This window comes from Micromonospora sp. NPDC047812 (assembly GCF_040704175.1).
In the GTDB taxonomy this organism is placed as follows: Bacteria; Actinomycetota; Actinomycetes; order Mycobacteriales; family Micromonosporaceae; genus Micromonospora.
Map to the genome: position 1 here is coordinate 615,729 of NZ_JBEYRY010000001.1, position 227,948 is coordinate 843,676.

Below are 227,948 nucleotides of genomic sequence, written 5' to 3' on the forward strand. Positions count from 1 at the left end.
CCGGTCTGGTGGACGACACCGGTCACCCGGTGGCGGCGGACCCCGCCGAGGTCGCCGACGAGGACACCGCCGGCGGCTGACCTCGTGGCGGGGCCCAATTCCGTGGACCGGATCGGCGCTCTCGGGCATGATCGCCGGATGGCGGCATCCTTGCGTGCGCTCCTGCGCTGGCAGTTCGACCTGACGTGGTCGCTGTTCGAGTACCACCTCGAGCGCCTGGACGCGGCGGACTTCCTGTGGGAGCCGGCCGCGATCTGCTGGACGGTGCGTCGCGACCCCGCCGGCGAATGGACACCCGACTGGGCCGACACCGAACCCGACCCCGTGCCGGTCCCGACGATCGGCTGGCTGTCCTGGCACATCGGCTGGTGGTGGACGGTGGCCATGGACCATCTCGGCGGACGGCCGCCACGGCAGCGCACCGACGTCGGATGGCCGGGCGCGGGCGAGCCGACCATCGCCTGGCTGCGGGGCCTGCGCGCCGAGTGGCTCGGGCACCTCGACCGGCTCACCGACGCCGACCTCGACGCCACCGCGTCGTTCCCGTGGCAGGACGACGCGGGGCACACGGTGGCGCACATGCTCGGCTGGGTCAACGCCGAGTTGATGAAGAACGCGGCCGAGATCGGTCAGCTCCGGCTGCTGCGGGCGGCGGGGCGCGCCTGACCGTCGGGCGTTGAGCGGGGGTCCGTCCCGTCCGCGCCCCACGCCGGGGCGTACCGGTCAGGAGCGCCGGCCCCTGGTCCGCAGCGCGTCCTCCGTCCGCTCCTCGACGTCGGCGGCGTCGGGAAAGGACCGTCGGGCCGGCGCCGGGTCGGGCGGCGCGCCGGGGCCCGCCGGCCGCGTGGGTGTCGGTTCGACCGGGCCGAAGCCGTGCCGTCCGGCGGGGCCGGACGGTCCCGCCGGCTCGTCGGCCCGCCGCTCCCCGCGCCGCCCCTCCGGTACGGCGGTCTCCTCGCTGCCCTCGTCCATGGGGTCGTGCCGACCGACGCCCCACGGCGGCTCCACGTCCATGCCGTCCCTGGTCACCCAGGGCGTGGTCGCCTCCGGTGCGCGTCGGTCCCCGCCGCGTCCCTCTCCTGCCGTCATGGCCACCTCGCTGCTCGGTCCGCCGGTACGGGCCCCGATTGCCCGTCACCGGGGCGGTCATGCCTCGCCGGCGCGCCGGGGCCGCGGTCCCGGCGGGTGGGGACGCGCGCAGCGGCGCCCCGCCGCCGAGGAGTCGGCGGGACGCCGTCCGGCGGTACGTCGGTCAGCAGCGGCCGGATTTCGCCATCCGCTTCTGCCGGGCCCCGCCCATCGCCATGAGCGCGCCCATCCCCTTCGGGGCGTTCCGCATGCCGCCGACGCGCCCGAGCATGCCCCGGAACACCTCGCCGGGCTTCTGCTGCTCGCCCATGTACGCGGTCATCACGATGAGCGCCCCGGTCATCGCCGGGATCGCCCACTGGAGCATCCGCATCTGCCGCTGGCACGACGCCACGTTCGACGGCGTGTGCGAGTTCGGCTCGGTGACCCCCTCGACCGCCGGGCCGCCGGCCTTCTCCAGCTTCATGCCGAGCAGCCGGCTGTAGCCGGTCACCGCCAGCGCGCCGACGGTCAGCGCCGTCTTCAGCGTGCTGGCCCGGGCCACCCCCGACTGGGCGGCCACCCGGGGGCTCTCCGTCACCAGTTCCCCGACGGCCCCCGCCAGGTGGGCGCCGATCGCCGCGGCGTTCACCGGGGTCCACCGGGCCCAGCCGGCCGAGGCCATCGGCAACCGCTGGGTCGAGTCGTTCATCTGTGCCGCCGCGCCGTTGACGCCGAACGCTCCCATCAGGGAGCCCCCGAACCAGGCCGCCAGGCCCAGGTCGTGCATCGAGCGCAGTGCGGTGTGCCGTTCGGACATCTGATCCCCTTCCACCGTGTCGGGCGGTGCGGCATACCCGCCGCCCGGCCGGCTAATCCCGCCCGTCACCTGCTGATATGCCGCGGCGGCGCAGATACCGGGCCGGGGCGTCGTCGCGGGGGAGACGACGGGGACGGGCCGGGAGGAGTCGGCGGGGCCGGTGCGGGTAGGTGGTCGGACGACCCGAGCGAGAGGGGAAGCGGATGTCGCAGCCCGAGGAGAGCCGGGAGAAGACCGCGTCGACCGACGCGGTGCTGATGCACCCGGACAACGATCCGCGCAGGACCACGGCCCAGGTGCCGCCGCCCGCCGAGCGCGGCGAGACCCGCGTGGAGCGGGACGGCGAGATGGTGCCCGTCGACACCGACGAGTGAGCGTCTCCGTCCCGGGCGGCGGGGCGCCGCCCGGGACGCGTCGCCGAGGCCGTGCGCCCGTCGCCGGCGTCGGCCGGGCCGGCCCGACCAGTCGCCCCGCTCGGCCGCCGCCCGCCGAGGGTCAGCGGGCCGGCAGGTCGGCGGCGAAGCGGGCCACCCGGGCCGCCAGCGGGGCGCTCGCGCGTACCCAGGTGAAGTGGTCCATCCGGGCGCCGGCCTGCGCCGGGGTGTAGCGCTCGCGCGCGACGGGCGCCGCGGCCAGCTTCGCGCACAGGTGGTCGACGGTCTCGTGCGGGGTGTACTGGTCGTCGTCGACGCTGACCGCGAGGACGGGGGTCCGCAGCGCGCGCACGGCCGCCTCGGCGTCCACCCCGTCCAGCTGCGGGAAGCGCCCGGTCCGCGCGGTGTGCGCCCAGTCGCGGATGACCCCGCGCGCCTGCCGGCCGCCGAAGCCCCAGCCCGGCCAGACGCCGAGCAGCCGGGCGGTTGCCGCGATCCCCTGGGTGTACGGCAGGACGCCGTACCCGCGCAGGCCCGGGTAGCTGCGCCACCACGGCACGCCGACGGCGACCAGCGCCAGCCCGTCGACGTCGTGGTCGCCGTGCACGGCGAGGTGCAGCAGCGCCGCCTGCCCGCCGAGGGAGTGCCCGAGCAGCAGCGTCCTGCGCCCGTCCCGCCGGGTCTTCAGCGCCGCCAGCGCGGCGCCCACGTCGGCGGCCAGTTCCGAGTAGCCGTACCGGCAGGCGCGGCTCGGCTTCGGGGTGCTCTCCCCGGTGCCGCGCAGGTCGGCCACGGCCACGGCCAGACCGGCGGCGCGCAGCGCGGCGGCGAACGGCCGGTAGTAGCGCGCCCGGACGCCCATCGCGGGCGTGATCAGCACCAGCGGGGCGTCGGCGACGCCGTCCGGATCGGGGTACACCTGTAGCCCGAGGCGGGCCCCGTCGACCTCGACGAACTCCTGCCGGTATTCCCCCGTCGCGTTCACCGGCCCAGGTTACGACCCGAGGCTACCGACGGGTAACCGTGGGGTGGTGGGCGTCACGTCCCCGGCGTCGACCGTGGACCGCGACCACCACCCGCGCTACGCCACCGCCGGGGCGGGCCGGCCGACCGTGCTGACCGTGGCGTAGACCGTGCTCAGCTGCTCGGCGCAGCGCTTCCACGAGTACCTGTTGCGGATCCGGTCCAGGGCCGCCGTCGCGTACGCGAAGCGACGGACCTTGTCGGCGAGCAGCCGGCGGACCGCGGTGCCGAGGGCCCGGGGGTCCCGGGGCGGCACGAGGTCGCCGGTCAGGCCGTCGACCACGGTGTCGGCGATCCCGCCGACGTTGGTGCCGACGACCGGCACCCCGCACGCCATGCCCTCCAGCGGGGCGAGCCCGAACGGCTCGTACCAGGGGGCGGCCACCAGCAGGTCCGCCGAGCGGTACCAGGTGGCCAACTCCTCCCGGGGCAGCCCGCCCAGCAGTTTCACCCGGTCGGCGACCCCGCAGGACTCGGCGAGCGCGCGGAGCCGGCGGGCGAAGCCGTCCGCGGGAAGCAACTCCGCGGGCGGGCCGCCGGCCACCACGCACTCGGCGTCCGGCACGGCCGGCAGCGCCCGGATGACGTCCTGGATGCCCTTGCGTTCCACCATCCGGCCGACGGTGATGATCCGGGGGCGGGCCGGGTCGCGCGGGGCGACGGGCCCGTCGGGGCGGAACAGCTCCTGGTCGACCCCGGCGGGGACCAGCGTCATCCGGGACCGGGGCACGCCGAGCCGGACCAGCTCGCCGACCTCGTCCTGGCACTGCACGATGACCCGGTCCGCGGCCCGGCCCAGGGCCCGCTCGTAGCCCACGCGGCCCGGTGGACTGGTGTCCCGGGCGCCCTGCAGCCGCCGCTTCACCGAGCCGAGGCTGTGGTACGTCAGCACCACCGGCACCCCGGTGCGCCGGCCGGCGTGCACGGTGGCCAGCCCGCTCATCCAGAAGTGGGCGTGCGCCACGTCCGGCGCCCAGCCGCCGTCGCGCCACTGACCGGCCAGCCAGCGTCCGAACTCGCCCATGTGCGGCAGCAGCTCGTCCCTCGGCACCCGCAGCGCCGGGCCGGCCGGCACGTGGCACACCTGGTAGCCGTCCGGGGTGACCACGGAGTCGGGCGGGACGGTGGAGTCCCGGCGGGTGTAGACGCGGACGTCGTGCCCCTCGCCGACCAGGGCGGCGGCGAGCTCCGCCACGTGCGTGTGCTGACCGCCGGACTCCTCCACCCCTCCGACGGCGAGCGGACTGGCGTGCTCCGAGATGATCGCGATACGCATGTGCTTCCTCCATCGGCCGGCCCGTCGGCGGGGACCCGGTCGAGCCCCGGGGCGTCTCCTCGCCGCCTGGCGGACCCCGCCGCAGGAGTCCCTACCCCCGACCTCACCTCCTAACCGCCGCCCGCCCGGCTCGTCCTGAGGAGCCGGGCGTCGGGTGTGGAGGGGCCGGCGGGCGGTGGGGCGATCCGCCCCACCGCCCGTGACCGGCCGATGACACCGGGTCAGGATGGCCGGTCGTCGTGGAGCATGCCCGGCCCGAAGACCTCGTAGGCGATCCGCTCCACCGGCACCCCCCGGCGCAGCAGGCCGCCCCGGACGGTGTTCATGAACGGCAGCGGGCCGCAGAGGTGCACGTGGGCGTCGGGCGAGAGCGGGATCAGCGCCGGATCGACCCGGCCCGCGATGACCTCGGCGGTCACCCCGGCCAGTTCGGCGTCGGTGAGGTCCTCGTACCAGAGGGCGGTCCGCAGGTTGGGCAGCGCGGCGTGCAGGCGCGGCAGTTCGCCGCGGAACGCGTGCGCCGCGCCGGCCCGGTCGGCGTGCACCAGCACCACCGGACGCTGCGGCTCGGTGGCGGCCAGGTGCTCCAGGGCGGCCATCGCCGGGGTCAGGCCGATGCCCGCGCTGACCAGCAGCAGCGGGCCCTGTCCGGCCACCGCGCTGACCTCGCCGAACGCCGGGCTGAGCCGGAGGGTGTCGTCGACTGCCACGTGCTCGTGCAGGAAGGTGGAGACCATGCCGTCGGGGGCGTCGCCGGTGCCGCGTACGCGCTTGACGGTGATCCGCCAGTGGTCGGCGCCGGGGCAGCCGGAGAGGCTGTACTGGCGGATCTGCTGACCGCGCCCGCCGTCCAGGTCGACGGCGACCGAGGTGTACTGGCCCGGGACGAAGGTGGGCACCGGCCCGCCGCCGGCCGGGACCAGGGTGAACGACACGACGTCCAGCGCCTCGGTGGTCCGGGCGACGACCCGCCAGTCCCGCCAGACCGACTCGCCCTCGGCCAGCCCGGCGGCGGTGTAGAGGCGGGCCTCCCGGGCGATCAGCTCGCAGGCCAGCAGCCAGTAGACCTCGTCCCAGGCCGCCGCCACCTCGGCGGTGACGGCGTCGCCGAGCACCTCGCCGACGGCGGCGAGCAGGTGCCGGCCGACGATCGTGTACTGGGTGGCGGTGATGCCGAGCGAGGCGTGCTTGTGCGCGATGCGGTCCAGGATCGGCCCCCACGGCGCGCGGCTGCCGCCGGTCAGGTGCTCCGCGTACGCGACCACGGCGGCCGCGAGGGCGGCCTTCTGCGTGCCGGTGGCCTGGTTGCTGCGGTTGAAGATGTCGAGCAGTTCGGGGTGCGCGTCGAACATCCGCTGGTAGAACCGGCCGGTGATCGCCTCGCCGTGCGCCTGCACGGCGGGCAGGGTCGCCGTCACCACTGCTGCTGAGGACTCCGAGAGCACGGCTTTCTCCTTCTGAGGTGGATCGCTCGAACCACGCCAGCAAAACAGGTATTCGAGATACCTCTTCAGGGTCGAAGGTCCCGGGTCGGGGGTCGTCCGGATCACATCCCGGGTCCGGTCGACCGTGGTGAGGGCTCGACCGCGGTGGCTAGGGTCGAGGCGTGAAGCTCAACCGGTCCACCGACATGGCGCTGCGCATCGCCATGCTCGCCGCCGCGAGCCCGCGACGGATGACCGTGGACGAGCTGTCCGACCAGCTCGACCTGCCCCGCAACCACGTCGCCAAGGTGGTGCAGCGGTTGCAGCGGCTCGGGGTGCTGGTCACGACCCGGGGCCGCTCCGGCGGGGTGGCCTTCGCCGAGGGCGGCGGGAACGCCACGGTCGGGCACGTGGTGCGGGCCTTCGAGGGCGACGACGAGGTGGTCTCCTGCGACGAGCCGGCCTGCTCGCTGCGCGCGGCCTGCCGGCTGCGGGGCGAACTTCGCCGCGCCCGGGACGCCTTCCTCGCCGTGCTGGACGACGTGACGCTCGGCGGGCTGGTCGCCGGGCCGACCGGCCCGGCGCTGCTCGCCCTCGGCCTGCCCCGCCCCCGACCGGTGCCGGCGCCGGCCGCGCCGTCGTCCGGGGAGCGACCTCTGCCGGGCGCGCCGCCGTCGGGGGAGCCGCCCTCGCCGGGCACGCCGTCGTCCGGCGAGCCGTCGGCGCCGGGCCCGCTGCCCCCTGCGGCCGTGCCCGGCCCGTCGCGGCCGGCCGCGACACCGTCCCGGGTCGGCCGACGGGCCGTACCCGATCCGGTCTGAGGAGCGACGATGTCCCGTGCTGCGGTCTCCCACCCGGTGTTCGCCCGGGTGTTCGCGCGGGCGAGCGTGGCGATGGACGCCGCCGGCGCGGCCGCACACCGCCGCCGGCTCGTCGCCGGCCTCGCGGGCCGGGTGGTCGAGGTCGGCGCCGGCAACGGCCGCACCTTCGCGCACTACCCGGGCACCGTCGAGCGCGTGCTGGCGGTCGAGCCGGAGCCACGGCTGCGGGCGGCGGCCCGGGCGGCGGCGGCCGGGGCGCCCGTACCCGTGGAGGTGGTCGACGGCCTCGCCGAGGCGCTGCCGGCGCCCGACGCCGACGCCGACGCGGTGGTGCTGTCCCTGGTCCTCTGCTCGGTGGCCGACCAGGCCGCCGCGCTGCGCGAGGTCCGCCGGGTGCTGCGGCCCGGTGGGCAGGTGGGCTTCTTCGAGCACGTACGCGCGCAGACGCCGGGCCTGCGCCGCGTGCAGCGGCTGGTCGACGCGACCGTCTGGCCGTTGCTCTGCGGCGGCTGCCACACGGGCCGCGACACGGTGGGCGCGATCCGGGCCGCGGGCTTCACCGTCACCGCGCTGGACGCGTTCCGCTTCCCCGACAGTCGGCTCCCGGCCCCCGCCGCCCCGCACGTGCTCGGCGTGGCTACCCGCGACTGATCCACCCGTCGGCGGCCCCCGGCCTTCGCCCGTGACCGCGTCGGCCGTCCGCGACCGCGTCGGCCGTCCGTGACCGCGTCGGCCGTCCGCGACCGCGCCAGCGTCCTGACCGTCTCGGCCGTTCGTGGCCGCGTCGGCCCGCCCGGCCCCGGACGCGGCGGAACCCCGCGCCGAGCGGCACGGGGTTCCGGGACGCGGTCGCGGTCAGGAGACCGTGATCGAGCCGTCCCCGGCGCGGACGCAGGCCACGGAACGCGCACCGGTGGTGGCCGCGCCCGTCAGGCACTGCCCGAGCACCTGGTGGCCGGCGGCGTTCGGGTGCCACGACTCCTGGCAGGTCTGGAAGTAGCTCACGCAGGTGTTCGCGATCCGCTGGATGGCGATCTTGTCCTTGCCGGACAGGCTGGTGACGAAGACGCCGTTCGGCGGGCTGTCCTGCAGGCGGATCGGGGTGGCCAGGGCGCCGGCCGGGCTGGTCCCCGACTCGCAGAGCCGGGCGCCGTCGAAGGCCCGCTGCACGTTGAGGTAGACCAGGTCCGCACCGGGGAACTCGGCGGCCAGGGTGTCCCGGGTGGACTTCACCAGGGTGCCCAGCCCCTGCGAGAAGCGGTGCCCCGGCAGCAGGCTGGCCCGGTGGATCGGGCAGCCGGCCGCGTACCGCTCGGCGCCCAGCGCGCGGAACTTGTCCCGGGTGTCGTCCCGGCTGTCCTCCTCGTGGAAGCGCGCCTCGAGGTCGAGCGGCAGCGGGTTGGTGTAGTCCTGCAGGACGATCCGGTGCTGACCGTCGGCGTCGATCTCGCGCAGCGTGGTGAGGAGCTGGCGTACGGCCGAGGTGGTCTCCGCGGTCGCGGCGCTCCACTGGGCGGCGGTGGCCAGGTCCGCGTCGGTGCAGGGCTTCTGCTCCACCGGCCCGCCCAGGTAGGCCCAGAACTCCCACCAGCCGGTCCAGGCGTCGGCGATGAACCGGTTGGCGCACTTCTCCGCGACGTTGCCGAAGGTGAACGAGCTGTTGTTCGAGCCGAGCCCGAGCAGCACCAGGTCGATGTCGTGGGTCCGGCTGACCGCGCGCAGCTGGTCGAGCTGGGCGGCCACCTGACGGCCGTTGGTCCGGGCCGAGGAGGCGGCGGCGATGTCGTGCGGCTGCCCGCCGGAGCAGGCGAGGTTGAACCGGTCCTGGATGCCCGGCAGGTCGGCCCGGTGCAGCGAGGCGTTGGCCGAGCGGTGGCAGAAGAACGCGTTGTTGTTCGCGGCGGTCCAGCCCGGGAAGCCCTGGGCGACCCCGTTGACGTCGGCCACCGGGGTGTACGCCCCGGCACCCTCACCGCTGATGAAGCTGTCGCCGAGCGCCACCGCGGCGGTGGGCGGGGCTGCCGAGGCCGGGGCGCTCAACCCGACGGCGGTCGACAGGGTGGCGGTGGCGACGGCGAGCGCCGCCGCGAGTGCGGTACGACGGAACCTGGACATGACGTCCCCCATCTGTCCATCGAAACGTGAAAGATCCTCCGAGGGCGCGATCAGATCACCCCGGCATGACGGGCGTCAATGGGCCGTAACGAAATCTTTCGCAAAGGGACACACCCGCCCCGTCCTGGCCCTTGCCGGCGCCGGCGGTCGGGGCGCCCGGTCCGGTGGGCGTCGGCGGCGGGGTGTCCACGGCCGGTGGCGCCGCCCACCCGGTGCCCGGGAACCCGGCGTCCGCCGCGGGGAAGGTCGGCCACGGCCTCGTTGTTGTCCGGATGGAACCGCCCGCGGCCGGCTCGTTCGCGAACCGGTCACGGTGGCGCTGACACGCCGGAACCGGACGGGACGCGTTACCCTCCCGCCCGGGGCCCGCCCCACGACGAGGCGCGTGCCTCGCTGCGGGGCGCCGTCGTCCTGTCGCATCTCCCGGTTAGGCTCGCTGCGGCGCGCCGGCCGACCGACGACGTCGGACGCGGCACCACATCGCCGAGACCTGGGAGTACGACCAGTTGACCGCAGAGCCTGAGACCCTGTACGGGGCCGACGACCTCACGCACCTCGAGGGGCTGGACGCCGTCCGCAAGCGGCCCGGCATGTACATCGGCTCCACCGACAGCCGTGGCGTGGGTCACCTCGTCAACGAGATCCTCGACAACTCCACGGACGAGGGCGTCGCCGGCCACGCCACGAAGGTGGAGGTGACGCTGCACGCCGACGGCTCGGTCCAGGTCGACGACGACGGCCGGGGCATCCCCACCGACGTGCACGCCAAGTCCGGCATCTCCGGCGTCGAGCTGGTGCTCACCCGGCTGCACGCGGGCGGCAAGTTCGGCGGCTCCGGTTACAAGACCTCCGGGGGTCTGCACGGCGTGGGCGCCTCGGCGGTCAACGCGCTGTCCCGCCGGTTCGACGTCACCGTCCGTCGGGGCGGCAAGGTCCACGCGATGTCGTTCCGGCACGGCGTGCCGGGAGTCTTCGACGGTGACGGCCCCGACGCCGCGTTCACCCCGGGCCCCGGGCTCCAGATCGTCGGTGCGATGAAGCGTGGCCAGCGCACCGGCACCTCGATCCGCTGGTGGCACGACGCGCGTTACTTCGAGACCGGCGCCACCCTGGACGCCGACGCCGTGCGGACGAAGCTACGCAACACGGCGTTCCTGGTGCCGGGCGTGAGCTACACGCTGCGTGACCACACCGGCGAGGAGCCGACCGAGGAGAGCTTCCACTACCCCAACGGGCTGACCGACATGGTGGAGTTCCTCGCCCCGGCCGGCGACCGGCCTGTCTCCGGCATGCTGATGGTCACCGGCGAGGGCACCTACCGGGAGAACGCCGCCGACGCCAACGGGGTCATGCAGTCCAACGTGCAGCGTCGGGCCGAGGTCGAGGTGGCCTTCCGCTGGGGCACCGGTTACGAGCGCACCGTCGAGTGCTTCACCAACACCATCCGCAACGCGCACGGCGGCACCCACCGCAAGGGCTTCGAGCGGGGCCTGGCGCGTACCCTCGCCGACGCCGTCCGCAACACCCGTGGCCTGCTCAAGGCCAAGGAGGACCCGCCCACCCTGGACGACGTCCTGGAGGGCATGACCGCGGTCGTGCACGTGCGGATCCCGGAGCCACAGTTCACCTCGCAGACGAAGGACGAGCTCTCCACCGCCGGCATCACCAAGGTGATCCAGGCGCTGGTCGAGCAGCACCTGAAGGCGTGGCTGGAGGACCGCAGGACCAAGGCCGAGGCGCGTACGGTCCTCCAGAAGATCGTCGACGCGGCGCGCGTACGGCTGACGCAGAAGCAGCAGAAGGACGCCGCCCGCCGCAAGACCGCCCTGGAGGGCGCGTCGATGCCGCCCAAGCTGGTCGACTGCCGGGCCGCCGGCATCGAGCGCAGCGAGCTGTTCATCGTGGAGGGCGACAGCGCGCTGGGCACGGGCCGGCTCGCCCGCTCCGCCGAGTACCAGGCGCTTCTTCCGATCCGCGGCAAGATCCTCAACGTGCAGAAGGCCAACCTCCAGCAGGTGCTGGACAACGCCGAGTGCGCGGCCATCGTGCAGGTGCTCGGCGCCGGCTCCGGTCGCACGTTCGACCTGTCCGCGATGCGCTACGGCCGAGTTCTGATCATGGCCGACGCCGACGTGGACGGCGCGCACATCCGCACCCTGCTGATCACGCTCTTCGCCCGCTACATGCGACCGCTGATCGAGGCCGGCCGGCTCTACGCGGCGATGCCGCCCCTGCACAAGATCACCACCAGGGGGCGCAACCCGCAGACGATCTACACCTACACCCAGGCGGAGATGGAGGCGACGGTCCGCAAGCTGGAGAAGGCCGGCAAGCAGATCGTCACCCCGATCCCGCGCTTCAAGGGTCTCGGCGAGATGGACGCCGACGAGCTGTGGGAGACGACGATGAACCCGGCCACCCGGGCCGTCCGCCGGATCACCCTCGACGACGTCGACGCCGCCGAGCGGATCCTCGAACTGCTGATGGGGGAGAAGGTCGAGCCGCGCCGCAACTGGCTGATCGACTCCGCCGACCGGGTCGACCGCGAGGCGATCGACGCATGACCAGGCCCGCCACCACCCGCCGGGAAGTGAGCTGAACGATGGCACGCCGCAAGGACGACCGCGCCAAGGTGGACCTGTCCGCCTTCGACCAGGCCGGCGCGCGGGTCTTCGACAACCCGCTGGTCACGGAGGTCTCCGACTCCTACCTGGAGTACGCCTTCTCGGTGATCCACTCCCGGGCCCTGCCCGACGCCCGCGACGGCCTCAAGCCGGTGCACCGGCGCATCCTCTGGTCCATGTACGAGCAGGGCCACCGACCCGACCGGGGGCACGTGAAGTCCGCCCGCATCGTCGGGGACGTGATGGGCAAGTACCATCCGCACGGCGACACCGCGATCTACGACGCGATGGTGCGCCTGGCGCAGGACTTCTCGCTGAACGCGCCACTCATCGACGGGCACGGGAACTTCGGCAGCCCGGACGACGGGCCGGCGGCGTCGCGCTACACCGAGGCCCGGATGTCGCGCGAGGCGATGCTGCTCGTCGGCGAGCTGGGCGAGGACACGGTCGACGTCGAGCCCAACTACGACGGCTCGCTGACCCAGCCCACCGTGCTGCCCGCCGCGTTCCCCAACCTGCTGGTCAACGGCGCGTCGGGGATCGCGGTCGGCATGGCGACCAACATGATCCCGCACAACCTCGGCGAGGTCGTCTCCGCCGCCCGCTGGCTGATCAACCACCCGGACGCCACGCTCGACAAGCTCATGGAGTTCGTCCCCGGTCCGGACCTGCCCACCGGTGGCGTGCTGCTCGGGCTCGACGAGGTGCGTCGCGCCTACGAGACCGGGCGCGGCGTCGTCCGGATGCGGGGCAAGGTCGAGATCGGCCCGCTGGAGGGCAGCCGTGGCCGGCAGGCGATCACCGTCGTGGAGCTGCCGTACGGCATCGGCGCGGAGAAGGTCATCGCGGCCATCACCAACGAGGTCAACAAGACCAAGCGGCTCACCGGCATCGCCGACGTCAAGGACCTCACCGACCGGGAGAGCGGCACCCGCCTGGTGATCGAGTGCAAGGTGGGGGTCAACCCGCAGGCGCTGCTCGCCGACCTCTACCGGCTCACCCCGCTGGAGCAGTCGTTCGGCGTCAACAACCTGGTGCTGGTCGACGGGCAACCGCAGACGCTCGGGCTGAAGGCGCTGCTGGAGGTCTTCCTGGCCCACCGCTACGAGGTCGTGACCCGGCGCAGCTCGTACCGCCGCCGCAAGCGCCAGGAGCGGCTGCACCTGGTCGACGGCCTGCTGGTCGCCCTGCTCGACATCGACAAGGTGGTCAAGCTGATCCGGGGCAGCGACGACGCGCAGGCCGCCAAGGACGGCCTGATGCGCCAGTTCGGCCTCTCGGACATCCAGGCCACCTACATCCTGGACACTCCGCTGCGCCGGTTGACGAAGTACGACCGGATCGAGCTGGAGGCCGAGCAGGAGAAGCTCCGCAAGGAGATCGCCGAGCTCTCCACCATCCTCGACGACCCGAAGGTGCTGAAGAAGGTCGTCTCCGACGAGCTGGCGGCGGTGGTGAAGCAGTTCGGCGCGCCGCGCCGCACCACGCTCGTCGACGGGGACCTCAAGGAGGTGCTGGCCGCGTCCGCGCCGGCCGGCCCGCTGGAGGTCGCCGACGATCCCTGCCAGGTGATCCTCTCCGCGACCGGGCTGGTGGCCCGGACGGCGGCCGAGTCGGAGGAGGCGTCCGAGGGGCGCCGCCGGCACGGCCGGGTCAAGCACGATGCCGTACGCGCCGTCGTGCACTCCACCGCCCGGGGGCGGGTGCTGCTGGTGACCAGCGCCGGGCGGGCGTTCAAGGTCGACGTGCTGCCGCTGCCGGTCCTGCCCGAGCAGGCGGGGACGGTGTCGCTGCGCGGCGGAATGGCCGCCGCCGAGTTGGTGCCGCTGGAATCGGGGGAGACCGTGGTCGGGCTGGCGCCGCTCGGGCCGTCGGCCGAGGGCTCCCCGGGCCTCGCCCTGGGCACCCGGCAGGGCGTGGTCAAGGTCTGCGCGCCGGAGTGGCCCGTCCGCTCGGACGAGTTCGAGGTGATCGGCCTGCGGGAGGGCGACGAGGTGGTCGGGGCGACCTGGCTCACCGACGGCGCGGAGACGCTCACCTTCGTCACCTCGGAGGCGTCGCTGCTGCGGTTCGCCGCCGGACTGGTCCGGCCGCAGGGGACCAAGGGCGGCGGCATGTCGGGCATCAACCTGCCCGCCGGCGCCCGGGTGGTGTTCTTCGGCGCGGTCCGCACCGACGACCCGGGCCACGGCGAGCCGATGGTGGTCACCTCCACGGGCGCCACGGTGAAGGTCACGCCGTTCCAGGCGTACCCGGCGAAGGGGCGGGCGACCGGCGGGGTGCGCGCCCACCGCTTCCTCAAGGGTGAGACCGACGTGGCCGTCGCCTGGGTCGGGCCGCGTCCGGTGGCCGCCACCGCCACCGGCGAGCCGGTGGAGCTGCCGGCGGCGGACCCGCGCCGCGACGGCTCCGGCTTCGCCGTGATGCTGGGCCCCACCGTCGTCGGCCACCAGATCGAACGCGACTGACCCGTCAGCAGGGAGGGCCGGCTGCACCGCAGCCGGCCCTCCCTGCTCCCCGCTCCCCGCTCCCCGCACCCTACCCAGCCCCACCCCACCGGCCCACCTGCCGATGTCGATCATGAGGTTGGCTGGTCGGAATCGGGCATACTGCCCCGCTAACCTCATGATCAACGCTGCCGGAGGCGGGGCGGGGCGGGGGCGAGGGCCGGGCCGGGGGTGGGTCAGCGGGTCGGGTGGGAGTCGGGGGTCGGGGTGGGTTCGGGGGTGGGGGTGGGGGTGGGGGTGGGGGTGGGGGTGGTGCCGCGTAGGTGGGCCACCAGGCGCATGCCGTGGTAGACGGCGAGGGCGGCGGCGGTGCCCAGGGCGATGCCGTTGAACGAGAGGTCGCCGGCGGTGAGGGTGTAGTTGGCCGCGCCGACGATCACCGCGACGGCGGCGGTCATCAGGTTCACCGGGTCGTGGAAGTCCACCCGGTTCTCGATCCAGATCCGCGCGCCGAGGATGGCGATGAGGCCGTACAGGGCAGTGGTGGCGCCGCCGAGCACGCCGGCCGGCACGGTGAGGATCAGCGCGCCGAACTTCGGGCTGAGCCCGAGCAGCACCGCCGTCACGCCGGCCACCCAGTACGCGGCGGTGGAGTAGACCCGGGTCGCCGCCATCACGCCGATGTTCTCCGCGTAGGTGGTGGTGCCGGAGCCGCCGCCGGAGCCGGCGAGCACCGTGGCCAGTCCGTCGCCCATGAACGCCCGGCCCATGTCCCGGTCCAGGTTCCGGCCGGTCATCGCGGCGACCGCCTTGACGTGCCCGGCGTTCTCGGCGATCAGCACCAGGATCACCGGGATCACCAGCACGACCGCGCGCAGGCTGAAGCTCGGCGCGTGGAACTCGGGCAGACCGACCCACGCGGCGTCCCGCAGGCCGTCGACCGCCTTCGGATCCAGGTCGCCGAGCACGGCGGCGAGCACCCAGCCGACCACCACCCCCAGCAGGATGGAAAGTCGGGCCAGGAAGCCCCGGAAGGCCACCGTGGCGAGCAGGATGGCGGCCAGGGTCACCACCGCGATCAGCGGCTGGGCCTTCACGCCGGTGCCGCTCCCGTCGCCGTCCCAGGCGACGGGGGCGAGGTTCAGGCCGATCAGCGCGACGATCGCCCCGGTGACGACGGGCGGCATCAGCGCGTCGATCCAGCGTGACCCGGCGAGCTGGACGACCAGCCCGACGACGGCCAGCGCCACGCCGGCGACGACGATGCCGCCGAGCGCCGGGCCGATGTCGCCGCCGGCCTTGGCCGCCAGCACCGGCGCGATGAAGGCGAAGGACGAGCCGAGGTACGAGGGCAGCCGGTTGCCGGTGATCAGCAGGAACAGCAGCGTGCCGAGCCCGGAGAAGAAGAGCGTGGTGGCCGGCGGGAACCCGGTGATGAGCGGCACCGTGAAGGTGGCGCCGAACATCGCGACGACGTGCTGCACGCCGACGCCGAGGGTGCGCGGCCAGGAGAGGCGTTCGCCGGGGTGGACCACGTCGCCGGGGCGGATGGACCGGCCGTCGCCGTGGACCGCCCACGCGGACCAACGGGAGCGCGGCTCGGTGGAGGACTGGGTCATGGAACGCCCTTCGCGTCGTGAAGAGGTGACGGGGGCGCAGGTGAAACCCAGGAGTCGTTTCTAGCAGAGGCCCGGCCCGACCCGGCCGGTGGCCCGGCAGCGGCGGGTCAGGCGACGCCGGCGGGGCGGAACTGGACGCTGACCCGGGGGCCGACGGGGCGGGTGGTCTTGGGCACGGCGTGCTCCCAGGTGCGCTGGCAGGAGCCGCCCATCACCACGAGGTCGCCGTGGCCGAGCGGGAAGCGCAGGCTGTCGCCGCCACCACGGGGCCGCAGCAGCAGTGAGCGCGGCGAGCCGAACGAGACGATGGCGACCATGGTGTCGGTGTGCGCGGAGCGCCCCTGGGTGTCGCCGTGCCAGGCGACGCTGTCGCGGCCGGAGCGGTAGAGGCACATGCCGGCGGTGACGAAGGGCTCGCCGAGCTCGGGGGCGTAGTGCCGGGTGAGGGCGGCGCGCGCCTCGGTGAGCAGCGGGTGCGGCAGCGGGCGGTGCCCGGCGTACCAGCAGAGCAGCCGGGGGACGTCGACCTCGGCGTCGTACATCGTGCGGCGCTCGGCCCGCCAGGGGACGTCGCGCAGCAGGACGTCGAAGACCTGGTCGGAGCCGGTGACCCAGCCGGGCAGATGGTCGACCCACGCGCCGCGGGTGAGCGGGTGCCGGCGCAGCCGGTCGGCCAGCGGGCTCAGCGACGCTCCGGCGGCGGTGAGGTCGAACATCGACGGCTGGTAGGCGGCCCCGGTCATCCGCCCAGCGTACCCGCCGTGTTGGTACAGGTGTACGGAAGGAGGCGACGCCTCAGCGGTTCAGCATCCGGCGCACCCGACCACCGATCACCTGCTTGACCCGGGCCTGCAGGCGCTGCCCGCGCAGCGTCTCCGTCTCCTTGCGCAGCTCGACGTTGCGGTCGCGCAACCACTGGATCCGCTCCAGCAGCGCGTCGGGGGCGGTCGCGGCGGCCGGACGTACGGCGGGCGGGAAGGTGGTGGACCGCACCTGCGCGTCGAACCGGGCCGCGCTGACGCCGTCGGCGAAGGCGTTGCCCAGGTCGTGCCTGGCGAGGAAGGCCAGCATCGTCTCGTAGCGCGACTTGTGGCCGGCGTTGAGCGCCGTGTAGTCGGCCTCCTCGTAGAGCTGGGCGGCGTCGACGTCGACCGGCACGTCCTTCATCACCCGGTGCGGGATGTCGAAGTACCGGGCGAGTTCCAGGGTGCGCGAGTCGTGCGCGAAGAGGTAGCCGGGGGTGCCGGCGACCAGCGCCGTGATGGTGCCGTGGATGCGGGTGCCGAACGCGAACTCGAACCCGGAGAGGTAGTCCATCCAGGTCCAGGGGTCGACGAACATCCGCACCTTGTCCTCGGTGAACAGCGGGTGCGAGGTGTGGATCGGGATCTTGCTGGTCCTGCCCCGGTCCCCGGGAGCGTCGCCGTAGAGCAGCGTGCCGAGCGTCTTGAGGTCCTGCGGCAGGTAGCGCAGGTTCGGGTACCGGGCGTGGTGCCGGGCGATGATCTCCGCCATGGACGTGACGTACGGCGAGACGGTGAGCGCGAGCCTGTCGTCGGGCGACAGCGACGCCTTCCTCTTTTCCACCCGCAGGCTGTCGCCGTGCAGGAACATCGACGGGCAGCCGATCACGTCGACGGCCGAGAAGCCCAGGGTGCGCAGGTAGTCCCGGGTGATCTCGCCCCGGACGCCGATGCTGTGCGAGCGGTCGAGGACCGCCCGGACGAACCGGGTCACGACGTCGTCGATCGGGCGCAGGTACTCCCGGTCGCCGTTGACGTCGGTCTGCACGCCCACCCCGAGCACCACCACCGGGATCTTCAGCTGCTCGATGAGCTTCGTCATGGCCTCGACGCGGTGGGCGTAGCTGCGGCGGAAGGCGTTGGCGAGCGGTACGACGTAGACGTCGTACCGCTCGTTGATCATGTCGGCGTCGCGCGGGTTGATCCTGAACTCGGTCGAGGTGATCTCGGCGGTGGCGGTGCGCAGCAGTTTGTGGGCGGCGTGGCTGAAGACGAGGTTGCCGTTGTTGTCGCCGATCCAGTTCCGCTCGTGCGTCTCCTCGGGCGAGTAGACGTCGAACGGGCCCTTCTTCGCCCGCATCAGGATCCGCTGGTGCATTCGTCCCCGCCTCTCGTCACCTCCGGGTCTGGGAATACTAGCCACCGATCGACCGAAACCCGGACGGCCGCCATCCGTCGTCACGCGCGGGGACGGAACGGTCACCCAGGGGCGACCGGAACGGGCATTCCCCTACGGGACAGAACGGGCACTCACGGACGGGACGGAACAGAGCCTCAGGTGCGGCGGGTAGGGTGCCCGGCGGGGCGGCGCCGACCGGTGGGCCGCCCACGGGGCCCCTCGGGGCACCTCAGGTTGGGGTCGAGGAGGAGACGTACGTGCTGGTGACCCTGCGGATCGTCGGGATGCCGGCATGAACGACGCCGCGACCGCCGCGCCGGCCGTCCGGCCCGCGTCCCCGGCCAGCCGCCTGCCGTCGCTGACCGGGCTGCGCTGGGTCGCCGCCCTGCTCGTCTTCGGGTTCCACGTCGCGACGATGGGCATCATCGCCGAGCCCGGCCAGAAGGCCGTCGTGGACTGGGCCTTCGCCCTCGGCCTGTCGGGCGTGCAGTTCTTCTTCATCCTCAGCGGCTTCGTGCTGGTCTGGTCGGCCCGACCCACCGACACCCGTCGGGCGTTCTGGCGGCGCCGGGTGGCCAAGATCTGGCCGAGCCACGTGGTGCTGTGGGCGGTGGCCCTGGCGGTCGCGGCCTGGTTCGCCGACCCCGTGGACCGGTTCGTCGCGGTGGAGAACCTGTTCCTCCTCCAGGCGTGGGACCCCCGGCCGGGCCACTTCTACAGCATCAACACCGTCAGCTGGTCGCTGTCCTGCGAGTTCTTCTTCTACCTCTGCCTGCCGTTGGCGCTGCCGCTGATCCGCCGGGCCCGGCCGTGGGCGCTGTGGGCCGTCGTGGTCGCGGTGCCGCTGCTCATCCTGGCGCTCTGGCCGGCCCAGGCGCTGGTGCCGGAGGAGAGCCGCTGGTGGTTCACCCAGATCTTCCCGCCGGTGCGGTCGCTGGAGTTCTGGATGGGCGTGGCCGCCGCCGAGCTGATGCGGCGCGGCCGGTGGCGTGGACCGGGCCTGCCGCTGGCCAGCCTGATCTTCGTGGCGACCTGGGTGGTCGCCGCGCAGTGGGTCCGCGCCGAGCTGTGGGCGGCGCTGCTCTCGGTGGCGTACATCCTGGTCATCGCCGCGGCGGCGGACGCGGACGTGCGCGGGCGGCGCTCGCCGTGGCGGTCCCGTCCGATGGTCTGGCTCGGTGAGGTCTCCTTCGCCTTCTACCTGGTGCACGTCCTGGTGATGATCACCGTTTTGCGGCTCACCGGCGACTGGGGCGTCGGCTTCACCGGCTGGTGGGGGCCGGCGGTGGTGCTCGGCTTCCTGCTGGTCAACCTGGCCCTGGCCGGCCTGTTGCACCGGGTCGTCGAGACGCCGATGATGCGGTTGCTCACCCCGCGCAGGCCGGCCCGGGCGATGCCGCGGGACGGGGGCGACGCCGGGACGCACTCCGGCGGCCCCGGGGCGACGCCGCCGGGGGAGCGGGGCAACGCCGTGCCGCGCCCCCGGGCCGCCGATCCGCGCGACGACCACCGACCGGCGTACGCCGACCAGCGCTGACCGCCCCGGCGACCGCAGTGCCCGCCGACGAAATCCCGACCGTTTCGGTGACGCCGGTCACCACGTCGGCGAACCGGTCATCCGGCGCGGCCCGGTCGATTCCCTCCGGCGTTTCGGCGCCGTTGTCCGCCACTCGTCCCGTTGTCACCCGCAGGTGCCCGCAGAAACGGTCGTCCCATTGAGTCGCGTCAGTGGCGAAGTGCCCGCAAAAATTGTCTCCCGATCAGGGTTTAGGCAGGTGGGACGGGGTTGGCAGGGCGCGGGCCGGCCAGTAATGTCGGCGCGTCCGGTGCGGTACCCGATCGCCAGAGGCGACGCCGCGCCGACCCGCCTAATCGTGCACGACGAACCGGGGACCCAGTGCTTGTTGGGGTGAATCCGTGGGCCGTGGGCCCGTGGTAGGGCGTTCTTCCCGCCCGAATCCGTCAGCTAACCCGGTCGGCGGTGTCGGAAGGAGTTCCATCCTCATGCCACACCCGTCCACCCCTCGGTCGTTCCGCCGTCTCCACGGCGCCGCGGTGCCCGCGCTCGTCCGCCCGCAGGTCACGAGCTGACCCACCGGTCACCGTCCGTCGCCCGGCATCCCGGGCGCATTCCCTGAGTGGCCCACCACCCGCCCGGACGCCCGTCCGCGCGGTCGGTCCGCCCTGCCCTCGGCGCGGACCGACGGTCGCTCACCCCCGAGCCCGTGGAGGAAACCGTGAAGCACCACCTCAAGCGACAGCTGCGTCGCCTCACGTCCGAGCGTCCGTACCAGTTGGCCGCCGCGTCCGCCGCGGCGCTCGTGCTGGCGTCGGGCACGGGCGCGCTGCTGGCCGGAGCCGACGAGGCCCCCGCCGCAGCGCAGGCCCCGGTGGCCGCGACCGAACTGCGGGACGACACCGCGGCCTCGCGCAGCCAGGCCAGGGTCGCGACCGCCCCGTCCAGCGCCGCCCCGGCCGCCTCCAGCGCCGCCCCGTCGGCCAGCGCCTCCAGCGCCGCCCCGGACCCGGACCTGACCCGCAAGCCGGAGCCGCCGAAGCCCCCGGCCGCCAAGACCCTGGACTACGACTACCAGGCCCAGACCACCTTCTACAACTGTGGTCCGGCGGCCGTCCGGCACGCCCTCAGCGCCGCCGGCATCGCGCGCAGCCAGGACGCCCTCGGTGCCCAGCTGGGTACCGACCAGATGGGCACCGACTCGGCCCAGGACACCACCCGCGTGCTGAACGCGGTGGTGAAGGGCGACCCGTACCGGACCCGGATGATCCCTGGTGGCGCGGCCACCCCGGCCCAGATGGACCGGCTCCAGGCCGACGTCGTCGCGGCCATCGCCGACGGGCGGGGCGTCGTGGTCAACGTCGCCGGCAGCGCCACGGACACCGACGGCGGCTGGCACTCCTTCCCCGGCGGCCACTACATCGCCGTGGTCGGCTACCAGGACGAGGGGCGGCTGGTGAAGATCGCCGACTCGGCGAACCCGGCGACCGCCTCGTACTGGATCAGCACCATCGCCCTGGCGAACTGGGCCGCCACCCGCGGCTACTCCGCCTGAGCGACACCGTCGGGCGTCGGCCTCCGGATTCCGGGGGCCGACGCCCGATGTCGTGTCCGGGTCACGGCCCTCGCCCACGGCGTCCGGTGGGTGGCACACTGCGCCCATGGTCGATGAATCGGGTGACCGGGACGGCCGGCGGGTGCTCCTGCTGCTGCACGGCATGGGTGCGACCGGCGACGTGTGGCTGCCCTGGGCGCCGCTGCTCGAGCGTCGGTGGACGGGACGGTGGCTGGCGCCGGACCTCGCCGGTCACGGCTGGTCGCCGCCGCTGCCGGAGTACTCGTTCCCGGGGCTGGCCGCGCGGATCGCCGCGGGGCTCGCTGCGGGGGACCGGCTCGTCGTGCTGGGGCACTCCCTCGGCGGGGTGGTCGGTCTGGCACTGGCCGCCCGCAGCGCCGGGCTGCCCGTCGACGCCGTGGTCGGGCTCGGCATCAAGGCCGTCTGGTCGCCGGCGGAGCTGGCGAAGGCGGGTGAGTTGGCGGCCCGGCCGGTGACCTGGTTCGCCAGCCGGGACGAGGCCGCCCGCCGCTACCTGCGGGTGGCCGGACTGACCGGGCTCTTCGCCCCGGACCATCCCGTCGTGGAGGCCGGGCTGCGGCAGGTCGACGACCGCTGGCGGCTGGCGATGGACCCGGCCGCGTTCGGCGTGGGCGCGCCGGACCTGCCCGCCCTGCTGGCCGCGACCGACGTGCCCGTGCTGCTGGCCCGCGGCGAGCACGACTCCATGGTCACCGACGCCCAGCTCAGGGAGCTGGGCGTGCCGGTGGTCACCCTGGTCGGCCTCGGGCACAACGCCCACGTCGAGGCCCCCGAGGCGGTCCTGGACCTCGTCGACCCCTACCGCTGACCGTTCCCACCCGAGGCGGGGCGTCAGGTGGCGGGGGAGAGCGTCGCCTCGTCCGGGTCGAGCGGCAGGTCGGCGCCGCCGGCGCGCGCGGCAGGTGCGTTCCACTTCCCGTCGAGCTGGCGCCGCGCGGCCTCCAGGAAGGCCTCGGCGTACGACTCGGCGGGGAAGTCACCCAGGTAGCGGCTCCGGGTGGCCCACCGCGCCGGGGCCAGCGGGTCGGTGTCCAGCAGCGCGGTCAGCACCTCGTCCGCGTTGGACATGTCGCGCCGCAGCACGTAGCCCGACTCGGCGAGCGGGAACTGCTCGGGGAACCGGTCGCCGGAGTCCACCATGTCGGTCACCGCGTACGGCTTGCCGGAGTAGAGGTAGTCGGAGATCACCCCGGACACGTCGGAGATCAGCGCGTCCGAGCGGTTCACGCACTCGGTGAGGGTCAGCTCCCGGCTGGCGGCGGCGCCGAAGACGTGCTGCCGGCCGCTGCGGGCCCGGTCGGCGGCCAGCAGTTCGGTGAGCCGGCCCAGCTGCCGGGCGGAGGCCGGGTTCTGCGAGGTGTACGGGTGGGCGCGCAGGATCACCGTCGCGCCCCGGTCGAGCAGCCGGCGCAGCAGGGTCTCGGCCACCGGCAGGGAGCAGTAGTTCGCGTCCGCGTTGTGCCCGGTCCAGGTCGGCGTGTAGAGCACGGTCGGGTTGGCCCGGCCGCGCGCCGGCTCGGGGCGTACCTCGATCGACTCGACCTGCGGGCGGCCGACGACGACGAACTTCTCCGCCGGGATGTCCACCCCGGCGCGGGCGTACCGGTCGATGGCGGCCTGGCCGGCGACGAAGATCCGGTCGAAGATCGCCGAGACGGGGTTGGCGCTGGGGGCCTTGTCGCTGTCGCCGTGGTGCAGCTGGACGTGGGTCAGCTGGGTGAAGCGGATGCAGTGGCTGTTCTTCGCGCCGTGGTTGACGTAGAACGCCACCCGCAGGCTTGGCACCAGCGCCTCGTCCATCGCCCTGGTGGTGGGGCAGTAGACCACGGGCGCGCTGGTGGCCGCCGCGATCAACGGCAGGAACTCCGGCTCGCGCACCATCACCAGGAACGGCCGGCCGATCCGCTCGAGGTACGGCAGCCACATGGTGACCTGGTACTCCGAGCCGGGCGGCGCGGAGAAGTGCAGCAGGAACTCGGGCCGGTGCCGGCGCAGCGCGCGGGACACCGCCGAGCCGCCGGCGCCCGGCCGGAACCGGCGCCGGGCCAGGTCCAGCCCGACCGCCCCGGCACCGGCGGCGACCAGGGCGACCGCCGCCAGCGCGACACCGGCCGGCAGGCCCGCGACGGCCGCCAGCGCCAGCAGGGCGAGCAGCCCCGCCAGGGCGTCGCCGAGGCGGGCGGCGACCAGCGGCGTCCAGGAGCGCACCGGCAGGTTCGCGGCGCGCACCTCCAGGCCGCCGGCGTCCCGCAGCGGATTGACCAGCAGCACCAGCCCCAGCAGGACCAGGGCGGTGACGGCCAGCGCGGGATCGAAGCCGGCGTCGAGGCGGCGGGCGTACCCGACCAGGATCGCCGCCGCGACCAGCGCGGTCTCGGCGGCGTTGTCGGCGCCCGGCCGCACCCGCCGCTCCCAGGTGGCCGCCGCGAGGGCGGCCACGGCCAGCCCCAGCCCCCAGCCGGTCGCGCCGGTCAGCGCGACGACGAGGAACGCCAGCACCGCCAGGCCGGTGGCCAGCGCGCGGGCGAGCAGCTTCCGAACCAGGTCACCACGCATGTCGGCTCCGTTTCCCGCCGTGGCCCGAAATCCGCGTCAGCCGGCGTCGACCGGGCTGGCGTCCCGCTCCACCCGCGCCGGTCCCGGCTGGGCCGGCACCTCGCCCGGCGCGCGACGCACGTCGATGACCTGGCCGGTCAGGTCCGAGATCAGCACGTCCAGCGACGACCGGGCGACGGTCTCGGCGGCGAGCAGGGTGTGCTCCGGCTCCTCGCCGAACGCCTTGGTGCGCATCGGGGTCGCGGTCCGCTCGGGGTTGACGCAGTTGACCCGTACGCCGAACTCCGCCCACTCGTCGGAGAGCGCCTGGGTGAGATTGACCAGGGCCGCCTTCGTGGAGGAGTAGAGCGCGTAGCGGGCCCGGCCCCGGGTGTAGGAGCTGGAGGTGTAGAGCAGCAGCTGACCCTTGGTCTGCTGGAGGTAGGGCAGCGACTGGCGGGCCACGATGACCGGCCCCACGAAGTTGACCTGGAGCACCCGGTCCATGGTCTCCTGGTCCATCTCGGCGAGAGCGCCCTTCTCCAGGATGCCGGCGGTGACCACCACGTGGTCGATCCGGCCGGTGGCCTCGAAGGCGGTCCTCAGCGCCGCCTCGACGTCCTCGGCGCGCTCGACGTGCGTGCCGGTGCTGGAGCGGCTGAACGGGAAGACCTGCGCGCCGTAGCGGCGGGCCAGCTCGGCGAGGTCGTGGCCGATGCCGTAGCTGCCGCCGAAGATGACGATGGTCCGGCCGGTCAGCTCCTCGGTGTAGCTGCGCTCGTCGGTCACCCGGGGCGCCTGCGCGGCGGCGAGCTGGAACAGCTTGTCCGCCAGGTGCACGTCGACCGGGTGGGTGACCTTGATGTTCTCGTCGGAGCCGTCGATGACCTTGATCGGCGTGCCGGGCAGGTAGCGCAGCACCACCCCGCAGTCGTCGGTGGCGGCGAAGTGCGGGTCGCCCTCGGCGAGCCGGTAGGCCTCACGGATGGTGCCCGAGCGGAACGCCTGCGGCGTCTGGCCCCGGCGCAGCGAGGAGCGCACCGGGATGTCGGTGATGCAGTCGTCCTCGTCGACCTTGATGATCGTGTCGGCCGACGGGATGGCCACGTCGACCGCCGAGTACGTCCAGAGCGCGTTCACGCACTCCCGGACGATCCGGCCGCTGACCAGGGGCCGCACCGCGTCGTGGAAGAGGATGTTGCAGTCGCCCTCGCCGACGGCGTCGAGCGCGATCCGGGTGGTGGCGTTGCGGGTGTCGCCGCCCTCGATCACCTTGGTGACCTTGCGGAAGCCGGCCTTGTCGACGATCTGCTGGGCGTCGGCGACGTGGCCGGTGGCCATCAGCACGACGATCTCGTCGATCTCGGGCGCCGCCTCGAAGACCGCCAGGGTGTGCTCGATGATCGGCTTACCGGCGATCTTCAGCAACTGCTTCGGGATGCCGAGGCCCAGCCGGGTCCCGGTGCCGCCGGCCAGCACCACCGCCACCGTCCGCGAGGGCCGCCACGGCGCCGGGTTCTCCGGTGCGGCGTCCGGGCCAGCGGTGTGGTCCTGCGTCATTGCCGAAGCCTCACTCTCAGGGTGCGTGAACAGAAGTTTCCGCCCGCGCGGCGACCGGATGAACCTTAACGCGCGGACCGCGCCGCCCCCACGGGGCGACGCGGTCGGCCGGCACCGGGCGGATGCCGTACGTGCGCCGGGGCGCTACTTGCCGCTGAACGCCTCGTACTCCCGGACGACCTCGTCGGTCGGGCCGTCCATGCGCAGGACGCCCGATTCCAGCCAGATCGTCCGCTCGCAGGTGTCCCGGATCGAGGAGAGCTGGTGGCTGACGAGGAACACCGTGCCGGCGCCCTCCCGCAGCTCCCGCACCCGCCGCTCGCTGCGCTTGCGGAAGATCTTGTCGCCGGTGGCGAGGGCCTCGTCGATGAGCAGCACGTCGTGCTTCTTGGCCGCGGCGATGGAGAAGCGCAGCCGGGCCCCCATGCCGGAGGAGTAGGTGCGCATCGGCAGGGAGGCGAAGTCGCCCCGCTGGTTGATGCCGGAGAAGTCGATGATCTCCTGGGTCCGCCGCTGCACCTCCTCGGGCGACATGCCCATGGCCAGGCAGCCCAGCACGACGTTGCGCTCGCCGGAGAGGTCGTTGAGCAGGGCCGCGTTGACCCCGAGCAGCGAAGGCTGCCCCTGCGTGTAGACCGCGCCGCGGTTGACCGGCAGCAGGCCGGCGATGGCGCGCAGCATGGTCGACTTGCCGGAGCCGTTGCTGCCGATCAGCCCGATCGCCTCGCCCCGGTACGCGGTGAAGCTGACCCCCTTGACCGCGTGCACCTCTTGGATGTTCGGCGCCGAGGTGCGGCTCACGATCCGCTTGAGCGCGCCGACCGGGCCGCCGCCCCCACCGGCGCCCTTGTGGATCCGGTAGATGACGTGCGCGTCGTCGACCACCACGGTGGGGATGCGCTCCTGCACCCTGGGCAGCGTCACCGTCACGTCGTTGGACGACTCGAAGTGCTCAACCACGGCCGTACTCCTGTTCGCCTCGCCAGAAGTAGATGAAACCCCCGACGCCCATCACGATCGCCCAGCCCAGCGCCGTCACCCAGAGCTGGAGCAGGGAGGAGCTGAGCAGCGGCGTGTTCTCCAGCAGCGAGACCCGCGCCAGCTCGATGTAGACCAGCGCCGGGTTGAGCTCGACCAGCCCGGAGGCCCAGGACGGCAGCTGCTCCTCGAAGAGCGTCACGCTGTAGAGCACTCCGGAGCCGTACATCCAGGCGCGCATGACGAAGGGCATGACCTGCTTGAGGTCCGCCAGCTTCGAGCCCATCCGGGCCATCGCCATGGTCAGCCCGGCGTTGAAGACCGTCTGGAGCAGGATCGCCGGCGGCAGCATCAGCCAGGCCAGGGTGATCGGCTCGCCGGTCACCAACACGATGAGGACGAGCACCACCATCGAGCCGAGCAGCTGCTGGAACTGGGTGATCGTCACGGCCAGCGGCAGGCAGGCCCGGGGGAAGTGCAGGGCCCGGATCAGGCCCAGGTTGCTGGTGATCGACTGCGTGCCGTTCTGCACCGCAACCTGGGTGAAGTTGAAGATGAACAGGCCGGTGCAGAGGTAGGCGATGAAGTTCGGGGTCCTGTCCTGCTCCAGCACCATGCCGAAGATCAGGTAGTAGACCGCCGCGTTGGTCAGCGGGGTGAGCACCTGCCACAGCTGTCCCAGCCGGGCGTTGCTGAACGACGCCACCAGCTTGGCGTTGGCGTACGCGGCGATGAAGTGCCGGTAGCGCCAGAGCTGCCCGGCGTATTCGCCCAGGGACGGCCGTTCGCCGGCGAACCGGAGACCGTACCGCTTGGCGAGCTGGGCCCCGGTGAGCCCGGAATCCGGGTCCGCCACCGTGGTGTTGGCCATGGTTAGGCGCTCCGATCTCTTTCGTGCCAACGGGTTGCGCGCGACGACGGAGAGCGTGGCCAGTGCGGAGCGCCGCCTCGTCGCCGGGCGAACCGTAGTGGAAAACACGTCGGGACGCAACCGTACCGTCGCTGCGCTACATTGTTGCACGTGAAGACCGATAAGAGGCGGGTGCCGGCCGGTGCGGCGGTGCTCCGTGACGACATCACCACGGCCATCCGCCGCGCGGTCACGCAGGAGCTGGCGGAGGTCGGCTACGGACGGTTGTCGATAGAGGCGGTGGCCCGGCGGGCCGGGGTCAGCAAGACGGCGATCTACCGCCGGTGGCGCTCCAAGCTCGAGCTGGTGCTGGACATGGTCTCCGCGGTCGCCGGGCGCAAGCTGCCGATGGTGGACGCCGGGAGCCTGCACGGGGACGTGGAGCTGCTGCTGCTCGTGGCCGCCGGTGCGCTACGCCACCCGCTGGCCTCGCAGATCATCCCGGATCTGCTCGCGGAGGCGGCGCGCAACCCGCAGATCGCCGAGACCCTCCAGCGGGCGCTGGCCGGCTACCAGGACCGGGTCGGCGAGCTCGTCATCGGCCGGGCGGTCGAGCGGGGCGAGCTGCCGGCGGGAGCCGACCGGCGCGGCGCGGCCGATCTGATCGTCGGGCCGGTCTACTGGCGGCTGGCCATTTCCCGGACGCCTCTTGACACGCCGGAGATCACGCGCATGGCCGCCGCGATCGTCGCGGCCCTGCGGGTAGCATGTACCGGTCCGTCCCTCGACGAGCCAGCGGTGTGGGACACCCGGTCCCTGACCGCTTCTGAACCCCACCGGGCCGGTGCGTGAACGTTGACCTCGTCGGTCTCGTCCTGATTCGCAACGGGCTAGTATCGCACCCCGAACCCCCACCCGAGCACCATCTGACACAGGAGGATGCCCCATGGCTGGGCCGCACCCAGAGTTCATTCCCCCAGCACGGCCGATCATCGGCGACGCCGAGATCGAAGCGGCTGTCCGGGTGCTCCGCAGCGGCCGGGTGGTGCAGGGTCCCGAGGTCGCGGCCTTCGAGGAGGAGTTCGGCGAGCTGGTCGCCGGGCGGCACTGCGTCGCGGTGAACTCGGGCACCTCCGCCCTGCAGCTCACCCTCATGGCGCTGGGCTTCGGCCCGGGTGACGAGGTCATCGTGCCGTCGTTCTCCTTCGCGGCCAGCGCGAACGCCGTCCGGCTGGTCGGCGCCGAGCCGGTCTTCGTGGACATCGAGCCGGGCAGCTTCTGCCTCGACCCGGAGGCGGTCGCCGCCGCGGTCACCCCGCGCACCGTGGCGATCATGCCGGTCCACCTCTACGGCCACCCCGCCGCGATGGACCGGATCATGGCGATCGCCGAGCGGCACGGCCTGGCCGTCGTCGAGGACGCCGCCCAGGCGCACGGCGCCGCGCTGCACGGCACCCCGGTGGGCGCCTTCGGCACCGCCGGCTGCTTCAGCTTCTACCCCACGAAGAACATGCACGCCCTGGAGGGCGGCATGGTCACCACCGGCGACGCCGAGCTGGCCCGCACCCTGCGGCTGCTGCGCAACCAGGGCATGGAGCAGCGGTACGCCAACGAGATCGTCGGCGCGAACATGCGGATGACCGACGTCGCCGCGGCCATCGGCCGGGTCCAGCTGGGCCAGCTCGGCGAGTGGACCGAGCAGCGCCGGGCCAACGCCAAGTTCCTCGACTCGAAGATCACCGGCATGGTCACCCCGCCGGTCGCCGACGCCGCCAGGCACGTCTACCACCAGTACACGGTGCGGGTGCAGGGTGACCGGGACGCCGCCCAGCAGCGCCTGACCGAGCTGGGCATCGGCAACGCCGTCTACTACCCGACCCCGATCCACCGGCTCAAGCCCTACCTGACCGAGGACGGCAAGCCCGGCCCGTGGGACCTGCCGGAGACCGAGCGCGCCGCCGCCGAGGTCGTCTCCCTGCCGGTGCACCCCTCGCTGACCGAGGCCGAGCTGGAGCGCATCGCCGAGGGCGCGAACCTGGCCGGGGGTGCCCGGTGAGCGCCGGCCGCAAGCTGCGCGCCGGCCTGATCGGCCTCGGCGCGATGGGCCGCAACCACGCCCGCGTCCTCGCTGGCCTGGACGGCGTCGAGCTGGTCGGCATCGTCGACCCGGCCGGCGACACGACCGGCACGCTGCGCGCGCCGGTCGTGCCCGAGCTCGGCGACCTGCTCGCCCTCGGGGTCGACTACGCGGTGGTGGCCTGCCCGACGGCGCTGCACGAGCAGGTCGGCCTGGAGCTGGCCGCCAACGGCGTCAGCGCCCTGATCGAGAAGCCCCTCGCGCAGAGCGTGGACGCGGCGGTACGGCTCGTGGAGGCCTTCGAGGCCGCCGGCCTGGTGGCCGGGGTGGGGCACATCGAGCGCTACAACCCGGCCCTGCAGAACCTGCGCACCCGGCTGGAGGCGGGCGAGCTGGGCGAGGTCTACCAGGTCGTCACCCGCCGGCAGGGCCCGTTCCCGCACCGCATCGCCGACGTCGGCGTGGTGATGGACCTGGCCACCCACGACATCGACCTGACCAGTTGGGTGACCGGCCAGGAATACACCTCGGTGTCGGCGCGGACGGTCTCCCGCAGCGGCCGGCTGCACGAGGACATGGTCGCCGTGGTGGGGCAGCTCGCCGACGGCACCATGGTCAACCACCTCGTCAACTGGCTCAGCCCGCTCAAGGAGCGGTCCACGGTGATCACCGGTGACCGGGGCTGCTTCGTCGCCGACACCCTCACCGCCGACCTCACCTTCTACGCCAACGGCGCCATCGACACCGAGTGGGAGGCGCTGCGCGCGTTCCGGGGCGTCGCCGAGGGCGACATGGTGCGCTACGCGATCCCGAAGCGGGAGCCGCTGCTGGTCGAGCACGAGCGCTTCCGGGACGCGGTCGAGGGCAAGGAGAGCGACATCGTCACCCTGCGCCAGGGCCTGCGTACGGTCGAGGTGGCCGGCGCGGTCCTGCGCTCCGCGACCGACGGCAGCACGATCACCGTGGGTACGGGCACCGCGTCCCCGGCGGGGGACACCGTTCCCACCCGCTGACCATGGGCGACCGCGGTCCGCGTCCGGCGGGCCGCGGTCCGGCACCCCGCACCGCCAGCCCTCCTCCCACGTAAGGACAGCGCATGTCAACGCCCCGCCGAGCGCCGCGGCTCGTCGTACTGGTCGCCAACGGCATCACCGGCGACTCCCGCGTACAGAAGACCGCCATCGCCGCCGCCCGGGACGGCTGGGACGTGGTCCTGGTGGGCCGGAGCAGCCGCAAGAAGGGCGAGCCGGAGCGGTCCGCCATGGGACCGATCCAGGTCATCCGGGTTCCGGTGCCGCAGACCCTGTCGCGCCGGCCCGCCCGCGAGCACCGGATCCGCCGCACCCTGACGCAGTTCGGCATCCCCGACAAGTCCGCCCTGGCCCGCTACCGCGCCTCGCACCAGGCCTGGCTCCGGTCGCAGACGGCGAAGCGCAACCCTCCGCCCCGCGCCTGGCTGCGCGCGCACGAGGCGGTCCACCAGTTCCGGCTGCGGGCGTGGGGCTGGGAACAGTTCCACAGCACCCAGCCGCTGCCGCCGACCGGCGACTGGCGGACCGACTGGCCGACGCTCGTCGACATCGACCTGGCGTTCGGGCCGGTGCTGGAGGAGCTGGAGCCGGACGTCATCCACGCCAACGACATCAACACCATCCCGACGGCGGCGATGAGCGCCGCGCGGTTGCGGGCGCGCGGGCGCGGCTGCGTCTGGCTCTACGACGCCCACGAGTACGTGCAGGGCGTCGCCTGGCCCAAGCCGCAGCAGGCCAGTGGCGTGCGGGCCGCCGAGCGGGAGTTCATCGGCCGGGCCGACGCGGTGGTCACCGTCTCCGAGCAGATCGCGGAGAAGCTGCAGACCGAGTACGGGCTGCCGAAGACCCCGATGGTGGTGGGGAACTCGCCGGTGCGCGAGGGCATCCGCAGCGGCGCCGTGACCGCCTCCGTACGGGAGCGCGCCGGCGTCGCCGAGGGCGTGCCCCTGATGGTGTACGCGGGCTGGATCGGCAAGGAACGCGGGCTGGACACCGTCATCGCGGCGCTGCCGCAGCTGCCGGAGCACCACCTGGCCCTGGTCAGCGGCCGGATGACACCGCTGCTGGAGGACCTGCTCGCCCGGGCCGAGGCGAACGGCACGCGGGACCGGGTGCACGTCGTCTCCTACGTCGCGCCGTACGAGGTCGCCGACTACCTCAGCTCCGCCGACCTCGGCCTGATCCCGTTCCAGCGGACCCCGAACTGCGAGCTGTCCCTGCCGACGAAGGTCTCCGAGTACCTGCACGCCGGCCTTCCCCTGGTCACGAGCGACGTGCAGGTGGTCCGGGCGTTCGTCGAGGGGCACGACATCGGGGAGACCTTCACCTCCGGCGACGTGGCGGGCTTCGTGGCGGCGACGCGGCGGGCCACCGCCCGCCGGGCCGAGCTGGCCGCCCACATCACCGAACCGATCCTCGACGAGCTGTCCTGGGAGCGGCAGAGCAGCAAGCTGCTCCAGCTCTACCGGGACCTCTCCGGCGTCGCGCCGGCCGGCCCGCGCGAGGTGCCCTGGACCGTGCAGGAGCGCCCGGTCACCGCGCCGTCGGCGGGCACCGCCGAGCCGCGGCCCCTGGGCGGCTGGCGCGAACTCGGTGACACGCCGATCCGCCTCGGCCTCGGCCCGGCCAACTACGCCGGTCAGGCCGCCGCCTTCGCCAGGGCCATCTGCCGGGACAACGCCGACGTGTCGGTGCAGGTGGTGATGAACAAGCTGCCCGGCTCGTTCGACTACCCGGCGGACGTCTACCTCGACTCGTTGCGTCAGCCGGAGCTGGACTTCCAGCTGGAGCAGCTCAACCGGGTGCTCAGCCAGTACACCCACGTGCTGGTGGACGCGTTCATGCCGCTGTTCGGGCAGCTCAACGGCGACAACATCGAGGGTGACCTGCCGGCGCTGCGCAAGGCCGGGATCAAGGTCGCGCTGCTGGCGCACGGCAGCGAGATCCGGCACCCGGACCGGCACCAGCAGCGCCACGAGTTCTCCCTGTTCCGGGACGCCCCCGACGGCATCGCGGCGAAGCTGCGCAAGAAGGCCGAGCGCAACCGGCGGGTGGCCGAGGAGTCCGGGCTGCCGGCCTTCGTGACCACGCCGGACCTGCTCGAGGACCTGCCCTGGGCGACGTGGGCCCCGCTGGTGGTGGACGTCGACGCGTGGGCCTGCGACCGGCCGGTGATGCAGCGGTCCCGCCCGCTGGTGCTGCACGCGCCCTCCAAGCGGTGGACCAAGGGCACCGACCGGATCCTGCCGGCGATGCAGGCCCTGCACGACCGGGGCGTCATCGAGCTGCGGCTGGCCGAGGGGGTCGCCTGGGCGGAGATGCGTGAGCTGGTCCGCGACTGCGACCTGGTGCTCGACCAGTTCACCACGGGCAGCTTCGGCACCTTCGCGGTCGAGGCGATGGCCGCCGGCAAGCCGGTGGTGGCCTACCTGAGCGAGCAGGTCACCAAGACCGTCGGCGGCGACCTGCCGATCGTCAACGCCACCCCGACCGACCTCACCACGGTCGTCGAGTCCCTGCTCGACGACCGGGAGGCGACCGCCAAGATCGGCCTCGCCTCCGCCGAGTACGCCCGCACCTACCACGACGGCACCTGGACGGCCCGCCAGCTCACCTCGTTCCTGGGCTGAGGCCACGCCGCTGCGACGCGACGGCCGCCCGTCCCCCGCCCACGCGGGGAGCGGGCGGCCGTCGGCGTAGCGGCCCCGACCCACGAACGACGGCCGCCCGGACGATCGGAATCGTCCGGGCCGCCGTCGGTGCCGGCGGGTGCCGGTCAGAAGACCGCCCGCACGTACGGGATCCGGGCCGCCACCATGGAGACGGCGAAGGAGATCACCAGCACGGCCGGGTAGGTCAACCCGATGACCTCCAGCGACCGCCCGGCCTCCACCGCGGGGATCAGCTGCCGGAAGACCTCGAAGACCAGCAGGTGGATCAGGAACACCCCGAACGAGGCGTCGGAGAGGCGGGTCACCAGGCGGCCCACCGCGGGGCGCCAGGTGACCCGGGAGCCGATGCTCACCGAGGCCATGAAGATCAGCAGGGTGGCGGCGGCGACCAGCGTGCCGGTCGCCATCACCGGGAAGGTGACCTGGAGCAGGCGGTACTGGGGCGCCACCCCGAACTGCCAGATCGCCTCGGCCAGCAGCAGGCCGGCGCCGAGCAGGGCGAGCGCCGTCCAGAGCCGGTTGAGCACCACCCGGCGCAGCGCCCAGCCGGCGATGAAGAAGCCGACGTACGGCCACCACCGGTTCCAGCTGGTCAGGATGTTCGGCCGGGAGTCGCCCAGCATCAGGGCGATGCCCGGGATCATGTACGCGACCATGGTCCAGCCCAGCGCCACCGCGGCGGTGACCAGCGCGCGGTGCCGCCCTCCGGCGTGCAGGAACGGCGCGAGGACCGGCGCGAGCACGTAGAGCCCAGCGATCAGCCAGAGGAAGTACAGCGCGGTGAAGACCTTGCCGTCGATCAGCAACCGGGTGAGCAGGGTGAGGCTCATCTCCTCGCCCCGCATCGCCATCCGCACCACGACCACGTACACCACGTGCCAGACGATCATCGCGGGGAGGATCCGGGCGAACCGCTTGCGGTAGAACGCGGCCGGGCCGGCCCGGTGCGCCCGCGGGTCGAGCACGAACGCCCCGCTGATCATGATGAACGCGGGCACGGTCCAGATCGCCCCGATGTCGATCGCGGTGGCGACCCACCAGCCGAGGTTGCCGCGCAGGTCGTCCTGGCCGACGATGACGCCGAAGACGTGGATCGCCACCACGCCGCAGATCGCCACGACCCGCAGCGCGTCCAGCCCGTACTCGCGCGGTGGTGGTCCGCCGGCGGGGCGCTGCGGGCCCGGGTCCGTGGTGCCGGTGGTGGCTGCGTCCGGCCGGTGCGGCGCCGGCGACGGGGCGGGGCCGGCCCCGACGGCCGGCGCGACGTTGACAGGGTGGGAGGCGGTCACCGGGCCATGCTAGTGCCCCGACCGGTGAGGTCCGCCGACCCTGCCGCGGCTGGCGGGGCGACGGCCGTCGACCGCCCCGGCGCACCGGGAGCGTGGCGTCCGGGCGGCTGCCGCTGCCGTACACTCGCCGGGGCCCGACGGGGCCGCACAGACGGAGGAGGCACCCATGACCGACGGCGCCGCCGGACCGGCCGCCCCCGCCACCCGGGGCCGGGTGGTCATGCTCGTGGACAACGGCGTCGAGGGCGACTCCCGGGTGCAGAAGACCGCCGCCTCCGCCGCCGAGGCCGGCTGGGACGTGGTCCTGCTGGGCCGCTCGGCCACCGGCAAGGTGCAGACCTGGCAGCTCGGCGGCGCCGAGGTCCGGCTGCTGCCGATGAACACCTCGCTCGCCCGGCCGCCGCACGAGTTCCGCCGCCACTGGGTGCGCGGTCCGCTCGCCTACCCGCCCACCGGGATCGCCGCCCGGCGCGAGCAGGAGGTGCGCGCCCGCCGCGCCGACCTGGAGGCGCGGCTCGGCGCGCTCAGCCAGGCCCGCCGGGAGGGGCGTTCCTCCGCCGGGCTGACGCTGAGCCGGCAGCTGCTGCGGGGCGAGCTGCTGGCGACGAAGGTGTCGCGCCGCTGGGTGTCGCTGCGTCGCCGCCAGCTCAGCCGTGCCCAGGAGGTACGCAAGGACCTGGCCACCCCCGTCGACAAGCTCTACACCCGGTTCTGGCAGACGGTGGCCGGCGACCGCGCCTGGCGGCGGCTCGACCCGGCGCTGTGGGACTTCGAGCTGGCCTATGGGCCGGTGGTCGACAAGCTGCGGCCGGACCTGATCCACGCCAACGACTTCCGGATGCTCGGGGTCGGCGCGCGGGCCAAGCTGCGGGCCGCCGCCAAGGGCCGGCGCGTCGCGCTGGTCTGGGACGCCCACGAGTTCCTGCCCGGCATCCGGCGCTGGAACGACAGCCCGCGGTGGCTGCCGGCCAACACGGCGCACGAGCGGGAGTACGCCCCGTACGCCGACGCGGTGCTCACCGTCTCCGACGGGCTGGCCGACCTGCTGCGCGAGCGGCACCACCTGCCCGAGCAGCCCACCGTCGTGCTGAACACCCCGAGCAGCGCGGACGCGGCGGGCGGCGGCGACGGGGTGCCCGACATCCGCCAGCTCTGCGGGATCGGGCCGGACGTGCCGCTGCTGGTCTACAGCGGTGCCGCCGCGGAACAGCGGGGCCTCGGCATCATGGTCGAGGCGCTCACCGAACTGCCCGGCGCGCACGTGGCGCTGGTGGTGCCCCGCCCGGCCGCCCCGTACGTGAAGGGGTTGGTGGTGCGGGCGGGTGAGTTGGGGGTGGCCGAGCGGGTGCACGTGTTGTCGTACGTGCCGCATCATCAGGTGGTGCCGTTCCTGTCGGGGGCTTCGGTGGGGGTCATTCCGATTCATCATTGGCCGAATCATGAGATCGCGTTGATCACGAAGTTCTTCGAGTATTCGCATGCGCGGTTGCCGTTGGTGGTCAGTGATGTGCGGACGATGGCGGAGACGGTGCGGTCGACGGGGCAGGGTGAGGTGTTCCGGGCGGAGGATGTGGGGGACTTCGTGCGGGTGGTGCGGGGTGTGTTGGCGGATCCGGGGCGTTATCGGGAGGCGTACGAGCGTCCGGGGTTGTTGGAGTCGTGGACGTGGGAGGCGCAGGCGCGGGTGCTCGACGGCGTCTACTCCCGGCTGCTGCCCGACCACCCGGCCGCCCCGACGCGCGGCCCCGCCCCTGAGTCGTCCCCACAGGTGGGGGCCTGACCGCACGACCGTGCCGCCGGCGGCGGCGGGCCGCGCGGCGGGCGGCGACGCGGGCCGCAGCCGGGGGCACTGTGGAACACGTCGCCATGAGTAGGATCGGGCACCGTGACCGCAGCGCAACCCCCGGCGACCGACCTGTCCACCGACGCCGCCGAGGAGCGCGCGCCGGCTGATCCGCCCCGGGAGCCCCGCCGACGCCGGCCGGACCTCGTCGCCGTGCTCGTCCTCCTCGCCGGCGCGCTCTGGGTGACCGGCCGGGGCTGGCGCGACGTGCGCGGCCGGGTGCTCGGCGCGCAGCCGGCGGACCAGGACTTCAACGAGTGGATGCTGGCCCACGCGGCGCACGCGGTGGCCAACCTGGAGAACCCCTTCTTCACGACGTTGCAGAACGCGCCGGACGGCGTGAACCTGATGACCAACGTGGGCATCCAGCTGCCCGGCGTCCTGCTCGCGCCGGTCACCCTGCTCGGCGGCGCCTCGCTGTCCTACCTGGTGCTGATGACCCTCAACCTGGCCGGCACCGGATTCGCCTGGTACTGGGTGCTCTCCCGGCACGTGGTCGGCAACCGCGCGGCGGCGCTGGTCGGTGCCGCCTGCTGCGCCTTCGCGCCGGCCCTGGTCTCGCACAGCAACGGTCACCCGCACATCACCGCGCAGTGGCTGGTCCCGCTCATCGTGTGGCGGGTGGCCCGGCTGACCCGCGGCGGGCGCCCGCTGCGCGACGGGCTCATCCTCGGCGGGCTGATCTCCGCGCAGTTCTTCGTCAGCGTCGAGATCCTCTTCATCCTCGCCCTGGCCTGCGTGATGGCGCTGCTGGGGCACGTGCTGTTCCGGCCCCGGGCGGCCCTGGCCGCGGCTCCCCGGGCGCTGGCCGTGCTGGGTGTCGCCGGCGCGCTGACCCTGCTGGTGACGGCGTACCCGCTCTGGATGCAGTTCCTCGGCCCGCAGCACCGCAGCGGACACCCCACCGACCCCGACAAGTACGCGCTGCGGCTCGCCTCCTACTTCAGTTACGCGACCGAGTCGCTCGGCGGCGGCCCGCAGGGTGACCGCCGGCTGGCCGCCAACGTGACCGAGGAGGCCAGCTTCTACGGCTGGCCGCTGGTGCTGGGGGCTGTCGCCGCGGTGGCCTGGCTGCGCCGGGAGCACCTGGTCCGGGTGCTGGGGTTCACGGCGCTGCTGGCCGCGCTCTTCTCGCTGGGCAACACGATCAACTGGGCGGTCCGCGGGCCCGGGGTCCCCGGCCCGTTCCGCCTGTTGAACGGCCTGCCGGTGGTCGACGCGATGGTGGTGGCCCGCTTCGCGCTGATCACCACGGCCGCCCTCGGGGTGCTCGTCGCGATCGTGGTGGACCGGTTGCTCTCCGGCCGGGTCCCGGCCCGGGTGGGCGTCGTGCCGGTCCGGCCGCTGGTCGCGGTGGCGCTGGTCGTCGCCCTGGTGCCGCTGCTGCCGACCCCGCTGCCGGCCGTGGGACGCCCGGCGGTGCCCGACTTCGTCACCGCAGGCGGGTGGCGGGACCACGTGGCGCCCGGGCGGACGCTCGTGCCGGTGCCGGTGGAGAACATGACCTCGGTGCGCTGGGGTGCCGCCGCGGGCGTCGGCTTCGCCGTGCCGCAGGGCTACTTCCTCGGACCGACCTCGCCCTCCGACGACACCGGCCGGTGGGGGGTGGACCCCCGGCCCACCGCGGTCCTGCTGACCGAGGTGGCCGACGGAGAACGCCCGGCACCGGTCACCATCACCCCCGAGGAACGCGCGCAGGCGGAGCGGGACGTCCGGCACTGGCGGGCGGACGCCGTGGTGCTGCCCCGGCATCCCCGGGCCGAGGCGCTCCGTTCGGCGCTGGACGCCTGCTTCGGCCCGGGCCGCCGCGTCGACGACGTCTGGCTCTGGGACGTCCGCCCGCTGACCCGCTGACCCGCTGACCGCCCGGGCGGTTCCTACGCCGGGGGCCGCCGATCTTCGCCGGCGGTGTCCGGGGCGGGCCGGGCGGGTCTGCCCAACAGCATGGCGAGGCCGACCACCACCGGCAGCCAGATGACCAGGACCAGCCGGTCCGCCTCGGACTCCTTCGGGTGGGCCACCAGCGTGAGCAGCCCGGTCGCTCCGGTCGTGGCGAAGAGCAGCGCGGCCCGGCCGGGCAGCGCCCGGAACAGGGCGGCGAAGCCGATCAGCAGCAGGGCCAGGAACGGCGAGGCGGCCAGCGGCGCGCCGCCGTTCCACCAGGCGTTGAGCTGGGCGGGCCAGAAGTCCCGGTTCAGCTCCACCAGGCGGGGCCATGGGTCGGGCACGTCCGGCCGGGTGAAGTGCACGGTGAACTTGTCCTGAAGTGTCTCCGCCGCGCCGGGGATGTCCAGCGCGGCGCTGAGGCCGAGCCAGACCGCCGTGGCCACGCCGCAGGAGGCGGTGAGCACGACCAGCCCCGGCTCCCAGCCGGCCCGGCGGCGGCGGGCCAGGGTCAGCGCGCCGAGCACCGCCGTCAGCGCGCCCGACAGCAGCAGGCCGGTGGCCGGCCGGGTGACGGTCGAGGCGAGCAGCCCGGCCAGCACCGCGCCGCCGAGCAGCAGCCGGCCGCGGGTCGAGCCGCCCGGCCGCAGCAGGGGCACGGCGGCACAGAGCGCGGCCAGCGCGAACGCCGTCGCGCCGGCCTCGGCCAGCAACCGGCTCAGCCAGAAACCGGTGGGCAGCAGGAAGAGCAGCGCGGTCGCCGCGAGCGAGCTGACCAGGCCGCCGCCGAGCAGCCGCACCGCCAGGGCCGCCAGCACGCCGGCCAGTACGGCGAGCGCGGCGGTGGCCAGCACCATCCCCCGCTCCCCGAAGACCAGTACGAACGGTGCGGCGGTCAGCGAGTAGCCGGGGCGAGTGGTGAAGATCCGCTGGTAGCGCGGGGGCATGCTGGCGGCCCACTGCCGGGTGGCGGTGACGCAGGAGACGCCCGGGCGCGGACTCGGCATGCCCTGGCGGCAGACCAGCCGGGCGGCGAACCGGTCCGCCTCGGCGGGGGGCGTGCCGGTCATCGTGACCGCCTGCCGGGCGTACCAGTAGGTGTCCGGGTAGGCGTGCTGCGGCGCGGTCTCCCAGCGGCCCAACCACAGCAGGCTGCCGAGCGCGGCGGCGGCGAGCAGGCCGAGCAGCAGCCGGACGCGGGCCCGGCGGGCGTCCGGCGCGTCCACCGGTGCGCCACGGAGGGTTTGGTTACTCGACATCTCGCCCTACTTCTGGCGGAAGGTATCCGGCTGACAGTTTCCTCGCGCGGGGCGCGCAACGACGCGGTCGGCGCCGGGACGGACAGCGGGGAGGGTACGCTCCGGGGCGCGCGGAGGCGATGCCGACCCGCGCTTTCCCACAATCCAGCGTGCGGGGGCGCCGGCCGGCGGTCTCGTACAATCGCTCGGGATCCGGGCCGGGTGACCCGACCGGACCGCACCGGGCAGAGGCGGAGAAGCAGACGATGGGGCTGAACGGCGGCGCCGGCGCCCGGGGGCGTGTTGTCATGCTGGTCGACAACGGGGTCAACGGTGACTCCCGGGTACAGAAGGCCGCCCGTTCGGCCGCCGACGCCGGCTGGGAGGTCGTCCTGCTCGGTCGCACAGCCGCCGGGCGTTCCCAGAGTTGGCGACTCGGCGACGCCGAGGTGCGCCTGCTGCCGATGCCCGAGCCGCTGGCCAAGCGCCGGCACGAGTTCCGCCGTGGCTGGCTGCGCTGGCCGCTGGCGTACCCGCCCACCGGGATCGCCGCGCACCGCAGCCAGGCGATGAAGGCCTGGCGGGCGGATCTGACCTTCCGGCGGGCGGCGCTGACGGTGGCCGCGCGCGACGGTGGCGCCCGCCCGTCACCGCTGCGGTGGCAGGCGCTGCGCGTCGAGGAGCTGGCCGCCGGGGTGGCCCGCCGCTGGGTCTCGTTGCGCCACTGGCAGCTCACCCGGTCCCGGCAGGGCCGCAAGAAGCTCGACGGCCCGCTGGACCGGGCGTACACGAAGTTCTGGCAGACCGTGCAGGGCGACGGCGCCTGGCGGCGGCTGGAGCCGGGGCTGTGGGACTACGAGCTGGCCTACGGCCCGACGGTCGACGAACTGCGGCCGGACCTGATCCACGCCAACGACTTCCGGATGCTCGGCGTGGCCGCCCGGGCCAAGCTGCGCGCCGCCGCCAAGGGCCGCCGGATCGCGGTCGTCTGGGACGCCCACGAGTACCTCCCCGGCGTGCAGGCGTGGCGGGACAACGTCCGCTGGCTGCCGGGCAACATGGCGCACGAGCGGGAGTTCGTGCCGTACGCCGACGCGGCGACGACCGTCTCCGGCGGGCTGGCCGACCTGTTGCAGCAGGAGCACGGCCTGGCCGAACGGCCGGAGGTCGTGCTCAACGCCCCCTCGCTGGCCGAGCTGCCCGGCCCCGGTGACGAGCCCGCGCCGGACATCCGCCAGCTCTGCGGGATCGGGCCGGACGTGCCGCTGCTGGTCTACAGCGGCGTGGCCGCCGCGCGGCGGGGCCTCGACGTCATGGTCGAGGCGCTGCCGCAGCTGCCCGGGGCGCACGCTGCCTTCGTGGTCAACAAGCCCGACTCCGCGTACGTGAAGGGGTTGGTGGTGCGGGCGGGTGAGTTGGGGGTGGCCGAGCGGGTGCACGTGTTGTCGTACGTGCCGCATCATCAGGTGGTGCCGTTCCTGTCGGGGGCTTCGGTGGGGGTCATTCCGATTCATCATTGGCCGAATCATGAGATCGCGTTGATCACGAAGTTCTTCGAGTATTCGCATGCGCGGTTGCCGTTGGTGGTCAGTGATGTGCGGACGATGGCGGAGACGGTGCGGTCGACGGGGCAGGGTGAGGTGTTCCGGGCGGAGGATGTGGGGGACTTCGTGCGGGTGGTGCGGGGTGTGTTGGCGGATCCGGGGCGTTATCGGGAGGCGTACGAGCGTCCGGGGTTGTTGGAGTCGTGGACGTGGGAGGCGCAGGCGCGGGTGCTCGACGGCGTCTACTCCCGGCTGCTGCCCGCCGGTCGCGGTGCCGGCGGTGACGACACCACCCCGGGCGCCGAGCCGCCAGCCCTGCGGGTCGGCGCGTGACCTCGCCCGACGTCACGGTGGTGACGGCCGTCTACAACACGATGCCGGACCTGACCCGATGCCTGACCTCCCTGGTGGAGCAGACCATCGGGCTGGACCGGCTGGAGGTCGTCGCGGTCGACGACGGCTCCACCGACGGCAGCGGCGCCGAGCTGGACCGCTTCGCGGCGGCGTACCCGGGCACCGTGAAGGTGCTGCACCAGGCCAACTCGGGCGGCCCCGCCGCCCCCAGCAACCGGGCGCTGGAGCACGCCACCGGCCGCTACGTCCTGTTCATCGGCGCCGACGACCACCTCGGGCCGGAGGCGTTGGCCCGGATGGTGGCCGCGGCCGACGAGTGGGGCTCCGACGTGCTGCTCGGCCGGATGGTCGGGGTCAACGACCGCTACGTCCACCAGGCGATCTTCGAGAGCACCCGGCCCGAGGTGGACCTCTTCGCCTCCGCGCTGCCGTTCGCCCTGTCGAACACCAAGCTGTTCCGGCGTGACCTGATCGAGAAGCACGGGCTGCGTTACCCGGAGGACATGCCGGTCGGCAGCGACCAGCCCTTCACCCTGGAGGCCTGCCTGCGGGCCGGGCGCATCTCGGTGCTCGCCGACTACGACTACTACTACGCGGTCAAGCGGCTCAATGCCGGCAACATCACCTACCGCAGCAACCACCTGACCCGGCTGCGCGGCGTCGAGCGCATCGTCGATGTGGTGGCGGAGCTGATCGAGCCCGGCGAGCGGCGCGACGCCATCCTGTACCGCCACTTCACCTGGGAGATCGCCAAGCTGCTCCAGGACGACTTCCTCACGCTGGAGCCCGACGTCCAGGAGCAGGTCCGCGCGGGCGTGGCGAACCTGGCCCGCAAGCACCTCACGGACTCCATCCGCGACCGGCTGGGCGTCACCGCCCGGGTGCGGATCGGCGCCGCCTGGCTCGGGTCGCTCGCCGACGTGCGGGCGGTGATCAGGCAGGACGTCGAGGAGGGTCTCCCGCCCACGGTGGTGCAGGACGACCGCTGGTACGCCCTGTACCCTGGCTTCGGCGACCCCCGTTCCGCCCTGTCCGAGGAGTGGTTCGAGGTCAGCCGGTCCGACGCCAAGTGGCTCGCCCGGCTGGAGACGGTCTCCGCGACATGGTCCCCCGACCGGGGCGGGGAGAGGACGTTGACGGTCGCCGCGCGCAGCCCCTGGCCGGAGCTCGCCGAGCTCGCCGACGGCGGGCTCACCTTCAAGGTGGGCTCGGCCACCGGTAGCATCACCGGCCTGACGGAGGACCCGCTGGGGACGACCGTCCGGGTCACGTTCCGGGCCGCGGACCTGCTCGCCGGGCTGCCGCCGGGTGGGCGGACCCGCACCGTCCGGGTCACCGCCGTGGTGGCCGGGGAGAGCGGTTCCACCCCGCTGCGCGGGCCACGTCCGCCGGTCCGGCAGCGGGTGCTCCACCGACACGGCGGACAGCTGTACGTGTTCACCACGACCACGAACCACAAGGGCCACCTGGTGATCGCCGTCTCGCCGGTGACGCTGCGCCGGGTGGTGGCCCGCCTGCGGCGCAGGCTTCCACTAGGAGGAAAGTAGTTCCATGAACATCTGCGTCGTCGCGCTGGGGAAGATCGGCCTGCCGCTCGCCGTGCAGTTCGCCACGAAGGGCCACCGGGTGATCGGTGCCGACGTCTCCGAGCGGGTCGTCGGGCTGGTCAACGACGGGGCCGTGCCCTTCCCGGGTGAGACCGACCTGGACGTCAAGCTCAAGGAGACGGTGGCCGCCGGGCTGCTGACCGCCACCACCGACACCGCCGCCGCGGTCGCCGCGTCCGAGGCGGTCGTGGTGGTCGTGCCGCTCTTCGTGGACGCCGAGGGCGTGCCGGACTTCGGCTGGATGGACGACGCGACCCGCGCCATCGCCGCCGGCCTCAAGCCGGGCACCCTGGTCAGCTACGAGACCACGCTGCCGGTCGGCACCACCCGCAACCGCTGGGCGCCGATGCTGGAGGAGGGCTCCGGGCTGAGCGCGGGCAAGGACTTCCACCTGGTCTTCAGCCCCGAGCGGGTGCTCACCGGTCGGGTCTTCGCCGACCTGCGCCGCTACCCGAAGCTGGTCGGCGGCATCGACGAGGCGTCGGCGGCGCACGGCGTGCGCTTCTACGAGGCGGTGCTGGACTTCGACGAGCGGCCCGACCTGGAGCACCCCAACGGCGTGTGGGACCTCGGCTCCGCCGAGGCGTCCGAGCTGGCGAAGCTGGCCGAGACCACCTACCGGGACGTCAACATCGGCCTGGCCAACCAGTTCGCCCGGTTCGCCGACACCGTCGGCGTGGACGTCACCAAGGTCATCGCGGCGTGCAACACCCAGCCGTACAGCCACATCCACCAGCCGGGCATCGCGGTCGGCGGGCACTGCATCCCGATCTACCCCCGGATGTACCTGTGGAACGACCCGGCGGCCACCGTCGTCCGCTCGGCCCGCGAGGCCAACGCGGCCATGCCGGAGTACGCGGTGGACCTGCTCGCCGCCGCCTACGGCGACCTGACCGACGTCGGGGTGCTGGTGCTGGGCGCCGCCTACCGGGGTGGGGTGAAGGAGACCGCCTTCTCCGGTGTCTTCCCGACCGTGGACGCGCTGCGGCGGCGGGGCGCCCGGCCGTACGTCTCGGACCCGATGTACACCGCCGAGGAACTCACCGCGCACGGCCTGCCGCCGTACGACGGTGAGCCGCTCGGCGCGGCCGTGGTGCAGGCGGACCACGCGGAGTACCGCACCCTCAGCCCGGCCGACCTGCCCGGCGTGACCGTCCTGGTGGACGGCCGCCGGGTCACCGACCCGGCCCGCTGGGCCGGCGTGCGGCGGGTGGTCATCGGCGGCTGATCCGCCGTCGCGTCACGGGGCCCCGGTCGACAACGGCCGGGGCCCTGTCGCGTCGAGGGGGCGCCGCCGTGGCCCGCCGGTGGGCCACGCGACACCCCCGCAATACTCGAAGGACATGCCACGTTAAGGTCGCACCTGCCCGGATTCGCCGGTGATCGACAGGGGAGAGTGTCTTTGTTCAGCAAACTGCGCAAGCAGCCGGACGCCGGCCTCATCGGCGCGCTACTGCTGTCGTACGCCGTCATGGTGCTGGCCGGGGCCCTCGGCTGGATGATCCCCTTCGCGGTCGCCGGCCTGGTCGTGGCCGCCGGTGAACTCACCCTGCTGCGCCGGCCGACCGGCGGGGAACTGCTGGAGAAGGCCGGCATCGGGCAGCTCTACCGGCACCTGGCCCGGGACCTGGCGGTCGTCCTGCTGATCGTGACGACGGTCCGCCCCGGCCCGACGGCGCTGGTCCTGGTGCTGCTGCTGCCCGCGGCGCTGCTGGCGCTCGCCCTCGGCACCGGGGTGCTGGCGCGCCTCGGCGAGCGTGGCGCCGCCGCCGTCGCCTTCGTCCGCAACATCGAGCTCGGGCGGTCCTCCGGGGCTGCCCGGCCGCCGGCCTGGGCCGTCGCCGTCGAGGGCGACCGGCTGCCCCTGCTCAACCTGCTGCTGGTGCCGGCGGCCGTGGTCGCGGTGCTGGCCGACGACGTGACGCCGGTGGTGCTCACCGCGGCGGCCACCCTGGTGGCGGGGGCGCTGGTCGCCGCCGTGCTCGCGCTGTCCTGGCTGCGCGGGCGCGGCCGGGCCACCTCGGCGCTGCCGACGGTGCAGAGCTGGCTCGCCCGCGAGCAGCCGGATCTGGCCCTCTACTTCGCCGGCCCGGTCAAGGACGTCTACCAGGCCAACATGTGGCTCGCCCCGGTCGAGGCGACGGGCCGGCGGGCGGTGGTGCTGATGCGCCAGGAGGAGGCGTTCCGGGCGCTCGCCGACACCCGCCTGCCGGTGATCTGCGTACCGGCCGGCACCGACTTCATGAACCTCGAACTGGGCAGCCTCCGGGCCGCCCTCTACGTGGCGAACGTGGGCGCCAACATCCACCTGCTGCGCGAGCCGGGCGTGAAGCACGTCTTCGTCGGCCACGGCGACAGCGACAAGCAGGCCAGCGTCAACCCCTACAGCAAGGTGTACGACGAGGTCTGGGTGGCCGGTCCGGCGGGGCGGGAGCGCTACGCCCTCAGCGGCGTCGGCGTGCTCGACCGCGACATCGTCGAGATCGGCCGGCCGCAGCTGGCCGGCGTGCACACCTTCGGCTCGGCGGTCACCGGCCGGCCGTTCACCGTGCTGTACGCCCCGACCTGGGAGGGTTGGCTGGAGGAGGAGGTCTACCACACCTCCGTGGTGCTGATGGGCGAGCGGATCGTCGCCGGCCTGCTGGCCACCCCCGGCGTGCGGGTGATCTACAAGCCGCACCCGCTGACCGGCAGTCGGTCGGCCAAGGCGCGGTCGGCCAACGACCGGATCATCCGTCGGATCCGGGCCGCCGGCGGGCAGAGCGACGCGACCTCGCTGGCCGGCGACGCGCACCTCGTGGTCACCGGCCGGGCGCCGGGGCTGTTCGACTGCTTCAACCAGACCGATCTGCTGGTCAGCGACATCTCCAGCGTGGTCTCGGACTTCATGCAGAGCCAGCGGCCGTACGTCGTGGCGAACCCGGGCGGGCTGCCCGAGGACGAGTTCCGCCGCCGGTATCCCACCGCGCGGGCCGCGTACCTGCTCGGTGCGGACTGCGGCGAGCTGCCGAAGATCGTCGCGGTGACCCGGGCCGGTGACGACCCGATGACCGAGGCGCGTCGGGAGCTGAAGACGTACCTGCTGGGCCCGGACGAGCCGAACGCGATGGACCGCTTCCGGGCGGAGGTCGACCGGCTCTGCGGCTGACGCGTCGACGCGGGGGCGGTGTCCGGGCGCTGCCGGTCACCGCCCCCTCTTCGTCCGTTCAGCCCCGCTGCGGCGGGTTGTCCACGTCCCGCGAGACCACCTCGCCGCGCTCGTCGACCCAGCCCTTGGGGCGCGCCGGGTTGCCGGCGACGAGCTGGTACGGCGCCACGTCGCGGGTCACCACGGACCCGGCCGCGATCATCGCGTACTCGCCGACCTCGATGCCGCAGACGAGGGTGGCGTTGGCGCCGATCGAGGCGCCCCGGCGGACCAGGGTCGGCGTGATCGTCCAGTCCGGATTCTGCGCCCGGGGCCGGAAGTCGTTGGTGAAGACCGCGCACGGACCGACGAAGACCTCGTCCTCGATGGTGACGCCCTGGTAGACCGAGACGTTGTTCTGGATCTTGACCAGGTTGCCGACCGTCACGCCGGCGTCGACGTACACGTTGCGGCCGATGACGCAGCCGGCGCCGACCTGCGCCGAGGAGCGGATGTGGGCCAGGTGCCAGACCTTCGTGCCGTCGCCGACGCGGGCACCCTCCTCGACGTCGGCCGTCGGGTGGACGAAGACGGAGGGGGACGGGGAACTGCTGTCAGTCATCCTTCAACTCGCATGGCTCGGGGCGCGGCGTCGCGCCGTCGGGGATCCGCGTCGGCGTACGCCGGGTGGGCGTCGATCGCGCGGATCGGTTCTGCCACACCCGCCCCGGGGCGCGCAGGCGAGGCCGGGGGAGCGGACTCGGCGTAGCATAGCGACCCGTCAGGCGAGCAGCGCCGCCACCGCGTCGGCGGCCGGCAGGTCCGCCGGCAGCGCGTCGGCGGCCACCACGGCGGGCACCGGCAGCGGGCCGTACAGGTGCGGGAAGAGCGCGCCGTCGCGCGACGGCTCCCAGCGCAGCGCGTCGCCCAGCCGGTCCGGGTCCACCGTCAGCAGGGTCAGCCCGGTGGCGCCGGCGAAGTACCGCCGGGCCGTGCCGACCACCTGGTCGGCGCCGGAGAGGTGGATGAACCCGGACTGCCGGTCCAGTGCCGTACCGTCGAGGTGGCCGGCGGCCAGCGCGTCGTCCCACTCGATGGTGGTGAGCAGCTTGTAGATCACCCCGGCAGCCTACGCGCGGCCGGTCCCGCCGGCGGCCGTCCCGGTTTGCCGGTACCGCCCCGGCGCCCGCCGCCGCCCGGCATGCTCGGGGCAGCGGGTCGCGGAGGGATGACGATGGAGAGCTACGACGAGGACTGGACCGACAGCCAGCGCGCGCTCTACGACGAGTGCCACCGGGCGGGCGGCGAGTGGGCCGGCGACCCGGACACCCCGACCGAGGACGTGCAGCACGTGATCAACCTCGGCCAGGCGGACGACGACACCCTCCCGGACGCCGAGATCGACTATCCGCCCCTGGTCGACGCGGTCACCCAGGCCACCGGCGAGATCGTCACCAGCGTGCCCGCCAGCCACGACGACCCCGGCTTCCGGGGCTTCGTCGACGGCGTCCGCGACGCCACGGCCGACGAGGTCTTCGGCCTCTGACCTGCCGATCGACCCGCCACGGGCGCTCGGGCGCTGGCGCGTCGGCGCGGCTGCCGCCGGGCGGGCGCGGGACCGGCCCTCCCGTCGCGGGCGTACTTCTGCCACCATTCGGGGTCGACGGACCGACGAATGGGGGCCCCGGGTGCGCATCCTGCTGGTCGAGGACGACCGCCGGGTGGCCGCCGCGCTCTCCTCCGCCCTCACCCGCCGGGGGTACGAGGTGGAGCACGCCGCGACCGTCGCGGCGGCCCTCTGCGCCGCCCCCTGCGACCTGGTGCTGCTGGACCTGACCCTGCCCGACGGGGACGGCACCGACCTGTGCCGGGAGCTGCGGCGACGCAGCAGCCAGCTCGGCATCATCGCGGTGACCGCCCGGGGCGAGGAACGGGACCGGGTGCTCGGCCTGCGGCTCGGCGCGGACGACTACGTGGTCAAGCCCTTCTCCATGACCGAACTCCAGGCGCGCATCGAGGCGGTGCTGCGCCGCGCGGCGCACGCCGTGCCGGAGCGCAACCTGATCGAGGTGGGGCCCGTACGCGTCGACGTGGCCGCCCGGACGGTCACCGTCGAGGGCCGGCCGGTGGCGCTGACCCGCAAGGAGTTCGACGTCCTGCTCTCCCTGGCCCGCCAGCCCGGCGTGGCGGTGGCCCGGGAGCGGATCCTGCTCGACGCCTGGGGCACCACCTGGGGCGACGGGCACACGGTCGAAGTGCACGTCGGGTCGCTGCGCGGCAAGCTGGGCGACCCCGGCCTGGTGGAGACCGTACGCGGGGTCGGCTACCGGCTGCGCGGCGAGTGAGGGGACGCCGTGCGACGTCGGCTGGTGATCAGCTATCTGCTGTTGATGGTGCTGGTGCTGATCGCGCTGGAGACCCCGCTGGCGGTCACCCTGGCCACCCGGGAGACCGACCGGGTACGCGCCGACCGGCTCGCCGACGCCACCCGGTTCGCCTCGCTGGCCGGCCCGGCGCTGCGGGGCGGGACGCCCGGCCCGCTCGACAACGAGCTGCGCAGCTACGACGCCCTCTACGGCATCGGCGCGGCGGTGGTCGACCGGGACCGCCGGACGGTGGCGGCCTCGGAGAGCTGGCAGCCGGCCCCCGGCTCCCACGAGGCGCTGGACACCGCGCTCTCCGGGCAGCAGGCCAGCGGGCCGGAGTCGGTCTGGCCCTGGGTCGACGGGCCGATCGTGGTGGCGGTGCCGATCAACGACGGCGGTGAGGTGCTCGGGGCGGTGGTCATCACCACCCCGGCCGAGACGGTCCGGCGGGCCGTCACCGTCTGGTGGCTGGTGCTGGCCGGAACCGGCCTGCTCGCGGTGCTGGCCTGCGTGCTGACCGCGTTCGGGCTGGCCGGCTGGGTGCTGCGCCCGGTCACCGAGCTGGACGCGGTCACCCACGAGATCGCCGAGGGGGACCGCGGCGCACGGGTGCAGCACCGGCTCGGCCCGCCGGAGCTGCGTCGCCTGGCGACCAGCTTCAACCACATGGCCGACGTCGTCTCCGACGTGATGGACCGGCAGCGGGCGTTCGTCGCGCACGCCAGTCACCAGCTGCGCAACCCGCTGACCGCGCTGCGGCTGCGGGTGGAGGAGCTGGGCCCGAGCCTGACCGACGCGGACGGGCGGGCCGAGCACCAGCTCGCCCTGGAGGAGACCGACCGGCTGGCCCTCGTGCTGGACGCGCTGCTGACCCTGGCCCGCGCCGAGCGACGGGAGAACCAGCGGGTCACCGTCGACGCGGCGGCCGTCGCCGCGTCCCGGGTGGCCGCCTGGGAGCCGCTCGCCCGGCACCGCCGCATCACCCTCCGGCTCATGGCCGAGGACGCCCCGGCGTACGCGCGGACCGTGCGGACCGCCATCGACCAGGCCCTGGACGCGCTGATCGACAACGCGGTCAAGTTCAGCGACGCCGGTGGGGAGGTGACGGTGACCGTCCGGTACCACGACGACGGCACCGCGCTGGAGGTCCGGGACCTTGGCCCGGGCATGACGGAGAGCCAGCTCGGGCAGGCGACCGAGCGGTTCTGGCGTGCCCCGGAGGTGCAGAACATCGACGGGGCCGGGCTGGGCCTCACCATCGTCGCCGTGCTGGTCGACGCCTCGGACGGGCGGCTCACCATGCGTGGGGGCGAGCCGCGCGGCCTGGTCGCCGGCCTCTGGTTCCCCGCTCCGGGCGATCCCGCCGATCCCGCTCCGGGCGGTCCCGCTTCCGGCGTCCCCGTTCCCGGCGCTTCCGGCGACCCCGGCGCACTGGCCCGCGACGACGGTTCCACGGCGCCTGCGGCGGAGGCCGAACCACCGACCTTCGCCGGAATCCCGCCGACCCGCCGACCATCGCAGCCATCGCAGCCATCGCAGCCATCGCAGCCGGCGCGAGCGGCCGAGCGCTGAGGCCGGGCCGGCGCGGGCCGCGCTCGGTGGCGCGGTGCCGTCGGTCCCTGTCGAGCTGCCCCGTCCATGAACCCGCCCCGCCCCACGGGGCAGCTCGACAGCGATGCCGGGGTGGAGGGCCAGGGTTTGGCGGGTCAGGGTTTGGCGGCGCGGTACCAGTCGGCGGCGCCGGGGTGCAGCGGCAGCGGGGCGGTGGCGATGGCCGAGCGGGGGCTCATCCGGCCGGCGGCCGGGTGCGCGGCGGCCAGTTCCTGGCGGCGTTCCATCAGCAGCCTTGTCACCTCCCGGATCAGCGGCGCGGGCAGGTCGGCCCGGACGATGAGGAAGTTCGGGTTGGCCACCGTGGTCACCGGGTCCGTGCCGTACACCGAGCGGGGGATGTCCCGGGAGACGTAGACCTCCGGGTTGCTCTCGCGCAGCGGCCCGGTCCACTCGCCGAGGTCGACGATCCGCGTCGCGCTGTCGTCCGTGAGCTGCTCCAGCGCCCGGACCGGCAGCCCGCCGGAGAAGAAGAACGCGTCGATCGTGCCGGCCCGCAGCGCCGCGACCGAATCGTCGAGGCCGAGCCGCTCCTGGCGTACCCGGTCGCCGCCCAGGCGCGCCACCTCCAGCAGCCGGACGGCGGTGATCTCGGTGCCGGACCCGGGCGCGCCCACGGACACCCGCCGCCCGCGCAGGTCGGCGAGTGTGCGGACGGGACCGCCGGCGGTGGTGACCAGGTGCAGCAGGTCGTCGTAGACCCGGGCGACCGCGACCACGGACGGGTGCGCCGCCGGCGCCGCCGGCAGCACGTCGGCCTGGGTGAAACCCAGCTCGGCCTCGCCCGCGCCGACCAGCCGGACGTTCTCCGCCGAGGCGGCGGTGACCACCACGCTGGCCCGGACGTCCGGCAGCTCCCGGTTGAGCACGGCGGCCAGGGACTGCCCGAAGGCGTGGTAGACCGCCGTCGGGCTGCCGGTAGCGATCCGGATGCGTACCGGTGGCTCGGGAGCGTCCTGGCAACCGGCCACGCCGGGCAACGCCACCACCACCAGCAGCAGCGCCAGCAGCGCCGGCGGGCGGACGGGGCGCGGGCGGACACGGCGGAACCGGGTGCGACTCACGCGCTGCACTCTGCGCCGTGCGGGCCGTCGCCGCAACCCGCCGCCCACCGGGCGGGCTAGGACCCCGGGGGCGCGTCGACGACGATGGTCAGCTCGCTGCGGTACGCGACCGAGGCCGGCGCGACGCCGCCGGTCGGCTCGCCGGCGCCCCGCCAGACGCGGACCGCGCGGTAGGCGTGGCCGCCCTGCCGGCCGGTTCGGCGACGAACGACACCACCTCACCGCGGGTCAGCGCGCGGTGGCCGGGCACGTCGAGCGTGGAGAAGTGCACCCAGCAGCCGCCGGGCACGGTGTCGGCGTCGATGACGCCCCAGCCCTGCTCGGGGTGGTACTCGCGGACGACGCCGATCGCGTTCATCCGGCCGTCACGACCGGTCGGGCACGTGGGTGGGGCCCAGCGCGGTGCTGTGCAGGATCCGCTGGCGGTCCGGACCGTCGGCGACGCAGACGAGGTAACAGCCGGTGCCGGGGCGCAGCAGCGCCGGAACGTCCAGCAGGGCGGCCCCGCGCACCAGGATGGCGGCCAGCTCCCGGTCGGTGATCCGGACGCCGAGGATGTGCCGGCGGACGTGCCGCCCACCGGCGAGCAGGGCGGCCCGCCAGGCGGCCGCGGCCAGTCGGGGCCGCCACGCCCGCCGTACGGTCGACGCGCCCGGGACCGGCCCGCCCAGCAGCTCGCGCCGGCCCTGCCGCCAGCCGGCCTCCAGCGCCCTCGCGTACGCCGGCCGGTGCTGGTGCGGCACGGAGAGCCGGTGCAGCTGGTAGCGGCGGCGCAGCCCGCCGACGGTCACCTCGTGCTCGATGGGGACGTCCAGCCGGTGGAGGAGCTGACGCATGCGGTGCGCCGCCTCCTCCCGGTTGAACTCCACCGACGGGGGGCGGTGCTCGGGCGCCGGCCGGCGGGTGCCGGCGACGGCCGGCGGGGGCGTGCAGCGCAGCAGGCAGGCGGCCTCGAACGCGTCGGCCAGGGTGGACCAGTCCAACGGCGGCGGGGTCGAGGGCAGGCGCGGCCGGTCGAGCAGGATCTGTTCGGGAGCCAACTCAGGCACTCCTTGTCGGCGTCGGGGTCCCTCTACCGTGGCCCGTCGACGCCGCCGGGGAAACCGATCGGCCCCAGCCTTGAGGAAATCTTGCGGCTGTCCTACAGCTCCGTGACGACCACGTCGACCTGGCGTGGCCGGCCGGGCGGGGTGGGCTGCTCCAGCACCGGATACTTCAGGTCGCGCAGCGCGGACAGCAGCCCGCCGACGGTGCGCGGCCGGGCGCCCGCGGTCAGCAGGTCGCGGACCAGCCGGCCCTTGGTCGCCTTGTTGAAGTGGCTCACCACCGACCGGACGGGCACGCCGTCGACCTCCCGCTCGTGCAGCACCCGGACGGTCACCGTGCGGTCGGCCACCTCGCCCCGCGGCGCCCAGGTGGCCGCGTACGCGCCGGAGCGCAGGTCGAGCACCGGCCCGTCGCCGGCCGCCGCGGCCATCGCCGGCGCGAGCGCCCGCCGCCAGTACGCCGACAGCGCCCCGAGCCCCGGCAGCTTCGCCCCGATCGGGCACCGGTAGGGCGGGATCCGGTCGGTGAGGCGTACCGCGCCCCAGAGCCCCGAGCTGACCAGCACCGACCGGCGGGCGGCCCGCTGCGCGGTCGCCGGCAGCGAGGCGAGGTCGAGCGCCTCGTAGAGCACCCCGGTGTAGACGCGGCCGGCGGGCGCGGTGGCGGCCACCCGCAGCCGGGCGTTGCGGCGCAGCTCGCCGCGCTGGCCCTCGCTGATCCCCAGCGCCGTCAGGGCCGCCTCCTCGTCGCCGTCGGCGCTGAGCGCGACCAGCGCCGTCAGCACCTCCTCCCGGGCGCCGGTCAGCTCCGGCAGGGAGAGCCGGGCGAGGTCCAGCCGCCGGCCGGTGCCGGCGTCGGCCTTCCCCTCGGAGGGCGGCAGCAGGATGAGCATCGGTGACTCCTCGGCTCGGCGCGGCGTCCGCGCGCCGGTCCGGCCAGCGTACGGCCCGGCCCTACCGCCACGGCCGCACCGGCGTCTCCGGGTGGTACACGCGATACCCGCCCACCTCGGCGACCAGCGCGGCGTCGGCCCGGTCGCCCAGCAGCGCGCGCAGCCGCCGCTCCGCCGCCGAGCCGACCTCCAGCACGTACCCGGGCCGGTCGGCCCGCCCCACCTGCCGCCAGTACGCGGGGTAGCGGTTCTGCCCGGGGGTGAGGTCGCCGTCGAGCACCGCGCACGTCACCGCCTCGGCCGTGTTGAAGATCAGCCGGTTGCAGGTCCAGTAGTCCCCGTACACCTCGCGGGGCCCGCCCGCGCGGAGCGTGTCGGCCAGCTCGCGGGCCTGCCGCTCCTCAGTCCGGGACGCCCCGGTGCCGGTGGCCGCGAACAGCACGGTGACCACCAACGTGGTCGCGGCCAGCGCGGCGAGCACGGCGGTGGCCAGCGCGCCGGCCAGCCGGCCGAGCGCGCCGACCGTGCCCCGCCAGCAGGCGACCGCCGCCACCCAGAGCGGCCAGAGCACCGCCGGCAGGGAGAGCTGGAGCACCGACAGGTAACGGGCGTTGTCCAGCGGGCTGGTGGCGGCGAGCGGGCTGCGCACGTACGACAGCAGGGTCAGCGCCGCGCCGACGACCAGCGCGAGGTGCACCACGGGGCCGACCCGCTCGCCGCGCGGAGCGCCCGCTGCCCGGCGGTACGCGAGGACGGCGAGCGCGGCGGCGACCGCCAGCAGCACGGGGTAGAGCAGCCCGAACCAGCCCTGCCAGCGGGCGCAGCCGTCCACCGGGCAGAGGCCGGCGGCGAGCGGCACCCCCTCCAGCAGCCCGCCGTCCAGCCGCCGCGACCACGGCGGCGACGGTCCGGCCTTGGTGCTGATCTCCCGGAACACCGACAGCGAGTCCTCGCCGGGCGGGGCGACCAGATTGTCCCGGATCATCGGCGCGATCCCGACGGCGAACCCGGCCAGCAGCAGCACCCCGGCCCAGCCGAGCAGCTCCCGGCGGGCCACCCAGAGCAGTGCCAGCGCGGCCACCGCCAGGTAGGGCAGGATCAGCCAGTCCGACCAGGCGGCCACCCCGGCGAGCAGGCCGAAGAACCCGACGGCCGACCGGCGGTGCCGCACCGTTCCCCGCGCGAGTCCCACCGCGATCAGCAGCATCAGCAGCACCGCGACCTTGACCTCCGGACGCCCGCCGACGACGGTCAGCTGGTCCCGGACGACCCGTTCCCCGCCGAGCGCCAGCAGGCCGACGACCCCGGTGGCGAACCAGGGCGAGCAGATCCGCCGGGTCAGCCGGTGGATCAGCCAGAGGAAGAGGGCGTAGAGCACCAGCAGCGGCAGGCGCAGCAGCGGCCAGCCCGGCCCGGCCACCGCGATCAGCGGCGCGGCCAGGTACGACTCCAGCGTCCCCATGTAGCGCTGCCCGTAGAGGAAGACGGGCAGCTCGCGGCCCTGGGCGATGTGCAGCGCGGCCAGCCCGAACGTCGCCTCGTCGCTGTTGGAGACGGGCACCGTGTGCAGGGTCAGGACCAGCCGGTAGCCGACCCCGGCGAGCCCGAGCAGCAGCGCGACGAGCGCCGGCCGGTCGAGCTGCGGGCGCCACCGCCCACGCTTGCGCACTGGTTGCGACACGACCAACGCCCCCGTCGTCGTCCCGACCGGAGTGTTTCACGCCGCCGGGGCCGGCCGGGGCGGATCGGCGCAGCCGGCCGGTCGGTGCCCGCCGGCCTCACGACCCCGGCGACCGGCGGGGAAGATCGCCTCGCGTGGCCGAGGTGGCCGGGTTGTGGCAGGGTTGCTGACGTGCCACCCACTCCCGCCGGCCAGTTGGCCGTACCTAACCTGCACCGGGCCGCGCGGATCGAGGACGCCGTGCACTCGCTGGTCGAGCGCCGGCTGCGGCGCACCGGCTGGCGGACGAACGTCATCGCGTACACCGGCTACGGCGCGCCCGGCTGGGTGCGGGTGATGTGCCGGGTGCTGCTGGGCCGGCCGGACACCCGCCAGCGCGGCCGGCTGGAGAAGGTGCGCGGGTGGCGCAGCTTCACCACGCTGCCGGCCAAGCACGTCACGGTGAGCATCGAGGCCGGCGGGGAACGGCACGAGGCGCGGGCCGACCGCAGCGGGTTCGTCGATGCCGTGGTCGAGGCGGACCTGCCGCCGGGCTGGTGCTCGGTGCGGATCAGCCTGCCGGACGCCGAGCCTGTCGAGGCGCCGGTACGCATCCTCGACCCGGAGGTGCGCTTCGGCATCCTCTCCGACATCGACGACACGGTCATGGTCACCGCGCTGCCCCGGCCGCTGCTAGCCGCCTGGAACACGTTCGTCCTCGACGAGCACGCCCGCAACGCCGTTCCCGGCATGGCGGTGCTCTACGAGCGGCTCGTCACGGCGCACCCGGGCGCGCCGGTCTTCTACCTCTCCACGGGCGCCTGGAACGTGGCGCCGACGCTGACCCGGTTCCTGTCCCGGCACCTCTACCCGGCCGGGCCGCTGCTGCTGACCGACTGGGGGCCGACGGCCGACCGCTGGTTCCGCAGCGGGCGGGAGCACAAGCGGGTCACCCTGGCCCGGCTGGCCAAGGAGTTCCCCGAGGTGAAGTGGCTGCTGGTGGGCGACGACGGGCAGCACGACCCGGAGATCTACCGCGAGTTCGCCGCCGCCCACCCGCAGAACGTCGCCGGGGTGGCGATCCGTCGGCTGTCGCCCACGCAGGCGGTGCTGGCCGGTAGCCTGCCCACCCCCGCCGGCGAGACGTCGGCGGGGCCGGTGGGGCAGAAGTGGCTCTCCGCACCGGACGGCGCGGGCCTGTGGAAGCTGCTGCGCGACGCCGGCCTGGTCTGATCCCCTGACGCCGACGGGGCCGGCGGCGGAGCGGATGCTGCCGTCGTGCGGCGCACGCCGCGAGTTCGCTAGGCGGTGAATTCGACGCCGGCGAGGGAGGCGGTGCGGTGCGCGGCTCGATCAGGACAGCGCGGTCAGGGAGTGACGCGTTCCCTGCCGGTGGGTCGTCACCGGGTCTCCGACTCGCTGTGCCAGCATCGCCTCGTGCGCAACGAGCAACGCCTACGGACACGGACGGATGAGTCACGGGCCTTCGCGGAGCGCGTACGACTCGTCATGAGCCTGACCGCGCGCCTCAACGTGCTGCCGTTCGACGACCTCGACGCGCGCAGGACGGTGCTGACCGAGATCTTCGGCAAGCCGATCCCCGACTCTCTGGCCATCCTCCCCCCGTTCTATTGCGACTACGGGCTTGGCGCGTCCTTCGGCGAGCGCGTGTTCATCAACCAGGGATGCTTCTTCCTCGACTACGGGGGAATCACCATCGGCGACCGCGTCCTGATCGGTCCCCGAGTGACTCTGAGCACCGCTGGACACCCTGTCGAACTCGGTGAACGGTACGACTTCATCACGCACGCGCCCATCGTCATCGAGGACGACGTGTGGATCGGGGCCGCGGCCACGATCACGCCGGGAGTGACAATCGGTCGTGGCTCGGTCGTCGGCGCGGGCGCCGTTGTCGCGAAGGACGTGCCGCCGTCGAGCGTGGTGACGGCGACAAGCGCCGTCGAGCGGAAGCGTCTCGCGCTCAGGTAGAGGCAGCGCTCGCCCGCGATGACGGCCGTGCCCCAGCAATCCTCGACGCGTCGTTCCCACAACTGCGCCCCGCTGCGAGGGTCCAGTCGGACCAGACGCGAGTGCCGCTCCGCCGCGACGAGGGAACCGGATCCCACCGCCATCGCGTGTGAAGCCGACCTCAGATGTAACGGCCGCGACCACAGGACGCTGACCGACTGATCCGTCACGGCGGGATCATCGCACGCGTCGGCACGGGGGTGACACGCACACGAGACGTCACGCTCGGGCTCCTGCGTACGCATCTCGTCGTGTCCGACTCCGCGTTCGGGGAAGCTGTCACCGTCGGTCGCCGGAGTGACACGAGCGGGTGAAACCTCTGAAGGATACTTGCGAAATTGTGTCGCAGCGTTGAACATCTTTTCGTGCGCAGAGACTATGGTCGATACCTGTCCGGGCTGGCGCTGGTAGCGGCGCTGGCCCTCGGCGCGGCTGTCCCCACGGGCGCCCCCGCCTCCCGGCCCGCAACGCCGGACACCGTGCCCGTGGCGGCCCAGGCGGCCTGCGTGACCGACCCGGCCACCCCCAAGCGGCAGCTGCGCGGCATGTGGATCGCCAGCGTGGCCAACATCGACTGGCCTAGCCGCACCGGGCTCACCCCGGCCGCCCAGCAGGCCGAGTACCGGGGTTGGCTCGACCTGGCCAAGCAGCGGCGGATGAACGCCGTCGTCGTGCAGATCCGCCCCGCCGCCGACGCGTTCTGGCCGTCGACCTACGAGCCGTGGTCGCAGTGGCTCACCGGCACCCAGGGCGGCAACCCCGGCTACGACCCGCTGGCCTTCATGGTCGCCGAGGCGCACGCCCGCAACCTGGAGTTCCACGCCTGGTTCAACCCGTACCGGGTGGCGAACCACACCGACCTGAGCAAGCTGGCGGCCGGCCACCCGGCCCGCAAGAACCCGGGCTGGACCGTCACCTATGGCGGACACATCTACTACAACCCCGGCATCCCCGCCGTCCGCGCCTTCGTGCAGGACGCGATGATGGACGCCGTCAAGCGCTACGACATCGACGCGGTGCACTGGGACGACTACTTCTACCCGTACCCGGTCAGCGGGGTGGCCTTCCCCGACCAGGCGACCTACGCCCAGTACGGCGCCGGGTTCAGCACCATCGGCGACTGGCGGCGCAACAACGTCAACCTGCTGGTCCGGGAGATGCGCGACAAGATCCGGGCGGCCAAGCCGTGGGTCAAGCTCGGCGTCAGCCCGTTCGGCATCTGGCGCAACGCCGGCACCGACCCGCTCGGCTCGCGTACCACCGGTCTCCAGTCGTACGACGCGATCTACGCCGACACCCGCCGCTGGGTGCGGCAGGGCTGGGTCGACTACATCGCCCCGCAGATCTACTGGCACATCGGTCACCCGGCGGCCGACTACGCCGAACTGGTCCGCTGGTGGTCCGAGACGGTGACCGGCACCGACGTGCAGCTGCTCGTCGGGCAGGCCACCTACCGGGCCGGCGCGACGGGGCAGGACGCGGCCTGGCAGGACCCGGCCGAGCTGACCGACCACCTGACGCTCAACCGCAGCCACCCGCGCGTCGTCGGCGACATCCACTTCAGCGCCAAGGACGTCCGTGCCGACCGGATCGGCGCCGTCTCCCGGGTGGCCACCGACCACTACCGCCGGCCCGCGCTGGCACCGGCCGGGGTGGGCGGCGCCGCGCCCGCCGCGCCGAACCTCACCTCGGCGGTACGCGGCACCGGCGGCGTGACCCTCACCTGGCAGCGCGGCGCCACCGGCAGCACCGCCGCGTACGCGGTGTACCGCCTGCCCGGCGACGGCGCGGTCGACGCCTGCGACCTGGCCGACGCCCGGCACCTGCTCGGCACGGTCCGCGCCTCGGGCACGACCGGGACGTTCACCGACGCGACCGCCGCGGCCGGCTCGACGTACCGCTACCTGGTGACGGCGCTGGACCGGCTGCACCACGAGAGCCCCGCCAGCAACGCGCGGACGGTCACCGGCACCGGCGGCACGTTCAGCGTGATCGTGGACAACGCCACGGCCGGCGGCTTCACGGCCGCCAGCACCTGGGGCACGTCGTCGTACCTCCCGGCGCGCTACGGCGCCAACTACCGCTTCGCCAACCCGGAGGCGGTCAGCGACCCGGCCTGGTTCACCGCGACGCTGCCCGCCGCCGGCTCGTACCGCGTCGAGGTCTGGTATCCGGCCGACCCCGGCTACAACAGCGCCACGCCGCACCTGGTGGCGACGGCGAACGGGAACGTCACCGTCACCGTCGACCAGCGCAGCGGCGGCGGCCAGTGGCGGGTGCTGGGCACCTACGACCTCGCCGCCGGGACACGCCAGGTCGTCGGGGTCAGCCGCTGGACCAGCACCCAGGGGTACGTCGTCGCCGACGCCGTCCGGATCACCCGACTCTGAGCCCGCCCGCTCCCCGGGGCGACCTGACGTCCCGGGGAACGACCCGGTCAGTCGCGGCGCAGCCAGAGCACGCCGAGCGGGGGCACCCGCAGGGCGGCGGAGGCGGGCATCCCGTGCCACGGGACGTCTTGCGCGTGCACGGCGCCGAGGTTGCCCACGCCCGATCCGCCGTAGTGGTGGGCGTCGGTGTTGAGCACCTCCGCCCACGTGCCGCCGGCCGGCAGCCCCACCCGGTAGTCCTCCAGCGGCCGGGCGGAGAAGTTCGCCACGCAGACCAGGGTCGCGCCGTCGGGGGCGATCCGGACGAACGAGACGGTGTTGTTGGCGACGTCGTCCCCGGCGATCCAGCGGAAGCCGGCCGGCTCGGTGTCCTGCGCCCAGAGCGCCGGGGTGTCCCGGTAGACGCGGTTCAGGTCGCCGACGAGGCGCTGCACCCCGGCCCGGGCCGGGTCGTGCAGCAGGTACCAGTCGAGGCCGCGCTCCTCGCTCCACTCCCGGTCGTCGGCCAGCTCGCAGCCCATGAAGAGCAGCTGCTTGCCCGGGTGCGCCCACATGTACGCCAGCAGGGCGCGTACGTTGGCCAGCCGCTGCCAGGTGTCGCCGGGCATCTTGCCCGCGAGGGAGCCCTTGCCGTGCACCACCTCGTCGTGGCTGATCGGCAGCACGTAGTTCTCGCTCCAGGCGTACGCCAGGGAGAACGTGAGCTGATGGTGGTGGTGCTGCCGGTAGACCGGGTCCTTCGAGGTGTAGAGCAGGGTGTCGTGCATCCAGCCCATGTTCCACTTGAACCCGTAGCCGAGCCCGCCGGCATCGGTCGACCGGGTGACCCCCGGCCAGGCGGTGGACTCCTCGGCGATCAGCACCACCCCGGCGTGGTGCTTGTAGACCGTCGCGTTCACCTCCTGCATGAACGCGATGGCCTCCAGGTTCTCCCGGCCGCCGTAGCGGTTGGGCAGCCACTGCCCCTCCTGCCGGGAGTAGTCCAGGTAGAGCATCGAGGCCACCGCGTCCACCCGCAGCCCGTCGACGTGGAACTGCTCGCACCAGTACAGCGCGTTGGCGACCAGGAAGTTGCGCACCTCCGGGCGGCCGAAGTCGAAGACGTACGTGCCCCAGTCGGGGTGTTCGCCCCGGCGCGGGTCGGGGTGCTCGTAGAGGGCGGTGCCGTCGAAGCGCGCGAGGGCCCACTCGTCCTTGGGGAAGTGCGCGGGCACCCAGTCGAGGATCACGCCGATCCCGGCGGCGTGCAGGGCGTCCACGAGGTGACGGAACTCGTCGGGGTCGCCGAAGCGGGACGTCGGGGCGTAGTAGCCGGTGACCTGGTAGCCCCAGGAACCACCGAACGGGTGCTCCATCACGGGCAGGAACTCCACGTGGGTGAAGCCCAGCTCCGTGACGTACGCGGTCAGTTGCTCGGCCAGCTCCCGGTAGCCCAGCCCGGGGCGCCACGAGCCGAGGTGCACCTCGTAGACGCTCATCGGCTCCTGGTGCGGCTGCCGTCGGGCCCGCCGCGACAGCCAGTCGGCGTCGCCCCACTCGTACGTCGAGTGGTGCACCACCGAGGCGGTGGCCGGCGGCACCTCCGCGTACGCCGCAAGGGGGTCCGCCTTGTCCCGCCACTGCCCGTCGGCGCCCAGGATCCGGTACTTGTAGCGGGCGCCCGCCCCGACGCCCGGGACGAACAGCTCCCACACCCCGCTGCCGCCCAGGGAGCGCATCGGCCAGCCGTCGTCCGGCGCCCAGCCCGCGAAGTCACCGACCACCCGGACCCCGCGCGCGTTCGGCGCCCAGACGGTGAACGCCACGCCCTCGTCGAAGACCCGGGCGCCGAGCGCCTCCCAGAGCCGCTCGTGGCGGCCCTCGCCGATCAGGTGCAGGTCCAGCTCGCCCAGGGTGGGCGGGTAGCGGTACGGGTCGTCGTGGCTCCGGCCGTCGACCTCGACGCGGTAGTCGAGCACCTCGCCCTCGACCTCCGCCTCGAACACGCCGACGTCGTGTACCCGCCGCATCCGGTGCCGCTCACCGCCGACGAGGAGGGCGACGTCGGTGGCGCCCCGGCGCAGCGTCCGGACGACCGTCCGCCCGTCGGCCGGGTGTGCGCCGAGGACGGCGTGCGGGTCGTGCGTGGCGCCGGCGATCAGCTGGTCCATCGGTCGTCGTCCTTCTGGGCGGGAGCGGTGGGGGCGGTGCCGCCCGAGAGGTCGTCGGGAACGTCGGCGACGGTCAGGTCCGGCGCCCCGGTCGCCGACGCCGGGCCGGCGGTGGGATCGGGAGTCGGCCGGCGCACGGTCAGCACGTGCGCCGGTTGCAGGTACGGGTCGAGGCGCACGGCGTTGCGCTGCCCCCAGTCGTAGCTGGTGCCGGTCAGCTCGTCGCGCACCGTGAACCGGTCGTGCCAGTCCAGCCCGAGCGCGGGCATGTCCAGCGTGGTGTTGCCCCACTGCACGCCCTGCGGGTCGAACGAGCAGACCACGAGGACCGTGTTGCCGGTGTCCGGGTCGTGCTTGGACCAGCAGAGCAGCGCCGGGTTGTCGATCTCGTGGAAGACCAGGTTGCGCAGCTGGTGCAGGGCCGGGTTCTCCCGGCGTACCCGGTTGAGCACCGCGATGAACGGCGCGAGGGAGCGGCCCTGCGCCTGTGCGCCGGCCCAGTCCCGGGGGCGCAGCTCGTACTTCTCGTTGTCGAGGTACTCCTCGGCGCCGGGGCGTGCGGTGTGCTCGAACAGCTCGTAGCCGGCGTACATGCCCCAGGAGGGGGAGAGCAGCGCGGCCAGCACCGCCCGGATCTTGAACATCGGCGGGCCGCCGTGCTGCAACGAGGAGTGCAGGATGTCCGGTGTGTTCGGCCAGAAGTTGGGCCGCATGTAGTCGGCCGCCTCGACCAGCTCCTCGCAGTACGCCCGCATCTCGGCCGCCGACGTGCGCCAGGTGAAGTACGTGTACGACTGGGTGAAGCCGATCTTGCCCAGCCCGTGCATGATCGCCGGCCGGGTGAACGCCTCGGCGAGGAAGAGCACGTCCGGGTCGACCTTCTTCACCTCGGCGATCAGCCAGTGCCAGAAGTCGAACGGCTTGGTGTGCGGGTTGTCCACCCGGAAGATCCGGATGCCCTCGCCGACCCAGTGCAGCACCACCCGCAGGACCTCCGCCCGGATGCCCTCCGGGTCGTTGTCGAAGTTGAGCGGGTAGATGTCCTGGTACTTCTTCGGCGGGTTCTCCGCGTACGCGATGCTGCCGTCGGCCCGGGTGGTGAACCACTCCGGGTGCTCGGTCACCCACGGGTGGTCCGGCGCGCACTGCAACGCCAGGTCCATCGCCACCTCCAGGCCCTGCTCGGCGGCGGCGGCGACGAAGTCGCGGAAGTCCTCCGGCGTACCCAGGTCGGGGTGGATCGCGTCGTGGCCGCCCTCGGCGGCGCCGATCGCCCACGGCGAGCCCACGTCGTCGGGCCCGGCGGTGAGCGCGTTGTTGCGGCCCTTGCGGTTGACGCGGCCGATCGGATGGATCGGCGGCAGGTAGAGCACGTCGAAGCCCATCGCCGCGACGCCCGGCAGGCGCTCGACGGCGGTGGCGAACGTGCCGGAGCGGGCGGGCGCGTCGACGGTGGCCGGGACGGCCCCCTCGGAGCGGGGGAAGAACTCGTACCAGGCGGAGAAGAGCGCCCGCCGGCGGTCGACCCAGAGCCGGTGCTCCTCGCCGGCGGTGACCAGCTCCCGGACCGGGTGCTCCCAGAGCAGGGCGGCCAGCTCCAGCGCCGGGGCGACCCGCCGGGGCAGCGCCAGCCGCTCGTCGGCCAGCGCCCGCTCCGCCGCCGCCACCCGGTCGGCGTCGGCGGCGGGCACCGTCTGGGCGGCGGCCCGCAGCACCCGGGCGCCCTCGGCGAGGTCGTTGGCCAGGTCCTCCGGCCCCTGCCCGGCGGCGATCTTCTTGGTGACCGCGTTCTGCCAGGTCAGGTACGGATCCTGGAACGCCTCGACGGTGAAGACCCACTCGCCGACCGCGTCGGGGCGGATCACCGCGTGCCAGCGGTCCTGCCCCGGCTCACCGGGGCGCATCCGGGTGAACGGCCGCGCCCGCCCGTCGGGGCCGCGCCAGACCACGTTGCAGCCGAGCGCGTCGTGCCCCTCGCGGTAGGCGCGGGCCGACACCGGCACCGGCTCGTCGACCACCGCCTTGGCCGGGTAGCGACCGCAGGAGACGACGGGGGAGACGTCTTCGATCGGGAACCGTCCAGTCACCGGTTCAACCTACTGCGCGAGATCCATTCGCGCGCGGCCAAGCACCCCATCGCCCTCCCGCCTGACTTGTTCGGAGAGGTCCGGTCAGGGGCCCGGCGGAGACCTGGTGCCCGCAGCCCTTCAGGGCGCGGCGGCTGGCGGGCGTGGGTATTGGCGGCGTAGATCTTGGTACGAAGTGGCCCCTTGAAGGGCCGTTTCCTGCCAAGATCTACTGCTGTCCCGAGATTCGGAACGCTATGCCCAGCCGGTGGAAGATCGGGTTCAGGCGGGCGGTTCGGGCGCCACGAACGAGCCCTTGCCCTGGTGCACCTCGATCCAGCCCCGCTCATCCAGGATCCAGAGGGCCCGTTTGATCGGGTTGTCGGACGAGTTGTACTGGCGGGCGAGTTCGGCGATCGTGGGCAGCTTGTCGCCGGGCTTGAGTGTGCCGCTTCGGATCGAAGTGGTGATGTCATCGACCACCTGCTCGTAGACAGGCTTGCGGGGCATGGGGGACCACCTCTCGTCAGCCCGTCCAGCGTCTCACTGCGCGCGACACGGTGTGGACCCTGTGTTGACTCTGGCTACTAAGGGTCCTAAGTTGCGAGTGGCAGGGGTTCTCTCGTCAGCAGCGGAGTGCCCCCGGGCCGGGCGAGGGAACGCGGACCGTCCTCGCCGCCCGACCCGCCCTGATCCGCACCGCATGCTTCGCGCACCTCGTTCTGACCGCACGTTTCGTGCTCACCCGCAAGGAGGCTCACCATGCAGGAGCGTCCGCCTGACGGGCCGCTGCCGGCGGCACACCCGGTCCCGGGTGCCCGCGCTCGGCACCCCGACGGGGATCAGGTGCCCTGTCCGCCCCGCCCGCAGCGCGCCGCTCACCCGTCGCCAGTACGCCTACGGCATCACGGTAGCGCTGCTCGTACTCGTGCTCGTCGCGGCCGGGATCCTGCGGTGAGCGGGACGGGCCGGCGGTGACCGGCCTGCCGGTGGGCCGGCGGGTCGCCCAGTGGCGGGTGCGGCGCAACATGACCCAGCAGCAGTTCGCCGACCGCCTCGGCAAGTCGAAGAGCTGGGTGGACAAGGTCGAGCGCGGAGTGCGCCCGCTGGAACGGATGTCCAACCTGCGGGAGGTCGCCGAGGCGCTGCGGATCGACATGGAGGTTCTGCTCGCGGAGCGGCTCGGGCAACCGGACGTCGCCGTTGCCGGTGTGGCGCGGATCCGGGCCGCCCTGGCCCGCTACCACGTCGAGGCGTCGTCCCGGCCGCCCGACGTCGCGAAGGTGCGGGGCCGCCTCGATCATGCCGAGCAGAGCTACCGGCACGCCCGGTATCCGATCCTGCTCGGCCTGCTGCCCGGGTTGCTCGACGCCGCCCGCGAGGCGCGGGTTGCCCGCCCCGGCCGGGCTGCCGACGAGCTGCTGGTGTCCGCGTACGGGCTCGTCGCCCTGGTGCTGGTCAAGGTCGGTCAGGGAGAGTTGGCGTGGCTGGCCGCCGACCGGGGGATGGCCGTGGCGCTGGCCACGGACGACGCGCGGCTGGCCGCCGTCGCCACCGTGCCGCTGAGTCAGGCGTTGCGGGCCGTCGGCCGGCGGCGCTCAGCGATGGAGACGGCGCTCGTGGCCGCCCGCCGTCTCCCGCCGCGCGAGTCGGCCGAGGGTGCCCTGTCGTCGGGCGGTGACGGTGCCCCGTCGCTGCGCGTGACGTTGCTGCTCCAGGCCGCCCTCGCCGCTGCCGGCCGGGGAGACGAGCGCCGGGTGGCCGGCATGCTCGACCAGGCCGCGGCAGCGGTCGGCACCGTCGGCTTCGGTCGGGCGTCGGTCGAGGCGGCGCGGGTGGTGGCCGAGGCCGCCGTCGGAGACGTGCAGGCGGCGACGGTACGGCACGAGCGGCTGGTCTGCGGTGAGCAGTGGCGGTGGCTGCCGCTCGAGCACCGGGCGGCGTACCTGCTCGACGTGGCCCGCGTACACGCTCTCGCCGGCGACATGGTCCGGGCGGGGCGGGCGCTGCTGGAGGCCGAACGCACCGCGCACAGCGAGGTGCACGACCGGCCGGCGGCGCGCGACCTGGTCGCCACCGTGGCCCGGTACGCCGCCGCTCCCGCCGGCCTGGCCCGCCTCGCCGCCGCCCTGCACGTCACCTGAGGCTGCCTGTGGCCTGCCCGAACCCATCCCCGACACGTATCGTTTGTATTACGTGGTAGGGGGGCGTCATGAAACTCAACAGCAAGGGCCAGGTCACGATCCCGGCAGCGTTGCGAGCCCGACACGGGCTGCACGAGGGCGACGAGGTCGACGTCGTGGAGGAGGGCGGTGCGCTGCGGATCGTCCGGGTGAGTGGCGCGGAGACCAGGGGCCAGCGTCTGGTCCGGCACATGCGCGGTCGCGGCGGTGCGTCGCAGACCAGCGGTATGTCCACCGACGAGCTGATGGAGCTGCTACGTGGGGAGTGAGCGGCTCCGCGCGCTGGCGCCGCGACCCGCCGACTCCGCCACGACGCTGGTGGACACGAACGTGTTGCTCGACATCTTCACCGAGGACCCGAACTGGGCGGGCTGGTCGAGTGACGCCCTCGCCGCCGCTCGGGACACCGGCGCCCTGGTGGTCAACCCGATCGTCTACGCCGAGGTCTCCGTGCGGTTCGACACCATCGAGGAGCTCGACGAGGCGCTTCCGGCGGCGGACTTCCTCCGCGAGGAACTGCCCTACCCGGCCGGGTTCCTGGCCGGGAAGGCCTACGCCAGATACCGCTCCCGGGGAGGGGCCAAGCGATCGCCGATCGCCGACTTCTACATCGGGGCGCACGCCGCGGTGTGCGGGTATCGGCTGCTCACCCGCGACGGCGCCCGCTACCGCACCTATTTCCCGAGGCTCGATCTGATCACCCCGACGGGCTGAGGCCGCGCGGCCCACCGGCCGGCGCCTCGCACGAACCACCTTCGGCGCCACCTGACCTCGGCACGCACGCCGTACGCGGCCAACCGGTGCGCCTTACTCACACCAGCAGCGAGCGGTAGAGCTCGAAGGTCCGGGCGGCGATGGCGTCCCAGGAGAAGTGTTCGACGGCGCGCCGCCGCCCGGCCCGGCCGAAGTCGGCGGTCTTCACCGGGTCGGCGAGCATCTCGTTCATCGCCGCCGCCAGGTCGGCCACGAAGCGGTCCGGGTCCAGCGGCCGGCCGGAGCCGTCGGTGGCCTGCTCGATGGGGACCAGCAGCCCGGTCTCGCCGTCGGCGACCACCTCGGGGATGCCGCCGGTGGCGGTGGCAACCACCGCCGTCTCGCAGGCCATCGCCTCCAGGTTCACGATGCCCATCGGCTCGTAGACCGAGGGGCAGACGAAGACCGTGGCGTGGGTGAGCACCTGGATCACCTCGTGCTTCGGCAGCATCTCCGCGACCCACACCACCCCGGAGCGCTTCGCCCGCAGCTCCGTCACCAGGCCCTCCACCTCGGCGGCGATGTCCGGGGTGTCGGGGGCCCCGGCGAGCAGCACCAGCTGGGTGTCCGCCGGCAGGTCCCGCGCCGCGCGCAGCAGATAGGGCAGGCCCTTCTGCCGGGTGATCCGCCCCACGTACACCACGCTCGGCCGGGCCGGGTCGATGCCGAGCCGGTCCACCACGTCCGTGCCGTGGTCCGGGGCGTACTGCGCCGTGTCGATGCCGTTGTGCACCACCCGGACCCGGTCCGGGTCCACCGCCGGGTAGGCGGTCAGCACGTCGCGCCGCATCCCCTCACTGACCGCGACGACCGCGTCGGCCGCCTCGAACGCCGTGCGCTCGCACCAGGAGGAGAGCGCGTAGCCCCCGCCGAGCTGCTCGGCCTTCCACGGCCGCAGCGGCTCCAGGCTGTGCGCGGTCACCACGTGCGGCACGCCGTGCAGCAGCTTCGCGGCGTGCCCCGCCAGGTTGGCGTACCAGGTGTGGCTGTGCACCACGTCGGTGCCGGCGCAGGCCGCCGCCATCTCCAGGTCCACGCCCATCGTCCGCAGCGCGGCGTTCGCGCCGGTCAGGCCCGCCGGTTCGGCGTACGCGGTGACACCCGCCTCGGTGCGCGGCGCGCCGAAGCAGTGCACCCGCACGTCGGCGAGCCGGCGCAGCTCCCGAGCCAGGTACTCGACGTGCACGCCGGCGCCGCCGTACACCTCGGGCGGGTACTCACGGGTCAGCAGGTCGACGCGCAGCCCGGCGGAGTCGTTCATGAACGGCACCCTAGTGCAGAACGCGCCGCCGCACCGGCTGTGGAACTGTGCCGTACGAGTGGTGAAGTGACGGCGGGGTAGATAGCGTCTGGACATGGCTGCCAAGGTGCTCGCGATCGTCCTGGCCGGCGGAGAAGGCAAGCGCCTCATGCCGCTCACCACGGACCGGGCCAAGCCGGCCGTCCCGTTCGGCGGGATGTACCGCATGGTCGACTTCGTCCTGTCCAACCTGGCGAACGCCGGCTATCTCAAGATCGTCGTGCTGACCCAGTACAAGTCCCACTCGCTGGACCGGCACATCACCAAGACGTGGCGGATGTCGACCCTGCTCGGCAACTACGTCACCCCCGTGCCGGCGCAGCAGCGCCGCGGCCCGTGGTGGTTCGCCGGCTCCGCCGACGCGATCTACCAGAGCTTCAACCTGATCCACGACGAGCAGCCCGACCACGTGATCGTCTTCGGCGCCGACCACATCTACCGGATGGACCCGCGCCAGATGGTGGAGGACCACATCGCCTCCGGCGCCGGCGTCACCGTGGCCGGCATCCGGCAGCCGCTGTCGATGGCCGACCAGTTCGGCGTCATCGAGGTCGGCGAGGACGGCCGGCGGATCCGGGCGTTCCGGGAGAAGCCCACCGACGCGGTCGGCCTGCCCGACGCGCCCGACCAGATCTACGCCTCGATGGGCAACTACGTGTTCAGCACCAAGGCGCTCTGCGAGGCGGTCGAGCGCGACGCGGAGGACAAGACCAGCAAGCACGACATGGGCGGCAGCATCATCCCGATGCTCGTCGAGCGCGGCGAGGCCAACGTCTACGACTTCCGCGACAACGAGGTGCCCGGCAGCACCGACCGGGACCGCGGCTACTGGCGCGACGTGGGGACGCTCGACTCCTTCTACGACGCCCACATGGACCTGATCAACGTGCACCCGGTGTTCAACCTCTACAACTTCGAGTGGCCCATCTACACCGGGCAGCTGACCTACCCGCCAGCCAAGTTCGTGCACCAGTGGGGCGAGCGGGTCGGCCGGGCGGTCGCCTCGATGGTCTCGCCCGGCGCGGTGATCTCCGGCTCGCTGGTGGAGAACTCGGTCGTCTCGCCCAAGGTGAAGGTGCACTCCTGGGCGCACGTGGACGGTGCGGTGCTGATGGAGGGGGTCGACATCGGCCGGCACGCGGTCGTGCGCCGGGCGATCCTCGACAAGAACGTGGTCGTGCCCGAGGGCGCGGAGATCGGCGTCGACCTGGAGAAGGACCGGCAGCGCTACACCGTCTCCGACAACGGCATCGTGGTGATCGGCAAGGGACAGAAGGTGGAACCGTGAGCAGTCATCCCCGGGCCGGCAAGCCCGCCCAGCCCGCCGACCTGGTCGACGTGCCGCGGCTGGTGACCGCCTACTACGCCGAGCACCCCGATCCGCAGGACCCGGCGCAGCAGGTCTCCTTCGGCACGTCCGGGCACCGCGGGTCGAGCCTGCGCCACGCGTTCAACTCCGACCACATCCTCGCGGTCACCCAGGCGCTCTGCGACTACCGCCGCGAGCAGGGCCTGGACGGCCCGCTGTTCCTGGGCCGCGACACCCACGCGCTCTCCGCCCCGGCCGCCGTGGACGCGCTCGAGGTGCTCGCCGCCAACGAGGTCACCGTGCTGCTGGACAGCCGCGACGGCTACACGCCCACCCCGGCGGTGTCGCACGCCATCCTCGCCCACAACCGGGGGCGCACCAGCGGGCTCGCCGACGGCATCGTCATCACCCCGTCGCACAATCCGCCCGACGACGGCGGCTTCAAGTACAACCCCACCCACGGCGGCCCGGCGGACAGCGACGTCACGAGGTGGATCCAGGACCGCGCCAACGCGATCCTCGCCGACGGCCTCAAGGAGGTCCGGCGGATCCCGTACGCGCGGGCCCGCGCCGCCGACACCACCGGGTCGTACGACTTCCTCGCCCGCTACGTCGACGACCTGCCGGCGGCGATCGACATCGACGCGATCCGCGACGCCGGGGTGCGCATCGGCGCCGACCCGCTCGGCGGCGCGAGCGTGGCCTACTGGGGCGAGATCGCCGAGCGGCACCGCCTGGACCTGACCGTGGTCAACCCGACGGTCGACCCGACGTGGCGTTTCATGACCCTGGACGGCGACGGCAAGATCCGGATGGACTGCTCCTCGCCGAACGCGATGGCCTCCCTGATCGCGGCCCGCGCCGACTACCAGGTCTCCACCGGCAACGACGCCGACGCCGACCGGCACGGCATCGTCACCCCCGACGGCGGCCTGATGAACCCCAACCACTACCTCGCGGTGGCGATCGGCCACCTGTTCCGCACCCGGACGCAGTGGGGGTCGGCCGCCGCGGTCGGCAAGACCCTGGTCTCCTCCTCGATGATCGACCGGGTCGCCGCCGACCTGGGTCGCCCGCTGCTGGAGGTGCCGGTCGGCTTCAAGTGGTTCGTTCCGGGGCTGCTCGACGGCGCGGTGGGCTTCGGCGGCGAGGAGAGCGCCGGCGCGTCCTTCCTGCGCCGCGACGGGGGCACGTGGACCACCGACAAGGACGGCATTCTGCTCTGCCTGCTCGCCGCCGAGATCATCGCGACGACCGGCCGCACCCCCAGCCAGCACTGGGCGGAACTGGCCGAGCGCTTCGGCGCGCCAGCGTACGCCCGGATCGACGCGCCGGCGACCCGGGAGCAGAAGGCCGTGCTCGGGAAGCTCTCGCCGGAGCAGGTGACCGCGACCGAGCTGGCCGGCGAGCCGATCACCGCGACCCTCACCACCGCTCCGGGCAACGACGCGCCGATCGGCGGGCTCAAGGTGACCACGGAGTCCGGCTGGTTCGCCGCCCGGCCGTCGGGCACCGAGGACGTCTACAAGATCTACGCCGAGTCCTTCCAGGGCCCGGAGCACCTGGCCCGGATCCAGCAGGAGGCGAAGGACCTGGTCTCGGAGGTCCTCGAGCGGGCCTGAGCACCCGGCTCGCCGCCCACCGGAGCCGACACCGGGGCACGGCCGGCGGGTCAGCGCGGCGGGGGTAGCTCGCGGCGGTTGAACCGTTCCCGCAGGCCCTCCGGCAGCAGCTCCCGCAGCTGTTCGGGAAGCAGCGGCAGGTCCAGCAGGCTCAGCTTCAGTTGGTTGCGTTCCTGGTAGCGGCGCGGGTCCAGGCGGACCACCAGGCCGGCGTCGTGCCGGTAGCGGATCTGCACGACGCCCTCCGTCGCGGCGTCCCGGATGACCAGGCCGTCCACCTCCACCGCGACCGGGCCGGAGCCCTCGCGCAGTTGCAGGCGGACCGTCTCGTGGGGGGAGAGCACCAGCGCACGGGAGATGCCGGCCATCGGGGCGGACGGGGTCACCACCACCGCCTCGGTGGCCGGCGAGACGAGCGGGCCGCCGGCGGCGTAGCTGTAGGCGGTCGAGCCGGTCGGGGTGCTGACCACCAGCGCGTCGCAGCGGTAGTACCCGTACTGCTGCCCGTCGACGGCGAGGGAGGCGCTGACGAAGCCGGAACCGGGCTGGCGGATCAGCGCGATGTCGTTGAACGCGACGAGGTCGTCGCCGCACACGTCGCAGGCCAGGCAGCTGTGGCTCTCCACCGTGAAGTCGTGCGCCACCAGCCGGTCCAGCGCCCTCGGCAGCTCCGGCGGCTCCACCTCGACGAGGAAGCCGAGCTTGCCGACGTGCACGCCGAGCACCGGCTTCGGATCGTGCACGGCCGACCGCAACGCGCCGAGCATCGTCCCGTCGCCGCCGATGGCGATCAGCGCGTCCGACCGGACGGCCACCTCACCCACCGGCAGCGGCTCGACCGTGGCCGGCACGCGGTGCCGGTCCTCGGCGCGTACGGCCAGGGAGATGTGGTGCCGGGCGGCCCAGGTCACGATGGTGTCGACCACCGCGGAGACGTCCCGGGTGGGGTGCAGCACCAGCCCGAGCCGGCTCCGGTCCATGCCTACACCTCATCACATCCCGGGGCTCCGGGACGGGCGTACCGCGAGGTGGGCCGGACGACCGCGCGACGTGTCACCTCGTCACGTCCGGGGCTCTGCGCGTGACGCGCCGGTGCGCGGGTCGTTGGTGGAGACGGGAGCGGGTCCGCACGGGCCCGATGCCCCGTGCCCGCGCGCAGGTGGCGCGCCGGGGCGGCAACCACGAGGAGGATCCTTGAAGATCGTCGTTACCGGTGGCGCCGGTTTCATCGGCTCCAACCTGGTACGCGCCCTCGCCGACGCGCCGCGGGTCACCGAGGTGGTGGCCGTCGACGACCTCTCCACCGGGTCGCTGGACAACCTGCTCGACCTGCCGGTGCGGCTGTTCACGGGGACGATCCTCGACCCCGACCTGCTCGACGAGGCCGTCAGCGGGGCGGCCAGCGTGGTCCACCTCGGCGCCCTCGGCTCGGTGCCCCGCTCCATCGACGACCCGCTGCGCAGCCACCACGCCAACGCCACCGGCACCCTCAGCGTGCTGGAGGCCGTCCGGCGCCACGGGGTGCCCCACGTCGTGGTCGCCTCGTCGTCCTCCGTCTACGGCGCCAACCCGGTCCTGCCCCGCCAGGAATCGCTGCGGCCGATGCCGGTCAGCCCGTACGCGGTCTCCAAGCTGGCCACCGAGGCCTACACGCTCGCGTACGCCGCCTGCTACGGCATCGGCGTGCTGCCGTTCCGCTTCTTCAACGTCTACGGGCCCCGCCAGGCCGCCAACCACGCGTACGCCGCCGTGGTGCCGAGGTTCGTCTCGGCGGCGCTGGAGGGCCGGCCGCTCCAGGTGCACGGCGACGGCACCCAGTCCCGCGACTTCACCTACGTCGGCAGCGTCACGGACGTGATCGTCGACGCGGTCCTGCGCCGCGTCTGCGCCCCGGACGTGGTGAACCTCGCCTTCGGCGCGCGGCTCTCGCTGCTGGAGCTGATCGCGGAGCTGGAGGAGGTGCTCGGCCGCCGTCTCGAGGTGGAGCACGGCCCGTCGCGGGCGGGCGACGTGCGCCACTCCGACGCGGACGACAGGGCGCTGCGCGCGCTCTTCCCCGAGGTGGCGCCGGTGCCGCGCGCCCGGGCCCTGCGGGCGACCGTGCAGTGGTACGAGGCGCACGCGGAGCAGCTCGCCCGATGACCGACCGGCCACCGGCCGCCGGCCGGGCCCCCGCGGCCCTGGTCGACGCCGCCGTGCGGGCGGCGCCGGCAGCCGGTGCCGGAGGGGCCGGACCGGGCCACGCCGACGACTCGTCGCAGCAGGCCGGCCGGTCCCGCAACCGGGCCCTGGTGACCGGAATCGTCTCCGCCCTCGGAGGCAGAGCGGTGGGCCTCGTGGCGCCGCTGCTGATCACGCCGGTCGCCTTCACCCACCTCGGCGCGGAGCGGTACGGCCTGTGGATGGCGGTCACCTCGCTGACCGGCATGGCGCTCTTCGCCGACTTCGGGCTGGGCAACGGGCTGCTCACCCGGCTCGCCCGCCTGCACGCCACCGGAGACCGACCGGCGGCGGCCCGCGAGATCGCCAGCGCGTACGCGATGCTCGGCGCGCTGGCCGTCGGCCTGCTGACGGTGCTGGTGGCCACCGCGCGGGTGGTTCCGTGGCCCACGCTGCTGAACGTCACCGACCCGGCCGTGGCCCGGGACACCCGCGCTCTGGTGCTGCTCTGCTTCGGGGCGTTCCTGGTCAACATCCCGCTGGGCCTGATCCAACGGGTCCAGTACGCGCACCAGCAGGTGGCGCAGAGCAACCTCTGGCAGGCGGGGGGCAGCCTCGTCTCGGTCGGCCTGGTCTTCGCGGCCGTGGCCGCCGACGCTGCTCCGGTGCTGGTGGTCGCCGCCGCCGTCCTCGCCGTCCCGCTGGTGAACCTGGGCAACTCGATCTGCTACTTCGGGTGGCAGAACCGCCTCCTGCGACCCCGCCCACGGGACGTACGCCCGGCGGTGACGCGTGGGCTGTTGCGCCTCGGCGCCAGGTTCTTCGCGCTCTCCGTGCTGACTTCCACCGCGCTCAACGTGGATCCGTTCCTCGTCGGCCGGCTGTTGGGTCTGGACGTCGCGGCGAACTACTCCGTGGTCCTGCGGATGTTCAGCCTTCTCGCACTCTTCGTGACCCTGGTGAATACGCCGCTCTGGCCAGCCAACGGCGATGCGCTGGCCAGGGGAGACGTGATCTGGGTGCGCCGGAGCACCCGTCTGATGATGTTCCTTTCGGTTGTGGTCGTGGCACTGCCGGCGGGGATATTCGTGCTGCTGGGCAACGACATCCTGCGGGCCTGGGTGCGGTCGACGGAACTGCCCACGACGCCAATCGCTGTCCTCGCCGCGCTCGCCACGTGGTCGGTGCTGGTGGCTTCGGCATCGCCGATGTTCATGGTCCAGAACAGCTTCGGTCTGCTCGGCCCGCAGTTCGTCGGCTGGGCGGCCTTCCTGGTCGTCTCTCTTGCTCTGAAGATCACTTTGTCGAGCCGATTTGGTCTGGCGGGCATCGCATTCGCCGGGACGGTCTCATACGCGCTCACTGTGCTGCCGGCGGCCCTGTTCGGCTATCGCAGGACACTGTCCGTCGTCGCGAAGCGTGGTGACAGGAATTCGGGGGTGGGGGAATGCAACGCCGTGATGTCGTGAGTGCAGTAGGGGTCTGGCGTGGATGCGGGTGGTCCTGATGCGTGTCGACTCGTGCCGTCCGATGCCGCTGGTCTACCGCGTTGCCCGCGTACTTGATGGCGCGTGGACGGTCGGCTCTCGCATCCGTCGTGCGGTACGTGGATGGGCGACAGCGCCTCGGTTCGCCGTGCGTGGGGATCGGGTGGCGTTCGACCCGGACGGTATCTACACCTACGAGACGATCGAACTCGGCTCCGACGTGGACCTGGGTTACCGACCCGTGCTGATCGCCGCCCGTAGCCGCATCCGGATCGGCAACAACGTCATGTTCGGACCGGAAGTCACCATTCGGGGCGGCAACCACCGCATCGACCGGGTGGGCGTGCCGATGATCGCCGTGCGAAAGCAGGCGGGGGACGAGCAGCACGACCGGGGCGTCACGATCGGCGACGACGTCTGGGTGGGTACGCGGGCCATCATCCTGCACGGTGTCACCGTCGGCCGGGGCGCGGTGATCGGCGCGGGAGCAGTGGTCACCCGATCGGTTCCGCCGTACGCGATCGTCGCGGGCAACCCGGCGCGGGTGGTCCGGCTCCGCTGGCCGGTTGAGACGATCATCCGGCACGAGCGAGAGCTGTATCCTCCGGGTCAGCGTCTGGAACCTGGTGAGCTCACCGCGTTGGCGCAGTTCGTGGCCCCGGCTCCGCGGTCCGCGCCGGTCACGAATCCACTCACCGCCGACCTCCAGGACCGGTAGTCGAAGGATCGGGCCCGCTCCCGGGCATACCGGCTCATCCGCTGCCATTGTGTGTCGTCGAGGGTGAGCGCCCGGGCTAGTCCGTCCCTGACGTCCTCGGCTCCGGGCCCTGCGAGGACGATGCCCTCTCGGCCGTCGACGATGTGTCGGGCCAGGTCGCTGGTGTGGTTGAGCAGGACGGGGCAGCCTGCCGCCAGGCTCTCCGGCACTTTCGATGGGAACCCCGCCTGAGCGTACTGGGCGAGCGGTCGCACCAGCACCGAGAAGTGCGCGCAGGCCAGCTCTTCGAGCACTCGCCGGCGTGGCAGCCGGCCCAGGAACGTGACCTGGTCACCGAGTTCGGCCAGGGCAGGCTCGTCCAGGTCCGAGACGTCGGTGGCCTGGTCCCGGCTGATGCCCGCGATCACCAGCCGTACCCTGGCGCGGTCGTCGGGGGGAAGCAGGCGAATCCCCGCGAGCACGACGCCGAGCAGATCTTTCGGGCCGGCCGAACCGGCGTAGAGCAGGCGCAGGCCGTCGCGCAGTGACAAGGGCGCGGGGTCGTCGTAGGCGGCGCAGTCGACCTGCGGTGGGACCACCATGGTCCGCCGACCGCGCCTGAGGAAGTGCCGCTCCAGGGTCTCGGAAATGGCGATGACCCGGTCCGCGGTGCGGCCGGCGATGAAGGCGGACCACCGGTGCCGGATGAAGTACGGCGTCAGGCGGCCGTAGGGGAACTGCTCCGGGTCGTGCCGCTCCACCACGTCGACGGTCAGTGGACAGCGCAGCGCCACCCGCAGGACGGCCCAGGTGGTGAGGGTCCACAACCCCAGTGGCAGGTATGCCCCCGTCAGCTGATCCGTTCGTATTCCTGCCCGCCGGAGCGCCGCCAGTACCCGCAGGGGGCGGGTGCGCTGACGTAGCCACCGACCGAACCGGCCACTGCTGCCGCTGGCCAGCGTGATGAGTCGTACGTCGGGCGGCAGGTCGGGAGTGGAGTCGGGGCGACTGCCGTCGGCCGGCCAGTCGTTGACGACCAGAGTGGTGGCGCCCTCGGGGGTGGCGGAGAGCGCCAGGTGGAGCAGCCGGTTCGACATGGCGTCCCCGTGCGGGAACCGGTACGCCCCGAGGACCATCAGTTTCTGGCCCCGATCATCCCAGGGTGGTGCCGGCAGGCGGTACGACTGCTGCTTCTCCATGCCGTCCTTCCGATTAGTGGCGTCTAAACCAATAACGGCAATTGTCGGTGTTACTCTTCGCACTCTCACTGTCACCAACGACTGTGCAGACGGTCGGTGCCGCCCCAGCCGAAGTGGAGTGTTCGTGGAGTCATTCGCCCTCCGGGACCGGCCGTCCTCGGCACGGCGCCGGTCCCGGCCGGTGGTCGTGCAGCACTCGGCCGGACTGCCCGGGGCCAACGGTCCGCTGACGGCCGTGCAACGGGTGCTCGCCTCGCCGCTGGCCGAGCGTTACGAGTTCGTCCGCATGCACCAGAGCGCCGGCAACGGGGGCGTTGATGTGACCCTGCTGCGCGGGTGGGTACGCCTGCTCCGCCGGACGCGGCCGGACGTGGTGCACGTGCGAGGGCTGCAGAACGAGGGCTTCCACGGCGTCCTCGCCGCCCGACTGGCCGGCTGCCCCCGGATCCTGGTCACGGTGCACGGCACGGTGCGCGACCTGCGGCAGGTCGGCCGGGGTTGGCGGCGTCGCCTGCTGGCGCAGGGCGCGGAGCCGGCGACGCTGCGCATGGCCAGCCACGTCGCCACCGTCTGCGAGTACGCCGCCGGACGGGACTTCCTGCGCCCGTACGCCGCGAAGTTCGTCGGTGTCGTCCCCAACGGTGTGCCGGTGCCGCCCGACCCCGCGGCGGCGCGCGACCGGGTCCGCGGCGAGTTGTGCCTGCGTCCCGACGACGTGGTCATGATCGCGGTGGCCCGGCTGACCTGGGACAAGGGATACGGCGTCCTCGCCGACGCGCTACGCCGGCTGCCGGCTGCCGGCGGCCGCCGGGTCCTGCTCGTCGCCGGGGACGGACCGGACCGGGCCGGGATCGCGGCGGCGCTGGCCGGGGCGGGCGGGACCGAGGTGAGGATGCTGGGCAACCGGCTGGACGTGCCGGAATTGCTCTCCGCAGCAGACGTCTTCGTCTTCCCCACGCTGCACGAGAACCTTTCCAACGCGCTGCTGGAGGCGATGGCGTACCGCCTGCCGGTGGTCGCGTCGGCGGTGGGTGGCAACGTGGAGGTGTTGCGCTCCGGAGGTGGCCGGCTGGTGCCGGCGGGAGATCCGGATGCCCTGGCTGTGGCGCTGACCGGGCTGCTCGCGGACGCCGCCGAGCGGGACCATCTGGGGCAGCTGGCCCGCAAGGTCGTCATCGAGAGCTACAGCCTGGAGGAGATGCTCCGGGCGCTCGACGGCGTCTACGAACGGATGCTGCGCCGGTGACTGCCCCGGAGAACGACCAGGTCCGGGTCGTCCTGCTCGGCTTCACCGTGCCGGACGATCTCTTCGACCGGATCCTGGGCCAGGACGCGACCATGCCCGTCCAGACGCACACCTTCGCCTGGGGGCTGGTCCGCAGCCTGCGCGCCGCGAACTGCCCCGTGCACCTGCTCTCGACCGCCCCCGTCTCCAACTGGCCAGGCAACCGCCAGCTCCGGTTCCGCTCCGGGACGTTCCGCCAGGACGGGGTGGACGGTCACCTGCTGGGCTTCGTCAACGCGCTCGGACTGAAGCACCTCACCCGGTTCGGCACCGTGTGGCGGAAGGGCGCCCGTGTGCTGCGGGAGCAGAAGGCGGACGTACTGCTGGTGCACGGGGTGCACTCGCCCTTCCTCTGGTTCGGCGCGCTGCGTGCCGGTCGTCTCGGCGTACGGGTGGTTCCGGTGTTGACCGATCCGCCGAGCGTCGTCCTGCCCACGGACGGTCGGTTGGTCCGGTCGTTGCGTCGGCTGGACCGGGTCCTGGTCCGCGCCGCGCTGGCGCGCTGCTCCGGCGTGATCACGCTGACCGAGGCGCTCGCCGAGGACTTCGCCCCGGGCCTGCCCCGGCTCGTCATGGAGGGCATCTTCGATCCCGTCGGGTCCCGGGTCGACGTCGCCGGCCAGGCGCCGGCCGCGCCCGGGACGCGCGAGGTGGTGTACGCCGGCGGGCTGAGCCGGGCGTACGGCGTCGACCGGCTGGTCGAGGCGTTCCGTGGGCTGCCGGGCCCCGACCTGCGGCTGCGGGTGTACGGCCGGGGTGAACTCGAGCGGTGGCTGCACGAACAGGTCGCCGCCGACTCGCGCATCGCGCCGCCCGAACTGCTGCCGCGCGACGCCCTGCTGCCGCGGCTGGCCCGGGCCGCCGTGCTGGTGAACCCGAGGCCGGTCGGACAGGACTTCGTCCGCTGGTCCTTTCCGTCGAAGCTCATCGAGTACCTGTCCACCGGGGTCCCGGTCGTGACGACCCGGCTTCCGGGTATCCCGGAGGACTATGCGCCGTGGCTGGTCTTCGCCGGCTCCGGCGCGGCCGAAGAGCTGCGGGAGGCCGTCGACCGGGCGCTGCGGCTGTCCTCCGAGGAGCGCGCCCGGATCGGGCTCGGTGGTGCCGACTTCGTCCGGCAGACCCGTGGCCCGGCGGCACAGGGACGACGGATACGGGACTTCCTGGCGGCGCGGCCCGGGGGGCGTCGTCCCCACGTGCCAGCCCAGGTGGTGACCGCCCTCCCGACCGAGCGGAGCCGTCCGCGCTGACCGGACGGCGTCGCGGAACCGGTCGGGGGTCCGCACGGGCTCAGGTCGTCAGGGACGCCCCGCCCGCACGTCGTTCGCCCGGCGGGGCGCCGGGCGCCTCGGCAGGGACGGGTCGAAGCGCCGGCGTCGACGCCGGCCGCCGCGCGGCAGGGCCAGCAGCACGGGCAGCCGGGACCAGAGCGCGAGCACCATCCACGCGACCGGTGAGATCTCCCAGTGCCCGCTCAGCCAGATGGGCGTCCAGCCGACGACCAGCACTCCCACGAGGAGGGCATTGCGGCGTGCGGACGCCGGGGCGGCATCCCGGATCACCTGAGCGACCAGCGCGACGAAGACGGCGATCCCCACGAGACCGACGTCGTTGCCGAGGGTGAGCAGCAGCGAGTGCGCGCCGATCCCGAAGTACGGATTGGCGCTCGGGAACGCGCCCACCCCGATGCCCACCAGCGGCGATTCCCAGAAGGACGCCTCGGCGATCGGCCAGACGAGCAGCCGCCCGGAGAGGTCGTCCAGTGGTCTGTTGAAGACGCTGTCGAGCCACTCGGGACGGTGCGGGGTGAGATGCCCGAACGGCACGACCGCCAGCAGGAGGGCCGACACCGCCACCGACCAGGCCCAGGCGTGCCGGTGGACCCGGGTGACGAGCAGGTAGCCGCCGACGGCGGCGAGGGCGATGAGACTCGCCCTGGTCCCGGTCAGCACGGTTGCGTGGACGAACAGCGGGAACAGTAACCAGAGCCCGACTCGGACGAGTCGGTTTCCGACCCGGGAAGCCAGGAGCATCACGCACACGAGGGTGCCGGTGGTCAGCGCGTAGGCGGTGTAGTTGATCCCCACACCGTCCAGGCCGACGCGGAGGGCGGACTCGTCGGTACGACCGGCGAGGACGAGCCGGACCGCCGTCCAGACCGTGCCGGCGAGCAGGGCGGCGGCCACCACCAGCAGCCGTCGCCGGGTGGTCAGCACGTGTCGGGCGGCGATCATCAGGAGTGCGACGGTCCACCAGGCCTGCACCGCGACCTGACTGGCGGCCATGTCGTGGGTCCACAGCAACGAGGCGGTGGCCCAGCCGCAGAGCAGCAGTGCCAGATGGTCCAGGGGGCCGAGCCGCGGAAGTCGACCGTTGCCGAGCAGCGCGAACCCGGCCAGCCACAGCCCGAATCCGAACACCAGACCGGGGTCGACAGGTGCGAGGGCGGCGGCGATGCCGAGCGGCGGTACGCCGAGCCAGGTCAGCCGCCACCCTGCTTCCTCGGGAGCGGCGTGCGCGGGCCCGGTCGTGCGGAGCAGGGGGAGGGGAGCCCGGTACCCCGGTAGGCGGGACGTGCGCCTCGCCGAGCGGTCCAGCACGGACTCGTGCGCGTCGTGTCGTCGACTCACGGCTCTCCTCCTCCCGCCGGCGGGCACACCGTCGCGTCGACCGGTGGGCCGGAGTCGGCCCCTGTCCGTCTCCGGAGGGTCAACGAGGCAGCGGATCCGGGGTGGTGCTCACAGCGCCGTGCGCACCCGCCGTCGGAGAGTTGTCCAGGCCATGACGACCAGCAGGGTGGCCAGGCCGATCACCGTGGGGCGGGACAGGCCCAGCTGGTTGTTGGCCGGAATGTAGGCGACGAGCAGGCAGAGCTGGGCGAAGAGCAGCGTCGGCAGGATCCGGCGGGACCGGACGGCGCCGAGCCACATGGCGGCGAAGAGCCAGCCCAGGAGTGCCATGAACAGGACGGTCCCGGGCCAGGTCAGGTCCGAGGCCAGCCAGGGATAGATGGTCGACCAGTACATGCCCGACGGGTATCCGGTCCGGGCCTCCGTCCGGACGGGGTACGAGGGGCGGCTGTCGGTGTCGACGCCGAGGTACTGCCCGGCGTACGAGGCGACCGCCGGGGTGCTGCCGAGCCCGCGTGACCAGACGAACGGCGTCTCCAGGTTGTGGGCTAGTCCCAGGTAACCGTGCGTCGGATAGATGACCAGCGCGGCCACGCCGGTGGCCAGGTGCGGTCCGACCATCCGCTCGACGGTGGCGTTCGGGCGGACCCGGTCCTGGGTGCCGAACTGGTCGACCCGATCGGCCTGGCTGTTCACCATGTAGGCGCAGAACAGGGCCGTGACGACGGCGACGATCGCCAGGGACCGCCGTCGGGCAGCCCGTCGTGCCCTCGGCCGCGCCCGGTCGCCGTCGCGCGCGGCCCAGACGAGCAGGCCGGCGGCGATCATCACGACGAAGTCGCCCAGGCCCTTCAGGGTGCCGATGTAGAGGAAGAAGAGCGCGTAGACGCCCATCCCGGTGAGCCCGAGCGCCCGGATGCCACCCGACAGCCGTCGCCAGTGGATGACGAGCAGCGGAATCAGCACGGCGCCCAGGACCCCGAGCAGGGTCAGCACCTGGATCGCCGGATTGACCCGCCCGCTGTCCTGCTGGTGCTGGTAGACCGCGAACTTGTTGGCGTACGCCTGCGCCGGATCCCGGAGGCTGGCCACGATGTCGCCCGGTCCGGTGGCGCCGTACTCGAGGAGAAGAGCCGCGCCGAGGGCGAGGTGGTAGACGGCGCCCGCCACGACCAGCTGCCGGATCCGCCGCTCGTCCGTCGGCGCACCCACGGTGCCGGTCGGGGCCTTCTCCCGGCGCCGGACGCGTACGGCGTACCCGGCCGCGAAGGCGGCGGTCGCGGCGAACACGAAGAGGCAGAGCCGGACGGGGTGCGTCACCTGCTCGGCCAGGGCGCCGGTCCAGAACAGTCCGAACGTGCCGAGCATCCAGGCCGCGGCGACCAGCAGTGGCAGCCAGGCCTGGCTCGGTCTGCGGTGCCCGGGGGTGGCCTGCGGTCCCGGAGGTGGTGCCGTCGCTTGCGCCCCCGGGCGGAGTCGCCCGTCCCGGACCGCTGTCGTCATCGTCATCCGGCTGGTGCCCCCGCATCGGTACCTGGTCCGTCGGGCGTCTCCCGACGGGGTGGTGGTCCACTGACTCCGGTCGTACGCGCTCACCACGTCCGCTGCCGGTGGCGCGCTCGGCGTGGCGGCCTCGCCGGCCCGCTGACTGGTGTTATAGCAGTCCGCAATAGAGGAATTCGCCGGTTTTGTGAAATAGCGTCGCGCGGAGCGGATCGGCGTCGCGGCGACTTCGACTGCGCCCGTTCGTCCTGTTTAACCGTTTCCGCCTCTGGCCCGGCTCGTTGCGCCAGGTGTGACCGCCGCCCTGTGACCTGCGGCGCGGCGTCGCGATCCCAGAACCGAGACGGGGAGCAACCAGTGACGTATTCGACCAACGGCCGCCGGGTCCTCATCACCGGCGGCACGGGTTCCTTCGGCAGGACGATGGTGCGCCGCCTCCTCGACCGCGGCGTCGGCGAGGTCCGGGTGCTCAGCCGCGACGAGGCGAAGCAGGACGACATGCGCCGGCAGCTCGGCGACGACCGGGTGCGCTACCACGTCGGGGACGTGCGCGACTACGACTCGGTGCTGCGGGCCAGCCGGGGGATCGACCACATCTTCCACGCGGCGGCGCTCAAGCAGGTGCCCTCGTGCGAGTTCTTCCCGCTGGAGGCGGTGCGGACCAACGTCCTGGGCAGCGCCAACGTCGTCGAGGCGGCGGAGCGCAACGGCGTCGGCTCCGTGGTCGTGCTGAGCACCGACAAGGCCGTCTACCCCGTCAACGCGATGGGGATGAGCAAGGCCATGATGGAGAAGGTCGCCCAGGCGCACGCCCGGAACAACCCGAACAGCGCGACCACGGTCTCCTGCGTCCGGTACGGCAACGTCATGTACTCCCGTGGCTCGGTCATCCCGCTGTTCATCGAGCAGATCAAGGCGGGCCGGGCGCCCACGGTGACGGACCCGGGGATGACCCGCTTCCTGATGTCGCTGGCCGACTCGGTGGAGCTGGTCGAGCACGCCTTCCAGCACGCCCGGCCCGGCGACATCTTCATCCGCAAGGCCGTCGCCTGCACCGTCGGCGACCTGGCCGAGGCGGTCTGCGAACTCTTCGACGTGCCCGCGAAGCTCGACGTGATCGGCGTACGGCACGGCGAGAAGCAGGACGAGACGCTGGCCAGCCGGGAGGAACTCGCCCAGGCGGACGACTTCGGCGACTTCCTCCGGGTGCCGCTGGACGCCCGCGACCTCAACTACGCGCTCTACGTCTCCGAGGGTGAACTGGGGCAGGGGCCGCGGGAGGACTTCAACTCCGCCAACGCGCCGCGGCTGGGCGTACCGGAGATCGTCGAGCTGCTGAAGACGCTGCCGGAGGTCCGCGCGGAGCTGGCCCTGCGGGACCCGGTGCTGGCGTGCTGAGGCTGGCGGTCACCGGCGCCGGCGGCTTCCTCGGCTGGCACGTGCGGGTGCTGCTGCGCGTCCTCGGCTGGCCGGAGCCCGTCGTCGTCACCCGGGCCGACCTGACCGACCCGGAGCGGGTCGCGGCGAAGGTCGACGGCGTCGACCGGGTGCTGCACCTGGCCGGGGTCAACCGGGGCGAGCCGGCCGACGTCGCCGCCGGCAACGTGCAGCTCGCCGCCCAGCTCGCGCAGGGCCTCAAGCACTGCCCGACCCCGCCCGCCGCGGTGGTCTTCGCCAATTCGGTGCAGGCCGGCAACGGCACGCCCTACGGCGACGCCAAGGCCGCCGCCGCCGGCATCCTGGCCGACACGGGCCTGCCCGTCGACGACGTCCTGCTGCCCAACCTGTACGGCGAGCACGGCCGGCCGTACTACAACTCCGCGGTCGCGACGTTCTGCCGGCTGCTCGCCGAGGGCGGGCAGCCGGAGGTGCACGGCGACCGCGAGCTGAGTCTGGTGCACGTCACCGACGCGGCGGCCCGGCTCGTCGGCGTACCGGCCGGTGGCTCGTGGGACCCGGCCATGCCGGCGCTGCGGACCGGCGTACGGGCCCTCGCCGACCGGCTCGCCGTCGTCGCCGCCACCTACCGGACGGGCGAGCTGCCGGCCCTGGTGGACCGGCACGACGTGCGGCTGTTCAACACCTACCGCTCGCACTGCTTCCCGGCGCACTACCCGCTGGCGCTGCCCCGTCGGGCGGACGCCCGGGGCGAGCTGGTCGAGACGGTCAAGGCGCACGGGGGAGGCGGCCAGACCTTCTGCTCCACCACCCGGCCCGGCGTCACCCGCGGTGAGCACTTCCACCTGGCCAAGGTGGAACGCTTCGTCGTGCTGCGGGGGTCGGCGGAGATCAGCCTGCGCCGGGTCGGCGAGACCGGGGTGGTGCGGTTCCCGGTCACCGGCGACGAGCCGGTGCTGGTGGACATGCCCACCATGTGGGCGCACAAGCTGGTCAACACCGGCGGCGACGACCTGGTCACCATGTTCTGGACGAACGAGCTGTTCGACCCGGGACGGCCGGACACCTGGCCCGAGCCGGTGGAGACGGGCCGGCCGGAGCACGCCGTGGCCGTCGCGTGAGGATCGGCCTGGTCAGCCAGTGGTACCCGCCCGAAGGGGTGTTCATCCCGGGCAACCTGGCGCGGCAACTGGCCGGGCGCGGCCACGACGTGCGGGTGCTGACCACCTTCCCGAGCTATCCGCACGGCCGGATCTTCCCCGGCTGGCGGCAGCGCTGGGGGCACACCGAGACCGACGGGCCGGTCGCCGTCCGGCGCGTGCCCGCCTACCCCAGCCACGACACGTCCGCCGCCCGGCGCGCGCTGAGCCACCTGTCCTTCGGGGCCAGCAGCGCGCTGGGCGGCGTCCGCTGGTTCGCGGGTGTCGACGTCACCTACGTCTACCACCCGCCACCCACCTCCGCCGCCGCGGCGGCGCTGGCCCGCCTGGCCCGCCGTACGCCGATCGTGCTGCACGTCCAGGACCTGTGGCCGGAGTCGGTGCTCGGCTCGGGCATGGCCCCCGCGGGCCGGGCGGGCCGGGCCCTGGAGCGCGGCGTCGCCGCGCTGATGCGCGCGACGTACCGCCTGGCCGGCGCCGTCGTGGTGATCTCGCCGGCGATGGCCGACCTGGTCGTGGCCCGGGGCGCGGACCCGGACCGGGTCCGGGTGGTGTGGAACTGGACGGACGACGCGCTGTTCCGGCCGGTGCCGGCCACCGACGAGGCCCGCGCGGTGCTCGGTCACCGCGGGCGCTGCACCGTGATGTTCGCCGGCAACATCGGCCTGTTGCAGGGGATCGAGACCGCGATCCGGGCGGCGGCCGCCGTGCGCGACCGGATCGACCTGGTGCTGGTGGGCTCGGGTGCCGGCGAGCAGGCCGCGCGCCGGCTCGCCGCGGATCTCGGCGCCGACAACGTGCGCTTCGTCGGCCGGCAGCCCGCCGAACGGATGGCCGCGCTGTACGCCGCCGCCGACTGGCAGCTGGTCTGCCTGCGCGACCTGCCCGCGCTGCGCGGCAGCATCCCGTCGAAGCTGCAGGCCGCGCTGGCCTGCGGCGCGCCGGTGATCGCGTCCGTGGGCGGCGACGCCGCGGCCCTGGTCCGTTCGGCCGGGGTCGGCCTGGTCTCCCCGCCGGGGGACTGGCGTGCGCTCGCCGCGCGCTTCTCCGTCGCGGCGGCCGAGTCCGCGGCGGTCCGGGCGGAACTGGGCCAGCGGGCCCGGCGGGTCTACCAGGAGCGCATGTCGCTACGGGTGGGCGTGGACCAGTTCGAGGACATCATGACCAAGCTGGCAGCAGAGAGAGGACGGGCATGACCCGGATCATGACGGTGGTCGGCACCCGACCCGAGATCATCCGACTGTCCCGGGTGATCGCCCGGCTCGACGACACGGTGGACCACCTGCTGGTGCACACCGGACAGAACTGGGACAGCACGCTCTCCGACGTCTTCTTCAAGGAGTTGCGGCTGCGCGAACCGGACCGCTTCCTGCGGGTGGACACCTCGTCGCTCGGCCGGGTGCTGGGCGGCGTGCTGGTCGGCATGGAGGCGGCGATCGCCGAGACGCGGCCCGACGCGCTGCTCGTGCTCGGCGACACCAACAGCTGCATCGCCGCGCTGATGGCCCGACGGATGCGGGTGCCGGTCTACCACATGGAGGCCGGCAACCGCTGCTTCGACCTCAACGTCCCCGAGGAGACCAACCGGCGGCTGGTCGACCACGTCGCCGACTTCAACCTGGTCTACACCGAGCACGCCCGGCGCAACCTGCTCGCCGAAGGGCTGCACCCGCGTCGGATCCTGCACACCGGCTCGCCCATGCGGGAGGTGCTGGAGCACTACCGGGCCGACGTGGCCGCCTCGGGCGTCCTGCGTCAGCTCGACCTCGGGCCCGGCCGCTACTTCGTGGTCAGCGCGCACCGCGAGGAGAACGTGGACCAGCCGGACCGCCTCCAGCGCCTGCTCGACTGCCTCAGGGCCGTGCGCGACCGGTGGGGGTACCCGGTGCTGGTCTCCACGCACCCGCGTACCCGCAAGCGGCTGGAGGCGTTGGCGCCGGACGCGACCGCCCTCGACGGCATCGCGTTCCACGAGCCGTTCGGCCTCTTCGACTACGTGCACCTGCAGACCAGGGCCTTCTGCACGCTCTCCGACAGCGGCACGATCAGCGAGGAGGCCGCGATCCTCGGCTTCCCCGCCGTGACGTTGCGCGAGTCGATCGAGCGCCCCGAGGCGCTCGACGCCGGCGGCATCATCATGACCGGGCTCGACCCGCAGGGCGTCGTGGAGGCGGTCGAGGTCACCGTGGCCCAGGTCGCCGCCCAGGGGGTGCCGTGCCCCGTCGACTACCGGGTCCCGGACACCTCCCGCCGCGTGGTCGACTTCATCCTCTCCACCGTCCGCCGGCACCACGACTGGGCGGGCATCCGCCGCTGACCGCAACCACGAGGGCCGGCGACCGGAGCTTCCGGTCGCCGGCCCTCACCGTGTGGCGGGTCAGCGGGCCAACGGCACCTGCACGGAGGCGCGGGGGACCGGCCCGGCCGGGTGGTCGCAGAGCAGGGCGAGCTGCGCGACCACCTTCTCCGGATCGTCGTACGGGTCGAGGCCGCTGACCTCCATCGGGTCCAGGGCGGGCACCGCCACGTGCGACACCAGCGGGTGCAGCGGGCGGGCGTCGGTCTCGCCGGTGCCGAACAGGTCCTCGTGCAGCTTCTCGCCGGGGCGCAGTCCGGTGTAGACGATCGGCACGCTGCTGTCCGCCTGCTCGGCCAGCTGCCGGGCCAGGTCGGCGATGCGGACGGGCTCACCCATGTCCAGCACCAGCGCCTCCCCGTCGCGGCCGATCTCGGCGGCCTGCAACACCAGGTGCACCGCCTCCTGCACCGTCATCAGGTACCGGGTCACCTCCGGGTGGGTGACGGTGAGCGGGTGGCCCAGCTCGATCTGCCGCTGGAACGCGGTCACGACCGACCCGCGGCTGCTCAGCACGTTGCCGAAGCGGACGCTGAGGAAGGTGCCGGGGAAGCGGGAGGAGGCGTGCGCGGTCAGCCGCTCGGTGATCCGCTTCGAGTAGCCGAGGACGCTGATCGGGTCGGCGGCCTTGTCGGTGGAGATGTTGACGAAGCGGGCCACGTCGCGGCACGCGTCGAGCACCGAGAGGGTGCCCCAGACGTTCGTCTTCACCGCCTCGCCGGGGTGGCGCTCCAGCAGCGTGAGGTGCTTGAGGGCGGCGGCGTGGAAGATGACGTCCGGCCGGCGCTCCCGCAGGATCCGCCGGATGCCCTCGTCGTCGCGCAGGTCGGCGAGGATCAGCTCGGGACCGTCCAGCATGGCCCGGCCGGTCAGCGACATCTGGAGACCGTGCAGGGCCGACTCGTCGCGGTCGAGCATCATCAGCTCGCCCGGGTCCGTCTTCATCAGCTGCCGGCACAGCTCCGAGCCGATGGAGCCGCCGGCGCCGGTCACCAGGATCCGCCGGCCGCTGAGCCCGTCGCCGTTCAGCGCCATGTCGGCGGCCACCTGCCGGCGGCCGAGCAGGTCGTCGATCTGCACGTCGCGGACGTCGGTGACGGTGATCCGGTGGTCGACGAGGTCCCGTACCGGCGGCAGCACCTTGAACGCCGCCCCGGTCTGGAGGGTGGCCTCGCGGATCTGCCGGATCAGCGCGGCGTCGGCGTTGGCGACGGAGAAGATCACGGTCGTCGCGCCGGTGCGCCGGACGGCCGCCGCCACGTCCTGACGCCCGCCGAGCACGCGTACGCCGCCGATGCGCAGGTCCCGCTTGTCGGGGTCGTCGTCGAGGGCGCCCACGGGCCGGTAGCGTCCGCGCGGGTCGCCGAGCATGGCCCGGAGCAGCCCCTGCCCGGCGTCGCCGAGCCCGAACAGCAGCACCGGGTTGGAGGACCGGGCGTCGGGGCGCATGGCGAGGTCGCGACGGTGCCGGTAGGTGAACCGGGCGGTCAGCATGAACAGCAGCGCCAGGGCGCCACCGACCAGCGGCGTGCTCGCCGGCACCGGTCGTACGCCGGCCGGCAGCAGCCCGATCAGCATGATCGCGGCGGTGGTGGCCGCCGTTCCCGCCACGCCCTGCACCTCCTGGAGGCTGCCCAGCGGGTGGCGTCCGGAGTAGATCCGGCGGACCGCCGCGACGGCCACGTGCACGACGGCGGCGAGGGCGCCGCAGGTGGCGGCGCGCGCGAGCTGGCCGGATGCCAGGTCGAGTTCGTAGCGGAACCAGACCGCCGCGACGAATCCGCCGACCCAGGCGGTGCTGTCGGTGGCGAGGAATCCGATGGTGCGGCGGCGGGCCCTGGCCCGGTGCGACCTCTGCTCACCGAGTCGGGTGGTCTCTGTTTCCGGCGGCATGTGTGCTCCCTGTCCGTCTCCGACCGCTTCCGCCGCGGGGCGGAAGGAGCTTTGGGCTCTTTAAGTTGATACAGGCCCGAGAGTCATGTTTGGAGGTTTTCAGGTTTGATGACCGATTTTTCGTCCGTGGGGCCGATGGCCCGTCGGTTCAACGGGCGGGCACGCCCTTGACGACGACGCCGTCCGGCACGTCGCGGACGACGCAGGCGCCCGCCCCGACGGTGCTGTCCCGGCCCACCCGCAGGCCCTGCAACACGGCCGCCGTCGTGCCGACGAGCACCCCCTCCGCCAGGTGGCAGTCGCCGGAGACGGCGGCCAGCGGATTGACCGACACGAAGTCGGCGAGGGCGCAGTCGTGCCCGACCGTGGCGTTCTGGTTGAGGTGCACGTGCCGGCCGAGCGTGACGTTGGTGGTGACCCGGGCCCCGGCGAAGGCGACGAAGCCCGGTCCGTGCACCGTGTCCGGCCCGACCGTCGCCGCCGGATGCACGAGGCTCGCCGCCGGCGTGCCGTACGCGTCGACCCGGGCGGCGACCGCCCGCCGGACGCGGGGGTCGCCGATGCCGATGACGTGGTGCGCGTCCGGCGGCGCGTCGCGCAGCCAGGCGACGCCGCCGAGGTAGGGCACGTCGAGCCGCTGCACCCGCTTCAGGTTCTCCTCGGAGGGCCGGTCGTCGACGAACCCGAGCAGGCGCCAGCGCGGCCGGCCGGCGGCGGCGTCCATCGCCCGGGCGATCGTGAGGACCTCCCGGCCGTGCCCGCCGCAGCCGACGACCACCAGCGGGACCGTCACGCCGTCGACGCTCCCGTGCGGGCCACCAGGAACTCGTCGACGGCGGCGAGGACGAGGCCGACCTGCCGCTCGTTCAGCGCGCTGCCGCTGGGCAGGGCCAGCCCGTCGGCGAACAGCCGCTCGGCCACCCCGGTGAGGAGGCACTCGGCGTCCGCGTACGCCGGTTGCAGGTGCATCGGCTTCCAGACCGGGCGGGTCTCGATGTCGCGTTCCGCCAGGTGGGCGGCCAGGTCGGCGGCCCGCCAGCCGGCCCGCTGCGGGTCGACCGCGATGGTGGTCAGCCAGCAGTTGGAGCCGGGATCCTCCACGCCGAGCAGCCGCACACCCGGGATCGGGGCGAAGAGCTTGGCGTACTGGTCGCGCAAATGCCGGCGCCGGGCGATCATCCCGTCCAGCCGGACGAGCTGGGCGCGGCCCAGCGCGGCGAGCAGGTTGCTCAGCCGGTAGTTGTAGCCCGTCTCGCGGTGCTCGTAGTGCGGCGTCGGCTCGCGGGCCTGGGTCGACAGGAACCGGGCCCGGGCCAGCAGGGCCGTGTCGTCGGAGACGAGCATCCCGCCGCCCGAGGTGGTCATGATCTTGTTGCCGTTGAAGGAGAGGATGCCCACCTGCCCGAAGGAGCCGGCGGGCCGGCCGTGGTGGGTCGCGCCGAGGGCCTCCGCGGCGTCCTCGACGACCGGTACGCCCGCCGCCGCGCAGACCGGGGCCAGCGCAGTGTGGTCGGCGCAGCTGCCGAAGAGGTCGACGGGGACGACCGCGCCGACGCGCTGTCCCCGGAGGACGAGTGCCCGGATCAGCTCGTCCACGAGGGCCACGTCGACGTTCCCGGAGTGCGGGTCGCAGTCCACGAAGACCGGCCGCGCGCCGGCGTAGCGGACCGCGTTCGCGGTCGCCACGAACGTCAGCGTCGGCACGATGACGGCGTCGCCGGGCCCGACTCCCACCCCCAGCAGGGCCAGGTGCAGCGCGGCCGTGCCGGAACTCACGGCGACGGCGCCGCGGGTGCCCACCCGCATGGCGACCTCGCGCTCGAACGCGTCGAGGTCCGGACCGACGGGCGCGACCCAGCCGGACCGCAGGGCCGCGACGACGTACGACTCCTCCAGCGGCCCGACGTCGGGCGGGGACAGGTGGATGGTCCCGCTCATCGGCGACCTCCGGCGGGGACGGTCAGGGAGGCGTCCGGTCCCGGTGCGGCGGGGACCAGCGGGGGCGTGCCGAGGAACTCGGGCGCGGTGGCCGAGCCCGCCGCGGAGATCCCCTCGCGGCGCAGCACGGTGCGGACGGTCGCGGCGAGGATCGACAGGTCCAGCCGCAGGCTGCGGTGGTCGACGTACCAGACGTCCAGGTCCAGCTTCTCCTCCCAGCCCAGGCTGTTGCGGCCGCGCACCTGGGCCAGCCCGGTGACGCCCGGCCGGACCTCGTGCCGGCGGGCCTGGGTGGGGGAGTAGCGCGGCAGGTACTCGGTGAGCAGGGGGCGGGGGCCGACCAGGCTCATGTCGCCGCGCAGCACGTTCCACAGGGTCGGCAGCTCGTCCAGGCTGGTGGAGCGCAGGAACCGACCCAGCGGCGTCAGCCGGTCCCCGTCGCGCACCCGTCCCCGCAGCGGATCCGGCGGGAGCATGGTGCGGAACTTGACCAGCTCGAACACCCGGCCGTGCCGTCCCGCGCGGGGTTGCCGAAACAGCACCGGCCGGCCGAGTCCCGCCGCCACCAGCACCGCCACGACGAGGACCAGTGGCGCGGTCAGCACCAGCAGCGCCACGGCCGCCAGCACGTCGATCGCCCGCTTGAGGGCCTCCGGTCGGGGCCGCTCCGCGAGGCTTTCCGGCGTGTCCACGGAACCAGGCAAGGCTTCGACCTCCAGGCAGAGTCGGGCACCATACGACAATCACGTTCTAACAGGGATGAACGTGCCGGCGATGCGAAATCGCCACACTCGACGCCGATCCCGACAGGTCAACCGCGCAACGGCCCGTCAGGACGCGGCCCGGCACCGAAGACGTGGCACCTCGGCCCGGCCGCGCCGGCAGTAGAGTGCTCGACGGTCCACGACGCGGGGGAGAGCCGGTGCTGCATCTGAGGGTCATCGCGCCGAGCGACCAGTCCTCCGCCGTGGCGGACCTGCTGGCCGCCGATCCCGGGGTGACCCACCTGGCGGTGCTCCCGGGCGCCGCCCGTCAACCGGCGGGCGACCTCATCCTCTGCGACGTGGTCCGGGAGAGCGCCGACAGCGTGCTGCACGCGCTACGGCAGCTCGGCGTGGAGGAGCGCGGCGCCATCTCGGCCGACGACGTCGAGCTGTCCATCTCCGCGGCGGCCGGCCGGGCGGCCGAGAAGGCGCCGGGCAGCGGGGCGGACGCGGTGGTCTGGGACGAGATCGCCGCCAAGACCGGCGAGCAGACCGAACTCTCCGCCACGTACCTCGTCCTGCTCACCGTCGCCACCATGCTCGCCGGCGTCGGCGTCCTGCTCGACCAGCCGATCCTCATCGTCGGCGCGATGGTGGTCGGCCCCGAGTTCGGCCCCCTGGCGGCGCTCTGTGTCGCGCTGCTGCGCCGCAACCCGACGGTCATCGGCCGGTCGGTGCAGGCCCTGGTGGTCGGCTTCCTCGCCGCGATGGTGGTCACCGTCCTCAGCACCTGGGGCCTGGACGCGGTGGGGCTGGTCGACCGCGGGATGCTGGAGTCCGAACGCCCCCTGACCGACTTCATCTGGCGGCCCGACGCGCTGTCCTGGGTGGTCGGCCTGCTGGCAGGAGTCGCCGGCATGCTCTCCCTGACCTCGAAGAAGTCCGGCAGCCTGGTCGGCGTGCTGATCTCGGTGACCACCGTGCCGGCCGCCGCGAACGCGGCCGTCGCCGTCGCTTACGGCGTCTGGCACGAGGCGTCCGGATCGGCGCTCCAACTGGTGATCAACCTCTGCGCGATCCTGCTCGCCGGCCTGGCCACACTGCTGGTGCAGCAGGCGTGGTGGAGGCACCTGGGCCGGCGGCGCCGGCTCCGCCGACCGGGCGGCGTCATCCGCTGACCCGCCCGGGCCGACTGGCCCCCGCGCGCCCAGCCCGGAGCGCCTGCCCCGCTCGCTGCTCCGAACACCGCGCCCCGCTCAGGGCGTCGCGCCGCCCGCCTCCAACCGGCGCTCCAGCAGCGTGCGCAGCGGGATCGACTCGCCGTCGCGACCGCCCGCGCCGACCACGAGCGGCGGTGGGCTGGGCTGCGGCTCGGCCCCGAGCAGCAGGGCGCGCGGGCCGCCCGCCACGGTCAGCAGGTGGAAGCGGCCGTCGACGTCGACGGCCCGGGTGCGTGCCCGGTCGACGTACCAGCCGCGCAGCCTCGTCCGGTAGCTCCCGCGCCCGTCGAGCCCCCGGGCCGTGAGCCGTTCCGTGGGCAGCCCGCGCCGGGTCGCCTCGGCGACGAACCAGGCGACCAGCTCCGCCGCCTCGGCGTGCTCGGCCGCCCGCCGGCGCTCGTCGGCCGCCGCGTGCGCCCGCACCGCCCGCCGCTGCCGCTCCCGCCACTCCAGGCCGTCGCCCACATCCACGACCGCGACGGTACGCCCCGCCGCCCGCCACCCGAAAGCACCAGCGCGAGCCCACCCGCCGGGCGCCGGTGGCCGGTGAGCCGCGGCTGGCGGGCGGGAGGTCCGCTCGACGCTGTCGAGCTGAGTCGTTCGCGACATCAGGCGAGTTGCCTGAGCCGTCATCCGAATCGTCTACGACATCAGCTCGACAGCGTCGGGCATGCGTCCATGCCGCTCGGTCCGGGCGGTCCGGAACCCGGCGGCCGGGCTTCGCCGTGCACCCCTCCGGCCGCCGGTGAACGTGGCTCCCACCCGATCGTCGAGGTCGACGCCGCGTGCGACCGCGTCAGGCGAGTCCGGCCCGGCGCAGCGCGTCCGCCATGGCGTCGTTCGCCGGCGCGGGCCCCGCTCCGCCACGGCCCTGCCGCCCAGCCCCGCCCCGCCCGTCCTGCCCGGACTGACCAGCCTGCCTGCCCTGACCGCCGCGTCCGCCGCCCTGGGCACCCCGGTCACCGCGTCCGCCGCCCTGGCCGGGCTGGCCGCCCTGACCGCCCCGGGAGGCGCCCCGGTCGCCGCGCGGTCCGACCTGCCCGCCACGTTCGCGGCGTCCGCCGTCCGGGCCGCCGCGCCCGGCGCCCGCCTCCGCGTCGTCCTCCAACCGGAGGGTGAGCGAGATCCGTTTGCGGGGCACGTCGACGTCGAGCACCTTGACCCGGACCACGTCGCCGGACTTGACCACCTCGCGCGGGTCCTTCACGAACGCCCGGGACATCGCCGAGACGTGCACCAGCCCGTCCTGGTGCACGCCGACGTCCACGAACGCGCCGAACGCGGCCACGTTGGTCACCACGCCCTCCAGCACCATGCCGGGCACCAGGTCGCCGATCTTCTCCACCCCCTCGACGAAGGTGGCGGTGCGGAACTCCGGCCGCGGGTCACGGCCCGGCTTCTCCAGCTCGGCGAGGATGTCGGTGACGGTGGGCAGGCCGAAGGTGTCGTCGACGAAGTCGGTGGCCCGCAGCCCCCGCAGGATGGCGCTCCTGCCGATCAGCGACCGCAGGTCCTGCCCGGTGCTGGACAGGATCCGACGCACCACCGGGTACGCCTCCGGGTGCACGCTGGAGGAGTCCAGCGGGTCGTCGCCGCCGGGGATGCGTAGGAAGCCCGCGCACTGCTCGAAGGCCTTCGGCCCGAGCCGGGCGACCTTCTTCAGCTCCGAGCGGGTGCGGAACGGACCGTTCGCGTCCCGGTGCAGCACGATGTTCTCCGCCAGCCCGGCGCCGATGCCCGAGACCCGGGTCAGCAGCGGCGCGGAGGCGGTGTTGACGTCGACGCCGACCGCGTTGACGCAGTCCTCGACCACCGCGTCCAGCGACCGGGAGAGCTTCACCTCCGACAGGTCGTGCTGGTACTGGCCGACCCCGATCGAGCGCGGGTCGATCTTGACCAGCTCGGCGAGCGGGTCCTGGAGCCGGCGGGCGATGGAGACCGCGCCGCGCAGCGACACGTCCAGGCCGGGCAGCTCCTGGGAGGCGTACGCGGAGGCGGAGTAGACCGACGCGCCGGCCTCGGAGACCACCACCTTGGTGAGGTTGAGCTGCGGGTACCGCTTGATCAGCTCGCCGGCGAGCTTGTCGGTCTCCCGGCTGGCGGTGCCGTTGCCGATGGCGACCAGCTCGACGCCGTGCGCCCCGGCCAGCCGGGCGAGGGTCTCGATCGAGGCGTCCCACTGCCGGCGCGGCTCGTGCGGGTAGATCGTGTCGGTGGCGACCACCTTGCCGGTGGCGTCCACCACGGCGACCTTCACGCCGGTACGCAGGCCCGGGTCCAGCCCCATCGTGGGCCGGCTGCCCGCCGGGGCGGCGAGCAGCAGGTCCCGCAGGTTGGTGGCGAAGACCCGTACCGCCTCCTCCTCGGCCGCCTGCCACAGGCGCATCCGCAGGTCCGCCCCGAGGTGGATGAGGATCCGGGTGCGCCAGGCCCAGCGCACCGTGTCGGCAAGCCACCGGTCCGCCGGCCGGCCCTTGTCGGTGATGCCGAACCGCCCGGCGATCGCCGCCTCGTAGCGGCTCGGCCCGGTCGGCACCGCGTCGGCCTCGCCGGCCTCCTCGGGCTCCATGGTCAGGTCGAGCACGCCCTCCTTCTCGCCCCGGAACATGGCCAGGATCCGGTGCGAGGGCAGCTTCGGGTACGGCTCGGCGAAGTCGAAGTAGTCGGCGAACTTCGCGCCGGCCGACTCCTGCCCGTCGCGTACCCGCGAGACCAGCCGGCCCCGCGACCACATCTGCTCGCGCAGCGTGCCGATCAGGTCGGCGTCCTCGGCGAAGCGCTCGATGAGGATCGCGCGGGCGCCCTCCAGGGCGGCGGCGGCATCGGCCACGCCCTTCTCCGCGTCCACGTAGCCGGCGGCGGTCTGGCGCGGGTCCTGACCCGGGTCGGCCAGCAGCGACTCGGCGAGCGGCTCCAGCCCGGCCTCGCGGGCGATCTGCGCCCGGGTCCGGCGCTTGGGCTTGTAGGGCAGGTAGATGTCCTCCAGGCGGGACTTCGAGTCGGCCGCCATGATCTGTGCTTCCAGGGCCTCGTCGAGCTTGCCCTGACCACGGATCGACTCCAGCACCGCCGCGCGCCGCTCGTCCAGCTCGCGCAGGTAGCGCAGCCGCTCCTCCAGGGTGCGCAGCTGGGTGTCGTCGAGCAGGCCGGTGGCCTCCTTGCGGTAGCGGGCGATGAACGGCACGGTCGCGCCGCCGTCGAGCAGCTCCACGGCCGCCCGTACCTGACGCTCGGCGACGCCGAGTTCCTCGGCGATCCGCTGATGAACAGAGAGGGTCACGATCTCGATCCGCCTTCGGTGTGGGTTCCGCTGTGCATTGTGCCGGCCCGGACCGACGGCCGTCGCCGCCCCCGGCCCGGCGTGCCGGCACCTCGCCCCGTGGCGCTGCCGCCGTCCCCGGCCCGGCGTGCCGGCGGCGACCCGTCGGCGCTCCGGCCCGCGCTGCGCTAGCGTGGCGATCATGGAACCTCCCGTGGACCCGCGCGCCCGGCGGCTCTTCGGCGGCAGCGCCCGGGCGCTCGGCGACCTCGCCGCCAGCCCGTTCCGGGCCGACCGCGACCGCATCGTGGCCTCGCCGTTCTTCGCCCGGCTCAACGGCGTGACCCAGGTGGTCAGCCCCGGCGGCTCCGGCCTGCTCGTGCACAACCGGCTGACCCACAGCCTCAAGGTGGCGCAGGTGGCGCGTGCCATCGCCGAGCGGCTGACCGCCGACGACCGGCACCGCGACCTGCTGGAGAAGCTGGGCGGCTGCGACCCGGACGTGGTGGAGGCCGCCGCGCTCGCGCACGACCTCGGCCACCCGCCGTTCGGGCACCTGGGGGAGCGGGTGCTGGACCGGCTGGCCCGGCAGCGGCTCGGGTTGACGGACGGCTTCGAGGGCAACGCCCAGTCGTACCGCATCGTCACCAGCACCGAGATCCGCGGCGCGGCGACCACCGGCCTGGACCTCACGGCGGCGGTGCGGGCGGCGCTGCTGAAGTACCCGTGGACGCGGCTGGACCATCCCGACCCGCACCCCCGGCTGATGGACCCGCCCCCGCGCGGCGCCACCCCGCCGCCGGACGACCCCGGCAGCGGCTCGTCGAAGTTCGGGGCGTACCGGACCGAGGTCGACGACCTGCGGCAGGCCCGGGAGCCGTTCGTGGGCCGGATCCCGGACTGGCAGCAGACCGCCGAGGCGTCGGTGATGGACACGGCCGACGACGTCGCGTACGCGATCCACGACGTGGAGGACTTCTACCGGGTCGGGGTGCTCCAGCAGGGCGCGGTGGCCGCCGAGCTGATGGCCTGGCAGCGCGAGAGCGGGCACTTCCGGGCCATCACCGACGCGGCCCTGGCCGCCGCCGCCGCCCGCCGGCCCGGCTCGGCGATCGAGCGGCTGCGCCGGCAGCTGCACCGCAAGGACGCCTGGATCGCCGACGACGAGGCGTTCGCCGCCGCCGTCGAGCACGTCCGCGAGGAACTGGTGGAGGGCCTGCTCGCCATGCCCTTCGACGGCTCCATCGAGGCGGAGCAGTACGTGGCCCGGTTCTCCGCCCGGTGGACGACCCGCTTCGTCGACGCGATCACCGTGGTCGAGCAGCCGGCGGTCCGCTCCGGCCACGTGCTGCTCGCCCCGGCGCAGTGGCACGAGGTGCAGGTGCTCAAGTTCGTCCACCACCGGTTCGTGCTGGCCCGACCGGACCTGGCCCTGCACCAGCGCGGGCAGGCCCGGCTGCTGGGCACCCTGGTGGAGGCGCTGCTGGAGTGGCTGCTCGACCCCGAGGAGGAGTCCCGGCTGCCGCGCCGCCTGCACGACCTGGTGGAGCTGGCCGAGGCGGAGCTGCACCCGCGTACGCCGGACCGGATCGGCAAGGCCCGCGGCCGGGCGATCGTCGACTTCGTCGCCCAGCTCACCGACGGTCAGGCGGTCGCCATGCTGGACGCCCTGTCGGGCCGCTCCGGGGCGCTCTGGACCGACGCCTTCGTCCTCTGAGGGGCGGCGCCGCGGCACACCCCGCGGCGCTCAGGCGACGGCCTGCCACCAACCGTCGACGGCCGGCGGGTCGTCCACCACCACCCGCTCCCCGGGGCGGGGCACGGCCAGCCGCACGTCCCGCGCCTTCGCCTCGGCCCAGATCCGGTCCACCGGCTCGGACCAGTCGTGCAGGGCGAGGTTGAACGTCGCCCAGTGCACCGGTACGAGCAGCCCGCCGCGCAGGTCGAGGTGGGCGGCGACGGCCTCCTCGGGGAACATGTGGATGCTCGGCCAGGCCCGGTCGTACGCGCCGATCTGCATCAGCGTGACGTCGAACGGCCCGTGCCGCTCGCCGATCTCCGCGTAGCCGTCGAAGTAGCCGGAGTCGCCGGTGTAGAAGACCTTCCGGTGCGCGCCGGCGACCACCCAGGAACTCCAGAGCGTGCCGTCGCGGCGCAGCCCCCGGCCGGAGAAGTGCTGCGCGGCGGTGGCGGTGATCTCCAGCCCCGCCACCCGGTGGCTCTCCGCCCAGTCAAGCTCGACGATGCGCTCCGCCGGTACGCCCCAGCGGTCCAGGTGCGCGCCCACCCCGAGCGGCACCAGGAAGGGTGCCGACTGGCTGCCCAGCAGCGCCCGCACGGTCGCCATGTCGAGGTGGTCGTAGTGGTCGTGCGAGATCAGGATCGCGTCCACCGGGGGCAGTTCGTCGAGGCGTACCGGCGGCTCGTGCAGGCGGCGCGGGCCGACCAGGGCCGACGGCGAGCACCGGTCGCTCCAGACCGGGTCGAGCAGCACCCGGCGGCCCTCGATCTCGATGAGCGCGGAGGCGTGGCCGTACCAGACGACGTTCAGCTCACGCCCGACGTCGGTGGCCGGGACGGCGCCCGGACGCGCCAGCGGCACGGCGGCGCCCGGCCGGCGCTTCTGCTTGCCGAAGATCAGCTCACGGACCAGGTTGCGGTCGGGGGCGCCGGCCATCGAGCGCGTGCCGCCCGGATTGTGGAAGGTGCCGTCGCGGAACCGGGGTGAGCGGGCGGCCCGCTCCGCGCGGGCGCCGGTGAGCCGGCCGCCGAGCGCCGCCGGCACGTCCCGGGCCACCCACGCGAGCCCGGCCAGCGCGGCCAGCCCGGCCGCGCCGCGTAGCCGCCGCCCGAGTGCCCGGTCGAGCCCCGCGCGTTCCGGTGGTGCGCCCATCGTCGTCCCTCCGCCGTGTCCCGTCGTACACGGTAGCCCGGCCACCAGGGGACCGGCCGGAGGTCGGCGGGGCCCACCGGGACGGCGGGCCCCCACCTCGTGGGGCGGTTCAGCCGCCGTTGCTGGGCCGCTGGGCGGTCGGCCGGTGGGTGACGCCGGTGCCGGTGAGGCGGTCCACCGAGGTCAGGAAGCGCCGGCCCATCCGGGCGCGGGCCTCGACGGCGGGGTGCGTCGCGCCGTAGTCGTCCGGCTCGGCCTGCCCGTCGGCGAAGAGGGCGTACGTCAGCACGGGTGCGCCGGCCGTGTCGAAGATCACCCCGGCCTCGTGCCGGGCGTCGGCGAACCAGCCGGCCTTCGTGGCGACCCGGGCCCGGTCGGTCGAGGACATGACCCGCCGGATCCCGTCGGTGTACGCGACGGGGGCGCGCAGCAGCCGGAGCACGAACGCCGTGCCGGCAGGCGAGAGCAGCGTGCCGGCCACCAGCGCGCGCAACAGGTCGTGGGTCTCCCGGGGGGTGCTGGTGCCGAGGAAGAACCGGTTGGGGTTGGCGACCGGCTGCACCTGCGTGTTCGGGAAGCCCTTGCCGCGCAGGATCTCGTTCAGCTCGGCGGCCGGGCAGACCAGGCCGCACAGCCGCACCGCCGTGTCGTCGGAGACGGTCAGCAGGTTGGCCAGCACGTGGCCGAGCGTCACGAAGCTCGGGTACGCCCCGTCGAGGCTGAACATGCCGTCCCCGCCGGGCACCACGATCGCGGCGGTCACCTCGACCCGCTGGTCGAGCGTCAGCAGCCCCCGGTCGACCTTGTCGAGCACCGCCACGGCCACCGCGATCTTGTTGACGCTGTACGCCTCGATGCGCCGGTCCGGCTCGTCGGAGACCGCCACCACCGGGGCGCCGGCCGGGTCGGCGACGCTGACGTACGCCTGCCAGTTGCCCCCTGCTGCCACCGTCTCCCGCTCGTAGATCGCGGCCACCCGGCGGGCGGCCTGCCGGGGTGTCGCCGGGGCCGGCTCGGCGACCTCGGGGGCGGCGGACGCCGGCGCGGCGGCGCCGAGCACCGTTCCCGCCGTGGCCACCGTGCCCAGTCCCAGCGCGGTCCTGCGGTTCACCCGGATAGTCAATCGTCTCTCCCGTCGTGGTGGGTCGGCCCACCACCCTAGGCGAAACGATCGACGCCGGTGATCCCGCGCGGGGTTCACGGCAGCCGACGCCGGACGGCCGCCACGACCGGGCCGGGCAGTTCCCCGACGGCCCGCGCGACCCGCCCGAGGTCGGGCAGCCAGCCGCCGCGTACCGAGGCCGCGGCCGGGTCCGGCGCGAACACCGTGCCGTCGTGCGGCGCGACCGGCCGGTCGGTCAGCCCGAGCAGCCGCATCAACGGCCCGACGAGGGCGTCGTAGATCCCCGGCAGCAGGGTGAAGCCGACCCGCATGACCACGTTGACCCGGCCCACCGACACCTCCCGGCGGGGCCGGTCGGAGCAGTCCACGATGGCCCGCGCCACCCGCTCGGGGGTGGTGATCGGCGGCGGGGGCCGGCCGGTCCGGCCGAGGTAGTTCGCGGCCCGCTGGTAGACCGGGGTGTCCACACTGCCCGGGTTGACGATGCAGACGTGCACCCCCGGGGTTTCCCGGGTCTCCTGCTGCAACGTGCGGGTCAGCCCCTGCAACCCCCACTTGCTCGCCACGTAACCGCTCATGTACGGCGCGGTGATGTGGCCCAGCACCGACCCCGTGAGGATCAGCGTTCCCCCGCCGTCCGCCCGGAAGCGGCGCAGCGCCACCCGGGCGACCGCGGCGGCGGCGAGCAGGTCGGTGCGCACCACCTGCTCGAAGACCCGCTCCGGGGTCTCCTCGAACCGGCCGTACGCCATCACCGCCGCCGTGTGCACCCAGACGTCGATGCCGCCGAACCGGTCGAGGGCCGCGTCGGCGAGCGCCGCCAGCGCGCCGTCGGCGGTGACGTCGGTGGGCACCTCGAGCACCCGCGCGCCCGCGGCCCGGCACTCGTCACGGACCGCGGCGAGGGCGACGGGGGAGCGGGCGGCGAGCACGAGCCGGTCCCCGCGTTCGGCGAAGGCCCGGGCCGCCGCCCGGCCGATCCCGCTGGTCGCGCCGGTCACGACCACCGTCCGGGTCACGGTGCCAGCACGACCTTGACGCAGCCGTCCTCCTTCTTCTGGAACATCTCGTACGCCTGCGGCGCCTCCGACAGCGGCACCCGGTGGGTACGCAGGTCCGCCACGCCCAGCGGGTCGTCGTCGCCGGCGAGCAGCGGGATGATCTCGTCGGTCCACCGGCGCACGTGGCACTGCCCCATCCGCAGCTGGATGCCCCGGTCGAACATCTCCATCAGGGGCATCGGGTCGACCTCGCCGCCGTAGACGCCGGAGACGGAGACCGTGCCGCCCCGGCGGACGGCCTTGAGCGCGGCCTTGAGCACGACCAGCCGGTCGACGCCCACCTTGTCGGTCATGGTCTGGGCGAGCTTGTCGGGCAGCAGCCCGGCGGCGGTCTGGGCGAGCTTGCCGAGGGGCGCGCCGTGGGCCTCCATGCCCACCGCGTCGATGACGGCGTCGGGGCCGCGCCCGTCGACGAGGTCGATCAGCGCGCTGGGCACGTCGTCCAACTGGCTGACGTCGAGCACCTCGATGCCGTGCCGGCGGGCCATCGCCAACCGCTCCGGCACCAGGTCCAGCCCGATGACCCGGTCCGCGCCGAGGTGCCGGCCGATGCGGGCGCAGAACTGGCCGACCGGCCCGAGCCCGAAGACGGCGAGGGTGCCGCCGCGCGGGGTGTCGGCGTACTTCACCGCCTGCCAGGCGGTCGGCAGGATGTCGGACAGGTAGAGCCAGCGCTCGTCGGGCCCGGTGTCGGGCACCTTGATCGGGCCGAACTGGGCGTGCGGCACCCGCAGGTACTCCGCCTGCCCACCGGGCACCGAGCCGTAGAGCGAGGTGTAGCCGAACAGCGCGGCGCCCTTGCCCTCGGCGGTGACCTGGGTGGTCTCGCACTGCGCGTACAGCTGCCGGTCGCACATCCAGCAGGAGCCGCAGGAGATGTTGAACGGCACCACCACCCGGTCGCCCGGCTTGAGCCGGGTCACCCCCGGGCCCACCTCCTCGACGATGCCCATCGGCTCGTGGCCGAGGACGTCGCCGGGCTTCAGGTACGGCCCCAGCACCTCGTACAGGTGCAGGTCGGAGCCGCAGATCGCGGTCGAGGTGATCCGGACGACGGCGTCCGTGGGCTCCTCGATCCGGGGATCGGGCACCTCCTCCACCCGTACGTCCCGCTTGCCCTGCCAGGTCAGCGCCTTCATGTCCCGTCGTCCCTCCTGTGCCGGCTCCCAGGAGTGCTACCCGCCCGCGCCGACTTGAACCGGCGCCCGGGTACCGGAGCCCTTTCGGCCCCCGGGCGCCGATCTCGGCGGCCGGCAGCGACGACGGCTCGACTGCCTGTCGAGCTGATGTCGCAGACGATTCAGCTCGACAGGGCGCGAGCAGGTAGGTGTGGCCGGCCGGTGCGGGCCGGCGTGGGCCGCACCGGGCGAGGCCGATGCGGCAGGGGAGCGGGGACGGCGGGCCGGCGACCGGGCGGGTGGTACGGCAAGGGCCGCCGCGTTCGGAAGGACGCGGCGGCCCTGCGTCGACGTCGTCAGCGTGACGTGCGGAGGGTCAGGAACCGGGGGTGTTGTCGCCCCGCTTCGAGGTGGCCATCAGGAAGTCGCGGTTGAGCCGGCCGATGGTGTTCAGCGGGATGCCCTTGGGGCAGACCACGGTGCACTCACCGGCGTTGGTGCAGCCGCCGAAGCCGGCCTCGTCGTGCGCGTCGACCATGCCGATCACCCGGGTGTAGCGCTCCGGCTGGCCCTGCGGCAGCAGCGAGAGCTGGGTGACCTTCGCGGCGGTGAAGAGCATGGCGGAGCCGTTCGGGCAGGCCGCCACGCAGGCGCCGCAGCCGATGCACTCCGCCGCCTCGAAGGCGGCGTCCGCGTTGGCCTTGGCGACCGGGGTCGAGTGCGCCTCGGGTGCGCTGCCGGTCGGCGCGGTGATGTAGCCGCCGGCCGCGATGATCTTGTCGAAGGCGCTCCGGTTGACCACCAGGTCCTTGATGACCGGGAAGGCGCGGGCCCGCCACGGCTCGATGTCGATCGTGTCGCCGTCGGAGAACTGCCGCATGTGCAGCTGGCAGGCGGTGGTGCCACGCTGCGGCCCGTGCGCGTCACCGTTGATCATCAGGCCGCACATGCCGCAGATGCCCTCGCGGCAGTCGTGGTCGAACGCCACCGGCTCCTCGCCGGCGAGGATCAGCCGCTCGTTGAGTACGTCGAGCAACTCCAGGAAGGACATGTCCGGGGAGACGTCGTCGATCTTGTAGGTCACCATCCGACCCTTGTCCTCGGGGCCGGACTGGCGCCAGATGCGCAGGGTCAGGTTCACTTGTAGCTCCGCTGCGTGGGGTGGACGTATTCGAAGTTCAGGTCTTCCTTGTGCAGCACCGCCGGCTCGCCGGTGGCGGTGAACTCCCAGGCCGCCACGTACGCGAAGCGGTCGTCGTCGCGCTCCGCCTCACCGTCGGGCGTCTGGTGCTCGGCCCGGAAGTGACCGCCGCAGGACTCCTCGCGGTGCAGGGCGTCGATGCACATCAGCTCCGCCAGCTCGAAGAAGTCGGCCACCCGGCCGGCCTTCTCCAGCGACTGGTTGAGCCCCTCGCCGTTGCCCGGCACCCGGACCCGCTGCCAGAACTGCTCGCGCAGGGCGCGGATCTCGTCGATCGCCTTGCGCAGCCCGGCCTCGCTGCGCTCCATGCCGCAGTGCTCCCACATGATCTGGCCCAGCTCGCGGTGGAACGAGTCGACGGTCCGGTCGCCGTTGACGGCCAGCAGCCGCTGGATCCGGTTCTCGACGTCGGCGCGGGCCTGCACGGCCGCCGGGTGCGCGGCGTCGACCTTCTCGAACGGGCCGGACGCCAGGTAGTGGGCGATGGTGTTCGGCAGCACGAAGTAGCCGTCGGCCAGGCCCTGCATCAGCGCCGACGCGCCGAGCCGGTTCGCGCCGTGGTCGGAGAAGTTCGCCTCGCCGATCACGAACAGACCCGGGATGGACGACTGGAGGTCGTAGTCGACCCAGAGACCGCCCATCGTGTAGTGCACGGCGGGGTAGATCCGCATCGGCACCTCGTACGGATCCTCGCCGGTGATCCGCTCGTACATCTCGAAGAGGTTGCCGTACTTGGCCTCGATGGCCTTGCGGCCCAGCCGGTCGATCGCGTCGGCGAAGTCCAGGTAGACGCCGAGCCCCGTCTGGCCGACGCCGCGCCCCTCGTCGCAGACGTTCTTGGCGGCGCGGGAGGCGATGTCGCGGGGGACCAGGTTGCCGAAGGAGGGGTAGATCCGCTCCAGGTAGTAGTCCCGCTCGTCCTCGGGGATGTCCTTGGGGCTGCGGGTGTCGCCCTTGGCCTTGGGCACCCAGACCCGGCCGTCGTTGCGCAGCGACTCGCTCATCAGGGTCAGCTTCGACTGGTGGTCGCCGGAGACCGGGATGCAGGTCGGGTGGATCTGCGTGTAGCAGGGGTTGGCGAAGTACGCGCCCTTGCGGTGGGCCCGCCAGGTGGCGGTGACGTTGCAGCCCTTGGCGTTGGTGGAGAGGTAGAAGACGTTGCCGTAGCCGCCGGAGGCGAGCACGACCGCGTCCGCGAACTCGGTGGTGATCTCGCCGGTGACCATGTCCCGGACCACGATGCCGCGGGCCTTGCCGTCGACGACGATCAACTCCAGCATCTCGTGCCGGGCGTTCATCTCCACGTTGCCGAGGCCGATCTGGCGCTCCAGCGCCTGGTACGCGCCGAGCAGCAGCTGCTGGCCCGTCTGGCCCCGGGCATAGAAGGTGCGCTGCACCTGGGCGCCGCCGAAGGAGCGGGTGTCCAGCAGGCCGCCGTACTCGCGGGCGAACGGCACGCCCTGGGCGACGCACTGGTCGATGATGTTGACCGAGACCTCGGCCAGCCGGTGCACGTTCGACTCCCGGGAGCGGAAGTCGCCGCCCTTGACGGTGTCGTAGAAGAGCCGGTGCACCGAGTCGCCGTCGTTGCGGTAGTTCTTGGCGGCGTTGATGCCGCCCTGCGCGGCGATGGAGTGCGCCCGGCGCGGGCTGTCCTGGTAGCAGTAGGACTTGACCCGGTAGCCCTGCTCGGCGAGCGTGGCGGCGGCCGAGCCGCCGGCCAGGCCGGTGCCGACCACGATCACGGTCATCTTGCGGCGGTTGGCCGGGTTGACCAGCTTGGCCTCGAAACGGCGGCGTTCCCAGCGGGTCTCGATGGGGCCGTCGGGAGCCTTGGTGTCGGCGATCGGGTCGCCCTCGGTGTAGAGATCCATGTCAGGACACCAATCCGGTGAGTACGGCGAACGGGACCGCCAGGTAGCCGGCGCAGAGCGCGACGGAGAAGCCCAGGGCCACCGCTCGGGCCCGCCGCTCGCCGCGCGGGCTCTGCTGGCCGAGGCTGCGCAGCGCGCTGAACAGGCCGTGCCGCAGGTGGAAGCCGAGGGTGACGACCGCCAGGGTGTAGAAGAGCGTGACGTACCAGCGCTCCGGGGCGAAGTCGGCCACCACGTTGGCGTACGGCCGGCTGGGGTCGCCGACCGGGTTCAGCGTGCCGGTGGTGAGGTCCAGGATGTGGTAGATCACGAAGAGCAGGATGATCACGCCGCCCCAGCGCATGGTGCGGGCCGCGTAGCTGCCCTGGACCTTCTTGCGGTGCGCGTACTGCACCGGGCGGGCGGCGCGGGCGCGCACGGCGAGGGCGGTCGCGGCCCAGATGTGACCGAGCACCGACACCAGCAGCCCGATCCGCAGGATCCACAGGAACCACACGCCGGGCAGGATCGGGGCGCCGATCTCGCGCAGCCAGTGCGCGTAGTGGTCGAACGAGGTCGCCCCCGTGAAGATCTTCAGGTTGCCGAGCATGTGCGCGATCAGGAACAGCACCAGGATGATGCCCGTCACCGCCATGACGGCCTTCAGGCCGACGCTGGAGCGGATGGGCGACCGAGTTCTCGTGACTACCACGCGATCGACGCTAGGAGCACTTGATTCAGTCGTCCAATGCATCGACCTCGCAGTCTTGATAGCTATAGGCTATTTAGATGCAGCTCCATCAGCTGAAGTACTTCGTGGCGGTGGCGGAAGTACGACATTTCACCCAAGCCGCCGACATCGTCGGCATCACGCAGCCGTCCTTGAGTAAGCAAATTCACGCCCTGGAGGACGGTCTCGGCGCCCCGCTGTTCGAGCGGGTAAGGGGCAACATCGCGCTCACCGCGGCCGGTGAGGTGCTGCTGCCGCTGGCCAAGCGGATCCTGGCCGACGTCGACACCGCGACCCGCGAGGTGCAGGAGCTGGTCGGTCTGCGCCGTGGTCGGGTGCGGCTCGGCGCCACCCCCAGCCTCGCCACCTCGCTCGCACCGCCGGTGCTGCGCCGGTTCCGCGACGCCCACCCCACCATCGACCTGCGGGTGGAGGAGAGCGGCTCGCAGGACCTGGTCCGCGGGCTGCTCCGCGGCGACCTCGACCTGGCACTGATCATCATGCCGGCCCAGGGCACCGACCCCGGGCTGCGCGCCGACCCCATCCTGCGGGAGAGCCTGGTGGTCGCCTCCGTCGAGGAGCTGTCGGTGGCCCCGGAGACCGGGCAGCTGCACGTCACCGACCTGCGCGATCAGCCGATGGTGATGTTCCGGGAGGGCTACGACCTGCGCGACGCCACCATCCAGGCCTGCCGGGAGGCCGGCTTCGAGCCGACCATCGCCGTCGACGGCGGCGAGATGGACGCGGTGCTGAGCTTCGTCGAGGCCGGGCTGGGCGTGGCGCTGGTCCCCGGCATCGTGGTGGCCCGGCGTCCCGGCGTGCGCGTCACCCGGCTGGCCCCGCCCGGCGTCCGACGGACCATCGCGGTCGCCCGGCGCCGCGACGTGGTGCCGACCCACGCCGGGCGGGAGCTGCGCCGGATACTGCTGGACTACGTGCGCGACGCCACCACCGACGGGGACCTGCCGCCGGGCGTCGAGCCGCTCTGAGGCCGACGCCGCGCCGGTCTGAGGCCGGCAGGGACTGCGCACGACGGAAGACGACCGGCCCCCGCCGGCCTGCCTACGCTGCCGGCATGGCAACGGGCAGCGCCGTGGTGATCGGCGCCAGCATGGGCGGGCTGCTGACCGCCTGCGCACTCACCGAGGCGTACGAGCGGGTCACCCTCGTGGACCGTGACCTGCTGCCCGAGCGGGCGGAGAGCCGCCGGGGCGTACCGCAGGGGCGGCAGTTGCACGTCCTGCTGACCCGGGGTCGGCAGGCGCTCGAGGAACTGCTGCCCGGGATCTCGGCGGAGCTGAGCGCGCGGGGCGTGCCCAGCGTCGACCTGCACGAGCAGGTCCACTGGTACAACAACGGCCACCGGATGCGGCGCGCGCCGTCCCCGCTGTTCGCCCTCGGGGTCAGCCGGCCGCTGCTGGAGCAGGTCGTCCGGGAGCGGGTGGCCGCCCTGCCCGGGGTGCGGATCGTGGCGGGCTGCGAGGTGGAGGGGCTGACCACCACCCTCGACCGGGGACGGGTGACCGGTGTGCGGTTGCGCCTCCGCGACGGGGACCCGACCATCGTCGCGGCCGAACTCGTGGTCGACGCCGGCGGCCGGGGCACCCGCAGCCCGGTGTGGCTGGCCGAGCTGGGCTACCGGCCCGCGCCGGAGGAGCGGGTCAAGGTCGGCGTCACCTACCTCACCCGCACCTACCGCCGGGAGCCGCACCACCTGGAGGGGCTGCTCGGCGCGCTCACCAACGCCGTGCCCGGCCAGCCCCGGGGCGGCATCGTCGCCGTGCAGGAGCAGGGCCGGTTCGCGGTGGCGCTCAGCGGCATGCTCGGCGAGGAACCGCCGGCCGACGACGAGGGCATGACCGCCTTCGCCGAGACCCTCGCCGCCCCGCAGATCGCCGACCTGCTGCGTACGGCGCAGCCGGAGAGCCCGCCGGCGACGATGAAGTTCCCGGCCAGCGTGCGGCGGCGCTACGAGCGGCTGCGCCGCTTCCCGGCCGGCTACCTGGTGGTGGCCGACGCGGTGTGCAGCTTCAACCCGGTCTACGGGCAGGGCATGACGGTGGCCGCGCTGGAGGCCCTGCTGCTACGCCGACTGCTCCGGCGGCCGTCCGACCGGCTCGCCCGGCGGTTCTTCCGGGGCGCGGCCCGGCTCATCGACGGGCCGTGGTCCATCGCGGTCGGCACCGACCTGCGCTTCCCCGAGGTGCCCGGCCGGCGCTCGCCGCGGGTACGTCTGGTCAACGCGTACGTGGGCCGGCTGCACGCGGCGGCGACCCGGGACCCGGCGCTGGGCGCGGCGTTCCTGCGGGTGGTGAACCTCGTCGACCCGCCGACGCGGCTGCTCGCCCCGCCGGTGCTGTTCCGGGTGCTGCGCGGCTCCCGCGCGTCGGCGTCCCTGCCGCGGCGGGCGCCGACGCGCGCCTCCTGACGGGGGCGGGCGGGCCGCCCTACCTGCCCTCGGCCTCGTCCATCGCCCGGTAGATCCGCTGCTCCGACACCGGGTACGGGGTGCCCAGCGCCTGGGCGAAGACGTTCACCCGCAGCTCCTCGATCATCCAGCGGATCTGCCGGACCGCCGCCGACTGCCGCCGGCCCGGCGGCAGCGCGGCGAGCATTTCCTGGTACTCCTTCTGCACCACCGCGACCCGGTCCTGCTGCTGCTTGTCGCGCTGCGGGTTGCCCGGCAGCCGGTCCAGCCGCCGCTCGATCGCCGTCAGGTAGCGCAGCAGGTCGGGCAGGCGCGCGTACCCGGTCTCGGTGACGAACCCCTTGTGCACCAGGCCGCTTAGCTGGGCCCGGATGTCGGCCAGCGCGGCCACCACCGCCAGGTTCCTCGTGGCGCCGAGCCGCTGCTCCACCGCGTACGCGGCGGCGAGCACCCGGCGGACGCGGTCCATCACCTCGAGCACGACGTCGACCAGGTCGGCGCGGACCTTCTCCCGCAGGGCGGCGAAGCCCTCGGCGTCCCAGGCCGGGCCACCCGCGTCGCCGATCAGCTTGTCGATGGCCGCCCCGGCCGCGTCGGAGATCAACTCCTGCACGCCGCCGTGCGGGTTGCGGCTCAGCGCCAGCTTCGCCTCGTTGGACAGCCGCCCCTGGAGGAACTTCGCCGGCGACGGCACGGTCAGCCGCAGCAGCCGGCGCGTGCCCGCCCAGTGCGCGGCCTCCTGCTCGGCGGGCGAGTCGAAGACCTTCACCCCGACCGTGTCGCCCTCGTCGACCAGGGCCGGGTACGCGGTCACGGCGTAGCCGGCGCGGACCTGCTCGATGGTGCGCGGCAGCGTCCCGATGCTCCACTCGCGCAGCCCGGTGCGGGCCACGTCCGGCGCGGCGGCGGCCACGACCTGGCGTACCTCCGCCTTGAGCCGGCGTTGCAGGGCCGGCAGGTCCTTGCCCTCGGCGACCGGCTTGTTCTCCTCGTCGAGCACCCGGAAGCGGACCCGCAGGTGCGGCGGCAGCTTCTCCGGCTCCCACGCGTCGCGGGGCACGGTGACGCCCGTCATCCGGCGCAGCTGCCGGGTCAGCGCGTCCAGCAGCGGCTCCTCGCCGGCGGGCATCGCGGCCAGCGCCGCGCGGGCGAAGTCCGGCACCGGGACGAAGTTGCGGCGCACCGCCTTGGGCAGCGAGCGGATCAGCGCGATCACCAGTTCCTCGCGCAGCCCGGGCACCTGCCAGTCGAAGCTCTCCGCCGGCACCTGGTTGAGCAGGGGCAGCGGGATGTCGACGGTCACGCCGTCGGTCGGCGTGCCCGGCTCGAACCGGTAGGTCAGCGGCAGGGTCACCCCGTCGGCGGACCACTCGTCGGGGTAGTCGGCCTCGTCCACGCCGGTCCGGCCGGCGTGGACCAGCAGCTCCCGGGTGAAGGTGAGCAGGTCGGGCTGCTCCCGGCGGGTCTTCTTCCACCAGGCGTCGAAGTGCCGCCCGGAGACCACGTCGGCCGGGATGCGGGCGTCGTAGAAGTCGAAGACGGTCTGGTCGTCGACGAGGATGTCGCGGCGCCGGGCCCGGTGCTCCAGCTCCTCGATCTCCGCCAGCAGCCGCTGGTTGTCGGCCCAGAACCGGTGGTGGGTCTGCCAGTCGCCCTCGACGAGGGCGTGCCGGATGAACAGCTCGCGGGACAGCGCCGGGTCGATCCGGCCGAAGTTGACCTTGCGCGAGGTGACCAGTGGGATGCCGTAGAGGGTCACCTTCTCGTAGGCCATCACGGCCGCCTGCTTCTTCTCCCAGTGCGGCTCGCTGTAGCTGCGCTTGACCAGGTGCGTCGCGAGGGGCTCAACCCACTCGGGCTCGACCCGGCCGGCGACCCGGCCCCAGAGGCGGGAGGTCTCCACCAGCTCGGCCGCCATCACCCAGCGCGGCGGCTTCTTGAACAGCGCCGAGCCGGGGAAGAGCGCGAACTTCGCGCCCCGGGCGCCCAGGTACTCGTGCTTCTGCGCGTCCTTGAGCCCGACGTGGGACAGCAGACCGGGCAGCAGCGACTGGTGCACCTTCGGGGTGTCGATCTCCTCCGGCAGGTCCGCGCCGCCCCGGCGCCGGCCGCCGCCGTCGCCGTCGCCGTCGCGCGCCGGTCGCCCCTCCTCGGGGGTACGCAGCACCTGGCGCAACTGGCTGACGATGTCCTGCCACTCGCGTACCCGCAGGTAGTTGAGGTACTCGGCCTTGCACATCCGCCGGAACGCGCTGGAGGACAGCTCGCGCTGCTGCTCGCGCAGGTGCCGCCACAGGTTGAGCAGCGTCACGAAGTCCGACTCGCGGTCGGTGAACCGGGCGTGTGCCTGGTCGGCCTGGGCCTGCTTCTCGGCGGGCCGCTCCCGGGGATCCTGGATCGACAGCGCGGCGGCGATCACCATCACCTCGGTGGCGCAGCCGTTGCGCTCGCCCTCGACGACCATCCGGGCCAGTCGCGGGTCGACGGGGAGCTGGGCCAGCCGCCGGCCCAGCGGGGTGAGCCGCTTCGCCGGGTCGGCCTCGGCCGGGTCCAGCGCGCCGAGTTCGTGCAGCAGGTTGACGCCGTCGGCGACGTTGCGCCGGTCCGGCGGGTCGATGAACGGGAACGCCGCGATGTCGCCGAGCCCGATGGAGGTCATCTGGAGGATGACCGAGGCGAGGTTCGTGCGCAGGATCTCCGGGTCGGTGAACTCCGGGCGGGACAGGAAGTCCTGCTCGTCGTAGAGGCGGATGCAGATGCCGTCCGAGGTGCGCCCGCAGCGCCCCTTGCGCTGGTTGGCCGACGCCTGCGAGACCGGCTCGATGGGCAGCCGCTGCACCTTGAGCCGGCTGCTGTAGCGGGAGATGCGGGCCGTGCCCGGATCCACCACGTACTTGATCCCGGGCACGGTGAGCGAGGTCTCCGCCACGTTGGTCGCGAGCACCACCCGGCGCCCGGCGTGCGGGGCGAAGACCCGGTGCTGCTCGGCGGTGGAGAGCCGGGCGTACAGCGGCAGGATCTCGGTGCCGCGCAGCGCCGGCTTCTTCTCCACCAGCTTGCCCAGCGCGTCGGCGGTGTCGCGGATCTCCCGCTCGCCGCTGAGGAAGACCAGGACGTCGCCCGGTCCCTCGGCGGCCAGTTCCTCGACGGCGTCGCCGATGGCCTGGACCTGGTCGCGGACGTTCTCCTCGTCCTCCCCGTCGTCCTCGCCCTCGGCCACCTCGACCAGGGGCCGGTAACGCACCTCGACCGGGTACGTGCGCCCGGAGACCTCGACCACCGGCGCCGGCACGCCGTCAGGCTCGTCGGCGGTGGGCGGCCCGGCGAAGTGCCGGGCGAACCGCTCGGTCTCGATGGTCGCCGAGGTGATGATCACCTTGAGGTCGGGCCGGCGGGGGAGGAGCTGCCGGAGGTAGCCGAGGATGAAGTCGATGTTGAGGCTGCGCTCGTGCGCCTCGTCGATGATCAGCGTGTCGTACTGGCGCAGCATACGGTCGGTCTGCAACTCGGCGAGCAGGATGCCGTCGGTCATCAGCTTGACCAGGCTGCGGTCGCTCACCTGGTCGCTGAAGCGCACCTTGTAGCCGACCACGTCACCCAGCTCGGTGCCGAGTTCCTCGGCGATGCGGTCCGCCACCGTGCGGGCGGCCAGCCGGCGCGGCTGGGTGTGCCCGATCAGCCCGGTGATCCCGCGCCCCAGCTCCAGGCAGATCTTCGGCAGCTGGGTGGTCTTGCCGGAGCCGGTCTCGCCGGCCACGATCACGACCTGGTGGTCGCGGATCGCGGCGGCGATGTCGTCCTTGCGTTCGCTGACCGGCAGCTGGGCCGGATAGGTGACCACCGGCACGGCGGCGCGCCGGCCCTCCAGCACGGCCTCGGCCCGCGCCACGTCGGCGGCGATCTCGTCGAGCGCCGACTCCCGGCGCTGCGGGTCGCGCAGCCGGCGTACCCCGTCCAGGCGTCGTTGCAGGCGGCGCTGGTCGCGGAACATCAGCGGACGGAGGCGGCGGTGCAGCTCGCGGACGGGGTCGGTCGCGGCGGGTGCGGCTGGATTCTGCATGTCGTCGCCAAGGATAGGCAGCCGACGGCCGGACCGCCCCCGGGTTACCGCCGCGCCGCCCTCGCCCCCGGTCGCGCGCCCGTCGACGGCCTGCGGTCAGGGCGAGCGCGCGGGCGGTCCGCCGGTCTAGAGTGGGGCGCCGACCGACCTTGGCCACGGGGGAAGGGATGACGATGCGCGACACCGACCGGGCCCTGGTGCAGGCCGCCACGGCGGTCGCCAAGCTGCGCTGCCGCAGCGACAACCACACGGTCGCCGCCGCCGCGCGGACCACCGACGGCCGGGTCTTCACCGGGGTCAACGTCTACCACTTCACCGGCGGGCCCTGCGCCGAGGTGGTCGCGGTCGGCGCCGCCGCCACCCAGGGCGTCACCGAGCTGGAGACGATCGTCGCGGTGGGCGACCGGGGGCGCGGGGTGATCCCGCCCTGCGGGCGCTGCCGGCAGGTGCTGCGCGACTACTTCCCCACGGTCCGGGTCATCGTCGGGCCGATGGACGCGCTGCGGGTGGTGCACGTGGCCGAACTGCTGCCGGAGACGTACGTCTGGGCCGACCAGCAGCTCGACGGGCCGGCCGGCCCGCTGCCCGCGCCGCGACCGGCCGACTGACGCCCCGCCCCACCGGTCCGGCCCGTCAGTCGCCGGCGGCGGCCTCCAGGATCGACCGGGGCATCGGCACGCTCTCGAACCGCACGATGCCCTCCGGCACCATCCAGCTCATCACCTGCACGCCCAGCCGCCCGGCCCGCACGGCCGGGTCGTTGTGGTACAGCTCGCGGGCCTCCTGCGGGGAGACGGAGAGCACGACGAATCCGCGCAGCCGCTCGTCGTCGGCGTCGACGAACGGGCCGGCGGCCAGGACGAGCCCCTGCTCCACCAGCCCCGCCTGGTGGGCCAGGTGGGCGTCCTGCAACCGGTCGGCCGCGTCAAGCGGCAGTTCCGGCGCGTCCGACGGCCGGACCAGGAGCACCACGGTGTGCTGGTCGAATCGCATTCCCACACCCTAGGGCGGCCGGGGCCGCCGCCCTGCCGGATCCGGCACCGTCCGCCCTGCTCAGCGCCGCTCGGATCGACGACGGCGAGTTAGGCCCGGCCAGGGCGTTCCGCTACGGTAAGGCGACCCTAAGCCCGAACGTGCAGGAGCCTCGTGACCAGCCTCGCCACCCGACCGGCGCCTGCCGGCACCCGGCCCCGGGCGCGTGGTGGCCGGCGGCTCGCGGTCACGGTCGCCGCCGCGTCGGTGCTGCTGCTGGCCGTACTGGCGAGCTTCGCGCTCGGCAGCCGGGCGCTGGCCGTCGACGAGGTGTGGCGCGCGCTGGTCGCCCCGGACGGCGGCGAGGCCGCCACCATCGTGCGGGAACTGCGGATGCCGCGCACCGCGCTCGGCCTCGCCGTCGGGCTGGCGCTCGCGGTCGCCGGGGTCCTCTTCCAGGCCCTCACCCGCAACCCGCTGGCCGAACCGCGGATCCTCGGCATCAGCGCCGGCGCCTCGTTCGGCGTGGTGCTGGCCATCTCCGTCTTCGGCGTGGGCACCCTCGCCGGGTACGTCTGGTTCGGCATCGCCGGCGCGCTCGGGGCCGGCGTGCTGGTCTTCGCCGTCGCGGCCAAGGCCCGCGAGGGCGCCAGCCCGGTCACCCTCGCGCTGGTCGGCGCGGCCCTCGACGCCAGTCTCGCCTCCGTGGTGTACGCGTTGCTCAGCATGGACGCCCGCACCTTCGAGGAGTACCGCTTCTGGGTGGTCGGCGGGCTGACCGGCCGGGACCTCACGGTGGCCGCCCAGGTGCTGCCGTTCGTGCTCGCCGGGCTGGTCCTGGCCGCGCTCGTCGCCCGGGGCCTGGACGCGCTCGCCCTCGGCGACGACGTGGCCCGGGGCCTCGGGCACCGCATCGGGCTGGTCCGCCTCGGCGGCGGCGTCGCCGCGGTGCTGCTCACCGGGGCGGCCGTCGCCGCCGCCGGGCCGATCGCGTTCGTCGGGCTCGCGGTGCCGCACCTGGCCCGCGCCCTGGTCGGCGCCGACCACCGCTGGACCCTCGCGGTCTCGGCACTGCTGGGGCCCGCGCTGCTGCTCGGCGCCGACGTCGTCGGCCGGCTCGTCGCGCCGCCCGGGGAGGTGCCCGCGGGCATCGTCACCGCGCTGATCGGCGCCCCGCTGCTGGCCTTCCTGGTCCGCCGCGCGAAGGTCGTGACGGCGTGACCGCCCCCGTCACCCCGGCCGTCGGGCGGCCGGCGGGCCGTCCCCGGCTGGGCGTCACCGCGCTGCCCGGGCGGTCGCTGGTGCGGATCGGCCCGGTCAGCGTGCAGGTCCGCCGCCGCTCGGTGCTGGTCGCCGCCGCGCTGGTCGTGCTGCTGCTCGGCGCGGGGGTGCTCAGCCTCTCGCTGGGCACCCCGTACGTCGCCCCGGCCGACGTGCTGCGCGCCCTCTCCGGCGCCGGCACCCCGTACGACCTGGTGGTCCTCGACCTGCGGCTGCCCCGGCTGGTGCTGGCCGCGGTGGCCGGCGCGGCCTTCGGGGTGGCCGGCACGCTGATCCAGAGCGTGGCCCGCAACCCGCTCGCCAGCCCCGACGTCGTCGGCATCACCCAGGGCGCCGGTCTCGCCGCGACGGTGGCCCTGACCGGCGGTGTCGCCGCCGTCCTCGTGGCGCCGGCGGCGCTGGTCGGCGGGCTGGTCGCCGCCGTGCTGCTGTTCGTCCTCGGCGCCCGGCACGGGCTGGCCGCCCAGCGGTTCGTGCTCGCCGGCGTGGCGGTCGCCTTCGCGCTGCGCGCCCTGACCGAGGTCGTCATGCTCACCGCCGACCCGATCGACGGGCTGCGCGCGCAGATCTGGCTGATCGGCACGCTCGCCGGCAAGGGCTGGACCGAGAGCCTGTGGATCGCCCTCACCCTGGCCGCGCTCCTGCCGGTGCTGGCCTGGGCCGGCTGGGCGCTGAACAGCACCGCCCTGGACGACGACACCGCCCGGGGGATCGGCCTGCGCCCGGTGGCCCGCCGGGTCGGCCTCGCCGGCACCGGGGTGCTGGCCGCCGCGATGGTCACCGCGCAGGTGGGCGCGGTGGACTTCGTCGCCCTCGTCGCCCCGCAGCTGGCCCGCCGGCTGGTCCGTGCCGAACGCCCGCCGCTGGTCTGCGCCGCGTTGCTCGGGGCGCTGCTGCTGGTGCTGGCCGACCTGGGTGGCCGGCGGCTGTTCGCCCCCACCCAGCTGCCGGCCGGCGTGCTGACCGCCGCCATCGGCGGCCCGTACCTGATCTTCCTGCTGCTCCGTGGCCGGCGGCGGTCCTCGTGATGTCCCACCCTGGCAAGGAGGCGTGATGCTCTCCACCCGCGACCTGGTCGCCGGCTACGACGAGCGGACCGTGCTGGACGGGCTCGACCTGGAGCTGCCCGGCGACGCGTTCACGGTGATCGTCGGGCCGAACGCCTGCGGCAAGTCCACGCTGCTGCGCACCATGGCCCGCCTGCTCACCCCCCGCAGTGGCGCCGTGCTGCTGGACGGCACCGCCATCCGGGACCTGCCGACCCGCGAGGTCGCCCGCCGCCTCGGCGTGCTGCCGCAGAGTCCGCTGGTGCCGGAGGGGGTGACCGTCGCCGACCTGGTGGGCCGGGGCCGGCAGCCGTACCAGCGGTGGTGGCGGCAGTGGTCGGAGTCCGACGGCGCGGCCGTCGACCGGGCCATGGCGCTCGCCGACGTGACGGCGCTGGCGGACCGGCCGGTCGACACGCTCTCCGGCGGCCAGCGCCAGCGCGTCTGGATCGCCATGACCCTCGCCCAGGACACCGAGGCGCTGCTGCTGGACGAGCCCACCACCTTCCTGGACCTCGCCCACCAGGTGGAGGTGCTGGACCTGCTGCACCGGCTGCGCGTCGAGCGGGGCCGTACGGTCGTCGCCGTGCTGCACGACCTCAACCAGGCCGCCCGGTACGCCGACCACCTGATCGCCATGCGCTCCGGCGCCGTGGTGGCCGCCGGGCCGCCCCGGGAGATCCTCACCGCCGACCTGGTACGCGACGTCTTCGGCCTCGACTGCGTGGTCGTGCCCTGCCCGGTGACCGGGGCGCCCCTGGTGGTGCCCGCGCTCACCAGTCCCTCCCTGACCCGCCTGCCCGCCGGGGACGCGGCGACGCCGCTGACCGGCTCGCACCCTTCGAAAGGAATCTGATGCGTCGTCTCGCCGCCGCCCTCACCGCGGCGCTGGCCCTCGGCGTCGGTCTCACCGCCTGCGGTGAGAGCGACCCGGTCGCCGACACCACCACCGGGGAGACCCGGGAGATCACCCACGCCATGGGCACCACGAAGGTGCCGGCGGAACCGAAGCGCGTCGTCGTGCTCGACACCGACAAGATCGACACCGCGCTGTCGCTCGGCGTCACGCCGGTCGGCGCCGCCACCGCCGGCGAGGCGAGGAGCTGGCCGACCTACTTCGGCGAGGAGAAGCTCGCCGGCATCAAGGAGGTCGGGGTGCTCACCGAGCCCGACCTGGAGGCCATCAACGCCCTCAAGCCGGACCTGATCCTGGGCAGCAAGTTCCGCCAGGAGAAGTTCTACGACGAGCTGGCCGCCATCGCGCCGACCGTCTTCACCGAGAAGGTCGGCATCACCTGGAAGGAGAACTTCCTCTTCGACGGCAAGGCGCTCGGCAAGGAGCAGCAGGCCAAGGACCTGCTGGCCACGTACGAGACGCGGGCCAGGGAGTTCGGCGGCAAGCTCGGCGACGCCGCCACGCGCGAGGTCTCCATCGTCCGCTTCATGCCGACCGAGATCCGGGTGTACGGGCCGGACTCGTTCTCCGGCATCGTCATCGGCGACACCGGGCTGGGCCGCCCCGAGCGCCAGCAGCTCACCGGCAAGGAGGACCGGCGGATGGACCGGGTCAGCCCGGAGCGGATCGGCGAGGTCGACGGTGACGTCATCTTCGTGACCGCGTACGGCGAGAAGGCCGCCGCCGAGCAGGCCAAGGTGACCGGCGGGACGCTCTGGAAGGGGCTGTCGGCGGTCAAGGCGGGCAAGTCGCACGTCGTCTCCGACGAGATCTGGATGACCGGCATCGGCATCGGCGCCGCCAACAAGATCCTCGACGACCTGGAGAAGTACGTCACCGCCTGACGCGGTCGCGCGCGGCGGCCGCTACGGCTGCCGCGCGTCACCCGCCACGGACTCGCCGGCGGCGCGCCGGAGCGAGCGGTACCGGGAGAGGTCCTCGCGGGCCGGCCCGCCCTGCCGGCCCCGCTCGGCCGGGCGTACCGCCGGCTGGTCCGGCACCCGGGGCGCCTCCCCGCTCTGCGTGACCAGGTCCTCGGTCTCCTGGACGAGGTAGTGCGGCCGGCGTTTGGTCTCGTAGTAGATCCGGCCGATGTACTCCCCGATCACGCCCAGGATCGTCATCTGGATGCCGCCGAGACCGATCACGCTGACGATGATGGTGGTGTAGCCGGGCACGTCGATTCCCTTGCTGACGGCGTCCCCGACCACCCAGGCCATGTAGACCACCGCGATCAGGGTGAGGAACAGGCCGCCGTAGATCGCCAGCCGCAGCGGCCGGTTGTTGAACGACAGCAATCCGTCGAAGGCGTAGTTGAACAGCTTGCCGAACGTCCACCTGCTGTGGCCCGCCTGCCGGGTCTCGTTGCCGTGCGCGACCACCACCGTGCGGAAGCCGATCCAGGAGAACAGCCCCTTCGAGAAGCGGTTGTACTCCGGCATCGCCAGCACCGCGTCCACCGCCAGCCGGGACAGCAGCCGGAAGTCGCCCGCCCCGTCCAGCAGCCGCACGTCGATCCACCAGTTGACCACCCGGTAGAAGGACCGCGAGGCCAGCATCCGGACGAACCGGTCACCACGCCGGTCCCGGCGCGCGATCACCTGGTCGAAACCCTGCCGGTACAGCGCCACCATGTCGGGCAGCAGCCGTGGCGGATGCTGGAGGTCGGCGTCCATGATGACCACCGCGTCCCCGGTGGCCCGCTCCAGCCCGGCCAGCATCGCCGCCTCCTTGCCGAAGTTCCGGCTCAGCGACGTGTAGCGCACGGCGGGATCGGCGGCGGCGAGACGGCGCAGCGCCACGAGGGTGCCGTCGGAGCTGCCGTCGTCGACGTACACCACCTCGATGTCGACGTCGGACAGCTCCGCGACCGCGGCGGTCACCGCGGTGTGCAGCCGCTCCACCGAGGCTTCCTCGTTGAAGCAGGGCACCACCAGCGACAGGAGCACCCGCGTCACCCCGCCCGGCCGGTGCCCGAGGACCCCCGGCCCGCGCCGCCCCGGTCAGAGGCGGTAGACCAGCACACCATCGATCTCCTCCCGGGTGATGCCGAGCCCCTCGAACGGCCGGTCCGCGATGCCCTCCCAGGGCGTCCCGGCGCTCCAGCCCGGCAGGGCCACCACGGACCGCACCCCGATGCCCCGCAGGTACGCCACGCTGCCCGGATCGGGGAAGGCGGCCGTCGCGGCCCGGGTCTGCGCCTGGGTGACCGGCTCGAACCCGGCCAGCCCGTTCGTGACCCGGGGGAACCCGTCCGTCGTCCACAACATGAAGATCAGGTCGATCGCGCCGCCGGCGGGCAGCACCAGCATCGGTTCCCCCGCCGTACGCATCGCGGCCGGCGGCGTCGGCACCACCGGATGCGCCGTCCGGTTGACCCCCTCCAGCCCGACCAGGGCCAGCGGCACCAGCAGGAGCACCGGTGCGAGGAACCTGGCCCAGCCCCGGGACGACCACCGCCGCACCGCCGTGGCGAACACCGTCACCGTGCCCGCCGCCAGCACCGCCAGCAGCAGGCTGGTCCAGTGCATCATCCGGCCCGGCGTCCGCAACGCGCCCCAGCCCGGCAGGTGCTTCGACAGCGTCAGGTAGCCCGGATCGCCGTCGCCGCCGAGGGTGACGCCCAGGCCCAGCAGCACCGTGCCGAGCACGCCGAGGCCCAACACGACCCGGTGCCGGGCCGGAAACACCGAGACGAACAGCCCCGCCGCGGCCAACGCGAGCAGGACCATCCCGGGCAGCAACGCCATCTCCGGCGGCCAGGACAGCTGTTCCCGGGCCGCCGCGTGCCGCTCGCCCCACCACCACGAGTCCGCCGGGGCGGTGACGAAGCCGATCAGCGGCGGCGAGAACATCTCCGTCCAGGCCAGCGACCGCTCGGCCTGCGGGTTGAGGTCGACGACCTTCAGGTAGACCAGGCCCAGCAGCAGCGTCGCCGTGCCGAAGACGGCCCCGCCGGCCAGGTCGGCGACCAGCAGCCGCCGGCCGAACGCGGGACGTCGCCCGCGCCGCCACCACGACCAGCCGTAGCCGCCGGCCCCGACCAGCACCGCGGCCAGCAGGAAGTAGACCAGCGGCAGACCGATGCCGAAGCCCAGGCTGATCTGCCAGGCGGCGACGAGCCACCCCGCCAGGGCCCAGCCCGGACGCCGTCGCTCCGGCCGGTAGCCGTCCCGCAGCGACCAGCCGTGCCCGCGGGCCAGCATCGCCAGGCACAACGCGATCCCGCCGCTGGACAGGATGTTCAGGTGACCGGAGTGCGCCAACCGCCAGGGCGCGTACGCCCACGCGACCCCGGCGACCGCCCCGCCCAGCCGGCCCGCGCCGAGCTGCCGGACCAGCGCGTACGCCCCGACGAAGGCCAACGCGTGCACCAGCACGTACATCACGTTGTACCGGACCAGGGCGGCCTCGAAGCCCGAGCCGAGCATCCCGAACGGGGCGTATCCGAGCAGGGTGTCGCTGTAGGCGTACGTGTAGGTCTCGGGGAAGAACGTGTTGGAGTGCCACAGACCGGCCGGGTTGTTGAGCACGGCGTGCCCGGCCCAGGCCATCTGCCACGCCTGCAACGTGGGGTCGCCGATGTCGCCGGGGATGGTGCTCGCCGGATGCCGCATCGTCGGCCAGGTCAGCACCACCGCCAGCAGCAGCCCGCCGAGCACCGCCAGTGTCCATTCGTGGCGCAGCCAGCTCCACCGCTCCCGCCGGCCGGGGTCCCTGGGAGCGGGAACCTGGTCGTGGTCGGCGATCTCGGCGGGCGGACGGGCGTCCGTGGACCCGGTGGTCATGAGGATAGATGATTCACGATGCTGTGCGCCGTGTCGATCCGCCGCCCGGGATGTGGGCTTTCGTCGGCGCCCGGCCCGGCCGTGTCGGCCGGACCGGGCGAGCGGATCGGTTGGTGGGAGGGGATCAGGCGGCGGTGGCCCAGATGGCCCGGAAGGCCGCCGCCTCGCCGGCCAGCCAGCGCTCGATCTGCTCCGGGCGGGCGTCGGCGGGCATGCGGTGGGCCTCGCCGCGACGGACGTCGACCAGGACCGGCTCGGCGTGCGGCAGCACCGCGTCCATGTGCCGGGCCATCAGGTGCAGGGTGGCAAGCGTCGCCTCCTCGCTGGGTGGCGCCTCGTCGAAGTGCAGTCGGACGGCCTCGACGCGACCGTCGGCGTGCCGTACGCCGAACTGGGGGTTGACCTTGACGGGCAGGTCGCCCAGCATCGCGAGCGCGTCGCGGGTCTGGGCGAGGTCGACGTCCCTCGGCTCGCCGAGGGAGCGCAGCCAGGCCGTCGCGCCGGGGACGAGGGCCTGGTAGAGCGGTCGCCAGCGGGGCTTGACCACGTCGACCACCTGGTCGAGGTGGGTGCCGCCGGTGTGGAAGGCGATGTCGGCCTTGAGTGCCTTGACGAACTGACCGTGCGGGTTGAAGCCGGAGCGGCTGGCCCGCTGCTTGCGCAGGCCCCCGACGAAGGTGGCCTTCGTCGGGCCGGTGCGGTCGACGTAGCGGGTGAAGCCGAGCAGGGTGGCGTAGGGGGTGGGTGGGGCGGAGGCGGGCGTGGTCACGGGCGTCCTCCCAGGTCAGGACCTCGATTAGTACATACATTCTAATCGACGGGTGTGACATCTCCCAGGGTTTGCGGGGGCCTTCGTGGCCGGCAGCGCGAAGGGAGACGGACCGCTCCGGCCGGGAGGATCGTCGCGGACGCCGGGGACACGCTTCGGGGCCTCCGTGGCCGGTCCGCAGACCGGTGCCCGGCTCAAGGCGCGGCTGCGGCACCTGGCCCGCGAGGGCCCGGGGTATGCGATCCGGGAAGAGCGGTGCGGTGTGCGGCGGCGCTCCCGACGCGTCCGGTTCGCGAAACGCTATTCGCCCCGGCAACGACAAAGGGAAAGGAGTATCCGCTCCTTTCCCTTCTCAACATATAGCGCACCGGGGGGCTTGCGGCAAGACCCGGGTCGTGCCGCAGAATCACCCGCCGAGGCCAGGACCAGCGAAAACGGAATTCGCTGAACGCGTGTGTCGTCGTCGAACGGGGGACGTCGATCCGCTGGTGGAACTCGCGGGGCGACCGCGGGCACCCGGCGCGCGAAAGCGGCCGTACGCGCCCCGGACGAGCGGTTCCCGGCGCGGCTGACCGGTGTCGCCGGCCAGGCCCAGAATTGAGATCGGAGCTGAACGACGTGAGCCCTCTGACCACCGGTGCGTTCGACCTTCCCGACCATCTCTCCGCCAAGGCGGACCCGACGCTGATCGCCAACGACGAGCGGCACTTCGCGGCCATCGCGGAGAGCCTCGATCAGTTGACCACCGACCTGTCCGGCCGCCTCGACGCCGAGCGCAGGGCGCCCGGCGGCAAGGGCCGGCAGGCGGTCGACCGGGACACGGAGATCCGTCGGCTGACCGCCCGGCTGCGCACACTGCGTCGCTACGGGATGGACCTGTGCCTCGGACACATGGTCGGTGCGGACGACCCCGAGCCCGTGTACGTCGGACGACGTGGCCTGACGGACGGCGCGGGGCGTCGGCTGCTGCTCGACTGGCGTTCCCCCGCGGCCGAGCCGTTCTTCGGCGCGACCCACGCCAACCCGATGGGTCTGGCGAGCCGTCGCAGGTACCGCTGGACCCGTGGCCGGATCACCGACTACTGGGACGAGGTGTTCACCCCGGACGGGTTCGAGGGGCACGCCGCCGCGCTCGACGACCAGTCCGCCTTCATCGCCAGCCTGGGCGGCAGCCGGTCGACCCGGATGCGCGACGTGCTCAGCACGATCCAGGCCGACCAGGACGCCATCATCCGCGCGGGCTCGCGCGGCGCGCTCGTCGTCGACGGCGGTCCCGGCACGGGGAAGACCGTCGTCGCTCTGCACCGCACCGCGTACCTGCTCTACGCCGACCCCCGCCTCGGTCACCGCCGCGGCGGCGTGCTGTTCGTCGGGCCGCACCAGCCCTACCTGGCCTACGTCGCCGACGTCCTTCCCAGCCTCGGCGAGGAGGACGTGCAGACGTGCACCCTGCGGGACCTCGTACCGGAGGGCGCCGTGGCGAGCGTCGAGACCGATCCGGAGGTGGCCCGCCTGAAGTCGTCGGCGGAGATGGTGCGGGCGATCGAAGCGGCGGTCAGGTTCTACGAGGAGCCGCCGACGGAGGGGATGACGGTCGCGACCGACGAGTCCGACATCTGGCTCAGCGCCGACGACTGGGCCGTGGCGTTCGAGGCGCCGGGGTCCGGTGCCCCGCACAACGAGGCGCGCGACGAGGTCTGGGAGGAGCTGCTCACGATCCTGGTGGAGAAGTGCGACGGCGACGAGCCCGACGACGTGGTCCGCGCCTCGCTGCTGCGCAACCGGGAGCTGCGTACGACCTTCAACCGCGCCTGGCCGCTGATCGAGGCGACCGACCTCGTCGGCGACCTGTGGTCGGTGCCCGCCTACCTGCGCACGTGCGCCCCCTGGCTCAGCCCCGACGAGGTCCGCAGGTTGCAGCGCCGCGACGCCCAGGCCTGGACGGTGTCGGACCTGCCGCTGCTGGACGCGGCACGGCAGCGGCTCGGCGACCCGGAGGCGTCCGGGCGCAGGCGCCGGCACGAGGCCGTCGTCGCCGTCGAACGCGCGCGCATGGCCACCGTCGTCGACGACCTGATCGAGGCCGATGCCTACGACGACGGTGAAGGTGTGCTGTCGAGCCTGCGCCAACTGGACCTCCAGGACGCCCTGGTCGACGAGACCGTACTGCCCGACATCGAGCCGGACCTGCTCGCCGGCCCGTTCGCGCACATCGTCGTGGACGAGGCGCAGGAGCTGACCGACGCCGAGTGGCAGATGCTGCTGCTCCGCTGCCCGTCCCGCAGCTTCACCATCGTCGGCGACCGCGCGCAGGCCAGGCACGGTTTCACCGAGTCGTGGCAGGAACGGCTGGAGCGCATCGGGCTCGACCGGATCACCCTGGCCTCCCTGAGCATCAACTACCGGACGCCGGAGGAGGTCATGACGGAGGCCGAGCCGGTCATCCGGGCCGTGCTCCCGGACGCCAACGTGCCGACCTCCATCCGCAGCGGCGGCGTTCCCGTCGTACGCGGATCCGCCGCTGACCGGGACGCGATCCTCGACACCTGGCTCGCCGCGCACGCCGAGGGGGTCGCCTGCGTCATCGGCGACCCCACGTTCCGGGCGACGTCCCGGGTCCGGTCGCTGACCCCGGAGCTGTCGAAGGGGCTCGAGTTCGACCTGGTCGTCCTCGTCGACCCGGAGGCGTTCGGTGACGGCGTCGCAGGCGCGGTCGACCGCTACGTCGCGATGACCCGGGCGACCCAGCAGCTCGTCGTCCTCACCACCTCCTGACGACGCGCCCGGACGCGCAGCGTCAGAGGGCTCACGCCACCGGGTGCCCGGCATCCCGTCGTCGCAGGAGGAGACCGACGCCGACGGCGGAGACGACGCCGAAGCAGCCGAGCGCCGTCGCGACGACGCGCAGCGCGGCGGTGAAGCCGTCGCCGGCGAGGTGCCCGCCGCTGACGATGGCGAGGGTGGAGCCGACGAGCGCGAGCGCGATGGTCTCGGTGACGAGCCGGCCCGTGTTGAACAGCCCGGCCACGGTGCCGGCCTGTCGGACGGGCGCGCTGGAGATGGCGAGCCCGTCGATCACGCCCGTGGTGGCGCCGACACCGGTCCCGATCAGCAGCAGCGGCAGCAGGAGGGAACGGGGCGTGCTGTCGGGTCCGATGGTGGTGAGGGCGAACATGCCGGCCGCGCCGAGGCCGATCGCCCCGACCGACAGCAGGCGGGGCGAGCGACGCGCGACCGCCGCTCCGACCGGGGGCAGGGCGACCGAGGGCAGGGTGAGCATGAGCATCCACAACCCGGCTCGACCGGCGTTGAGGCCGACGACGTCGATGAGGTAGGAGGGCAGGTAGACCAGCAGGGGTACGAGCAGTCCCATCATGGTCGCGGCGACCAGGGAGTACCCGACGAAGCGCTGGTTGCGCAGGAGGCCGAGGTCGAACATCGGGTCGCTGCGGCGCTTCTCGACCCGTACGAACCCGATCCCGCAGACCACGAGGGCGAGCAGCGCGGCGATCACCGACGGGTGTGCGGCTCCCCGGGCGGGTGCCTCGACGAAGGCCCAGATGAGGAGCGCGAGCGCGGCGGTGAACAGCGCGCCGCCGCCCCAGTCGATCCGCCTCCTGGCACCGGGCAGCTCGGGCAGGAAGGGGCACAACAGCAGCACGACGCCCGCCAGCGCGGCGGGGACCGCGAAGACGGCCCGCCACCCGAGCGCGTCCACGAGCAGGCCGGAGATCGTGGGTCCGAACGCGAGACCGACGCCGAGGACCGCGCCGAGCGCGCCGAACACCCGGGTCCGGGCCGGTCCGGCGAAGGACGCCGCGAGGATCGACTGACCGGTGGCCGTCGCCGCTGCCGCACCCGTGCCGGCGAGGACGCGCGCGAGGTTCAGGACCGTGGCGTCCCGGGCCAGCACGCACAGCACGCTGCCGGCGAAGAAGACCGCGACCCCGGCGGCGAAGAGGCGGCGCTTGCCGAGCAGGTCCGCGAGCGAGCCGCCGAAGGCCAGGAACGCCGCGAAGCAGAGGTTGTAGCCGTTGACGACCCACTGCGCCGTCGTGAGCGACGCGTCGAGGTCGTGCTGGATGCCGGGAAGCGCGACGGACGCCCCGGTGATGGTCAGTGGAAACGACAGCGACGACAACAGCACCGCCGTCAGGGTGCGGGCGCGCGCGTTCACCGCGCCCACCCACCCGGGACCGGGACGGTCGGGAGGAGACGAGAACAGGGGGTGTCACAGGGAACGGGACAGGTGGATGAAGAACTGTGCACGAAAGGCTCCGGACATCGCATGCGGAGCCGGGCAGCCCGGACGGCCACACCGGCGAAGGATCGCTGATGCGGCGGAGCGGAAACGCAGAGCGTTAGGGAGTCTGGGGTTTCGCGCCGCCGCTACGGGCGGCGCACCCTGTCCGAGGCGGGCACGGGGTCAACGTAGTCCAGGTCGCCTCACCCCGGCAACGCGATACTTCTGTGCGGGCACCCGGAGCAGCGCGGCGGGGCCGGCCGGAGCCGGCCCCGCACGGTGGCGGCGACGGCTGGGACGTGTGTCGAAGTCCGTCACGCCTTGTCCGCCAGGACGCGGTCAGCGCCGACCAGGGGCTCGAAGCGTGCCCACCGCGGACGGTCCGTGCTCCGGTGGGTCAGGTACCGGTGCGGCTGTCAGGGCTCAGACGACGTCGAAGATGTCGAGGACCGTCCGACGCGGGCTGTGCGGTGGGATGAGCAACGACGACAGTGGGCCGAGGACGAGACCGGCGACTCCCGCCACAGCCCCGATCACGACGGGTGCGCTCTCGTTCCGGTCCACGGCGGCGACCGCCGTGGCTACGCCCCAGGCGGCGAGGTATCCGCATGGCGTGGTCAACAACGCCGGCCAGAGACGACCGCTGCCCGCGACCACCGTCATGATGAACACCACGCCGATGGCGCCGATGCCGGCGGTAACCGGATACAGGTCGTGCTGGACACCGCCGAGGATCGCGGCACAGATCGCCGAAGCGGCCGGCACGATGAGCACGAAGGTCACCAGGACGACCAGGAAGTTCCCGAGGCGGGTCCGCATGGTTTCAGGAGACTAGTGCGGGGGCGCACGGGTGCCCGCCGCGGGGGCGGTCCCGGCCTCAGGGGCGGGGTCGCCTCGATGGCTCTGGCCCGCGAGTGGCTGTGACGGACTTCGACACACGCCCTAGAGCTGGCCGACCGAGGTGATCCGGACGACCGCCGCGCCCGCCTCGTCGGAGGCCGCGAGGTCGACCTCGGCGCTGATGCCCCAGTCGTGGTCCTCGTCGGGGTCGTCGAGGATCTGCCGGACCGTCCACCGCTCCCGGCCCTGCTCGATCATCAGCAGCGCCGGCCCGCGCGCGTCCGGGCCCACCCCGATCTCCCCATACTCCTCGAAGTACGGCTCCAGGGCGTCGGCCCAGGCGTCCGCGTCCCAGCCCGACGCGGCGTCCAGCTCGCCGAGGTCGTACCAGCGGCGCAGGGCGGCCAGCTCGACCCGGCGGAACAGGGCGTTGCGCACCAGCACCCGGAATGCCCGGGCGTTGCGGGTGACCGCGGGGACACGGTCGTCCAGGGCCTCCGCGGCCTCGGCGGCGTCGGTGGGGTTGCGCAGCCGCTCCCACTCGTCGATGAGACTGGAGTCCACCTGCCGGACCAGCTCGCCGAGCCACTCGATGAGATCGACCAGCTCCTCGGTCTTGGCGTCCTCGGGCACCGTCTGCCGCAGCGTCTTGTACGCGTCCGCGAGGTAGCGCAGCACGAGTCCCTCGGAGCGGGTCAGCCCGTAGAACTGCACGTACTCGGTGAAGGTCATCGCCCGCTCGTACATGTCCCGGACGACGGACTTGGGGGAGAGCTCGTGGTCGGCCACCCACGGGTGCCCCTGCCGGTACATCTCGTACGCCGAGTCCAGCAGCTCCGCCAGCGGCTTCGGGTGGGTCACGCCGTCGAGGAGTTCGAGGCGGGCCTCGTACTCGATGCCCTCGGCCTTCATCGCGGCGACCGCCTCGCCGCGGGCCTTGAACTGCTGCGCGGAGAGCACCTGGCGCGGGTCGTCCAGGATCGACTCGACCACCGAGAGCACGTCGAGGGCGTACGAGGGGGACTCGACGTCGAGCAGCTCGATCGTGGCCAGCGCCAGCGGGGAGAGCGGCTGGTTGAGGGCGAAGTCGAGCTGGAGGTCGACGGTGAGGCGGACCCGCCGCCCGGTCTCGTCGGGCTCGTCGAGCTGCTCGACGACCCCGCCCGCGCGCAGCGCCCGGTAGATGGCGATGGCGCGCCGGATGTGCCGGCGCTGGGCGGCGCGATCCTCGTGGTTGTCGGTGAGCAGGTGCCGCATCGCCGCGAACGCGTCGCCGGGGCGGCCGATGACGTTGAGCAGCATCGAGTGGCTGACGTGGAAGCTGGAGGTGAGCGGCTCCGGCTCCGCCTCGACCAGGCGGTCGAAGGTGGGCTTCCCCCAGCCGATCGACCCCTCCGGCGGCTTCTTGCGCACCACCTTGCGCCGCTTCTTCGGGTCGTCGCCGGCCTTGGCCAGCGCCTTCTCGTTCTCGATGACGTGCTCGGGTGCCTGCACGACGACCCGGCCGACGGTGTCGAACCCGGCCCGCCCGGCGCGGCCGGCGATCTGGTGGAACTCGCGGGCCTTGAGCAGCCGGGTGCGCACCCCGTCGTACTTGGACAGGCCGGTGAACAGCACGGTGCGGATCGGCACGTTGATCCCGACGCCGAGGGTGTCGGTGCCGCAGATGACCTTGAGCAGGCCGGCCTGGGCCAGGGTCTCGACCAGCCGGCGGTACTTGGGCAGCATCCCGGCGTGGTGCACGCCGATGCCGTGCCGGACCAGCCGGGACAGGGTCTTGCCGAACCCGGAGGTGAACCGGAAGTTCCCGATCGCGGTGGCGATCATGTCCTTCTCGGCGCGGGTGCAGACGTTGACGCTCATCAGGGCCTGGGCGCGTTCCAGAGCGGCGGCCTGGGTGAAGTGCACGACGTAGACGGGCGCCTGCCGCGTCTCCAGCAGTTCCTCGAGGGTCTCGTGCAGCGGCGTCATCGCGTACGAGAAGATCAGCGGGACCGGCCGCTCGGCGGAGCGGACGACGGCGGTGGGCCGGCCGGTACGCCGGGCCAGGTCGTCGACGAAGCGGGTGGTGTCGCCCAGCGTGGCGGACATCAGGACGAACTGCGCCTGCGGCAGCTCGATGAGCGGCACCTGCCACGCCCAGCCCCGGTCGGGCTCGGCGTAGAAGTGGAACTCGTCCATGACCACCTGGCCGACGTCGGCGCGGTCGCCCTCGCGCAGCGCGAGGTTGGCGAGGATCTCGGCCGTGCAGCAGATGATCGGCGCGTCGGCGTTGACGCTGGCGTCGCCGGTCAGCATGCCGACGTTGTCGGCGCCGAAGATCTCGCAGAGGGCGAAGAACTTCTCCGACACCAGCGCCTTGATCGGGGCGGTGTAGAAGGTCGTCCGGTCGTCGGCCAGGGCCGCGAAGTGCGCCGCGATCGCGACCAGGCTCTTGCCGGACCCGGTCGGCGTGTTCATGATCACGTTGGCGCCGGAGACGATCTCGATGACCGCCTCCTCCTGGTGGGGGTAGAGGTCGAGGCCGCGCTCCTTCGCCCAGCCGGCGAACGCGTCGAAGAGGGTGTCGGGGTCGGCGCTTGTCGGCAGCGCGGCGGTGAGCGTCATAGCGCGTCCATCGTGCCTGGATCATGCCCCCGAGCGCCAACCGGCCGGGCGGGAGAGGCGTGGAAGGGCCGCTCCGGCGCCGGAACGGCCCCCGCCCTCACGACCGGCGGTGGATCAGGTCGAAGATCGGGCGGCCCGCCCGCAGGGCCCGGCGCTCGAACTTGGTGACCGGGCGGTGGGCGGGGCGGGGGGCGAAGCCTTCGTGCGCGTCGACCAGCCCCGGGTCGGCGTCCAGGGTCTGGCGCATCGCCTCGGCGTACTCGGCCCAGTCGGTCGCGCAGTGCAGGGTGCCGCCGGGCGTCAGCCGGGAGCGCAGCAGCGCGACGTGGGCCGGCTGGATGATCCGCCGCTTGTGGTGCCGGGACTTGGGCCAGGGATCGGGGAAGAAGACGTGCACGGCGTCCAGCGACGCCTCCGGCAGGCCCGCCACGAGGTCCAGGGCGTCGCCCTGCGCCACCCGTACGTTGCGCAGGCCGTGCCGGTCCACCAGGTCCAGCAGGTTGGCGATTCCGGGCGTGTGCACCTCGACCGCCAGATAGTCTCGACCGGGGTCGGCGGCGGCCATCTCGGCCGTGGTGTCGCCCATCCCGGAACCGATCTCCAGCACCAGCGGGGCCCGTCGGCCGAACAGGGCGGCGAGGTCCACCGGGGTGCCGGGCCGCTCCGGCACGTGGAGGCCGTAGACCGGCCAGAGCCGGTCGAGGGCGTCCGTCTGGCGACTGCTCATCCGGCCACGGCGCGGATGGAAGGTCCGGATCGTCCGGGCGGCGGGCGCGGGGGCAGCGGCGGGGGAGTCGGTGAAGGTCACAACGACCCGAGCGTACGCGACGACCGCGCCGAATCGGATGTGATGTTCGCCCGGGGATGAGAGGATCCATCCCGTACGGCAGACCGGGTGCCTGGTGTTGCCCGGCACTGCCCCAACGCGCCGGGAGGGGGCGTCGTGTCGGTGCACCGCGGCGGTGTGGCGCTGGCGATCGCGACCGTGCTCGCCGGTCCCCTGCTCGCGGCCCGGCCGGCCACCGCCGCCCCGCCGCCCACGGCCGCCCGTGCGTCCCTGGCCGCCCTGTCGTTCCTCGCCGCCCTGCCGCCCACGGCCGCACTGTCGTCCCTGTCGTCCGGCGTCGTCCTGGAGTCCGGCGTCGCTTCGCTGGTCCGGGCCGGCGCGCCCCAGCCGGGGCCGCCGGGGCCGCACGTCTTCGTCGAGGTCAGCCCGAGCACGGTCGAGCCCGGCTTCCTGGTGGGGATCCGGGCCAACTGCCGGGACAACTCCGTCCCCGCCACCGTGGTCTCGGACGCCTTCGGCAGGGTGCAGGTGCAGCCGCAGAACGGCTCGCTGACCGCCGCGCCGATGGTGCGGGAGCGCACCCGGCCCGGCAACTACCGGATCAAGCTGGAGTGCCGCGACGGCGAGACCGCCTCGACCATGCTCCAGGTCGTCAAGGCCGTGAAGCCCAGTCGTGGCCCGGCGACCGGGTTCGGTGGGGGCGCCGGTGGCGTGACGGGCGGGCTGCTGCTCCCGGGTGGCCTCGCGTTGATCGTGACCGGCATCGTGCTCGCGGTCCGGGCGGCGCGCCGCCCGCGTACCGTCCGTGGCGCCGCCCGACGCTGAGCCGGTCATGGCCACCACGCCCGCCCCGAAGCCGGCCGCCGCGGCGGCCCGGAGCCCACGGCCGCCCGGACGTCGCCCCTGGTCGGTGCCGCTGGCCGTGGTGCTGGTGCTGGCCGGGGTCTTCGCCACCGGCGCGGGCCTGGGCCGCACCGCCGGTCCGTTCGACTGGGCCGCCGGCGGGGGACAGGACCGGCCGTCCCGCAGCGAGAGCGGCGCGCTGGCGGCCAGCCGGCCGGTGCGCCTGTCGATTCCCGCGATCAAGGTGTCCGCCCCGGTGGCTCCCGTCGGCCAGGCCCGGGACGGTTCGATCGCCGTCCCGCCGCTCGAGCGGGCCGACGAGACCGGCTGGTACGACCGGGGACCCACCCCGGGCGAGCCGGGCCCGTCGGTCATCGTCGGGCACGTGGACACCAAGCGTGGTCCGTCGGTCTTCTACGACCTGCACAAGCTGCGCCCGGGCGACACCGTCGAGGTGGCCCGGGCGGACGGCTCGGTCGTGGTGTTCCGGGTCGACTCCGTGGAGCACTTCCCCAAGGAGCGGCTGCCGGCGGAGCGGGTCTACGGCGACGAGGGCCCCGCGGGCCTGCGCCTGATCACCTGCGGCGGCGACTGGCTCGGCGGCCGGACGGGCTATGCCGACAACATCATCGTCTTCGCCACCCTGCTCTCCTCCCGCCCCGCCTGAGCGCAGGCTCCCGCCCGCCCGATCCCCGGCGATCATGAGGTTGGCGGTGGTCAGGGAGATCCACTTCGCCGCCAACCTCATGATCGCCGCCTCCGGAGAGTGGGGGCGGGCGGGAGGTGGGAGGTGGGGGTGGGGGAGGTGGGGGTGGGGGAGAGGGGAGAGGGGAGAGGTCAGGATCGGCCCGGGACCTGCTGGACCACTTCGAACTCCAGGAGGGTGGCGCCGGAGGCGACCGGGGGACGCTTCTCGCCCGTGCCGGCGTGGGCGGCGCGGGAGGGGCCGGCGGCCCACGCCTGGTACGCCTCCTCGGTCTCCCAGCGGGTGTAGACGAAGTAGCGGTTCTCCCCGGCCACCGGACGCAGCAGCTCGAAGCCGAGGAAGCCGGGGGAGTTCTCCACCGCTCCGGCCCGGGCGGCGAACCGCTTCTCCAACTCCTCGCCCGCGCCGGGAGGGACGTCGATCGCGTTGATCTTCACGACTGCCATGACTCCACCCTAGCGACGGGGCCGGGGCTCAGAACGACTCGACGGCCGGAACCAGGTCGGCGTCGACCACGATCGGCGCGTGGTCGGAGGGCCCCTTGCCCTTGCGCGCCTCCCGGTCCACGTACGCGGAGCGGACCGCCCGGGCGAACGGCGCCGAGGCGTACACCAGGTCGATCCGCATGCCCTTGTTCTGGTGGAACATGCCCGCCCGGTAGTCCCAGTAGGTGAACGGGTGCGGGCCCTTCATCGGCGTGGGCACCACGTCGGCGAGCCCGAGGTCGCGCAGCGCCGCGAGGGCCGCCCGCTCCGCCGGGGTGACGTGCGTGGAGTGGGTGAACACCGCCGGGTCCCAGACGTCGGCGTCGGTGGGCGCGACGTTGAAGTCACCGCAGACCGCCAGCGGCAGGCCGCCGGTCAGCTCCGTCTCCAGCGCGTCCCGCAGCGCCGCGAACCAGGCGAGCTTGTACGCGTAGTGCGGGTCGTCCGGCGCCCGACCGTTCGGCACGTACACCGACCAGACCCGGACCCCGTCGCAGGTCGCCGAGATGGCCCGGGCCTCGGGGTCGGGGAAGCCCGGTTCGCCGGGGAACCCCACCGTCACGTCGGCCAGGCCGACCCGGGACAGGATGGCCACCCCGTTCCACCGGCCGTCGCTGTGGCTGGCCACCGTGTAGCCCAGCTCGCCCACCTCGGCCACCGGGAAGGCGCCGTCCGGGCACTTGGTCTCCTGAAGGCAGACGACGTCCGGCCCGGTGCCCGCCAACCAGTCGAGCAGCCGGGGCAGGCGGGCCTTCACCGAGTTCACGTTCCAGGTCGCCAGACGCATGTGACCAGCCTGCCCCATCCCCGCGCGCGTCGCCGGCTCAGCTGCCCGGGGTGTCGCCCGGGCGGGTCTGCTCGGCCAGGAACCGCTCCAGTTCGGCGCCCAACTCGTCGGCGGTGGGCAGCGGCCCGGCCTCGGCGGCCAGCAGGTTCTTCTCGCCCCGGCCGCGCGCGAACGCGTCGTACTGCTCCTCCAGGGCCTGCACCAGCTGGGCGGCGTCGTCGGTCTGGGCGACCTGCCGGTCGATCTCCACGCGGACCACCTCGGCCGCCGAACGCAGCCCGTCGCGGGGCAGCAGCAGCCCGGTGCTGCGGGACACGGAGGCGAGCAGCACCTCGGCGGCGGCCGGGTACTCCGTCTGCGCCACGTAGTGCGGCACGTGGGCGGCGAAGCCGAGGGCGTCGCGGCCCAGCTCGCCGAGGCGGTACTCCAGCAGGTGCCCGACGCTGCCCGGCACCTGCACCCGCTGCAACCACGGCTCGTAGCCGGCGATCAGCTCGCGGCGGGTGGCGTGTGCGGTCACCCCGGCGGGCCGGGTGTGCGGCACGGCCATCGGGATCGAGTTGAGCCCGACGGTGAGCCGGACGTCCAGCCGCGCGGAGATCCCTGCCACCGCGGCCACGAAGCGCTCCCACTGCAGGTCCGGCTCCGGGCCGGTGAGCAGCAGGAAGGGGGTCTCGTCGTCGTCGCGGAGCAGGTGCAGCTCCAGCGCCGGGGCGTCGTACGACTCCCAGTGGTCCTCGACGAAGGTCATCACCGGGCGGCGCGAGCGGTAGTCGAAGAGCTGGTCGACGTCGAACCGGGCGATCGGGCGGGCGTCCAGGGAGGTGAGCAGCTGCTCCCTGGCCAGTCGGGTGGCGCTGCCGGCGTCGACGAAGCCGGTGAGGGTCTGGATCAGCACCGGCTGACCGAGGTCGGGCAGATCGTCGGTGAGCTCGTAGAGCTCGTGTGGGTCGAGCACCGGTGCGGACCTCCCTGGTCGTGCGTACGGGTCGCCGCGCGACGGCACCCGGTTCGGGGAAACGTACCCGCCATCCTCGTGCATTCCTCGCCGCGCCCCGCCGCGGGTCGTCACCTGACCAGTAATCGGGCGTATGCCCGCAAGCCCGCCGCCGGACGGCGAAGGATGACCGTCAGGGTGATCAGGCTATCGGTCGAACGGGGGAGTTTGGGGATCATGGGCCGGGCGTCGGGGGTTTGTCCGCGTTCCGGCCACGCAGGGGCGGGCCGGGGTGACCCGGAGGTCTGACCGGTCCGTGAGGTCCGTCCCCCGGGCTGCCGGCGACGGCAGGGGCGTCCACCCGGCCTGCCCCATATCGTGAGGAAAGCCACGAGATCACCCCGGGTGATCGGCGGGTGGGCCTGCCTAGCCTCGGCTGATGCGTGACGACCCCACCCTCGACGACCAGACCGCCCCCGGTGACCCGGTGGACCGTTCGAACGATACCCCCTCGTACGTTCGGTCAGCCGGTCTCCGCGCCGCCGGGACGTACGCCCACCTGCTGACGCGCGGGCCGGCCCGGGCCCGGATCGCCCTCGCCACCGGCGTGCTGTGCTGCCTCGGGCTGACCGCCGTCGCCCAGGGCGCGCGCGACGGCTCCGCCGACCCGGCCCCCGCCGCAGCCCCGTCCGCGCTCGCCGAGCGCGCCGAGCCGGACCCGGCCTCCCGCAGGGTGGAGCGCGTCGCCGCCTCCGCCAGCCCGACCCGCGCCGCCGACCCGGACACCACGACCCCGGCGCCGAAGAAGACCACCCGCAAGCCGGTGGACCCCGCCCCGGTCGTCGGCCTCGACGACGCCCAGATGGAGAACGCCGAGGAGATCGTGCGGACCGGGCGCGAGATGGGGATGCCCCGGCGGGCGCTGGTGATCGCGGTCGCCACCGCGATGCAGGAGAGCAACCTCTACAACGTCGCCAGCGGGGTGCTTCCCGAGTCCCGCGAGTACCCGCACCAGGGCATCGGGTGGGACCACGACTCGGTCGGGCTGTTCCAGCAGCGCTCCAGCAGCGGCTGGGGCGAGGTCGGTGAGCTGATGGACCCGGAGTTCGCCACCCGGCAGTTCCTCTCGGCGCTGGCCCAGGTGCCGGGATGGCAGCAGATGCGGCTCACCGACGCCGCCCAGGCGGTGCAGATCTCCGCCTACCCGGAGCACTACGCCAAGCACGAGTGGCGCGCCACCAAGGTCGTCGCCGCCTGCCTGGAGGCCGGGCAGTAGGCTTACACCAGCCACAGTGGACGGTTGCGGTTCGGGCATCCGGGGTACATGTGTTGTCACTCCGAGGTACACATGGAGCAGGCACCACCGACTGGAGGACAACATGTCACTGATGCAGCGGATCACCACCTTCCTGCGCTCGCCCAAGGGTCAGCAGATGGTCGACCGTGGCCGTCGCGAGCTGAACAAGCCCGGCACCCAGCAGAAGCTCAAGGGCCTCGCGGCCAAGTTCCAGAACCGCCGCTGACCCGTCACCGCCGACCTCTCCGACCCCCGGGAGACCCTGTGACCGATTCCGCGCCCGCCGACGACCAGCACGTCGCCGGAGGACCGCAGCCGCCGGCCGTGGTTCCGGCACCGACGCAGGAGGCCACCGAGGCGCCGCCGCTGAAGCTCTGGGACCGGATGCGGGAGGACCCGCAGTACGCCCCGGAGCACCTCGCCCTGGAGGCCGTACGCCGGCTGGGGCCGGAGGCGGCGCAGTGGGCCGCGCGGGCCCGGGCCGAGCAGCCCGGCATCTCCGCCGAGGCCCTGGCGGAGCAGGCGGTACGCAAGTTCGTCAACCACGCCCGGCTCTCCGGGGCGGTGTCGGGCGCCGCCGGGCTGCCCGGCGCCGTGATCGACGTGGGCGTGCTGGCCTGGACCCAGGCCCGGATGGTGCTGCACGTCGCCGCCGCGTACGGCGTCGACCCGCTGCACGGCGACCGGGCCACCGACCTGCTGGTGCTGCAGAAGGTGCACAAGGTCGCCGAGAGCGCCCGGCTGGCGCTCGGGGTGGCCGCCGGCCGGGAGCGCGCCGGGGCCCTCTTCGGCAGCGGCGGGCAGAACCCACTCGGCAAGGTGATGCTGCGCCTCGGCGTGCGACTGGCCCAGATGGCCGGGGTGCGCGCGGCGAAGCGGGTCTTCGCCAAGGTGGTGCCCGGCGCGGCGATCGTCCTCGGCACCTGGGCCAACTCGTCGGCCACCAAGGATCTCGCCGCGCGCTCCCACGCCCTCTACCGCCAGTACGGCGGACCGACCGTCCCCGAGCCCCGCCGGCCCTGAGGCGGGCCGCCGTACGCCGATCCTGCCGCCCGGTCCGGGTGGGCCGGTGCGGTCGGTCGGCGGGTCAGGAGCCGAGGCCCGAGGCGCGCCACGCCACGTCGGCCAGCCGGTCCTGCCCCGCGGCGTTGGGGTGGAACCAGTCCAGCGGGTTGACCAGCTCCAGGTCGAACCGCACCCGGTGCACCGCCCCGCCGTCGTGCCGGCAGCGTGAGCCGTACGCCTTGCAGGCGGCGGCGAGCTGGGCGTTGTAGTCGGCGATCCGCTCCCGGACGGCCGCCCGGCGGGCCCGGTCGAGCGGATCCGTCGAGGTGGCGTTGGCCAGCAGCGCCGGGCAGACGCCCCGCTTCCAGGCCCGCACCGCCCGCGCGTCGGTGTGCCCGACCTCCCAGAGTCGGTGCAGGTTCGGCACGCTCACCACCAGCACCCTGGCCTTCGGCCGGCCCTGCCGCAGCACCCGCAGGCCGCGGTCCACCTCGGCGCGGAACTGCTTCACCGGGGTCATCGCCTCGATGCCGCCCCGGCACACGTCGTTGGCGCCGATCAGCACGGTGACGTGGTCGACGCGGTCGCGTACCGCCCGCTGGGCCTGCCCCTCCAGCGACGCCGCGCGGGCCCCGGGGCTGGCGTGGTTGTGGACCTTGCCCCGGATCGCCGGGTTCCGGTCGAGCAGCCGTCGGTAGAGGCTGTCGACGCGCAGCCCGTCCCCCGTGGACCAGGAGTTGCGCTCGCACGAGACCAGCACCAGGCAGGAGCCGAAGCCGGTGCTGATCGAGTCGCCGAGGGCAGCGATGCCGCCGGGCGAGCCGGGCGACGGCGTCTCCCGTGGCGGGCGGGAGCCGGGCTCCCCGCCGCCCTCGCAGGCGAGCGCGACCAGCGCCAGCAGGCAGGCGGCCACGGTGACCCAACGTCGAGGCATACCATCCCCAGTCCCGCAGCGGAGAGCGACAGCGCGGTAACTCTAAGCGCGGGCCCGGTGGGGCAGCCCGCCGCTGTCGACTATGCGGCAGAGGGCTGTTCCGGCGCGACTCCGCGTGCTAGGCGCGGATCGCGCGCCAGACTGCGGACGGCGTGTCGGATGGGATCGGTGTGTCAGAGCGCGGTCGACGCGCCAGACGGCGGTCGACGCGCCGGGCGGGACCAGCGCAGCAGGCAGAGGTCGGCGCGGCGGTCAGCGCGCGAGGCGCCAGGGCGCGCGCTGGCCGTGCAGCCACCAGTGCAGGGCCCGGGTGATCCGGGGCAGCACCAGGTAGGTCATCAGCGGGGTCAGCGTGAGGGTCATCATCAGGACCCGCGCGGCCAGCGGCACGTCCGGGAGGAACCGGCTGGTCAGCAGCGTCGCGGTCAGGCTGAGCGGAAAGAACGCCAGCCAGATGGTCACCGCCTGCTTCCAGCGCGGTGGGGAGGGCGGCGGGACCGTCGGCTCGGCGCTGACCGGCACGGTCTGCGCCACGTCCGCCAACGGCGGGTCGAACCAGCCCTCGACGCCGGTGCGCCGCTCGACGCGGGTGTGCTCGACGATGCCCTGCGCGGAGGAGAGCCACCAGTGCCGCTGCGGGGACTCCTCCCAGCGGCGCAGCGTGTCGTGGTCGGCGAAGCGGTAGATGATGTGCCACTCCCCGGAGCCGGGCGCGCTGCGTACCCAGCCGGACCCGAGGAACCCCGGGAACGCCTCGGCCAGCGCCGTGCCGGCCCGCATCCAGGCCACCATCTCGCTGGTCCGGGCGGGGTCGGTGCGCCGGGCGACGGCGACGGTCACCGGCAGCGCGTGGGTCATCGTCATACCGGCCATCCTCTCCGGTCGGAGCCGGTTCGACCGGCTGACCGGCCGCCGGTGTAACGCACCCCACCAGCGGGGTGACGCGGCCCACCGGCAGGGCCGACGGCAGCGCACCCACGGGGGCCGACGGGGCCGACCGGTAGGGCCGGGGAGGCGCACCGGCGGGGGCCGACGGGCCGACGGGTAGGGCCGACGGCGACGCACCGGCGGCCGACGGGGCCGACGCGGGCGGCCGACGGGGTCGACGGGGGTCGACCGGTTCGCGCGCCGTGGAAAATTGTCGGAGGTCGGTGGTCGACTGGGCCCATGAGTGCAGACGACATCCTCGTGCTCGGCGCCACCGGCTCGACCGGCCGGCGGGTGGCGCGCCGGCTGTCGGACGCCGGCCTGCCGGTCCGGGCCGCGTCGCGCCGGGGCGCCGTCCGCTTCGACTGGGCCCTGCCGGCGACCTGGGAGCCGGCCGTGGCCGGCGCCTCCCGCCTCTACCTGATGGCCCCGCACGACGTGCCGGTCGACCCGGCGTTCGTCCGACTCGCCGTGGAGGCCGGCGTGCGACGCGTCGTCCTGCTGTCCAGCCGGGCGATCGAGGCGATGGGTGACGAGCGGCTGCTGGCCGCCGAGGCGCTGGTGCGCGACTGCGGCGTCGAGTGGACGATCCTCCGGCCGGACTGGTTCGACCAGAACTTCGACGAGGGCGTCTTCCGCGACGCCGTGCTCGCCGGCACCGTGGCCGTGCCGGTGGGGGACGCCCGCCAGGGCTTCGTCGACGCCGACGACATCGCGGCGGTGGCCGTGGCGGCGCTCACCGGCGAGGGCCACCACGGCCGGGTCCACGAGATCACCGGGCCCCGCGCGCTCTCCTTCGGCGAGGCGGTCGACACCGTCGCCCGGGCCGCCGGGCGCCCGGTCCGCCACCTGGGCGCCGCCGAGGACTACCGGGCCGCGATGACTCCGCTGGGCCTCCCGCCCGCGCAGATCGAGGCGGAGATCCGTGCCTTCGCCGCCCTGCGGGAACTCGGCGACGCCGAGCCGACCGACACCGTCCGGCAGGTCACGGGGCAGGCGCCGAAGGACTTCACGGCGTACGCCGCCGACGCGGCGGCCCGGGGCGCCTGGCGCACCGACGAGGGCGCCCGGGGGAGCCGGCCGGCCGGGGCGGGTTAAGCGGGTCGATCGGGGGTAGGCCGGTGCAATGACGAGATCGCAGCCCCGGCGCGCCCGTGGCACGGTCGGCCACGCCTACAGCGCGCTCAACATGCGGCTCCTGCTGGCCGGGTTCGGGCTGGTGACCATGACCGTCTTCGCGGTGCTGGCGTTCAACGCCGACCTGGTGTGGCTGGGGGTCGTCTGCGTGGTCTTCGCGGTGGTCGCCGTGGTCGACCTGGTCATCATCCAGCGCCGCCGCGCCGCCCGCCGCCGGGAGGAGCCGGGAGCCCGCCACTCACTCTTCGAGTGACAGGAGTACGAGATGCCCATCGCGACCACCAACCCCGCCACCGGACAGACGCTCAAGACCTACGACCCGATGTCGCCGGAGCAGATCGACGCCGCGATCGAGCGGGCCGACCTGGCGTACCGACAGTTGCGCGGCACCACGGTCGAGCAGCGCGGGCGCTGGCTGAACGCGGCGGCCGACCTGCTGGAGGCCGAGCGCGACGAGATCGCCCGGCTGATGACCACCGAGATGGGCAAGACGTACGCGTCGGCCAAGGCCGAGGTCACCAAGTGCGCCAGCGCCTGCCGCTTCTACGCGGCGAAGGCGGCCGACTTCCTCGCCGACGAGCCCGCCGACGCGGGGGCGGTCAAGGCCACCCGGGCCTTCGTCCGTTACCAGCCGATCGGGCCGGTGCTCGCGGTGATGCCCTGGAACTTCCCGCTGTGGCAGGTGCTGCGCTTCGCCGCGCCGGCCCTGATGGCCGGCAACACCGGCCTGCTCAAGCACGCCTCCAACGTGCCGCAGACCGCGCTGCTGCTGGAGGACCTGTTCCGCCGCGCCGGCTTCCCGGAGGGGGCGTTCACCACCCTGCTGGTCGGCTCGGCCGAGGTCGACCGGGTGCTCAGCGACCCGCGGGTGCGCGCGGCGACGCTGACGGGCAGTGAGGGCGCCGGCCGGTCGATCGCCCAGATCGCCGGCCGGGAGCTGAAGAAGACCGTGCTGGAGCTCGGTGGCAGCGACCCGTTCGTGGTGATGCCCTCGGCGGACCTGGACCGGGCCGCCGAGGTCGCGACCACCGCCCGCTGCCAGAACAACGGCCAGTCCTGCATCGCCGCCAAGCGGTTCATCGTGCACGCCGACGTCTTCGACGCCTTCGCCGAGAGGTTCGCCGCGAACATGTCGGCCCTGCGGGTCGGCGACCCGATGGACCCCGACACCGACGTCGGCCCGCTGGCCAGCGAGGGCGGGCGCGACGAGATCCACGCGCAGGTGCGGGACGCGGTCGACAAGGGCGCCACCGTGCTCTGCGGCGGCGAGCCGCCCGCCGGCCCGGGCTGGTTCTACCCGCCGACCGTGGTCACCGACCTGAGGCCGGAGATGCGGATGTGGTCCGAGGAGGTCTTCGGGCCCGTCGCGGGCCTCTACCGGGTGTCGTCGTACGACGAGGCGGTCGAGGTGGCCAACGGCACCTCCTTCGGCCTGGGTTCCAACGCCTGGACCCGCGACCCCCAGGAGCAGGAGCGCTTCGCCACCGATCTGGACGCCGGGAACGTCTTCCTCAACGGGATGACCACGTCCTACCCCGAACTGCCCTTCGGCGGGGTGAAGAACTCCGGCTACGGCCGCGAGCTCTCCGCGCTCGGCATGCGGGAGTTCTGCAACACGAAGACCGTCTGGGTGGGCGAGGGGGCCGCCTCGGCCGGCGCCGGGGCGCACGCCGAGTAGCCCCGTCCGGCATCGTCGGCGTAGCCGGACGCCGTCATGGGTACGGAGTGACGTCATGACGGTGTTCGGCTTCCACGCGTCCCACGAGCAGATCCATCCCCGCGCCCTGCTGGAGGCGGTGATCCACGCCGAGCGGGCCGGTTTCGACGCCGCCATGTCCTCGGACCACTTCGCGCCCTGGAGCGAGCGGCAGGGCCAGTCCGGCTTCGCCTGGTCCTGGCTCGGCGCGGCGCTCCAGGCCACCGAACTGCCGTTCGGGGTGGTCAACGCCCCTGGGCAGCGCTACCACCCGGCGATCATCGCGCAGGCGATCGGCACCCTGGGGGCGATGTACCCGGGCCGGTTCTGGGCCGCGCTGGGCACCGGCGAGGCGAGCAACGAACACATCACCGGCGACGGCTGGCCGCGCAAGGACGTCCGCAACGCCCGGCTGCGCGAGTGCGTGGACGTGATCCGCGCGCTGCTGGCCGGCGAGGAGGTCAGCCACGACGGCCTGGTCCGGGTGGACCGGGCGAAGCTGTGGACCCGGCCGGAGCAGCCCCCGGCGCTGATCGGGGCGGCGGTCAGCGTGGCTACCGCCCGCTGGTGCGCCGAGTGGGCGGACGGGCTGATCACCGTGAACGCCCCGACCGCGCACCTGCGGCAGATGATCGACGCGTACCGGGACGCCGGCGGGCGCGGCCCGCTGCACCTGCAGGTGCACGTGAGCTGGGCGCCGGAGCAGGCCGAGGCCGAGCGGCTCGCGTACGACCAGTGGCGCAGCAACGTCTTCGCCCCGCCGATCTGCTGGGACCTGGAGACCCCGGAGCACTTCGACGCGGTCTCGCAGGACGTGCCGATGGAGAAGGTCCACGACGTCGTGAACGTCTCCGCCGACCTCGGGCGGCACGTCGGCTGGCTGGAGGAGTACCTGGAGCTGGGCTTCGACCAGATCGCCCTGCACCACGTCGGGCAGGAGCAGCGGGACTTCATCGACGCGTTCGGCGCCGAGGTGCTGCCGAAGCTGCGCAGCGCCGGCTGAGCGGTCCCGCCCGGGGCCTGCGGCGGTCCCGGCCATGGGTCTTCTGCGCGGTCCCGGCCCGGGGCCGAGCGGCCCGGGTCAGGTCAGGCGGCGGGCGAGGACCTGCCCGGGCCACGGGTCGCGGCCGGGGCGCTCGACCGTGAACGGGTCGGTGGCGGTGAAGCCCTGCCGCTCGTACCAGCGGACCAGCGCGCCGTCGCCGCCCGCGTAGCAGTCCACCCGGAGCAGGCCGAGCCCACGCTCGCGGGCCAGCTCGGCGGCGTGCGCCAGCAGCCGGCCGCCGATGCCCGACCCGGCGTGCGCGCGGTCGGTGACCAGCAGGTTCACGTACAGCTCGGGCTCGGTGGCGGGTGGCACGTACGCGGTCGCCGCCCCCACCACGAGCGCGCCGACGGGGCGCTCGTCGAGCGTCGCCAGCCACAGCCCGCCGCCGGTCGCCCATTCCTCGGCCTGCTGGATCCGCCGCGGGTCGGTCGAGGCCGGTTCGGTGCCCCACTGGCCGGTGCGACCCCGCGCCACCAGCCAGGCGGTGGCGTCGTCGAGCAGCCGCAGCACGGCGGGCGCGTCCGTCAACCCGCCGGGACGCAGGCCCACGCTCCGCTGATCGCTCATGACGCACATGCTGCTACACCCGCCCCTACTTCGTCGATCACGCAGTTGTGGTGCCGCGTAGAAGGTGCGATCCGGGGCACATCGCCCACCGCAACTGCATGATCGACCGCGCTGGGGGTGAAGCAGGGGCGGAGGCCAGGAGGTGGGTCAGGGGGTGAGGGTGGTCAGGCGTTCCGTGGCCAGGCAGGAGGTCAGGCAGCGTTCCTTGGCGTCGCTGGTGAACCGGGCGGTCCAGTCCGTGAAGCCGCCGTCGCCGAGTGCGACCTCGTCCGCGCCGTGTCCGGCGGTGATCCGCAGCGCCGCGCCGACGTAGTAGCCCCGGCCGCGTCGGCGCTCCGGCTCGTCCACCAGCGGTACGCCCGACGGGCCCAGCGCCGGCCGGACGGTGTCCTCGATGCGTTCCCCGACGACAGGGTTGTCGAGCACGGTCAGGCGCACCCAGGCCGCCGCCGACTGCGGCAGCAGGGTGGCCAGCACCGTCCGCCAGTACGCCAGGTGCAGGGTGAGCAGCCGTGCCTCGGTGCGCCCCGAGCCGCCGTCGCGGGCGCTGGAGACCAGCGTGAAGAGCCGGAAGTGCGCCGACCAGCCCGGCCCGAAGTCCTGGGCCCGCAGCACCCGGTGGCAGGCGGCCAGGTGCACGGCACCGTCGGTCGGCTGTTCCCGGCGGCGTACCGCGGCCTCGATGGCGAGCGCGTTGGTGGGGTCGCTGAGTACCTCGGTGGCGCGGAAGGTGGTGACGATCCGGTTCTGGCTCATCGGCGTGACGGCCGAGCAGGTGCCGAGCGGCGCGACGGGGGAGAGGTCGACGCCGGCGAACTCGGCGGGCAGCAGCCGCCACAGGCGGGCCTCGACGGCGGCCAGCGCGCGGGGGTCGGTCGCCGCCGGCCGGGTGAAGCGGTCCGTGCGCCAGCGGCGGACCAGGTCCGTGGGGCGTACCGCCGCCGCCCGGTCCCGGGCCACCGCCAGCAGCAGCGTGCGCAGGTCCGCCGGGGTCAGGCCCGCCAGGGCGCTCCGGGTGCCGTCGGGCAGTCGCGACCAGACCCGCCGCTCCGCGTCGTCCATGCCGGCCACCCTGTCGTACGCCCCGGGCCGCCGTCCACCGAGAATCGACGGCCGGGGCCGTTCCGGCGGCGACGCCGGGGGAGGCGGCGGCCCGCCTCCCCCGGCTCGCGAGGGTGTTCGCCGGTCCGGGCGGCGGACCGCCCGGACCGGATCGTCAGGAGAGCGTGCAGGCCGCGCCGTTGACGGTGATCAGGCCGGGTGCCGGGTTGGCGCCGCCGCCGGTCACCGCGTTGAAGCCGAAGGTGACGGTGCCGCCCGGGGCGATCCTGGCGTTGTACGACTCGTTCTTCGCGGTGACCGTGGCCCCCGCCTGGGTCGCCCTGGCCAGCCAGGCCTCGCGTACCTTCTGGTCGCCGGTGAAGGCGAAGCGGGCCGTCCACCCGTCGACGGTGCTGGTGCCGGTGTTGCGGATGGTCACCTGGGCGGTGAATCCGGTGCCGCCCTGCCAGGCGCCGTGGTTGGTGTACGTGGCCGCGCACGTCGGCGCCGGCACCGCCGCCGAGTCACCCTGGTCGGCCAGGAACGAGGCGATCCAGGCCAGCGCCGAGTTCCAGTTGATGGCGACCTCGTTGGTCGCGTACGAGTTGATGTCGTCGACGTAGCAGAACATCGGCTTGCAGCCGGCGAGCAGCTTGGCGGCGAACGGGTCCTGGAGGGCGGCGTTCGGGCCACCGGCCAGCGAGCCGGCGGGCGGCTTCGGCAGGTCCGGGTCGAGCTGGTGGCCGAAGATCCGGCTGTGCTGGTTCTCCGCCGCGTGCTCGCCCCACCCGGTCACGTACGAGATGTTCAGGGCGTTGCGGCCGAGGACGTAGTCCATCGCCTGCACCGCGCCGTCGCGGTACTTCGCGTCCCGGGTCAGGTCGAAGGCGGTGGCCAGCACGATCGCGTTGTTGATGACGTTGCTGTTGCCGCCCCAGAAGTAGCTGCCCGCGTCCCCGGGCATCGGCAGCCCGTACGCCTGCCGGCCCGCCTCGGCGAGGTGGGCGTCGGCGGCGGCGGTCACCGAGGCGCGGACGCGGGCCAGGTCGGCGGCCGGCAGCCCGTTCGGCACGGTGGCCAGGTCGAGTCGGCCCAGCGCGGCGACGCCCTGCCAGCCGAAGCCGCGCGGGTCGAACACGTCCCCGGTGTGGTGCGGCGACGCGGTCAGGTCCGCCAGGTACGGCTGCTCCCCGGTGCTCAGGTAGAGCTCGACGGCGGCCCAGTAGAACTCGTCGGTGACGTTCGTGTCGTCGTACGCGCCGCCGCCGGTGCTGTCGGTCGGGCTGGCGTACCGCGTCGGGTTGGCCTTGGCGGCGGCGTAGGCCGTCCTCGCCGCCGTGCCGCAGCGCTTCGCGAAGGCCGCGTCGTAGGGGGCGAAGAGGCGCGCGCACTGGGCGGCGACGGCGGCCAGGTTGAGCGTGGCGGCGGTGGACGGCGGGTGCAGCTCGCGCTGCTCCGGGTCGTCGTGCGGGGCGAGCGGCAGCCCGGTCCAGTTCCGGTCGTGGATCTTGTGGTGGGCCATCCCGGCGAGCGGCTTGCCGGCCGGCACCTGCATGCGCAGCAGGAACTCCAGCTCCCAGCGGGCCTCGTCGAGCACGTCCGGTACGCCGTTGCCGCGCTCGGGCACCCGCAGCGTGCTGTCGCCGAGGGCCGCGCCGTGCCCGGCGGTGGCGGCCGTGCGGGTCCGCTCGAAGGTGTTCAGCAGCTGGTAGGTGGCGATGCCGCCGTTGACCACGTACTTGCCGTGGTCGCCGGCGTCGTACCAGCCGCCGCGCACGTCCAGCGAGTAGTCGCAGACGCCCGGCTGGCAGGGCACGGAGGTGTCGCCCTTGTTGGGCGCCACGTCGAGGTGCCCGGCCGGGCGCGCGTACTCGGCGCCGATCAGGTCGCCGTCGATGGCGATGCCGCTGCGCTGGGCGTAGAAGAACTGGAGGGAGTCGGCGCGCAGCCGGTCGTAGAGGGTGCCCGAGATGTCGAAGGGGTGGCTGGTCTCGCCGTCGACGACCAGGGTCAGCCCCGCGCCCGGGGTCCGGTACGACGAGAAGTCGAGCGTCTGCACGTTCTGCCCGGAGGCGGCGTCGACGCCGCGCGGCGTGGTGCTGCCGCTGGCCAGGACGGCGCCCGCGGCGGAGCGGAGCTGCCAGGGCAGGGCGTCGGTCGCCGACGTCACCACGGTGGCGTTCTTCGGCCCGCCGGGCAGGTAGCCGACCTGGTTGACCCGCACCCGTGGCCCGGTGTCGGGCACGTACGGCTCCGGCGGGTCGCCGCCGCGCAGCGAGACGTCGTCCAGGCAGACGGTCTGCTCGGCCGCGCCGCCGCCGACCTGGAAGATCAGTTGGGCGGCCGGGTTGCCCTCGGCGACCGTGAACGTCTTCTCGAACCGCTGGGCGGTGCCGCCGGCGGTGGCGTCGACGCTGGCGTACGTGGTGTAGGGGGCGGTGCCCAGTTGCAGGACCGCCTTGACGGCGGTGCCGGGGGTGGCGGAGACGTCGAAGCCGAGCGTGTACTCGGCCCCGGCGACCAGCGGCACGCCGTCCTGGCCGATGCCGGCGTCCCACGGGTTGGCCAGGCCGCCGGGCACCGTGGTGCAGAGCCGGCCGTCGCTCACCCCGAGCGGGCCGGTGCCGTAGGAGAACCAGGGGGACACGCCGGCACTGAAGTCGCCGTTGTCGATCTGCTCGGGGGCGTCGGGGGGCGGTTCGGCGTGGGCCGTGCCGGCGGTGGTTCCGGTCAGGGCGAGGGTGGTCGCGGCCGCGAGCAGCGCGAGGCGGCGTCGGGATGGCGTCACGGGTGTTCCTTCCGGACGACTGCGGGGGACGGGGGCTGGTGGTGGCACGCTGGGAGCGCTCCCAGGTGTGTCGATGGTTCCAGTGCCCCCGGCACCCTGTCAATCGATCCGACTGGATGGATCCGAATCGCCCGGCGGGGCCCCGGGACAGTGAGATTCGCCGCGCGACGCGCCGAGGTCTCGATCTCCTAGAGACAACCGAGCCCTCCGCCTGGCAGGCTGCCACCCATGACCCTGAAGCTGCGTTCCGTGGGAACGAGCGACCGTGGGCTGATCCGCAGCGGAAACCAGGACGCCCTGCACGCCGGCACCTGGCTCGTCGCCGTCGCCGACGGCATGGGCGGGATGGCGGCCGGCGACCTGGCCAGTGCGATCGCCATCGAGGCGGTCGCCCCGCTCGACGTGGAGACCCCGGAGCACGCGTTGGTGGCCGCACTGCAGAGCGGCATCCAGCTGGCCACCGCGCGGATCCACCAGGCGGTCGCCGAGGATCCGGAGCGGCAGGGCATGGGCACCACGCTGACCGCCCTGCTCTTCGCCCGGACGGGCAGTTGCCTGGCCCTCGCCCACGTCGGCGACTCCCGCGCCTACCTGTTCCGCGAAGGCGTGCTCAAGCAGATCACCCGGGACGACACGTTCGTGCAGATGCTCGTCGACCAGGGGGTGATCACCGCCGACCAGGCCAGCAGCCACCCCCGCCGGGCCGTGGTCACCCAGGCGTTGCAGGGCGAGGAGGTCTCCCCGGCGTACGCGACGATGGTGCCCTGGGCCGGGGACCGCTGGCTGCTGTGCAGCGACGGGCTGTCCAACGTCGTGCGCCCGGACACCCTCGCCGAGGTGCTCGCCGAGCACCCGGACCGCGCGGACTGCGCCCGCCGGCTGATCGACCTGGCGCTACGCGCTGGCGGGCCGGACAACGTCACGGTGGTCGTCGCCGACGTCGTGGAGGAGTGAGCGAGCGGCGCGGGCGAACCAGCCGGTCGGCGCTCTGGAGCCTCGTGGCGACGACATGAGCCCGCTCAGCGTCGGCGCGGGGTGGCGTGCCGGGTGGGCGGGGCCGTGGTCGGGTCCTCCGGCCAGGGGTGGCGCGGGTAGCGCCCGCGCAGCTCCCCCCGTACCTGGGGATAGCCGGTGCGCCAGAACGAGGCCAGGTCGGCGGTGACCGCCACCGGCCGCCCGGCCGGCGAGAGCAGGTGCAGCAGCACCGGCACCCGGCCGTCGGCGATCCGCGGCGCGTCCCGCCAGCCGAAGGTCTCCTGGAGCTTCACCGCGAGCACCGGCGCCGCCGGATCGGCGTAGTCGAGCCGGATCCGCGACCCGCTCGGCACCGCGATCCGCTCCGGCGCCACCTCGTCCAGCCGGGCCGCCAGCGCCCACGGCAGCAGCCGGCGCAGCGCCCCGGCCACGTCGATCCGGGCCAGGTCGGCGCGGCGGCGGGCGCGGGCCAGCTCCGGGCCCAGCCAGACGGGCGCGGCGGCGAGCAGCGCCTCGTCGCCCACGTCGGGCCAGTCGCCGCCGAGCGACTGCCGGCAGAACGCCAGCCGCTCGCGCAACGCCCGCGCCGCCGGGGTCCAGGTCAGCAGGCCGAGGCCGGTACGACGCAGGCCGGCCAGCAGGGCCTGCGCCACCTCCGCCGGGTCCGGCCGGGCGAGCGGGCGCTCGACCAGCTCGATCGCGCCCAGCCGCAGCACCTCCCGGGCCACCACGTCCCCGCCGGCCCAGCCGACCTCCCGCTCGGTGCGCAGCAGCGGCCCGCCCGCCTCCCGGGCGGTCGCCTCGTCGAGCGGGGTGGCCAGCCGCACCCGGGCGGTCGGGGCGCCGGGGGAGCGGTCCGCCACCGCGACCGCCAGCCAGTCGGCGCCGGCCAGCCCCGACCCGGGCGCCAGCTCCGCCGCGGTCCCGCCGCTCATCAGGTACGCCGAGCCGCCCGGCCGCCGCACCCGGGCCAGCCGCTCCGGGTGGGCGAGCCCGACCAGCAGCCCGGCGGCCAGGTCGTCTGTCGGCCGGCCCCGGTCCGCGTCCCCGGCCGGGTGCGGGTGGTCGCGCCCCAGCGGGTGCACGGCGGGCGGCTCATCGGCCGGATGCCGGGTCGGGCGCGTCCGGCCGGTGCCGCCCGCCGTCGCCGCGCCGGAGCCGTGGGGCGGGCGTGCCCGGTCGGGCCGCTGCGCGGCAGCCTCGGGCAGGGCGGCACGCAGTCGGCGTACCTCCGCGCGCCAGCGGGCGGTGGCACCCGGGTCCGTGCCCGCGCGCAGCCGTCGCCAGGCGGCGGTCAGGTCGTCGCCCGGCCCGGCGGCGGAGTCCTCGGCGAGCACCGCCACGACCTCCGCCGCCCGGTCCGCTCCCACCCGGCCGGCCCCGTCGAGCAGCGCCCGGGCCAGCCGGGGATGCGCGCCGACCGCGGCGATCGCCCGGCCCCGGTCGGTGATCCGGCCGTCCGCGTCGAGCGCGCCGAGGGTGGTGAGGGTCTCGCGGGCCACCGACATCGACGCCGCCGGGGGCGGGTCGGGCAGGGCCAGCCCGGCGCCGTCCGGCGACCCCCAGGCGGCCAGCTCCAGGGCGAAGCCGGTCAGGTCGGCGGTGGCGATCTCCGGCTCCGGTTGCGCGGCCAGCCGCTCGTGGGTGGCCGCCGACCAGCAGCGGTAGACGTGCCCGGGCGCCTCCCGGCCCGCGCGGCCGGCCCGCTGGGTGGCCGCCGCCCGGGACACGCCGACGGTGACCAGGGCGCCCAGGCCCCGGGCCAGGTCCATCCGGGCGACCCGGGACAGCCCGGCGTCCACCACCACCCGGACGCCCGGCACGGTCAGGCTGCTCTCGGCGACCGCCGTCGCCAGCACCACCCGGCGCCGGTCGGCCGGGCGCAGCGCCGCGTCCTGGTCGGCGCCGCGCTGCCGGCCGTGCAGCGGCAGGACGGCGACCGCGTCGCGCAGGTCGGCCAGGCGGCCCGCGACGGCGCCGATCTCGCCGGCCCCGGGCAGGAAGACCAGCACGTCCCCGTCGCACTCGCGCAGCGCCCGGCGCACCGTCGCCGCGACGTGGTCGAGCAGGCCCCGGTCCACCGGGCCGGCCCCCGGCGCGGCCACCGGCCGGGGCGGCGGCGCCCAGATCCGGGTCACCGGGTGCAGGGCCGAGGACGCCCGGACGACCGGCGCGGGGGCGCCCCCGCCGCCGAGCAGCGCGGCGAAGCGGTCCGCCTCGGGGGTGGCCGACATCGCCAGCAGCCACAGGTCGGGGCGCAGCGCGGCCCGGGCCTCCACCGCGAACGCGAGCGCCAGGTCGGCGTCGAGCTGCCGCTCGTGGCACTCGTCGAGCAGCACGGCGCCGGTGCCGGCCAACTCGGGATCGCGGTGCAGCCGCCGCACCAGCAGCCCGGTGGTGACCACCTCGACGCGGGTCCGCGGTCCGCTGCGGCGCTCGCCGCGCACGGCGTAGCCGATCCGCTCGCCGAGCGGCTCGCCGAGCAGCGCGGCCATCCGGCGCGCCGCCGCGCGGGCCGCCACCCGGCGCGGCTGGGCGACCAGCACGCGACCGGAGACCTCGTCGGCCACGGCCAGCGGGGCGAGGGTGGTCTTGCCGGTCCCGGGCGGGGCGACCAGCACCGCGGCGCCGGCGCCGCGCAGCGCCGCGACCAGTTCCGGCAGCACCGGCCGTACGGGCAGGTCGAGGGGCACGTCCGAGAGCACGGCCCAGTCTCGCACCGCCCGGGGAGCGGCTCAGTCGGGGCGTACCCCGTCGACGCCGGTGACGAAGGCGCGCCAGGCCGAGGCCGGGAAGGCCAGCACGGGGCCGGGCCGGTCCTTGCTGTCCCGGACGGCGACCCGGTCCCCGGCGGGGGCGACCTCCACGCAGTTGCCGTTGCCCACGCTGCGGCTGCTGACGCGCCACTGGGCCCGGGTCAGGTCGAACGCGGTCATCGCGGTACCCCCGTCTGTGCCGGCGCGCCGCGTCAGCGGTCACGCAAAGTGACGAGAAGCTTTCGTCAGGCGGGTCAGGGACGCCTCCGGACCGAGTGCCATCCGGCACATCTCCTCGTGCACAAGGCTATACCCGCGCACCTGGCCGGCCTCCTCCACAGCCAGCCCCATCGTGAGGTTTTCCAGGTAAACCACGGCCGCGTCGGCGGCATCGGCGAACGTCAGCACGACGTACGGGGCGTTCATCGCCGGGTGCCCGCCGGCCGAGAACGGAAGTACCTGGAGAGTCACGTTCGGTAGTTGAGAGACCTTCGCGAGATGGGCCATCTGATCGGCCATCACGGCGTTGCCGCCGACCGGGCGGCAGAGCACCGCCTCGTTGAGCACCACGGACAACTCGACCGGATTGTCGCGGTGCAGCACGTTCTGCCGGTGCAGCCGTGCGGCGACCTTGCGCTCGATGCCGTCCTCGCCCGCGGTGCGCCGGAAGACCTCCCGGGCGTACGCCTCGGTCTGCAACAGCCCGGGCACCGCCTCGGCCTCGTACGTGCGCAGGCTCGCAGCCTCCGCCTCCAGTCCGACGTAGAACTCGAACCACTCCGGCAGGACGTCGCTGTACTTCTGCCACCAGCCGCGCTGCTGCGCCCCGCGGGCGATCTCGATCAGCGCCTCGGCGTCAGCCCCGGTCACCTCGTACAGCGCCAGCGCGGCCCGGACGTCGCGCGGCTTGATGCCGATCTGGGCGTTCTCGATGCGGGACAGGTTGCTCTTGGACATGTCCAGTTGCCGGGCGGCGACATCCAGGGTCATGCCCGCGCGCTCGCGCAACTGGCGGAGTTCCCGGGCGATGCGGCGGCGGCGGACGGTGGGGCTCGCGGTCACCCTCCGAGTCTGTCACGGCAAGATCCGCAGGTCGCGCAAGCACGGAGTGCAACTTCCATAAACGGGAGTTGCGTTGCAGTCACGGCCGGTGCATCCTTGCCCGGTTGCGATCACTGTGGACAACCCGCGCGGGAGGACCGGTTGCTCATCGCCGACGAGTTCTTCCTGATCACCCACAACGACAGTCGGGGCAAGGCGAAGCTGCACCCGACGGCGACCGGCCTGGGCCTCGCCGGAGGGCTGCTCGGTGAACTGGTCCTGCGTGGACACGTCACCGTCTCCGCCGGGCTCGTCACGGTGGTCGACCGACGCCCGCCGGCGGACGCGCTGGCGCACACCGTGCTGGACCAGTTGGTCGGCGAGACGCAGCAGCACCCGGTGCGTACCTGGCTGAGCTTCCTGGCCCAGACCGCCACCACCTCGGTGGGGGAGCGGCTGGTCAGGGCGGGAGTGCTGCGCCGGCAGGAGAGCCGGCGGCTGCTCCGCACCACCGTCAGCTACCTGCCGATCGACCTCAACGCGGTGGCCTGGCCGGCCACCCGGCTGCGCGCCCTGCTCGACCGGCCGGAGCCGCCGAGCGTGCCCGACGGGACGCTGCTGGGCCTGGTCGTCGCCGCCGGGCTGAGCCGCGAGGTGCTGTGGAGCGCCGGCCCCCGGGCGCACCACCGGCTGGGTGTGCTCATCCCGGCGCTGCCCCCGCCGCTGCGGGAACTCGTGGCGCACACCGAGGCCGCGGTCGGCGCCGCCGTGCTGCGCGGCGTGGGCTGACCGCCCCTCCCTCTCCCTCCCCCCTCGAACCGGAGTCCGCGTATGTCGACACCAACGCTCGGCCGACCGAGCAACGTCTCCGAGGCCCTGGCCCGCGGCCGGCTCGGCGTGCCGTCGGTGATCTTCTTCGTCCTCTCCGCCGCCGCCCCGCTGACCGTCGTGGCCGGCGTGGTCACCACCGGCTACGGGGTCGTCGGGGTGCTCGGCATCCCGCTGGCCTTCCTGACGGTGGCCGCGGTGCTCGCCCTCTTCTCCATCGGGTACGTGGCGATGGCCCGGCGGATGGCCAACGCCGGCGCGTTCTACGCCTACGTCGCCCGTGGGCTGGGCCGCCCGGCCGGCGTCGGCGCGGCGTGGGTGGCACTGATCGCGTACAACGCCCTCCAGGTGGGGCTCTACGGCACCATCGGCGCCGCCGCGGAGCCGGTGCTGGGCCGCCTGTTCGGGGCGGCCCCGGCGTGGTGGGTGGTGGCGCTGTTCGCCTGGGCGACCGTCGGCGTGCTCGGTCTGCTCCGCATCGACCTCAACGGCCTGGTGCTGGCGGCGCTGCTGGTCGCCGAGATGGTGGTGATCGTCGTCTTCGATCTCGGGCAGCTGACCCACCCGGCCGGCGGGAACGTCAGCTTCGCGGCCCTGTCACCGGAGAACCTCGTCGTACCCGGCGCCGGCGCGGTGCTGGTGCTGGCCATCCTGGGCTTCGTCGGCTTCGAGTCCGCCGTGGTGTTCAGCGAGGAGAGCAGGGACCCGCGGCGGACGGTGCGGTTGGCCACCTATCTCTCGATCGCCATCATCGCGGGGATCTACGCGCTGTCGTCGTGGAGCATGACCGTCGCCGTCGGGCCGGACCGGATCGCCGCCGAGGCGGGCGAGCAGAGCATCGGACTGATCTTCAACCTGGCGGAGGCGCACCTCGGCGGCACCGCCGTCACCATCGGCCAGGCGCTCTTCCTGACCTCGGTGCTCGCCGCGATGATCTCCTTCCACAACACCACCGCCCGGTACACGTTCGCGCTCGGCCGGGAGCGGGTGCTGCCGGCCGTGTTCGGGCAGACCTCGCCGCGTACCGGATCACCCCGGGCCGCCTCCCTCGCGCAGAGCGCGCTCGGCCTGGTGGTGATCATGCTCTACGCGCTCAACGGCTGGGACCCGGTGGTGCAGCTGTTCTACTGGGTCGGCACCGCCGGCGGCTTCGGGGTGCTGCTGCTGATCGCCACCACCTCGGTCGCGGTGATCGCCTTCTTCGCCCGCAGCGGGGCGGACGAGACGCTGTGGCGTCGCGCGGTCGCCCCCGGCCTCGCCGCCGTGGCCCTGGCCGTGATCGTCATGCTGGCGGTGGTCAACTTCGCCGACCTGCTCGGGGTGGCCCCGGACTCGCCCCTGCGCTGGGCGGTCCCGGCGGTCTACCCGGTCGCCGCGCTGCTCGGCCTGCTGTGGGCGCTGGTGCTGCGCGGCAGCCGCCCCGACACGTACGCCCGGATCGGCCTGGGCGCCGAGAGCGTGGCGGTGACGGTGCCGGCGGCCGGGCACGTCGGCGGGCCCGTCCCGAGCGGGACGGCGGCGCGGCGGTGAGCGAGGTGCGGGTCGAGCGGCTCGGGCCGCAGGAGACGTCGCTGGTGGCGGGCCGGATCGCCGAGGCGTTCATGGCCCTGGACGCACCGCGCTGGCTGGTGCCCGACGCAGGGCGGCGGCAGTCCGTGCTGGCCGGGCAGTTCGCGATCCTGGTGGACCACGCGATGCGGCACGGACTCGTCCACGCGACCGCGGACCGGGCGGGGGTGGCGGTGTGGTTCCCGTCGGTGGGCGACCCGGCCCCGCCGCCGGAGGACTACGACGCCCGGCTGGCCGCGGCGTGCGGGGAGTGGACCGACCGGTTCGCGCACCTGGACAAGCTCTTCGAGACCCACCATCCGCACGCGGACCACCACCACCTGGCCTTCCTCGCCGTCGCACCGGACCGGCAGGGGCAGGGGCTGGGCAGCGCGCTGCTGCGGCACCACCACGCCGTCCTCGACGCCGAGGGGGTGCCCGGTTACCTGGAGGCGGCCAGCGAGACCGGCCGCGACCTCTACGCGCGGCACGGCTACCGGGTCGCCGAGCCCTTCCACCTGCCCGACGGCACGCCGTTCTGGCCGATGTGGCGGGAGCCCGCCCGCTGAACGACGGCGCCCGGGCCACCCTCTCGGACGGGTGGCCCGGGCGCCGGACCTCCGTGGTGACGCGTCCGCACCGGACGCGGCGATGGCCGGGCCCGCTGGCCCGGCCATCGCCCACCACCCCTAGTACGTGCCGTCGAGCTGCCCCCGCAGCTTGGTCAGCGCGCGGGCCAGCAGCCGGGAGACGTGCATCTGCGAGACGCCGATCTGCTCGGCGATCTGCGACTGCGTCAGGTTGCCGTAGAACCGCAGGGTGAGGATCTTCTGCTCCCGATCGTCGAGCGTGGCCAGCGCCGGGCCGAGGGCGACCCGCAGCTCGGCAAGCTCGAACTCGCCGTCCACGCCGCCGAGCATGTCGCCCAGCTCGGTCGCGCGGTCGCCGTCGCCGGTCGGGGTGGACAGCGAGACCGCGTTGTAGGCGCGGGCACCCTCCAGGCCCTCCAGCACCTCTTCCTCGGTGAGCTTGAGGTGGGCGGCGATGTCGGCCACCGTGGGCGACCGGCCCAGGGTCTGCAGCAGCGAGCTGTTGGCGTCGGAGATGGCCAGCCGCAGCTCCTGGAGCCGGCGCGGGACCCGGATGTCCCAGGTGCGGTCGCGGAAGTGCCGCTTGAGCTCACCGATGATGGTGGGGATCGCGTAGCCGGCGAAGTCGACGCCGCGGGACGGGTCGAACTTGTCGATCGCCTTGATCAGGCCGACGGCGGCGGTCTGGGCCAGGTCGTCGGTGGGCTCGCCCCGGCCGCTGTAGCGGTGGGCGAGGTGGTTGGCGAGCGGCAGCCAGGCCTCGATCGCCCTGTCGCGCAGGGCGGCGCGGGACGGGTGGTCGGCCGGCAACGCGGCCATCGCGTTGAGCAGGTCCGCGGCGCTGTCGGTGAGCGCACGCGGGTCGAGCTTCGGGGTGGTGCTCGGCGGTGTCGTGGTCGCCGGTTCGCTGATCGTTGGCGCGGTCATGGGTGGTCCTCCCTGCACCTCGTCCGCGGATGAAAGACGTGACGCTTAGGTTTAAGTTCAGATGTACGTTCGGAAGTCACCTTAGCCCGATCGGTCTGCCGAAATCTAGCCGAAAGTACGATGTACTTAAGTGATTTCGCGGCATGGACGGCATGAATGGGGCGAAGGCCTCTCGGATTGTGAGCCCCCTTACGTCGGGCGTACGGTCGGCCGGCCCCGCCGGACATCGACGATGCCCCATCCGGGCGGCCCGGGCCGGCCGGCCGAGCGGTCCCGGTCCCCGGATGGCCGGCGCCGAATGTCGGCTTTCTGTCGTTGTCCCGTCGACGGGACGGGCCGTAGCGTGCGGGTACCTGCCCCGCACCGGAGGTGCCGTGCTCGACCCCGCCGCCCCCCATCTCGTCGTCAACAGCCGCACGCTCTTCTTCGGCTGGCTGCCGGCGGACCCGGACGCGGTCGCGGCGCTGGTCCCGGCCGGGCTGCGCCCGTCGGCGGACCGCCTGGTCTTCATGAACCAGTACGTGGTCGACGACGAGAGCCAGACCTCCGGCTTCGGCGCGTACTCGCTGGCCTATCTCGGGGTGGCGCTGGCCGGGGTGGACGCGCCGGGCGGGACGAACCCCGGCGGCTGGTGGACGCACTACGTGACCTGTAGCGAACGGGTCCGCGCCTACGCCACCGCGCGGGGGGCGCCCGCCGTCGCGGGCCGGACCCGCATCGAGCGCCACGACGGGGAGATCGTCGCCGAGACGGAGATCGACGGCGTACCGGTGATCCGGGCCCGCTGCCAGGTGGGCGATACGGGCCGGGTGATCAGCAGCGGCCACCACCGCTACTTCACGGCCCGCGACGGGCAGCTGCTCAGCGCCGTCTACCCGTACGTCGCCGAACCGGTCGACCCGTTCGTGATCGAGTCGGTGGAGTTCCTGGAGCCGACACACCCGATCTACGCGCTCCGCCCGGAGAACCCGCTGACGATCGGGTTCGGCTTCTACTCCCCGCGCGCCTCGTTCGCCTACCCCGGCGGGCTGACGGTGCACCCCGCCGACGCCGACGCCGTCGAGGCCGTGCCCGACCGCAGCCGGGCCGACGCGCTCTTCGCGCCCGCCTGAGGTTCCACCCCGTGCCGGGCCCGCACGCTCACCACGTGCCCGCCCGGCGGGCCCGCAGCGGCCGGCCGTCCGGGTCGTAGACCAGCCGGTACGCCGGCAGCGCCCAGGCCCGGGTGTACCAGGGCAGCCGTTCCGCCCGGTGCGGCAGCAGCCTGCCCGGCGGCCGGGGGCCGGCCTGCCCGGCGTCGTACCACCGTTGCAGCGCGTCGGCGGCGGCGGTGACCGTCGCCACGGCGTCGGCCGGGTCGATCAGGTCGGCGTCCTCGCCGCCGTCGGGGTCGCGGTCCAGGTGCTCGCGCCACAGCCGCAGCCGCAGCTCGCGGGCGAAGACCCGGGCGCCGTCGCCGAGGCCGGCCGGGTCGGTCGGCGCCCGGTCGTCGCGGGTGTCGTCGAGCACCGCGCAGGACAGCTCGCTGTCGTGCGTCCAGGACCGGCGGTTGAAGTTGTCGCTGCCCACGCTGGCCCACACGTCGTCGACCACGCACACCTTGGCGTGCACGTACACCGGATCGCCGGCGTGATTCTCCACGTCGAAGACGTGCACCCGCTCCGGGGCCGCCCGCTCGCAGAGCGACAGCGCCTGCTCGCGGCCGACCGTGTTGGGCGGCAGCGCCAGCCGGCCGTCCACGTCCGGGAACCGGGGGACCACGGCGACCAGGTGCAGGTCGGGATTCTCCCGCAGCGCCCGGGCGAACAGGTCGGCCACCTCGGTGGACCACAGGTACTGGTCCTCCAGGTAGATCAGCCGCCGGGCCCGCCGGACCGCCTTGGTGTAGCCGCGGGCCACCGTGCGCTCGCCGTCGGGGGCGAAGGAGTAACGGGGCCGCACCGCCGGGTAGGTGCGCAGCACCTGGACGTGGTGCGGGCCGCAGGGCGGCGGGTCGGCCGGCTGCGGCGGCAGCGGGTCGGGCCGCAGGTCCGCGCCGCGCAGCCGGTCCCGCAGGTAGGCGAGGGGGTTCTCCGAGTCCAGCGGCATCGGGTCGGTCCAGCGCTCCCGGAAGGTGGTGTCCAGCGCGCCCACCACCGGCCCCCGCACCGCGAGCTGCACGTCGTGCCAGGGCGGGTGGTTCCCGTAGCGGGCGGACATCCGCACGGCCTGCGGGTCGCCCCGGTGCGCGGCGTCGTCGCGCCGGCTGTGGCACAGGTCGATCCCGCCGGCGAAGGCGACGTCCCGTTCCGGCGCCCGGGGGTGGCGCAGCACCACCAGCTTCTGGTGGTGCGAGCCGCCCCGGCGGACCCGCTGGTCGAGCAGCACCTCGCCGCCGGCGGCGGAGACCGTCTCGCTCAGGGTGCGGTTCTCCGCCTCGCTGTAGGCCAGGACGTCGAGGTGGGAGCGCCAGATGAGGCCCTTGACGACCACGCCCCGCTGCGCGGCGCGCGCGAAGAGCTGCGCCACGGTCGGCCCGTCCGGGCGCAACCGCTGGTCCGGGTCGCCGCGCCAGTCCGTGAAGAAGAGGTGGTCGCCGGCCTCCAGCGCCTCCACCTCGTCGACCAGCCGGTCGAAGTACGCGACACCGTGAATTAACGGCTCGGCAAGGTTTCCGCTGCTCCAGACGGGTAACTCTGACACCGGGTTGGCGCGTTCGGCTGCGCTCAGGAACCAGTTGCGCGGTGCCACCGTTCCAGCCCCCCGAGGTCGACAACGTCCTCACGGTAGGACCCAGGTCGCGGGTCCGCATCCCGGCCGGCACTCCGGTGACCGGTCGGGCGACCCCCGACCCCCGCCCGAACACGACGCGAACACCGAGGAGGCAACACCATGCCCGGCGAGACGACGAACCCCGTGACCGAGTACCGCGAGCCGGCGGTGGAGAGCGAGCGGGGTGCGCTGGTGACGGTGTTGCTCATGGTGATCCTGGGAGTCGCGGGCATCTTCGCCGTCTCCTGACGCCACGTCCCGACGCGCCGGCGGGCGCCACCCGGCCGCGCCGGGGGCGCCCACCGCCGCGCGTGGGCTCAGGGCCTGGGGGCCGGGCCGTCGGTGTGCGGCAGCCGCTCGGCGGGGACGACACCGAGCCGGCCCGCCTTGAAGTCCTCGAACGCCTGGAGCAGCTCGTCGCGGGTGTTCATGACGAACGGGCCGTAGTGCGCCACCGGCTCCCGGATCGGCTCGCCGCCCATGATGTAGAGGTCCAGCGTCGGGGTGTGGCCGTCCTGGCTGGCGTCCGCGGCGAAGGTCAGCGCGTCACCCGGGCCGTGCACGGCGAGCTGGCCCGTGTGCACCGGCCGCCCGTCGGTGCCCACCGTGCCCCGCCCACCCAGCACGTAGACCAGGGCGTTGAAGTCCGGCCGCCACGGCAGGTCGACGCGGGCGCCCGGCTGCACGGTCACGTGGGTGATGGTGATCGGGGTGTGGGTCGAGCCCGGCCCCCGGTGCCCGGCGATGTCGCCGGCGATCACCCGGATCAGCGCGCCCCCGTCCGGCGTGGTCAGCAGGGCCGCCTCCCGGCCGCGGATGTCCTGGTAGCGGGGCGGGTTCATCTTGGCGGCCCGGGGCAGGTTGACCCAGAGCTGCGTGCCGTGGAACAGCCCGCCACTCATGACGAGGTGCTCCGGCGGCGCCTCGATGTGCAGCAGCCCGCTCGCGGCCGTCATCCACTGGGTGTCGCCGTTGGTGATCGTGCCGCCGCCGCCCTGCGAGTCCTGGTGGTCCATGATCCCGTCGATCATGTACGTCACCGTCTCGAAGCCGCGGTGCGGATGCCAGGCCGTGCCCTTCGGCTCGCCCGGGGCGTAGTCCACCTCGCCCATCTGGTCCAGGTGGATGAACGGGTCCAGCTCGGCCACCGGCACGCCGGCGAACGCCCGGCGGACCGGGAAGCCCTCGCCCTCGTAGCCGCTGGGCGCGGTGGTCAGCCGGCGGACCGGCCGGAACGCGGTGGACTCGTCGAGCCGGGGCAGGCGGGGCAGGACGAGCACGTTGTCGACGGTGATGGCGGGCATCGGGGGCTCCTCAGCTGTGCGGGTGGGCGGTCGACGCGTCGCGGTCCGCGCGCAGGCGCCGGCCGAGTCGCTCGAAGATCCGGGTGAGGCAGGCGACCTCGGCGTCGTCGAGGTCGTCCATCAGGTGGGCGCGCACCGACCGCAGGTGGTGCGGGGCGGCCTCGCGCAGGGCCAGCAGCCCGGCGGCGGTGAGCACCGCCTCGCTGCCGCGGCGGTCGTCGGGACAGGACTCCCGGGCGACCAGGCCGCGCCGCTGCATGACGGTGATCTGGTACGTCAGCCGGCTGGGCGAGAAGACCAGGCGGCTCGCCAACTCGCCCATCCGCAGCCGCTGGCCCGGCGCCTCGGAGAGCAGGACGAGCACGTGGTAGTCGGCGAAGCTGAGCGCGCTGTCGGCGCGCAGGTCGTCCTCCAACCGCGTGTAGAGCCGCTGGCTGGCCTCGATGTAGGCGCGCCAGGCGGCGAGTCGGGCACTATCCAGGCTCTCGGTCACGCCACGACAGTAGCACTCTTTCAAAATTTAACTAGTCCCTCGTGAGGGCGCTCACCTCCGACGTGACTACGCCGTTCGGTTTTGAAGGACGCTGCCCGGAGCCCGGAGCCCGGAGCCCGGAGCCCGGAGCCCGGAGCCTTGGGCGGCGCGGGGGCCGCCGGGGCGGGCCGCCCGGGGCCCGGCGACGTGCCCGGGGGCGGGCGGACGCCCCGGGCGGAGGCCTCAGCGGGCGGGCGGCGGGGCCGCCATGTGCATCCGGCCGAGCAGCTGCCGCGCCTGTTCGGCGAACTGCGCGTCGACGATCACCGCGTACTGGCCGGCGCGCAGCGAGCTGGCCGAGGTGAAGTCGCGCCGCCCGCCGGTCATCGCGTGCGCGACCGCGCCGAACACCGCCCCCCAGATCGCGCCGACGACCAGCCCGACCAGGATCACCGCGATCCAGTTGCCGGCGGTGAAGATGCCGAACAGCAGCCCGATGAAGAGTCCGAACCAGGCACCCGTGCCGGCGCCCGCCAGGGCCGCCCGCCCCGTCGTCATCCGTCCGAGCACGGTCTCGACCAGGGTGAGGTTCGTGCCGACGATGGCGCTGTGTTCGACCGGGAACCGGTTGTCCGCCAGGTAGTCGACGACCCGCTGGGCGGACGGATAGTCCGGGTACGACCCGATCGTCACGGTGGGCGGACCGGTCTCCGGGCCGTGGCCGTCGTGGCCGGGGGCGGTCGGCCGGCCGGCGGGACCGGACGGGAGGGTGTCGCCGCCCGGCATCCCGGGCCGCCATGCCGAGGTGGGGCTCGACGGGTTGGTCATGGGCTCCTCCTTCGTCGACCGCCCGCGTTCCCACCGCCGCCGAGGGGTAACGCCGCCACCGGAGCGGATGCCGGCCCGGGGTCGGCGCGAGGCGTGCGGGACGGCCGGCGGCGAGGAACGCGGCGGCCGGCGCAGAGGCGCTCGGCGTCCGGTCCGCGCCGCGCTCAGCGGGCGGCGGCGCGCAGGTACGCGGCGGTGGCGTCGTCGGCGGGGAAGAAGGACTCGATGGAGAGCTCCTCGACCGTCACGTCCAGCGGGGTGCCGAAGGTCGAGACGGTGCTGAGGAAGGCCAGCTCGCCGCCCGGGTGACGCAGTCGCAGGGGCACGACCACGTCCCCGGCGCGGGGCAAACCCACGTCCGGATCGGCCGGCCCGCCCGGGTAGCCGCGCAGCTCGTCGTGCAGCGCGCCCAGTTCGGGATCGTCGGTCAGCCCCAGGTGCCGGCGCAGCCGCGCGAGCAGGTGGGCCCGCCACTCGGGGAGGTTGGCGATCCGGGGCGCCATGCCCTCGGGGTGCAGCGTCAGCCGCAACGCGTTGGCCGGCGGCCGGAGCAGGTGCGCGGCGACACCCTCCGTGAGCAGCGGCAGGGCCGCGTTGCCGGCGACCAGGTTCCAGCGCCGGTCCACCGCGACGGCCGGGTACGGCTCGTGCGCCCGCAGGACCCGGCGTACCGCGTCGAGGACCCGGCGCAGCTCGGGGGAGTCCAGCGGGGCGTGGGAGTAGACCGGGGCGTACCCGGCGGCCAGCAGCAGCCGGTTGCGGTCGCGCAGCGGCACGTCGAGGTGCTCGGCCAACCGCAGGACCATCTCCCGGCTCGGCGCGGAACGCCCGGTCTCCAGGAAGCTGAGGTGCCGGGTGGAGATCTCCGCCCCGACCGCGAGGGCGAGCTGGCTGAGCCCGCGCCGCCTGCGCCACTGCCGCAGCAGCGCCCCGACCGGCACCCGCCGCTCCTCCACCGCCACGGCCGCGCCCACGCGCCCGATCCTAACCGCGCCGCCCCGGACGGCCGCGTGCCTCGCCCGCCCCCGGACGGGGCGGGCGAGGCACGAGCGGTCAGGAGCAGGCAGCGCCGTTGAGGGTGAACCCGGTCGGGGTGGGCAGGGCGCCGCCCGGCCAGGTGCCCTGGAAGCCGACCGAGATCGTGCCGCCCGTGGGCAGGCTGGCGTTCCACGTGGCGTTGCGGACGGTGATCCGCTCGCCCGACTGGGTCCACTCGCCGTTCCAGCCGTTGGTCAGCCGGACCCCGGCGCCGGGGGCGAACGTGACGGTCCAGCCGGTCAGCGCGGCGCCGTGGTTGGTCACCCGCAGCTCGGCGGTGAAGCCGCCGGACCACGAGTTCGGGGTGTACGACACCGCGCAGCCGCCGGTCGGCGGGGGAGTGGTCGGCGGGGGCGTCGTGGGCGGGGCGGTGGTCGGCGGGGCCGTGGTCGGGGGCGTCGTCGTGGGCGGGGCCGTGGTCGGTGCCGGGCCGGCGGCCACCGCCAGGTCGTACGCCCGCTGCGGCACGAACTGCCCGGCCGGCGCGATGCAGCCGTCGGCCTCGCCGGGCAGCTTCACCCAGAGGTACGCGTCGATCGCCGGGTCGCCGGTCGCGGTGGTGCTCGGGGTGCCGATCGCCCGCCCGGCCGGGTCGCACCACTCGGAGCCGGCGGGCCCGTTGCCGTTGCGGCTGGTGTCGACGACCGCCTTGAGCCGCGACACCCCGGTCGCCGCGATCACGGCCTTGGCGTAGGCGACCTCGTCGGCGGTGCGCCGGTAGTTGGAGACGTTGAGCGAGATGCCGTCCGCGCTGTTGGCGATGTCCGCGCCGAGCAGCCGGGAGGCGGCCTCGCCGGGGGAGAGCCACGCCGAGTGCCCGGTGTCGAAGTAGACCTTCGCGGCGGCCGAGCCCGCCTTGAGCTTCTTGCCGGCGTACGCCATGGAGGCCTTCGTCTCGGCCTGCTGGGCCGCGTTCTGGCAGCTGGTCATCAGCGGCAGCACGTCGGGTTCCAGGACGATGGTCGCCGGCCGCCCGGCCAGACCGGCGGCGACCTGGTCGACCCACTGCCGGTAGGTGGCGTGGTCGGGCGCGCCGCCGCCGCTCGCCCCGCTGCAGTCCCGGTTCGGGATGTTGTAGACGACCAGGATCGGCACCTTGCCGGCGGCAGCCGCCGCGCCGACCAGAGCGTCGACCTCGGAGCGTACGGTCGAGGTGTTGGTCCGGGTGAACCACCGGCCCTGGGGGACGTTGGCGATCCGGTCGGAGATCACGGCGGCCCGGGGGTCGCCGGGGTTCGCGGCGACCCAGGCGGCGGCGGCCGTCGCCGGGTCGACGTAGAACGCCGAGTCGGCGGCGACCGCGGCGGGAGTTCGGACGATGCCGACGGCGACGGTGGCGGCGACGGTGAGCGCCGCCGCGGCGCTCAGCGCGGCGAGTGCGGGTCTGCTTCTCACGGGATCTCCCATCCATCGAGGAGCACCGTTGGAAGCGCTCCCATGCATCGCCGTCAAACTACGTGCTGATTGCGCCGATGTGAAGAGTCCGCGTCGCGACCGGCGACTTTCCGGGCCGTCGTGCCGACCGCGGAACGCCGTCTGCGGGAAGAATGGCGGGATGCGCCTGGTGATCACCGCCGACACTCACGTGCCGAAGCGGGCCGGGGACCTGCCGGAGCCGCTCTGGGCGGCGGTCGACGCCGCCGACGTCGTGCTGCACGCCGGGGACTGGGTCGACGAGTCGCTGCTGGACGCCATGGCCGCCCGGGCCCGCCGCCTCGTCGGGGTGTACGGCAACAACGACGGGCCGGCGCTGCGCGCCCGGCTGCCGGAGGTGGCCCGGGTGGACCTCGACGGGCTGCGGGTCGCCGTCGTGCACGAGACCGGCCCGAAGGCCGGGCGGGAGAGCCGCTGCGCGGCCCGCTTCCCCGACACCGACGTGCTGGTCTTCGGCCACTCGCACATCCCCTGGGACACGGTCGCCCCGGGCGGGCTGCGGCTGCTCAACCCGGGCTCGCCCACCGACCGGCGGGCCCAGCCCCACGCCACGTACCTGACGGCGCGGGTGGCGGCGGGACGGCTCGACGAGGTCGAGCTGCACCGCCTGCCACCGCGCCGCCCGCGCGGTCACTGACCGCGGCCGGTCTCCTCCTGGAGCTGGTCGATCCGCTTGGAGGCCTCGGCCTTGGTCAGGCCCTCCGGCGGCTCCTCGCCGGCCTCCCGGGCCAGGGTCGCCAGGTAGGACTCCTGGGCGGCGGTCGGCGGCTCCTCGCCGGTGACCCACTCGTCCGGGTCCTTGATGGCGCCCTGCGGGTTGGCCTGGCTGCTGGTGCGGTCCGTCATGGTCTCCACCTTCCTTCGAACAGACGTGCCAATACCCCGTGCGGCACCGATCCATGCGGCTCCCCGGCGCGTCGTACGCCCCGACGCCTCGGGCGTGTCTTCCGCCGCCCGGACGACGCGGGCGCGCATACGATCACCGGATGACTGCGGCGGAGCGGGCGGGTGTGGTGGTGGTCGGCGCGGGCATCGCCGGAGTGGCGTGCGCGACGGAACTGGCCCGCGCCGGCATCCCCGTTCAGATCCGCGAGCGCGCCCGGGTGGCCGGCGGCCGGATGGCCAGCCGCCGCTTCGACGGCCGGCCGGCCGACACCGGTGCCGCGTACTTCACGGTCAGCGATCCGGGCTTCGCCGAGGTGGCCGAGGGGTGGCGGTCGGCCGGCCTGGCCCGCGAGTGGACCGACACCTTCGTCGCGTACGGCGCCGACGGGCGACGTGAGGTGCCCGGCCCGATGCGCTGGGCGGCCACCCGGGGGCTGCGCTCGCTGGTGGAGCACCTGGCCCGGGAGCTGCCGGTGACCGTGAACCGGCTCGTGCTCGGCGTCGAGCCGGGGCCGGTGGTGGACGGGCGGCACTGCGAGGCGGTGGCGCTCGCCATGCCGGGGCCGCAGGCGGCCCTGCTGCTCGACCCGGCCCTGGCCGCCGCCACCCGGGCCACGCAGGACCAACGCTGGTCGCCGTCCCTGGCCGGGGTGCTGCGTTTCCCGGCCCGCCGGTGGACGAACTTCCGGGGCGCCTTCGTCAACGACCACCTGCTGCTGAGCCTCGTCTGCGACGACGGCGACCGCCGCGGCGACGACGCGCCGGTGCTGGTCGCCCACACCACGCCCGAGTTCGCCGCCGGCCACCTCGCCCAGCCGACCGGGGCCGGCCCGGCGATCGAGCAGGCCGTCCGGGACCTGCTGGGGCTGCCCGAGGCGGCGGAGCACGTGCACGTGCACCGCTGGACGTACGCGAAGCCGACCGCCGGCCCCGGCGGGACGTACCACCTCGACGCCGACGGCGTCGGGCTGGCCGGGGACGCCTTCGGCAAGCCCCGGGTGCAGAGCGCCTGGCTCTCCGGCCGCGACCTCGGCCGCGCCCTCGTCGCCCGCCTGGGCGGAGGGTGACGAAGGGCCCCTCCGCACCGGCGGGCCCGGCGGTCAACCGCCGGCGGTGACGGGCTCGCCCGCGCGGCGTTCGGACGGGTCGGAGGTGCGTTCCCCCGCCCGGTCCAGCAACTGCATCACCGGGGTCGCCGCGATGCCGTGCACCACCACCGAGACGATCACCACGAGGCCGACGGTCGCCCAGATCAGGTCCGCCTGGGGAAAATCGGTCTTCGCGGTCGCGTACGCGACGTAGAAGAACGAGCCGACGCCCCGGATGCCGAACAGGGCGATCACCCAGTGCTCGGCCGGCCGGCCCGGCGCCCCCCGCAGCGACAGCCAGCCGAGCAGCGGGCGGACCACGAAGACCAGCGCCAGCCCGACCGCGGCGGCCGGCCAGGTCAACGGGCCCAGCAGGCCACCCACCACCGCGCCGCCGAAGAGCAGCAGCAACAGCACGGTGAGCAGCCGCTCGACCTGCTCGGCGAAGCCGTGCAGCACGGAGTGGAACTCGTGGGTGCGTTCGGCGGCCCGGATCGCCCGCGCGGCCACGAAGACCGCCAGGAAGCCGTACCCGCTCACGACCTCCACCAGCCCGTACGCCAGGAAGGTCGCGGCCAGCGCGAGGAAGCCCTCCGAGTGCCGGGCCAGCCGCAGCTTGCTCGGGGCCCGGAAGAAGAGCTTGCCGAGCAGCCAGCCGACCAGCCACCCGCCCGCCACCCCGGCCGCGACCTTCCAGAGCACGTCCACGCCGAGCCAGTGGCCCAGCCAGTCGCCGGGGGCGAGGCTGGTGGTGGCGATGGCGATGGCCGCGTACACGAAGGGGAAGGCCAGCCCGTCGTTCAGCCCGGCCTCGGAGGTGAGGGCGAAGCGGACCTCGTCCTCGGAGTCCTCGACGTCGGTCGGCTCGCCGACCTGCACGTCGGCGGCCAGCACCGGATCGGTCGGGGCGAGGGCCGCCCCCAGCAGCAGCGCGGCGGCCGGCACCAGCCCGGCCCACCACCAGCCCAGCAGCGCCACCGCCGCGATGCACAGCGGCATGGCGATGGCCAACAGGCGCCAGGTCGACGACCAGCGGGCCCAGCTCAACGGCCGGTCGATCTTCAGCCCGGCACCCATCAGCGCGACGATGACGCCGATCTCGGTGAGGTGGGTGGCGATCTCCGGGTGCGCGAGCGGGTCGGGGTCCGGCAGCCCGACGGGGAGGAGGAAGACCACCATGCCCAGCCCCAGGAAGGCGATCGGCATGGACAGTGGTCGACGTTCGAGCACGCGGGGCAGGATCCCCGCCAGCAGCGCGCCCAGACCGACCACCGCGAACGCCACGTCTACCGGCTCCACGACCCCACCTCTCCGCCTCGCCCACGGCGTGCGGGCAGGTGGTGCAAGTCCTTGCCCCCGGAAGACTTCTCGTATTCCTGTTCGGAGCGACGGAGCCGGCGTCGGTCACCCCGCCCTGGTGACCGGCGAGTCGTCGAGGGCGGCGAGCAGCGCGGCGGGGTCCTCGTAGACGGCCACCGCACCGGCCCCGGCCAGCTCGCCGCGGCTGGTGCCGCCGCAGGTCAGGCCGACGCAGGGGATGTCCAGCTCGCCGGCGGCGGCGACGTCCCACACCGAGTCGCCGACGAAGACCACGCGCTCGGCGGCGAGCCCGGACTGCTCCAGCGCGGCGACCAGGATGTCCGGCGCCGGCTTGCTCTCCTTCGCGTCCGCCGAGCAGGTGACGGTGTGCACCACGTCGTCGGCGGCCAGCGCCCGGCGCAGCGCGGCCACCTCGTGCTCGGCGGCGGAGGTGGCCAGCACCACCCGCAGCCCCCGCTCCGCGCAGGCCCGCAGCAGGTCGGCGGCGCGGGGCAGCGGGACGAGACGCTCCCAGTACTCGGCGAAGAGGGTGTCGTGGGCGTCGCGCAGCTTCTGGTCCGCGCCGCGGTCGCGCTCCGGGCCGAGCAGGTGGTCGAGCAGCTTGTCCGAGCCCATCCCGATGGCGCGGTGGATCGTCGCCATGGGTACGGGCCGGTCGGTCTGGCGCAGCGCCTCCCACCAGCTCACGGTGTGCAGGTAGGTGGTGTCGACCAGGGTGCCGTCCACGTCGAAGAGGACACCGGCGGGCTTGTCGGTGGGCATACGTTCCTCCTACCCCGTCCGGGCCGGGCTGACGCCACGGCTCACCGGGGCGGGATCAGGATCTCGAACCAGACCGTCGAGCCGCGTACGGTCGGGTCCGTCCCCCAGGCGTCGCTCAGCTCCTCGATCAGCCCCAGCCCACGTCCCCGGCTGCTGAGCGTGTCGGTCTGCGCGCGGGTCACCGTGCCCCGGGTGCCCGAGTCGGCGACCGACACCAGCAGCCGCTCCGGGCTGAGGTCGATCTCCACCCGGGCGGCGGTGCCCGCGTGCAGCAGGGCGTTGGTGGTCAGCTCGCTGGTGCAGAGCACCGCCGCGCCGATGATCGACTCGGGCACCTGCCACTCCGTGAGCTGTGCGGTCATCCAGTGCCGTACGCGGCTCGGCGCGGTCGGCTCGGCCGGCACCTCCATGCTCGTCGACCGGGACGGCCGCAGCGCGTGCTCCACCGCCAGCACCGCGACGTCGTCCTCGGTGGCGCCGGGCACCGCCGCGGTGGCCACCGCGCACAGCGCGCGGGGGTCGCCGCTGCCCGCGCCGGCCACGGCGACGGCCAGGGCGTCCAGGCCGGTCGTCAGGTCCTGCCAGCGCCGCTCCACCACACCGTCGCTGAACAGCAGCAGCGTGTCGCCGGGGGCGAAGGGCACCGTGACGGTGGGCGGCCGGCAGCCCAAGCCCAGCGGTGCGCCCGCGGGCACGTCCAGGTATTCGGCGACCGGGACGCCGTCCGGGGCGCACCGGCGGACCAGCGGGGCGGGGTGACCGGCGCTGGCCAGGGTGAGCCGCTGCCGGTCGGCGTCGACGACCCCGAAGACCACCGTCACGAAGAGCTCGTGGGTGTCGCCCTCGGCGCCCAGGCTGGTGACCAGCCGGTCGAGCCCGGCCAGTACGGCGTCCGGGCGGGGATCGGTCAACGCCAGCGCCCGCAGCGCCGCGCGGACCTGACCCATCCGGGCCGCGGCCTGCACGTCGTGGCCGGCGACGTCGCCGAGCACGATCCCCAGGCCGCCGTCGGGCAACAGGAAGGCGTCGTAGAAGTCCCCGCCGGCGGCGTTGCCGTCGACGCCCGGGTCGTAGCGGGCGGCGATCCGCATCCGGGGCAGGTCGGGCAGGTGCTCCGGCAGCATGCTGCGTTGCAGCAGCTGGGCCGTGCCGTGCTGGGTCTCGAACCGGCGGGCCCGTTCGGCGGCCTGACCCACCAGCTCGGCCGAGGCGGCCAGCAGCGCGCGCCGCGCGGCCGACCAGACGTGCGGGACCTGGTAGCCGACGGTCAGCCCGCCGCGCACCACCGAGGCCCGCAGCGGCACCGCCGCGAGCGAGCGGACCTTCTGGTCGTGCCGGTCCACCGCGATCTCCCGCAGCGGCTGGCCGTCGTCGACGAAGTGCGGCACACCGCTGCGGGCGGTGGTCACCACCGGCCCCAGCCACTCCGGCGGGACGCGCCGCCACAGCGGGGGGAGGCGCTCGTCGGCCTCGTCCATCAGCTCGCCGCGGATGCGCCGGACCATCCGCCAGCCGCCGCCGCCCTCGTCGACGGCGAACGAGACCCGGTCGGCGTCGAACGCGGTGATCGCGTAGCGCAGCGCGACCCGGGCCACGTCGTCCAGGGTGAGAGTGCCGGCGAGCGCCGCGGCGAAGTCGCTGAGGCTCTGCAACTGCTGGGTGACCTGGGTGGTCTCCGCGGCCACGGTCAGCACGCCGACGATCCGCCCGGCGCTGTCGCGCACGGGGGAGTAGCCCCGGGTGAAGACCGACTGCTCGACCAGGCCGGGACGGCGGTGCAGCGGGAGGGTGGTCTCCTTCTCCAGGAACGGCTCCCCGGAGCGGTAGGTGTGCGCGATGGCGTCGCCGACGCCGGGCAGCGGCCAGGACTCCGCGAACACCTGGGCCGCCGGCCGGCCCACCGCGTCGGGGTGCCGGTCGCCGATCAGCTCGGCGTACGCGTCGTTGTAGACGAGCAGGTGCTCGTCGCCCAGGGTGAGGGCCATCGGTACGGGCGAGGCGAGGAGCAGCTCGGTGGCGGCGCGGACCGCCGGATCCCACGTCCGCCACGGGCCGAGCGGGGTGCTGCCCCAGTCGTGGCGCGGGACGGTGGCCGCCATGCCCGACGCGGAGGGTGTGCCCGAGACCGGGGCTGGTGGGTTCGGGACCCGTCCGACCGTACCTGGCATGAGCGCAGCCTAGCCGGAGGGTCCGTCGGTTGTTTCCGATCATGCCTCGCGCGACGCCGGGGCCGAACCTTCGGGCAGCTCAGGACCCTTCTGCGGTGACATGTCGGGAAAAACTCGGGGACCGGGACGGCGTGCGGCGTCGGTGACCGGGTAAGCGCGCGGCGCAGTCCATGCGACAGGAGGGACATCATGCCGGAAAGCCTCGCGGTCAGGCAGGTCGACATCGGCGACGCCGTGGCCGACATGTGGAGGTCGGTGCTGCTGTTCATACCGCGGGCCATCGCGTTCATCGCGATCCTCGTGGTCGGATGGCTCATCGCCAGAGCGGTGCTCAAGATCGTGGACGCGGCGCTGGAACGGGTCGGCTTCGACAGGGCGGTGGAACGGGGCGGCATCAAGCGCGCGCTGGAACGCACGAAGTACGACGCCAGTGACATCCTGGCGAAGCTGGCGTACTACGCCGTGCTGCTGTTCACCCTGCAGTTCGCCTTCGGGGTGTGGGGACCCAACGCGATCAGTGACCTGATCAGCGGCGTGGTCGCCTGGCTGCCACGCGCCTTCGTGGCGATCGTCATCGTGGTCGTGGCCGCCGCGATCGCCAACGCCGTCCGGGATCTGGTCACCGGGGCGCTGGGCGGGCTCGCGTACGGCAAGATCCTGGCCGACCTGGTGGCGGTCTTCATCCTCGCGCTGGGTGTTATCGCCGCGCTGAACCAGGTGGGCATCGCCACCACGGTGACCACGCCGGTGCTGATCGCGGTGCTCGCCACCGTGGCCGGCATCCTGATCATCGGCGTCGGCGGTGGTCTGGTGCGGCCGATGCAGAACCGCTGGGAAGGCTGGCTGAACCGGATGGCCGAGGAGTCGCGGGCGGTGCAGGAGCACCGCCGGGCCCGGGAGGCCGGTCAGACCGACGTCGGCCGGCAGATGGCCGACCGGACGGCGGCCGAGCGCACCGAGGTCATGCCCCGCGGGCAGCAGTCCGCGACGGCTGGCGGGCGTGGCACGTACCAGTCGGGGAACGTGGGCGACGAGACCCAGCAGTTCCGCCGTTGACCGGGCGGTGAGCGGGACGGGGAGGGGTGTCCGCGGACGTGCGGGCGCCCCTCCGGCGTGTCCGGCCGGAGTCGGGGGCGTCCGGCCGGTGCGTCGGTCTCAGACCAGGGGGAGCGGAGCGGTCGCCGGGGCCCCGAGCGAGCGGGTCAGCGCGCAGACCGCGAGCAGCCGGGTGAGCAGCCAGTCCGGGGCGGACCAGTCCACCGGCGCCGCCGGCGGCTGCCAGCCGTGCTCCAGCGCGGCGGCACGGACGCCCTCCGCGTAGCCGGCGAGCGCGGCGGCGCTCAGCGGCCGGCGGTCGCCGTCCAGACTCTCCCGCACCGCCGCGGCGTGCTGGTCGACCAGGGCGAGCAGGCCCGGACGCGCGGCGGCGGCGGCCAGCCCTTCGGCGCCGACCGAGGCGGACAGGAGGGCGAGGGAGGCTCGCGCCGAACTGGCGGCGGAACGGGCCTCGACCCGGGTGAACGGCACACGCATGGTGACCGAGGCTATCCGGCCGTGACCAGGGTCGGCCTCGGCCGGTCGGCGGGTTTTTGACCCTCCCCCGAACGGTCAGCGGGCGGCGCGGGGATTGACCCGACGCGGGTGGGGCAGGAGGAGAACCGCCCGGACGGGCACAGCCGAGACCTGGAGGAACGGATGGGACGACACGAGGACGGGCCGGACGAGCGGCACCGCAGGCCCGCCGGGGTCAGCGACGAGACGGTGGCGGCGCTGGGCAAGCTGAGCGAGGCGCTGGAGTGCGTCGAGCGGGTCCGCGGGCACCTCTACTCGCTGCACCAGCTGGTGGGGCACGCCGACCTGATGCTCGACGACGCCGTGGAGATGTTCCGCGCCGCCGGGCACGACCGGATCGCCGACCGCATCGACACCGACCTGCTGGGCCGCAACGTCATCGCCGGACGGTGGACGTTCCAGATCGTCGAGGACTTCGACGACAACTACTACGCGCTCTTCCGCGACCTGGACCGGGCCGCCCGGGAGGAGCTGGTCGACGGTCGCCGGCACCTCTACGAGGCGGAGATGAAGGAGCGGCGGCGCAGCCGGGGCCGACCCGGGCACGAGGCGCGCCCCGACGGCGAGGGCTAGCCGGCGGGCGCGCCGCCGCGTACGGGCCGGGCGGCCCGCCGCGACGACGCATGGGGCAGCGCGCCGCGACGGCCTCTGTCGGCCCGCCGCGACGGCGTGCGGGTCAGCGCGCCCCGACCGGGCGTTCCTCGGCCGCGATGCGCAGCGCCTCGACCAGGCGGCGGTAGAGGTCGTCGCCGGCCAGCAGCTCGGAGTGGGTGCCCTGGGCCCTGATCCGGCCGTGCTCCATCACCACGATCCGGTCGGCGTCGAGCACCGTGGAGAGCCGGTGCGCGATGGTCAGCACGGCGCCGGCCGCCGCGCGCTGCCGGACGCACTCCTGCAACGCCGCCTCGGTCAGCCCGTCGACCTGGGCGGTTGCCTCGTCGAGCAGCAGCACGTCGGGGGTGCGCAGCATGGCCCGGGCCAGGGCGATGCGCTGGCGTTGCCCGCCGGAGACCTCCGTCGACGACAGCGACGTGTCCAGTCCGTCCGGCAAGGAGTCGATCTTGTCGTCGAGCCGGACGGCGCGCAGCACCGCCCGGATCTCCTCCTCCGTGGCGTCGGGGTGGGTGAACCGCAGGTTGTCGCGGATGGTGCCGGGCACCACCGGCGTCTCCTGCTCGACGTACGCCAGCCGGGCCCGCACCTGGTCGTGCCCGTGGGCCGCGTACGGGCGGCCGTCGAGTAGCAGTTGCCCCCGCTCGGGATCGAGGAAGCGCAGGATCAGCGAGAAGAGTGTGGTCTTGCCGGCTCCCGAGGGCCCCACGATCGCGGTGTGTCCCCGCCGGGGCACGGCCAGGTCGATGTCCCGCACCGCCGGGGGCGCCTCCGGCCCGTACCGGGCGGTGACCCCGCGGAACACGAGCACCGGCTGCTCCGCGTCGGGCGCCGGCGCGTGGTCCGCCGGGGCGGGTGCCGGGCCCGCCGGCTCGGTCGCGATGGTCTCGACCTCACGGATCCGTCCCGCCGCCGCGATCCCCGCCTGCAACGCCGTGGTGTTCTGGGTCAGCTCGGTGATCGGCCCCATCAGCTGGAACGTGTACAGCAGGAAGGCGATCAGGCTGGAGATCTCCAGCAGGTCGTGCTGGGCCCGCCAGGCGCCGATGCCCAGGATCGTGATCACCGCGAGCTGGATCCCCGTCCAGGCGATCGTCCAGACCGAGGCGGTCACCCGCGCGGCCCGTACGCTGTGCACCGCCGCCTGCCGGGCGTCGGCGACGAGCCGCTCGGTCAACCGGGCCTCGGCCCGGCTGGCCTTGACCGTACGGATCGCGCGCAGCGCCCCCTCCAGCGCGCCGCCCAGCGCGCCGGTCGACTCCTGCGCGGCGGCCTGCGCCTTGGCGATGCGGGGCATCAGCGCGCCCATGATCACCGCGACGACCAGCACGGCGGCCAGGGTGCAGCCGAGCAGGAAGGGGTCGAGCACCCCCATCAGCACGAGCGTGCCGACCAGGGCGATGCCGGCGTTGACCAGGCCGACGATGCTGCCGGACGCCTCGCGCAGCAGTTGGGTGTCGGAGGTGGCCCGGGTGACCAGTTCGCCGGTGGGCCGCCGTCGCAGGTCGTCGACGCGGGCCCGGAAGTAGTGCCGGACGATCGCGGCCCGCGCGTCGAGCACGACGTGCTCGGCCAGCGTCCCGAGCAGCCGCCACTGCCACAGCGAGACGGCCGCGCCGACGACGACGAGCGCCAGCAGGGCGCCGATCGGGCGGGCCATCGACTGGCCGGCGCCGAGCGTGTCCAGGACCCACTTGGTGACCATCGGCGTCGCGAGCCCGGCCGCGTTGGCGAGGAGCCCCAGCACGAGGCCGAGGAGCATCGTCCGCCGGTGCGGAACGAGGAACGAGGCGAGCGTGCGCAGCCGGGGGAGCGCCGGGATGGAAGGAGTCATGCCCTTAATGGAACACCGATGTTCCAGTCCGGTCAATCGGTATACCGAAACGACGTGTTGGTATCCTCGCCGACGTGACCGAGCAGCAGGTGTCCGGCAGTCGCGCCCGGACCCGCCAGGCCATCGTCGACGCGGCGATCGAGGTGTGGGGGCGCAATCCGGCCGCCTCCCTGGGCGACATCGCCGCCGCCGCCGACGTCGGGCGTACGACGCTGCACCGCTACTTCGCCGAGCGCGCCGACCTGTTCGGGGCGGTCGGCGTCGAGGCCAGGGCCCGGCTCGACCGGGCGACCGCCCAGGCGCGGATGGCCGAGGGCACCGGTGCGTCGGCCGTGCGCCGGCTCTGCCAGGAGTACTTCGACCTCGGCAGTCTGCTCTCGCTGATCTTCACCGAGCCGGAGACCGGTGCCGGTTCCATCGACGGTGGATGCGACCCGGACTTCGTCGCGATGGTCGAACGCGGGCGCCGCGACGGCACCATCGATCCGGAGCTGCCGGAGGGGTGGGTGCAGAGCCTGATCTGGTCCCAGTTGTACGCCGGTTGGGCCTACCTGGCCGAGACCGGTGCCTCCCGGCACGAGGTGCTGCGCCTGATCCTGCGTACCGTCGACGGCGCGATCGCGGTCAAGCCGGACTGAGCCGGCCGGCGCGGCGGGATGCCGCCGCGCCGGCCGCCGCGTCAGTCCGTGGAGCGGGCGTCCGCCGGGCGGCGCCGGGCCGCGTCGTCGGCGATGATCACGGTCGCCACCATCAGCGCGACGCAGAGGCTGAACAACCAGGAGTCGTCCGAGACCAGCTTGGCGGAGACGGGAGCCTGGAGCGCGGCGAGGAGAAAGCCGAGCCATGCCAGGCGGCGCTGACGCGTGGAGAGGATGCCGGAGCCCTGATGCATCCCGAAAGTCTTGCGCGCGACCCGGGGCTTGCCGTCAGCCGAACGGCCGATTCTGGATGAGCTGTCCGTTTCCTCGACCGTCCGGATTGTAATCTTCGTCCCAGCGGGGGATGCCGCGCGGCGTCGCCGCCGACAGGGGGCAGGATGGTCCTCCGTGTCCACCGTCCGGCCCCGCGCCTCACTGCTCCTGCTGGCCTACCTCGCCTTCGTCAGCCTCGGCCTGCCCGACGGCCTGATCGGGGTGGGCTGGCCCTCGATCCGGGCCGACTTCGGCGTGCCCACCGAGGCCGTCGGCCTCGTGCTCACCGCGGGCACCGCCGGCTACCTGACCTCCAGCGTGCTGGCCGGCTTCACGCTGGCCCGCCTCGGCGTCGGCTGGCTGCTCGCCGGCAGCACGCTGCTGGCCAGCCTCGCGCTCACCGGCTACGCGCTGACCCCGGGGCTCGTGCTGATGGTGGGCTGCGCGCTGGTGCTCGGCCTGGGCTCCGGCGCGATCGACTCCGGCCTGAACGCGTACGCGGCCGGCGCCTTCGGCCCCCGGCACATGAACTGGATGCACGCGTTCTTCGGCCTCGGCGTGGCGCTAGGGCCGTTGATCATGACCGGTGCGCTCAGCGCCGGACTCTCCTGGCGCTGGGGCTACGGCCTGGTGGCGGGGGCCCAGCTCGCGCTCGCCGCCGCGTTCGCGCTGACCGTGCGGGCCTGGCGGGACCGCGCCCCGGCCCGCGAGCCCGCCGCCGGGGAGGCGGCCGTCGCCCCGCCGACCGCCACCCGGGTACGCGAGACGCTGCGCCTGCCGGCGGTCTGGCTCGGCGCGTCGGCCTTCGCCGTCTACGTGGCCATCGAGGTGGCCGCCGGCCTCTGGGCGTTCCTGCTGCTGACCGAGGGGCGGGGCCTCGGCGCGGCCGTCGCCGGCGTCTGCGTCTCGGGCTACTGGGGGAGCCTGTTCGTCGGGCGCGTGGTGCAGGGCGTGGTGGCCGAACGGCTGGGCGCGGCGGTGGTGCTGCGGGGCAGCCTGGTCGGGATGGCGGTCGGCGCGGTCCTGGTCGCGCTGCCCGCACCGGCCTGGGTCGCCGTGGCCGGGCTGTTCGTCGTCGGCTTCGCCGCCGCCCCGGTCTTCCCGCTGCTCACCCTCACCACCGCCGAGCGGGTCGGTGCGGCGCACGCGGACCGCACCATCGGGCTCCAGATCGCCGCGGCCGGGCTGGGCGGCGCGCTGGTGCCCGCCGGCATCGGCGTGCTGCTCGGCAACACGTCGGTCGAGCTGCTCGGGCCGGCGCTCGTCGTGCTCGCGCTGGGCCTGATCGTCCTGCACGCGGCCAGCTCCCGCCGGCCGGCCCCGACGCTTCGCTGAGCGGCCCGGCACGTCGTCGCGGCGAGGCGGCTCCTCAGCGCCCGGGCTGCCGCCGGGCGGTCGGACCCGTGGCGTCGAGCGGCGCGGCGGGCGGACCCCGGTCGGGCCCGCCCGCCGCGCCGTGCGGTTCACATGTTGTCCGGTCCGGTCCGGCCGGTCGTCGACGGCCGGTACGCGCGGTCCGGGTCGGTCGGCTCCCGGCCCGCACCGGCGGCCTGCCCGCCCCGGTCCACCGCCTCCGGGCCGTGCCCGAAGGCCGCCTCCTCGCCGGCGTCGTTGCCCGTCACGTCGTCGGCCTGGCCGTCCAGGGTCGACCGCGCCACGGCCCGGTCCAGTTCCCGCAGGGGAGTCCGTTCCTCGTCCCGCCACACCTTGTCGTCGTCCGTCATGACTGTCGCGGTACCCCGGCCCGGTGCCCGCAAACGACGATGGCCGCCGGGGCGACCGGCGGCCATCGGACGTTCGTGCCCGGGGGGCGGGGGATCAGGGCTGCGGGCGGTCGACCTTGCCGCGCCAGGCGCCGGTCTCCTGACCGCGCCGCTCGATGAACTGCTTGAACCGCTCCAGGTCGCCCTTCGCGCGCCGGTCGACGATGCCGAGCTTGTCGCCGGCCTGCTCGACCACGCCGTGCGGTTCGAACTCGAGCTGGAGCGTGACCCGGGTGGTGTCCGGGTCCAGCCGGTGGAAGGTCACCACGCCGGCCTGCTGGGTGCCGCCGGTGGAGCGCCAGGCGACCCGCTCGTCCGGGAGCTGCTCGGTGATCTCGGCGTCGAACTCCCGCTTCACCCCGGCGATCTCGACCGTCCAGTGGGTCATCGTGTCCGTCAGCTGCCGGACCTCCTGAACCCCTTCCATGAAGTGGGGGAAGTCCTCGAACTGGGTCCACTGGTCGTACGCGGTGCGCACCGGGACGGAGACGTCCACGTGTTCGGTAACGCCACTCATAAGGCATCCTCCTTCGTCCGCCGGTGACGGGCCGGATCGTGCGGGGATCCGGTCACCAGCGCGTCGTCTCGTTCTTGTGGCCGAGCGCCGCCCACACCTCGGAGATCGTCTGGTAGCGGGTGCCCTCGGGCAGCCGCTCCAGTTCGGCGACGATGTCCGCCGGCGCCTCGTTGTCCCGCGCGTTGGCGATCAGCGTCTCCCGGTCACCGGGCAGGGCGGCCATCGTGATGAACCGGCCGAGCCGGCTGCGTCGCTCGACGTCCTCGGAGCTCATCCCCTTGGGCGCGCCCGTACGCAGTTCGCCGGCCGGGGCCGTGGTCGGCTCCGGCTGGTCCTCACCCGCCGGCTCCGGCACACGGGACTCGTCGACCCGCGAGCCGCCGGTCCCCGGCCCCTGCACGAGGCCGCTGACCTCCCGGCTCATCTGCTCGTCGACCCTCGGTCCGTGCTTGCTGCTGCCACGTTCCATGCCTTCTGCGCTACCCGGTGGCACCGGCGGTAAACGGGCGGGCCGGCGGCGCGCCCGGTAAACCCGCACGGGTCACGTGGTGGCCGGCGTCTTCGGGGGCAGGACCGGCTCGTCGGCGTCCGGCTCGCCGGCCTGGAGCACCCGGCCGCGCTGGAGTTCCGCGTTGATCTGCACGCCGAGCATCAGCGCCGAGTTGGACAGGTAGAGCCAGACCAGGAACGCGATCACCGCCCCGAGGCTGCCGTAGGTGGCGTCGTACGAGCCGAAGTTGGCTACGTAGAGGCCGAAGCCGAAGGAGGCGAGTGCCCAGGCGAGCAGGGCGACCGCGCCGCCCGGGGTGAGCCAGCGGAACCGGGGCTGCCGGACGTTCGGCGCGATCCAGAACAACAGGCTCAGCAGCACCATCATGACCAGCGCGAGCACGGGCCACTTGGCGACGCTCCACACCGTACGCGCCAGCCCGCCGGCGTTGACCAGGTCGCCCACCGCGTCGGTGACCGGCCCGCTGACGATCAGCCCGGTGGCGACGACCGCCAGCAGCACCAGCGAGATCGCCGCCAGGCCGATCTGCATGGGCCGCAGCTTCCAGACCGGCCGGCCCTCCTCGACCCCGTAGACGGCGTTGGAGGCTCGGGTGAACGCCCCGATGAAGCCGGAGGCCGACCAGAGCGCACCGAGCAGACCGAAGCTCAGCAGCACGCTGGCCGAGTCGTTCTGGTCGACCACGCCCCGGACCACGCCGACGAAGCCCTCGTTCGCCACCACCGAGCCGGCGCCCATGTCCCGGGCCAGGTCCAGCACGGTGTCGACGGTCTGCTCGCCGTTGGACACCAGCCCGACCAGGGCGACCACCACGATCGTGGACGGGAAGAGCGCGAGCACCCCGTAGTAGGTCAGCGCGGCGGCCCAGTCCGCGCAGTTGTCCCTGACGAAGTTGCGCACGCTGCGCACCAGCACCCCGCGCCAGGTCGACCAGCTCAGCTGCCGTACCCGGCGGGGGACCCGCGGCCGCCGCTGCCCGGTCTGCGCCGCGCCGGGTTCCGTCGTCGTCATGCCCGCTCCCTGTGCCCCGGCCGCCGGATGACCCGGTGCATCCGGCTTCGCCTGGCCCGCCGGTACCCCTGGCCGGAAATCGACAAACCCGACCTCCCGGTTTGCCGACCGGAGTCGGGGGAACGGTCAAGGAGAACCCATCGACGCGGAGGAGGACGAGATGCCCGGGCGCGAGGTACTGCCCAGCACGCTGCGACGCTCCCCCAAGAAGGCGCAGCGCACCTGGGAGAAGACGCACGACTCGGCCGTGGAGACGTACGGCGAGGGAGAGCGGGCGCACCGCACCGCCTTCGCCGCCGTCAAGCACGAGTTCGAGAAGGTGGGCGACCACTGGGAGCCCAAGGGCCGCAAGGGGCCGAGCGACCGCCAGGCGGCCGGCGGCGGACCGGAGCGCCGCGCGCCCACGGCCGGCGGAGTGGACGCCAACGCCACCAAGGACCACCTGATGAAGGTGGCCCGCAAGCTGGACGTGCCCGGTCGTTCGACCATGACGAAGCCGGAACTGGTCAAGGCCATCGAGAAGGCGAACAACCGCCAGACCGCCAAGGCCCGCGGCCGCTGAGGGCGCCATCAGGTACGCGACGCAGAGGCTGTCCGCCCGGCGGGACAGCCTCTGCGCGTGCGTCACCAGTGGCCGCCGCCGGGCGCCTCGATGTGCACCGCCTTCGTCGCGGTGAACTCGTCCAGCAGTTCCGGTCCGTAGCCGAAACCGTGCCCGCTGCCCCGGCGTGGGTGTGCGGCACCGCCCGGCGCCCCGCCGAACACCGCGTTGACCTTCACGGTGCCCACCGGCAGTTCCCGCCAGGCACGCTGGGCGTGACTCATCGACCCGGTCAGCACCGTCGCGGCCAGCCCGTACGGGGAGTCCGCGGCGCACCGCAGCGCCTCCGAGAACGAGTCGACGGCGACGATCGCGGCGACCGGCCCGAACGTCTCCTCGCGTACCACCGTCATGTCGTGCCGGCAGTCGGTCAGCACGGTCGCCGGGTAGAAGGCCCCCGGTCCGTCGGGCAGCGTGCCGCCGGTGCGGATTCGCGCGCCCTCGGCCACCGCCGCGGTCACCTGCCCGTGCACGTGGTCGCGGTGCCGCCGGTCCACCAGCGGCCCCAGCTCGGTACGCGGGTCGCCGCCCGGACCCGTCCGCAGCTGCGCGGCCCGCTCCACCAGCGCCTGCGCGAAGTCCTCCGCGACGTCCCGGTGCACGTAGATCCGCTCCACCGCGACGCAGATCTGCCCCGCGTTGGCGAACGCGCCGAGGGCCGCCTGCCCGGCCGCCCACACCGGGTCGACGTCGCCGTCCACGACGAGCGGGTCGCTGCCGCCGTTCTCCAGCAGCACCTTCGCCCCGGTCCGCGCCGCCGCGGCCGCGATGGCCCGCCCGGTGGCGGTGGAGCCGACGTGGGCGACGACGTCCACCTCCTGCGCGGCCAGCGCCGCGCCGACCTCCGGGCCCCCCGTCAGCAGCGACAGCACCCCGGGTGGCAGCGCGGAGTCGAGCGCCTTCGCCAGCAGCCAGCCGGTCGCCGGGGCGCGCTCGCTCGGCTTGTGCAGCACCACGTTGCCGGTGACCAGGGCCGCGCCGAGCAGCCCGCAGGACACCGCCACCGGATCGTTCCACGGGGTGATCGCGGCGACCACCCCGCGCGGCTGCGGCGTCATGAAGTCGAGGGCGTGGGTGCCGCCGTGCAGGGTCCGCCCGCCGCGCAGGGGGGCGAGCTCCGCGTACTGTCGCAGCGTGCCGATTCCCGCATCCACGCCGCCCCGGGCGTCCGAGAGGGGTTTGCCCATCTCGGCCGTCGTCGCCCGGGCCAGGTCGTCGGCCGCCGCCGCCACGGCGTCCGCCGCCCGGTGCAGCGCCGCCGCCCGTTCCGCGGGGGCGGTCGCCGCCCACTCCGCCGCGACGCCGCGCGTCGCCTCCACCGCCTTGCCGACCTCGTCGGCCGTCGCCACCGGCGCCGAGCTGACCGGGGAGCCGTCGGCCGGATCGTGTACGACCAACTCGCCACCCTCGCCGCCCGCGCCCCACACTCCGCCTATGAGCTGCGCAACCGTGTACATGGCAGTGCATGCCCCGGCCCCGGCGCGGCAAACGCGTTTCGCCCGGTTGCAGGCCGGGTAGGCGGATCGGATGAGTTCGCCCGGCGCGGAGAGCGCGGACGCCGTCATCGTGGGAGCAGGCCACAACGGCCTGGTCGCCGCCAATCTCCTGGCCGACGCCGGCTGGGACGTGCTGGTGCTGGAGGCCACGGCCACGCCGGGCGGGGCGGTGCGCTCCGCCGAGGTGACGGCCCCCGGCTACCTAAGCGACCTCTACAGCTCCTTCTATCCCCTCGGCTACGCCTCGCCGGTGCTGCGCGGGTTGGAGCTCGAACGGTACGGGCTGCGCTGGCGGCACTCCCCGGACGTGCTGGCCCACCTGATGCCCGACGGCCGGGCGGCGGTGCTCAACCGCGACCCGGAGGCCACCGCGGCCTCGCTGGAGGCGTTCGCGCCGGGCGACGGCAAGCGCTGGCTGCACGCGTACGACGACTGGCGCCAGGTCGCCGAGCCGATGCTGGAGACCATCACCACGCCGTTCCCGCCGGTGCGCGGGGGCCTGACCCTGCTGCGCCGCCTGCGGGTGTCGGGGGCGTTGCGGCTGGCCCGGCGGCTGGTGGTGCCGGTACGCAAGCTCGGCGACGAACTCTTCGAGGGCGAGGGAGGCCCGGTGCTGCTGGCCGGCTGCGCCCTGCACACCGACCTGTCGCCCGAGGAGGCCGGTTCGGGCGTGTACGGCTGGCTGCTCGCCATGCTCGGCCAGCAGGTCGGCTGGCCGGTGCCCGACGGCGGCGCGCAGAAGATCACCGACGCGCTGGTGGCCCGGCTGACCGAGCGCGGCGGCCGGATCCTCTACGGCGCACACGTCGACCGGGTGCTGACCGCGCGCGGCCGGGCGATGGGCGTGCGTACCGTCGGCGGCGCCCTCTGGCGGGCCCGCCGCGCGGTGCTCGCCGACGTCCCCGCGCCCGCCCTCTACCTGGACCTGGTCGGCGCGGCGGCCCTGCCGCCCCGGCTGGTGGAGGACCTGGCGCACTTCCGCTGGGACGGCTCGACGCTCAAGGTGGACTGGGCGCTGTCGGCCCCCGTGCCGTGGACCAACCGGGCGGTCGCCACCGCCGGCACCGTGCACCTGGGCGCGGACCTGGACGGGCTCACCAGCTACGCCGCCGCGCTGGCCCGCAAGGAGATCCCGCGCGACCCGTTCCTGCTGCTCGGGCAGATGTCGGTGGCGGACCCGAGCCACTCGCCGCCGGGCACCGAGTCGCTCTGGTCGTACACCCACCTGCCGTTCCGCCGGCAGTGGCGGGCCGAGGAGATCGCCGCGCACGTCGAGCGGATGGAGCAGGTGCTGGAGGAGGCCGCGCCGGGCTTCCGCAGCCTGGTCGTGGGGCGGCACGTGGCCGGGCCGGCCGACCTGGAGGCGGGCGACCCGAGCCTCGTCGGCGGCGCGCTCGGCGGCGGCACCGCCGCCGCGTACCAGCAGCTGTTCCTGCGCCCGATCCCCGGCCTGGGCCGCGCGGACACCCCGGTCGACCGGCTGTTCCTGGCCAGCGCGTCGGCGCACCCGGGCGGCGGCGTGCACGGCGCCCCCGGCGCGAACGCCGCCCGTGCCGCCCTGGCCCGCGACCGCGCCCTCACCGGCCCGCTGTACGCGGCCGGGATCGACGCCGCGCACCGCGCCGTCTACCGCTGACGGCCAGCACGGTGAGGACGGCGAGGACGGCGAGGACGGCGAGCTTGCGCCGGTCGCGGACGCCGGCCAGCTTGCGCCGGACGCCGGCCAGCTTGTGTCGGACGCCGGACGGCGGTGATCCTCGCCTGCGCGGCACCGGACGGGGCATGCCCGCCAGCGGATGCGTGGGGCGAGCCTGTTCACGCACAGTGAGGTGAACGCTGGCCGCGGGGGTCGCTCCCCGCGCCCTTTGCTCTGCAGCCATATACGCAACGGTTGCTCCGGGTAACGGCGGACGGGCTGGCGCGCCGCACCGTCGCCGGAGCAGCCGCAGGTCAGCGGCGTGGTGCGTCCGTGGCTGCAGAGCAAAGGGCGGAGAGCGGCGATCCGGAGGCAGGACCAACGGTCACAGGCGGTGAGGATTACGCTTCGCAATCGCGTGCCGGGTGGTCACACGTCCCGCTCTGCGGAGCAGCCCAAGCGCAAGGCCCTTCGCTCGCCCCGCCGCTCCGCCCGCCGCTCCCGCTCCGCTGCGCCCCCGCCGGGCCGCCGCTCCCGCTCGGCCGCGCCTCCCGGTCGGCCGCGTCCCCGCCCAGCGGCTGCTCGCCGCCGCCCCGGGCGCGGCTCGCTGGACCGGGCCGGGGCAGGGCAACGCAGAGCGTGGGGCGTGGGGCGTGGGTGGGGTGGGGACCGGGCCGGGTCAGCGCTCGATGTTGCGGTGCTTGCTGCGCAGCTTGAACGGCATCAGCGCGCTCTCGATCTTGGTCGCGGTGGTCATCTTGGACGCGCCGTCGCGCCGCTCCTCGAAGCGGATCGGCACCTCCAGGATGGTGTGCCCCAGCTTGGTGGCCAGGTAGTGCATCTCCACCTGGAAGCTGTAGCCGTTGGACTGCACCCGCTCCAGGCCGATGTCGCGCAGCGCGTCCGCCCGCCAGATCTTGAAGCCGGCGGTGAGGTCGCGGATCCGGACCCGCAGCAGCGTGTGCACGTAGAGGTTGGCCCAGCCGCTGAGCGCCCGCCGGTAGAGCGGCCAGTTCTCGTCCAGCTCGCCGCCCGGCACGTACCGGGAGCCGATCACCACGCCCGCCTGGGTGGAGAGCAGCGCGCCGAGCATGCCCGGCAGCGCCTCCGGCGGGTGCGACAGGTCGGCGTCCATCTGCGCCACGTACTCCGCGCCGCCGTCGAGGGCGCGCCCGATGCCGTCCACGTAGGCCCGGCCGAGGCCCTCCTTGCCGGCCCGGTGCACGACCTCGACCCGCTCGGGGTGCTCGATGGCCAGCTTGTCCGCCACCTCACCCGTGCCGTCCGGCGAGTTGTCGTCGGCGACCAGGATCTTCAGGCCCGGCAGCGGCAGGGCCAGCAGCCGCTCGACCAGCACCGGGAGGTTGCCCGCCTCGTTGTAGGTGGGAACCACGACGGTCAGGCGTGCGTCCCGCCACGGCACGGGCAACTGCACGGGTTCGATCATGTCGGACATCCTCGGTCGGCGGACAGGGCTCCCTGAGAGCGTAGCCAGTTGCCACATCCGGGTCGAAAAGGCCACCCCTACCGCCCCGTCTTCCGCCCCGACGAGGAGCGGAGACCGGGTCAGCGCAGGCGGCGGGCCAACGCGGTGAGGGCCACCGCCAGCCCGGCCAGGGCGACGCCGGAGACGGCCGGCTTGTGCGTACCGATCCACAGGGCGGCCGAGTGGCCACGGGCCCGGTCGGTGAACACGCCCTCCGCGCCCCGGTCCCGTTCGTCGTCCCCGGGACGGTCCAGGTTGTCCCGCCAGGTGGCCGGGTCGATCGGGGTCTCGGTCTGCTGGCTGTCGTAGCCGTCGCGTGCCAGCTTCCGGTCGAGCAGGCCGGGCGCGACGATGTCGCCGAGCCGGGCGCGCCAGGTCGGTCCGCCCACGTTCAGCTCGCGCGGACCGTGGTCGGCCGCCCAGACGACCGCCCTCGCGGCGACCTCGGGTGCGAAGATCGGCGGTACGGGCTGGGGGTGCCGGGGCAGCCGGGTGCGTACCCAGGAGAACTGTGGCGTGTTGATCGCCGGCAGCTGCACCATCGACAGCTTCACACCCGGACAGTCGTGCAGCAGCTCCGCCCGCAGCGAGTCGTTGAAGCCCTGGACGGCGTGCTTGCTCGCGCAGTACGCCGACTGCAACGGGATCCCGCGGTAGGCCAGCGCGGAGCCGACCTGCACGATCGCGCCCCGGCCACGAGCCCGCATGTGCCGCAGCGCCGCGAGGGTGCCGTGCACGGTGCCGAGGTAGTTGACCTCGGTGACCCGCCGGAACTCGGTGGCCGGGATCTCCCACGCCGGGGCGAAGACCGAGACCATCGCGTTGTTCACCCACACGTCGATGCCGCCGAAGCGGTGCGCCACGTCGTCGGCGGCCTGCTGCACCGCCCCCGCGTCGGCCACGTCCACCCGGTAGGTGCGCACCTCCGAGGCGCCCCGCTCGCGGCAGTCGCGCTCCGCGGCGGCCAGCCCGGCCTCGCCGCGGGCGAGCAGCGCGAGCCGGGCGCCGCGTTCGGCGTACCGGCGGGCGACCGCCCGTCCCACGCCGGCGCTCGCCCCGGTGACCACCACGGTCTGCGTCATCGGTCCGCCTTCTGTCGCACGGCGATGTCTGCCAGCCGGGTCAGGGTCTCCTTGTTGCGCTGGTGCAGCACCAGGTCGTTGACCTTGTTGCGCACCCAGCGCAGCGGGCCGGCGGCGAAGTCCTCGCCGATGCGCACGCGGGTCGCGCCCGCGCCGACCGCCTCGAGGGTGAACACCACCAGGGCCTCCCCGGCCGGCCAGAGGCCGGCGCGGATGACCAGGCGGCGCGGCGGCTCGCAGGTCAGCACCGTCGAGGAGTCTTGCAGGGAGAACGGCCACGGCCCGGCCTTGTGGTGCAACTGGCTGCCCACCCGGGGCCAGGCGTCGTCCACGTCGCGGACGTGCACCGTGCCGACCACCCAGTCGCTGTACGTCCACCCGTCCGCCAGCACCGCCCAGACCTGCTCCGGGGAAGCTTCGATCACTTTCTCCACAATCGCCACTGCGCTCCCATACCCCGGGTGTCGGCGGGGCTAACGGTGCCGGCGGGTTAGCTTCTCCCGGGCGGCGGGTAACGGCACCTGCGGGCCGGCGTGTCGACGCCGCCGGCGCGCGACGCGGCGGGCGCGTTCAAGACGACGTTTACTCCCCGGGGCGCCGGGAACCCGCCGGCTGTGCGACAGGACCAGGTGGAGCCGGATCAGCGCAGGTCAGCCCGGGTTTTTGCCGGCGCTGACGGGGCCGCGTCCGGGCCCGTCCTGTTCGACGCGGTGCTGCTGGACCGCGACGGCACGCTGATCGAGGACGTGCCGTACAACGGCGATCCCGAGAAGGTGCGGCCGGTGCCGGGGGCACGGGCCGCCCTGGACCGGTTGCGGGCGGCGGGCCTGCGGCTGGCGGTGGTGACGAACCAGTCCGGCCTGGCCCGCGGATTGTTCACCGAGGCGCAGATGCGGGCGGTGCACGCCCGGGTCGAGGGGCTGCTGGGGCCGTTCGACGCCTGGCTGGTGTGCCCGCACGACGACGGTGACGGATGCGGGTGCCGCAAGCCGGCGCCGGGCCTGGTGCACGCCGCGGCGCGCGAGCTGGGCACCGTGCCGTCGCGGTGCGTGCTGGTGGGGGACATCGGCCGGGACATGGCCGCGGCGTCGGCCGCGGGCGCGTCGGGGATCCTGGTGCCCACGCCGGTGACCCGCCCGCAGGAGGTGGCCGCCGCGCCGCAGGTCGCCCCCGACCTGCCGGCGGCGGTGGCGGAGATCCTGCGCCGCCAGGCGGCGGTCGGCCCGGCCACGGCGCGGGGAGCCGGGCGGCGGCGGGCGGGGACCGTGCTGGTGGTACGCGCCGACTCGGCGGGGGACGTGCTGGTGACCGGGCCGGCCGTCCGCGCCGTCGCCGCCACCGCCGAACGGGTGGTGCTGCTGTGCGGGCCCCGGGGACGCGCCGCGGCGGAACTCCTGCCCGGCGTCGACGAGATCGTCGAACACCGGCTCCCGTGGATCGACCCCGTGCCCGACCCCGTCGACCCCGCCGACATGCGTCAACTCGCCGACCGGCTGGCCGCCGTGAGCGCCGACGAGGCGGTCGTCTTCACCAGCTTCCACCAGTCGCCCCTGCCCCTGGCCCTGCTGCTGCGCCTGGCCGGGGTCCGACGCGTGAGCGCCATCAGCGACGACTACCCGGGCAGCCTGCTCGACGTCCGGCACCGGGTGCCGGCCGGCGTACCCGAACCGGAGCGCGCGCTCTCGCTCGCCGCCGCCGCCGGCTTCACCCTCGCCGACCACGACGGACCCGCCCTGCGCCTGCGTCCGGCGCAGGCACCGCCGCCGGAGGTCGGCGCGCCCGGCTACGTGGTGCTGCACCCCGGCTCGGCGGCGCAGGCCCGCGGCTGCCCGCCGGAGCTGGCCGCGCGCATCGCCCGCGCCCTGACGGCCGCCGGCCACCGGGTGGTGGTCACCGGCGGCGCCGACGAGCGGGAGCTGACCGCGCGGGTGGCCGGCGACGTCGCCGTCGACCTGGGCGGGCGGACCTCCCTCGCCGGGCTGGCCGCGACGGTCGCCGGCGCCGGGGCGGTCGTGGTCGGCAACACCGGCCCCGCCCACCTCGCCGCCGCCCACGGGGTGCCGGTCGTCAGCCTGTTCGCCCCCACGGTCCCGTTCGGTCAGTGGGGGCCGTGGCGGGTGCCCACGGTGCGGCTCGGCGACGCGGAGGCCGCCTGCCGGGACACCCGCGCCGCGCGCTGCCCGGTGCCCGGACACCCCTGCCTCAGCGGCGTCGAACCCGGGCAGGTGCTCGACGGGTTGCGGCTGCTCGGGGTGACCCCACCGGTCCGGCCGGCACCGCCCGCGGCCGACCGGTCAGGCGGCGTGCCGGCGGGGGACCGCACCGGCGGGAGTCACCGATGAACCTGCTCCTGTGGCACGTGCACGGCTCCTGGACCACGTCGTTCGTGCACGGCAAGCACCGGTACCTGGTGCCCGTCACCCCGGACCGGGGCCCCTACGGCCTCGGCCGCGCCCGCACCTACCCGTGGCCCGACACGGCCGTCGAGGTGACCCCCGAGCAGTTGCGCACCGCCGACGTCGACGTGGTCGTCCTGCAACGCCCCGAGGAGATCGACCTCGCCGAGCAGTGGCTCGGCCGGCGACCCGGCCGCGACGTCCCCGCCGTCTACGTCGAGCACAACACGCCCAAGGACGGCGACGTGCCCGACAGCCGGCATCCCATGGCCGACCGCGACGACCTGCTCATCGCCCACGTCACCGGGTTCAACGAGCTGTTCTGGGACACCGGCACCACCCGCACCACGGTGGTCGACCACGGCATCGTCACCCCCGCCGCCCGGTACACGGGCGAACTCGACCGGCTCGCGGTGGTGATCAACGAGCCGGTACGCCGCTGGCGGGTCACCGGCACCGACCTGCTGCCCCGCTTCGCCGAGATCGCCCCGCTGGACGTCTTCGGCATGAAGGTGGCCGGGCTGGCCGAGCACCTGGGCCTGCCGGCAGACCGGCTCGTCAGCCACGACGACGTCCCCCAGCACCGGATGCACGCCGAGCTGGGGCGGCGGCGGGCGTACCTGCACCTGTGCCGGTGGACCTCGCTGGGGCTGAGCCTGATCGAGGCGATGTCCATCGGGATGCCGGTGGTCGCGCTGGCCGCCACCGAGGCGGCGATGGCGGTGCCACCCGGGACGGGAGCGCTGTCCACCCGGCTCGACACCCTGCTCGACGCCGCCCGCCGGTTCATCGACGAACCGGCGGAGGCGCGTCGGGCGGGAGAACGGGCCCGCGTCGCCGCCCGGGACCGCTACGGCCTCGACCGTTTCCTCGCCGACTGGGACCGGCTGCTGGAGGAGGAAGTATGCGCATCGCGATGATCTCGGAGCACGCCAGCCCGCTCGCCATCCTGGGCGGCGAGGACGCCGGCGGTCAGAACACGCATGTCGCCGAGCTCTCCGCAGCCCTCGCGGCCGCCGGGCACGACGTGCGGGTCTACACCCGCCGCGACGCGGTGGACCTGCCGGTCACGGTACGCAGCGCGGACGGCTACGACGTGGTGCACGTCCCGGCGGGGCCGGCCGAGCCGGTCGCCAAGGACGCCCTGCTGCCGCACATGAGGGAGTTCAGCCGCTGGCTGGTCGACCGGTGGCGGGGCGGCGACTGGATGCCCGAGGTGATCCACGCGCACTTCTGGATGAGCGGCCTCGCCGCGCTGGCCGCGAGCCGGCAGACCGGGGTGCCGGTCGTGCAGACGTACCACGCCCTGGGGGTGGTCAAGCGGCGGCACCAGGGGGTGCAGGACACCAGCCCGGCCCGCCGCGTCGGCTACGAGCGGGAGCTGGGCCGGGCCGTCGACCGGGTCATCGCCCAGTGCCGGGACGAGGTCGGCGAGCTGGTCCGGATGGGCGTGCCCCGGTCCCGGATGACGGTCGTGCCGTCCGGGGTCAACCTGGGCACCTTCGCCCCGCTCGGGCCGACCGCCGAGCGGGAGGACGACCGGCCGCGGATCCTGACCGTCGGCCGGTTGGTCGAGCGCAAGGGCTTCCAGACCGTCGTCCGGGCGATGGCGTACGTGCCCGGGGCCGAGTGCGTGGTGGTCGGCGGCCCGCCCGCCGGCCTGCTGGAGACCGACCCGTACGCCCGCCGGCTGCGCGCCCTCGCGGTCAGCTGCGGGGTGGCCGACCGGGTGCGGCTGGTCGGCGCGGTGCCCCGCGAGGAGATGGGCCGCTGGTACCGCTCGGCCGACGTCCTGGTGGCCGCCCCCTGGTACGAGCCGTTCGGGCTCACCCCGCTGGAGGCGATGGCGTGCGGCGTGCCCGTGGTGGGCACCGCCGTCGGCGGGATCAAGGACACCGTGGTCGAGGGCGTCACCGGCGACCTCGTGCCGGCCCGGGACCCGCGTGCGTTGGGCGCCGCCATCCAGGGGCTGCTCGACGACCGGATCCGCCGCTTCGCGTACGCGACGGCGGCCCGGGAACGGGCCCGGCGACGGTACTCCTGGGCGGCCACCGCGGAGCGGCTGGTGGAGGTCTACGGCGACGTGGCGGCGGTCCGCCGGCCGACCCGGGTGGTGGCCTGATGGCGGCACCCACGCCGCTGGACGCGCACCTGACGAACCTGGCGGCGGCGCTGGTGCCGTTCCGGGCACACGAGGCGCTGCTGGCCCGCTGGGGCGAGGCCCTCGCGCGTCGGCTGGTCGACGGCGGCCGGCTGCTGGTGGCGGGCAACGGCGGCAGCGCCGCCGAGGCCCAGCACCTCACCGCCGAACTCGTCGGGAAGCTCCACGACGACCGCCAGCCCCTGTCCGCCATCGCGCTGCACGCGGAGACCTCCGCGCTGACCGCCATCGGCAACGACTACGGCTACGACGAGGTCTTCGCCCGCCAGGTACGCGCCCACGGCCGCCACGGCGACGTCCTGTTGCTGCTGTCGACCAGCGGCACCAGCGCCAACCTGCTCGCCGCCGCCCGTGCCGGCCGCGACAGCGGACTCACCTGCTGGGCCCTGACCGGTCCCACCCCCAACCCCCTGGCGGAGCTCTGCCACGACGTGCTGGCCGTCGGCTCGTCCGACAGCCAGGTCGTGCAGGAACTCCACCTCGTGACCAGCCACCTCCTGTGCGAGTACGTCGAGCGGGCGCTGCCCGCCGCGCCCGTACGGACCGGGGTCGAGGTGGTGCTCGACGGCGGTGCAGGTCAACAGGTCCAGGCGTGATGAGGGGGGAAGCGTGAGGGGACCCGTCGTGGTGGTCGGTGACACCCTGCTGGACCGGGACGTCGAGGGGGTGGTGAACCGGCTCTGCCCGGACTCGCCGGTGCCGGTGCTGGACGAGACCGCGCACGTCGACCGGCCCGGTGGCGCCGGGCTGGCCGCGGTCTTCGCCGCCGCGCAGGGCGCCGACGTGGTGCTGGTGACCGCGTTGGCGGACGACGCGGGGGGTGCCCGGCTCGCCTCGCTGCTCACCGACGCCGGCGTGCAGGTGTATCCCCTCGGGCTGCGTGGCGGCACGCCGGAGAAGGTCCGGCTGCGCGCCCGGGGCCGGGTGCTGCTGCGCCACGACCGGGGCGGCGCCGCCGCTACGCCGGGCGAGCCGTCCGAGGCGGTGCTGCGGGTGATCGCCCGGGCCTCCGCCGTGCTGGTCAGCGACTACGGCCGGGGCGTCGCCCGGCAGCCCGCGCTGCGGGCGGCCCTCGCCGCCACCCGGGCGCCGGTGGTCTGGGACCCGCACCCGCGGGGACCGGCGGCCGTCCCGGGCGTGCACCTGGTTACCCCAAACGAGTCCGAGGTGCGGGAGCTGGTCACCGTCGCGCCGGGGGCGACCCGGCTGGCGACGGCGGCGCGGGGCGCGCAGGGGCTGCGCCAGCGCTGGCGCGCCGGCGCGGTCGCGGTGACCCTGGGCGGGGACGGCGCGCTGCTCTGCCACGCCGGCGCGACCCCGATGGTGGTGCCCGCCCCGGCCACCGCCGAGGGGGACACCTGCGGGGCCGGTGACCGGTTCGCGGCCACCGCCGGCCTCGCGCTGGCCCGGGGGGCGCTGGTCTCCGAGGCGGTGCAGGAGGCGGTCGCCGAGGCGTCGGCGTACGTGGCCGGCGGGGGAGTGGCGACGGCGCTGCCGCGGCCGGTGCGTCCGCTGCCGCCGGCGGTCTCCGGCCCCGGCGGCGAGCGCGTCGGCGTGGCCGCGGCGGCCGGCGTCGTGTCGGCGGTACGGGCGTCCGGCGGGACGGTGGTGGCCACCGGCGGCTGCTTCGACCTGCTGCACGCCGGGCACGTGGCGACGTTGCAGGCCGCCCGGCAGCTCGGCGACTGCCTGGTGGTCTGCCTGAACTCCGACGCGAGCGTGACGGGGCTGAAGGGCGCGGACCGGCCGGTGATCCCGCAGGGCGACCGGGCCCGGCTGCTCGCGGCGCTGAGCTGCGTCGACGCGGTCATGATCTTCGACGAGGCCACCCCGCACGCGGCGCTGTCGTGGCTGCGGCCGGACGTCTGGGTGAAGGGTGGCGACTACGCCGGCGACGGCGGCGAGCCCGCTCTGCCCGAGGCGGAGGTCCTGCGCCGCTGGGGCGGCAACGCCGTGGTGGTGCCGTACCTGGACGGTCGCTCCACGACCGGGCTGATCGCCGCCGCCCGGTCGACCGGCACCGCCGGGCCGGCGGTCGGGCCGCCGCTCACCGACACCGTGCCGCCGGCCTGTACGCAGCCACCCGGCCCCGCCCCCGGTGGAGCCTCGGCACCCTCCGGCGGCGAGCGCCCACGGGCGCGCTCCGGCCGGCCCGTCGCGGGGCCGGGCACGGCGGAGGGCACCCGGTGAGCGGCGGGTCGCCCGGCGCGGGGCGGACCGTGCTGGTCACCGGCGGATCGAGCGGCCTGGGTGCCGCCGTGGTCGCGGCCGTGGCCCGGGCCGGCGGCCGACCGCTGGTGCTGGACCGGCAGGCGCCCGCCGACGGGGTGCCGTGGGTGGAGTGCGACCTGGCCGACACCCGCGCCGCCGAGGCCGCCACCCGGCAGCTCGCCGAGCGCTCGGGCGGGCTGGACGCGGTGGTCACCGCGGCGGGGATGGACGTGCCCGGGAAGCTGGCGGACGTGCCCGGCGAGACCTGGGACCGGATCGTGGCCGTGGACCTGCTCGCCACGGCGGCCGTGGTGCGGGCCGCCCTGCCCTTCCTGGAGACCTCCCGGGGGAGCATCGTCACCGTCGCCTCCACGCTGGGGGTGAAGGCCGTCGCCGACGCGACCGCCTACTGCGCCGCGAAGTTCGGGGTCGTCGGCTTCACCCGGGCCCTCGCCGCCGAACTCGCCGGCAGGGTCGGCGTCACGCTGCTCGTTCCGGGCGGCATGCGTACGGCCTTCTTCGACGACCGCGACGCCGCGTACCGGCCCGGTCCCGACGCCGTCCTGAACGACCCCGCCGACACCGCCGCCGCCGTCATGTTCGCGCTGTCCCAACCCGCCGGCTGCGCCGTCCGCGAGATGGTCGTCTGCGCCGACCAGGAGACCTCCTACCCGTGATCCTCGCCCTGCGCGCCCTCGGCGTCGGCGACCTCGCCACCGCCGTGCCGGCCCTGCGCGCCCTGCGCGCCGCCCACCCCGACCGGGAGCTCGTCCTCGCGGCACCCGGCTGGCTGGCGCCGCTGGTCGACCTGGTGGGCGGCGTCGACCGGCTGGTGCCCACGGACGGGCTCGGTCGCCCCGACCCGGCCCTGCGGCCGGCGCGCGTCGCCGTGAACCTGCACGGCCGGGGCCCCGAGTCGCACCGCCTGCTCACCGCCACCCGCCCCGGCCGGCTGCTCGCCTACGCCAACCCGGAGGCCGGCCACCACGACGGGCCCGGATGGCGCGACGACGAACACGAGGTCGACCGCTGGTGCCGGCTCCTCGGCTGGTACGGCATCCCCGCCGACCGCGCCGACCTGGACCTGCGACGCCCGCCCCCCGGCGGCGCACCGGCGGGCGTGACCGTGCTGCACCCCGGCTCCAAGGTCCCCGCGAAGCGCTGGCCGCCCGGACGCTTCGCCGCGTTGGCCCGGGAACTGGCCGCCCGGGGGCACCGGGTGGTGCTCACCGGCAGCCCCGACGAGCGGGCCACGGCGCAGCGGATCGCCGACGCCGCGGGGCTGCCCGCCGACGCGGTGCTGGCCGGGCGGACGGACCTGGGCCGGCTGGCCGCGCTGGTGGCGTACGCCCGGCTGGTGGTCAGCGGGGACACGGGCGTGGCGCACCTCGCGACCGGCTACCGCACCCCGTCGGTGGTGCTCTTCGGCCCGGTCCCCCCGGCGCGGTGGGGTCCGCCGCCGGACCAGCCCCGGCACCGGGCGCTGTGGGCGGGCGCGGGGGATTGGCCCTGGTGGGACGGGGTAGGAAGCCATCCGACGTTGGCGGGCATCGGTGTCGACGACGTGGTGACCGCCGTGGACGAGGTGGAACGGGCGGTGCGTGGCTCCGGTGCGGTTGCGGCGTAGTGATCCGGGTGGGCCGGGGTTCGGGCGACGCCGGCGCGGTCGGGGCTGGCTCTTCCTGGACGCGTCCGGGCAGCCGGTCCGCGACCCCGACCGGCTGGGCCGGCTGCGCGCGCTGGTGATCCCGCCGGCCTGGCGGGACGTGTGGATCTGTCCGTACCCGAACGGGCACATCCAGGCCACCGGCATCGACGCGGCCGGGCGCAAGCAGTACCTCTACCACCCGAAGTGGCGGGAGAAGCGCGACGAGGCGAAGTTCGACCACGTGCTGGAGGTGGCCCGCCGGCTGCCGGTGCTGCGCGAGCGGGTCGGGCGGGACCTGTCCGGCCGTGGGCTGCACCGCGACCGGGTGCTGGCGACGGTGACCCGGCTGCTGGACATGGGCATGTTCCGGGTCGGCAGCGACCAGTACGCGGCCGGCGACGACCCGACGTTCGGGGTGTCGACCCTGCGCCCCGAGCACGCCCGGTCCCGGGGCGGCTGCGTGGTGTTCGAGTTCCCCGCGAAGGGCGGCATCGCGCAGGTGCGTCGCATCGAGGACCCGGAGCTGTGCCGGGTGCTGGTCAACCTGCGCCGCCAGCGCCGGTCGGCCGACCGGCTGTTCGGCTACCGCGACGGCGGGGACTGGCGCGACGTACGCAGCGACGAGGTCAACGGGTACCTGCGGGACGCCAGCGGCGGGGAGATGACGGCGAAGGACTTCCGCACCTGGCACGCCACGGTGCTGGCGGCGACCGAACTGGCGACGGTGGGCTCGCCGCGCTCGGCGACCGCCCGCAAGCGGGCGGTCGCGGCGGTGATGCGCGACGTCGCGGAGCTGCTCGGCAACACCGCCACCGTGGCCCGCACGTCCTACGTCGACCCGCGCGTGGTCGACCTCTTCCACGACGGCGTGGTGGCCCCGGTGGACCCCGCGACACCCCGCGAGAAGGCCGAACGGATCGTGCTCGAACTGCTGGAGGACGCCTGACGCGGCCCCGGCGCCGATCCTGGGCGAAGGGCGCCGGGGCCGGGCCGGGGCACCGGGCGACCGCCCGCCTCCCCCGTGGCGGCGGGCGGCACGCCACGGCCTTCGTCGGCGGTCCGATCCCGACCGGTGCCGTGGCGGGGAGGGATCGGCCACCTCGATGCCAGTCTGCCGCGACCGGGTTGACCGTGGATGCCGCGGAGTTGACTTTCCGTGCCGCTCATTCCGCCTGGCCGGCCCGCCACGCCTGCGGCCCGACGCCGTGCGCCTTGCGGAAGACCCGGCTGAAGTGCGCCTTGTCGGGGAAGCCCCAGCGGGCCCCGATCGCCTGGATCGGCTGGCCGCGCAGGCCGGGGTCGGCGAGGTCGTGCCGGCACCGCGCCAGCCGCAGCTCGCGGATGTACGACGCGACAGTCGACTCCTCGGCCTCGAAGAGCCGGTGCAGCGTACGCAGCGAGACGTGGTGCGCGTCCGCCACCACCTGCGGGCTCAGCGTCGCGTCCCCGAGGTGCCGCTGGATGTACGCCCGCGCCTGGGCGACGAGGGCGCGCCGGCGGACCTCGGTCGGCACGGCGTCCTCGGCCACCAGGTGCCGCCCGAGCATGGTGGACGCCAGGTCGAGCCCGACGGCGCCGAGCCGGGCGGCGTCGGCGGCGTGGTACTGCTCGGGGTGGTGGGCGATCTGGAGGAGGAACTGGGCCAGCAGCGCGCCGATCCCCTCGGTGCCCGACATCCGGCCGCCGAGCAGGGGCGCCAGCCGGTCCGGCGGCAGCGGCAACGCGGCGTGCGGGACGATCGCCACGACGGAGCGGGCCGGCTCGCGGCCGTCGTCGTCGCCGACGTGCCGGACCCCGTGCGGTCGCGACCCGTCGTAGAAGATGAACTCCTGGGGCCCCAGCACGCTGCTCCGGCCGGCCTGGCTGGCCGCGCCGTCCCCGTCGACGGTCAGCGCCAGCGTGTAGATCTCCGGGGCCGACTCGCGCCCCAGCCGCGGCGTCCGGACGCCCTCCAGCGACGGGTACCGGTAGTTGACCACCTGGATCGGGCCGAGTTCGACGATCTCCGCCCGGGCGGCGAAGTCGTGCGCGTGCTCGGTGCGGATCCGCAGCGGCGAGGCCGTACGCGCCACGAGGTCGAGCCACATGTCGAAGCGTTCGGCCGCCGGCACCTGCGCGGTGTCGACGGTGGTCCGCCGAAGCATGCGCTCCCCCCGTCCTCGCGCCGTTCCGGTGGCCATTGTCCATCGTGGGCGCCCGGACCGCCCAGTGCGTTTCCGGTCGGCGGAGCCGGGGGCGGCGGCCGGGGGTCGGCTCAGTGCGTGGCCGTCCGGCCGCGGATCAGCGCCTCGACGCCGTCGAGGATCCGGTCGAGGCCGAACTGCCACTCCGTGTCGAACACCTCGTCCTGCTGTCCCTCGGCGCTCTCCGCCAGCAGCTCCCGGATCGCCGGGTAGGCGCCGTGGCGGGTCAGCCGGGCGAGCTGGTGCCAGTACCGCGCCCCGGCGTCGTCGGGGTCGATCTGTTCGCGCGCCGCGGCCTCGTCGAGGTCGGCGGTGAGCGTGGCCCAGTTCCGGGCGTACCCGCTGACCAGCATGATCGTCGACAGCCGCTCGATGCCGCGCAGGCCGGTGCCGCGCAGGGCGGCCAGCCCCTGCTCCATCCAGCGCACCTGGTTGGGGCCCAACGGCGGGCCGCTGATCGGGATCTGCCGGATCCACGGGTGGCGGTGGATCGCCGTCACGTTGGCCAGCGCCCAGCGGGCGAGCGCCGGCCGCCAGCCCTCGTCCGGGCCGCGTGGCGCGGGCGGGTCCCCGTACGCGGCGTCGGCCATGAGGTCCAGCAGGTCGCTCTTGGCGGAGACGTAGCGGTAGAGCGACATGGTCGCCACGCCCAGCTCGCCGGCGACCCGGCTCATCGACACCGCCGCCAGCCCGTCGGCCTCGGCCACCCGGATGCCGGCGGCCACCACCTGCCGCATGGTGAGGCTGCGCCGGGGCCCCTTGCCGGGCCGTTCCCGCAGGCCCCAGGCGAGCTCGATGCTCTCCGGCAGCTCGACGTCGGCGTCGCTCATCCTCACCTCCCGGTACGCGGTGTTGACCGCCATCCTAGCTTCTGCGTATGGTGCACGCAGAACAGCGTATTACGTACGCAGTAAATGGAGAGTGAGGGGCGATGGGTACAGCAGTCGCGGCGGTGGAGACCGTCGACCTGCGCAAGTCCTACGGCGGGGCGACGGTGCTCGACGGCCTGACCATGCGGGTGGCCCGGGGCAGCGTGCACGCTCTGCTCGGCCCCAACGGGGCCGGCAAGACCACGACCGTCCGGATCCTGGCCACGCTCACCACGCCCGACGGGGGCGTGGCCCGCGTGGACGGCCACGACGTGGTCCGCGACCGGAGCCGGGTCCGGCGGACGATCAGCCTCGCCGGCCAGCACGCGGCGCTCGACGACCAGCAGACGGGCGCAGAGAACCTGCACATGATGGCCCGGCTGGCCGGGCTGGCTCCGGCCGCCGCCCGGCGGCGTGCCACGGACCTGCTGGAGCGCTTCGACCTGGTCGCCGCCGGCGGGCGGCGGGTGGTGACCTACTCCGGCGGGATGCGCCGCCGCCTCGACCTCGCCGCCAGCCTGGTCGGCGAGCCGTCCGTGATCTTCCTCGACGAGCCGACCACCGGCCTCGACCCGCGCAGCCGGCAGGGGCTGTGGGAGGTGGTCGCCGAGCTGGCCGGGGCCGGCGTGACGGTGCTGCTCACCACGCAGTACCTGGAGGAGGCCGACCGGCTCGCCGACCGGATCGCGGTGCTGCACGGCGGCCGGCTCGCCGCCGAGGGGAGCGCGGCCGAACTCAAGCACCGCTTCGGCGCCCACCGGCTGGAGCTGACGCTGCGCGACGCGCGCAGCTTCGCCGAGGCGGCGCACCGCCTCGGTGGCCGGGTCACGCACCGCGACCCGGCCCGCCTGGAGCTGGCGGTCGCCACCGACGGCGGCGCGCCGGAGATCCGCCACCTGCTCGACGAGGTCGACCCCGACCGGCGGGGCCTCGCCCGCTTCATCGTCCGCGAGGCGACGCTGGACGACGTCTTCCTCACCCTCACCGGCGACCCGGTGACCGTCGGGCGGGAGGCGGCCGGTGTCTGAGCTGACCCTGCGGCCGACCCGCGCCGGCGAGGCCGTCGTCATGGCGGCGCGCTGCCTGCGGCTGTCCCGCCGCAACGTCGACGCGCTGCTCACGTCGCTGCTGCTGCCGGTGCTGCTGATGCTGCTCTTCGTCTACCTGTTCGGCGGCGCGATCGACACCGGCACCCGCTACGTCACCTACGTGGTGCCCGGCGTGCTGCTGCTCTGCGCCAGCTTCGGCGCGGCGAGCACCGCCGTCAGCGTGACCACCGACCTGACCAACGGGGTCATCGAGCGGTTCCGCACGATGGACGTCAGCGCCACCGCGATCCTCGGCGGGCACGTCGTGGCAAGCATCGCCCGCAACACCGTCTCCACCGTGCTGGTCCTGGCCCTCGCCGTCGCCATCGGCTTCCGCCCGGCCGTGGACCCGCTGCGCTGGCTGGCCGCGTTCGGGGTGCTGCTGATCTTCCTGCTCGCCGTGTCCTGGCTGTCGGCCGCGTTCGGCCTGCTGGTCCGCACCCCGGAGGCGGCCGGCGGCTTCACCTTCCTGGCGATGTTCCTGCCCTACCCGAGCAGCGCCTTCGTCCCGGTGGAGACGATGCCGGGCTGGATCCGCGGCTTCGCCGACCACCAGCCCGTCACGCCCGTCATCGAGACGCTGCGCGCCCTGCTGCTGGGCACGCCGACGGGCACGGCCCCGACCCTCGCGGTGGCCTGGTGCCTCGGCTTCCTGGCCCTCTCGGTGCCGCTGACCGCCGTGCTGTTCCGCCGCCGGGTGGCCTGACCGCCACGGGCGACCGCGCCCGCCGCCACCGGCCACGGTCACGCGCGCTCACGGCGCCGGAAGGCGCGACGGCGGCACCGGACCCCGTCCGGTACCGCCGTCGTCGTCGCGTCAGTCGTTGAGGACCTGGGAGAGCCGGTCGCGGAAGCGGCGCTCCGAGTCGCTGACGACGTCCCCGCCGAGGCCCAGGATGCCGCCGCTGGACGCCGCGCCCACCACCTGCTCGGCGATGTCCACCAGCCAGTGCTTGTACGCGCCGGCCTCGCCCTCGTCCGTCCGGGCGGCCAGCAGCACCGCCGCCTCCCTGGCCCGGCCCAGCACGTCCTCCAGGTAGGCGCGCGGGTCGGACGGCGCGATGACCGGCATCTCCTCGCCGGCCTCCGGGTCGCCCACCCGGGTGACGATCTCGCCGGCCACGGCCGCGACCAGCGGGCTGGCCGACTCCCGGCCGGCGGCGATGGTCTCCAGCCCGGCCGCGTTCTCGGCCATGGTGCGCCGGGTGCCGTCGGACTCGGCGGCGCTCGCCGCGGTCAGCACCGACTGCGGCAGGCCGACCAGCAGCCCCCACTCCTCGTCGGAGAAACCGAATCCGGTGTACGCCGGCTGCTCGATCACGGCAACGCCCCTTCCGCACTGTTGTCGCTCGTCGTCCACGGCCCCGCCAGCGGTGCCGGGCTCAGGCTAGTCGAGGGTCAGCAGGCCCTGTTCGGACACCACGCTGACGGACAGCGTCTTGTACCCCACCTCGTCGAAGAGAACCGTCATCCGGTCCTCCTCGTAGCTGAGCACCAGGCCGTGGCCCCACTCCGGGTGCCGGACCTGGCTGTGCACGGGGAACGGCCCGACCGCGCCGTCGTCCGGGGTGCTGGTGCCGGCGTGGCAGTTGTCGCAGTGCCCGCAGACCTGGGTCATCTGCTCACCGAAGTAGGCCAGCAGCGTCTGCCCCCGGCAGGCGGTGGTCTCGGCGAAGGCCCGCATCATGTCGGTACGCGACCGGGTCACGGTCTGCTGCCGCTCGGCCTCGGCCAGGGCCGCCGCGGCGGCGTCCACGGGCGCGGGGGAGTAGCGGGGGGCACCGATGCGCTGCTTCGCCCTCGGCTCGGCCGCGCCGACCTGCTCCAGCAGGGCGAGGTACTGGCCGAGCTTGCGTGGGCCGAGCCCGGTGAGCTCGCGCAGCTCCTTCTTGTTCCGTGCCTTCTTGCGCAACAGCGCCGACAGGTCGCGCAGCTCGTCGGCGTCCGGCAGGCCGCCGCTGAAGAAGCGTTGCAGCCCGACGTCCTCGGCCTGCCACAGCAGCAGCACCCGGGCCGGGGCGCCGTCGCGGCCGGCCCGCCCGATCTCCTGGAAGTAGCTGTCCGGCGAGTCCGGCAGTGCCATGTGGACCACCCAGGCGATGTTCGGCTTGTCGATGCCCATGCCGAAGGCCGAGGTGGCCACCATGATCGGCACCTGGTCGGCGAGGAACGCCTCGTGCAGTTCGGCGCGGGCCCCGGCCGCCATCCCGCCGTGGTAGTACTGGGCCGGGAAGCCGGCGTCGGTGAGCCGGGCCGACAGCTCCTCGGCGGAGCGCCGGGTGGGCACGTAGATGATGCCGGGCCGGGTGTCGTCGCGCAGCAGGGCGATCAGCCGCCGCCACCGGTAGTCCTCCGTCGGGCAGTGCGCCACCTCGAGGAACAGGTTCGGCCGGTCCAGCCCGGAGACCACCACCTCGGGTTCGGTCAGCCGCAGCCGGGCGATGATGTCGTCGCGTACGGGCGGGGAGGCGGTGGCGGTCAGCGCCACCACCGGCGGCCGGCCGATACCGTCGATGAGATGGCCCAGCGCCAGGTAGTCGGGGCGGAAGTCGTGCCCCCAGGCGGAGATGCAGTGCGCCTCGTCGATCGCCACCAGCGCCGGCTTCAGCGCCTTCACCTCGGCCATCCGGTCGGGGTTGGCGAGCTGCTCAGGGGTGATGAAGAGGAACTCCGCGCGCCCGTCGCGGATCTCGGCGATCGCCTCCGCCTGCTGGGCGGCCGACTCGTTCGAGCTGATCCGCACCGCGCGCAGCTCGGGTCGTTGCCGCTCGTTGAGCGCCGCGATCTGGTCCTGTTGCAGGGCGAGCAGCGGCGAGATCACCACGGTCGGGCCGGGGATCAGGCTGGCCGGGATCTGGTAGATCGCCGACTTGCCGGCGCCGGTGGGCAGCACCACCAGAGCGTCGCGGCGCTTCATGACCGCCCGCATGGCGGCCAACTGGTGGGGCCGCAGCGCCGTCCAGCCGAAGAGGCTCTTGGCCGCGCGGCGCAGTGTCGTGGAGTGCGTGGAGTGCGTGGACAGTTTCATCGAGGGCCGGAGGTACCCGCCGTGATCAGCGGCGAAACCGCCGCCCACGTGACCCTCGTCCGCTCCTTCCGGCGCGACCCGCCGGAGCCCTCCCGGGGCGCCCGCCGGAGTCGCCGTCGGGCGCCCGGCCACGGCCCGGGCGCCCGACAGCCGTCGCGGTCAGCGCACGCGGGGGAAGACCTCGCGCTGGTAGAGGTCGAGCAGGCCCTGCCAGTTCGGGCCGGTGTTGGCCACGTAGACCTCGTCGAAGCCGGCCTTGGCGTACTCCTCGATCTTCGCCAGGTGCCCGTCGACGTCCCGCCCGCAGACGAACGCGTCCTTCATCATCTCCGGGCGGACCAGCTCGGCGGCCTGCTCGAAGTGCCGCGGCGACGGCAGCACCTGGGACAGCTCGCCGGGCACCCCGGCGTTCGGCCAGCGCTCGTACGCGATCCGCATCCCCTCCTCCTCGGTCTGCGCGTACGCCGCCTTGAAGCCGGCCTGGCACGGCTTGTCGCCGCCGCCGCCCTCCCGGAACCGCCGGACCAGCTCCGCGTCGGGCGAGGTGTTGACGAAGCCGTCGCCGATGCGGGCCGCCAGGTCGACCGCCTTGGGGCCGAAGCCCGAGACGTAGACCGACGGGGGAGTGTCCGGCAGCGTGTAGATCCGGGCGTGCTCCACGGTGTAGTGCTTGCCGTGGTGGTTGACGAAGCCGCCCCGCCACAGCTCGCGCATCACCTCGACGGCCTCCTCCAGCATCTCCAGCCGGACGTCGGTCTGCGGCCAGGCGTCGCCGAGGATGTGCTCGTTGAGCGCCTCACCGCTGCCCACCCCGAGCACGAACCGACCGGTGTGCATGACCGCGCTGGTGGCCGCCGCCTGCGCCACGACGGCCGGGTGGATGCGCACGGTCGGGCAGGTCACGGCGGTGGTGACCGGGAGCTGGCAGACCTGGCTGAGCGCCCCGATCACCGACCAGACGAAGGGGCTCTGCCCCTGCGCGTCGGTCCACGGGTGGTAGTGGTCGGAGATCCAGAGCGCCTCGAAGCCGGCCCGCTCCGCGCCGCGCGCCTGCTCCAGCAGCTCGGCCGGCGTGTACTCCTCGGTGGACAGAAAGTAGCCGATCCTCATGGTTCCCCCTCGCAGTGTCGTACCGGTCCAACGAGGCAGGCGGTACCCCGGTGGCCGCCGCCGAATCCCGGGCGGCGCGGGGACGCGGCGGGCTCAGCGCCGGAACATCGCGCGGATCGCGACGAGCAGCAACAGGCCGCCGACGACCAGGCCGAGCAGGCGTACGCCGGGGATGTCGGCCGGGCTCGTCGCGTCGGCCAGCAGCAGGGGATCCATCCCCGAACTGTCCCCAGCTCCGCGCCCGAGGGCAACTGTAAGGTTTATTGACTATTTCCTCGCACGGTGTGACCATGTCAGCACCGCCGCCGGTGGCGGGCCGCCGGGCGCGGAGAAGACGGGGGTACGACGACCGCATGAGCGAGCGACACATCAGCCACCACGCGGGCGGGCCGGCGTGAGCGCCCCCGCCGGGAGCCTGACGGCCCTGGCCGCCGCCGTCCTGCAACCGGGATTCGTCGGCACCACGCCGCCACCCTGGATCTGCCGCTGGCTCGGCGAGGGCCTCGGCTCCGTGGTGCTCTTCGCCCGCAACGTGGTCCACCCGGAGCAGGTGGCCGCCCTCACCGCCACCCTGCGGGCCGAGCGCCCCGACGTCGTCGTCGCCATCGACGAGGAGGCCGGCGACGTGACCCGCATCGAGTCCGCCCGGGGCAGCTCCCGGCCCGGCAACTTCGCTCTCGGCGCCGTGGACGACCCGGCGCTCACCGAGGAGGTCGCCCGCGACCTGGGCGCCGACCTCGCCGCGCTGGGGGTCACCCTCAACTACGCCCCCGACGCCGACGTCAACTCCAACCCGGGCAACCCGGTGATCGGCGTCCGCGCCTTCGGCGCCGAGCCGGCGCTGGTCGCCCGGCACACCGCCGCCTGGGTACGCGGCCTCCAGGCGGGCGGGGTCGCCGCCTGCGCCAAGCACTTCCCCGGGCACGGCGACACCCAGGTCGACTCGCACCACGACCTGCCCCGGATCGCCGCCGACCGTCCCCGCCTCGACGCCGTGGAGCTGGCCCCGTTCCGGGCCGCCGTGACCGCCGGGGTGCAGGCGGTGATGACCGGCCACCTGCTGGTGCCGGCGCTGGACCCGGAGCTGCCGGCCACCCTCAGCGGCCGGATCCTGGGCGGGCTGCTCCGCGACGAGCTGGGCTTCTCCGGCGTCGTCGTCACCGACGCGGTGGAGATGCGGGCGGTCACCGACCGGTACGGCTTCGCGGGCGCGGCGGTGCGTGCCCTCGCGGCCGGCGCCGACGCGATCTGCGTCGGCGGGGAGCGCGCCGACGAGGGATCGGCCCGGCTGCTGCGCGACGCCATCGTCGCCGCGGTCGTCGCCGGCGACCTGCCCGAGGAACGCCTCGCCGAGGCGGCCAAGCGGGTGGGGCAGCTCGCCGCCTGGACCGTGGCCGCCCGGGCCGACCGGCCGCCCCGGCCCCGCCCGACCTCCGCCGGCTCGGCCGTCGGGCTGGCCGCCGCCCGCCGGGCGCTGCGGGTCACCACCGCGCCCGCCGGCGTCGGCGCGCTGCCGCTGGCCGGTCCCGCCCACGTGGTCGAGTTCGAGCCGCCGCGCAACATCGCGATCGGTCCGGAGACCCCGTGGGGGCTCGCCGCCCCCCTGGCCGACCAGCTCGCCGGCACCACCACCGCCCGCTACGCCGAGGCCGACGTGCCCGCCGACCCCACCGCCGGGGCGGCCGGCCGGTGCCTGGTGCTGGTGGTGCGCGACCTGCACCGGCACGACTGGATGCGGGCGTCGGTGAGCCGAGCGCTGGCCGCCCGCCCGGACGCGGTGGTGGTCGAGCTGGGCGTGCCCGAGCTGGTCACCGGCGCGGTCCACGTCGCCACCCACGGCGCCACCCGGGCCGCCGCCCACGCCGCCGTCGGGCTGCTGACGGGCCGCTGACGGGTTACGCCTCGGGGGTGACCAGGTCGGCGTACTCGGGGTGGCGGCCGATGAAGGCCGCCATGAACGGGCAGCGGGGCACCACCGTCGTGCCGCGCTCGCGGAGCTGGTCGAGGGTGCCCCGGACCAACGCCGCGCCGACGCCCATGTCCTGGAACCTCGGATCGACCTCGGTGTGGGTGAAGACCAGCACCTCGCCGCGCGGCAGGTAGGCGGTGAACCCGGCCAGCGCGTCGTCGACCAGGATCTCGAACCGGTGCTTGGCGGGATTGTCCTCGACCAGGGTGCTCACCCGGCCATTCTGCCCCCGCGACGGGTGAGCCGGTCCAGTTCGTCGAGCAACCGGTCCACCTCGTCGACGGTGTTGTAGTGGTAGAGGCTGGCGCGCACCGCCCCGCCGCTGTCCCGCAGCCCCATCGCCTGGAAGTACTCGTACGCGTAGTAGTCGCCGGCGGAGAGGCAGAAGCCGGCCGCGCCCAGCTCCTCCTGGGTGCGCTGCGGGGAGAGCCCGTCCAGCCGGAAGGACACCGTCGGGCAGCGCCGGGCGGGGGAGCCGAGCACGGTGACCCCGGGCAGCGCGGCCAGCCCGGCGAGCAGCCGCTGAAGCAGCGACTCCTCGTACGCCCGCGCTGCGCCCAGCCCGGCGAGCAGCCGCTCGCGCCGGCTGCCGGCGGCCGTCGGCTCCAGCCCGGCCAGGTGGTCCACGGCGGCGGCCACGCCGGCCAGCAGGGGGAAGCTCGGGGTGCCGTACTCGAAGCGGTCCGGCACCGCGTCGGAGGACGGCAGCAGCTTCGCCGGTCGCAGCCGCTCCCACGTCGCCGGGGCGGCCACCATCGCGGCCAGGTGCGGCCCCGACCACTTGTACGCGCTGGTGACCAGGAAGTCGGCGCCCAGCGCGGCGACGTCGGTGGGCCCGTGCGGCACCGAGTGCACCCCGTCGACGCAGACCAGCGCCCCGGCGGCGTGCGCGGTCGCGGCGATCGCCGCCACGTCCGGGACGGTGCCGGTCGCGTTGCTGCCCGCCGTCACCGCGACCAGCCGGGTCCGCTCGCCGACCAGCTCCGCGTAGCGGGCCGCCGGCAGCTCCGCGGTGTCGCGGTCGAACTCGGCCCAGCGCACCGTCGCGCCGGCCGCCTCGGCGGCCTGCACCCAGGGGCGCACGTTCGCGTCGTGGTCGAGCCGGGAGACCACCACCTCGTCGCCGGGCCGCCACCGCGCCCCCAGGGTCCGGGCCAGGGTGTACGTCAGCGCGGTGGCGCTCGGCCCCAGCACCACCCCGTCGGGTTCGGCGCCGAGCAGGTCGGCCACGGCCGAGCGGGCGGCGGCCACCATCTCCAGCGAGCGCCGGCCGGGCGCGAAGGCGGCGCTGCGGTTGCCCACCGCCGCGCGCATGGCGGCGGCGACCGCTTCGACGACCGGGCCGGCGGTCTGGGTGCCCCCGGCGCCGTCGAGGTGGACGAAGCCCTCGGCGAGGGCGGGGTAGGCGGCCCGGGTGCGGGCGATGTCGAACGGCATGCCCGGGACCCTAACCCCTGCCGCGGGCACCCCACCTGGGCGGATGATCACGCGCTGCCGCAGTGGCCGACGTCTCGTACCCTTGGCGGGGTGACGAACCGACGTGTTGACTCCCCGCTGACCCCCACCCGCCGGGCCGCCGGCCTGTTGGCCGGCCTGGCGCTCGGCGTCGCCGTGCTCGCCGGCTGCAGCTCCGAGGGCGCCAGCACCGACTGCGGTCTGGACGCCTGCACCGTCACCTTCGACCGGGGCGTGGACGCCAGCGCCACCATCCTCGGCGTGGAGGCCAAGCTGATCGGCGCGCAGGGCGACCAGGTGACCGTCGAGGTCGCCGGTGAGCAGTTGTCGCTGACGACCGGCCAGCAGGCCACCGAGGTCGGCGGCTTCGCCGTGACGCTGGACAGCGTCACCGACCAGGAGGTCAAGATCCGGGTGTCGAGGAACCCGGGCAACTGACCCGACCGGGGCGGCGGTGGCCGACGTTTGGAAATCTTCGTATTCGGTGATTGTGGCGCCATGTCACTCACCCGGAACGCCGAAGCCACCGCCTCCCGCACGGCGAACAGCAGGTGGCTCGAACTGTTGGCCAGAGCCGGTTTCGTCGGCTACGGCATCGTGCACCTCCTGTTCGCCTGGCTGGCGTTGCAGATCGCGTTCGGCAAGCCCGGCGACGACGGCGACCAGTCCGGCGCGCTGCGCACCATCGCCGCCCAGCCGCTCGGCAAGTTCCTCGTCGTCACGATCGCGGTCGGCCTGCTCGCCATGGCGATCTGGCAGGCGCTGGAGGCGGCCGTCGGGCACCGCGCCGAGCGCGGCAAGGAGCGGGTCTGGGAGCGGCTGGCCTCGCTGGGGCGGACCATCGTCTACCTCTACTTCGCCTGGACGGCCTTCAAGGTCTTCAAGGACGCCGGCTCCAACAGCGCCGACCAGCAGGAGGCGCTGACCGGCAAGGCCATGGAGTCCTCCGGTGGCCGCTGGCTGGTCGGCCTGGCCGGGCTCGTGCTCGCCGCGATCGGCGTCGGCCTGGTGATCTACGGCCTGGTCAAGCGCTTCGAGAAGCACCTCAAGACCGGTGAGATGAACGCGAGGACGCGCCAGCTCGCCCGCCGGCTGGGCATGGCCGGCTACATCTCCAAGGGTGTCGCGTACGGCATCTCCGGCCTGCTGATCATCCTGGCCGCCGTCAACTACGACCCCGAGAAGGCCCGCGGCCTGGACGCGGCACTGCGCACGCTGCGCGACCAGGCGTACGGCCAGATCCTGCTCACCCTGGTGGCGCTCGGTATCGCCGCCTTCGGCGCCTTCTGCTTCCTGCAGTCCCGGTATCGGAAGGTCTGAGCCTGGTCGATTCCGGCGTCGCCGGGCACTATTGGGCCTTTGCCCGAAGCACGTGCCCGGCGCCAGGAGGAGGAAAGAACCCGTGCAGAGCTACCTCGGGACGATCGTCGCCGCGCTCGCCGCAGCGGCGATCGCCCTGTTCGCGGTCGAGGTCGCGCACCGCGTGATCCGGCGGGTCGGCCGGCGTTCGCTGCTGTTGACCGAGCTCACCGACCACGCGCACCGGTCGATCCAGGTCGCCGCCACCGTCGTCGCCGTCCAGTTCGCCGTGCGGTTCAGCACCGGCTACGCGGTCGGCGACCAGTGGCGGCAGGTGCTGCTGCACCTGCTGGTGCTGGGCGTGATCGCCAGCGTCGCCTGGCTGGTCGCCTCGCTGCTCGTCGTGGCCGAGGACACCGCACTGGCCCGGTTCCGGGTGGACGTGCCGGACAACCGGCACGCGCGGCGGGTGCGGACCCAGGTGGTCATGCTGCGGCGACTGACGATCGCGGTCATCGTCGTGCTGGCGGTCGGCGTGATGCTGATGACCTTCCCGGCCGTACGCGGCATCGGCGCCGGCGTGCTGACCAGCGCCGGTGTGGTCGGTGTGGTCGCCGCGCTGGCCGCGCAGAGCCTGCTGGGAAACGTCTTCGCGGGTCTCCAGCTCGCGTTCAGCGACGCGGTCCGGCTCGACGACGTCGTGGTGGTCGAGGGGGAGTGGGGCCGCATCGAGGAGCTGACGCTCAGCTACGTGGTCGTGCAGATCTGGGACGACCGGCGGCTGATCCTGCCGACCTCGTACTTCACCAGCAAGCCGTTCCAGAACTGGACCCGGACCGAGGCGGCGGTGCTGGGCACCGCCGAGTTCGACGTCGACTGGGCGATCCCGGTGCAGGCCATGCGGGAGGAGCTGCGCCGGCTTGCCGAGAGCACCGACCTGTGGGACGGCCGGGTCTGCGTGCTCCAGGTGACCGACGCGACCGGCGGGACGGTCAAGGTGCGCGCCCTGGTGAGCGCCGCCGACGCCGGCAGCCTGTGGGACCTGCGCTGCCTGGTGCGCGAGCACCTGGTCGCCTGGATCCGGGACCACCGGCCGACCGCCATGCCCCGGATGCGTACCGAGATCGGTGACGCGGAGAGCAACCTGGCGTGGCAGTGGGTACGACCCCGCCAGCCGGTGCGGCGCCGTACCGACGCCGAGCTGCCCGACGACGCCCGGGTCTTCGGCGGCAGCGACGACGGCGACGCCCGTAGCGAGGCCTTCGTCGGCCCCGACGAGCCCGCCGAAGCCCGCCGCTGACCCACCCCGGCCTACCGGCCCACCCGCGCCCCTGGAGCCCTCCGGCCGCCCGCCCGCCGGAGGGCTCCCCCGTCCCCACCCCACCCCCTGCTCGGCCGAGCAGGGGCGGCGCGGCCGGGGCGGCGCGGGCCGGGGGCCTTCCGGGGGTGGGTCGTGACCTGTGGGGGGCGGGGGCGTTGGAGGATGTGGGCGGGGTTGTGCCCCGTGGGGTGGTCGGGCGAAGTGCGCTGGCTCGGGAAGTTTGACCGGGCGTGTGGCGGGAACCGCTGCGCGACGCTTCTGCATCTTCTTCCGCGCCGTACGGCGGCTCGGGGCGCGGCGGTCCGGGCTCACCGGCCGCCGGGCGAAGGATTGGCGGGCGGCGACTCCGGGCATACAGCGCGGTGATGATGAAAGGAGGACAGCATGGCTGACGTGGCGAACGCCCGCACATCCCGTACCGGGAGCGAGCCGTCCACCGCCGAGCTGGTGCAGCGGGCCACGGAGCAGGTCTCCCGCCTGGTCCGGGACGAACTGGCCCTGGCCCGGGCGGAGCTGACCCAGAAGGGCAAGCACGCCGGCATCGGCATCGGTCTCTTCGGCGGTGGCGGGGCGCTGGCGCTCTACGGCCTCGGTGCCCTGGTCGCCACCGCGATCCTGCTGCTCGACCTGGTGCTTCCGGCCTGGGCGGCGGCCCTGATCGTCGCGGTGGTGCTCTTCGCGATGGCCGGCGTCCTGGCTCTGGTGGGCAAGAAGCAGGTCAGCCAGGCGGTCCCGCCGGTGCCGGAGGCCGCGGTCCGTAGCGTCCGGGCGGACGTGGACACGGTCACCGCCGCCGTGAAGGACAGGGGACGGGCATGACGACGGGCAACGGCCGGGGCAGCGGCGACACCGAGGCGCTGCGGGAGGAGATCCGGCGGACCCGGGTCGAGCTGGGCGAGACGATGGAGGCGTTGGCGGCCAAGGCCGACGTCAAGGCGCGGCTGAGGTCCTCCGCCGACCAGGCGAAGGAGCGGGTGCGGGACCAGGCGGCGCAGACCGTGGCCCGGGTGCGCGGGCAGGCGGCGCAGAAGGCGCAGCTCGCGCGGGGGCAGGCGCAGGAGAAGGGTGCCGTCGTACGGCGTAACCCGACGCCGTTCGTCGCCCTCGCGGCCGGCGCGGTGGCGGCCGTGATCGTGTTGATGATCGTCCGGGGGAGGCAGCGGTGAGCAGGGGTATCGGAAAGGCCGCCTACAAGCCGGTCGGCGTGCTGATGGGCATCGCCGCCGGTACGGTCGCGGGCGCGATCTTCCGGCAGGTGTGGAAGATGACCGCGGGCGACGGCGAGGCGCCCAGCGCCACCGACGAGGACCGCGGCTGGGGCGAGGTCCTGGCGGCGGCGGCGTTGCAGGGCGCCATCTTCGCGGTCGTCCGGGCCGCCGTCGACCGGGGTGGCGCGGTGGGCGTACGCCGGTTCACCGGAAGCTGGCCGGACTGAGGCGGACAACGACGAAAGACCCCCGCACCGGCGCGATGGTGCGGGGGTCTTTTCGCGCGGGTGCAAGGGCCCACCCAGCGGATCTTCGGCATCCGTCAGGTCACATGTCGAAGAATTTCGTCCGGTAGGCTGTGCAGAGTTTTCGCTACGTGGTTTGCTGTTTCACGCTGTTGAGAGATGGCGTGGGTTGAGTGAAGTCTCCTTCGTGGGGGCCGCCTCAGGCACCGCTGCTCGAAAACGGCCAATCGGCCGCACGGCGTGCTCGGCCGCCAGTTTTAGAAGGAGATACACATGGCGCAGGGAACCGTGAAGTGGTTCAACGCAGACAAGGGCTTCGGCTTCATCACCGTCGACGGCGGGGGTGCTGACGTGTTCGTCCACTTCTCGGCCATCCAGACCAGCGGCTACCGCACGCTGGAGGAGAACCAGCGGGTGGAGTTCGAGATCGCCCAGGGTCAGAAGGGTCCGCAGGCCGAGCAGGTCCGCCCCATCTGAGCAGTGCCGGTCGGCAGCCGCCGGCCAGTGGGTGATCCGGCGCCCGGATCACAGCGAAGCCCCGTATCCCGCCCGGGATGCGGGGCTTTCCGCGTTCACGACGTCGGCCGTCGTGGCCGGACGTGGGACCGGGCGGGCTGTCGACGGCGGCGGGAGGCAGGGGCCCGCCGACGGCGCTCAGCGGCGCTTGCGTACGCGCAGCCCGAACCAGAGCGCGACCAGGCCGGCGAGGACCACGAGGGGCCCCAGCACGGCCCAGATCCGCTGGTCGGTCATCACGCTGCCCTCGACGTAACCGAGGCCCTGCACCGTCCACACCGCACCGCCGACCACGGCGAGCAGGCCGAGGGTGAGCGGCAGCCAGCCCTTCATCGCGTCTTCCCTCCGTCGATCCCCGTCGCGGCCGCCCGATTCACCACCGGTCGTGCACCCGCGGCCGGACCAGCTCGTCGTAGACCTCCGCCACCGCCGCCAGTTCCCGTCCGGAGAGCGGCGCCTGGTCGGCCACGGCGGCGTTGCCCCGGGCCTGGGCGGCGTCGCGGGCGCCCGGGATGACCACGGTGACGCCGGGCTGGTCGACGACCCAGCGCAGCGCGAACTGGGCCGTCGTGCGCCCGTCGCCGACCAGCGGCGCCAACCGGCGTACGGCGGCCAGGCCCAGTGTGAAGTCGACACCGGAGAAGGTTTCGCCGACGTCGAACGCCTCGCCGTGCCGGTTGTAGCTGCGGTGGTCGTCGGCGGCGAAGGTGGTGTGCTCGTCGTAGCGGCCGGAGAGCAACCCACTGGCCAGCGGGACGCGGGCGATGATGCCGACCCCGGCGGCGGCAGCGGCCGGGAGCACCCGGTCGAGGGGCTTGTGCCGCAGCGCGTTGAGGATGATCTGGACGCTGGCCACTCCCGGCCGGGCGATGGCGGTGAGCGCCTGGTCGCAGGTCTCCACGCTCACCCCGTAGCCGGCGACGCGTTCCTCGGCGACCAGGGTGTCCAGCGCGTCGAAGACGGCGTCGTCGGCGAAGACGGCGGTGGGCGGGCAGTGCAGCTGCACCAGGTCGAGGGTGTCCGCGCCGAGGTTGCGCCGGGACCGGTCGGTCCACTCGCGGAAGTGCGCCAGGGTGTACGCCTCGGGCGTCTGCGCGACGCGGCGGCCCATCTTGGTGGCGACCGTCAGCGTGGCGTCGGGCCGGCTGCGCAGGAACCGCCCGATGAGCTGCTCGCTGCGCCCGTCGCCGTAGACGTCCGCCGTGTCGAGGAAGGTGACCCCCGACTCGACGGCGGCGGTCAGTACGGCGGTGGCGTCGGCCTCGCTGACCGTGCCCCAGTCCGCGCCGAGCTGCCAGGCGCCCAGCCCGATCACCCCGACGCGCCGCCCCAGCCGGGGGAAGGTGCGCTGCTGCATGGGACTGAGCCTAGTGATCGGCTTGTCCGGTCGCGCGACGGGCCGTACGGTGAAACAAGACGGACGTACGGTTTGGGAGGCAGCGATGTGGGATCCGACGACGTACCTGCGCTACGGCGACGAGCGCTCCCGGCCCTTCCACGACCTGCTCGCCCGGGTTCCCGCCGGGCGCCCGCGCGCGGTGGTCGACCTCGGCTGCGGCCCGGGCAACCTGACCGCCACCCTCGCCGCGCGGTGGCCGGACAGCCGGGTCGCCGGCCTCGACTCCTCGCCGGAGATGATCGCGCAGGCCGCCGCCGTCGCCCCCGGGGTCTCCTTCGCCGTCGGTGACGTCCGGCACTGGCACCCGGAACCCGACGTGGACGTCGTGGTCAGCAACGCCGTGCTCCAGTGGGTGCCCGGCCACCGGGAGCTGCTCACCCGCTGGGCCCGGGAACTGCCCGCCGGGGCCTGGCTGGCCGTGCAGGTGCCGGGCAACTTCGACGCCCCCTCGCACCGGGCGCTGCGCGAGGTCGCCGACCGGCCGGCGTGGCGTGCCGACGTCGCCGGGCTGCTGCGCCGGCCCCCGGCCGACGACACCGCCCTCGGCTACGCCGACCTGTTGACCGGTGCCGGCTGCGCGGTCGACGCCTGGGAGACTACCTACGTGCACCTGCTGCCGGCCCGCGCCGACGCCGACCACCCCGTACTGTCCTGGCTGGAGGGGACCGCGCTCCGGCCGGTCCGCGCGGCCCTGGACGCCGCCGGCTGGTCCGACTTCCGGGCCGAGCTGGGCGTACGCCTCGCCGAGGCGTACCCGGTGCGGCACGGCCAGGTGCACTTCCCGTTCCGCCGCGTCTTCTTCGTCGCCCGCACCGGCGCCCGCGCAGAGGAGAACCAGTGACCGACCTGCAAACCTTCATCGCCGGACTGCCCAAGGTGGAGCTGCACGTGCACCACGTCGGCTCCGCGTCACCCCGGATCGTCGCCGAGCTGGCCGCCCGCCACGAGGGCCGCAGCCCCGTGCCCGCCGACCCGGCCGCCCTCGCCGACTACTTCGCCTTCCGCGACTTCGCGCACTTCATCGAGGTCTACCTGAGCGTCGTGGACCTGATCCGCGACCCCGACGACGTCTGGCTGCTCACCCACGAGGTCGCCCGCGAGCTGGCCCGCCAGCAGGTCCGCTACGCCGAGCTGACCGTCACGCCCTACTCGCACGTGCACCGGGGGATCCCCGCGCCCGCGTTCTGCGAGGCGATCGAGGACGCCCGCAAGCGGGCCGAGGCGGACTTCGGCATCGAGTTGCGCTGGTGCTTCGACATCCCCGGCGAGGCCGGCCTGGCGGCGGCCGAGGAGACGCTGCGCATCTCGCTGGAGGAGCGCCCGGACGGGCTGATCAGCTTCGGCCTCGGCGGCCCCGAGATCGGGGTGCCCCGGCCGCAGTTCAAGCCGTACTTCGACCGGGCCCGGGCGGCCGGGCTGCGTTCGGTGCCGCACGCCGGCGAGACCACCGGCCCCGAGACCGTCTGGGACGCGCTGCGCGACCTGGGCGCGGAGCGGATCGGGCACGGCATCTCCGCGGCGCGGGACCCGGAGCTGCTGGCGTATCTCGCCGAGCACCGGATCGGCATGGAGGTCTGCCCGACCTCCAACGTGCGTACCCGCGCGGTCGCCAGCATCGAGGAGCACCCGCTGCGGCAGTTGGTCGACGCCGGCCTGCTGGTCACCATCAACTCCGACGACCCGCCGATGTTCGGCACCACCCTCGACGACGAGTACGCCGTCGCGGCCCGGCTGCTCGACGTGGGTCCGGAGGGGCTGGCCGCGCTGGCCCGCGACGCGGTGACCGCCTCGTTCCTGGATCCGGCCGGCAAGCGGCGGATCACCGCCGAGATCGACGCCCACCTGGCCGCCGCCACCGGCTGAGCGGAGGGGACGGCGCGCGGCGGGAGGAGGTGTGGGGGGACCGAGTCTCCCGCCGCGCGCCCGGTTCCACCGGCCGGTGGGGTGCCCCGAGGCATTGACCGGTGGAACTGATGGGTTCGGATTCGATCCTGTCAGCGCCGGCCCGCTGCGGCACCGTGGTTAACCCCGATCTAAGGAAGACTTGCGCCGCCCCACAACCGGCCGCCGATCCGGGGCATCCGCCCGGGCCGCTCAGGCGTCGGTGGGCCGCTGGCGGGGCCAGCGACGGCTGCCGGTCTTCTGCTCCCGCGCCATCCGGCCGACCAGGCCGAACCGGCTGACCTGTCGGGGCGTCGCCTCCGGGTCGGCGAGCAGCATCACCACGCTCGCCCCGCCCAGCCGGGCCCGGTCGATGCTGACCGAGCCGTTCGCCTGCAACGCCACCCGCTTGGCGATGTCCAGCCCCAGCCCGGTCGAGCCCTGGTCGCTGGCGCCCCGGCGCAGCGCCCGGTCCGGGTTGGCGATCCCCGGGCCGGCGTCGTCGATCCGGATGGCCACGTATCCGTCGCGGCGGGAGACCGCCACCTCGAACGCCGTGCCCTGCGGGGTGTAACGGAAGACGTTGCCGATCACCGCGTCCAGCGCGGCGGCCAGCTCGGCCCGGGGAACCGGCGCCGGGATGCGCAGCTGGGCGCCGCTGACCCGGTGCGGCCGGTTCTGGTCGCCGGCCAGGGCGGCCCAGAACACCATCCGGTCCCGCACCACCTCGCTGACGTCGCACTCCGCCGGCCCGGCCTCGTGCGCGACCGCCTTGCGGGTGGTCTTGATCAGCACGTCGATCTCGCCCTCGAGGGTGACGATCGCCTGCCGGATCCGGCGGATGCCGCGCCGCCGGTCCAGCTCCGCCTCGCTGAACGAGCCCACGCTGGTGTCGTCGGACTCCAGCGCCTCCGCGTCCAGCCGCAGCACCGTCAGCGGGGTACGCAGCCGGTGCGACAGGTCGGCGACCAACTCGCGCTCGTCGGTGCGGGCCGCGTCCAGCCGGTCGGCCATCCGGTTGAAGGCGTGCCCGGCCTCGGCCAGCTCCCGAGGGCCGCTCGGGTCGACGCGTACGCCCTGGTCGCCGTCGCCGATCGCGAGCGCCGCCCGGACCAGGCCCCGGGCCGAGTCGACCGCGCGGGCGGCGACCCGGTCGACCACCAGCACCGCCGCGCCCACCAGTGCGGCGGCCACCCCGAGCAGCAGCAGCCACCGGCTGTTGCCGCCCAGCGCCGACTCGGGCACGAAGACCTCGACCACGGCCGTGGTGTCGCCGAGCACGACCGGGTCCAGCCGGAGCACGCCGCCCTCGACGTCGACGACCACGGAGCGCCGCTCGCCCCGCGCGCGCTCCAGGCTCCCGGCGTCGGCGCGGGCTGACGACTCGTCCATCCCGAGCCCGCGCACGACCGGCCGGGTGGCCGGGTCGTCGCCGCTGGCCGCCACGACCCGCTGCACCACGGCGGGGTCGGTGCTGACGGTGAGGGCACCGGTGACCAGCGCGCTGCGCCGGGCGGCGTCCGCGATGGCCTCCTCGCGCGCCCGGTCCCCGAGACCGAGGGCGAGCGGGACGAGGAACGCCAGTGCCACCAGGGCGCACATGCCGGCCGTGAGCAGGGCCAGCGACGGCCTCAGTCCGGCGCCACCAGCCGGAAGCCGACCCCCCGCACGGTGCGCAGGTAGCGCGGCTTCGCCGCGGACTCGCCCATTTTGCGGCGCAGCCAGTACAGGTGAACGTCGATGGTCTGGTCCTCGCCGACCGATGGCTGCCGCCATACCTCCTCCAGAAGTTCCCGGCGGGACACTACCCGGCCCGGTCGTGCGGCGAGATAGGCCAGCAGGTCGAATTCCTTGCGGGTCAGCGCCAGCGGCTCGCCGTCGAGGTGGGCGCTGCGCTCGCCGACGTCCACCCGCAGCCCGCCGACGCTGTGCACGGCCGGCTGCACCGTCCGGCTGGCCCGCCCGGCCCGGCGCAGCACGGTGGTGATCCGCGCGTCGAGGTGCGCGCCGGTGAACGGCTTGACCATGTAGTCGTCGGCCCCGGCGCGCAGCAGCCGCACCACGGACTGCTCGTCGTCGCGGGCGGTGGCGATGATGATCGGCACGTCGGTGATGCCGCGCAGCATCCGCAGCGCGTCCGAGCCGTCGAGGTCGGGCAGCCCGAGGTCGAGCACCACGAGGTCGGGGGTCTCGGCGGCCACCCGGCGCAGCGCGTCCAGCGCCGTGCCGACGGCGTGCACGGCGTGCCCCCGGTCGGCGAGGGATCGCAGCATCGCGCCGCGTACGACGTGATCGTCTTCGACCAGGAGCACGGTGGCCACAGCAAGACCGTACTCGCGGTGGCAAGTCGAGCGCGTTGCGGCGCACGCGGCAACAGGGCAAGCTGGTACAACGATGTCCTTCACGCTCTTTCCCGACACCCGCCTCGCGCTGGCCCGGGACTCCCTCGCCGGCCTGTCGGTCGGCGACGCGCTCGGCTCACAGTTCTTCGTCCCCGGCCGGCACCCGGGCGACCTGGCCGCCGGGAAGCTGCCCCCACCGCCGTGGCAGTGGACGGACGACACCGAGATGGCCTGCTCGGTGGTCGCCGCCCTCGCCGAGACCGGCCGGATCGACCGGGACGCGCTCGCCGCGGCCTTCGCCGAGCGCTGCGAGCCCTACCGGGGGTACGGGCCGGGCGCGGTGACCATCCTGCGGCTGATCCGCACCGGCACGCCGTGGCCGGTCGCGGCCGCCTCGGCCTTCGACGGCCAGGGCTCCTGCGGCAACGGCGCGGCGATGCGGGTCGGCCCGCTCGGCGCGTGGTACGCCGACTCCGCCGCGCGGGCGGCGACGCAGGCCCGGGCGTCGGCCGAGGTGACCCACGCGCACCCGGAGGGCGTCGCCGGCGCGGTCGCGGTGGCGGTGGCCGCGTCGCTGGCCGCCCGCGCCCGCATCGACGGCCACCGGCCCACCCCGGCCCGGCTGCTGGCCGGCGTCACCGCCGCGCTGGACCCGGCCACCGAGGTGCACCGGGGCGTGCGCCGGGCCGCCGGCCTGCTCGACCGGTCGGTCGCCGAGGCCGCCGACGTGCTCGGCAACGGCTCCCGGGTCACCGCCCAGGACACCGTCGCCTTCACCTGCTGGGTGGCCGCCGTGCACCTGGACGACTACCCGGCGGCGGTGCGTGCCTGCGTCGAGGCCGGCGGGGACGTCGACACCACCGCCGCGATCGTCGGGGCGGTGGTGGCCGCGCACACCGGCGTCGGGACCCCGGGCGGGGTGCCGGCCGAATGGCTGGCCGCCCGCGAGCCCCTGCCGGACTGGGCCGGCTGACCCCGCGCGCCGCGCTCAGCGGGCGGCGACCGGCCCGCCCGGCGACCCCACCCCGGCGTCGGTCGGGGGCGTCGGGTCCTCCCGCAGCACCGACAGGTCGACCGGCTCGGCCGGCTCGCGGCGGCGCCAGCGGCTGACCAGCCAGCCGATCGCCGCGCCCCCGCCGAGGCCGGCTAGCAGCCCGGCGGCCAGCATCCCGTCCGCGTTCCCGCCGGCGTCGCCGCCCGCCGGCACACCGGCCGCCCGGGCCCCCGCGGCCGGGACGTCGCCGGCCCCGCCGGGCGGCGCACCGGCGGTCCCGGCTGCCGGGGCGGCGCCGTGCCCGCCGTGCTCGGCCGCCGCGCCGCCGGGGGCCGGGGGCAGCAGGGTGAGCGCCGGCGCCCGGCGGGCCCCGGTCGGCCCGGCCCAGCGCACCACCGTGCCGTCGGCGTACGTGCGCACCACCTCGAAGGTGAGCCGGTCGGCCTGCGGCAGCGGCCCCATGGACAGGGTGAGCCGGGCCGGGCCCGGGGCCGTGCCGGGCATCCGGATCCAGGTCACCGCGCTGACGACCTCGTCGACCCGGGACGAGTGGATGCCGGTGACCGGCTGGTCGAGCCGGCGGGAGGTGATCCGGGGCGCCCAGCCGGGCACCGACATCGGATAGACCTCGGCGATCGGGGCGTCGGCCGGCAGCCGGACCTCGATCCGGTCGGCGCGGGCGTCCGGCAGCTCGTCGGGCACCACGAACTCCAGCTTCACGGAACCGCCCTGCCGCGCCTGCGTCGGGCTGGTCGTCACGTCGGTCGCGTACGCCGGGGCGGGCCAGGTCAGCAACCCGGCCGCCAGCAGGACGGCCACCGTCGCGGCCCGGCGCCGGGGCCGCGCACCGTGCATCGTCGCCATCGTCGGTCCCCTCGGTCTCCACGGGGGCCGGCACCGGTTCCGGCCACACCGGGTAGTTCGGATGCGGGGACGGAAAGGTTCAACGCGAGGCTCACGACGCCGGCCGGGCCCGACGAGGTCGGCCACTGCCGGGGTGCCGGCGGGGCGGCGTCCGTCCCACGGACCCGGGGGCGGTGGCGTCGGCGACCGTGCCGGCGGGGGCGACCGATAGCATCGCAGGAGCCGAACGTTCGGCGTCACCCGTGCCGTCTGCTGGAGGAGTCACCGTGTCCGCACCCCGTACCCCCGCCGTGGCCGACCCCGTCGTCGTCGCCGCCGGGACCACGGCGGCCGACGCGGTGGCCGCGGCCGGTCTGCCCGCGTCCGGCCCGAAGGCGATCGTGGTGGTCCGCGACCCGCAGGGCCAGCTGCGCGACCTGGACTGGGCCCCGCAGGCCGACACCGAGGTCGAGCCGGTCAGCCTCGACTCGCCGGACGGGCTCAACGTGCTGCGGCACTCCTGCGCGCACGTGCTCGCCCAGGCCGTGCAGGACGTCTTCCCGGAGGCCAGGCTCGGCATCGGCCCGCCCATCGAGAACGGCTTCTACTACGACTTCGCCGTCGACAAGCCGTTCCAGCCGGACGACCTCGGCAAGCTCGAGAAGCGGATGCAGGAGATCGTCAAGTCCGGCCAGCGGTTCCGCCGCCGGCGCTTCGGCAGCCTCGACGAGGCGAAGGCCGAGCTGGCCGCCGAGCCGTTCAAGCTGGAGCTCATCGACGTCAAGGGCGAAGGGCTGGACACCTCCGAGGTGATGGAGGTGGGCGGCGGCGAGCTGACCATCTACGACAACCTCGCCGCCAACGAGGACAAGGTCTGCTGGTCGGACCTGTGCAGGGGCCCGCACCTGCCGAACACCCGGCTGATCGGTGCGTTCAAGCTGATGCGCTCGGCCGCCGCGTACTGGCGGGGGTCGGAGAAGAACCCGCAGCTCCAGCGGGTCTACGGCACCGCCTGGCCGACCCGGGACGAGCTGAAGGCGTACCTGAAGCTGCTGGAGGAGGCCGCGCGGCGCGACCACCGCAAGCTCGGCGCGGACCTGGACCTGTTCAGCTTCCCCGACGAGATCGGCTCCGGCCTGGCGGTCTTCCACCCCAAGGGCGGCATCATCCGCCGAGAGCTGGAGAACTACTCGCGCCGCCGGCACGAGGAGGCGGGCTACGAGTTCGTCAACACCCCGCACATCACCAAGGCGCAGCTCTTCGAGACCTCCGGGCACCTCCAGTGGTACGCCGACGGCATGTACCCGCCCATGGAGATGGAGGGGGCGAACTACTACCTCAAGCCGATGAACTGCCCCTTCCACAACCTGATCTTCCGGTCCCGGGGGCGGTCCTACCGCGAGCTGCCGCTGCGGCTGTTCGAGTTCGGGTCGGTCTACCGGTTCGAGAAGTCCGGCGTGGTGCACGGCCTGACCCGGGTACGCGGCATGACCCAGGACGACGCGCACATCTACTGCACGCAGGAGCAGATGGCGGGCGAACTCAAGTCGCTGCTGTCGTTCGTGCTGGACCTGCTGCGCGACTACGGCCTGGACGACTTCTACCTGGAGCTGTCCACCCGCAACCCGGAGAAGTCGGTCGGCACCGACGAGAACTGGGAGCGGGCCACCGAGGCCCTGCGCTCCGCCGCCGAGGAGTCCGGGCTGGACCTCGTGCCCGACCCCGGTGGCGCGGCCTTCTACGGCCCGAAGATCTCGGTGCAGGCCAAGGACGCCATCGGCCGGACCTGGCAGATGTCCACCATCCAGGTCGACTTCAACCTGCCGGAGCGCTTCGGGCTGGAGTTCCAGGCCGCCGACGGCACCCGGCAGCGGCCGGTGATGATCCACAGGGCGCTCTTCGGCTCGATCGAGCGCTTCTTCGGGGTGCTCACCGAGCACTATGCGGGCGCGTTCCCGGCGTGGCTGGCGCCGGTGCAGGTGGTCGGCATCCCGATCCGCGATGACCACACCGACTACCTGCACGGCTTCGTCGCCGCGCTGCGCGCCGAGGGCGTCCGCGCCCAGGTCGACGCGGGTGACGACCGGATGCAGAAGAAGATCCGCACCGCCCAGCAGCAGAAGATCCCGTTCATGGTGATCGCCGGCGACGACGACGTGGCCGCCGGCACCGTCTCGTTCCGCTACCGGGACGGCTCGCAGCGCAACGGGGTGCCGGTCGCCGACGCGGTGGCCCACGTGCTCGACGTGGTCGGCTCCCGGACCAACGTCGGCCCGTCCGCCGCCTGACCCGCCACGCACCGAAGGCCCCCCGCACCGCGGGGGGCCTTCGTCGTCAGGTCGTCAGGTCGTCAGATTCCGCAGCTCGGCGCGGACCAGCCACCGACCGCCCCGACGTGGGTGTGGTCGTTGTGACCCGGGTAGCCGGGGCCGAGGATGTTGCCGAAGCCGTGGTAGCGGGCCTGCTGGGCGAGCCGGCAGAACGAGGGCGACCCGACCAGGTCGACGCCGTCGCCGTAGAGGTGCCGGCTGTTGGACGCGCCGCCGACCGCGCTGTTGCACGAGTAGCTGCGGAAGCCGCTGCTGATGTAGATCGACACGCTGCCGAGGGCCTTCCGCATGGCCTGGAGCTTCCACATCGACACCAGCGCGTTGAAGCGGGCGGTGCTCGCGGAGACCGCGCCACCGGACCAGGTGCTGTTGCAGTTGTTCAGCTCGGCGTAGGTGAAGTTGACCGGGGTGCAGTCGTCGTCCTGCAGCGCGTAGAGCGTGTTGAAGGTCTGCGGGCCGGCGACGCCGTCGGCGCTCAGGCCGTACGCCTGCTGGAAGCGGATCACGGCGGACCGGGTGGCCGGGCCGAACGCCCCGTCGAGGCCGAGCACCGCGTTGTATCCGGGGTAGCCGGCGAGCCGGATCTGCAACTGCCGGACGTCCTCGCCGGACGCCCCCTGCGACAGGGTGCGTCCCCAGGTGTAGCAGCCGTCGGCCTGCGCCGCGCTGCTCGTCGCCACGACCCCGACGAGGGTGGTGACCGCGGCGAGGGTGCAGGCGGCGAAGGCACGGCCGATCCGGCGGAATGCGGTTCTCACGATGGGCTCCCATCGACAGGGGGTGATGTATGTGGATGGATTCTTCATTCACGTTCATCAGTTCGTCAAGAACCTTCACCCCCTATCCGTCCCCCTGAACGCGACCCGGGCCCCAGAGGGCGTCGGGGTCGGGCGCGGACCGGCGTACGGCGTCCGGGGCGCCCGCCGCCGGGAACGTAGGATCGGTGGCGTGACTGGGGTGGAACGGCACATGGACAGCGGCATGGCCGACGGCCTGGAGCGGCTCTGGACTCCGCACCGGATGACCTACATCTCCGGGGAGGACCGACCCGAGGGCGGCTACGAGCGGCCCGCCGGCTGCCCGTTCTGCCGGGCCCCCGGGCTGGCGCCGGAGGAGAGCCTGGTGGTGGCCCGGGGCGAGCACGTGTTCGCGGTGCTCAACCTCTATCCCTACAACCCCGGGCACCTGCTGGTCTGCCCCTACCGGCACGTGGCCGACTACACCGAGCTGGACCTGGCCGAGACCACCGAGCTGGCGGCGTTCACCCAGACCGCCATGCGGGTCGTGCGCAAGGTGAGCAACGCGCACGGCTTCAACCTGGGCATGAACCAGGGCGGCGTGGCCGGCGCGGGGATCGCCGCGCACCTGCACCAGCACGTGGTGCCCCGCTGGGGCGGGGACGCCAACTTCATGCCCGTGATCGGGCAGACGAAGGTCCTGCCGCAACTGCTCACCGACACCCGCGACCTGTTCACCCGGGCCTGGCCGAGCTGACCGACCCGCCCGTCCTGCCCGGCGGTCGTTCGGCTCGTCCGCGCGGACCCTTCGCCGGGCGGTCGTTCGGTTCGCCCGCGCGGGGCCCTCCCCGGCGCCCCTGACGGTTGGCGGCTGCGCCTGCCGGGCCGTTCCCGCGTCCGGGGCGGTCGGCGGCTGCGCCTGGCCGTGTCGTCGGTGAACTTCTCGCCCCGGGCCGGGCGCGAGGTGGCACGATCTGGCGATGGCAGTGACGACGCGGACGTTGGGCCGCAGCGGCATCGAGGTCAGCGCCCTCGGCATGGGGTGCTGGGCGATCGGCGGCCCGTGGGCCGAGGGCACCCAGCCGCTGGGCTGGGGCGCCGTCGACGACGACGAGTCGGTCCGCGCGATCCGGCACGCGCTCGACCTCGGGGTGACGCTCTTCGACACCGCCGACACCTACGGGGCCGGGCACGGGGAGCGGGTGCTCGGCCGGGCGCTCGCCGGCCGGCGCGACGAGGCCGTGATCGCCACCAAGTGGGGCTACACCTTCGACGAGGCCACCCGCCAGGCCACCGGCGAGGACCCCTCCCCGGCGTACCTGCGGCGGGCCGTCGCAGACTCGCTGCGCCGGCTGGGCACCGACCGGATCGACCTCTACCAGCTGCACCTGGCGGACCTGCCGGTGCCGCGCGCCGAGGCGCTCGTGGGCACCCTGGAGGAACTGGTCGCCGAGGGGCTGATCCGGGCGTACGGCTGGAGCACCGACCGCCCCGACCGGGCCGCCGCGTTCGGGCGGGACGCCCGGCACGCCACCGCCGTGCAGCACACGCTGTCGGTGCTCCGGGACGCCCCCGAACTGCTCGCCGTCTGCGACAAGTACGACCTGGCCAGCGTTAACCGGGGACCGCTGGGGATGGGGCTGCTCTCCGGCAAGTACACGGCCGGCTCCACGCTGCCGCGCGACGACGTACGCGGGGTGGCCCCCGGCTGGCTGGAGTGGTTCCGGGGCGGCCGGCCGGCGCCGGAGTGGCTGCGCCGCGTCACCGCCGTACGGGCCGCGTTGACCGCCGACGGGCGTACCCTCGCCCAGGGCGCGCTCGGGTGGCTCTGGGCGCGCAGCGACCGTACGGTCCCGATCCCCGGCTGCCGCACCGTGGCCCAGGTGGAGGAGAACGCCGGCGCCCTGCACCGGGGCCCGCTGCCCGCCGACCTGTTCGCCGAGGTGGAGCGCCAGCTGGCCGCGCTGCGGTCGGCCGCCCTGCGCGACGCCGACCGCCCCTACTGGCCGAGCCCGATGCTCCCCACCGCCCGCCCCTGACCCACCCCCGGTGCCCGTCCCGGCGTGCCCGTCCCGGAGCGTCGATCATGCAGTCGTGGCGGGCGCCGTGTCCTGGATCGCACCTTTCGCGGGGCACCACAACTGCATGATCGACCGAGCGGGCCGGCGGCCTCGCGACCCGGCGGCATCGCGGGCCGGTCGGAGCGGGGTGGTGGGGAGAGGGCTAGGGGTGGGTGGGGTGTTCCTTGCGGAGCTGGTCGGCCAGGTGGGTGGGCATCGGGTCGTAGCGGACGAACCGGCGGCGGAACGTGCCGGTGCCCGACGTCATGGAGCGCAGCTCGACCGCGTAGCGGAGCAGCTCCGTGGCGGGTACCTCGGCGCGGACCACGGTGCGCCCCTCGGCCTCGGGGTCGGCCTCGGTGCCGAGCACCCGGCCCCGCCGGCCGGACAGGTCGCCCAGCACCGCGCCCACCGAGGGGTCGGGCACCCGGACCACCACCTCGTCGACCGGCTCCAGCAGCGCCGGCTGGCCCTTCTCGGCGGCGTCGCGCAGCGCGAGCGCCCCGGCGGTCTGGAAGGCCGCGTCGGAGGAGTCGACGCTGTGCGCCTTGCCGTCGACGAGGGTCACCCGCAGGTCCACCACCGGGTGGCCGGCGACCAGGCCGCGCTCCATCTGGGCGCGTACGCCCTTCTCGACGGAGGGGACGTAGTTGTGCGGCACCGCCCCGCCGACCACCCGGTCGACGAACTCGAATCCGGCGCCGGGCGGCAGCGGCTCGACCTCGATGTCGCAGACGGCGTACTGGCCGTGGCCGCCGGACTGCTTGACGTGCCGGCCGTGCCCCAACGCCCGGACGGTGAGCGTCTCGCGCAGCGCGACCCGCACGGGCTCGGTGTCCAGCTCCACCCCGCCGGCGCGCAGGCGCTCCAGCACCACGTCGGCGTGCGCCTCGCCCATGCACCACAGCACCAACTGGTGGGTCTCCGGGTTGCGCTCCAGCCGCATGGTCGGGTCGCCGGCGATCAGGCGGGCCAGGTTGCGCGCGAGGGCGTCCTCGTCGGCGCGGCTGCGGGCCGCGACGGCCACCGGCAGCAGCGGCTCGGGCATCTCCCAGGGGGCGATCAGCAACGGGTCGTCCTTGGCGGAGACGGTGTCGCCGGTCTCCGCGCTGCCCGACTTGGTGATCGCGCAGATGTCGCCGGCCACGCAGACGCCCACCTCGCGCAGGCTCGCGCCCAGCGGCGTGTAGATGTGGCCGACCCGCTCGTCGGCGTCGTGGTCGGGGTGGCCGCGCTCGGCCATCCCGTGCCCGGAGACGTGCACGGTCTGCTCGGGGCGCAGGGTGCCGGAGAAGACCCGGACCAGGGAGACCCGGCCGACGTGCCGGTCGACGGTCGTCTTGACCACCTCGGCGACCAGCGGGCCGTCCGGGTCGCAGGTCAGCGGCGGCCGTGGGGAGCCGTCCACCCCGGCGACCGCCGGCAGTTCGTGCTCCAGCGGCGAGGGGAAGCCGGCGGTGAGCACCTCCAGCAGCGCGTCCAGCCCCACGCCGGTCTCGGCGCAGACCGGCACCACCGGGTAGAAGTGGCCGCGGGCGACCGCCGTCTCCAGGTCGTCGACGAGCACGTCGGTGCCGATCTCCTCGCCGGAGAGGTAGCGGTCCATGAGGGACTCGTCCTCGCTCTCGGCGATGATCCCCTCGATCAGCTCGTTGCGGGACTCGACGATGGCGGGCAGGTGCTCCGGGTCCGGCTCGCGCACCTCGGCCGGCAGGCCGGCGGTGTAGTCGAAGACCCGGCGGGTGATCAGGCCGAGCAGGCCGACGGTGGAGATCCCGTCGTCGCCGAGCATCGGCAGGTAGAGCGGGAGCACGTTGTCGCCGAAGACCCGCTGGCACAGCGCCACGGCCTCGTCGAAGTCGGCGCGCGGGTGGTCCAGCCGGGCCACGGCGACCGCCCGGGGCATGTCGACCGCCGCGCACTCCTCCCAGAGGGCGGCGGTGGCGGCGTCCATCCCGTCGACGGCGGAGACCACGAACAGCGCCGCGTCGGCGGCCCGCAGCCCGGCCCGCAACTCGCCGACGAAGTCGGCGTAGCCGGGGGTGTCGAGCAGGTTGACCTTGATCCCGTCGTGCAGCAGCGGGGCGCAGGCCAGGCTCACCGAGCGCTGCTGGCGTACGGCTGCCGGGTCGTGGTCGCAGACGGTCGTGCCGTCGGCGACGTCGCCGGCCCGGCCGATCGTGCCGCTCGCCGCGAGCAGCGCCTCGACCAGCGTCGTCTTGCCCGCTCCGGAGTGCCCGACGAGCACCACGTTGCGGATCCTGCCGGGCTCGGTCACCACCGGCGCGCCGCCGGCGGCCCCCTTCTCCTGACTCTTCTGCGCCATGGGGCGCACCTCCCTCAGCCGTGGTTGGTGACGACCGCCGCGCGCGACGGGGAAGCGGCCCGGTCGGGTTCCGCGGCGACATCCTCCGGTGCGGTGCCGGATTGCGGGTAATCAACGGGCGGGTGGGTGAGCTGGCTCACTTCCCCTGCCCCGATCTCACACCCGATCCGGGGTCGGCACAAGGCTCCGTCCCCGCGGGTCGCCTGACCGGCCGTACCGCTGCTGCTACGCGGACCGTTATCGTGGGACCGCCATGGCGAAGATCTTCCAAGTGTCGGCCCGCGCGGGGATGACCCGCGTCGTCGAGCCGGTCGCACGCCGCCTGCTCCGAGCGGGCGTAACTCCCAACGCGGTCACCGTGGCGGGCACCCTCGGGGTGCTCGTCGGTGCGCTCGGCTTCGGCGCCCGCGGTCATCTGGTCGCCGGGGCCCTGATTGTCACCTTCTTCGCGCTCACCGACCTGCTCGACGGGACGATGGCCCGGATGAGCGGGGGTGCCACGAAGTTCGGGGCGTTCCTCGATTCGAGCATGGACCGGGTCGCCGACAGCGCCGTCTTCGGCGCGGTGGCGTACTGGCTGGCCACGCAGCACCAGTACTCCGGCGTCGCCGCCGCGCTGCTCTGCCTGGCCGCGGGCGGGCTGGTCTCCTACGTCAAGGCCCGCGCCGAGGGCCTCGGCATGACCTGCAACGTGGGCATCGCCGAGCGCACCGAGCGGCTGCTCATCGTCGGCGTCGGCGGGCTGCTCACCGGCGTCGGCGTCGACCCGGCGCTGGAGATCGCGCTCTGGCTGCTCGCCGCCGTGTCGATCTTCACCGTGGGCCAGCGGATGGCGCACGTGTACCGCCAGGCCCAGCGGGTGCACACCCCGGGCGGGCAGGGGTGAGCGCGACACCCGCGGGTCTGCCGCGGGCGGGGGGCCGGCGCCGGTGAACCTCACCGAGCTCGGCTACGTGGCCGGGTGGCGCGTGATCCGCGCGCTGCCCCGGTCCGTCGCGGCGGCGGCGTTCCGGGCGGGCGCCGACCGCGCCCACCGTCGCGGCGGCGGGGGTACGACCCGACTGCGCGCGAACCTGCGCCGGGTGGTCGGCCCCGACCTGCCGGAGGCCGAGCTCGACGAGCTGGTCCGTCGTGGCCTGCGCTCGTACGCCCGGTACTGGATGGAGGCGTTCCGGCTGCCCGCGCTCAGCCGGGCGGAGATCCTGGCCGGCTTCCGGCTCGACGGCGAGGAGAAGCTCGCCGCCGACGTGGCGGCCGGCCGGGGCGCGGTGGTGGCGCTGCCGCACGCCGGCAACTGGGACGCCGCCGGCGCCTGGGTCGCGGCGACCGGCTGGCCGATCACCACCGTCGCGGAGCGGCTCCGGCCCGAGGGCGTCTACCAGCGCTTCCTCGCCTTCCGCCGGAGCCTGGGCATGGAGATCCTGCCCACCCACGGCGGCGAGCGCAACGCCTTCGACGTGCTGGTCGACCGGGTCCGGGCCGGCACGGTCGTGCCCCTGCTGGCCGACCGCGATCTCTCCGCGCGGGGCGTGGAGGTCGAGTTCTTCGGCCACCGCACCCGGATGCCGCCCGGCCCGGCCCTGCTCGCGCTGCGCACCGGAGCGCCGCTCTACGTCGCCTCGATGTGGTACGAACCGGACGCGGCGTGCGCCTCGATCGAGGGACCGCTGCCGCTGCCCGGCCCGGAGGAGGGCCCGCTCGACCAGCGGGTCCGGTCGCTGACCCAGCGGATCGCCGACGGTCTGGCGGCAGGTATCGCCCGGCATCCGGAAGACTGGCACATGTTGCAGCGGATGTGGCTGGACCAGCACGGCACGGGTGGCGACGCGACCCTGCCCTCCCCGGCCGCCGGACAGGCGTAAGGGAGGCGTTTGCACGTGCGCATCGGCATCGTGTGCCCGTACTCCTTCGACGTGCCCGGTGGGGTGCAGAACCACGTCATGGACCTCGCCGAGGCGCTGATCGGGCTCGGGCACGAGGTGAGCGTGCTCGCCCCGGCCGACGAGGACTCCCCGCTCCCGCCGTACGTGGTGCCGGCGGGGCGGGCCCTGCCCCTGCCGTACAACGGCTCGGTGGCCCGGATCGCCTTCGGCCCGGTCTCCACTGCGCGGGTGCGGCGGTGGATCATCCGGGGCGAGTTCGACGTGCTGCACGTGCACGAGCCGCTGACCCTGAGCCTGTCGCTGCTGGCGGTGCTCTCCGCCCGTGGCCCGGTGGTGGCCACCTTCCACACCGCGATGACCCGGTCGCGGGCGCTGGCCGCCGCGCAGGGCGTGCTCCAGATCGTGCTGGAGCGGATCACCGCCCGGATCGCGGTCAGCGCGCTGGCGCGCAAGGTGCAGGTCGAGCACATGGACGGCGGGGCGGTGGAGATCCCGAACGGGGTGGCCGTCGCGAAGTTCAGTCACGCGCAGCCCCTGCCGGGCTGGCCGGGGGAGTGCCCGCCGGGCCGCGACGGCGCGATCGGGTTCCTCGGCCGGTTCACCGAGGCCCGCAAGGGCTTCCCGATCCTGCGGGACGCCTTCGTGGAGCTGGCCCGGCAGCGGCCCGGCCTGCGGCTGCTGGTCGCCGGGCCCGGCGACGCGGACGACCTGTTCGGGCGTTTCCCGGCCGACCTGCGCGACCGGGTGACCTTCCTCGGGCTGGTCTCCGAGGAGGACAAGGCGCGGATGTTGCGCAGCGTGCACCTCTACGTGGCGCCGAACACCGGCGGCGAGTCCTTCGGCATGATCCTCACCGAGGCGCTCGCGGCGGGCACGACCGTCGTCGCCAGCGACCTCGACGCGTTCCGCCGCGTGCTCGACGGCGGCAGGGCCGGCCGGCTGTTCCCGACCGGGGACCCGGCCGCGCTGCGTACCACCCTCGCCGACCTGCTCGACGATCCCGGCGCCCGGGCCGCGCTGACGGCCTGCGGTGACCAGGTGGTGGCCACCTTCGACTGGCCCGTGGTCGCCCGGCGGGTGCTGGAGGTGTACGCGGCGGCGATCGAGGCCACCGACGGGCGGGTCATGGACACCGAATGGGTGGGGCTGGACTAGACGATGTCGCGCATGTGGTGGGTGGTGCTCGCGGCCCTGGTCGTCGGGCTGGTCGTGGCGTACCTCGTCTGGACCGCCGGACGGGTCGGCCGGCTGCACGCCCGGGCGGAGCTGGCGGCCCGCGCCCTGGAGGCCCACCTGCTGCGCCGGGCGGCGGCCGCCGCGGTCCTGGCCGAGCGCCGCTACGGCGTCGAGCTGTACGCGGCGGCGCGGATCGCGCTGGACGCCGAGCCGGACGAGCGGGAGGCCGCCGAGAACGACCTCACCCGCCAGCTGCGGGCGGTGGAGCTGGACCCGGCGGATCCGGACTGCGAGGCGGTGATCGGCGCCAGCCGGCGGCTCGCCCTGGCCCGCCAGGTGCACACCGACCTGGTCCGCGACGCCCGCGCGGCGCGGGGCCGCCCGCTGGTGCGCCTGTTGCGGATGGGGCGCCGCCGGCCGTGGCCGCGCTACTTCGACATCGACGACCCGACGCTCACCGTCCCGGCCGACGTCCCCGCCGGGTGAACCGGCGCAGGCGCGAGCCGGGCGATCGTGATCAGGACCCCATGGACGTCATCCGGCCGCGTTGAGGTCCATCGCGTCCTGATCACCCGGACGCCCCGCGCGCCCGGGCGGGTGGCCGGTGACGACTGCCACAGTGCAGGCCACCGTGGGCCTGATTGGCTGTCGGATCGGCGTTGGGACCGTCGTAGCATTTCCGCAGCCACCCCCCGAGCACGTTCGAGGAGCGATGACCCGTGCCCGAAACCACTGCCCAGAACGCTAGCGCCAGCCCCGTCACCGGCACCGCCCGCGTCAAGCGCGGCATGGCCGAGATGCTCAAGGGCGGCGTGATCATGGACGTGGTCAACGCCGAGCAGGCCAAGATCGCCGAGGACGCCGGCGCCGTCGCGGTGATGGCGCTCGAGCGGGTGCCCGCCGACATCCGTGCCCAGGGCGGGGTGTCCCGGATGAGCGACCCCGACATGATCGACGGCATCATCAACGCCGTCTCCATCCCGGTCATGGCCAAGGCCCGGATCGGTCACTTCGTGGAGGCCCAGATCCTCCAGTCGCTCGGCGTTGACTACGTCGACGAGTCCGAGGTGCTGACCCCGGCCGACTACGCCAACCACATCGACAAGTGGGCCTTCACCGTGCCCTTCGTCTGCGGGGCGACCAACCTCGGCGAGGCCCTGCGCCGGATCACCGAGGGCGCGGCCATGATCCGCTCCAAGGGCGAGGCCGGCACCGGCGACGTCTCCAACGCCACCACCCACATGCGCAAGATCCGCCAGGAGATCCGCCGCCTGGGTTCGCTGCCGGCCGACGAGCTGTACGTGGCCGCCAAGGAGCTCCAGGCGCCGTACGAGCTGGTTAAGGAGGTCGCCGAGAGCGGCAAGCTGCCGGTGGTGCTGTTCACCGCCGGTGGGATCGCCACCCCGGCCGACGCCGCGATGATGATGCAGCTCGGCGCCGAGGGCGTCTTCGTCGGCTCCGGCATCTTCAAGTCCGGCAACCCGGCGCAGCGGGCCGCCGCGATCGTGAAGGCCACCACCTTCCACGACGACCCGGACGTGCTGGCGAAGGTCTCCCGGGGCCTGGGCGAGGCGATGGTCGGCATCAACGTCGACGACATCCCGCAGCCGCACCGGCTCGCCGAGCGCGGCTGGTGAGCAAGCGCCCTTCCGCCCGCCTCGCGGGCGCAGGGGCCACCACGGCAGGTCGACGAGAGGAACGGTGACATGAGCGACGCACCCGTGATCGGTGTGCTCGCCCTCCAGGGGGACGTCCGCGAGCACGTCGCCGCGCTGGCGGCGGCCGGCGCGGACGCCCGCCCGGTACGCCGTACGCAGGAGCTGGACGCGGTGGACGGGCTGGTCATCCCCGGCGGCGAGTCCACCACGATCAGCAAGCTCGCCGACATCTTCGAGCTGCGCGAGCCGATCGACAAGCGCATCGCCGACGGCATGCCGGTCTACGGCTCCTGCGCCGGCATGATCATGCTGGCCAGCGACGTCCTCGACGGCCGCCCCGACCAGCGCGGCTTCGCCGGCATCGAGATGACCGTACGGCGCAACGCGTTCGGCCGGCAGGTCGACTCGTTCGAGGCGTCGGTGGGGATCACCGGCGTCGAGGGCGGGCCGTTCCACGCGGTGTTCATCCGGGCGCCCTGGGTCGAGCGGGTCGGCGACGGCGTCGAGGTGCTCGGCACGGTGACCGAGGGCCCGGCGGCCGGCCGGATCGTGGCGGTGCGGCAGGGCAACCTGCTGGCCACCTCGTTCCACCCGGAGCTGACCGGCGACGCGCGGGTGCACGCGTACTTCGTGGCGATGGTCCGGGCGTCCCGCTGAGTGGCGGCGACGGGTCCTCCGTTGGGGAGGGCCCGCCGCCTCAGCCGGCCACCGGGCGCAGGTGCCCGGGCAGGCGGCCCCGTAGCCGGTCCAACCCGGCCGCAGTGGCCGCGTCGGCGGGAACGTGGACGACGAGACGCTGGTGGTCGCTCTCGGCGAACTCCAGCGTCTCGTAGGTCAGGCGCAGCAGCCCCACCTCCGGGTGCCGCAGCCCCCGCACGCCGGTGACCGGCGCGGCCACCGGTCGCCGCTGCCACCGCTCGGTGAAGGGCGCGCCGACCGTACGGGCGAGCCGCTCGGCGAAGTCGTCGACGGCCGGGTCACCCTGGCGCAGCCGGTGCAGCTCGGCGATCTGGTGGTCGGCCAGCTGTGCCCAGTCGGGGAAGTGTTCGCGGGCGCGCTCGTCGGCCAGCACGAACCACACCAGGTTGGGGCGGTGACCGTCGAAGAGGCCCAGCGGGCGGGCCAGC

Annotated in this window: 203 protein-coding genes, 2 pseudogenes and 1 riboswitch (2 of these 206 cut by a window edge); of the genes and pseudogenes, 103 read left to right on the forward strand and 102 right to left on the reverse strand. The window is 74.1% G+C overall.

The window, feature by feature from the left end; genetic code table 11:
- Together AB0883_RS02795 and AB0883_RS02800 are read left to right on the forward strand one after the other, a co-directional pair.
- Positions 1-80, forward strand: partial view of a hypothetical protein gene (locus tag AB0883_RS02795; RefSeq protein WP_366638909.1) — the end only. Its footprint begins 112 nt before the window's first position; 80 of the gene's 192 nt are visible here — the last part of the coding sequence; its start codon lies off the left edge, out of view; its stop codon occupies positions 78-80.
- A 58-nt stretch (positions 81-138) separates the two neighbouring features.
- The gene (locus AB0883_RS02800; RefSeq protein WP_366638911.1) at positions 139-666 is read left to right on the forward strand and encodes a DinB family protein; all 528 of its coding nucleotides are present in this window, start codon (positions 139-141) and stop codon (positions 664-666) included.
- A 57-nt stretch (positions 667-723) separates the two neighbouring features.
- On the opposite strand, the gene AB0883_RS02805 is transcribed toward AB0883_RS02800, so the two are convergent.
- Both AB0883_RS02805 and AB0883_RS02810 read right to left on the reverse strand, forming a co-directional pair.
- A complete protein-coding gene (locus tag AB0883_RS02805; RefSeq protein WP_366638913.1) occupies positions 724-1,089 on the reverse strand; it encodes a hypothetical protein in 366 nt (121 codons plus the stop codon).
- Positions 1,090-1,252: 163 nt separating this feature from the next.
- Positions 1,253-1,888: a hypothetical protein gene (locus tag AB0883_RS02810; protein ID WP_311411379.1), complete on the reverse strand. Its 636-nt coding sequence runs from the start codon at positions 1,886-1,888 to the stop codon at positions 1,253-1,255.
- Positions 1,889-2,091: 203 nt separating this feature from the next.
- On the opposite strand from AB0883_RS02810, the gene AB0883_RS02815 reads away from it, so the two are divergent.
- Entirely contained in the window at positions 2,092-2,262 is a 171-nt protein-coding gene (locus AB0883_RS02815) for a hypothetical protein (protein ID WP_165947796.1), read from the forward strand.
- Positions 2,263-2,383: 121 nt separating this feature from the next.
- Here AB0883_RS02815 and AB0883_RS02820 read toward each other — a convergent pair whose 3' ends face one another.
- The 3 genes from AB0883_RS02820 to AB0883_RS02830 all read right to left on the reverse strand — a co-directional run bounded on the left by AB0883_RS02820 (position 2,384) and on the right by AB0883_RS02830 (position 6,006).
- Positions 2,384-3,247 (reverse strand): alpha/beta fold hydrolase, encoded by an 864-nt coding sequence (locus AB0883_RS02820; protein WP_366638915.1) that lies wholly within the window; start codon positions 3,245-3,247, stop codon positions 2,384-2,386.
- A 96-nt stretch (positions 3,248-3,343) separates the two neighbouring features.
- The gene (locus tag AB0883_RS02825) at positions 3,344-4,561 is read right to left on the reverse strand and encodes a glycosyltransferase (protein WP_366638917.1); all 1,218 of its coding nucleotides are present in this window, start codon (positions 4,559-4,561) and stop codon (positions 3,344-3,346) included.
- Between the two features lie 221 nt (positions 4,562-4,782).
- On the reverse strand, positions 4,783-6,006 hold the full coding sequence (locus AB0883_RS02830) for a globin domain-containing protein (protein ID WP_366638918.1): 1,224 nt from the start codon (positions 6,004-6,006) through the stop codon (positions 4,783-4,785).
- Between the two features lie 161 nt (positions 6,007-6,167).
- On the opposite strand from AB0883_RS02830, the gene AB0883_RS02835 reads away from it, so the two are divergent.
- Together AB0883_RS02835 and AB0883_RS02840 are read left to right on the forward strand one after the other, a co-directional pair.
- On the forward strand, positions 6,168-6,806 hold the full coding sequence (locus AB0883_RS02835; RefSeq protein WP_366638919.1) for an Rrf2 family transcriptional regulator: 639 nt from the start codon (positions 6,168-6,170) through the stop codon (positions 6,804-6,806).
- Positions 6,807-6,815: 9 nt separating this feature from the next.
- A complete protein-coding gene (locus AB0883_RS02840; RefSeq protein ID WP_366638921.1) occupies positions 6,816-7,457 on the forward strand; it encodes a class I SAM-dependent methyltransferase in 642 nt (213 codons plus the stop codon).
- A gap of 204 nt (positions 7,458-7,661) precedes the next feature.
- Here AB0883_RS02840 and AB0883_RS02845 read toward each other — a convergent pair whose 3' ends face one another.
- Positions 7,662-8,921, reverse strand: coding sequence for a hypothetical protein (locus AB0883_RS02845; protein WP_366638923.1), 1,260 nt, complete (start codon positions 8,919-8,921; stop codon positions 7,662-7,664).
- 506 nt (positions 8,922-9,427) lie between these two features.
- On the opposite strand from AB0883_RS02845, the gene AB0883_RS02850 reads away from it, so the two are divergent.
- Positions 9,428-11,485, forward strand: coding sequence for a DNA topoisomerase IV subunit B (locus tag AB0883_RS02850; RefSeq protein ID WP_366638924.1), 2,058 nt, complete (start codon positions 9,428-9,430; stop codon positions 11,483-11,485).
- A gap of 38 nt (positions 11,486-11,523) precedes the next feature.
- Positions 11,524-14,013 (forward strand): DNA topoisomerase IV subunit A, encoded by a 2,490-nt coding sequence (locus AB0883_RS02855; RefSeq protein WP_366638926.1) that lies wholly within the window; start codon positions 11,524-11,526, stop codon positions 14,011-14,013.
- 215 nt (positions 14,014-14,228) lie between these two features.
- On the opposite strand, the gene AB0883_RS02860 is transcribed toward AB0883_RS02855, so the two are convergent.
- The 3 genes from AB0883_RS02860 to AB0883_RS02870 form a co-directional block, all read right to left on the reverse strand.
- Positions 14,229-15,611 carry a solute carrier family 23 protein gene (locus AB0883_RS02860; protein WP_366638928.1) on the reverse strand — a complete coding sequence of 461 codons (1,383 nt, stop codon included), beginning with the start codon at positions 15,609-15,611 and terminating at the stop codon, positions 14,229-14,231.
- A gap of 107 nt (positions 15,612-15,718) precedes the next feature.
- Positions 15,719-16,354, reverse strand: coding sequence for an alpha-ketoglutarate-dependent dioxygenase AlkB (locus AB0883_RS02865; protein WP_366638930.1), 636 nt, complete (start codon positions 16,352-16,354; stop codon positions 15,719-15,721).
- Positions 16,355-16,406: 52 nt separating this feature from the next.
- A complete protein-coding gene (locus AB0883_RS02870; RefSeq protein ID WP_366638931.1) occupies positions 16,407-17,732 on the reverse strand; it encodes a polysaccharide pyruvyl transferase family protein in 1,326 nt (441 codons plus the stop codon).
- Between the two features lie 313 nt (positions 17,733-18,045).
- Between AB0883_RS02870 and AB0883_RS02875 the strand changes: the two genes are divergently transcribed.
- The 3 genes from AB0883_RS02875 to AB0883_RS02885 all read left to right on the forward strand — a co-directional run bounded on the left by AB0883_RS02875 (position 18,046) and on the right by AB0883_RS02885 (position 21,674).
- Positions 18,046-19,290: an acyltransferase gene (locus AB0883_RS02875; RefSeq protein ID WP_366638933.1), complete on the forward strand. Its 1,245-nt coding sequence runs from the start codon at positions 18,046-18,048 to the stop codon at positions 19,288-19,290.
- 318 nt (positions 19,291-19,608) lie between these two features.
- Positions 19,609-19,749: riboswitch (cyclic di-AMP (ydaO/yuaA leader) on the forward strand.
- Between the two features lie 229 nt (positions 19,750-19,978).
- Positions 19,979-20,824, forward strand: coding sequence for a C39 family peptidase (locus tag AB0883_RS02880; RefSeq protein WP_366638934.1), 846 nt, complete (start codon positions 19,979-19,981; stop codon positions 20,822-20,824).
- A 106-nt stretch (positions 20,825-20,930) separates the two neighbouring features.
- On the forward strand, positions 20,931-21,674 hold the full coding sequence (locus tag AB0883_RS02885; protein ID WP_366638936.1) for an alpha/beta hydrolase: 744 nt from the start codon (positions 20,931-20,933) through the stop codon (positions 21,672-21,674).
- A 23-nt stretch (positions 21,675-21,697) separates the two neighbouring features.
- Here AB0883_RS02885 and AB0883_RS02890 read toward each other — a convergent pair whose 3' ends face one another.
- The 4 genes from AB0883_RS02890 to AB0883_RS02905 form a co-directional block, all read right to left on the reverse strand.
- A complete protein-coding gene (locus AB0883_RS02890; protein WP_366638937.1) occupies positions 21,698-23,422 on the reverse strand; it encodes a CDP-glycerol glycerophosphotransferase family protein in 1,725 nt (574 codons plus the stop codon).
- Between the two features lie 36 nt (positions 23,423-23,458).
- Positions 23,459-24,961, reverse strand: coding sequence for a bifunctional cytidylyltransferase/SDR family oxidoreductase (locus AB0883_RS02895; RefSeq protein WP_366638939.1), 1,503 nt, complete (start codon positions 24,959-24,961; stop codon positions 23,459-23,461).
- A gap of 144 nt (positions 24,962-25,105) precedes the next feature.
- On the reverse strand, positions 25,106-25,921 hold the full coding sequence (locus tag AB0883_RS02900) for an ABC transporter ATP-binding protein (protein WP_366638941.1): 816 nt from the start codon (positions 25,919-25,921) through the stop codon (positions 25,106-25,108).
- Entirely contained in the window at positions 25,914-26,810 is an 897-nt protein-coding gene (locus AB0883_RS02905) for an ABC transporter permease (RefSeq protein ID WP_366638942.1), read from the reverse strand. Before AB0883_RS02905 ends, AB0883_RS02900 begins: the two co-directional genes overlap by 8 nt.
- A gap of 150 nt (positions 26,811-26,960) precedes the next feature.
- Here AB0883_RS02905 and AB0883_RS02910 point away from each other — a divergent pair, with 150 nt between their 5' ends.
- The 4 genes from AB0883_RS02910 to AB0883_RS02925 all read left to right on the forward strand — a co-directional run bounded on the left by AB0883_RS02910 (position 26,961) and on the right by AB0883_RS02925 (position 32,527).
- Positions 26,961-27,641: a TetR/AcrR family transcriptional regulator gene (locus AB0883_RS02910; RefSeq protein WP_366638944.1), complete on the forward strand. Its 681-nt coding sequence runs from the start codon at positions 26,961-26,963 to the stop codon at positions 27,639-27,641.
- Between the two features lie 94 nt (positions 27,642-27,735).
- Positions 27,736-28,845 carry a DegT/DnrJ/EryC1/StrS family aminotransferase gene (locus AB0883_RS02915; protein WP_366638946.1) on the forward strand — a complete coding sequence of 370 codons (1,110 nt, stop codon included), beginning with the start codon at positions 27,736-27,738 and terminating at the stop codon, positions 28,843-28,845.
- Positions 28,842-29,879 (forward strand): Gfo/Idh/MocA family oxidoreductase, encoded by a 1,038-nt coding sequence (locus tag AB0883_RS02920; protein WP_366638948.1) that lies wholly within the window; start codon positions 28,842-28,844, stop codon positions 29,877-29,879. Before AB0883_RS02915 ends, AB0883_RS02920 begins: the two co-directional genes overlap by 4 nt.
- Before the next feature lie 83 nt (positions 29,880-29,962).
- Complete coding sequence (locus AB0883_RS02925) at positions 29,963-32,527, forward strand: glycosyltransferase (RefSeq protein WP_366638949.1); 2,565 nt, start codon at positions 29,963-29,965, stop codon at positions 32,525-32,527.
- A gap of 146 nt (positions 32,528-32,673) precedes the next feature.
- Here the strand turns inward: AB0883_RS02925 and AB0883_RS02930 are convergent, their stop codons facing one another.
- Positions 32,674-33,858 (reverse strand): acyltransferase, encoded by a 1,185-nt coding sequence (locus AB0883_RS02930; protein WP_366638951.1) that lies wholly within the window; start codon positions 33,856-33,858, stop codon positions 32,674-32,676.
- Positions 33,859-34,078: 220 nt separating this feature from the next.
- Between AB0883_RS02930 and AB0883_RS02935 the strand changes: the two genes are divergently transcribed.
- Entirely contained in the window at positions 34,079-35,638 is a 1,560-nt protein-coding gene (locus tag AB0883_RS02935) for a glycosyltransferase family 4 protein (protein ID WP_366640252.1), read from the forward strand.
- A 105-nt stretch (positions 35,639-35,743) separates the two neighbouring features.
- Positions 35,744-37,555, forward strand: a complete 1,812-nt coding sequence (locus tag AB0883_RS02940; protein ID WP_366638953.1) for a hypothetical protein — start codon at positions 35,744-35,746, stop codon at positions 37,553-37,555.
- A gap of 23 nt (positions 37,556-37,578) precedes the next feature.
- Here the strand turns inward: AB0883_RS02940 and AB0883_RS02945 are convergent, their stop codons facing one another.
- Entirely contained in the window at positions 37,579-38,844 is a 1,266-nt protein-coding gene (locus tag AB0883_RS02945) for a hypothetical protein (protein WP_366638954.1), read from the reverse strand.
- A gap of 287 nt (positions 38,845-39,131) precedes the next feature.
- Between AB0883_RS02945 and AB0883_RS02950 the strand changes: the two genes are divergently transcribed.
- From AB0883_RS02950 to AB0883_RS02965, 4 genes are all read left to right on the forward strand, one after another.
- Positions 39,132-40,700, forward strand: coding sequence for a glycosyltransferase family 4 protein (locus tag AB0883_RS02950; protein ID WP_366640254.1), 1,569 nt, complete (start codon positions 39,132-39,134; stop codon positions 40,698-40,700).
- Positions 40,697-42,268: a glycosyltransferase gene (locus AB0883_RS02955; protein ID WP_366638956.1), complete on the forward strand. Its 1,572-nt coding sequence runs from the start codon at positions 40,697-40,699 to the stop codon at positions 42,266-42,268. The genes AB0883_RS02950 and AB0883_RS02955 overlap by 4 nt, the downstream gene beginning before the upstream one ends.
- 4 nt (positions 42,269-42,272) lie before the next feature.
- Positions 42,273-43,556: a nucleotide sugar dehydrogenase gene (locus tag AB0883_RS02960; RefSeq protein WP_366638958.1), complete on the forward strand. Its 1,284-nt coding sequence runs from the start codon at positions 42,273-42,275 to the stop codon at positions 43,554-43,556.
- Positions 43,557-43,730: 174 nt separating this feature from the next.
- Positions 43,731-45,476 (forward strand): CDP-glycerol glycerophosphotransferase family protein, encoded by a 1,746-nt coding sequence (locus AB0883_RS02965; protein WP_366638960.1) that lies wholly within the window; start codon positions 43,731-43,733, stop codon positions 45,474-45,476.
- Between the two features lie 58 nt (positions 45,477-45,534).
- Here AB0883_RS02965 and AB0883_RS02970 read toward each other — a convergent pair whose 3' ends face one another.
- On the reverse strand, positions 45,535-46,077 hold the full coding sequence (locus tag AB0883_RS02970; RefSeq protein WP_366638961.1) for an acyltransferase: 543 nt from the start codon (positions 46,075-46,077) through the stop codon (positions 45,535-45,537).
- Between the two features lie 159 nt (positions 46,078-46,236).
- On the reverse strand, positions 46,237-46,575 hold the full coding sequence (locus tag AB0883_RS02975; RefSeq protein ID WP_366638963.1) for a DUF952 domain-containing protein: 339 nt from the start codon (positions 46,573-46,575) through the stop codon (positions 46,237-46,239).
- 114 nt (positions 46,576-46,689) lie between these two features.
- Between AB0883_RS02975 and AB0883_RS02980 the strand changes: the two genes are divergently transcribed.
- The 3 genes and pseudogenes from AB0883_RS02980 to AB0883_RS02990 form a co-directional block, all read left to right on the forward strand.
- A complete protein-coding gene (locus AB0883_RS02980; protein WP_311412826.1) occupies positions 46,690-47,001 on the forward strand; it encodes a hypothetical protein in 312 nt (103 codons plus the stop codon).
- A gap of 142 nt (positions 47,002-47,143) precedes the next feature.
- Positions 47,144-47,800: a response regulator transcription factor gene (locus AB0883_RS02985; RefSeq protein ID WP_121395645.1), complete on the forward strand. Its 657-nt coding sequence runs from the start codon at positions 47,144-47,146 to the stop codon at positions 47,798-47,800.
- Between the two features lie 9 nt (positions 47,801-47,809).
- Positions 47,810-49,171, forward strand: a pseudogene (locus AB0883_RS02990) (ATP-binding protein); the annotation flags it as partial.
- Positions 49,172-49,527: 356 nt separating this feature from the next.
- Here AB0883_RS02990 and AB0883_RS02995 read toward each other — a convergent pair.
- The 5 genes from AB0883_RS02995 to AB0883_RS03015 all read right to left on the reverse strand — a co-directional run bounded on the left by AB0883_RS02995 (position 49,528) and on the right by AB0883_RS03015 (position 54,116).
- Positions 49,528-50,496, reverse strand: coding sequence for a TAXI family TRAP transporter solute-binding subunit (locus AB0883_RS02995; protein ID WP_366638965.1), 969 nt, complete (start codon positions 50,494-50,496; stop codon positions 49,528-49,530).
- 88 nt (positions 50,497-50,584) lie between these two features.
- Positions 50,585-50,854 (reverse strand): hypothetical protein, encoded by a 270-nt coding sequence (locus AB0883_RS03000; RefSeq protein WP_366638967.1) that lies wholly within the window; start codon positions 50,852-50,854, stop codon positions 50,585-50,587.
- A 7-nt stretch (positions 50,855-50,861) separates the two neighbouring features.
- On the reverse strand, positions 50,862-51,536 hold the full coding sequence (locus AB0883_RS03005) for a hypothetical protein (protein WP_366638968.1): 675 nt from the start codon (positions 51,534-51,536) through the stop codon (positions 50,862-50,864).
- A 101-nt stretch (positions 51,537-51,637) separates the two neighbouring features.
- Entirely contained in the window at positions 51,638-52,435 is a 798-nt protein-coding gene (gene yaaA, locus AB0883_RS03010; RefSeq protein ID WP_366638970.1) for a peroxide stress protein YaaA, read from the reverse strand.
- 61 nt (positions 52,436-52,496) lie between these two features.
- Positions 52,497-54,116 (reverse strand): hypothetical protein, encoded by a 1,620-nt coding sequence (locus tag AB0883_RS03015; protein WP_366638972.1) that lies wholly within the window; start codon positions 54,114-54,116, stop codon positions 52,497-52,499.
- A 171-nt stretch (positions 54,117-54,287) separates the two neighbouring features.
- Here AB0883_RS03015 and AB0883_RS03020 point away from each other — a divergent pair, with 171 nt between their 5' ends.
- The 3 genes from AB0883_RS03020 to AB0883_RS03030 all read left to right on the forward strand — a co-directional run bounded on the left by AB0883_RS03020 (position 54,288) and on the right by AB0883_RS03030 (position 58,513).
- A complete protein-coding gene (locus AB0883_RS03020) occupies positions 54,288-55,328 on the forward strand; it encodes a phosphatase domain-containing protein (protein ID WP_366638974.1) in 1,041 nt (346 codons plus the stop codon).
- A 276-nt stretch (positions 55,329-55,604) separates the two neighbouring features.
- A complete protein-coding gene (locus AB0883_RS03025; protein ID WP_366638976.1) occupies positions 55,605-56,084 on the forward strand; it encodes a sugar O-acetyltransferase in 480 nt (159 codons plus the stop codon).
- A gap of 404 nt (positions 56,085-56,488) precedes the next feature.
- Positions 56,489-58,513: a family 10 glycosylhydrolase gene (locus AB0883_RS03030; protein ID WP_366638978.1), complete on the forward strand. Its 2,025-nt coding sequence runs from the start codon at positions 56,489-56,491 to the stop codon at positions 58,511-58,513.
- A gap of 47 nt (positions 58,514-58,560) precedes the next feature.
- On the opposite strand, the gene glgB is transcribed toward AB0883_RS03030, so the two are convergent.
- The 3 genes from glgB to AB0883_RS03045 all read right to left on the reverse strand — a co-directional run bounded on the left by glgB (position 58,561) and on the right by AB0883_RS03045 (position 63,239).
- Complete coding sequence (glgB, locus tag AB0883_RS03035; RefSeq protein ID WP_366638980.1) at positions 58,561-60,663, reverse strand: 1,4-alpha-glucan branching protein GlgB; 2,103 nt, start codon at positions 60,661-60,663, stop codon at positions 58,561-58,563.
- Positions 60,651-62,750, reverse strand: a complete 2,100-nt coding sequence (locus tag AB0883_RS03040) for a maltotransferase domain-containing protein (protein WP_366638982.1) — start codon at positions 62,748-62,750, stop codon at positions 60,651-60,653. The genes glgB and AB0883_RS03040 overlap by 13 nt, the downstream gene beginning before the upstream one ends.
- Positions 62,751-63,011: 261 nt before the next feature.
- On the reverse strand, positions 63,012-63,239 hold the full coding sequence (locus AB0883_RS03045) for a winged helix-turn-helix domain-containing protein (protein ID WP_334607023.1): 228 nt from the start codon (positions 63,237-63,239) through the stop codon (positions 63,012-63,014).
- A gap of 464 nt (positions 63,240-63,703) precedes the next feature.
- Here AB0883_RS03045 and AB0883_RS03050 point away from each other — a divergent pair, with 464 nt between their 5' ends.
- From AB0883_RS03050 to AB0883_RS03060, 3 genes are all read left to right on the forward strand, one after another.
- Entirely contained in the window at positions 63,704-64,873 is a 1,170-nt protein-coding gene (locus AB0883_RS03050) for a helix-turn-helix transcriptional regulator (RefSeq protein WP_366638984.1), read from the forward strand.
- Positions 64,874-64,941: 68 nt separating this feature from the next.
- Positions 64,942-65,181 (forward strand): AbrB/MazE/SpoVT family DNA-binding domain-containing protein, encoded by a 240-nt coding sequence (locus AB0883_RS03055; protein ID WP_366638985.1) that lies wholly within the window; start codon positions 64,942-64,944, stop codon positions 65,179-65,181.
- On the forward strand, positions 65,171-65,626 hold the full coding sequence (locus AB0883_RS03060) for a type II toxin-antitoxin system VapC family toxin (RefSeq protein ID WP_366638987.1): 456 nt from the start codon (positions 65,171-65,173) through the stop codon (positions 65,624-65,626). The genes AB0883_RS03055 and AB0883_RS03060 overlap by 11 nt, the downstream gene beginning before the upstream one ends.
- 97 nt (positions 65,627-65,723) lie before the next feature.
- Here AB0883_RS03060 and glgA read toward each other — a convergent pair whose 3' ends face one another.
- Entirely contained in the window at positions 65,724-66,926 is a 1,203-nt protein-coding gene (glgA, locus tag AB0883_RS03065) for a glycogen synthase (RefSeq protein WP_366638989.1), read from the reverse strand.
- A gap of 94 nt (positions 66,927-67,020) precedes the next feature.
- Here glgA and glgC point away from each other — a divergent pair, with 94 nt between their 5' ends.
- Together glgC and pgm are read left to right on the forward strand one after the other, a co-directional pair.
- The gene (gene glgC, locus AB0883_RS03070; RefSeq protein WP_121395617.1) at positions 67,021-68,253 is read left to right on the forward strand and encodes a glucose-1-phosphate adenylyltransferase; all 1,233 of its coding nucleotides are present in this window, start codon (positions 67,021-67,023) and stop codon (positions 68,251-68,253) included.
- Entirely contained in the window at positions 68,250-69,896 is a 1,647-nt protein-coding gene (gene pgm, locus AB0883_RS03075) for a phosphoglucomutase (alpha-D-glucose-1,6-bisphosphate-dependent) (protein WP_366638991.1), read from the forward strand. Before glgC ends, pgm begins: the two co-directional genes overlap by 4 nt.
- Before the next feature lie 50 nt (positions 69,897-69,946).
- On the opposite strand, the gene AB0883_RS03080 is transcribed toward pgm, so the two are convergent.
- A complete protein-coding gene (locus tag AB0883_RS03080; RefSeq protein WP_366638992.1) occupies positions 69,947-70,876 on the reverse strand; it encodes an NAD(+)/NADH kinase in 930 nt (309 codons plus the stop codon).
- A gap of 214 nt (positions 70,877-71,090) precedes the next feature.
- On the opposite strand from AB0883_RS03080, the gene AB0883_RS03085 reads away from it, so the two are divergent.
- Genes AB0883_RS03085 through AB0883_RS03095 form a run of 3 tightly spaced genes read left to right on the forward strand, consistent with a single transcriptional unit; the run spans position 71,091 to position 74,261 of the window.
- Positions 71,091-72,038, forward strand: coding sequence for an NAD-dependent epimerase/dehydratase family protein (locus AB0883_RS03085; protein WP_366638994.1), 948 nt, complete (start codon positions 71,091-71,093; stop codon positions 72,036-72,038).
- Entirely contained in the window at positions 72,035-73,525 is a 1,491-nt protein-coding gene (locus AB0883_RS03090) for a lipopolysaccharide biosynthesis protein (protein ID WP_366638996.1), read from the forward strand. Before AB0883_RS03085 ends, AB0883_RS03090 begins: the two co-directional genes overlap by 4 nt.
- Before the next feature lie 22 nt (positions 73,526-73,547).
- Positions 73,548-74,261 carry an acyltransferase gene (locus tag AB0883_RS03095; protein WP_366638998.1) on the forward strand — a complete coding sequence of 238 codons (714 nt, stop codon included), beginning with the start codon at positions 73,548-73,550 and terminating at the stop codon, positions 74,259-74,261.
- Here AB0883_RS03095 and AB0883_RS03100 read toward each other — a convergent pair.
- A complete protein-coding gene (locus tag AB0883_RS03100) occupies positions 74,153-75,439 on the reverse strand; it encodes a glycosyltransferase (protein WP_366639000.1) in 1,287 nt (428 codons plus the stop codon). The two genes, AB0883_RS03095 and AB0883_RS03100, sit on opposite strands and share 109 nt — an antisense overlap.
- Positions 75,440-75,563: 124 nt before the next feature.
- Between AB0883_RS03100 and AB0883_RS03105 the strand changes: the two genes are divergently transcribed.
- On the forward strand, positions 75,564-76,685 hold the full coding sequence (locus AB0883_RS03105) for a glycosyltransferase (RefSeq protein WP_366639002.1): 1,122 nt from the start codon (positions 75,564-75,566) through the stop codon (positions 76,683-76,685).
- A complete protein-coding gene (locus tag AB0883_RS03110) occupies positions 76,682-77,974 on the forward strand; it encodes a glycosyltransferase (protein ID WP_366639003.1) in 1,293 nt (430 codons plus the stop codon). The genes AB0883_RS03105 and AB0883_RS03110 overlap by 4 nt, the downstream gene beginning before the upstream one ends.
- 48 nt (positions 77,975-78,022) lie before the next feature.
- Here AB0883_RS03110 and AB0883_RS03115 read toward each other — a convergent pair whose 3' ends face one another.
- Positions 78,023-79,354: an O-antigen ligase family protein gene (locus AB0883_RS03115; RefSeq protein WP_366639004.1), complete on the reverse strand. Its 1,332-nt coding sequence runs from the start codon at positions 79,352-79,354 to the stop codon at positions 78,023-78,025.
- Positions 79,355-79,462: 108 nt separating this feature from the next.
- Positions 79,463-80,857, reverse strand: coding sequence for a hypothetical protein (locus AB0883_RS03120; RefSeq protein ID WP_366639006.1), 1,395 nt, complete (start codon positions 80,855-80,857; stop codon positions 79,463-79,465).
- Positions 80,858-81,214: 357 nt separating this feature from the next.
- Here AB0883_RS03120 and AB0883_RS03125 point away from each other — a divergent pair, with 357 nt between their 5' ends.
- Genes AB0883_RS03125 through wecB form a run of 4 tightly spaced genes read left to right on the forward strand, consistent with a single transcriptional unit; the run spans position 81,215 to position 85,732 of the window.
- Positions 81,215-82,255: an SDR family NAD(P)-dependent oxidoreductase gene (locus tag AB0883_RS03125; RefSeq protein ID WP_366639008.1), complete on the forward strand. Its 1,041-nt coding sequence runs from the start codon at positions 81,215-81,217 to the stop codon at positions 82,253-82,255.
- Entirely contained in the window at positions 82,249-83,376 is a 1,128-nt protein-coding gene (locus AB0883_RS03130; RefSeq protein WP_366639010.1) for an NAD-dependent epimerase/dehydratase family protein, read from the forward strand. Before AB0883_RS03125 ends, AB0883_RS03130 begins: the two co-directional genes overlap by 7 nt.
- The gene (locus AB0883_RS03135; RefSeq protein WP_366639011.1) at positions 83,373-84,611 is read left to right on the forward strand and encodes a glycosyltransferase family 4 protein; all 1,239 of its coding nucleotides are present in this window, start codon (positions 83,373-83,375) and stop codon (positions 84,609-84,611) included. Before AB0883_RS03130 ends, AB0883_RS03135 begins: the two co-directional genes overlap by 4 nt.
- Positions 84,608-85,732, forward strand: coding sequence for a UDP-N-acetylglucosamine 2-epimerase (non-hydrolyzing) (gene wecB, locus AB0883_RS03140; protein WP_366639013.1), 1,125 nt, complete (start codon positions 84,608-84,610; stop codon positions 85,730-85,732). Before AB0883_RS03135 ends, wecB begins: the two co-directional genes overlap by 4 nt.
- A 60-nt stretch (positions 85,733-85,792) precedes the next feature.
- Here the strand turns inward: wecB and AB0883_RS03145 are convergent, their stop codons facing one another.
- The 4 genes from AB0883_RS03145 to AB0883_RS03160 form a co-directional block, all read right to left on the reverse strand.
- Complete coding sequence (locus AB0883_RS03145; RefSeq protein ID WP_366639015.1) at positions 85,793-87,664, reverse strand: nucleoside-diphosphate sugar epimerase/dehydratase; 1,872 nt, start codon at positions 87,662-87,664, stop codon at positions 85,793-85,795.
- A 148-nt stretch (positions 87,665-87,812) separates the two neighbouring features.
- Positions 87,813-88,457: an acetyltransferase gene (locus tag AB0883_RS03150; protein ID WP_366639017.1), complete on the reverse strand. Its 645-nt coding sequence runs from the start codon at positions 88,455-88,457 to the stop codon at positions 87,813-87,815.
- Positions 88,454-89,602, reverse strand: coding sequence for an aminotransferase class I/II-fold pyridoxal phosphate-dependent enzyme (locus AB0883_RS03155; protein ID WP_366639019.1), 1,149 nt, complete (start codon positions 89,600-89,602; stop codon positions 88,454-88,456). The genes AB0883_RS03150 and AB0883_RS03155 overlap by 4 nt, the downstream gene beginning before the upstream one ends.
- On the reverse strand, positions 89,599-90,294 hold the full coding sequence (locus AB0883_RS03160; protein ID WP_366639020.1) for a sugar transferase: 696 nt from the start codon (positions 90,292-90,294) through the stop codon (positions 89,599-89,601). Before AB0883_RS03160 ends, AB0883_RS03155 begins: the two co-directional genes overlap by 4 nt.
- A gap of 230 nt (positions 90,295-90,524) precedes the next feature.
- On the opposite strand from AB0883_RS03160, the gene AB0883_RS03165 reads away from it, so the two are divergent.
- Complete coding sequence (locus AB0883_RS03165; RefSeq protein ID WP_366639022.1) at positions 90,525-91,484, forward strand: DUF389 domain-containing protein; 960 nt, start codon at positions 90,525-90,527, stop codon at positions 91,482-91,484.
- Between the two features lie 78 nt (positions 91,485-91,562).
- Here the strand turns inward: AB0883_RS03165 and AB0883_RS03170 are convergent, their stop codons facing one another.
- Both AB0883_RS03170 and AB0883_RS03175 read right to left on the reverse strand, forming a co-directional pair.
- Positions 91,563-91,991 (reverse strand): hypothetical protein, encoded by a 429-nt coding sequence (locus AB0883_RS03170; RefSeq protein ID WP_366640256.1) that lies wholly within the window; start codon positions 91,989-91,991, stop codon positions 91,563-91,565.
- 331 nt (positions 91,992-92,322) lie between these two features.
- On the reverse strand, positions 92,323-94,806 hold the full coding sequence (locus tag AB0883_RS03175) for a Tex family protein (RefSeq protein WP_366639024.1): 2,484 nt from the start codon (positions 94,804-94,806) through the stop codon (positions 92,323-92,325).
- A 181-nt stretch (positions 94,807-94,987) separates the two neighbouring features.
- On the opposite strand from AB0883_RS03175, the gene dgt reads away from it, so the two are divergent.
- Complete coding sequence (gene dgt, locus AB0883_RS03180) at positions 94,988-96,502, forward strand: dGTP triphosphohydrolase (protein ID WP_366639026.1); 1,515 nt, start codon at positions 94,988-94,990, stop codon at positions 96,500-96,502.
- 30 nt (positions 96,503-96,532) lie between these two features.
- Here the strand turns inward: dgt and AB0883_RS03185 are convergent, their stop codons facing one another.
- The 7 genes from AB0883_RS03185 to AB0883_RS03215 form a co-directional block, all read right to left on the reverse strand.
- On the reverse strand, positions 96,533-97,678 hold the full coding sequence (locus AB0883_RS03185) for an MBL fold metallo-hydrolase (RefSeq protein WP_366639027.1): 1,146 nt from the start codon (positions 97,676-97,678) through the stop codon (positions 96,533-96,535).
- A gap of 109 nt (positions 97,679-97,787) precedes the next feature.
- A complete protein-coding gene (locus AB0883_RS03190) occupies positions 97,788-98,789 on the reverse strand; it encodes a serine hydrolase (RefSeq protein ID WP_366639029.1) in 1,002 nt (333 codons plus the stop codon).
- 86 nt (positions 98,790-98,875) lie between these two features.
- Positions 98,876-99,820, reverse strand: coding sequence for an SDR family NAD(P)-dependent oxidoreductase (locus AB0883_RS03195; protein WP_366639030.1), 945 nt, complete (start codon positions 99,818-99,820; stop codon positions 98,876-98,878).
- The gene (locus AB0883_RS03200; RefSeq protein WP_366639032.1) at positions 99,817-101,001 is read right to left on the reverse strand and encodes a zinc-dependent alcohol dehydrogenase; all 1,185 of its coding nucleotides are present in this window, start codon (positions 100,999-101,001) and stop codon (positions 99,817-99,819) included. Before AB0883_RS03200 ends, AB0883_RS03195 begins: the two co-directional genes overlap by 4 nt.
- Positions 101,002-101,356: 355 nt before the next feature.
- Complete coding sequence (locus AB0883_RS03205; protein WP_366639034.1) at positions 101,357-102,121, reverse strand: succinate dehydrogenase/fumarate reductase iron-sulfur subunit; 765 nt, start codon at positions 102,119-102,121, stop codon at positions 101,357-101,359.
- Positions 102,118-104,055, reverse strand: a complete 1,938-nt coding sequence (locus AB0883_RS03210; RefSeq protein WP_366639036.1) for a fumarate reductase/succinate dehydrogenase flavoprotein subunit — start codon at positions 104,053-104,055, stop codon at positions 102,118-102,120. Before AB0883_RS03210 ends, AB0883_RS03205 begins: the two co-directional genes overlap by 4 nt.
- Position 104,056: 1 nt before the next feature.
- The gene (locus tag AB0883_RS03215; protein WP_366639038.1) at positions 104,057-104,746 is read right to left on the reverse strand and encodes a succinate dehydrogenase cytochrome b subunit; all 690 of its coding nucleotides are present in this window, start codon (positions 104,744-104,746) and stop codon (positions 104,057-104,059) included.
- Between the two features lie 77 nt (positions 104,747-104,823).
- On the opposite strand from AB0883_RS03215, the gene AB0883_RS03220 reads away from it, so the two are divergent.
- Positions 104,824-105,753: a LysR family transcriptional regulator gene (locus tag AB0883_RS03220; protein WP_366639040.1), complete on the forward strand. Its 930-nt coding sequence runs from the start codon at positions 104,824-104,826 to the stop codon at positions 105,751-105,753.
- Positions 105,754-105,839: 86 nt separating this feature from the next.
- Positions 105,840-107,192 carry an FAD-dependent monooxygenase gene (locus AB0883_RS03225; protein ID WP_366639042.1) on the forward strand — a complete coding sequence of 451 codons (1,353 nt, stop codon included), beginning with the start codon at positions 105,840-105,842 and terminating at the stop codon, positions 107,190-107,192.
- A 19-nt stretch (positions 107,193-107,211) separates the two neighbouring features.
- Here AB0883_RS03225 and hrpA read toward each other — a convergent pair whose 3' ends face one another.
- Positions 107,212-111,252: an ATP-dependent RNA helicase HrpA gene (gene hrpA, locus AB0883_RS03230; RefSeq protein WP_366639044.1), complete on the reverse strand. Its 4,041-nt coding sequence runs from the start codon at positions 111,250-111,252 to the stop codon at positions 107,212-107,214.
- 173 nt (positions 111,253-111,425) lie between these two features.
- Here hrpA and AB0883_RS03235 point away from each other — a divergent pair, with 173 nt between their 5' ends.
- A complete protein-coding gene (locus AB0883_RS03235; RefSeq protein WP_366639046.1) occupies positions 111,426-111,860 on the forward strand; it encodes a cytidine deaminase in 435 nt (144 codons plus the stop codon).
- Between the two features lie 25 nt (positions 111,861-111,885).
- Here AB0883_RS03235 and AB0883_RS03240 read toward each other — a convergent pair whose 3' ends face one another.
- Positions 111,886-112,245: a YciI family protein gene (locus AB0883_RS03240; RefSeq protein ID WP_366639048.1), complete on the reverse strand. Its 360-nt coding sequence runs from the start codon at positions 112,243-112,245 to the stop codon at positions 111,886-111,888.
- Positions 112,246-112,398: 153 nt separating this feature from the next.
- Between AB0883_RS03240 and AB0883_RS03245 the strand changes: the two genes are divergently transcribed.
- From AB0883_RS03245 to AB0883_RS03260, 4 genes are read left to right on the forward strand one after another with little or no spacing between them, the layout of a single operon-like run.
- Positions 112,399-113,445 (forward strand): iron ABC transporter permease, encoded by a 1,047-nt coding sequence (locus AB0883_RS03245; RefSeq protein ID WP_366639050.1) that lies wholly within the window; start codon positions 112,399-112,401, stop codon positions 113,443-113,445.
- Positions 113,442-114,533, forward strand: a complete 1,092-nt coding sequence (locus AB0883_RS03250) for an iron ABC transporter permease (protein ID WP_366639051.1) — start codon at positions 113,442-113,444, stop codon at positions 114,531-114,533. Before AB0883_RS03245 ends, AB0883_RS03250 begins: the two co-directional genes overlap by 4 nt.
- Positions 114,534-114,558: 25 nt before the next feature.
- Positions 114,559-115,407 (forward strand): ABC transporter ATP-binding protein, encoded by an 849-nt coding sequence (locus AB0883_RS03255; RefSeq protein WP_366639053.1) that lies wholly within the window; start codon positions 114,559-114,561, stop codon positions 115,405-115,407.
- The gene (locus AB0883_RS03260; RefSeq protein WP_366639055.1) at positions 115,407-116,351 is read left to right on the forward strand and encodes an iron-siderophore ABC transporter substrate-binding protein; all 945 of its coding nucleotides are present in this window, start codon (positions 115,407-115,409) and stop codon (positions 116,349-116,351) included. Before AB0883_RS03255 ends, AB0883_RS03260 begins: the two co-directional genes overlap by 1 nt.
- 21 nt (positions 116,352-116,372) lie before the next feature.
- Here the strand turns inward: AB0883_RS03260 and AB0883_RS03265 are convergent, their stop codons facing one another.
- From AB0883_RS03265 to AB0883_RS03275, 3 genes are all read right to left on the reverse strand, one after another.
- A complete protein-coding gene (locus tag AB0883_RS03265; RefSeq protein ID WP_366639057.1) occupies positions 116,373-117,464 on the reverse strand; it encodes a glycosyltransferase family 2 protein in 1,092 nt (363 codons plus the stop codon).
- 45 nt (positions 117,465-117,509) lie between these two features.
- Positions 117,510-119,294 (reverse strand): hypothetical protein, encoded by a 1,785-nt coding sequence (locus AB0883_RS03270; protein WP_366639059.1) that lies wholly within the window; start codon positions 119,292-119,294, stop codon positions 117,510-117,512.
- A gap of 124 nt (positions 119,295-119,418) precedes the next feature.
- A complete protein-coding gene (locus tag AB0883_RS03275; protein WP_357719304.1) occupies positions 119,419-120,063 on the reverse strand; it encodes a hypothetical protein in 645 nt (214 codons plus the stop codon).
- Between the two features lie 627 nt (positions 120,064-120,690).
- Here AB0883_RS03275 and helR point away from each other — a divergent pair.
- Entirely contained in the window at positions 120,691-122,838 is a 2,148-nt protein-coding gene (helR, locus tag AB0883_RS03280) for an RNA polymerase recycling motor ATPase HelR (protein WP_366640258.1), read from the forward strand.
- A 31-nt stretch (positions 122,839-122,869) separates the two neighbouring features.
- Here helR and AB0883_RS03285 read toward each other — a convergent pair whose 3' ends face one another.
- From AB0883_RS03285 to trmB, 4 genes are all read right to left on the reverse strand, one after another.
- Positions 122,870-124,240, reverse strand: coding sequence for an MFS transporter (locus AB0883_RS03285; protein WP_366639060.1), 1,371 nt, complete (start codon positions 124,238-124,240; stop codon positions 122,870-122,872).
- 489 nt (positions 124,241-124,729) lie between these two features.
- Entirely contained in the window at positions 124,730-125,125 is a 396-nt protein-coding gene (locus AB0883_RS03290) for a hypothetical protein (protein WP_366639061.1), read from the reverse strand.
- A 123-nt stretch (positions 125,126-125,248) separates the two neighbouring features.
- Complete coding sequence (locus tag AB0883_RS03295) at positions 125,249-127,753, reverse strand: DUF3516 domain-containing protein (RefSeq protein WP_366639063.1); 2,505 nt, start codon at positions 127,751-127,753, stop codon at positions 125,249-125,251.
- 97 nt (positions 127,754-127,850) lie between these two features.
- Positions 127,851-128,480: a tRNA (guanosine(46)-N7)-methyltransferase TrmB gene (trmB, locus tag AB0883_RS03300; protein WP_366639065.1), complete on the reverse strand. Its 630-nt coding sequence runs from the start codon at positions 128,478-128,480 to the stop codon at positions 127,851-127,853.
- Positions 128,481-128,702: 222 nt separating this feature from the next.
- Between trmB and AB0883_RS03305 the strand changes: the two genes are divergently transcribed.
- Complete coding sequence (locus AB0883_RS03305; RefSeq protein ID WP_366640259.1) at positions 128,703-129,365, forward strand: hypothetical protein; 663 nt, start codon at positions 128,703-128,705, stop codon at positions 129,363-129,365.
- 7 nt (positions 129,366-129,372) lie between these two features.
- Positions 129,373-130,050 carry a class F sortase gene (locus tag AB0883_RS03310; RefSeq protein WP_366639067.1) on the forward strand — a complete coding sequence of 226 codons (678 nt, stop codon included), beginning with the start codon at positions 129,373-129,375 and terminating at the stop codon, positions 130,048-130,050.
- 170 nt (positions 130,051-130,220) lie between these two features.
- Here the strand turns inward: AB0883_RS03310 and AB0883_RS03315 are convergent, their stop codons facing one another.
- From AB0883_RS03315 to AB0883_RS03325, 3 genes are read right to left on the reverse strand one after another with little or no spacing between them, the layout of a single operon-like run.
- Entirely contained in the window at positions 130,221-130,535 is a 315-nt protein-coding gene (locus AB0883_RS03315; protein WP_121395541.1) for an antibiotic biosynthesis monooxygenase, read from the reverse strand.
- 28 nt (positions 130,536-130,563) lie between these two features.
- Positions 130,564-131,361: an exodeoxyribonuclease III gene (locus AB0883_RS03320; protein ID WP_366639068.1), complete on the reverse strand. Its 798-nt coding sequence runs from the start codon at positions 131,359-131,361 to the stop codon at positions 130,564-130,566.
- Between the two features lie 37 nt (positions 131,362-131,398).
- Entirely contained in the window at positions 131,399-132,319 is a 921-nt protein-coding gene (locus AB0883_RS03325) for a PAC2 family protein (protein WP_121395537.1), read from the reverse strand.
- Between the two features lie 418 nt (positions 132,320-132,737).
- Here AB0883_RS03325 and AB0883_RS03330 point away from each other — a divergent pair, with 418 nt between their 5' ends.
- The 3 genes from AB0883_RS03330 to AB0883_RS03340 all read left to right on the forward strand — a co-directional run bounded on the left by AB0883_RS03330 (position 132,738) and on the right by AB0883_RS03340 (position 134,618).
- Positions 132,738-133,574, forward strand: a complete 837-nt coding sequence (locus AB0883_RS03330) for a peptidase M23 (protein WP_366639070.1) — start codon at positions 132,738-132,740, stop codon at positions 133,572-133,574.
- A 103-nt stretch (positions 133,575-133,677) separates the two neighbouring features.
- Positions 133,678-133,821 (forward strand): hypothetical protein, encoded by a 144-nt coding sequence (locus tag AB0883_RS03335; RefSeq protein WP_366639072.1) that lies wholly within the window; start codon positions 133,678-133,680, stop codon positions 133,819-133,821.
- A gap of 98 nt (positions 133,822-133,919) precedes the next feature.
- Positions 133,920-134,618, forward strand: coding sequence for an EcsC family protein (locus tag AB0883_RS03340; protein WP_366640260.1), 699 nt, complete (start codon positions 133,920-133,922; stop codon positions 134,616-134,618).
- 64 nt (positions 134,619-134,682) lie between these two features.
- On the opposite strand, the gene AB0883_RS03345 is transcribed toward AB0883_RS03340, so the two are convergent.
- Both AB0883_RS03345 and AB0883_RS03350 read right to left on the reverse strand, forming a co-directional pair.
- Positions 134,683-135,534, reverse strand: a complete 852-nt coding sequence (locus AB0883_RS03345) for a GDSL-type esterase/lipase family protein (protein ID WP_366639074.1) — start codon at positions 135,532-135,534, stop codon at positions 134,683-134,685.
- A gap of 252 nt (positions 135,535-135,786) precedes the next feature.
- Positions 135,787-136,398, reverse strand: a complete 612-nt coding sequence (locus AB0883_RS03350) for an antibiotic biosynthesis monooxygenase (protein ID WP_366639076.1) — start codon at positions 136,396-136,398, stop codon at positions 135,787-135,789.
- A 303-nt stretch (positions 136,399-136,701) separates the two neighbouring features.
- On the opposite strand from AB0883_RS03350, the gene AB0883_RS03355 reads away from it, so the two are divergent.
- From AB0883_RS03355 to AB0883_RS03370, 4 genes are read left to right on the forward strand one after another with little or no spacing between them, the layout of a single operon-like run.
- The gene (locus tag AB0883_RS03355) at positions 136,702-137,559 is read left to right on the forward strand and encodes an NAD(P)H-binding protein (protein ID WP_366639078.1); all 858 of its coding nucleotides are present in this window, start codon (positions 136,702-136,704) and stop codon (positions 137,557-137,559) included.
- Positions 137,560-137,587: 28 nt separating this feature from the next.
- Positions 137,588-137,851, forward strand: a complete 264-nt coding sequence (locus AB0883_RS03360) for a DUF6343 family protein (RefSeq protein ID WP_366639080.1) — start codon at positions 137,588-137,590, stop codon at positions 137,849-137,851.
- Positions 137,852-137,863: 12 nt separating this feature from the next.
- Positions 137,864-139,276, forward strand: coding sequence for an NADP-dependent succinic semialdehyde dehydrogenase (locus AB0883_RS03365; RefSeq protein ID WP_366639082.1), 1,413 nt, complete (start codon positions 137,864-137,866; stop codon positions 139,274-139,276).
- A 55-nt stretch (positions 139,277-139,331) separates the two neighbouring features.
- Positions 139,332-140,297: a TIGR03885 family FMN-dependent LLM class oxidoreductase gene (locus tag AB0883_RS03370; RefSeq protein ID WP_366639084.1), complete on the forward strand. Its 966-nt coding sequence runs from the start codon at positions 139,332-139,334 to the stop codon at positions 140,295-140,297.
- Between the two features lie 78 nt (positions 140,298-140,375).
- On the opposite strand, the gene AB0883_RS03375 is transcribed toward AB0883_RS03370, so the two are convergent.
- From AB0883_RS03375 to AB0883_RS03385, 3 genes are all read right to left on the reverse strand, one after another.
- Positions 140,376-140,909 carry a GNAT family N-acetyltransferase gene (locus tag AB0883_RS03375; RefSeq protein ID WP_366639086.1) on the reverse strand — a complete coding sequence of 178 codons (534 nt, stop codon included), beginning with the start codon at positions 140,907-140,909 and terminating at the stop codon, positions 140,376-140,378.
- A gap of 147 nt (positions 140,910-141,056) precedes the next feature.
- Complete coding sequence (locus tag AB0883_RS03380; RefSeq protein ID WP_366639088.1) at positions 141,057-141,971, reverse strand: hypothetical protein; 915 nt, start codon at positions 141,969-141,971, stop codon at positions 141,057-141,059.
- A gap of 154 nt (positions 141,972-142,125) precedes the next feature.
- Positions 142,126-144,738, reverse strand: a complete 2,613-nt coding sequence (locus AB0883_RS03385; RefSeq protein WP_366639090.1) for a glycoside hydrolase family 9 protein — start codon at positions 144,736-144,738, stop codon at positions 142,126-142,128.
- 228 nt (positions 144,739-144,966) lie between these two features.
- Here AB0883_RS03385 and AB0883_RS03390 point away from each other — a divergent pair, with 228 nt between their 5' ends.
- Positions 144,967-145,692: a protein phosphatase 2C domain-containing protein gene (locus tag AB0883_RS03390; RefSeq protein WP_366639092.1), complete on the forward strand. Its 726-nt coding sequence runs from the start codon at positions 144,967-144,969 to the stop codon at positions 145,690-145,692.
- Between the two features lie 65 nt (positions 145,693-145,757).
- Here AB0883_RS03390 and AB0883_RS03395 read toward each other — a convergent pair whose 3' ends face one another.
- The 3 genes from AB0883_RS03395 to AB0883_RS03405 are packed head-to-tail and all read right to left on the reverse strand — an operon-like array spanning position 145,758 to position 149,531.
- Positions 145,758-148,418 carry an ATP-dependent helicase C-terminal domain-containing protein gene (locus AB0883_RS03395; RefSeq protein ID WP_366639094.1) on the reverse strand — a complete coding sequence of 887 codons (2,661 nt, stop codon included), beginning with the start codon at positions 148,416-148,418 and terminating at the stop codon, positions 145,758-145,760.
- Positions 148,419-148,448: 30 nt separating this feature from the next.
- Positions 148,449-148,649, reverse strand: a complete 201-nt coding sequence (locus AB0883_RS03400) for a DUF397 domain-containing protein (RefSeq protein ID WP_366639096.1) — start codon at positions 148,647-148,649, stop codon at positions 148,449-148,451.
- Between the two features lie 39 nt (positions 148,650-148,688).
- On the reverse strand, positions 148,689-149,531 hold the full coding sequence (locus AB0883_RS03405; RefSeq protein ID WP_366639097.1) for a helix-turn-helix transcriptional regulator: 843 nt from the start codon (positions 149,529-149,531) through the stop codon (positions 148,689-148,691).
- A gap of 141 nt (positions 149,532-149,672) precedes the next feature.
- Between AB0883_RS03405 and AB0883_RS03410 the strand changes: the two genes are divergently transcribed.
- From AB0883_RS03410 to AB0883_RS03420, 3 genes are read left to right on the forward strand one after another with little or no spacing between them, the layout of a single operon-like run.
- Complete coding sequence (locus tag AB0883_RS03410; RefSeq protein WP_366639099.1) at positions 149,673-150,299, forward strand: GPP34 family phosphoprotein; 627 nt, start codon at positions 149,673-149,675, stop codon at positions 150,297-150,299.
- Between the two features lie 42 nt (positions 150,300-150,341).
- Positions 150,342-151,868 (forward strand): APC family permease, encoded by a 1,527-nt coding sequence (locus AB0883_RS03415; protein WP_366639101.1) that lies wholly within the window; start codon positions 150,342-150,344, stop codon positions 151,866-151,868.
- Positions 151,865-152,455 carry a GNAT family N-acetyltransferase gene (locus tag AB0883_RS03420; protein WP_366639103.1) on the forward strand — a complete coding sequence of 197 codons (591 nt, stop codon included), beginning with the start codon at positions 151,865-151,867 and terminating at the stop codon, positions 152,453-152,455. Before AB0883_RS03415 ends, AB0883_RS03420 begins: the two co-directional genes overlap by 4 nt.
- A gap of 120 nt (positions 152,456-152,575) precedes the next feature.
- Here AB0883_RS03420 and AB0883_RS03425 read toward each other — a convergent pair whose 3' ends face one another.
- Positions 152,576-153,403 carry a SigB/SigF/SigG family RNA polymerase sigma factor gene (locus AB0883_RS03425; RefSeq protein WP_366639104.1) on the reverse strand — a complete coding sequence of 276 codons (828 nt, stop codon included), beginning with the start codon at positions 153,401-153,403 and terminating at the stop codon, positions 152,576-152,578.
- Between the two features lie 374 nt (positions 153,404-153,777).
- On the opposite strand from AB0883_RS03425, the gene AB0883_RS03430 reads away from it, so the two are divergent.
- Positions 153,778-154,515, forward strand: coding sequence for a hypothetical protein (locus AB0883_RS03430; protein WP_366639106.1), 738 nt, complete (start codon positions 153,778-153,780; stop codon positions 154,513-154,515).
- A 28-nt stretch (positions 154,516-154,543) separates the two neighbouring features.
- Here AB0883_RS03430 and AB0883_RS03435 read toward each other — a convergent pair whose 3' ends face one another.
- On the reverse strand, positions 154,544-156,133 hold the full coding sequence (locus AB0883_RS03435) for a phospholipase D-like domain-containing protein (RefSeq protein ID WP_366639108.1): 1,590 nt from the start codon (positions 156,131-156,133) through the stop codon (positions 154,544-154,546).
- Positions 156,134-156,274: 141 nt separating this feature from the next.
- Between AB0883_RS03435 and AB0883_RS03440 the strand changes: the two genes are divergently transcribed.
- On the forward strand, positions 156,275-156,403 hold the full coding sequence (locus AB0883_RS03440; RefSeq protein ID WP_255421004.1) for a hypothetical protein: 129 nt from the start codon (positions 156,275-156,277) through the stop codon (positions 156,401-156,403).
- Between the two features lie 68 nt (positions 156,404-156,471).
- Here AB0883_RS03440 and AB0883_RS03445 read toward each other — a convergent pair whose 3' ends face one another.
- The 5 genes from AB0883_RS03445 to AB0883_RS03465 all read right to left on the reverse strand — a co-directional run bounded on the left by AB0883_RS03445 (position 156,472) and on the right by AB0883_RS03465 (position 161,191).
- Complete coding sequence (locus AB0883_RS03445) at positions 156,472-157,458, reverse strand: pirin family protein (protein ID WP_366639110.1); 987 nt, start codon at positions 157,456-157,458, stop codon at positions 156,472-156,474.
- 10 nt (positions 157,459-157,468) lie between these two features.
- Complete coding sequence (locus AB0883_RS03450) at positions 157,469-157,951, reverse strand: MarR family transcriptional regulator (RefSeq protein ID WP_366639112.1); 483 nt, start codon at positions 157,949-157,951, stop codon at positions 157,469-157,471.
- 222 nt (positions 157,952-158,173) lie between these two features.
- Positions 158,174-158,758 (reverse strand): general stress protein, encoded by a 585-nt coding sequence (locus AB0883_RS03455; protein ID WP_366639114.1) that lies wholly within the window; start codon positions 158,756-158,758, stop codon positions 158,174-158,176.
- A 164-nt stretch (positions 158,759-158,922) separates the two neighbouring features.
- Positions 158,923-159,732, reverse strand: coding sequence for a helix-turn-helix transcriptional regulator (locus AB0883_RS03460; protein ID WP_366639116.1), 810 nt, complete (start codon positions 159,730-159,732; stop codon positions 158,923-158,925).
- Positions 159,733-159,811: 79 nt separating this feature from the next.
- Entirely contained in the window at positions 159,812-161,191 is a 1,380-nt protein-coding gene (locus tag AB0883_RS03465; RefSeq protein ID WP_366639118.1) for a glycoside hydrolase family 6 protein, read from the reverse strand.
- A gap of 160 nt (positions 161,192-161,351) precedes the next feature.
- Between AB0883_RS03465 and AB0883_RS03470 the strand changes: the two genes are divergently transcribed.
- A complete protein-coding gene (locus AB0883_RS03470) occupies positions 161,352-161,867 on the forward strand; it encodes a YfcE family phosphodiesterase (RefSeq protein ID WP_366639120.1) in 516 nt (171 codons plus the stop codon).
- Here the strand turns inward: AB0883_RS03470 and AB0883_RS03475 are convergent.
- Positions 161,861-162,076 carry a DUF3072 domain-containing protein gene (locus tag AB0883_RS03475; RefSeq protein WP_089001095.1) on the reverse strand — a complete coding sequence of 72 codons (216 nt, stop codon included), beginning with the start codon at positions 162,074-162,076 and terminating at the stop codon, positions 161,861-161,863. The genes AB0883_RS03470 and AB0883_RS03475 overlap by 7 nt on opposite strands.
- A 164-nt stretch (positions 162,077-162,240) precedes the next feature.
- On the opposite strand from AB0883_RS03475, the gene AB0883_RS03480 reads away from it, so the two are divergent.
- The gene (locus AB0883_RS03480; protein WP_366640262.1) at positions 162,241-163,182 is read left to right on the forward strand and encodes an FAD-dependent oxidoreductase; all 942 of its coding nucleotides are present in this window, start codon (positions 162,241-162,243) and stop codon (positions 163,180-163,182) included.
- A gap of 33 nt (positions 163,183-163,215) precedes the next feature.
- On the opposite strand, the gene AB0883_RS03485 is transcribed toward AB0883_RS03480, so the two are convergent.
- The 3 genes from AB0883_RS03485 to AB0883_RS03495 all read right to left on the reverse strand — a co-directional run bounded on the left by AB0883_RS03485 (position 163,216) and on the right by AB0883_RS03495 (position 167,453).
- Positions 163,216-164,502, reverse strand: a complete 1,287-nt coding sequence (locus tag AB0883_RS03485) for a cation:proton antiporter (RefSeq protein WP_366639122.1) — start codon at positions 164,500-164,502, stop codon at positions 163,216-163,218.
- A 105-nt stretch (positions 164,503-164,607) separates the two neighbouring features.
- Complete coding sequence (locus AB0883_RS03490; RefSeq protein ID WP_366639124.1) at positions 164,608-165,285, reverse strand: HAD family hydrolase; 678 nt, start codon at positions 165,283-165,285, stop codon at positions 164,608-164,610.
- A gap of 41 nt (positions 165,286-165,326) precedes the next feature.
- Positions 165,327-167,453, reverse strand: a complete 2,127-nt coding sequence (locus tag AB0883_RS03495) for a SpoIIE family protein phosphatase (RefSeq protein WP_366639125.1) — start codon at positions 167,451-167,453, stop codon at positions 165,327-165,329.
- 189 nt (positions 167,454-167,642) lie between these two features.
- Here AB0883_RS03495 and AB0883_RS03500 point away from each other — a divergent pair, with 189 nt between their 5' ends.
- Positions 167,643-168,509: a hypothetical protein gene (locus tag AB0883_RS03500; protein WP_121395479.1), complete on the forward strand. Its 867-nt coding sequence runs from the start codon at positions 167,643-167,645 to the stop codon at positions 168,507-168,509.
- A 99-nt stretch (positions 168,510-168,608) separates the two neighbouring features.
- Here the strand turns inward: AB0883_RS03500 and AB0883_RS03505 are convergent, their stop codons facing one another.
- Complete coding sequence (locus AB0883_RS03505; RefSeq protein ID WP_366639128.1) at positions 168,609-168,986, reverse strand: DUF6401 family natural product biosynthesis protein; 378 nt, start codon at positions 168,984-168,986, stop codon at positions 168,609-168,611.
- A gap of 162 nt (positions 168,987-169,148) precedes the next feature.
- On the opposite strand from AB0883_RS03505, the gene AB0883_RS03510 reads away from it, so the two are divergent.
- Positions 169,149-169,598: a hypothetical protein gene (locus AB0883_RS03510; RefSeq protein WP_366639129.1), complete on the forward strand. Its 450-nt coding sequence runs from the start codon at positions 169,149-169,151 to the stop codon at positions 169,596-169,598.
- 103 nt (positions 169,599-169,701) lie between these two features.
- On the opposite strand, the gene AB0883_RS03515 is transcribed toward AB0883_RS03510, so the two are convergent.
- On the reverse strand, positions 169,702-171,471 hold the full coding sequence (locus AB0883_RS03515; protein ID WP_366639131.1) for an ABC transporter ATP-binding protein: 1,770 nt from the start codon (positions 171,469-171,471) through the stop codon (positions 169,702-169,704).
- Positions 171,472-171,545: 74 nt separating this feature from the next.
- On the opposite strand from AB0883_RS03515, the gene AB0883_RS03520 reads away from it, so the two are divergent.
- Positions 171,546-172,109, forward strand: a complete 564-nt coding sequence (locus AB0883_RS03520) for a TetR/AcrR family transcriptional regulator (RefSeq protein WP_366639133.1) — start codon at positions 171,546-171,548, stop codon at positions 172,107-172,109.
- Between the two features lie 41 nt (positions 172,110-172,150).
- Here AB0883_RS03520 and AB0883_RS03525 read toward each other — a convergent pair whose 3' ends face one another.
- Positions 172,151-172,363, reverse strand: a complete 213-nt coding sequence (locus AB0883_RS03525; RefSeq protein WP_121395475.1) for a hypothetical protein — start codon at positions 172,361-172,363, stop codon at positions 172,151-172,153.
- Positions 172,364-172,517: 154 nt separating this feature from the next.
- On the opposite strand from AB0883_RS03525, the gene AB0883_RS03530 reads away from it, so the two are divergent.
- Positions 172,518-173,717 (forward strand): MFS transporter, encoded by a 1,200-nt coding sequence (locus AB0883_RS03530; RefSeq protein WP_366639135.1) that lies wholly within the window; start codon positions 172,518-172,520, stop codon positions 173,715-173,717.
- 128 nt (positions 173,718-173,845) lie between these two features.
- On the opposite strand, the gene AB0883_RS03535 is transcribed toward AB0883_RS03530, so the two are convergent.
- The 4 genes from AB0883_RS03535 to AB0883_RS03550 form a co-directional block, all read right to left on the reverse strand.
- Complete coding sequence (locus AB0883_RS03535) at positions 173,846-174,106, reverse strand: hypothetical protein (RefSeq protein ID WP_121395471.1); 261 nt, start codon at positions 174,104-174,106, stop codon at positions 173,846-173,848.
- A 94-nt stretch (positions 174,107-174,200) separates the two neighbouring features.
- A complete protein-coding gene (locus AB0883_RS03540) occupies positions 174,201-174,662 on the reverse strand; it encodes an SRPBCC family protein (protein ID WP_121395469.1) in 462 nt (153 codons plus the stop codon).
- 52 nt (positions 174,663-174,714) lie between these two features.
- Complete coding sequence (locus tag AB0883_RS03545) at positions 174,715-175,131, reverse strand: DUF2795 domain-containing protein (RefSeq protein ID WP_132235968.1); 417 nt, start codon at positions 175,129-175,131, stop codon at positions 174,715-174,717.
- Between the two features lie 72 nt (positions 175,132-175,203).
- The gene (locus AB0883_RS03550; RefSeq protein ID WP_366639138.1) at positions 175,204-176,184 is read right to left on the reverse strand and encodes a YihY/virulence factor BrkB family protein; all 981 of its coding nucleotides are present in this window, start codon (positions 176,182-176,184) and stop codon (positions 175,204-175,206) included.
- A 160-nt stretch (positions 176,185-176,344) separates the two neighbouring features.
- Here AB0883_RS03550 and AB0883_RS03555 point away from each other — a divergent pair, with 160 nt between their 5' ends.
- A complete protein-coding gene (locus tag AB0883_RS03555) occupies positions 176,345-176,746 on the forward strand; it encodes a ChaB family protein (protein WP_089001082.1) in 402 nt (133 codons plus the stop codon).
- Positions 176,747-176,808: 62 nt separating this feature from the next.
- Here AB0883_RS03555 and AB0883_RS03560 read toward each other — a convergent pair whose 3' ends face one another.
- Positions 176,809-178,242 (reverse strand): aldehyde dehydrogenase family protein, encoded by a 1,434-nt coding sequence (locus tag AB0883_RS03560; protein ID WP_366639141.1) that lies wholly within the window; start codon positions 178,240-178,242, stop codon positions 176,809-176,811.
- A gap of 70 nt (positions 178,243-178,312) precedes the next feature.
- Here AB0883_RS03560 and AB0883_RS03565 point away from each other — a divergent pair, with 70 nt between their 5' ends.
- The gene (locus AB0883_RS03565) at positions 178,313-179,917 is read left to right on the forward strand and encodes an NAD(P)/FAD-dependent oxidoreductase (RefSeq protein WP_366639142.1); all 1,605 of its coding nucleotides are present in this window, start codon (positions 178,313-178,315) and stop codon (positions 179,915-179,917) included.
- Positions 179,918-180,596: 679 nt separating this feature from the next.
- On the opposite strand, the gene AB0883_RS03570 is transcribed toward AB0883_RS03565, so the two are convergent.
- The 3 genes from AB0883_RS03570 to AB0883_RS03580 form a co-directional block, all read right to left on the reverse strand.
- On the reverse strand, positions 180,597-181,364 hold the full coding sequence (locus tag AB0883_RS03570; RefSeq protein ID WP_121395459.1) for a polyprenol monophosphomannose synthase: 768 nt from the start codon (positions 181,362-181,364) through the stop codon (positions 180,597-180,599).
- A gap of 119 nt (positions 181,365-181,483) precedes the next feature.
- A complete protein-coding gene (locus tag AB0883_RS03575; protein WP_366639144.1) occupies positions 181,484-182,485 on the reverse strand; it encodes an SDR family oxidoreductase in 1,002 nt (333 codons plus the stop codon).
- Positions 182,482-182,928 carry an SRPBCC family protein gene (locus AB0883_RS03580; RefSeq protein ID WP_366639146.1) on the reverse strand — a complete coding sequence of 149 codons (447 nt, stop codon included), beginning with the start codon at positions 182,926-182,928 and terminating at the stop codon, positions 182,482-182,484. Before AB0883_RS03580 ends, AB0883_RS03575 begins: the two co-directional genes overlap by 4 nt.
- Positions 182,929-183,099: 171 nt before the next feature.
- Between AB0883_RS03580 and AB0883_RS03585 the strand changes: the two genes are divergently transcribed.
- From AB0883_RS03585 to AB0883_RS03620, 8 genes and pseudogenes are all read left to right on the forward strand, one after another.
- Positions 183,100-184,827 carry an HAD-IIIA family hydrolase gene (locus tag AB0883_RS03585; RefSeq protein WP_366639148.1) on the forward strand — a complete coding sequence of 576 codons (1,728 nt, stop codon included), beginning with the start codon at positions 183,100-183,102 and terminating at the stop codon, positions 184,825-184,827.
- Entirely contained in the window at positions 184,824-185,801 is a 978-nt protein-coding gene (locus AB0883_RS03590) for a glycosyltransferase (protein ID WP_366639150.1), read from the forward strand. The genes AB0883_RS03585 and AB0883_RS03590 overlap by 4 nt, the downstream gene beginning before the upstream one ends.
- A complete protein-coding gene (locus AB0883_RS03595; protein WP_366639152.1) occupies positions 185,786-187,003 on the forward strand; it encodes a glycosyltransferase in 1,218 nt (405 codons plus the stop codon). Before AB0883_RS03590 ends, AB0883_RS03595 begins: the two co-directional genes overlap by 16 nt.
- Entirely contained in the window at positions 187,000-187,638 is a 639-nt protein-coding gene (locus tag AB0883_RS03600; RefSeq protein WP_366640264.1) for an SIS domain-containing protein, read from the forward strand. The genes AB0883_RS03595 and AB0883_RS03600 overlap by 4 nt, the downstream gene beginning before the upstream one ends.
- A gap of 13 nt (positions 187,639-187,651) precedes the next feature.
- Positions 187,652-189,049 (forward strand): annotated as a pseudogene (locus AB0883_RS03605) (PfkB family carbohydrate kinase); the annotation flags it as partial.
- 179 nt (positions 189,050-189,228) lie between these two features.
- The gene (locus AB0883_RS03610) at positions 189,229-189,930 is read left to right on the forward strand and encodes an SDR family oxidoreductase (RefSeq protein WP_121395447.1); all 702 of its coding nucleotides are present in this window, start codon (positions 189,229-189,231) and stop codon (positions 189,928-189,930) included.
- Complete coding sequence (locus AB0883_RS03615; protein ID WP_366639154.1) at positions 189,927-190,880, forward strand: glycosyltransferase family 9 protein; 954 nt, start codon at positions 189,927-189,929, stop codon at positions 190,878-190,880. The genes AB0883_RS03610 and AB0883_RS03615 overlap by 4 nt, the downstream gene beginning before the upstream one ends.
- Positions 190,864-191,847, forward strand: coding sequence for a DNA topoisomerase IB (locus AB0883_RS03620; protein ID WP_366639156.1), 984 nt, complete (start codon positions 190,864-190,866; stop codon positions 191,845-191,847). The genes AB0883_RS03615 and AB0883_RS03620 overlap by 17 nt, the downstream gene beginning before the upstream one ends.
- A gap of 217 nt (positions 191,848-192,064) precedes the next feature.
- Here AB0883_RS03620 and AB0883_RS03625 read toward each other — a convergent pair whose 3' ends face one another.
- Together AB0883_RS03625 and AB0883_RS03630 are read right to left on the reverse strand one after the other, a co-directional pair.
- Positions 192,065-193,045: a helix-turn-helix domain-containing protein gene (locus tag AB0883_RS03625; RefSeq protein ID WP_366639158.1), complete on the reverse strand. Its 981-nt coding sequence runs from the start codon at positions 193,043-193,045 to the stop codon at positions 192,065-192,067.
- Positions 193,046-193,155: 110 nt separating this feature from the next.
- Entirely contained in the window at positions 193,156-193,947 is a 792-nt protein-coding gene (locus AB0883_RS03630) for a TetR/AcrR family transcriptional regulator (RefSeq protein ID WP_366639160.1), read from the reverse strand.
- Between the two features lie 68 nt (positions 193,948-194,015).
- Here AB0883_RS03630 and AB0883_RS03635 point away from each other — a divergent pair, with 68 nt between their 5' ends.
- A complete protein-coding gene (locus tag AB0883_RS03635; protein WP_366639162.1) occupies positions 194,016-194,981 on the forward strand; it encodes an ATP-binding cassette domain-containing protein in 966 nt (321 codons plus the stop codon).
- Positions 194,974-195,747: an ABC transporter permease gene (locus AB0883_RS03640; RefSeq protein ID WP_366639164.1), complete on the forward strand. Its 774-nt coding sequence runs from the start codon at positions 194,974-194,976 to the stop codon at positions 195,745-195,747. Before AB0883_RS03635 ends, AB0883_RS03640 begins: the two co-directional genes overlap by 8 nt.
- A gap of 111 nt (positions 195,748-195,858) precedes the next feature.
- Here AB0883_RS03640 and AB0883_RS03645 read toward each other — a convergent pair whose 3' ends face one another.
- From AB0883_RS03645 to AB0883_RS03660, 4 genes are all read right to left on the reverse strand, one after another.
- Positions 195,859-196,362 carry a hypothetical protein gene (locus tag AB0883_RS03645; protein ID WP_366639166.1) on the reverse strand — a complete coding sequence of 168 codons (504 nt, stop codon included), beginning with the start codon at positions 196,360-196,362 and terminating at the stop codon, positions 195,859-195,861.
- A 66-nt stretch (positions 196,363-196,428) separates the two neighbouring features.
- Positions 196,429-198,069, reverse strand: a complete 1,641-nt coding sequence (locus AB0883_RS03650; protein WP_366639168.1) for a RecQ family ATP-dependent DNA helicase — start codon at positions 198,067-198,069, stop codon at positions 196,429-196,431.
- A gap of 159 nt (positions 198,070-198,228) precedes the next feature.
- On the reverse strand, positions 198,229-199,179 hold the full coding sequence (locus AB0883_RS03655) for a TIGR03557 family F420-dependent LLM class oxidoreductase (protein ID WP_366639170.1): 951 nt from the start codon (positions 199,177-199,179) through the stop codon (positions 198,229-198,231).
- A gap of 93 nt (positions 199,180-199,272) precedes the next feature.
- Entirely contained in the window at positions 199,273-199,395 is a 123-nt protein-coding gene (locus tag AB0883_RS03660) for a hypothetical protein (RefSeq protein ID WP_255421002.1), read from the reverse strand.
- A gap of 178 nt (positions 199,396-199,573) precedes the next feature.
- On the opposite strand from AB0883_RS03660, the gene AB0883_RS03665 reads away from it, so the two are divergent.
- Positions 199,574-201,070, forward strand: a complete 1,497-nt coding sequence (locus AB0883_RS03665; RefSeq protein ID WP_366639172.1) for a glycoside hydrolase family 3 N-terminal domain-containing protein — start codon at positions 199,574-199,576, stop codon at positions 201,068-201,070.
- Between the two features lie 4 nt (positions 201,071-201,074).
- Here the strand turns inward: AB0883_RS03665 and AB0883_RS03670 are convergent, their stop codons facing one another.
- Positions 201,075-201,362, reverse strand: a complete 288-nt coding sequence (locus tag AB0883_RS03670; protein ID WP_366639174.1) for a GNAT family N-acetyltransferase — start codon at positions 201,360-201,362, stop codon at positions 201,075-201,077.
- Positions 201,359-202,585, reverse strand: a complete 1,227-nt coding sequence (locus AB0883_RS03675) for a cysteine desulfurase-like protein (RefSeq protein WP_366639176.1) — start codon at positions 202,583-202,585, stop codon at positions 201,359-201,361. The genes AB0883_RS03670 and AB0883_RS03675 overlap by 4 nt, the downstream gene beginning before the upstream one ends.
- A 90-nt stretch (positions 202,586-202,675) precedes the next feature.
- Here AB0883_RS03675 and AB0883_RS03680 point away from each other — a divergent pair, with 90 nt between their 5' ends.
- The 7 genes from AB0883_RS03680 to AB0883_RS03710 all read left to right on the forward strand — a co-directional run bounded on the left by AB0883_RS03680 (position 202,676) and on the right by AB0883_RS03710 (position 207,153).
- Positions 202,676-203,041, forward strand: coding sequence for a hypothetical protein (locus AB0883_RS03680; protein ID WP_121395429.1), 366 nt, complete (start codon positions 202,676-202,678; stop codon positions 203,039-203,041).
- A 60-nt stretch (positions 203,042-203,101) separates the two neighbouring features.
- Positions 203,102-203,923, forward strand: a complete 822-nt coding sequence (locus AB0883_RS03685; protein WP_366639178.1) for a DUF1206 domain-containing protein — start codon at positions 203,102-203,104, stop codon at positions 203,921-203,923.
- Positions 203,924-204,005: 82 nt separating this feature from the next.
- Positions 204,006-205,202, forward strand: a complete 1,197-nt coding sequence (locus AB0883_RS03690; RefSeq protein WP_366639180.1) for a mechanosensitive ion channel domain-containing protein — start codon at positions 204,006-204,008, stop codon at positions 205,200-205,202.
- A 405-nt stretch (positions 205,203-205,607) separates the two neighbouring features.
- Entirely contained in the window at positions 205,608-206,042 is a 435-nt protein-coding gene (locus AB0883_RS03695) for a phage holin family protein (RefSeq protein ID WP_366639181.1), read from the forward strand.
- On the forward strand, positions 206,039-206,389 hold the full coding sequence (locus tag AB0883_RS03700) for a DUF3618 domain-containing protein (RefSeq protein ID WP_366639183.1): 351 nt from the start codon (positions 206,039-206,041) through the stop codon (positions 206,387-206,389). Before AB0883_RS03695 ends, AB0883_RS03700 begins: the two co-directional genes overlap by 4 nt.
- Positions 206,386-206,658 carry a DUF4235 domain-containing protein gene (locus tag AB0883_RS03705; RefSeq protein ID WP_089001055.1) on the forward strand — a complete coding sequence of 91 codons (273 nt, stop codon included), beginning with the start codon at positions 206,386-206,388 and terminating at the stop codon, positions 206,656-206,658. The genes AB0883_RS03700 and AB0883_RS03705 overlap by 4 nt, the downstream gene beginning before the upstream one ends.
- 291 nt (positions 206,659-206,949) lie before the next feature.
- Complete coding sequence (locus AB0883_RS03710; protein ID WP_007075740.1) at positions 206,950-207,153, forward strand: cold-shock protein; 204 nt, start codon at positions 206,950-206,952, stop codon at positions 207,151-207,153.
- Between the two features lie 177 nt (positions 207,154-207,330).
- Here AB0883_RS03710 and AB0883_RS03715 read toward each other — a convergent pair whose 3' ends face one another.
- Positions 207,331-207,525 (reverse strand): hypothetical protein, encoded by a 195-nt coding sequence (locus AB0883_RS03715; protein WP_121395417.1) that lies wholly within the window; start codon positions 207,523-207,525, stop codon positions 207,331-207,333.
- Positions 207,526-207,565: 40 nt separating this feature from the next.
- Complete coding sequence (locus AB0883_RS03720) at positions 207,566-208,549, reverse strand: aldo/keto reductase (RefSeq protein WP_366639186.1); 984 nt, start codon at positions 208,547-208,549, stop codon at positions 207,566-207,568.
- Positions 208,550-208,634: 85 nt separating this feature from the next.
- Between AB0883_RS03720 and AB0883_RS03725 the strand changes: the two genes are divergently transcribed.
- Positions 208,635-209,432 (forward strand): trans-aconitate 2-methyltransferase, encoded by a 798-nt coding sequence (locus AB0883_RS03725; RefSeq protein WP_366639187.1) that lies wholly within the window; start codon positions 208,635-208,637, stop codon positions 209,430-209,432.
- Complete coding sequence (locus tag AB0883_RS03730) at positions 209,429-210,454, forward strand: adenosine deaminase (RefSeq protein WP_121395411.1); 1,026 nt, start codon at positions 209,429-209,431, stop codon at positions 210,452-210,454. The genes AB0883_RS03725 and AB0883_RS03730 overlap by 4 nt, the downstream gene beginning before the upstream one ends.
- A 231-nt stretch (positions 210,455-210,685) precedes the next feature.
- Here AB0883_RS03730 and AB0883_RS03735 read toward each other — a convergent pair whose 3' ends face one another.
- Positions 210,686-212,074, reverse strand: coding sequence for a HAMP domain-containing sensor histidine kinase (locus AB0883_RS03735; protein ID WP_366639189.1), 1,389 nt, complete (start codon positions 212,072-212,074; stop codon positions 210,686-210,688).
- A gap of 29 nt (positions 212,075-212,103) precedes the next feature.
- Entirely contained in the window at positions 212,104-212,793 is a 690-nt protein-coding gene (locus AB0883_RS03740; RefSeq protein ID WP_089001050.1) for a response regulator transcription factor, read from the reverse strand.
- 73 nt (positions 212,794-212,866) lie between these two features.
- On the opposite strand from AB0883_RS03740, the gene AB0883_RS03745 reads away from it, so the two are divergent.
- Positions 212,867-213,787 carry an ADP-ribosylglycohydrolase family protein gene (locus AB0883_RS03745; protein WP_366639191.1) on the forward strand — a complete coding sequence of 307 codons (921 nt, stop codon included), beginning with the start codon at positions 212,867-212,869 and terminating at the stop codon, positions 213,785-213,787.
- Positions 213,788-213,802: 15 nt separating this feature from the next.
- Here AB0883_RS03745 and AB0883_RS03750 read toward each other — a convergent pair whose 3' ends face one another.
- Complete coding sequence (locus tag AB0883_RS03750) at positions 213,803-214,672, reverse strand: YcnI family protein (RefSeq protein WP_366639193.1); 870 nt, start codon at positions 214,670-214,672, stop codon at positions 213,803-213,805.
- A 266-nt stretch (positions 214,673-214,938) separates the two neighbouring features.
- Between AB0883_RS03750 and thrS the strand changes: the two genes are divergently transcribed.
- On the forward strand, positions 214,939-216,939 hold the full coding sequence (thrS, locus tag AB0883_RS03755; RefSeq protein ID WP_366639195.1) for a threonine--tRNA ligase: 2,001 nt from the start codon (positions 214,939-214,941) through the stop codon (positions 216,937-216,939).
- A 62-nt stretch (positions 216,940-217,001) separates the two neighbouring features.
- Here thrS and AB0883_RS03760 read toward each other — a convergent pair whose 3' ends face one another.
- The gene (locus AB0883_RS03760) at positions 217,002-217,739 is read right to left on the reverse strand and encodes a D-Ala-D-Ala carboxypeptidase family metallohydrolase (protein ID WP_366639196.1); all 738 of its coding nucleotides are present in this window, start codon (positions 217,737-217,739) and stop codon (positions 217,002-217,004) included.
- Between the two features lie 223 nt (positions 217,740-217,962).
- Between AB0883_RS03760 and AB0883_RS03765 the strand changes: the two genes are divergently transcribed.
- Both AB0883_RS03765 and AB0883_RS03770 read left to right on the forward strand, forming a co-directional pair.
- Positions 217,963-218,475 (forward strand): HIT domain-containing protein, encoded by a 513-nt coding sequence (locus tag AB0883_RS03765; RefSeq protein WP_366640266.1) that lies wholly within the window; start codon positions 217,963-217,965, stop codon positions 218,473-218,475.
- A gap of 223 nt (positions 218,476-218,698) precedes the next feature.
- Complete coding sequence (locus AB0883_RS03770; protein ID WP_366639198.1) at positions 218,699-219,757, forward strand: aldo/keto reductase; 1,059 nt, start codon at positions 218,699-218,701, stop codon at positions 219,755-219,757.
- Between the two features lie 184 nt (positions 219,758-219,941).
- Here AB0883_RS03770 and AB0883_RS03775 read toward each other — a convergent pair whose 3' ends face one another.
- Positions 219,942-222,104: an elongation factor G-like protein EF-G2 gene (locus tag AB0883_RS03775; RefSeq protein WP_366639199.1), complete on the reverse strand. Its 2,163-nt coding sequence runs from the start codon at positions 222,102-222,104 to the stop codon at positions 219,942-219,944.
- A gap of 14 nt (positions 222,105-222,118) precedes the next feature.
- Positions 222,119-222,244, reverse strand: a complete 126-nt coding sequence (locus tag AB0883_RS03780; RefSeq protein ID WP_366639201.1) for a hypothetical protein — start codon at positions 222,242-222,244, stop codon at positions 222,119-222,121.
- Positions 222,245-222,357: 113 nt separating this feature from the next.
- On the opposite strand from AB0883_RS03780, the gene pgsA reads away from it, so the two are divergent.
- From pgsA to pdxT, 6 genes are all read left to right on the forward strand, one after another.
- Positions 222,358-222,990, forward strand: a complete 633-nt coding sequence (gene pgsA / locus AB0883_RS03785) for a phosphatidylinositol phosphate synthase (protein WP_366639203.1) — start codon at positions 222,358-222,360, stop codon at positions 222,988-222,990.
- Positions 222,991-223,033: 43 nt separating this feature from the next.
- Positions 223,034-223,966, forward strand: a complete 933-nt coding sequence (locus tag AB0883_RS03790; protein WP_366639204.1) for a phosphatidylinositol mannoside acyltransferase — start codon at positions 223,034-223,036, stop codon at positions 223,964-223,966.
- 15 nt (positions 223,967-223,981) lie between these two features.
- Positions 223,982-225,142, forward strand: coding sequence for a glycosyltransferase family 4 protein (locus tag AB0883_RS03795; RefSeq protein WP_366639206.1), 1,161 nt, complete (start codon positions 223,982-223,984; stop codon positions 225,140-225,142).
- 12 nt (positions 225,143-225,154) lie between these two features.
- Positions 225,155-225,649: a hypothetical protein gene (locus AB0883_RS03800; protein WP_366640268.1), complete on the forward strand. Its 495-nt coding sequence runs from the start codon at positions 225,155-225,157 to the stop codon at positions 225,647-225,649.
- A 233-nt stretch (positions 225,650-225,882) separates the two neighbouring features.
- Positions 225,883-226,800 carry a pyridoxal 5'-phosphate synthase lyase subunit PdxS gene (pdxS, locus tag AB0883_RS03805; protein ID WP_357876948.1) on the forward strand — a complete coding sequence of 306 codons (918 nt, stop codon included), beginning with the start codon at positions 225,883-225,885 and terminating at the stop codon, positions 226,798-226,800.
- 69 nt (positions 226,801-226,869) lie between these two features.
- Complete coding sequence (pdxT, locus tag AB0883_RS03810; RefSeq protein WP_366639208.1) at positions 226,870-227,478, forward strand: pyridoxal 5'-phosphate synthase glutaminase subunit PdxT; 609 nt, start codon at positions 226,870-226,872, stop codon at positions 227,476-227,478.
- Positions 227,479-227,518: 40 nt separating this feature from the next.
- On the opposite strand, the gene AB0883_RS03815 is transcribed toward pdxT, so the two are convergent.
- A protein-coding gene (locus AB0883_RS03815) for a helix-turn-helix transcriptional regulator (protein WP_366639210.1) crosses the window boundary here: on the reverse strand, positions 227,519-227,948 show its 3' portion. 422 nt of this gene lie beyond the right edge of the window; only the last 430 of its 852 coding nucleotides appear in the window; the start codon falls outside the window, past its right edge — the gene reads right to left on this strand; the stop codon is at positions 227,519-227,521.

Bases quoted from the DNA above. Each gene is read 5' to 3' on its own strand.
- pgsA (WP_366639203.1), top strand. From the start codon at position 222,358: ATGGCGAAGATCTTCCAAGTGTCGGCCCGCGCGGGGATGACCCGCGTC.
- AB0883_RS03455 (WP_366639114.1), bottom strand. From the start codon at position 158,758: ATGACCAACCCGTCGAGCCCCACCTCGGCATGGCGGCCCGGGATGCCG.
- glgC (WP_121395617.1), top strand. From the start codon at position 67,021: ATGGCTGCCAAGGTGCTCGCGATCGTCCTGGCCGGCGGAGAAGGCAAG.
- AB0883_RS02855 (WP_366638926.1), top strand. From the start codon at position 11,524: ATGGCACGCCGCAAGGACGACCGCGCCAAGGTGGACCTGTCCGCCTTC.
- AB0883_RS03355 (WP_366639078.1), top strand. From the start codon at position 136,702: ATGAGTGCAGACGACATCCTCGTGCTCGGCGCCACCGGCTCGACCGGC.
- AB0883_RS02805 (WP_366638913.1), bottom strand. From the start codon at position 1,089: ATGACGGCAGGAGAGGGACGCGGCGGGGACCGACGCGCACCGGAGGCG.
- AB0883_RS03570 (WP_121395459.1), bottom strand. From the start codon at position 181,364: ATGATCGAACCCGTGCAGTTGCCCGTGCCGTGGCGGGACGCACGCCTG.
- AB0883_RS03720 (WP_366639186.1), bottom strand. From the start codon at position 208,549: ATGCAGCAGCGCACCTTCCCCCGGCTGGGGCGGCGCGTCGGGGTGATC.
- AB0883_RS02925 (WP_366638949.1), top strand. From the start codon at position 29,963: ATGTCAACGCCCCGCCGAGCGCCGCGGCTCGTCGTACTGGTCGCCAAC.
- AB0883_RS03500 (WP_121395479.1), top strand. From the start codon at position 167,643: ATGCCGGAAAGCCTCGCGGTCAGGCAGGTCGACATCGGCGACGCCGTG.
- AB0883_RS02875 (WP_366638933.1), top strand. From the start codon at position 18,046: ATGAACGACGCCGCGACCGCCGCGCCGGCCGTCCGGCCCGCGTCCCCG.
- AB0883_RS03560 (WP_366639141.1), bottom strand. From the start codon at position 178,242: ATGTACACGGTTGCGCAGCTCATAGGCGGAGTGTGGGGCGCGGGCGGC.
- AB0883_RS03550 (WP_366639138.1), bottom strand. From the start codon at position 176,184: ATGACGACGACGGAACCCGGCGCGGCGCAGACCGGGCAGCGGCGGCCG.
- AB0883_RS03565 (WP_366639142.1), top strand. From the start codon at position 178,313: ATGAGTTCGCCCGGCGCGGAGAGCGCGGACGCCGTCATCGTGGGAGCA.
- AB0883_RS02890 (WP_366638937.1), bottom strand. From the start codon at position 23,422: ATGCGTGGTGACCTGGTTCGGAAGCTGCTCGCCCGCGCGCTGGCCACC.
- AB0883_RS03800 (WP_366640268.1), top strand. From the start codon at position 225,155: ATGTGGTGGGTGGTGCTCGCGGCCCTGGTCGTCGGGCTGGTCGTGGCG.
- AB0883_RS02860 (WP_366638928.1), bottom strand. From the start codon at position 15,611: ATGACCCAGTCCTCCACCGAGCCGCGCTCCCGTTGGTCCGCGTGGGCG.
- AB0883_RS03765 (WP_366640266.1), top strand. From the start codon at position 217,963: ATGGCCGACGGCCTGGAGCGGCTCTGGACTCCGCACCGGATGACCTAC.
- glgA (WP_366638989.1), bottom strand. From the start codon at position 66,926: ATGAACGACTCCGCCGGGCTGCGCGTCGACCTGCTGACCCGTGAGTAC.
- AB0883_RS03535 (WP_121395471.1), bottom strand. From the start codon at position 174,106: ATGACGGACGACGACAAGGTGTGGCGGGACGAGGAACGGACTCCCCTG.
- AB0883_RS03380 (WP_366639088.1), bottom strand. From the start codon at position 141,971: ATGGACGACGCGGAGCGGCGGGTCTGGTCGCGACTGCCCGACGGCACC.
- AB0883_RS03650 (WP_366639168.1), bottom strand. From the start codon at position 198,069: ATGAAACTGTCCACGCACTCCACGCACTCCACGACACTGCGCCGCGCG.
- AB0883_RS03330 (WP_366639070.1), top strand. From the start codon at position 132,738: ATGCGTGACGACCCCACCCTCGACGACCAGACCGCCCCCGGTGACCCG.
- AB0883_RS03260 (WP_366639055.1), top strand. From the start codon at position 115,407: ATGCGTCGTCTCGCCGCCGCCCTCACCGCGGCGCTGGCCCTCGGCGTC.
- AB0883_RS03025 (WP_366638976.1), top strand. From the start codon at position 55,605: ATGAGCCTGACCGCGCGCCTCAACGTGCTGCCGTTCGACGACCTCGAC.
- AB0883_RS03375 (WP_366639086.1), bottom strand. From the start codon at position 140,909: ATGAGCGATCAGCGGAGCGTGGGCCTGCGTCCCGGCGGGTTGACGGAC.
- AB0883_RS03255 (WP_366639053.1), top strand. From the start codon at position 114,559: ATGCTCTCCACCCGCGACCTGGTCGCCGGCTACGACGAGCGGACCGTG.
- AB0883_RS03470 (WP_366639120.1), top strand. From the start codon at position 161,352: ATGCGCCTGGTGATCACCGCCGACACTCACGTGCCGAAGCGGGCCGGG.
- AB0883_RS03210 (WP_366639036.1), bottom strand. From the start codon at position 104,055: ATGGATCTCTACACCGAGGGCGACCCGATCGCCGACACCAAGGCTCCC.
- AB0883_RS03655 (WP_366639170.1), bottom strand. From the start codon at position 199,179: ATGAGGATCGGCTACTTTCTGTCCACCGAGGAGTACACGCCGGCCGAG.
- AB0883_RS03595 (WP_366639152.1), top strand. From the start codon at position 185,786: ATGCGCATCGCGATGATCTCGGAGCACGCCAGCCCGCTCGCCATCCTG.
- AB0883_RS03515 (WP_366639131.1), bottom strand. From the start codon at position 171,471: ATGACTCCTTCCATCCCGGCGCTCCCCCGGCTGCGCACGCTCGCCTCG.
- AB0883_RS03365 (WP_366639082.1), top strand. From the start codon at position 137,864: ATGCCCATCGCGACCACCAACCCCGCCACCGGACAGACGCTCAAGACC.
- AB0883_RS03090 (WP_366638996.1), top strand. From the start codon at position 72,035: ATGACCGACCGGCCACCGGCCGCCGGCCGGGCCCCCGCGGCCCTGGTC.
- AB0883_RS03425 (WP_366639104.1), bottom strand. From the start codon at position 153,403: ATGACCGCGCCAACGATCAGCGAACCGGCGACCACGACACCGCCGAGC.
- AB0883_RS03155 (WP_366639019.1), bottom strand. From the start codon at position 89,602: ATGAGCGGGACCATCCACCTGTCCCCGCCCGACGTCGGGCCGCTGGAG.
- AB0883_RS02825 (WP_366638917.1), bottom strand. From the start codon at position 4,561: ATGCGTATCGCGATCATCTCGGAGCACGCCAGTCCGCTCGCCGTCGGA.
- AB0883_RS02960 (WP_366638958.1), top strand. From the start codon at position 42,273: ATGAACATCTGCGTCGTCGCGCTGGGGAAGATCGGCCTGCCGCTCGCC.
- AB0883_RS03415 (WP_366639101.1), top strand. From the start codon at position 150,342: ATGTCGACACCAACGCTCGGCCGACCGAGCAACGTCTCCGAGGCCCTG.
- AB0883_RS03525 (WP_121395475.1), bottom strand. From the start codon at position 172,363: ATGCATCAGGGCTCCGGCATCCTCTCCACGCGTCAGCGCCGCCTGGCA.
- AB0883_RS03290 (WP_366639061.1), bottom strand. From the start codon at position 125,125: ATGCGGACCCGCCTCGGGAACTTCCTGGTCGTCCTGGTGACCTTCGTG.
- AB0883_RS03200 (WP_366639032.1), bottom strand. From the start codon at position 101,001: ATGAAGGCGCTGACCTGGCAGGGCAAGCGGGACGTACGGGTGGAGGAG.
- AB0883_RS03225 (WP_366639042.1), top strand. From the start codon at position 105,840: ATGGCAACGGGCAGCGCCGTGGTGATCGGCGCCAGCATGGGCGGGCTG.
- AB0883_RS03295 (WP_366639063.1), bottom strand. From the start codon at position 127,753: ATGACGCTCACCGCCGCGCTGCCGACAAGCGCCGACCCCGACACCCTC.
- AB0883_RS02840 (WP_366638921.1), top strand. From the start codon at position 6,816: ATGTCCCGTGCTGCGGTCTCCCACCCGGTGTTCGCCCGGGTGTTCGCG.
- AB0883_RS03235 (WP_366639046.1), top strand. From the start codon at position 111,426: ATGCGCGACACCGACCGGGCCCTGGTGCAGGCCGCCACGGCGGTCGCC.
- AB0883_RS03400 (WP_366639096.1), bottom strand. From the start codon at position 148,649: ATGACCGCGTTCGACCTGACCCGGGCCCAGTGGCGCGTCAGCAGCCGC.
- AB0883_RS03735 (WP_366639189.1), bottom strand. From the start codon at position 212,074: ATGTGCGCCCTGGTGGCACTGGCGTTCCTCGTCCCGCTCGCCCTCGGT.
- AB0883_RS03510 (WP_366639129.1), top strand. From the start codon at position 169,149: ATGGGACGACACGAGGACGGGCCGGACGAGCGGCACCGCAGGCCCGCC.
- AB0883_RS03490 (WP_366639124.1), bottom strand. From the start codon at position 165,285: ATGCCCACCGACAAGCCCGCCGGTGTCCTCTTCGACGTGGACGGCACC.
- AB0883_RS02815 (WP_165947796.1), top strand. From the start codon at position 2,092: ATGTCGCAGCCCGAGGAGAGCCGGGAGAAGACCGCGTCGACCGACGCG.
- AB0883_RS03630 (WP_366639160.1), bottom strand. From the start codon at position 193,947: ATGGCGGTCAACACCGCGTACCGGGAGGTGAGGATGAGCGACGCCGAC.
- AB0883_RS02950 (WP_366640254.1), top strand. From the start codon at position 39,132: ATGCTGGTCGACAACGGGGTCAACGGTGACTCCCGGGTACAGAAGGCC.
- AB0883_RS02935 (WP_366640252.1), top strand. From the start codon at position 34,079: ATGCTCGTGGACAACGGCGTCGAGGGCGACTCCCGGGTGCAGAAGACC.
- AB0883_RS03700 (WP_366639183.1), top strand. From the start codon at position 206,039: ATGACGACGGGCAACGGCCGGGGCAGCGGCGACACCGAGGCGCTGCGG.
- AB0883_RS02885 (WP_366638936.1), top strand. From the start codon at position 20,931: ATGGTCGATGAATCGGGTGACCGGGACGGCCGGCGGGTGCTCCTGCTG.
- AB0883_RS03320 (WP_366639068.1), bottom strand. From the start codon at position 131,361: ATGCGTCTGGCGACCTGGAACGTGAACTCGGTGAAGGCCCGCCTGCCC.
- hrpA (WP_366639044.1), bottom strand. From the start codon at position 111,252: ATGCAGAATCCAGCCGCACCCGCCGCGACCGACCCCGTCCGCGAGCTG.
- glgB (WP_366638980.1), bottom strand. From the start codon at position 60,663: ATGGACCAGCTGATCGCCGGCGCCACGCACGACCCGCACGCCGTCCTC.
- AB0883_RS03100 (WP_366639000.1), bottom strand. From the start codon at position 75,439: ATGGAGAAGCAGCAGTCGTACCGCCTGCCGGCACCACCCTGGGATGAT.
- AB0883_RS03310 (WP_366639067.1), top strand. From the start codon at position 129,373: ATGGCCACCACGCCCGCCCCGAAGCCGGCCGCCGCGGCGGCCCGGAGC.
- yaaA (WP_366638970.1), bottom strand. From the start codon at position 52,435: ATGCTCATCCTGCTGCCGCCCTCCGAGGGGAAGGCCGACGCCGGCACC.
- AB0883_RS02970 (WP_366638961.1), bottom strand. From the start codon at position 46,077: ATGACTGACAGCAGTTCCCCGTCCCCCTCCGTCTTCGTCCACCCGACG.
- AB0883_RS03750 (WP_366639193.1), bottom strand. From the start codon at position 214,672: ATGGCGACGATGCACGGTGCGCGGCCCCGGCGCCGGGCCGCGACGGTG.
- AB0883_RS03505 (WP_366639128.1), bottom strand. From the start codon at position 168,986: ATGCGTGTGCCGTTCACCCGGGTCGAGGCCCGTTCCGCCGCCAGTTCG.
- AB0883_RS03745 (WP_366639191.1), top strand. From the start codon at position 212,867: ATGTCCTTCACGCTCTTTCCCGACACCCGCCTCGCGCTGGCCCGGGAC.
- AB0883_RS03000 (WP_366638967.1), bottom strand. From the start codon at position 50,854: ATGAACGCGATCGGCGTCGTCCGCGAGTACCACCCCGAGCAGGGCTGG.
- AB0883_RS03635 (WP_366639162.1), top strand. From the start codon at position 194,016: ATGGGTACAGCAGTCGCGGCGGTGGAGACCGTCGACCTGCGCAAGTCC.
- AB0883_RS03055 (WP_366638985.1), top strand. From the start codon at position 64,942: ATGAAACTCAACAGCAAGGGCCAGGTCACGATCCCGGCAGCGTTGCGA.
- AB0883_RS03240 (WP_366639048.1), bottom strand. From the start codon at position 112,245: ATGCGATTCGACCAGCACACCGTGGTGCTCCTGGTCCGGCCGTCGGAC.
- AB0883_RS02915 (WP_366638946.1), top strand. From the start codon at position 27,736: ATGGCTGGGCCGCACCCAGAGTTCATTCCCCCAGCACGGCCGATCATC.
- AB0883_RS03770 (WP_366639198.1), top strand. From the start codon at position 218,699: ATGGCAGTGACGACGCGGACGTTGGGCCGCAGCGGCATCGAGGTCAGC.
- AB0883_RS03315 (WP_121395541.1), bottom strand. From the start codon at position 130,535: ATGGCAGTCGTGAAGATCAACGCGATCGACGTCCCTCCCGGCGCGGGC.
- AB0883_RS03675 (WP_366639176.1), bottom strand. From the start codon at position 202,585: ATGCCGTTCGACATCGCCCGCACCCGGGCCGCCTACCCCGCCCTCGCC.
- AB0883_RS03475 (WP_089001095.1), bottom strand. From the start codon at position 162,076: ATGACGGACCGCACCAGCAGCCAGGCCAACCCGCAGGGCGCCATCAAG.
- AB0883_RS03045 (WP_334607023.1), bottom strand. From the start codon at position 63,239: ATGCCCCGCAAGCCTGTCTACGAGCAGGTGGTCGATGACATCACCACT.
- AB0883_RS03270 (WP_366639059.1), bottom strand. From the start codon at position 119,294: ATGACCACCGGGTCCACGGACGCCCGTCCGCCCGCCGAGATCGCCGAC.
- AB0883_RS02865 (WP_366638930.1), bottom strand. From the start codon at position 16,354: ATGACCGGGGCCGCCTACCAGCCGTCGATGTTCGACCTCACCGCCGCC.
- AB0883_RS03145 (WP_366639015.1), bottom strand. From the start codon at position 87,664: ATGCCGCCGGAAACAGAGACCACCCGACTCGGTGAGCAGAGGTCGCAC.
- AB0883_RS03685 (WP_366639178.1), top strand. From the start codon at position 203,102: ATGTCACTCACCCGGAACGCCGAAGCCACCGCCTCCCGCACGGCGAAC.
- AB0883_RS03390 (WP_366639092.1), top strand. From the start codon at position 144,967: ATGACCCTGAAGCTGCGTTCCGTGGGAACGAGCGACCGTGGGCTGATC.
- wecB (WP_366639013.1), top strand. From the start codon at position 84,608: ATGACCCGGATCATGACGGTGGTCGGCACCCGACCCGAGATCATCCGA.
- AB0883_RS03660 (WP_255421002.1), bottom strand. From the start codon at position 199,395: ATGGATCCCCTGCTGCTGGCCGACGCGACGAGCCCGGCCGACATCCCC.
- AB0883_RS03540 (WP_121395469.1), bottom strand. From the start codon at position 174,662: ATGAGTGGCGTTACCGAACACGTGGACGTCTCCGTCCCGGTGCGCACC.
- AB0883_RS03095 (WP_366638998.1), top strand. From the start codon at position 73,548: ATGCGGGTGGTCCTGATGCGTGTCGACTCGTGCCGTCCGATGCCGCTG.
- AB0883_RS03120 (WP_366639006.1), bottom strand. From the start codon at position 80,857: ATGACGACAGCGGTCCGGGACGGGCGACTCCGCCCGGGGGCGCAAGCG.
- AB0883_RS03080 (WP_366638992.1), bottom strand. From the start codon at position 70,876: ATGGACCGGAGCCGGCTCGGGCTGGTGCTGCACCCCACCCGGGACGTC.
- AB0883_RS03575 (WP_366639144.1), bottom strand. From the start codon at position 182,485: ATGACGCAGACCGTGGTGGTCACCGGGGCGAGCGCCGGCGTGGGACGG.
- AB0883_RS03715 (WP_121395417.1), bottom strand. From the start codon at position 207,525: ATGAAGGGCTGGCTGCCGCTCACCCTCGGCCTGCTCGCCGTGGTCGGC.
- AB0883_RS03710 (WP_007075740.1), top strand. From the start codon at position 206,950: ATGGCGCAGGGAACCGTGAAGTGGTTCAACGCAGACAAGGGCTTCGGC.
- AB0883_RS03370 (WP_366639084.1), top strand. From the start codon at position 139,332: ATGACGGTGTTCGGCTTCCACGCGTCCCACGAGCAGATCCATCCCCGC.
- AB0883_RS03775 (WP_366639199.1), bottom strand. From the start codon at position 222,104: ATGGCGCAGAAGAGTCAGGAGAAGGGGGCCGCCGGCGGCGCGCCGGTG.
- AB0883_RS03555 (WP_089001082.1), top strand. From the start codon at position 176,345: ATGCCCGGGCGCGAGGTACTGCCCAGCACGCTGCGACGCTCCCCCAAG.
- AB0883_RS03495 (WP_366639125.1), bottom strand. From the start codon at position 167,453: ATGCCAGGTACGGTCGGACGGGTCCCGAACCCACCAGCCCCGGTCTCG.
- AB0883_RS03695 (WP_366639181.1), top strand. From the start codon at position 205,608: ATGGCTGACGTGGCGAACGCCCGCACATCCCGTACCGGGAGCGAGCCG.
- trmB (WP_366639065.1), bottom strand. From the start codon at position 128,480: ATGAGCAGTCGCCAGACGGACGCCCTCGACCGGCTCTGGCCGGTCTAC.
- AB0883_RS03625 (WP_366639158.1), bottom strand. From the start codon at position 193,045: ATGCTTCGGCGGACCACCGTCGACACCGCGCAGGTGCCGGCGGCCGAA.
- AB0883_RS03440 (WP_255421004.1), top strand. From the start codon at position 156,275: ATGCCCGGCGAGACGACGAACCCCGTGACCGAGTACCGCGAGCCGGCG.
- AB0883_RS02980 (WP_311412826.1), top strand. From the start codon at position 46,690: ATGGAGAGCTACGACGAGGACTGGACCGACAGCCAGCGCGCGCTCTAC.
- AB0883_RS03350 (WP_366639076.1), bottom strand. From the start codon at position 136,398: ATGACGATGACCCACGCGCTGCCGGTGACCGTCGCCGTCGCCCGGCGC.
- AB0883_RS03545 (WP_132235968.1), bottom strand. From the start codon at position 175,131: ATGGAACGTGGCAGCAGCAAGCACGGACCGAGGGTCGACGAGCAGATG.
- AB0883_RS02895 (WP_366638939.1), bottom strand. From the start codon at position 24,961: ATGACGCAGGACCACACCGCTGGCCCGGACGCCGCACCGGAGAACCCG.
- AB0883_RS03345 (WP_366639074.1), bottom strand. From the start codon at position 135,534: ATGCCTCGACGTTGGGTCACCGTGGCCGCCTGCCTGCTGGCGCTGGTC.
- AB0883_RS03590 (WP_366639150.1), top strand. From the start codon at position 184,824: ATGAACCTGCTCCTGTGGCACGTGCACGGCTCCTGGACCACGTCGTTC.
- AB0883_RS02800 (WP_366638911.1), top strand. From the start codon at position 139: ATGGCGGCATCCTTGCGTGCGCTCCTGCGCTGGCAGTTCGACCTGACG.
- AB0883_RS02905 (WP_366638942.1), bottom strand. From the start codon at position 26,810: ATGGCCAACACCACGGTGGCGGACCCGGATTCCGGGCTCACCGGGGCC.
- AB0883_RS03335 (WP_366639072.1), top strand. From the start codon at position 133,678: ATGTCACTGATGCAGCGGATCACCACCTTCCTGCGCTCGCCCAAGGGT.
- dgt (WP_366639026.1), top strand. From the start codon at position 94,988: ATGGAACCTCCCGTGGACCCGCGCGCCCGGCGGCTCTTCGGCGGCAGC.
- AB0883_RS02945 (WP_366638954.1), bottom strand. From the start codon at position 38,844: ATGTCGAGTAACCAAACCCTCCGTGGCGCACCGGTGGACGCGCCGGAC.
- AB0883_RS03725 (WP_366639187.1), top strand. From the start codon at position 208,635: ATGTGGGATCCGACGACGTACCTGCGCTACGGCGACGAGCGCTCCCGG.
- AB0883_RS02845 (WP_366638923.1), bottom strand. From the start codon at position 8,921: ATGTCCAGGTTCCGTCGTACCGCACTCGCGGCGGCGCTCGCCGTCGCC.
- AB0883_RS03360 (WP_366639080.1), top strand. From the start codon at position 137,588: ATGACGAGATCGCAGCCCCGGCGCGCCCGTGGCACGGTCGGCCACGCC.
- AB0883_RS03185 (WP_366639027.1), bottom strand. From the start codon at position 97,678: ATGGGCGCACCACCGGAACGCGCGGGGCTCGACCGGGCACTCGGGCGG.
- AB0883_RS03220 (WP_366639040.1), top strand. From the start codon at position 104,824: ATGCAGCTCCATCAGCTGAAGTACTTCGTGGCGGTGGCGGAAGTACGA.
- pdxT (WP_366639208.1), top strand. From the start codon at position 226,870: ATGAGCGACGCACCCGTGATCGGTGTGCTCGCCCTCCAGGGGGACGTC.
- AB0883_RS03445 (WP_366639110.1), bottom strand. From the start codon at position 157,458: ATGCCCGCCATCACCGTCGACAACGTGCTCGTCCTGCCCCGCCTGCCC.
- AB0883_RS02810 (WP_311411379.1), bottom strand. From the start codon at position 1,888: ATGTCCGAACGGCACACCGCACTGCGCTCGATGCACGACCTGGGCCTG.
- AB0883_RS02870 (WP_366638931.1), bottom strand. From the start codon at position 17,732: ATGCACCAGCGGATCCTGATGCGGGCGAAGAAGGGCCCGTTCGACGTC.